Origin of the sequence: Proteus sp. FME41 (genome assembly GCF_014897315.1) — a bacterium.
Taxonomy (GTDB): Bacteria; Pseudomonadota; Gammaproteobacteria; order Enterobacterales; family Enterobacteriaceae; genus Proteus.
Genome location: NZ_JABUYL010000008.1, coordinates 1 through 182,411 on the forward strand (window position 1 = coordinate 1; position 182,411 = coordinate 182,411).

Annotated in this window: 164 protein-coding genes and 1 tRNA gene; 80 read left to right on the plus strand and 85 right to left on the minus strand. The window is 39.1% G+C overall.

Annotated features, from left to right (window positions below):
- Positions 1–123: 123 nt before the first annotated feature.
- The 7 genes from fusA to INT04_RS08955 form a co-directional block, all read right to left on the minus strand.
- Complete coding sequence (fusA, locus tag INT04_RS08925) at positions 124–2,238, minus strand: elongation factor G (protein ID WP_193015788.1); 2,115 nt, start codon at positions 2,236–2,238, stop codon at positions 124–126.
- An 81-nt stretch (positions 2,239–2,319) separates the two neighbouring features.
- Positions 2,320–2,790, minus strand: coding sequence for a 30S ribosomal protein S7 (gene rpsG, locus INT04_RS08930; protein WP_004246897.1), 471 nt, complete (start codon positions 2,788–2,790; stop codon positions 2,320–2,322).
- Positions 2,791–2,888: 98 nt separating this feature from the next.
- Positions 2,889–3,263: a 30S ribosomal protein S12 gene (gene rpsL / locus INT04_RS08935; protein ID WP_004236497.1), complete on the minus strand. Its 375-nt coding sequence runs from the start codon at positions 3,261–3,263 to the stop codon at positions 2,889–2,891.
- A 127-nt stretch (positions 3,264–3,390) separates the two neighbouring features.
- The gene (gene tusB, locus INT04_RS08940) at positions 3,391–3,684 is read right to left on the minus strand and encodes a sulfurtransferase complex subunit TusB (RefSeq protein ID WP_193015789.1); all 294 of its coding nucleotides are present in this window, start codon (positions 3,682–3,684) and stop codon (positions 3,391–3,393) included.
- A gap of 31 nt (positions 3,685–3,715) precedes the next feature.
- A complete protein-coding gene (gene tusC / locus INT04_RS08945; RefSeq protein WP_193015790.1) occupies positions 3,716–4,084 on the minus strand; it encodes a sulfurtransferase complex subunit TusC in 369 nt (122 codons plus the stop codon).
- On the minus strand, positions 4,084–4,479 hold the full coding sequence (gene tusD / locus INT04_RS08950; RefSeq protein WP_193015791.1) for a sulfurtransferase complex subunit TusD: 396 nt from the start codon (positions 4,477–4,479) through the stop codon (positions 4,084–4,086). The genes tusC and tusD overlap by 1 nt, the downstream gene beginning before the upstream one ends.
- Before the next feature lie 9 nt (positions 4,480–4,488).
- Positions 4,489–5,193 (minus strand): transcriptional regulator, encoded by a 705-nt coding sequence (locus tag INT04_RS08955; RefSeq protein ID WP_193015792.1) that lies wholly within the window; start codon positions 5,191–5,193, stop codon positions 4,489–4,491.
- A 345-nt stretch (positions 5,194–5,538) separates the two neighbouring features.
- Here INT04_RS08955 and INT04_RS08960 point away from each other — a divergent pair, with 345 nt between their 5' ends.
- Together INT04_RS08960 and INT04_RS08965 are read left to right on the plus strand one after the other, a co-directional pair.
- Positions 5,539–5,697 carry a hypothetical protein gene (locus tag INT04_RS08960; protein ID WP_193015793.1) on the plus strand — a complete coding sequence of 53 codons (159 nt, stop codon included), beginning with the start codon at positions 5,539–5,541 and terminating at the stop codon, positions 5,695–5,697.
- A gap of 133 nt (positions 5,698–5,830) precedes the next feature.
- Positions 5,831–6,712, plus strand: a complete 882-nt coding sequence (locus INT04_RS08965) for a DMT family transporter (protein WP_193015794.1) — start codon at positions 5,831–5,833, stop codon at positions 6,710–6,712.
- A 94-nt stretch (positions 6,713–6,806) separates the two neighbouring features.
- Here INT04_RS08965 and fkpA read toward each other — a convergent pair whose 3' ends face one another.
- On the minus strand, positions 6,807–7,556 hold the full coding sequence (gene fkpA / locus INT04_RS08970; RefSeq protein WP_193015795.1) for an FKBP-type peptidyl-prolyl cis-trans isomerase: 750 nt from the start codon (positions 7,554–7,556) through the stop codon (positions 6,807–6,809).
- Between the two features lie 334 nt (positions 7,557–7,890).
- Here fkpA and INT04_RS08975 point away from each other — a divergent pair, with 334 nt between their 5' ends.
- The gene (locus INT04_RS08975; protein WP_193015796.1) at positions 7,891–8,109 is read left to right on the plus strand and encodes a SlyX family protein; all 219 of its coding nucleotides are present in this window, start codon (positions 7,891–7,893) and stop codon (positions 8,107–8,109) included.
- Positions 8,110–8,188: 79 nt separating this feature from the next.
- On the opposite strand, the gene slyD is transcribed toward INT04_RS08975, so the two are convergent.
- The 4 genes from slyD to kefG all read right to left on the minus strand — a co-directional run bounded on the left by slyD (position 8,189) and on the right by kefG (position 11,511).
- Positions 8,189–8,800 (minus strand): peptidylprolyl isomerase, encoded by a 612-nt coding sequence (slyD, locus tag INT04_RS08980; protein WP_193015797.1) that lies wholly within the window; start codon positions 8,798–8,800, stop codon positions 8,189–8,191.
- A gap of 89 nt (positions 8,801–8,889) precedes the next feature.
- Positions 8,890–9,093, minus strand: coding sequence for a YheV family putative zinc ribbon protein (locus INT04_RS08985; protein ID WP_193015798.1), 204 nt, complete (start codon positions 9,091–9,093; stop codon positions 8,890–8,892).
- Between the two features lie 4 nt (positions 9,094–9,097).
- Positions 9,098–10,960 (minus strand): glutathione-regulated potassium-efflux system protein KefB, encoded by a 1,863-nt coding sequence (kefB, locus tag INT04_RS08990; protein WP_193015799.1) that lies wholly within the window; start codon positions 10,958–10,960, stop codon positions 9,098–9,100.
- Positions 10,960–11,511, minus strand: a complete 552-nt coding sequence (kefG, locus tag INT04_RS08995) for a glutathione-regulated potassium-efflux system ancillary protein KefG (protein ID WP_193015800.1) — start codon at positions 11,509–11,511, stop codon at positions 10,960–10,962. Before kefG ends, kefB begins: the two co-directional genes overlap by 1 nt.
- Before the next feature lie 121 nt (positions 11,512–11,632).
- Between kefG and INT04_RS09000 the strand changes: the two genes are divergently transcribed.
- The 3 genes from INT04_RS09000 to INT04_RS09010 all read left to right on the plus strand — a co-directional run bounded on the left by INT04_RS09000 (position 11,633) and on the right by INT04_RS09010 (position 17,856).
- Positions 11,633–13,564, plus strand: coding sequence for an ABC transporter ATP-binding protein (locus tag INT04_RS09000; RefSeq protein WP_193015801.1), 1,932 nt, complete (start codon positions 11,633–11,635; stop codon positions 13,562–13,564).
- 331 nt (positions 13,565–13,895) lie between these two features.
- A complete protein-coding gene (locus INT04_RS09005; protein WP_193015802.1) occupies positions 13,896–15,578 on the plus strand; it encodes a methyl-accepting chemotaxis protein in 1,683 nt (560 codons plus the stop codon).
- 535 nt (positions 15,579–16,113) lie between these two features.
- Positions 16,114–17,856, plus strand: a complete 1,743-nt coding sequence (locus INT04_RS09010; RefSeq protein ID WP_193015803.1) for a methyl-accepting chemotaxis protein — start codon at positions 16,114–16,116, stop codon at positions 17,854–17,856.
- 68 nt (positions 17,857–17,924) lie between these two features.
- On the opposite strand, the gene INT04_RS09015 is transcribed toward INT04_RS09010, so the two are convergent.
- The 3 genes from INT04_RS09015 to INT04_RS09025 form a co-directional block, all read right to left on the minus strand.
- Positions 17,925–19,469 (minus strand): methyl-accepting chemotaxis protein, encoded by a 1,545-nt coding sequence (locus INT04_RS09015; RefSeq protein ID WP_193015804.1) that lies wholly within the window; start codon positions 19,467–19,469, stop codon positions 17,925–17,927.
- A gap of 149 nt (positions 19,470–19,618) precedes the next feature.
- Complete coding sequence (locus INT04_RS09020; RefSeq protein ID WP_193015805.1) at positions 19,619–20,479, minus strand: SIS domain-containing protein; 861 nt, start codon at positions 20,477–20,479, stop codon at positions 19,619–19,621.
- 715 nt (positions 20,480–21,194) lie between these two features.
- Positions 21,195–21,800, minus strand: a complete 606-nt coding sequence (locus tag INT04_RS09025) for a LysE family translocator (protein ID WP_193015806.1) — start codon at positions 21,798–21,800, stop codon at positions 21,195–21,197.
- 99 nt (positions 21,801–21,899) lie between these two features.
- Here INT04_RS09025 and INT04_RS09030 point away from each other — a divergent pair, with 99 nt between their 5' ends.
- The 3 genes from INT04_RS09030 to INT04_RS09040 all read left to right on the plus strand — a co-directional run bounded on the left by INT04_RS09030 (position 21,900) and on the right by INT04_RS09040 (position 24,046).
- Positions 21,900–22,880: a hydrolase gene (locus INT04_RS09030; RefSeq protein WP_193015807.1), complete on the plus strand. Its 981-nt coding sequence runs from the start codon at positions 21,900–21,902 to the stop codon at positions 22,878–22,880.
- On the plus strand, positions 22,877–23,098 hold the full coding sequence (locus INT04_RS09035) for a YheU family protein (RefSeq protein ID WP_193015808.1): 222 nt from the start codon (positions 22,877–22,879) through the stop codon (positions 23,096–23,098). Before INT04_RS09030 ends, INT04_RS09035 begins: the two co-directional genes overlap by 4 nt.
- Positions 23,099–23,176: 78 nt before the next feature.
- The gene (locus INT04_RS09040; protein WP_193015809.1) at positions 23,177–24,046 is read left to right on the plus strand and encodes a phosphoribulokinase; all 870 of its coding nucleotides are present in this window, start codon (positions 23,177–23,179) and stop codon (positions 24,044–24,046) included.
- Positions 24,047–24,135: 89 nt separating this feature from the next.
- Here the strand turns inward: INT04_RS09040 and INT04_RS09045 are convergent, their stop codons facing one another.
- Positions 24,136–24,543: an OsmC family protein gene (locus tag INT04_RS09045; protein WP_023583286.1), complete on the minus strand. Its 408-nt coding sequence runs from the start codon at positions 24,541–24,543 to the stop codon at positions 24,136–24,138.
- 313 nt (positions 24,544–24,856) lie between these two features.
- On the opposite strand from INT04_RS09045, the gene crp reads away from it, so the two are divergent.
- Positions 24,857–25,489 (plus strand): cAMP-activated global transcriptional regulator CRP, encoded by a 633-nt coding sequence (gene crp, locus INT04_RS09050; protein ID WP_066749260.1) that lies wholly within the window; start codon positions 24,857–24,859, stop codon positions 25,487–25,489.
- Positions 25,490–25,586: 97 nt separating this feature from the next.
- On the opposite strand, the gene argD is transcribed toward crp, so the two are convergent.
- The 3 genes from argD to ppiA all read right to left on the minus strand — a co-directional run bounded on the left by argD (position 25,587) and on the right by ppiA (position 28,437).
- A complete protein-coding gene (argD, locus tag INT04_RS09055) occupies positions 25,587–26,801 on the minus strand; it encodes a bifunctional acetylornithine/succinyldiaminopimelate transaminase (protein WP_193015810.1) in 1,215 nt (404 codons plus the stop codon).
- Between the two features lie 117 nt (positions 26,802–26,918).
- Entirely contained in the window at positions 26,919–27,494 is a 576-nt protein-coding gene (locus INT04_RS09060) for an aminodeoxychorismate synthase component II (protein WP_036933913.1), read from the minus strand.
- A 373-nt stretch (positions 27,495–27,867) separates the two neighbouring features.
- Positions 27,868–28,437 carry a peptidylprolyl isomerase A gene (gene ppiA / locus INT04_RS09065; protein ID WP_193015811.1) on the minus strand — a complete coding sequence of 190 codons (570 nt, stop codon included), beginning with the start codon at positions 28,435–28,437 and terminating at the stop codon, positions 27,868–27,870.
- A gap of 270 nt (positions 28,438–28,707) precedes the next feature.
- Here ppiA and yihA point away from each other — a divergent pair, with 270 nt between their 5' ends.
- Both yihA and def read left to right on the plus strand, forming a co-directional pair.
- Entirely contained in the window at positions 28,708–29,313 is a 606-nt protein-coding gene (gene yihA, locus INT04_RS09070) for a ribosome biogenesis GTP-binding protein YihA/YsxC (protein WP_193015946.1), read from the plus strand.
- Between the two features lie 628 nt (positions 29,314–29,941).
- Complete coding sequence (gene def / locus INT04_RS09075; RefSeq protein ID WP_193015812.1) at positions 29,942–30,460, plus strand: peptide deformylase; 519 nt, start codon at positions 29,942–29,944, stop codon at positions 30,458–30,460.
- Positions 30,461–30,558: 98 nt separating this feature from the next.
- On the opposite strand, the gene polA is transcribed toward def, so the two are convergent.
- From polA to INT04_RS09095, 4 genes are all read right to left on the minus strand, one after another.
- Positions 30,559–33,357 (minus strand): DNA polymerase I, encoded by a 2,799-nt coding sequence (gene polA / locus INT04_RS09080; protein ID WP_193015813.1) that lies wholly within the window; start codon positions 33,355–33,357, stop codon positions 30,559–30,561.
- Positions 33,358–33,996: 639 nt separating this feature from the next.
- Positions 33,997–34,620, minus strand: coding sequence for a thiol:disulfide interchange protein DsbA (gene dsbA / locus INT04_RS09085; protein ID WP_193015814.1), 624 nt, complete (start codon positions 34,618–34,620; stop codon positions 33,997–33,999).
- A 20-nt stretch (positions 34,621–34,640) separates the two neighbouring features.
- Positions 34,641–35,636: a serine/threonine protein kinase gene (locus INT04_RS09090; RefSeq protein WP_193015815.1), complete on the minus strand. Its 996-nt coding sequence runs from the start codon at positions 35,634–35,636 to the stop codon at positions 34,641–34,643.
- Between the two features lie 14 nt (positions 35,637–35,650).
- Complete coding sequence (locus INT04_RS09095) at positions 35,651–35,920, minus strand: YihD family protein (RefSeq protein WP_193015816.1); 270 nt, start codon at positions 35,918–35,920, stop codon at positions 35,651–35,653.
- A 220-nt stretch (positions 35,921–36,140) separates the two neighbouring features.
- Between INT04_RS09095 and mobA the strand changes: the two genes are divergently transcribed.
- Complete coding sequence (gene mobA / locus INT04_RS09100) at positions 36,141–36,725, plus strand: molybdenum cofactor guanylyltransferase MobA (RefSeq protein ID WP_193015817.1); 585 nt, start codon at positions 36,141–36,143, stop codon at positions 36,723–36,725.
- 11 nt (positions 36,726–36,736) lie between these two features.
- A complete protein-coding gene (gene mobB, locus INT04_RS09105) occupies positions 36,737–37,255 on the plus strand; it encodes a molybdopterin-guanine dinucleotide biosynthesis protein MobB (RefSeq protein WP_193015818.1) in 519 nt (172 codons plus the stop codon).
- Between the two features lie 58 nt (positions 37,256–37,313).
- On the opposite strand, the gene INT04_RS09110 is transcribed toward mobB, so the two are convergent.
- A complete protein-coding gene (locus tag INT04_RS09110) occupies positions 37,314–38,975 on the minus strand; it encodes a glycoside hydrolase family 13 protein (protein ID WP_193015819.1) in 1,662 nt (553 codons plus the stop codon).
- A 217-nt stretch (positions 38,976–39,192) separates the two neighbouring features.
- Here INT04_RS09110 and INT04_RS09115 point away from each other — a divergent pair, with 217 nt between their 5' ends.
- Positions 39,193–40,173, plus strand: coding sequence for a LacI family DNA-binding transcriptional regulator (locus tag INT04_RS09115; protein WP_193015820.1), 981 nt, complete (start codon positions 39,193–39,195; stop codon positions 40,171–40,173).
- 230 nt (positions 40,174–40,403) lie between these two features.
- Here INT04_RS09115 and INT04_RS09120 read toward each other — a convergent pair whose 3' ends face one another.
- From INT04_RS09120 to INT04_RS09135, 4 genes are all read right to left on the minus strand, one after another.
- A complete protein-coding gene (locus INT04_RS09120) occupies positions 40,404–40,901 on the minus strand; it encodes a RidA family protein (protein ID WP_193015821.1) in 498 nt (165 codons plus the stop codon).
- Positions 40,902–40,946: 45 nt separating this feature from the next.
- Complete coding sequence (locus INT04_RS09125; protein ID WP_193015822.1) at positions 40,947–42,368, minus strand: NAD(P)/FAD-dependent oxidoreductase; 1,422 nt, start codon at positions 42,366–42,368, stop codon at positions 40,947–40,949.
- A 618-nt stretch (positions 42,369–42,986) separates the two neighbouring features.
- Entirely contained in the window at positions 42,987–44,342 is a 1,356-nt protein-coding gene (gorA, locus tag INT04_RS09130; protein WP_193015823.1) for a glutathione-disulfide reductase, read from the minus strand.
- A gap of 145 nt (positions 44,343–44,487) precedes the next feature.
- A complete protein-coding gene (locus INT04_RS09135; RefSeq protein ID WP_193015824.1) occupies positions 44,488–45,330 on the minus strand; it encodes a 23S rRNA (adenine(2030)-N(6))-methyltransferase RlmJ in 843 nt (280 codons plus the stop codon).
- 180 nt (positions 45,331–45,510) lie between these two features.
- Here INT04_RS09135 and INT04_RS09140 point away from each other — a divergent pair, with 180 nt between their 5' ends.
- The 4 genes from INT04_RS09140 to INT04_RS09155 all read left to right on the plus strand — a co-directional run bounded on the left by INT04_RS09140 (position 45,511) and on the right by INT04_RS09155 (position 48,616).
- Positions 45,511–45,900 (plus strand): DUF1090 domain-containing protein, encoded by a 390-nt coding sequence (locus tag INT04_RS09140; protein ID WP_193015825.1) that lies wholly within the window; start codon positions 45,511–45,513, stop codon positions 45,898–45,900.
- A 319-nt stretch (positions 45,901–46,219) separates the two neighbouring features.
- A complete protein-coding gene (yhjD, locus tag INT04_RS09145) occupies positions 46,220–47,239 on the plus strand; it encodes an inner membrane protein YhjD (RefSeq protein ID WP_193015826.1) in 1,020 nt (339 codons plus the stop codon).
- 69 nt (positions 47,240–47,308) lie between these two features.
- Positions 47,309–47,518, plus strand: a complete 210-nt coding sequence (locus INT04_RS09150; protein WP_193015827.1) for a 2-hydroxymuconate tautomerase family protein — start codon at positions 47,309–47,311, stop codon at positions 47,516–47,518.
- Between the two features lie 81 nt (positions 47,519–47,599).
- Entirely contained in the window at positions 47,600–48,616 is a 1,017-nt protein-coding gene (locus INT04_RS09155; protein ID WP_193015828.1) for a serine hydrolase domain-containing protein, read from the plus strand.
- A gap of 101 nt (positions 48,617–48,717) precedes the next feature.
- Here INT04_RS09155 and INT04_RS09160 read toward each other — a convergent pair whose 3' ends face one another.
- The 9 genes from INT04_RS09160 to INT04_RS09200 form a co-directional block, all read right to left on the minus strand.
- Positions 48,718–50,220, minus strand: coding sequence for an insulinase family protein (locus INT04_RS09160; protein WP_193015829.1), 1,503 nt, complete (start codon positions 50,218–50,220; stop codon positions 48,718–48,720).
- 174 nt (positions 50,221–50,394) lie between these two features.
- Positions 50,395–51,105 (minus strand): HAMP domain-containing protein, encoded by a 711-nt coding sequence (locus tag INT04_RS09165; protein ID WP_193015947.1) that lies wholly within the window; start codon positions 51,103–51,105, stop codon positions 50,395–50,397.
- Between the two features lie 517 nt (positions 51,106–51,622).
- A complete protein-coding gene (gene dppF, locus INT04_RS09170) occupies positions 51,623–52,624 on the minus strand; it encodes a dipeptide ABC transporter ATP-binding subunit DppF (RefSeq protein ID WP_193015830.1) in 1,002 nt (333 codons plus the stop codon).
- Positions 52,617–53,600, minus strand: coding sequence for a dipeptide ABC transporter ATP-binding protein (gene dppD / locus INT04_RS09175; protein WP_193015831.1), 984 nt, complete (start codon positions 53,598–53,600; stop codon positions 52,617–52,619). The genes dppF and dppD overlap by 8 nt, the downstream gene beginning before the upstream one ends.
- 12 nt (positions 53,601–53,612) lie before the next feature.
- The gene (gene dppC / locus INT04_RS09180; protein WP_193015832.1) at positions 53,613–54,515 is read right to left on the minus strand and encodes a dipeptide ABC transporter permease DppC; all 903 of its coding nucleotides are present in this window, start codon (positions 54,513–54,515) and stop codon (positions 53,613–53,615) included.
- Between the two features lie 10 nt (positions 54,516–54,525).
- Positions 54,526–55,545: a dipeptide ABC transporter permease DppB gene (dppB, locus tag INT04_RS09185; RefSeq protein WP_193015833.1), complete on the minus strand. Its 1,020-nt coding sequence runs from the start codon at positions 55,543–55,545 to the stop codon at positions 54,526–54,528.
- A gap of 165 nt (positions 55,546–55,710) precedes the next feature.
- A complete protein-coding gene (dppA, locus tag INT04_RS09190; RefSeq protein ID WP_193015834.1) occupies positions 55,711–57,318 on the minus strand; it encodes a dipeptide ABC transporter periplasmic-binding protein DppA in 1,608 nt (535 codons plus the stop codon).
- A 522-nt stretch (positions 57,319–57,840) separates the two neighbouring features.
- Entirely contained in the window at positions 57,841–59,523 is a 1,683-nt protein-coding gene (locus tag INT04_RS09195; protein WP_193015835.1) for a ShlB/FhaC/HecB family hemolysin secretion/activation protein, read from the minus strand.
- 189 nt (positions 59,524–59,712) lie between these two features.
- Positions 59,713–59,789 (minus strand) — tRNA-Pro (locus INT04_RS09200).
- A 266-nt stretch (positions 59,790–60,055) separates the two neighbouring features.
- Between INT04_RS09200 and INT04_RS09205 the strand changes: the two genes are divergently transcribed.
- Entirely contained in the window at positions 60,056–60,361 is a 306-nt protein-coding gene (locus INT04_RS09205) for a DUF5339 family protein (RefSeq protein ID WP_193015836.1), read from the plus strand.
- A gap of 66 nt (positions 60,362–60,427) precedes the next feature.
- Here INT04_RS09205 and INT04_RS09210 read toward each other — a convergent pair whose 3' ends face one another.
- The gene (locus INT04_RS09210) at positions 60,428–60,763 is read right to left on the minus strand and encodes a YceK/YidQ family lipoprotein (protein WP_193015837.1); all 336 of its coding nucleotides are present in this window, start codon (positions 60,761–60,763) and stop codon (positions 60,428–60,430) included.
- Between the two features lie 378 nt (positions 60,764–61,141).
- Between INT04_RS09210 and INT04_RS09215 the strand changes: the two genes are divergently transcribed.
- Positions 61,142–62,800 carry a putative transporter gene (locus INT04_RS09215; protein WP_193015838.1) on the plus strand — a complete coding sequence of 553 codons (1,659 nt, stop codon included), beginning with the start codon at positions 61,142–61,144 and terminating at the stop codon, positions 62,798–62,800.
- A gap of 265 nt (positions 62,801–63,065) precedes the next feature.
- On the opposite strand, the gene INT04_RS09220 is transcribed toward INT04_RS09215, so the two are convergent.
- Together INT04_RS09220 and INT04_RS09225 are read right to left on the minus strand one after the other, a co-directional pair.
- Positions 63,066–64,328: a valine--pyruvate transaminase gene (locus INT04_RS09220; RefSeq protein WP_193015839.1), complete on the minus strand. Its 1,263-nt coding sequence runs from the start codon at positions 64,326–64,328 to the stop codon at positions 63,066–63,068.
- A 173-nt stretch (positions 64,329–64,501) separates the two neighbouring features.
- Entirely contained in the window at positions 64,502–65,083 is a 582-nt protein-coding gene (locus INT04_RS09225) for a DNA-3-methyladenine glycosylase I (protein ID WP_193015840.1), read from the minus strand.
- A 236-nt stretch (positions 65,084–65,319) separates the two neighbouring features.
- On the opposite strand from INT04_RS09225, the gene glyQ reads away from it, so the two are divergent.
- Entirely contained in the window at positions 65,320–66,225 is a 906-nt protein-coding gene (glyQ, locus tag INT04_RS09230; RefSeq protein WP_004246832.1) for a glycine--tRNA ligase subunit alpha, read from the plus strand.
- A 9-nt stretch (positions 66,226–66,234) separates the two neighbouring features.
- Positions 66,235–68,307, plus strand: coding sequence for a glycine--tRNA ligase subunit beta (gene glyS, locus INT04_RS09235; protein ID WP_193015841.1), 2,073 nt, complete (start codon positions 66,235–66,237; stop codon positions 68,305–68,307).
- Between the two features lie 115 nt (positions 68,308–68,422).
- Here the strand turns inward: glyS and INT04_RS09240 are convergent, their stop codons facing one another.
- Together INT04_RS09240 and INT04_RS09245 are read right to left on the minus strand one after the other, a co-directional pair.
- Positions 68,423–68,848 carry a hypothetical protein gene (locus INT04_RS09240; protein WP_193015842.1) on the minus strand — a complete coding sequence of 142 codons (426 nt, stop codon included), beginning with the start codon at positions 68,846–68,848 and terminating at the stop codon, positions 68,423–68,425.
- Between the two features lie 485 nt (positions 68,849–69,333).
- Positions 69,334–70,620, minus strand: a complete 1,287-nt coding sequence (locus tag INT04_RS09245) for a DUF3748 domain-containing protein (RefSeq protein ID WP_193015843.1) — start codon at positions 70,618–70,620, stop codon at positions 69,334–69,336.
- Positions 70,621–70,756: 136 nt separating this feature from the next.
- Between INT04_RS09245 and INT04_RS09250 the strand changes: the two genes are divergently transcribed.
- The 6 genes from INT04_RS09250 (at position 70,757) to recG (ending at position 77,605) form a co-directional block, all read left to right on the plus strand.
- Entirely contained in the window at positions 70,757–71,374 is a 618-nt protein-coding gene (locus INT04_RS09250; protein ID WP_193015844.1) for a trimeric intracellular cation channel family protein, read from the plus strand.
- A gap of 304 nt (positions 71,375–71,678) precedes the next feature.
- Positions 71,679–72,302, plus strand: coding sequence for a guanylate kinase (gene gmk, locus INT04_RS09255; RefSeq protein WP_193015845.1), 624 nt, complete (start codon positions 71,679–71,681; stop codon positions 72,300–72,302).
- Between the two features lie 54 nt (positions 72,303–72,356).
- Positions 72,357–72,632 (plus strand): DNA-directed RNA polymerase subunit omega, encoded by a 276-nt coding sequence (gene rpoZ, locus INT04_RS09260; protein WP_006534607.1) that lies wholly within the window; start codon positions 72,357–72,359, stop codon positions 72,630–72,632.
- Between the two features lie 29 nt (positions 72,633–72,661).
- A complete protein-coding gene (gene spoT / locus INT04_RS09265; RefSeq protein WP_193015846.1) occupies positions 72,662–74,788 on the plus strand; it encodes a bifunctional GTP diphosphokinase/guanosine-3',5'-bis pyrophosphate 3'-pyrophosphohydrolase in 2,127 nt (708 codons plus the stop codon).
- A gap of 2 nt (positions 74,789–74,790) precedes the next feature.
- The gene (gene trmH / locus INT04_RS09270; RefSeq protein ID WP_193015847.1) at positions 74,791–75,513 is read left to right on the plus strand and encodes a tRNA (guanosine(18)-2'-O)-methyltransferase TrmH; all 723 of its coding nucleotides are present in this window, start codon (positions 74,791–74,793) and stop codon (positions 75,511–75,513) included.
- Positions 75,514–75,517: 4 nt separating this feature from the next.
- The gene (gene recG / locus INT04_RS09275) at positions 75,518–77,605 is read left to right on the plus strand and encodes an ATP-dependent DNA helicase RecG (protein WP_193015848.1); all 2,088 of its coding nucleotides are present in this window, start codon (positions 75,518–75,520) and stop codon (positions 77,603–77,605) included.
- Positions 77,606–77,755: 150 nt separating this feature from the next.
- Here recG and gltS read toward each other — a convergent pair whose 3' ends face one another.
- Positions 77,756–78,970 (minus strand): sodium/glutamate symporter, encoded by a 1,215-nt coding sequence (gltS, locus tag INT04_RS09280; RefSeq protein ID WP_193015849.1) that lies wholly within the window; start codon positions 78,968–78,970, stop codon positions 77,756–77,758.
- Between the two features lie 241 nt (positions 78,971–79,211).
- On the opposite strand from gltS, the gene INT04_RS09285 reads away from it, so the two are divergent.
- The 4 genes from INT04_RS09285 to INT04_RS09300 all read left to right on the plus strand — a co-directional run bounded on the left by INT04_RS09285 (position 79,212) and on the right by INT04_RS09300 (position 83,394).
- Entirely contained in the window at positions 79,212–80,603 is a 1,392-nt protein-coding gene (locus INT04_RS09285; protein ID WP_193015850.1) for a uracil-xanthine permease family protein, read from the plus strand.
- Positions 80,604–80,762: 159 nt separating this feature from the next.
- On the plus strand, positions 80,763–81,293 hold the full coding sequence (locus INT04_RS09290; RefSeq protein WP_193015851.1) for a hypothetical protein: 531 nt from the start codon (positions 80,763–80,765) through the stop codon (positions 81,291–81,293).
- Between the two features lie 97 nt (positions 81,294–81,390).
- Positions 81,391–83,067, plus strand: coding sequence for an AsmA family protein (locus INT04_RS09295; RefSeq protein WP_193015852.1), 1,677 nt, complete (start codon positions 81,391–81,393; stop codon positions 83,065–83,067).
- An 87-nt stretch (positions 83,068–83,154) separates the two neighbouring features.
- Positions 83,155–83,394, plus strand: a complete 240-nt coding sequence (locus tag INT04_RS09300; RefSeq protein ID WP_193015853.1) for a hypothetical protein — start codon at positions 83,155–83,157, stop codon at positions 83,392–83,394.
- Between the two features lie 92 nt (positions 83,395–83,486).
- On the opposite strand, the gene rluF is transcribed toward INT04_RS09300, so the two are convergent.
- From rluF to typA, 5 genes are all read right to left on the minus strand, one after another.
- Complete coding sequence (gene rluF / locus INT04_RS09305; RefSeq protein ID WP_193015854.1) at positions 83,487–84,368, minus strand: 23S rRNA pseudouridine(2604) synthase RluF; 882 nt, start codon at positions 84,366–84,368, stop codon at positions 83,487–83,489.
- A gap of 276 nt (positions 84,369–84,644) precedes the next feature.
- A complete protein-coding gene (fabY, locus tag INT04_RS09310) occupies positions 84,645–85,559 on the minus strand; it encodes a fatty acid biosynthesis protein FabY (RefSeq protein WP_193015855.1) in 915 nt (304 codons plus the stop codon).
- Positions 85,560–85,595: 36 nt separating this feature from the next.
- Positions 85,596–86,033: a D-aminoacyl-tRNA deacylase gene (gene dtd, locus INT04_RS09315; RefSeq protein WP_193015856.1), complete on the minus strand. Its 438-nt coding sequence runs from the start codon at positions 86,031–86,033 to the stop codon at positions 85,596–85,598.
- 67 nt (positions 86,034–86,100) lie between these two features.
- Complete coding sequence (gene yihX, locus INT04_RS09320; RefSeq protein ID WP_193015857.1) at positions 86,101–86,718, minus strand: glucose-1-phosphatase; 618 nt, start codon at positions 86,716–86,718, stop codon at positions 86,101–86,103.
- 466 nt (positions 86,719–87,184) lie between these two features.
- On the minus strand, positions 87,185–89,020 hold the full coding sequence (gene typA / locus INT04_RS09325) for a translational GTPase TypA (protein WP_193015858.1): 1,836 nt from the start codon (positions 89,018–89,020) through the stop codon (positions 87,185–87,187).
- Between the two features lie 359 nt (positions 89,021–89,379).
- On the opposite strand from typA, the gene glnA reads away from it, so the two are divergent.
- The 3 genes from glnA (at position 89,380) to glnG (ending at position 93,449) form a co-directional block, all read left to right on the plus strand.
- Positions 89,380–90,789: a glutamate--ammonia ligase gene (glnA, locus tag INT04_RS09330; protein ID WP_193015859.1), complete on the plus strand. Its 1,410-nt coding sequence runs from the start codon at positions 89,380–89,382 to the stop codon at positions 90,787–90,789.
- Positions 90,790–90,970: 181 nt separating this feature from the next.
- Positions 90,971–92,017: a nitrogen regulation protein NR(II) gene (glnL, locus tag INT04_RS09335; RefSeq protein ID WP_193015860.1), complete on the plus strand. Its 1,047-nt coding sequence runs from the start codon at positions 90,971–90,973 to the stop codon at positions 92,015–92,017.
- A 10-nt stretch (positions 92,018–92,027) separates the two neighbouring features.
- Entirely contained in the window at positions 92,028–93,449 is a 1,422-nt protein-coding gene (gene glnG, locus INT04_RS09340; protein WP_193015861.1) for a nitrogen regulation protein NR(I), read from the plus strand.
- A gap of 22 nt (positions 93,450–93,471) precedes the next feature.
- Here the strand turns inward: glnG and hemN are convergent, their stop codons facing one another.
- From hemN to INT04_RS09365, 5 genes are all read right to left on the minus strand, one after another.
- Positions 93,472–94,845 (minus strand): oxygen-independent coproporphyrinogen III oxidase, encoded by a 1,374-nt coding sequence (gene hemN, locus INT04_RS09345; RefSeq protein ID WP_193015862.1) that lies wholly within the window; start codon positions 94,843–94,845, stop codon positions 93,472–93,474.
- Between the two features lie 852 nt (positions 94,846–95,697).
- Entirely contained in the window at positions 95,698–96,354 is a 657-nt protein-coding gene (locus INT04_RS09350) for a DUF799 domain-containing protein (RefSeq protein WP_193015863.1), read from the minus strand.
- Positions 96,351–96,704 (minus strand): DUF4810 domain-containing protein, encoded by a 354-nt coding sequence (locus tag INT04_RS09355; protein ID WP_193015864.1) that lies wholly within the window; start codon positions 96,702–96,704, stop codon positions 96,351–96,353. The genes INT04_RS09350 and INT04_RS09355 overlap by 4 nt, the downstream gene beginning before the upstream one ends.
- Before the next feature lie 24 nt (positions 96,705–96,728).
- Positions 96,729–97,403, minus strand: coding sequence for a CsgG/HfaB family protein (locus INT04_RS09360; RefSeq protein ID WP_193015865.1), 675 nt, complete (start codon positions 97,401–97,403; stop codon positions 96,729–96,731).
- A 483-nt stretch (positions 97,404–97,886) separates the two neighbouring features.
- Positions 97,887–100,226, minus strand: coding sequence for a Tex family protein (locus tag INT04_RS09365; RefSeq protein ID WP_193015866.1), 2,340 nt, complete (start codon positions 100,224–100,226; stop codon positions 97,887–97,889).
- 180 nt (positions 100,227–100,406) lie between these two features.
- Between INT04_RS09365 and greB the strand changes: the two genes are divergently transcribed.
- The 11 genes from greB to INT04_RS09420 all read left to right on the plus strand — a co-directional run bounded on the left by greB (position 100,407) and on the right by INT04_RS09420 (position 110,492).
- Positions 100,407–100,886: a transcription elongation factor GreB gene (gene greB / locus INT04_RS09370; protein ID WP_193015867.1), complete on the plus strand. Its 480-nt coding sequence runs from the start codon at positions 100,407–100,409 to the stop codon at positions 100,884–100,886.
- A gap of 148 nt (positions 100,887–101,034) precedes the next feature.
- A complete protein-coding gene (gene ompR / locus INT04_RS09375) occupies positions 101,035–101,757 on the plus strand; it encodes a two-component system response regulator OmpR (protein WP_036933800.1) in 723 nt (240 codons plus the stop codon).
- Positions 101,754–103,094 carry a two-component system sensor histidine kinase EnvZ gene (gene envZ / locus INT04_RS09380; protein ID WP_193015868.1) on the plus strand — a complete coding sequence of 447 codons (1,341 nt, stop codon included), beginning with the start codon at positions 101,754–101,756 and terminating at the stop codon, positions 103,092–103,094. Before ompR ends, envZ begins: the two co-directional genes overlap by 4 nt.
- 208 nt (positions 103,095–103,302) lie before the next feature.
- Entirely contained in the window at positions 103,303–104,343 is a 1,041-nt protein-coding gene (gene pstS, locus INT04_RS09385) for a phosphate ABC transporter substrate-binding protein PstS (protein WP_193015869.1), read from the plus strand.
- Between the two features lie 76 nt (positions 104,344–104,419).
- Entirely contained in the window at positions 104,420–105,379 is a 960-nt protein-coding gene (pstC, locus tag INT04_RS09390) for a phosphate ABC transporter permease PstC (protein WP_193015870.1), read from the plus strand.
- Positions 105,380–105,381: 2 nt separating this feature from the next.
- Positions 105,382–106,284, plus strand: a complete 903-nt coding sequence (pstA, locus tag INT04_RS09395; RefSeq protein WP_193015871.1) for a phosphate ABC transporter permease PstA — start codon at positions 105,382–105,384, stop codon at positions 106,282–106,284.
- 30 nt (positions 106,285–106,314) lie between these two features.
- A complete protein-coding gene (gene pstB / locus INT04_RS09400; protein ID WP_066749454.1) occupies positions 106,315–107,091 on the plus strand; it encodes a phosphate ABC transporter ATP-binding protein PstB in 777 nt (258 codons plus the stop codon).
- Between the two features lie 14 nt (positions 107,092–107,105).
- Positions 107,106–107,840, plus strand: a complete 735-nt coding sequence (gene phoU / locus INT04_RS09405) for a phosphate signaling complex protein PhoU (RefSeq protein ID WP_193015872.1) — start codon at positions 107,106–107,108, stop codon at positions 107,838–107,840.
- A 213-nt stretch (positions 107,841–108,053) separates the two neighbouring features.
- Entirely contained in the window at positions 108,054–108,893 is an 840-nt protein-coding gene (locus INT04_RS09410; protein WP_193015873.1) for an ABC transporter substrate-binding protein, read from the plus strand.
- A 107-nt stretch (positions 108,894–109,000) separates the two neighbouring features.
- The gene (locus tag INT04_RS09415; protein WP_193015874.1) at positions 109,001–109,738 is read left to right on the plus strand and encodes an amino acid ABC transporter permease; all 738 of its coding nucleotides are present in this window, start codon (positions 109,001–109,003) and stop codon (positions 109,736–109,738) included.
- 1 nt (position 109,739) lies between these two features.
- The gene (locus tag INT04_RS09420; protein ID WP_193015875.1) at positions 109,740–110,492 is read left to right on the plus strand and encodes an amino acid ABC transporter permease; all 753 of its coding nucleotides are present in this window, start codon (positions 109,740–109,742) and stop codon (positions 110,490–110,492) included.
- Positions 110,493–110,547: 55 nt separating this feature from the next.
- Here INT04_RS09420 and INT04_RS09425 read toward each other — a convergent pair whose 3' ends face one another.
- Both INT04_RS09425 and INT04_RS09430 read right to left on the minus strand, forming a co-directional pair.
- Positions 110,548–111,060: a GNAT family N-acetyltransferase gene (locus INT04_RS09425; RefSeq protein ID WP_193015876.1), complete on the minus strand. Its 513-nt coding sequence runs from the start codon at positions 111,058–111,060 to the stop codon at positions 110,548–110,550.
- On the minus strand, positions 111,038–111,334 hold the full coding sequence (locus tag INT04_RS09430) for a DUF1778 domain-containing protein (RefSeq protein WP_109408979.1): 297 nt from the start codon (positions 111,332–111,334) through the stop codon (positions 111,038–111,040). The genes INT04_RS09425 and INT04_RS09430 overlap by 23 nt, the downstream gene beginning before the upstream one ends.
- A 309-nt stretch (positions 111,335–111,643) precedes the next feature.
- On the opposite strand from INT04_RS09430, the gene INT04_RS09435 reads away from it, so the two are divergent.
- Both INT04_RS09435 and INT04_RS09440 read left to right on the plus strand, forming a co-directional pair.
- Complete coding sequence (locus INT04_RS09435) at positions 111,644–112,996, plus strand: NCS2 family permease (RefSeq protein ID WP_193015948.1); 1,353 nt, start codon at positions 111,644–111,646, stop codon at positions 112,994–112,996.
- A gap of 80 nt (positions 112,997–113,076) precedes the next feature.
- Entirely contained in the window at positions 113,077–113,388 is a 312-nt protein-coding gene (locus tag INT04_RS09440) for a monooxygenase (RefSeq protein ID WP_193015877.1), read from the plus strand.
- Between the two features lie 49 nt (positions 113,389–113,437).
- On the opposite strand, the gene INT04_RS09445 is transcribed toward INT04_RS09440, so the two are convergent.
- Both INT04_RS09445 and INT04_RS09450 read right to left on the minus strand, forming a co-directional pair.
- Positions 113,438–113,986, minus strand: coding sequence for a GNAT family N-acetyltransferase (locus INT04_RS09445; protein WP_193015878.1), 549 nt, complete (start codon positions 113,984–113,986; stop codon positions 113,438–113,440).
- 12 nt (positions 113,987–113,998) lie between these two features.
- Positions 113,999–115,462, minus strand: a complete 1,464-nt coding sequence (locus INT04_RS09450) for a glycosyltransferase family 39 protein (RefSeq protein WP_193015879.1) — start codon at positions 115,460–115,462, stop codon at positions 113,999–114,001.
- Between the two features lie 188 nt (positions 115,463–115,650).
- On the opposite strand from INT04_RS09450, the gene yihI reads away from it, so the two are divergent.
- The 6 genes from yihI (at position 115,651) to INT04_RS09480 (ending at position 121,730) form a co-directional block, all read left to right on the plus strand.
- Positions 115,651–116,148, plus strand: coding sequence for a Der GTPase-activating protein YihI (yihI, locus tag INT04_RS09455; protein ID WP_193015880.1), 498 nt, complete (start codon positions 115,651–115,653; stop codon positions 116,146–116,148).
- 202 nt (positions 116,149–116,350) lie between these two features.
- The gene (locus INT04_RS09460; protein ID WP_193015881.1) at positions 116,351–117,796 is read left to right on the plus strand and encodes a DUF4026 domain-containing protein; all 1,446 of its coding nucleotides are present in this window, start codon (positions 116,351–116,353) and stop codon (positions 117,794–117,796) included.
- A gap of 411 nt (positions 117,797–118,207) precedes the next feature.
- Positions 118,208–118,444 (plus strand): ferrous iron transporter A, encoded by a 237-nt coding sequence (feoA, locus tag INT04_RS09465; RefSeq protein ID WP_036914344.1) that lies wholly within the window; start codon positions 118,208–118,210, stop codon positions 118,442–118,444.
- Between the two features lie 52 nt (positions 118,445–118,496).
- Positions 118,497–120,824, plus strand: coding sequence for a Fe(2+) transporter permease subunit FeoB (gene feoB, locus INT04_RS09470; RefSeq protein ID WP_193015882.1), 2,328 nt, complete (start codon positions 118,497–118,499; stop codon positions 120,822–120,824).
- A gap of 19 nt (positions 120,825–120,843) precedes the next feature.
- On the plus strand, positions 120,844–121,074 hold the full coding sequence (locus tag INT04_RS09475; RefSeq protein WP_193015883.1) for a FeoC-like transcriptional regulator: 231 nt from the start codon (positions 120,844–120,846) through the stop codon (positions 121,072–121,074).
- A gap of 185 nt (positions 121,075–121,259) precedes the next feature.
- Positions 121,260–121,730 (plus strand): OsmC family protein, encoded by a 471-nt coding sequence (locus INT04_RS09480; protein ID WP_193015884.1) that lies wholly within the window; start codon positions 121,260–121,262, stop codon positions 121,728–121,730.
- A gap of 43 nt (positions 121,731–121,773) precedes the next feature.
- Here INT04_RS09480 and bioH read toward each other — a convergent pair whose 3' ends face one another.
- Complete coding sequence (gene bioH, locus INT04_RS09485) at positions 121,774–122,544, minus strand: pimeloyl-ACP methyl ester esterase BioH (RefSeq protein ID WP_193015885.1); 771 nt, start codon at positions 122,542–122,544, stop codon at positions 121,774–121,776.
- A 36-nt stretch (positions 122,545–122,580) separates the two neighbouring features.
- Here bioH and gntX point away from each other — a divergent pair, with 36 nt between their 5' ends.
- From gntX to glpD, 6 genes are all read left to right on the plus strand, one after another.
- Entirely contained in the window at positions 122,581–123,273 is a 693-nt protein-coding gene (gene gntX / locus INT04_RS09490; protein ID WP_193015886.1) for a DNA utilization protein GntX, read from the plus strand.
- A gap of 60 nt (positions 123,274–123,333) precedes the next feature.
- Positions 123,334–123,912 carry a Fe-S biogenesis protein NfuA gene (gene nfuA / locus INT04_RS09495; RefSeq protein WP_193015887.1) on the plus strand — a complete coding sequence of 193 codons (579 nt, stop codon included), beginning with the start codon at positions 123,334–123,336 and terminating at the stop codon, positions 123,910–123,912.
- A gap of 179 nt (positions 123,913–124,091) precedes the next feature.
- Positions 124,092–124,415, plus strand: coding sequence for a thiosulfate sulfurtransferase GlpE (gene glpE / locus INT04_RS09500; RefSeq protein ID WP_193015888.1), 324 nt, complete (start codon positions 124,092–124,094; stop codon positions 124,413–124,415).
- A 22-nt stretch (positions 124,416–124,437) separates the two neighbouring features.
- Complete coding sequence (glpG, locus tag INT04_RS09505; RefSeq protein WP_193015889.1) at positions 124,438–125,277, plus strand: rhomboid family intramembrane serine protease GlpG; 840 nt, start codon at positions 124,438–124,440, stop codon at positions 125,275–125,277.
- Positions 125,278–125,315: 38 nt separating this feature from the next.
- Positions 125,316–126,074 carry a DeoR/GlpR family transcriptional regulator gene (locus INT04_RS09510; protein WP_193015890.1) on the plus strand — a complete coding sequence of 253 codons (759 nt, stop codon included), beginning with the start codon at positions 125,316–125,318 and terminating at the stop codon, positions 126,072–126,074.
- 310 nt (positions 126,075–126,384) lie between these two features.
- A complete protein-coding gene (glpD, locus tag INT04_RS09515) occupies positions 126,385–127,878 on the plus strand; it encodes a glycerol-3-phosphate dehydrogenase (protein WP_193015891.1) in 1,494 nt (497 codons plus the stop codon).
- 124 nt (positions 127,879–128,002) lie between these two features.
- Here the strand turns inward: glpD and INT04_RS09520 are convergent, their stop codons facing one another.
- Positions 128,003–128,362, minus strand: coding sequence for a DUF488 domain-containing protein (locus tag INT04_RS09520; protein WP_193015892.1), 360 nt, complete (start codon positions 128,360–128,362; stop codon positions 128,003–128,005).
- Between the two features lie 278 nt (positions 128,363–128,640).
- On the opposite strand from INT04_RS09520, the gene metF reads away from it, so the two are divergent.
- A complete protein-coding gene (gene metF, locus INT04_RS09525; protein WP_193015893.1) occupies positions 128,641–129,540 on the plus strand; it encodes a methylenetetrahydrofolate reductase in 900 nt (299 codons plus the stop codon).
- A 47-nt stretch (positions 129,541–129,587) separates the two neighbouring features.
- On the opposite strand, the gene INT04_RS09530 is transcribed toward metF, so the two are convergent.
- The 9 genes from INT04_RS09530 to INT04_RS09570 all read right to left on the minus strand — a co-directional run bounded on the left by INT04_RS09530 (position 129,588) and on the right by INT04_RS09570 (position 139,848).
- Positions 129,588–130,178: a DUF4291 domain-containing protein gene (locus INT04_RS09530; RefSeq protein ID WP_193015894.1), complete on the minus strand. Its 591-nt coding sequence runs from the start codon at positions 130,176–130,178 to the stop codon at positions 129,588–129,590.
- A gap of 257 nt (positions 130,179–130,435) precedes the next feature.
- Positions 130,436–131,440, minus strand: coding sequence for a LacI family DNA-binding transcriptional regulator (locus INT04_RS09535; RefSeq protein WP_193015895.1), 1,005 nt, complete (start codon positions 131,438–131,440; stop codon positions 130,436–130,438).
- 57 nt (positions 131,441–131,497) lie between these two features.
- Complete coding sequence (locus tag INT04_RS09540) at positions 131,498–133,018, minus strand: tripartite tricarboxylate transporter permease (protein ID WP_193015896.1); 1,521 nt, start codon at positions 133,016–133,018, stop codon at positions 131,498–131,500.
- A 20-nt stretch (positions 133,019–133,038) separates the two neighbouring features.
- The gene (locus INT04_RS09545; RefSeq protein WP_193015897.1) at positions 133,039–133,500 is read right to left on the minus strand and encodes a tripartite tricarboxylate transporter TctB family protein; all 462 of its coding nucleotides are present in this window, start codon (positions 133,498–133,500) and stop codon (positions 133,039–133,041) included.
- 54 nt (positions 133,501–133,554) lie between these two features.
- Entirely contained in the window at positions 133,555–134,529 is a 975-nt protein-coding gene (locus INT04_RS09550; protein WP_226894048.1) for a tripartite tricarboxylate transporter substrate binding protein, read from the minus strand.
- Positions 134,530–134,549: 20 nt separating this feature from the next.
- Complete coding sequence (locus INT04_RS09555; RefSeq protein WP_193015899.1) at positions 134,550–135,602, minus strand: sialidase family protein; 1,053 nt, start codon at positions 135,600–135,602, stop codon at positions 134,550–134,552.
- A 22-nt stretch (positions 135,603–135,624) separates the two neighbouring features.
- Positions 135,625–136,554, minus strand: a complete 930-nt coding sequence (locus INT04_RS09560; protein WP_193015900.1) for a dihydrodipicolinate synthase family protein — start codon at positions 136,552–136,554, stop codon at positions 135,625–135,627.
- A 10-nt stretch (positions 136,555–136,564) separates the two neighbouring features.
- Complete coding sequence (locus INT04_RS09565; RefSeq protein WP_193015901.1) at positions 136,565–138,211, minus strand: signal transduction protein; 1,647 nt, start codon at positions 138,209–138,211, stop codon at positions 136,565–136,567.
- A 50-nt stretch (positions 138,212–138,261) separates the two neighbouring features.
- Complete coding sequence (locus tag INT04_RS09570) at positions 138,262–139,848, minus strand: FGGY-family carbohydrate kinase (protein ID WP_193015902.1); 1,587 nt, start codon at positions 139,846–139,848, stop codon at positions 138,262–138,264.
- A gap of 441 nt (positions 139,849–140,289) precedes the next feature.
- Between INT04_RS09570 and INT04_RS09575 the strand changes: the two genes are divergently transcribed.
- Positions 140,290–140,718: a hypothetical protein gene (locus tag INT04_RS09575; protein WP_193015903.1), complete on the plus strand. Its 429-nt coding sequence runs from the start codon at positions 140,290–140,292 to the stop codon at positions 140,716–140,718.
- A 51-nt stretch (positions 140,719–140,769) separates the two neighbouring features.
- Here the strand turns inward: INT04_RS09575 and INT04_RS09580 are convergent, their stop codons facing one another.
- The 6 genes from INT04_RS09580 to INT04_RS09605 all read right to left on the minus strand — a co-directional run bounded on the left by INT04_RS09580 (position 140,770) and on the right by INT04_RS09605 (position 146,585).
- A complete protein-coding gene (locus INT04_RS09580; RefSeq protein ID WP_193015904.1) occupies positions 140,770–141,522 on the minus strand; it encodes an ABC transporter ATP-binding protein in 753 nt (250 codons plus the stop codon).
- Between the two features lie 24 nt (positions 141,523–141,546).
- The gene (locus tag INT04_RS09585) at positions 141,547–142,362 is read right to left on the minus strand and encodes an ABC transporter ATP-binding protein (RefSeq protein WP_193015905.1); all 816 of its coding nucleotides are present in this window, start codon (positions 142,360–142,362) and stop codon (positions 141,547–141,549) included.
- Positions 142,340–143,209: a nickel/cobalt ABC transporter permease gene (gene opp1C, locus INT04_RS09590; protein ID WP_193015906.1), complete on the minus strand. Its 870-nt coding sequence runs from the start codon at positions 143,207–143,209 to the stop codon at positions 142,340–142,342. The genes INT04_RS09585 and opp1C overlap by 23 nt, the downstream gene beginning before the upstream one ends.
- A gap of 2 nt (positions 143,210–143,211) precedes the next feature.
- On the minus strand, positions 143,212–144,138 hold the full coding sequence (gene opp1B, locus INT04_RS09595; protein ID WP_193015907.1) for a nickel/cobalt ABC transporter permease: 927 nt from the start codon (positions 144,136–144,138) through the stop codon (positions 143,212–143,214).
- A gap of 74 nt (positions 144,139–144,212) precedes the next feature.
- Complete coding sequence (gene nikA, locus INT04_RS09600; RefSeq protein WP_193015908.1) at positions 144,213–145,787, minus strand: nickel ABC transporter substrate-binding protein; 1,575 nt, start codon at positions 145,785–145,787, stop codon at positions 144,213–144,215.
- 15 nt (positions 145,788–145,802) lie between these two features.
- Complete coding sequence (locus tag INT04_RS09605; protein ID WP_193015909.1) at positions 145,803–146,585, minus strand: class I SAM-dependent methyltransferase; 783 nt, start codon at positions 146,583–146,585, stop codon at positions 145,803–145,805.
- A 433-nt stretch (positions 146,586–147,018) separates the two neighbouring features.
- On the opposite strand from INT04_RS09605, the gene INT04_RS09610 reads away from it, so the two are divergent.
- The 12 genes from INT04_RS09610 to INT04_RS09665 all read left to right on the plus strand — a co-directional run bounded on the left by INT04_RS09610 (position 147,019) and on the right by INT04_RS09665 (position 164,794).
- Positions 147,019–148,536: a vWA domain-containing protein gene (locus INT04_RS09610; RefSeq protein WP_193015910.1), complete on the plus strand. Its 1,518-nt coding sequence runs from the start codon at positions 147,019–147,021 to the stop codon at positions 148,534–148,536.
- Between the two features lie 571 nt (positions 148,537–149,107).
- The gene (locus INT04_RS09615) at positions 149,108–150,583 is read left to right on the plus strand and encodes an SrfA family protein (RefSeq protein ID WP_193015911.1); all 1,476 of its coding nucleotides are present in this window, start codon (positions 149,108–149,110) and stop codon (positions 150,581–150,583) included.
- Positions 150,584–150,586: 3 nt separating this feature from the next.
- Positions 150,587–153,571 carry a virulence factor SrfB gene (locus INT04_RS09620; protein WP_193015912.1) on the plus strand — a complete coding sequence of 995 codons (2,985 nt, stop codon included), beginning with the start codon at positions 150,587–150,589 and terminating at the stop codon, positions 153,569–153,571.
- Positions 153,572–153,573: 2 nt separating this feature from the next.
- A complete protein-coding gene (locus tag INT04_RS09625) occupies positions 153,574–156,282 on the plus strand; it encodes a putative virulence factor (RefSeq protein ID WP_226894050.1) in 2,709 nt (902 codons plus the stop codon).
- Between the two features lie 3 nt (positions 156,283–156,285).
- Entirely contained in the window at positions 156,286–157,302 is a 1,017-nt protein-coding gene (locus tag INT04_RS09630; protein WP_193015914.1) for a hypothetical protein, read from the plus strand.
- Positions 157,303–157,311: 9 nt separating this feature from the next.
- Positions 157,312–159,315 (plus strand): vWA domain-containing protein, encoded by a 2,004-nt coding sequence (locus tag INT04_RS09635; protein ID WP_193015915.1) that lies wholly within the window; start codon positions 157,312–157,314, stop codon positions 159,313–159,315.
- Positions 159,315–160,007: an ABC transporter ATP-binding protein gene (locus tag INT04_RS09640; RefSeq protein ID WP_193015916.1), complete on the plus strand. Its 693-nt coding sequence runs from the start codon at positions 159,315–159,317 to the stop codon at positions 160,005–160,007. The genes INT04_RS09635 and INT04_RS09640 overlap by 1 nt, the downstream gene beginning before the upstream one ends.
- Complete coding sequence (locus INT04_RS09645; RefSeq protein WP_193015918.1) at positions 159,988–161,223, plus strand: ABC transporter permease; 1,236 nt, start codon at positions 159,988–159,990, stop codon at positions 161,221–161,223. Before INT04_RS09640 ends, INT04_RS09645 begins: the two co-directional genes overlap by 20 nt.
- Entirely contained in the window at positions 161,213–162,769 is a 1,557-nt protein-coding gene (locus INT04_RS09650; RefSeq protein WP_193015919.1) for an SUMF1/EgtB/PvdO family nonheme iron enzyme, read from the plus strand. Before INT04_RS09645 ends, INT04_RS09650 begins: the two co-directional genes overlap by 11 nt.
- Positions 162,770–162,793: 24 nt before the next feature.
- Positions 162,794–163,477 carry a hypothetical protein gene (locus INT04_RS09655; protein ID WP_193015921.1) on the plus strand — a complete coding sequence of 228 codons (684 nt, stop codon included), beginning with the start codon at positions 162,794–162,796 and terminating at the stop codon, positions 163,475–163,477.
- A gap of 17 nt (positions 163,478–163,494) precedes the next feature.
- On the plus strand, positions 163,495–163,983 hold the full coding sequence (locus INT04_RS09660; protein ID WP_226894051.1) for a hypothetical protein: 489 nt from the start codon (positions 163,495–163,497) through the stop codon (positions 163,981–163,983).
- Positions 163,984–164,242: 259 nt separating this feature from the next.
- Positions 164,243–164,794 carry an Ail/Lom family outer membrane beta-barrel protein gene (locus INT04_RS09665; RefSeq protein WP_193015922.1) on the plus strand — a complete coding sequence of 184 codons (552 nt, stop codon included), beginning with the start codon at positions 164,243–164,245 and terminating at the stop codon, positions 164,792–164,794.
- A 222-nt stretch (positions 164,795–165,016) separates the two neighbouring features.
- On the opposite strand, the gene chbG is transcribed toward INT04_RS09665, so the two are convergent.
- The 6 genes from chbG to INT04_RS09695 all read right to left on the minus strand — a co-directional run bounded on the left by chbG (position 165,017) and on the right by INT04_RS09695 (position 170,385).
- Positions 165,017–165,778 carry a chitin disaccharide deacetylase gene (gene chbG, locus INT04_RS09670; RefSeq protein WP_193015924.1) on the minus strand — a complete coding sequence of 254 codons (762 nt, stop codon included), beginning with the start codon at positions 165,776–165,778 and terminating at the stop codon, positions 165,017–165,019.
- Between the two features lie 35 nt (positions 165,779–165,813).
- Positions 165,814–167,169, minus strand: a complete 1,356-nt coding sequence (locus INT04_RS09675) for a 6-phospho-beta-glucosidase (RefSeq protein WP_193015925.1) — start codon at positions 167,167–167,169, stop codon at positions 165,814–165,816.
- A 161-nt stretch (positions 167,170–167,330) separates the two neighbouring features.
- Positions 167,331–168,179 (minus strand): transcriptional regulator ChbR, encoded by an 849-nt coding sequence (chbR, locus tag INT04_RS09680; RefSeq protein ID WP_193015927.1) that lies wholly within the window; start codon positions 168,177–168,179, stop codon positions 167,331–167,333.
- Between the two features lie 10 nt (positions 168,180–168,189).
- The gene (chbA, locus tag INT04_RS09685) at positions 168,190–168,537 is read right to left on the minus strand and encodes a PTS N,N'-diacetylchitobiose transporter subunit IIA (RefSeq protein WP_193015929.1); all 348 of its coding nucleotides are present in this window, start codon (positions 168,535–168,537) and stop codon (positions 168,190–168,192) included.
- Positions 168,538–168,597: 60 nt separating this feature from the next.
- Complete coding sequence (gene chbC, locus INT04_RS09690) at positions 168,598–169,956, minus strand: PTS N,N'-diacetylchitobiose transporter subunit IIC (protein WP_193015931.1); 1,359 nt, start codon at positions 169,954–169,956, stop codon at positions 168,598–168,600.
- Positions 169,957–170,058: 102 nt separating this feature from the next.
- On the minus strand, positions 170,059–170,385 hold the full coding sequence (locus INT04_RS09695; protein WP_193015932.1) for a PTS sugar transporter subunit IIB: 327 nt from the start codon (positions 170,383–170,385) through the stop codon (positions 170,059–170,061).
- A 452-nt stretch (positions 170,386–170,837) separates the two neighbouring features.
- Between INT04_RS09695 and INT04_RS09700 the strand changes: the two genes are divergently transcribed.
- From INT04_RS09700 to INT04_RS09715, 4 genes are read left to right on the plus strand one after another with little or no spacing between them, the layout of a single operon-like run.
- The gene (locus INT04_RS09700) at positions 170,838–171,797 is read left to right on the plus strand and encodes a siderophore ABC transporter substrate-binding protein (RefSeq protein ID WP_193015934.1); all 960 of its coding nucleotides are present in this window, start codon (positions 170,838–170,840) and stop codon (positions 171,795–171,797) included.
- Between the two features lie 9 nt (positions 171,798–171,806).
- On the plus strand, positions 171,807–172,769 hold the full coding sequence (locus INT04_RS09705) for an ABC transporter permease (RefSeq protein WP_193015936.1): 963 nt from the start codon (positions 171,807–171,809) through the stop codon (positions 172,767–172,769).
- The gene (locus INT04_RS09710) at positions 172,756–173,763 is read left to right on the plus strand and encodes an iron chelate uptake ABC transporter family permease subunit (protein ID WP_193015938.1); all 1,008 of its coding nucleotides are present in this window, start codon (positions 172,756–172,758) and stop codon (positions 173,761–173,763) included. Before INT04_RS09705 ends, INT04_RS09710 begins: the two co-directional genes overlap by 14 nt.
- Before the next feature lies 1 nt (position 173,764).
- Complete coding sequence (locus tag INT04_RS09715) at positions 173,765–174,520, plus strand: ABC transporter ATP-binding protein (protein WP_193015940.1); 756 nt, start codon at positions 173,765–173,767, stop codon at positions 174,518–174,520.
- A gap of 64 nt (positions 174,521–174,584) precedes the next feature.
- Here the strand turns inward: INT04_RS09715 and INT04_RS09720 are convergent, their stop codons facing one another.
- Positions 174,585–175,139 carry a TetR/AcrR family transcriptional regulator gene (locus tag INT04_RS09720; RefSeq protein ID WP_193015941.1) on the minus strand — a complete coding sequence of 185 codons (555 nt, stop codon included), beginning with the start codon at positions 175,137–175,139 and terminating at the stop codon, positions 174,585–174,587.
- A gap of 85 nt (positions 175,140–175,224) precedes the next feature.
- Between INT04_RS09720 and INT04_RS09725 the strand changes: the two genes are divergently transcribed.
- Positions 175,225–176,715 carry an MFS transporter gene (locus tag INT04_RS09725; RefSeq protein ID WP_193015942.1) on the plus strand — a complete coding sequence of 497 codons (1,491 nt, stop codon included), beginning with the start codon at positions 175,225–175,227 and terminating at the stop codon, positions 176,713–176,715.
- Positions 176,716–176,775: 60 nt separating this feature from the next.
- Here INT04_RS09725 and INT04_RS09730 read toward each other — a convergent pair whose 3' ends face one another.
- From INT04_RS09730 to INT04_RS09745, 4 genes are all read right to left on the minus strand, one after another.
- Positions 176,776–178,239: a TolC family protein gene (locus tag INT04_RS09730; protein ID WP_193015943.1), complete on the minus strand. Its 1,464-nt coding sequence runs from the start codon at positions 178,237–178,239 to the stop codon at positions 176,776–176,778.
- Between the two features lie 12 nt (positions 178,240–178,251).
- Positions 178,252–179,367 (minus strand): HlyD family type I secretion periplasmic adaptor subunit, encoded by a 1,116-nt coding sequence (locus tag INT04_RS09735; protein ID WP_413465726.1) that lies wholly within the window; start codon positions 179,365–179,367, stop codon positions 178,252–178,254.
- A gap of 274 nt (positions 179,368–179,641) precedes the next feature.
- Positions 179,642–181,783 carry a type I secretion system permease/ATPase gene (locus tag INT04_RS09740; protein WP_193015944.1) on the minus strand — a complete coding sequence of 714 codons (2,142 nt, stop codon included), beginning with the start codon at positions 181,781–181,783 and terminating at the stop codon, positions 179,642–179,644.
- Between the two features lie 80 nt (positions 181,784–181,863).
- Positions 181,864–182,411, minus strand: a 548-nt coding sequence (locus INT04_RS09745; protein ID WP_193015945.1) for a hypothetical protein, incomplete at its 5' end; no start/stop codon positions are given.

The window sequence follows — 182,411 nt, forward strand, 5'->3', positions numbered from 1 at the left end:
CCGATAGTACCAACGTTAACGTGCGGTTTTGAACGTTCAAATTTTTCTTTAGACACGACTATATTCCTTAATATCGCTCCCTCTAGCAGAGGGAGCGTAAACTAAATTGAACTCGAAAGGATCTTATTTCGCTTTACGAGCTTCGATAATAGCCTGAGCGACGTTGCTAGGCGCTTCGTTGTACTTCAAGAACTCCATAGAGTATGAAGCACGACCCTGAGTTTGTGAACGCAGGTCAGTTGCATAACCGAACATCTCAGCCAGTGGTACTTGAGCACGGATGATCTTACCGGTAGGCAGATCGTCCATACCTTCAACCATACCACGACGACGGTTTAAGTCACCGATAACGTCGCCCATGTAATCTTCTGGCGTTTCAATCTCAACTTTCATGACTGGCTCAAGCAGAATTGGCTTAGCTTTCATGAAGCCGTCTTTAAATGCCATTGATGCGGCAATTTTAAACGCGATTTCTGAGGAGTCAACATCATGGTAAGAACCATAATGTAAACGAGCCTGAATATCCACAACAGGATAACCTGCTAATGGACCAGATTTCAGCTGTTCTTGAATACCTTTATCAACAGCTGGGATGAATTCTTTAGGAATTACACCACCAACGATATCGTTGATAAATATATAGTTTTGCTCACCACCTGCTGGTAATGGAGACAGGTCAATAATGACATGACCATACTGACCACGACCACCAGATTGTTTTGCGTGCTTACCTTCGATATCAGTTACTGTATCACGAATAGTTTCACGGTAAGCAACCTGTGGTTTACCTACGTTCGCTTCAACTTTAAATTCACGACGCATACGGTCAACTAACACGTCTAAGTGCAGTTCGCCCATACCAGCAATGATAGTTTGACCAGTTTCTTCGTCGCTTGATACGCGGAAAGATGGATCTTCCTGAGCCAGACGGTTCAGAGCGATACCCATTTTTTCTTGGTCAACTTTAGTCTTAGGTTCGATAGCAACAGAGATTACTGGCTCTGGGAATTCCATACGTTCTAAGATGATTGGTGCGTCAATTGCACACAAAGTATCACCTGTAGTCACGTCTTTCAGACCGATAGCAGCAGCGATGTCGCCCGCACGAACTTCTTTAATTTCTTCACGCTTGTTAGCATGCATCTGAACAATACGGCCAAAACGTTCTTTTCTGTCTTTAACCGGGTTCAGAACTGTGTCACCAGAGTTTACAACACCTGAGTAGACACGGAAGAATGTTAAGTTACCAACAAATGGGTCAGTTGCGATTTTGAATGCCAGTGCAGAGAATGGCTCTTCGTCGCTTGAATGACGTTCTGCTGGGGTATCTTTACCATCTGGTAACATACCTTTAATTGCAGGTACATCTGTTGGTGCTGGCAGGTATTCAATTACCGCATCCAGCATTGCCTGAACACCTTTGTTCTTAAATGCAGAACCACAGGTCACCAGGATAATTTCATTTTCTAGAACGCGTTTACGCAGTGCAAATTTAATTTCTGCTTCTGTCAGTTCTTCGCCGCCCAGATATTTGTCCATCAGCTCTTCTGATGCTTCAGCTGCTGATTCAACCAGGTTGTTGTGCCATTCTTCAGCTAAATCTTGCAGATCTGCTGGAATGTCTTCGTATTCGAAAGTAACACCTTGGTCTTCTTCACTCCAACGGATTGCTTTCATTTTAACTAAATCAACAACACCGGTGAAATGCTCTTCAGCGCCTACTGGAATTTGCAGAGGAACTGGAGTTGCTGCCAGACGTGTTTTGATTTGTTCAACAACACGCAGGTAGTTTGCACCCATACGGTCCATTTTGTTAACGAACGCGATACGTGGTACATGATATTTGTTAGCCTGGCGCCATACTGTCTCTGACTGAGGCTGAACACCACCAACTGCACAGTAAACCATAACCGCGCCATCAAGAACACGCATAGAACGTTCTACTTCGATTGTGAAGTCAACGTGACCTGGGGTGTCGATGATGTTTACACGGTGAGGCTCAAACTGTTTGGCCATGCCAGACCAGAATGCAGTAGTTGCTGCGGATGTGATAGTAATACCACGTTCCTGCTCCTGCTCCATCCAGTCCATTGTTGCTGAACCTTCGTGAGTTTCACCAATTTTATGGTTTACACCGGTATAAAACAGAATACGTTCACTTGTAGTGGTTTTACCGGCATCGATGTGCGCACTGATACCGATATTACGGTAGCGTGCTATGGGGGTTTGACGAGCCATTTTTTCCTCTCTCGTGGGCGTTCAATTCAGGTAAAGGACAGCATAGCTGTCCTGAAAAGAGTTGCGACAATACTTATTGGATTACCAACGGTAGTGTGCGAACGCCTTGTTTGCATCTGCCATACGGTGAACGTCTTCACGTTTCTTAACAGCAGCGCCTTTGTTTTCAGCCGCATCAGATAATTCATTTGCCAGGCGAAGAGCCATGGATTTATCACCGCGTTTACGAGCAGCTTCAACAATCCAACGCATTGCTAATGCATTACGACGAACCGGACGTACTTCAACTGGAACCTGGTAAGTTGAACCACCAACACGGCGGGATTTAACTTCCACAGTAGGACGTACGTTATCTAATGCGATTTCGAACGCTTCCAGTTCAGTTTTGCCTGAACGCTGAGCCAGGGTCTCAAGCGCATTATATACGATAGATTCTGCAGTAGATTTTTTACCGTCTACCATCAGAATGTTTACAAATTTGGCCAGCAGTTCTGATCCGAACTTAGGATCTGGCAGAATTTTACGTTGACCAATTACACGACGACGTGGCATGGAAATACTCCGTTTAAATTCAGGGTTGTCCAAAACTCAATGAGTTTATTTTGACATTAATAGTGAAAAAATGTTTGGCCTTACTTAACGGAGAACCATTAAGCCTTTGGCTTCTTCACACCGTACTTAGAACGAGCTTGTTTACGGTCTTTAACACCGGAACAGTCCAGCGCGCCGCGAACAGTGTGGTAACGCACACCTGGTAAGTCTTTAACACGACCACCACGGATTAAGATTACGGAGTGCTCCTGCAAGTTGTGGCCTTCACCACCGATGTAGGATGATACTTCGAAACCGTTAGTCAAACGCACACGACATACTTTACGCAGTGCTGAGTTTGGTTTTTTTGGAGTGGTAGTATATACACGAGTACATACGCCACGTTTTTGCGGGCAAGCTTCCAGAGCTGGAACGTTGCTTTTAACAACTTTCGAGCTACGAGATTTGCGCACCAGCTGGTTAATAGTTGCCATTTAAAAAAAGCTCCTGGTTTTTGCTTCGTAAACACGGATTTGAACTCTGTCTTGTCAACAAGACAAAACATGAGGACGCAGAATTTTATTGCTGACGGGCTCATGTGTCAAGAATTATACAGCAATTCTACGCTCCCCAGTGAATTTGTTGGGGATGTTTTACCGTTAAATCGACAAAATCATGATAATTGATGAGTTTAATATGATGAGATGCTTGATCTTTTAAGCCTCTTGCCAAAACATCATCAATTAATGCGTAAATAGAAATTTGCTGCTGAAGACAATATTTTAATAAGGGATTCTCTTCAAGAACTGCCAGTACACCATCTTGTATTAACAAAACGTCATCTTGTTTTGTCAGCAAAGATAAAAAAGCCTCTAAATCACTTTGGTAAATAGAGACAGAATAAGTATACAACATTACTGTTCATCCTTCCCGACTAACTCATGAATTAAAAACGCAACACCACATCATATTCACTCAATTTTTGAGCAATATCTTGATGAGACATCACTTGAGCATCCAACACAAAAGAAGTTTGAGAGGATAATCCACGATGAGCCATGTCTGTCTGTGATATATAGACGTTTGTTACATCATACAAGGGCAAGACTTTAAAAGTCGCAGCATGATGGCGAGATAGCACACCTTCAGGCTGTTGATTTTCAATTAATTGAAACACCCCATCAGAGATAAAAAAAACACCAATATCTTCAGTTAATGCTGACGTTGCGAGCAATGCATCCAAACCTTCTCGCCCTGCACTATTGCCATGGGGTGCTTGCGTAAAAAGAAAGGCGACTGAATTCATTTTTTTCATTAAAATTGCACCACACGAGAGCACGTCAACATAGCTTGAGCCAGTGTTCCCAACCCACTTAACTCAAATTCAGTTGCCATATTATGGCTATCCATTCCCTGCTCTTTTGCTTGTTGAGCATCAATTATTCCTCTACGCAACGCAGCCGCTACACACACTTGCAAAGGTATCTGATATTTTTTTGCCAGTGTGAGCCACGCTTTAGGAAGGTCAAACTCATCACTTGCAGGTGAAACCCATTTGTTCGCATTCACCACACCTTCCCGATAGAAGAAAATTTGTGCAATTTGATGCCCCTTTTCAATAAGAGCATTGGCAAACAAATAGGCACTTGAAGCTTGTTCAGTTCCATAATGAGGCCCTGTTACCACCAAGCAATATGTCAAGGAACTCATAATGTTGTTTTATTCTCCATTTTTAAACTGGCGAATATAGAGATACACAGTATGTTTTGAGATATTTAATCTATCAGCAACCTGATTGATAGCATCTTTAATATCAAAAATACCTTTCTCATAGAGATTTAATACAACTTGTTTATTTTTCGCATTATTGGCAACTTCACGATCATTGTTTACTTCTTCAATCGTGAACTCCAATGTTTGCGCCACTAAATCATCAACTGATGAGGCAAAGTTAACATCGGAAGCCACTTCATGCGTTTCTTCAGGTATAAAGGTTTTAATTATTTCTGAGAATGGAACATCAAGGTTCATATTGATGCACAACAAACCAATGACACGACGTTCACGATTACGGATCGCAATCGTGATTGATTTCATCAATGCACCACTTTTCGCTCTAGTAAAGTAAGCCTTTGAAAAACTTGAATCTTCATCTGTAATATCATGTAACATCTGTAATGCTAAATCGGTAATAGGAGAACCAATCTTACGACCAGTATGTTCTCCATTGGCGATTTTAACCGCTGAACATTTCAAATCTTCCAGAGAGTGCAATACGATTTCGCAATGGTTGCCAATGAGCATTGCCAAACCATCAACGGCAGCTTCATAGGACTTCAATATTTCGTGATCAGTTTGAGTAAAAGGTCGGCTATCTAGTTTTTCAAACTCGCTGCTGTCACCATTAAATAACGGGCTAGACATTTGATTATATAATCCTTAAAGGCTTTAATTATGATAATGACTTGAGGTTCTATTTTTTATAACGATTCGTCATTGCGGATCAATTCAATATTAAAAAAATTTAAATATAAACACAAAATTAAGAACGATTCTGACGTTAGATCGTCAGAGGATCTACGTCAAGTGACTTAGAATAAGAGCTTTGTGATAGGTCACAGCTTTTTTCATTTTTCTTTATCTTTTTGTATCAATGTTCTCTTTATTTTTGAAAATTTCCCATTTAATGATGGAAGGGATAAAGATTGACACTATTGAAGCGATTACCTATATTTCAAATAATTATTATTTTAACGAGCAATTAATTCTATGAATATACTGATGATATGCCAATCTCAGCAAACTTCATCAATAATGGGATTAATTTCTGTTGCTTCTATACCTATTGAAATTCTCTCTTCACCACCTCCGCCAGTGAAAGTGATTGTCGTCAATACAACGGTTGTTGTTGCAACTCATGTTGCTTGATTTGTTTACTTGGCTTAATAACGCTTAATCGCATACCTATAATTGCTTTTATTCATTGATATTTTATCAAATAGCCAATGATGACTAAAAATAAACACGCTATTTTTATTACTTATTTTACAGGTACATCGTCATGTATTTACGTCAATATTGGGCAAAATTTGGTCCAACGACACTATTCGTTTTATTGTGGAGTAGCGGTGCTATCTTTTCTCGTTGGGGATTAGATAATGGTAGTTCATTTGCTATCTTAACTTGGCGTTTTATTATTGCGTTAGTCTTTCTTTCTTTTTTATGTTTTCAACGTCATCGTTTTTTACCACCGAAAGGAAGCCGTTTAAAAACTGCATGGGTTGGTTTACTGATTATTGGTGGTTATTCTATTTGTTATCTATTAGCACTCGCTAATAGCATCACACCAGGAATGTTAGCCACAATAATGGGGGTACAACCCATTATCACGTTATGGATCATTGAACGTCATTTTACTGCGACACGATTGTTAGGGCTTTTAATCGCTTTAGCTGGGTTAGTCTTAGTGGTTGCCCAAAGTTTATTTAATACTGCGCTTTCACTAACAGGAATGATCTATGCGTTAGTGGCCTTGTTTTGCATGAGTTTTGGGGCTATTTCACAGAAAAAGTTGCAATTAGCACCCATGGATGCCTTACCACTACAATATGTTGTCAGTCTTATATTGTGCTTATTATTTGTACCATTCCAGCCCTTTGAGGCTTCATTAGATTTTGGCTTTATTATTCCCGTGCTTTGGCTTGCGATTATTATTTCTGTTGTTGCTCAATTGCTATTATACCGCTTACTCACAACCGGTAATCTAGTGAATGTCACTAGCTTATTTTATTTAGTCCCTGGTGTAACAGCACTAATGGACTACATCTTCTTAGGTAATAAGATGTCTTGGCTGAGTTTAGCTGGAATGGGAGCCATCATTGTAGGTTTACTGTTTGTTTTTAAAAAGCCCAAAGCTATTATTGTTGAAGAGACCGTAGACTAACGCTATGCGTTAATAAATGATGAGTTATACATTAGAAATAAAAATGCTGACATTAATGTCAGCATTTTTTTAGTGATATTGGGGGATAAGTGAATTACTTATCGCTTTCAACACTCAGTAATTCAACTTCAAAGACTAATGTTGAGTTAGCTGGAATACCACTTGTAGCACGTTGTCCGTAGCCTAATTCTGGTGGAATAACTAACTTGATTTTACCGCCTTCTTTGATGTATTTCATCCCTTCAGTCCAGCCTGGAATAACGCTTTTCAGGCTAATTGTCAGAGGTTCATTACGATCATAAGAACTGTCAAATTGTTTACCATCAATCAGCATGCCTTTATAGTTTACAGTAACACGATCAGCATCTGTTGGTGTTTTACCTTTACCTGGATTTTCAACTAAATACAGTAAACCTGATTTCGTTTTTACCACACCTTTTTCAGCGGCAAACTCTGTACGGAATTTATCACCCGCAGTTTTGTTCTCAGTCGCTTCTTTTTCCATTTTTGCTGTTGCAGCAGTACGGACTTGATCTTCAAAAGCCGCTAAGGTTAATTCAATTTCAGCGTCTGATAATTTTGATTTACTATTAAATGCATCCTGAACACCGGCTAGCAGTTGTTTAGAATCTAAAGTAATACCAATATTTTTTTGCTCTTGTAATGCAGCTTCCATATAGCGACCCATCGACGCGCCTAACGCATAGGCATTTTGCTCATTTTGAGTTTTAAATGCGCTATTTAATGTTGGCACTTTAGCCGCTTCTTCAGCCAATGCATGAGGTGCACTGAATGCGAAGGCTAAACTGGTTGCCAGCAACGTCGTTTTTAATAAAGATTTCATCCCATTCTCCAGTATATGTTAGTGAGTCGCTGCGTTTTGTAAACGATCATCATAGATCTTCACTAAAACGTTTTGCACCACTTCTTGCTGTCGTTGCGGTATAGATCTCATCTGCGGGTAGCAATTTTATATGAATTTAAAAAATTTGCCGACACCCTTAACAGTTAATGTTAGGATTTTTGTCAGCACAGAGTGTTATCACATTAACAAAATAGTCTTTTATCTCAAACCAGATTTATGTCTTCCTGTGTATATATCAGTAAATAAGATTAAATTTCGCGAGTTTGTGAGTCACATCCATCGTAATAAGACAGTTTAAAGGAGGGAAAATACAATGGATATTAAGGAAATAGAGCAATTGCTCATTCAATTAGAAAGCAAAGTTGCTTTTCAAGATGCGACTATTGATGAGTTAAATCAGGTAGTCACACAGCAACAAATTGAAATTAGCCGCTTTAAAGAAGCATTAAAGATTGTCACTGAGCGTCTAAAAACCTCACAATCTTCAATACTTGCAAGGCCTGAGGATGAAACACCACCTCCTCACTATTAAGTGATGATTTGATATTGATTGAAATCAGAAAAACAAAAAAGGAGCGCTAAAACGCTCCTTTTGATCTTTTAAAGAAAGATTAGTGCTGGCAACCACAACCGCCATGACCTTCGCCGCCACAACATCCGCCTTCTTCACCGTGAGAATGGCCATGACCATGACCACCGCCACAGCATCCACCTTCTTCACCGTGACCGTGACCACCGCAGCATTCATGCTCTTCTTCTTCACCGTGCACGTGACCGTGTGCTAATTCTTCTTCAGTCGCTTCACGAATGGCAACAATCTCAACATGAAACTTCAGATTTTGACCTGCTAACATGTGGTTACCATCAACGATAACTTCATCACCTTCAATACCTGTAATTTCTACAGGTACTGGGCCTTGATCAGTATCAGCAAGGAAACGCATGCCGACTTCTAACTCATCAACGCCAACAAAAACATCTTTTGGGACGCGTTGAACTAAGTTTTCGTCATATTCGCCATAAGCATCATCAGAAGCAACTTCTACGTCGAATTTCTCACCGACTTCGCGACCTGTTAATGCATTTTCTAAACCACTGATTAAAGAACCACGGCCATGCAGATAGTCTAACGGTGCGCTCACCGTGGACTCATCAACTAAAACACCGTCTTCTGATCTTACTTGATAAGCCAGACTAACTACCAAGTCGTTTGCTACTTTCATGACATCTCCTACATACCCGTGGGCAAAATTTTCCCGATTGTAACGAAAAATAAATCTTCTGTATCGGGTTATATCAAAAAAACCTACAATTATTGTGGTGTAAAGATCCCTATGACCTGTTCATTTTCACGGACAAGCGAAGTAACCGCCCCCTCTGTTTGCCGTTGTTGATGGCCACATTGAGCACATTCCACAATATCAACTTTATCTTCACGCCACATTTTGAGTGTGTCTTGAGCTTGACAGTGTGGACACACTGCGCCTGCGATAAAGCGTTTACGGGTTGCAGACATGGGGTCAGTTCTCCTGTTTATCAATAGATCGTTTTTCTTTACTTGTTTGAGGGATGTCATCAGTCAATGATTCATCCCAAATATCAGGCTGATGATGTTCTTGACGAATTTCTTCACTAAAGAGCTCTTCTAATTCTCGCCTTGCCTCTTTGACACGAGACACATTAGAAACTTCTTCAGGTGATTCATCCACCAGCTTTCTGAGTAATTGCATATCTAGACGACGAAAATGCTGTTGTGCTCGATAAGCTTGATGAGGATGCATACCTAATTCAATTAACGTCTTACGTCCTAATTCTAAAGCACTAGAGAACGTTTCTCGGCTAAAATCAGTTACACCTGCTTTTAGTAACTCATGCGCTTCAACGCGTCCTCTCGCTCTTGCGATAATATGCAAGTGAGGGAAATGGCGCTGGCATAAATGCACAATCTCCATTGAAGCTTCAGGTTCATTACTGGTAATTACAATCGTTTTTGCGTGTTCCGCACCCGCCGCACGTAATAAATTGAGATCAGTAGCATCACCATAATAAACTTTATAACCATATTTACGCATAGTGCTTAAGCTTCCCACATCATGCTCTAATACGGTGACGTTAATCTTGTTAGCCATCAACAAACGCCCTACAACCTGCCCCATTCGACCAAAACCAACAAGAATGACCTCAGGGTGGTTATTTTCAACAAAAGGCTGTTCGTCTGTTTTAGCCTCATTATAACGGTGAGATAACACAACGTCTGTCATTTGCATCACAAGTGGTGTTGTCATCATTGAAAGTGTGACGACCACCAGCAATAACGCCATCTGCTGACTATCTAGCACGCCCATTGCCATTGATGTTGAGAAAACAACAAAAGCAAATTCTCCACCTTGACTTAGCACTGCTGAAAATTGTAAACGTGAAGAAAAACGTAATCCTGCTAACCATGCAATACCATAAAGTATCAGTGCCTTAACAATCACTAGAATAAGCACACCCAGTAAAACTTCAGGTAAATAACGCCATAAAATACCGATATCTAAAGACATACCAACAGAGATAAAAAAGAGTCCCAATAACAAGCCTTTAAAAGGCTCAATGGAGATCTCTAATTCATGTCGATATTCTGAATCTGCTAATAACACACCCGCAATAAAGGTTCCCATTGCCATTGAGAAGCCTAATGTTTCCATAAAAATAGCGGCACCTAGCACAACTAATAACGCAGCAGCGGTAAAAACTTCTCTTACCCCTGATTTCACAACTAAACGAAATAGAGGACGTAATAGATAGCGTCCACAAATCAATAACGCAGCAAAAGAGACCACTTTTAAACCAATTCGATACCAATCACTGCTTGCTGTTTCACCCGCCAACAAAGGAATAACGGCAAGAATAGGGATCACCGCCATATCTTGAAACAATAGAACAGCAAATCCTAGCTGCCCACCTTCATTATGATTCATTCCCTTCTCATTCATTAGTTGTAATGCCATTGCAGTTGAAGACATTGCAATACCTAACCCCCCAATCACAGCCGCCTGCCATGAAAAAGACGTTAAAACAAGAATAAGACCTGAAAAAATAGACGCGGTGAACACCACTTGCATTGAACCGACACCAAAGATGGCGCGCCTTAATTCCCATAACTTGGCTGGATTTAACTCTAAGCCAATAAGGAACATCAGAAAAACCACCCCTAATTCAGAAAAATGTAAGATATTGTCAATATCTTTAAATAATCCGAGTCCCCAAGGTCCAATGGCAATACCCGCGATCAAATACCCTAATACCGCCCCAATTTTAAGGCGTTGAGCAATCGGCACCATAATCACGGCAGCACACAGGAAAAAGAGCACAGCTTTAATCATCCAGTTATCTTCCATTAGGTATGCTCTCCTTCAAGTGGCGCACTTAACCAATAGCGATAAGCCTCTCCAATATGTGTCAATGTCATTTTAGATTGTTGTCTTGCTGAATACACAATCATGGGGGATAACCAACGCATGCCACACATTTCTGCCATAAGCTCTAAAGGGCGCAATAATTCAGAGAGTGTGTAGTGATTCTTTCCGTTATGTTGGTAAGCATATTCAGGTTCACCTGTGGTCACAACACAGCGGAATGCTTTCCCTTTTAAATATGACCTTCCGCTTTTGTTGGCAAAAGGGCGAGTTAACACTCTGTCTTGCCATTCTTTTAATAAGGCAGGGCAGCTATATGTTTGTAATGGAAATTGAAAAACAATGACTTGATGTTGACACAACAAGGATTGCTCATGGTGTATATCAATAAAAAAATCAGGATAAGTCGCATATAAATCATGAATAGTTATATTCTCTAAATCCCTTACCGCATTTAATAACGCTTTATTGGCGATGGATTGGCGCGGCTCGGGATGAACATACACCAGTAATACATTTGATGCGTTTGACATCATTCCTCCTTACAAAACGTGTCAGAAACCCTTTTTTCCGTTACCATGCACGCATTGTGACCTACTGTTACGAACAACTTACTCTATATATTAATTTACATACTCTTAATAGACGATATTTATGATTGTTTTTTCTTCTTTGCAAATTCGCCGTGGTATCAGAGTGTTACTGGACAACGCCAGTGCAACCATTAACCCAGGGCAAAAGATTGGTCTAGTCGGTAAAAATGGCTGTGGTAAAACTACCTTACTTTCTTTATTGAAAGGTGAACTTCAAGCTGAAGCCGGCAATGTCACCTATCCTAGTACATGGTCAATGGCGTGGGTTAACCAAGAAACCCCTGCACTTAATGTACCTGCAATTGATTATGTTATTGATGGTGATAGAGAATATCGCCAGTTAGAACAACGATTACAAAAAGCGAACGAGACAAACGATGGTCATGCAATTGCGCTTATTCATGGGCAGTTAGATGCAATTAATGCATGGACAATACAATCTCGGGCAGCAACCTTGCTCAATGGTTTAGGTTTTAGCCAACAACAACTTAATGAACCTGTAAAATCATTTTCAGGTGGCTGGAGAATGCGGTTAAACTTAGCGCAGGCGCTGATTTGTCGCTCTGATTTACTCTTACTCGATGAGCCTACCAACCACTTAGATTTAGATGCAGTCATTTGGCTTGAAAAATGGCTAAAAAGCTATACGGGCACCTTAATTTTGATTTCCCATGACCGTGATTTCCTTGATCCGATCGTGGATAAAATCTTGCATATCGAACAAGAAAAAATCTTTGAATATTCAGGTAACTACTCTTCGTTTGAAATGCAACGAGCAACAAAACTCGCTCAGCAACAAGCGTTGTTTGAAAACCAGCAATCAAAAATTGCACATTTACAAAGTTTTATCGACAGATTTAAAGCGAAAGCGACTAAAGCTAAACAAGCCCAAAGCCGTGTAAAAATGCTTGAACGAATGGAACGTGTTGCACCTGCGCATTCTGATAATCCATTCCAATTTAGTTTTCGCCAACCTGAAAGTTTACCTAACCCACTGCTTTCGATGGAAAAAGTGAGTGCAGGCTATGGTGAAAAAATCATTCTTAATGAGATTAAACTCAACCTAATTCCAGGTTCACGTATTGGGTTATTAGGGCGTAATGGTGCAGGTAAATCGACACTGATTAAATTACTTGCTGGCGAACTTGAGCCCTTACAAGGGAAAATGGCGCTATCAAAAGGTATTAAGCTGGGTTACTTTGCACAGCATCAATTAGAATTTTTACGATCTGATGAATCTGCATTACAGCATTTAACTCGTTTAGCACCCAAAGAGACTGAGCAAAAGTTACGTGATTACCTTGGCGGCTTTGGCTTCCATGGCGATAAAGTTACCGATGCATGTGGTCAGTTTTCGGGGGGTGAAAAAGCACGTTTAGTCTTATCACTCTTAGTCTGGCAGCGCCCTAACTTACTGTTAATGGATGAACCGACCAACCACCTTGACTTAGATATGCGCCAAGCACTCACTCAGGCGTTAATTAGCTTTGAAGGCGCGATCGTTGTCGTATCGCATGATAGACATTTACTCCGTTCAACGACTGATGATCTCTATCTTGTTCATGATGGCCAAGTTGAGCCTTTTGATGGTGACCTTGATGATTACCAACAATGGCTAGTTGATCAAAATCGCCAAGAGACTCAAGCAAATAAAAATCAGCAAGACAAAGACAACAGTGCAACAACAAATTTAAGCGCTCAAGATAAGAAAGAGCAAAAGCGTAAAGAAGCCGAATTTAGACAACAAACGCAACCTTTACGTAAAAAGCTAGCGACGTTAGAAAGTAAAATGGACAAGTTCAGTCAAGAACTTACCTTAATTGAAACGGCGCTGTCTGACAGTGGTATTTATGATATAAGCCGTAAAAGTGAGCTTTCTGATTGCTTAAGTCGACAAAGTATCACGAAATCAGCACTTGAGGATGTTGAAATGGAATGGATGGAATTACAAGAAACATTGGAAGAAATGACAAACGCATTTGATTCTCAGTAATAATACGCAATTCATTAATAAAGGAACTGTTTTAAGTGAAATAGTTCCTTTCTTTTTAATTAATCATTCATTCTTAAAATTTATACAATTCATTTCACTTACGGTATTTATATCATTTTACAGTAGCACTATTTACACAAAATATAATCTCACCCTATCTAACAATAACCCAGCAAAAATAACAGGCTAACATTCATTTTCTGACGATTAATATTAAGTAAGGGAAATAAATTCTTTCGCGCTAAAGTTTTTAACATTCCAGCCGAATTAATCATTCTGCTAAGTGGACCTCCCACTTACAAACGAAAAGGCAAAGCTAATAGGTAGGGTTATGTTAAAACGAATTAAAATCTCTCAAGGTTTAATGTGTGTCCTGACTCTGTTTTGTATTATTCAGGTCATTTCTGGAGTACAAAGCATTCACGATGCCTATCAGACTCAGAATAAACTCAAACAAATTTCATACAGTTTCGACCAACTTCGTACAATGGATAATACGTATGCAGAGTTAAATACACTACGTACTGATATTATCGCACAAGCATTTAGTTATATTTCAGACCCTAAGGCTGAAGACGCAAATATCACAGCATTTATGCAAACTATGCCCGCACGTAAAGCACAAGTTGATGCGCTCATGACTGAGTATATCGATTTATCTGCTCAAACAGGCTTTGATCAGCAACGTATGGCACACATCAAACAGCTCTATCAAAAAAGCCGAGCTGACCTTGATTTATTGGCGCAATATTTAAGTGAACGCAATACCAATGCCGTTCGCTTGATCTTAAAAAGCCCAGCAAATACAAACTTTACTAATTCATTATATGAAGCTACCGATTTTATTACGGATGAAGTCGTTAACCCATCCGTTATTGAAGCAGAAAATAACTACCACAGCATGTTGTGGATCTCGTCTATTTTTATGGGTATTTTCCTTGTTTTCACCACATTAGTTCTCTTTTGGATCCGTAAACATATTATTGTGCGTATCACTCAAATGATTGCTTATCAAAAAGCAATTGCTAGCGGAGATTTAATTGGCCGCATTGATAGTGATGTTTCAGGTAATAATGAGATTGACCAACTCATGTTAGGTTTACAACAGATGAGAGCTCAATTAAAAGAGATGGTGAGCTCAATTCGAAATAGTAGTTCAACTATTTATACCGGTGTACAAGAAATCGCGGCAAGCAATAATGACTTATCAAGTCGAACAGAAGAACAAGCTAGTGCGTTAGAAGAAACCGCGTCAAGCATGGAACAAATGACGGCCACAATTCGTAATAACACAGACAGCGCCCGCGAAGTGACAGAGCTTGTGATGAGTACTGCGGATATTGCCGTTCAAGGTGGCGAGCACAGTAATAAGATGGTAATGACAATGACTGATATTGCCGATCGCTCACAAAAGATTGGTGAAATTACCGCAGTTATTGATGATATTGCTTTCCAAACCAATATATTAGCCCTTAATGCCGCAGTTGAAGCAGCACGAGCGGGCGAACAAGGACGTGGTTTTTCTGTGGTTGCCAGTGAAGTACGCAATTTGGCACAGCGCAGTGCCGAAGCAGCAAAAGAGATCAAAGAGCTTATTGAATCAACCATATTACGTGTTAGACAAGGTAATGATCTGGTTGAACAAGTCAGCTTATCAATGGGTGAGATTGTTACCTCCGTCAATCATGTCTCTGGTTCAATGAAAGAGATTTTATCTGCATCAGAAGAACAAACTCGTGGCATTGCACAAATCAGTCTTGCGGTTAATGAGATGGATAAAGCAACACAACAAAATGCAGCGATGGTTGAACAATCAACAGCAGCTTCTGCCACATTGAGTGAGCAAGCAAGCATGCTAGATACCATAGTGAATACATTTAAAGTTGAACACGAAAAGCCTGTTTCCACTAAATTGCCAATCTTCTCTGCAAAACCCAAAGAAAAAGAAATAATTAAAACTCCAACAATAAAAAACCATAACCATGAAACAGATAATAATTGGGAAAATTTCTAATTAAGCCGCTCATACAATAGAAAATGAGCACTTAGTGTAGAAAACCGTCAATTCAATCGAACAATGCCTCTACCTACCCTACTCCCAGTAATTTTCTGGGAGTATTTTTAACTCACGATACATGGGTATTTAAAACGAACATTTTTCATACGAAAAAAAGGGAATTTTAAGAAACTTTAAGCGTATTTATGAAAATAATACATTTATTTTGCTTATCATAAAATAAAACGACAACTAAAAATAAAACACCGCTTGTAATCGCTTCATTATTCAGTAAAAACATTATTAAATCTTAATATTTATAAATAAACACAAAAAATGAGTAAGATAATATACTCACCACACCTTCTATTAATCATTAAGGAATTTTAGCTATTAGCTGATTATTAAAGCTAAAAAAAGAAATATAAGTCATCTTTACCCATTAATAGAGTAGAAAAGGTAAAGTTTTTAGAAATTAAGCCGAATAAGTTTAATTGATGAATATTTATCGATCCTTGCTCTGTGTCCTACAAATCAATTAATAGGTAAGGCTATGCTGAAACGAATAAAAATATCTAATGGCTTAATGTTTATCTTAATACTGTTTTGCGCTATTCAGCTTTTTTCTGGTGCAATGAGTATCCGTGATGCGAGTTTAACAAATAAACGGATCTCACAATTAGCGAATGGCTTTGAACAGATAAAAACGATGGATTATGGTTATGCTGAATTAAATAAGTTACGTGAAGATATGCTTAATGTCATGTTTGAAGCCCATCTCACACCTGATATTGCAGAAAATAGAATTACAGATTTCCTCTCTACTTACCCCCAGCGAAAACAAGAAATTACCCGCATCATTACAGATTATTTCACTTCCGCTAAAAATTCCGATTTTGATCCTGAAAAAATAGAAAACATGAAAAAGCTCTTTAACCGAGTGCTTTACGATCTTGATCAACTTGTTTCATGTTTAGAAATTCGTGATTACTACGGATTTCAATCTCTTTATGCACATAATACTAATGAACGTTTTACCCAATCTCTCTATGAAGCAACGGATTATCTCAGCGAGAATGTGGTAACCCATGCTATTGAGGCCGCGCAAGGGAATTACGAACGGACGTTAATTTTAGCGTTTGTTTTTATGTTTGTTTTTATTCTATTTACTGTCCTTGTTGTACTTTGGATACGTCGAAATATTGTTTTACGTATCAATCAAATTGTTGATTACATGTCAGAAATTTCACAAGGAAACTTACTCGAAAATAAAGATATCGCAGTAAAGGGTAATAATGAAATCGACCAATTAATTGCAGGTATTCAGTATATGCGCACTGAACTATCATTAATTGTGAATGCGATTCGAGGAACAAGTCATCACATTTATACTGGTGTTCAAGAATTATCAGCAGGTAATACAGATTTGTCTTGCCGTACGGAAGAACAAGCCAGCGCATTAGAAGAAACAGCATCAAGTATGGAACAACTCACGGCAACCGTGAGAAATAATACAGAAAGTGCCCGTGAAGTCTCACACCTCATCAACCAAACCTCAAATATTGCCAGTAAAGGAGGCGATGTTACAAATAGGATGGTGAAAACGATGACGGATATTGCTGATAGCTCGCAAAAAATTGGTGAGATCACTGCGGTTATCAATAGCATTGCTTTTCAAACCAATATTCTCTCATTAAATGCCGCCGTTGAAGCGGCAAGAGCCGGTGAACAAGGACGTGGTTTCTCTGTGGTTGCCACGGAGGTACGTAATTTAGCACAACGCAGTGCCGAAGCAGCCAAGGAAATTAAAGCGTTAATTGATGCTTCAATTAGTCGTGTTCGCCATGGTAATGATCTCGTTGAACAGGTCAGTATTTCTATGGGGGAAATACTGACCTCCGTAAAACACGTTGAAGACTCAATGACTGAGATTTTATCAGCATCTGAGGAACAAACTCGTGGCATTACCCAAGTTTCTCTTGCTGTTACAGAAATGGATAAAGCAACTCAGCAAAATGCGACTATGGTTGAACAATCTTCTGCCGTTGCCAGTTTATTAACTGAAGAAGCCGGTAATCTTGAACAAATTGTTGAGCAATTTAAAACAGAAGAAAGTGAAAATTTTGCTAAAAAAACACCGCATAACAGCATTGAAAAACAACCCATCACTGAAAAATTACAATCCGTAAAAAGCGATAAAGCAAAAAGTACTGCAAAAGAGGATGTGAAAGAAAAGAAGTTAGCCAAAGGAGTGGCAGCCAATGACGATGAAGACGATGATTGGACAAGCTTCTAAATAAACGCAAAGACACCACTTTTTCAGTAGGTGTCTTTTTCTTTTACTACCTCGATAACAATGACAATTTAATGAAATACATTAATAGCACTGACTAAATAATTAGTTTGCACTTTCATTTCACCTGAAATCATTGACGCTTTAGAAACATAATTCGCATTCTCATGCGTAATCGATTCCAATTTTTCAACAGCTCGACCTAACTCTTTTAAACCTGCACTTTGCTCTGATGAAGCCAGGCTGATTTCCCCGATAAGATCAGTCACATTTTTAACATGCACAACGATATCTTCCATGGTGCTGACTGTTTCATTCACTTGTTTTGAACCCACTTTGATATTGCTACTAGAGGCACTAATCAACGTTTTGATCTCTTTTGCGGCTTCAGCACTGCGTTGTGCTAAATTACGTACCTCCGTGGCAACCACAGAGAAACCGCGTCCTTGTTCACCCGCTCTTGCTGCTTCTACCGAAGCATTGAGTGCAAGTATGTTGGTTTGAAAAGCAATACTATCGATAACCCCAATAATATTGCCGATACGATCAGAACTTTGAGCAATGTCATTCATTGTATTTGCGATATTATCCATTGCATTACCGCCTTTTATCGCCGCATCACAAGTAATATTAGAAAGGTTATTAGCTTGCCCTGCGGTTTCACTATTACTACTCACCGCCGTAGTAAGCTCATTCATAGTTGACGCCGTCGCTTCAACATTACTAGCCGTTTGTTCCGTTCTTACATATAAATCACGATTACCTGCGGCTAATTGATCACAAGAGATATCCACCTGATGGATTTGATGGCTTACATCATTCACTAACCAACGGAACATGCGCCCTAACTGATTAACTGAACGTTGCGTCATTCCAATTTCATCAATACGATTAAGATAAGCAACGTTATGCTCATCTCCTGTAGCGACACGATTAGCTTGTTCATTTAATCGAATGATGGGTTTGACAATTTGAAAATAGAGAACGCGCTCATTTATCATCAGTAATAGCAGTAAAATTACAACATGTAGAAAAAGAGCATAACCCGATAAGCCTGCAAACCACCCGCTTAACAACATAAAAGGGAGAGGCAATAAAATAAAAAGGCGAAGGCGTTTTTTTAATGAAATGGTTTGATTCCATGAACGCCAGCGTTGCCACCCTTTATAAACAAAGGCACCTTTTAAAAAGGTATGTGATGGGTACTTACCTTGATTAAATCCGTCGTAAAGTGCCGAGGCTTGTGCTATTTCCTCTTTTTGTGCAGCAGTCCTTACAGACATAAAACTTTGAATTTTACCTTGACGTATAATCGGTGTGATATTGGCCCTTACCCAATAGTGATCACCATTTTTACGTCGGTTTTTAACGATCCCAGTCCAAACCTCTCCTTGTTTTAAGGTTTTCCACATATCCTTAAAAACCGCTGAAGGGATATCTGGGTGTCGGACAATATTATGGGGTTGCCCCACAAGTTCCTTGACTGAAAACCCACTAGCCTCAACGAAATCCTCATTGGCATAAATAATATTGCCATTAAGATCTGTCGTTGACATCAGTGTTGCGTTTTCAGATACCGGGTATTCTCGCTGTGTCACCGGTTGATTGTTACGCATTAGTTACTCTCCTCGACATTGAAATTGAAACATCTCAACAAAAAAAGATTGCCTAAATAACTATCGTTTCGGCCTCTGGGAGAATAACTTTAGTAATAAGTGAAAATACCTACATTTAAATATTAGATTTTTGAATCAGTTCAAGATTTTTAATTATCCAGACTATTAATTAATGCCTGAGAACTTAACACTAATGTCTTGGCACATTCATCACGTTTCTTTAATAACGCCATAAAAATAAGATCTGTTATTGTATTTTGTGCAGTACGAGAAGAGATTGATGCACTTCGCCACTCCCCTTCATCCGCAATTGTTTCTAATATATAATCGGCAATTCTGCCTAATGGCGAGTGCTTCTCTCCCGTTATGGCGATAATTTTTGCCCCTTGTTTTTTAGCAACTGAAGCCGCCACTAACATATCTTTTCTTTTTCCACTATATGAAATCACAATTTGTAAATCTTTTGAACTTAACATTTGCGCAACAGAAATTTGTACATGATGATCGGTTTCAATCAATGTAGTGATCCCTATTTTTTGTAATTTATAACTTAAATCCCTTGCGACTAATCCTGAACCACCAATCCCTATAATTTGAACCCGTAAGGCTTCATCAATAAGCTGAATAACCTTTTCAAAATGAAGATAATTAATTTGGCGAGTTGTATCACTAATTGAATTATTTTTCTCTTGAGCTAATTTTTGTGCAATAACGACTAAGCTATCATCAGATCCAATTTGATTATGTAATATGTTCGGATTTTGTCCTGGACTAGCATTTTTTCGGCCTAACTCTTCACTTATCGCTAATTTCAAAGATGGAAAACCTTTAAATCCTATTTTTTGACTGAATTTCACAATAGCCGATTGACTTACTCCCATTGTTTCAGCAAGTTGCTGTGATGAAAGTGTCACCGTTTTCTCTGGGTTTTCTAAAATATAATCGGCTATTTTACGCTGGTTTGTAGCCATGCCCGGTTTGATCCAAGCAATTTTCGTTAATGTTGGCATAATAACAATATCCACTTCGAGTACTATATAGTGATATATGGAGTAATTTTTAATAAAGAGCTTAATGCCTAAAAAAATTAGATATCTATAATAAAATCAATTAGAAACAAAATATGAGTAACAATAAATTATAAAAATAGTTATATTGTTATTGAAATACTTATTCTTATAATAATTCTATAATTTCTTTCTCTACTCATTAATCCCTGCATTTTATAATAGTTAATTATTTTTTTTCCAATTTTAAATAATAATTTATTCTTTCCAGTCAATAGCACGATATAAAATCAGTCTATATATATTCAATAAAATTACGTTTTTAAACATATCTATTAACTTAATAACAATAAATAAAACACGTAAAAACATTAACACAATAAAAAAACCTTTAATTACAACAAGTAAAAAGGAATAAATAATTCCCATAGAAAAGAATTATTTTTCATTTTTAAAACATAAAGATAGATAAATTAAAAGACTCACAAACTAATGGTTATATCGTGATGATAAAAATACGTCGTCAATAAACATTTTATATGAAGATAAACTGTAACATAAAATTTAATGATAATAGGCGATCGTAGATCTCCCTTTTGGGAGATAAATACTCTTTTTTTGACACTCATCCAGAAAGATCATTTTGACTAAACTCAAAAAAACATCATATTTATCAAACAAATTAGGTTAACCATTGATTTATACCTATTTTATTAGTTTACTCAATCCAGATTAAAGGGACACAAAGCGCCGTTAATATCCCCATCGAAATATTAAATATAAACCAAGAACCCCTGCTTTGTAGAAATAAGCTAATCAAACTTCCACCTAAAATCCAAACAATACCCACAACAAAATTCACAATCATCATCACAATACTAATGGCGATAACTGAATTAAAATAAGCATCCCCCGATAAACTAAAGCTCCCCACTGCACCTAATCCCATCATCCATGCTTTGGGGTTTAGGAATTGCAATAATCCACCTTGAAACCAACTTACTGCTTGGGGAGTTTTTGCTGGAATATCTAAACGCTGATAAGATGATGTGGCTGTTTTCCAAGCTAACCAAAGTAAGTATACGCTCCCCACCATCTTTAATCCGATATGCAGTGCAGGATAAATAATTAATAATGCAGCCACACCAAATGCGGAGCTTAATAAAACACATTGCATACCCAGTATAATGCCAGCCATCAGCTTCAAGGAGCCTTTAAAACCTACATTAGCGCCTGATGAGGTGAGTAATAAATTATTAGGGCCTGGCGTAATTGCAGCAATAAATAGGAAAATAGTTAAAGAAAAAATAAGGCTAATTGTCATGGTGAGGGCTCAAAGATGTGACAGATGTTTTATTTTCACCGAAAATAGCAGTATGTTATTTAGCAAACAAGTGTTAATTCATTTTGATAGACGGGAAATATGTCTCAATACTTTAATCCAATGCGTTGGGCTAAAAATCCACATTTACAAACGCTTTTACCCAGAATAGTGCGTAGAACGCCACTATTAACGCCTTACTGGCAACGACTAAACCTTCCTGACAATGATTTTGTCGATTTAGCATGGAGTGAAGATCCGAAAATGGCGCTCAATAAGCCACGTTTAGTGATTTTTCATGGCTTAGAAGGAAGCTTTAGCAGTCCTTATGTTCACGGCATGTTATCCGCAGCAAAAGAGAGAGGCTGGTTAAGTGTAGTTATGCATTTTAGAGGATGCAGTGGTGAACCCAATAGACAAAAGCGTATCTATCACTCAGGTGAAACAGAAGATGCTCGCTACTTTTTAAACTGGCTAAAAAAGGAATTTGGCGAACAACCCACGGCGGCAGTTGGCTACTCTCTTGGTGGAAATATGCTTGCTTATTATCTTGCTGAAAGTGGCGAAAGCGCAGTAGTCGATGCGGCCGTTATTGTATCTGCACCATTAATGTTAGAACCTTGTTCGACAAAAATTGAACATGGTTTTTCCCGTTTTTATCAATGGTATCTGTTAAAGGAGCTAAAAAATAATGCGACACGAAAACTTATTCGTTACCCGGAATCATTACCAATTAGTTTACTGACGATAAAATCCATTAAAAAATTACGTCAGTTTGACGATTTAATTACCTCTAAAATTCATGGATTTAAAGATGCGCTTGATTATTATCGTCAATGCAGTGCGTTACCTTTATTAAATAAAATAAAGAAAACGACACTGATCATTCATGCTAAAGATGATCCTTTTATGTCTGCAGATGTGATCCCTGATGTTGCGACGTTACCCAATAATATTGAATATCAACTTACAGAGTTTGGTGGCCATGTGGGTTTTGTCAGCGGAAAGCTCTCTAAACCCGTTATGTGGCTTGAAAGTCGGATCCCTGACTGGCTAACCACCTATTTGGAGAAAGCCAAATGATAATACCTTGGAATGAGCTTTCCATAGAAACACTAGACAATCTTATTGAAAATTTCGTTTTACGAGAAGGCACTGATTATGGTATTCAAGAAAAAACACTTGAACAAAAAGTCATCGATGTAAAAAAACAACTCAAATCTGGTGAGGCCGTATTAGTGTGGTCTGAACTTCATGAGAGCGTCAATATTATGCCTACATCGCAATTTCGTTCTGATTAGCCACCCAAGAGCGAAATCTTGCTATCAATAAGGGCCACCTCCAATAAGGGCCAACCTTATTTTGCAAAAGGATAATCTATGTCAATCAAGCACCCTATCATCGCGGTTACAGGCTCAAGTGGTGCAGGAACGACCACAACAAGCCAAGCTTTTCGTAAAATATTCCAACAAGTTAATGCCAATTCAGCGTTAATTGATGGAGATAGCTTTCATCGTTATACCCGCCCTGAAATGGATATGGCGATAAGAAAAGCCAAAGAGCAAGGACGACATATTAGTTATTTTGGCCCTGAAGCAAATGATTTTAGCCTGCTAAGTTCGACATTTAGCCACTATAGTGAGACAGGGCAAGGCCAATCACGTAAATACTTGCACTCTTATGATGAAGCCACACCATACAATCAATTACCTGGTACATTTACGCCATGGGAACCCTTGCCCGCAAATACGGATGTTCTCTTTTACGAAGGATTACATGGGGGCGTTGTCGCGGGTGAACATAATGTCGCACAACATGTTGATTTATTAGTCGGCGTTGTTCCTATTGTCAACCTTGAATGGATACAGAAACTCATCCGAGACACGACAGAGCGAGGCCATTCACAAGAAGCAGTAAGAGATTCTGTTGTGCGTTCAATGGACGACTATATTAACTACATTATTCCGCAATTTTCACGCACTCATATCAACTTTCAACGTGTACCCACCGTTGATACCTCAAATCCATTTTCAGCCAAAGCCATTCCTACACTGGATGAAAGCTTTATTGTTATTCGCTTTCGAGGCTTAACGGATATTGATTTTCCCTATTTACTCGCCATGTTACATGGCTCATTTATGTCAACAATAAATACTATTGTAGTACCTGGTGGGAAATTAGGATTAGCGATGGAGTTAATTATGGCACCGCTTGTCAAAAAACTATTAAATGGCGAAAAGATTAGTTAACCAAGAGAAAATTTATTTCTATAAAAATAATATCCCATTAATTAAGGGATATTATTTTTGAAATTAAATTTTATTTTAAAATATCAAAATTAATCAGCATCTTTTATTTCAAATGAATGCGTAATATTCGCTGCTTTTCCTAGCATTAAAGAGACCGAACAATATTTTTCTGCGGATAATTGGACTGCACGTTCAACAATTTTATCTGTTAATTCTTTCCCTGAAACAATAAAATGTAAATTAATATCAGTAAATAAACGTGGCGCTTCCTCACGACGCTCTGATGTTAATTTCACTTCACAATCAGTGACTTGATGACGACCTTTACGTAAAATACTCACTACATCAATCGCACTACATCCACCTGCAGCAATTAATACCATTTCCATTGGACTTGGTGCTTTATCACCAGAATTTCCATCCATCATAATTTGATGGCCTGATGAAGACTCGCCAACAAAAGATAAATCTTCGACCCACTTAACCCGAGCTTCCATTTATTTTCCCCCTAAAGATGACAGAAACTAAAAGAGTACATTCTCATAATTCAACTGGCAATTAGCAAATAGGTTTATTATGCTGACTGCGTAAAACGAGACTTAATGCACTAATTGTGTTAAAAACAATATCTGCTTGATGATAGTGGTTAAGATCAATGCATTATTTTCTCATTTATTATAATCTATTCCTTATTAACTTACCGTGTTCTCAGGAAGTTAATAGGTAAAGATAGGATTTTTAAGCACGCTGTCTCAAAAGGGAACCTATCCGTTTTGAAAAGCTGCATTTAACGTACAGAGGATAACGCGAATGGTTCTCGGCAAGCCGCAAACAGACCCGACTCTTGAATGGTTTTTGTCTCACTGCCATATTCACAAATATCCATCCAAGAGCACGCTGATCCACCAAGGTGAGAAAGCGGAAACACTTTATTATATTGTTAAAGGTTCCGTGGCAGTTCTTATTAAAGATGAAGAAGGAAAAGAAATGATCCTCTCCTACTTAAATCAAGGAGATTTCATCGGTGAACTTGGATTATTTGAAGAAGATCAAGAACGTAGTGCATGGGTTAGAGCAAAAACAGCCTGTGAAGTAGCAGAAATTTCCTATAAAAAATTCCGCCAATTAATTCAGGTTAACCCTGATATTCTGATGCGCCTTTCAGCTCAAATGGCGAGCAGATTACAAACAACATCAGAAAAAGTAGGTAACCTTGCTTTTCTTGATGTAACAGGTCGTATTGCACAAACCTTACTAAACTTAGCAAAACAACCCGATGCAATGACGCATCCTGATGGCATGCAAATTAAAATTACACGTCAGGAAATTGGTCAAATTGTAGGTTGTTCACGCGAAACTGTAGGCCGTATTCTTAAAATGCTAGAAGATCAAAACCTGATCTCAGCACACGGTAAAACTATCGTCGTTTACGGTACTCGCTAAGTTTACTTACCCGAACAAACTATAGCCCACTAAAAAAGGCTATTGATAATAAGATCTGCATAAACCCCATCTTTATTGATGGGGTTTTTCATATGTACTACCCTTCAATAAATTCTGCAATGGCAGCTTTTAGTGCCACCATTCCTTCTTGTACTTCTTCTTGTGTAATAATTAATGATGGGGTAAAACGCATGACATCTGCCCCTGCGTTTAACATCATTAAGCCATGCTTAGCGGCAAGGCCTAATAATACTTTCGCTTTGCCTTCATATTGTGGTGCTAATTGTGCACCAATCAGTAAACCTTGCCCTCGAATTTGCGAAAAGATGGCGTAGGTTTGATTTATTGCTGTTAGCTCGTCTACAATCCATTGGTAGCGTTTTTCTACACCATCAAGTAGCTCTGGTGTATTAATTAAATCAAATGCGACATTCCCCACTGCGCACGCTAATGGATTCCCCCCATAGGTAGTGCCATGAGTACCGACTCCCATTGCAGAAGCTATCTCTTGTGTCGTTAACATCGCACTTAAGGGAAAACCACTTCCTAGCGCCTTGGCTGTTGTGATAATGTCAGGCATCACATCATAGTTCATATAGGCAAACAGCTTCCCAGTACGTCCCATTCCTGTTTGTACTTCATCAAGCACCAATAGCGCTTGATGCTTATCACACAGTTCACGCAATCCTCTCATAAATTCCGGTGTTGCTGCCGTTACACCACCTTCGCCTTGCACTGGCTCTAACACAACCGCACACGTATGGTCATCTATCACCGCTTTTACGGCATCTAAATCATTAAAAGGAACATGTATGATATCCGCAGGTTTAGGGCCAAAACCATCGGCATATTTAGGTTGCCCCCCAACGGATACTGTAAATAACGTCCTCCCATGAAATGCATGGTGAAAAGCAATAATTTTAGTCTTATAGGGGCTATGGCGGGTTATCGCATAATGACGAGCCAATTTAAACGCGGCTTCATTTGCTTCAGCACCTGAATTAGCAAAAAAGACACGTTCTGCAAATGTATTATCAATGAGTTTTTGGGCTAAACGCAGTGCAGGCTCATTCGTGAAAATATTACTGACATGCCAAAGTTGTTCACTTTGCGCTTTCAATGCTTGGTTTAATGCTGGGTGAGCATGTCCTAATGCCAAGACGGCAATACCACCAGCAAAATCGATATACGATTTTCCTTGCTGATCCCAAACACGGCTACCCAATCCTTTGACAGGGATAAATTCTGCGGGTGAATAAATTGGCAACATTACTTGATCGTAAGTTGCCCGGTTAATGCTTTGCTTTGTCATGACCCCACCTGATCGTTATTCATCTTCATTGTGAAAATATAATCACTAAATATGAATAAAAAATCAAATGTGGTTTTGTATAAAAAGGCGTTATTTTGCCATTTAAATGCTATCCATTTAATATTTAAGGAAATTATTTAATAGCTCATGTCCTTGCTCACTTAAAATACTTTCTGGGTGAAATTGAACCCCTTCAATGGGGAGTGTGCGATGACGAATACCCATTATTTCATCCACATTTCCATCATGCTGGCTCCAGGCCGTCACTTCAAAAGGTACTGGTAATGTTGTGGCATCAATCACCAAAGAGTGATATCGCGTTACACTTAAAGGTCGATTAAGTCCTTTAAAAACACCTTGTTGATTATGATGTATCAATGAATTTTTACCATGCATCACTTCTCGTGCTCTGATAACAGATGCACCAAACGCTTGTCCTATTGCTTGATGTCCAAGACAGACCCCAAGAATAGGAATTTCACCGGCAAACCGCTGTATAGCCTCAAGAGAGATCCCTGCTTCATCAGGGGTACAAGGTCCTGGCGAGATAACGAGATGTGCTGGCATCATCTTTTCTATCTCTTTAAGTCCGATCTCATCGTTCCGCTTAACAACAACCTCAGCACCCAATTCACAGAAATACTGATAGAGGTTGTAGGTAAACGAGTCGTAATTATCAATAAGTAACAGCATATTAGCCTATCCGACTGATTTTCTTATCATTATTTATTTTATTACTATTTTAAAGCGCGTATATACTTGCCAAAATAGCTCGTTGTTTAACCGACCTGGGTACAACAAAGCCGATTATCATAGCACAGGTATAAAATATGAATAGTAAGCAAGAAAACCTGTTGATTTATTGCGCAATAACAAGAATGACGGTAATTGATGATGAATAGAGTGATTAATAGCGTAATGAATAGTTATTGCAGGAGAACACACGAAAAAAGAGACAGTAAAAAATATTTTTTTTGTACTAAAAATCCCGGAATGAAGAGGATCATTCCGGTTTATGTGTATTTTATCTTATTAGAATAAGTAAATATCCTATCCTAATAATGCGTTATTCTTTTACCACTTCAGCAGATAAAATAGTCACTGTTTTTACAGGGACATTTTGATAAGGTCCAATATTCCGAGTTTGAGCTTGTGAAATTTTATCAACAACATCCATCCCTTTCACAACTTTACCAAATACGGCATAGCCAAAATCACGTTGACCATGGTCTAAAAATGCATTGTCAGCCACATTAATAAAAAATTGACTGGTTGCACTGTCTTTATCTGACGTGCGGGCCATAGCAATGGAGCCTTTTACATTGCGTAACCCATTATCTGCTTCATTCTTAATGGGTGCTCCCGTTTGCTTTTGTTGCAAATCAGCCGTGAAGCCACCACCTTGAACCATAAAACCAGGAATAACACGATGAAAAGTGGTTCCGTTATAGTATCCATCTTCGACATACTGAATAAAATTTTTCGTTGTAATTGGCGCTTTTTTATTATCCAGTGATATTTCAATATTGCCTTCAGAGGTGACTAATTTAACGAAGGTTTCTCCCGTTGCCATTGCAAAAGTCGCTGTTGTTAAAGTGCAAGCGGTAACGAAGGTGACAAGAAAACGTTTTAACATGCAGGGATCCTTTACTTTAATAGTCTACAACTTACTTAATATGCAGCGATTCTAATTCGCTGAGGTAAATAGTGCCAATCATTTACCTTTATTTACGCTTAATAAGTCTAATTACGTCATAACAGCGTAAATTTTAATTTTTAAGCTCTGTTATAAGTCGTTAAATTGCGCCAAAATAGAGCGAATAGATATTTTAGATATTCATTCTCATGCAAAATTGAAATGAGTATGCATGAGAAACCGCATTATTTCAGAGAGGTTTATACCATAATGACCCAATTTAATTACCAAAAAGCACATTTCATCATTAGTGCACCTGATATCCGTCATTTACCACCAGATACCGGGATTGAAATTGCCTTTGCGGGTCGCTCTAATGCTGGTAAATCCAGTGCGTTAAATGCGCTAACCCAACAAAATGGATTAGCCAGAACCAGTAAAACTCCAGGCCGAACTCAATTAATCAACCTCTTTCAAATTGAAGAAGGTTTACGCTTAGTCGATTTACCGGGTTACGGTTATGCTCAAGTTCCTGAAGAAATGAAGCGTAAATGGCAACGTTCTTTAGGAGAATACCTGCACAAAAGAGAATGCTTAAAAGGGATTGTCATTTTAATGGATATTCGTCATCCATTAAAAGATCTTGATATGCAGATGATTGATTGGGCGGTTGAATCAGAACTTCCAGCGCTTATTTTACTGACTAAGGCCGATAAATTAGCGTCTGGTGCGCGTAAACAGCAGTTAATGAAAGTAAAAGAGGAACTGGCAAGTAAAATTGGTGATATCCGCGTGGAATATTTTTCATCATTGAAAAAAATCGGTATTGAGCAGCTACGTAACACACTTAATGAATGGTTCTCAGGGACAAAATAACACCCTATACTCTAAATATGTCAGGATACCGCTACGCGACAAGTAAGTGAGTGGCTAAGAACACACAAAAGTCTGTGACTAGTGCGAATAAACGTAGCCAACAACACGATACATTGAAGTATAACGAGACAATACTTAATCATAATTATCTCCCTTTCTTACTACACACATTTTGATCTTTTATTTCTAAGGGGAAAATCGCCTTTCCCCTCTCACTTATAGCACAAACCACTTCACGAATTTTAGGCAAAAAAATGCCCCAGTCGAAATAAAGTCGACTGGGGCAGCTAATATTCAGCTAAATCCGATTACGTGAAGTAAAAGGTCTGAAAGATAGAACATCTTACCTCTGTACCCTACGAGAGATAATGTACTCTATTTTATTGGTTAATAAAAGCCCTTTTGTAATTTTTTTTCACAAGCCGACACGATTCAGCTGTGTGTTTATGTATTCAAACCACAAATAAATGTAGTTTAATTACATAATTATGAGACTTTAATCACTTACATGAATGTGCTTAAAAATAGACCAAATCACACAAAAGGTGCGGTTTATCCTTGATGATTTTGTGATACGCTTACCGCGAGACCGTAGTAAATATGTAATTAGCGATAAAATGAGGTATCCATGGCTGTATTAACGCTACTGCGTTTTCCCGATGAACGTCTGCGCAAAGTCGCAGTACCTGTGGAAAAAGTAGATGACGAAATACGCACATTAATCGACGACATGATTGAAACCATGTACGCAGAACGAGGTATTGGCTTAGCGGCACCTCAGGTTAATGTATCGAAACGCATTGTTGTTATTGATGTTTCTGAAAACCGAGATCAACCACTTGCACTCATCAATCCTGAAATTATCAGCACTGAAGATGAAGTGATGGATATGATGGATGGGTGTCTGTCTATTCCGGAGTCTTTTGCCCCAACAGAGCGTTACCGCTTCTTAAAGGTTAAAGCATTAGACAGAAATGGGAATGAAATTGAACTTGAAGCCTCTGATTTGTTTGCAGGCTGCATTCAACATGAGCTAGACCATCTTGATGGTAAGCTCTTTATTGACCATTTATCTCCGTTAAAACGTCAACGCATTGAGAAAAAACAGAAGAAATTAAGTAAACTAACTGACCCACAAGTTGCTTAATTATTCACTTATCTTTTTTTCACATTTTGATAAGTTTTGACATAAAAAAGCTCGGTAATTAACCGAGCTTTTCTTTATTTAACCATCACATTTAAAAATTAATGTGCTTCATCCCAATTATTACCAACACCTACTTCGACTTTCAGCGGAATAGCTAATTCCATACTGCCTTCCATCAGTTGGTGGATCATAGTATTGGCTTTCTCTAAATAAGACTCTCGTACTTCAAACACCAATTCATCGTGTACTTGCATGATCATATGCACATCGTCAGGGCATTCATTACAAATCCAGCTATCTACTGCAATCATTGCTTTTTTGATGATATCAGCAGCAGTACCTTGCATTGGCGCATTAATTGCCTCACGCTCTGAAGCTTTACGACGAATCGCATTCTTCGAGTTAATTTCTGGCAAATAGAGACGGCGACCGTCTAGCGTTTCAACATAGCCTTGCTCAGAAGCTTGTTGGCGAGTACGTTCCATATAATCTAATACGCCAGGATAACGCTCAAAATAGAGATCCATATAACGCTGAGCTTCTCTTCGCTCAACACCAATTTGTTGAGACAAGCCAAACGCACTCATACCGTAAATTAAACCAAAGTTGATTGCTTTTGCACTACGACGTTGTTCAGAAGTTACTTCATCTAATGGAATACCAAACACTTCAGACGCCGTTGCACGGTGGATATCTTTGCCTTGAGCAAACGCATCTAACAACCCTTTATCTTGCGATAAATGCGCCATGATACGTAATTCAATTTGTGAATAGTCGGCAGCGACAATTTTGAACCCCTCTCGCGCAATAAATGCTTGGCGAATACGACGACCTTCTTCATTTCTGACTGGAATATTTTGAAGGTTAGGATCACGAGAAGATAAACGTCCTGTTGCCGTCACCGCTTGATGATAAGAAGTGTGCACACGCTTTGTTTTACCATTAACCATTAATGGCAATTTATCAGTATAGGTTGATTTTAATTTTGCCAACCCACGGTGTTCTAAAATTAAACGAGGAAGCTCATGACTATGCGCTAATTCTTCTAGCACTTCTTCATTCGTGGATGGTGCCCCTTTCGGCGTTTTCTTGATAACCGGTAATTGTAGCTTATCAAATAAGATTTCTTGCAATTGTTTAGGAGAAGAGAGATTAAACTCTTGATCTGCTAAAGCAAAAGTTTCTTTTTCAATTTCCGCTAAACGTTGTGTAATTTCTTGAGATTGTACAGCCAATACTTGCGCATCAATTAATACACCTTTTCGCTCCATTCTAGAAAGCACTGGCACTAATGGCATCTCAATATCACGGTAAACATGATTCAGCGGCTCAATAGCCTCTATTTGAGGATACAGTGCTTGATGAAGTAATAATGTGATATCCGCATCTTCAGCGGCATATAACGTTGCTTGTTCAACTTCAATTTGATTAAACGTAAGTTGCCCTTTACCTTTGCCTGCAATCTCTTCAAATGTGGTCGTTTTATGGTTTAGGTGCTTTTCCGCTAAGGTATCCATATCATGTCGATTACTTACGCTATTTAATACATAAGATTCCAACATCGTATCAAAATGAATACCGTTTAATTCGATACCTTCATTTTCCATAATGCCACGGTCAAACTTCAAGTTTTGACCAATTTTTAAGATATTTTTATCTTCTAAAATAGGTTTTAATGCCGCAAGGACTTCATCAATAGGAAGTTGGTCTGGCGCATCTAAATACTCATGACGCAAAGGAATATAAGCGGCTTTTCCTGGTTCAACAGCAAATGACATCCCGACTAAACGCGCATCAATATTATTTAAGCTGTCAGTTTCTGTATCAAATGCAAAAGCAGGTGCTTTTTTGAGGATCTCAACCCATCGCGCTAAGCTGTCATGCGTTAATATTGCTTCGTAGTTTTCTTGTGTGATCACAGGGAAATTTGCTGATGCAGGCACCTCTTTCGGTTTGACAGCTTCAGAGGTGTAAGGCACCGCAACTTTATGTGTACTACGTTGTGCTAACCAACCGCCATTTTGCAGATCACTTATCCAGCGTTTAAATTCATAACGCGTAAACATATCAAGCAACTGTTCTAAATTTGGCTCATTAACCACTAAATCATCAAACGTTTTATCGAGTTCAACATCCGTTTTAATCGTTGCTAGCTTATAAGAAAGTTTTGCTACTTTCTCATGTTCTGCCATTTTAGCGCCCAGGGTTTTAGCCCCACGGAAGCTTAGTGCTGCAATATTATCAAGCTGTTGATAAATATCGTCTAAACTACCAAGTCCTTGTAAAAGACCCAATGCTGTTTTTTCACCCACCCCTGGAACACCAGGAATGTTATCTGATGAATCACCCATTAATGCAAGAAAATCAATAATCAGTTCAGGTGGAACGCCATATTTATCTTTAACTTCATCTGGCCCTAAAATAACATTAGTCATGGTATTAATAAGTGTGATCTTTGGCGTCACTAATTGCGCCATATCTTTATCACCTGTACTTATCAGTACATCACGACCATCGGCCGCCGCTTTTAGCGCTAATGTTCCAATGACATCATCCGCTTCTACGCCAGAAATAGATAACAAAGGTAAACCCATTGCTTGTACCATCTCATGCAAAGGGGCTATTTGTTCACGCAAATCATCCGGCATTGGAGGACGATTTGATTTATATTCCTCATACAACTCATCACGGAAGGTTTTACCTTTAGCGTCAAACACAACCGCAACATGGCTTGGCTTATACTGTATTATTAAGCTACGTAGCATGTTCAACACACCATACATCGCACCCGTTGGCTCACCTTTACTATTAGTTAGCGGTGGAAATGCATGATAGGCACGGTAAAGATATGAGGAGCCATCTACAAGGATAAAGGGGTTTTCTGCTATCTGGACCATAATATGTTCATCATTGTTCTGAGGTTCATTAATATGACTAGAATGCCACATTGCAGCTCAATAGACGAATATTACCTGTTCTTAAATGTAGAAACTCAGCTTAAATACGTCATGATTTATGGTTAACCGAATTTATCAGAAAAGAATATGTACTAATGGTAAATCAATATTAATTGACGATCTTTTGATTCTATACTTATGTACGTTAATTTAATCTTAATTAAAAAAGTGAGAGAGTAATCAAATGTATCACTTTGTTTAGAAACTATTTAGGATAGTTTATTTTATCCATCATTAATATTAATGTTCAAATCAGCATCATCATTTTTCTATTAAGCGCTTAAGATTTCAATAAATGCCATAACAACCTGTGGATAACTCTGTGAGTATTTTTGTAATCCTCTCTATATTAATGAGTTAGCTTTCTTTTCATTTTATTAACACAATTAAAAAATCAACCACTTAGCGAATTCATAAAGATATTCTAATTTAATAGAAGTATTTTTATTAATGTGGATAGTTATATTATGACAAATATATGAAGGCGAAAAAATAGCACCCTTATTTATCGAGTGCTATTTTTTATATAAAAAACTATATATTTTTACTTAATCCATATAAGAAAGAATTAAACCTATCCTATTTTTTCAGTAATAATTGGTTCACAATCTCAGAGTATGTTTTGGCATACTCTTCTGGTGATTTTGCGCTAATACCATCATTCTTCATTTTGTACTTACCACCAATTATCATGGCAGGCACACCACTAATTTGAAAATCAGCAACTGCATTTTGTTGTTGGCTTACTAAAGAATTAACAACAAAGCTATTCATGGCCGCATCATAATCTTCACCTTTCACACCTGCATTAATAAAGGTGTTACGAATATCATCAACAGAACGGATAGATTGTGTCTCTTGAATACCTTTAAATAACGCAGGAGAAACTTGATCTTCCACGCCTAACGCAATTGCCACAGCCCAAGAACGTGTTAAATCCTTACCTAAAGGTCCAAGAAAATCAACATGATAACGAACCATATTGGTATTTTCTGGGATATTTTTCTCAACTGTACTATTCACTTTATACACTTCAGAAAACTGATAACAATGTGGGCAATAAAAAGAGAAAAACTCAACAACGTCGGGTGCAGCCGTGATCGTTTTGGAAAGATTAGTATACTGTTTTCCTTCAGAAATATCGGCTGCTGATACACCGAATGCTAACACCATACTTGCTAACGCCAGCCAAATCTTTTTCATTTCTCATCGTCTCCTAAGAATTAATACATTGGACTAAGTTGTAAAGGAGGCTCATTTAATTGCTCCACTTGTCCCTTGAATAAGGCTAATTGTTTAAACCAGAAATCTTGTTCTTGAAACCAGATAAAAGCTCTTGGAAAGGCAGGATCATTCCAACGTTTTAATACCCACGCAAGATAATGCACCATTCTCATCGCTCTTAGTGGTTCAATTAATGATAATTCACGTAAATTAAAATCTTGGTATTTATAATAAGACTCAAGGATCGTATCTAATTGTATAACTTGCTCTTGCCGTGAGCCATTTAATAGCATCCAGAAGTCTTGTATTGCAGCTCCCATTCGGGAATCATCAAAATCAACCATTACAACTTCATCACGCCACAATATATTCCCAGGATGGCAATCCCCATGTAGCCGTAATATTTGCCATGCAGTGTCTTCTATTCTAGGGCTCACTTCATAAATAAGTTTATCTATCATCGCAATAAATTGAGGCTTGAGACTATTTGGAATTAACGAACTATTTTCAAATTCTAATTTTGGTGCTGTCAGATATTCTGCAATAGAAAGCGTTGGCCGATACTGATAATTCTTTTTTCTGCCTATTTGATGAATGCGCCCTAATGTGCGTCCAACTTCTTCTAGTTGAAATAAATTATCTGTTTCATAGGCTCTTCCGCCAATACTGGGAAATAATGCAAAATAAAAACCATTATCAGAAAGATGAATCGTCTCATTATTAATCATTAAAGGAGCAGCGACTGATACTTGAGCGTCCTTTAATTCTAAAACAAACTCATGCTCTTCTTTTATCTGCTCATACGACCAGCGTTGAGGGCGATAAAATTTCACCACATAACGTTTTTTATGTTCATCCATAAATTGGAAAACACGATTTTCATAGCTATTTAATTCCGTCAACCCTGATTCTGGGTAAAAACCGATTTTAACTAGTGCGTCCCAAATGTCATCAGGTGAAAGTCCCTGAAAATTAAATGAGGTAGATATTTCCATTTTCTATCCTGAACTTAATCTTTAATAACACCACGAGCGCGCAAAATAGCGGTTTTAAAATCTTCTTCGTAATCTTTTTTCAGCCCTGGAATAGCATCTGTAGGCGCCGAACCTCGCATTTTCAGATGGTAAATCAAAATATCATCAGTCAGATCAGATAATTGACCTTTAAAACCCGCTTCATCAGCCAGTTTCTGCAATAATTGAACTAAGTTTAAATCAGAATTTTCTTCCCAAACTGGGTGTAATAATTCCATAACTTCATTAAGACGGTGACATTTCATACAAAAAATCCTTATTATTAATGACAACAACAAAGTACCAATTATTATCCGATAGAAAAAGGAAACCTCTGTCAATATGCGTAAAGATTACGCTTTTTTGATAAAAATTGCTGTCGCTTTACATGAAATCCCAACAAGTCGATACTTTTTATTAGTATATCGTCTTTACTTGATAAAAATTGTTCGGAAATTTTAGCCAATTTATTCACAAATATTGAATATGAAAAAAAAGAATATTACAGGTGGCATACTCGCGGGTGGCCAAGCAACACGAATGGGAGGCGCAGATAAAGGGCTTCAAATTCTACATGGAGAGCCTTTGTATCTCCATATTGCCAAAAAACTCGCACCACAAGTTGATAGCATTCTTATCAGTGCTAATCGAAATTTAGAACAATATCGTCAGAGTCAGTACCCTGTTATCACTGATGAAATCGAGGGATTTTCAGGACCTTTGGCGGGTATGCTTGCGCTATTAAAGCAAGCCTCAACGCCTTGGGTTGCTTTTGTGCCTTGTGATGTTCCCTATTTTCCACTCAATTTAGTCGAAACACTTTACGAACAGAAAGAGAACACTTTAGCTGTTTATGTGGATGATGGAGAAAGAGAGCACCCTACACTGGCACTATTAAATCGTCGTATTATTCCTATGCTAGAAACTTATTTAGCACAGGGTGACCGAAAATTAATGTTGTTTATGAAGCAGATAAAAGCACATCCTGTTTTATTTGCTGATCAAGCTAGCGCTTTTATTAACTTAAATACCCCTGATGATATTGAAAAAGCCAATAAATTAGAAAAATAGGAATGCATAATATGGCACGCGTCGATTTACCCCTTTTAGGGATCACCGCATGGAGCGGAACAGGTAAGACAACGTTACTAAAACAACTTATCCCACAATTACGAAAAAGAAAAATTCGGGTTGGAATGATTAAACATACCCATCATGATATGGATGTGGATAAGCCAGGAAAAGACAGTTATGAACTCCGAAAAGCAGGTGCAGAGCAAACATTGGTGGCAAGCCAGCAACGCTGGGCGTTAATGACTGAAACCCCCGAATTACCTGAATTAGATTTGTATTACCTTGCTTCTCGTTTTGATGCAAGTAAGTTGGATTTAATCTTAGTTGAGGGCTTTAAAGGTGAAACTATTCCTAAAATTGCACTCTATCGCCATATCAATGAACGCAACTTTAATGACTTACTGGATGAACACGTTATTGCCGTCGCCAGTGATTGTGATTTAAACATTGATTTTCCATTGCTAGATATCAACAATCCAGAAGCTATCGCAGAATTTATTGCAGATTGGCTGAAAAATATTAATTAATATATTACAAAAGATAACGCGCCTTAAAGGCGCAGTATCTTTTAAACTCTAATTTATACTACTCATTAAAAATAATCGCCTGATAAGGCTGAAGAATAAGATTGCCTTGCGCATCTTCGACTATTGGGCTGTTATACAAATAGAGATGTGCTGCATTAAGTGCCAGTGGCTTTTTATCATCACTAAAATTGCAGTAAATATTAACTGATTTACCTTCATAAGTACGCTTAAAGGCAATCACATTTTTAGGTGAGTCTAATGGTGAAAAATCACCATAAATCAAAATCTCGCTGATTTCTGAATGTCGTCTTAATGCAATTAATTGTTTGTAATAAGCAAAAAGAGAGTGTTTATCTTCAATTTCTTGCTTAGCATTTATTTGTGCATAATTAGGATTAACTTTTAACCACGGTTTACCTGTACTAAAACCGCCCTGTATTTCACTATTCCATTGAAAAGGTGTTCTTGAATTATCACGGCTACGCTCATTAAAATATTCAATAATTTGCTTATCGCTATAGCCTAATTTCTTGCCCCACTCATGCAATTTAAATACATGTAAATCATCATGCTCTTCTAATGTCATAGGACAATTTGTCATGCCAATTTCTTGCCCTTGATAAATAAAAGGAGTACCTCGTTGCGTTAATAAAAACGTCGCTAACATCTTGGCACTAATTGGATTAATTGCGCCTTTAGGTAAAAATTTATTTAATGAACGAGGTTGGTCATGATTTTCTAAATAAGGCGCTCCCCAACCGACTCGTTGAGTATCTAATTGGCTTTTAATAAATACAGGTTTTAGCCTTTCACCTGTTATGGGATTAATCGTAAATGGCTTTTCATTACGGATATCTAAATCAGCAATACTAAAATCAAACACCATGGAGAAATAACCATCTTCCCCAACATAAGCACGTAAATCTTTTTCCGGTACATCGATTTCAGCCACGGTCATGCTATTTGCAGGCTTAAATGTCTTTTCAACTAATTCAGTTAAGAACTTATCAATCCCCGGCTGATTGAGGACCCATGGCACTAAAGAAGCCGAACCATCGTCTTTATCTGGCTCAAATTGATATTCAGATAAAGCTTCTGGTGATTTTTTTAAATTACCAATCGCATCGATACGAAATCCCGCAACACCTTTTTTGATCCAGACATTGATCATATCGATAATGTCTTGACGTAACTTTGGATTTTCCCAATTTAAATCCGGTTGTTCTGGGCCAAATGAATTAAAGTACCAACGGTTGGTATTTTCAACACGACTCCAAACTGAACAATCAAAATAAGTGCGTAAATTATTAGGGGGGGTCGATTTATCCCATTGTTTAAAAATATAATAATCGGCATAAGGACTATTAGGATCGTCAAGTGCAGCTTTAAACCAAGGATGTTCGTCTGAAGAGTGATTTAATACTAAATCTAATAGGATCTTAATATCTCGCTTTTTAGCTTCACTAATAAGCTTATCCAACGCTTTATTATCGCCAAAGATAGGATCGACAACAGAGTAATCTGCTATATCATAACCATTGTCTTTCATCGGCGATTTAAAGATAGGGCATAGCCAAATAACATTAGTGCCTAGTGATTGAATATAATCTAATTTCTCTGTGATCCCCGCTAAATCCCCAATACCATCGCCATTACTGTCGTAATAACTTTTGGGATAAATTTGATAGACCACCGCTTCTTTCCACCAAGTATTAGACATATTCACCTCATCGAGATAATTAACACATTATGGAACTGTTCCATATTTAATATAAGATACTATAGGCACTAAAAGAGTGAATAAGACAATTAACATACTAAAATGTGAATTGGCTCATACTAAAAAAACACAATTACCTCATTAAAGAGAGGATTGTCATAATCAGATTAAGATATATTAGGCAATCATCTAATTGAAAGGAGCAACAGCATATTCAATGGCCGGGATCCGTGATGTCGCAAAAAAAGCAAATGTTGCCGCAAGCACTGTTTCAAGAGCATTAAATAACAGTGGTTATGTTTCTCAATCTGCACGAGAAAAAATAAAAAAGGCAGTAGAGGAATTAGATTATATTCCAGATACTTGGCTAAGAAATTTATATCAACAAAAGAGTGCCGTTGTTGGTGTTATTATTAATAGCCTTGAATACCCTTATTTTGCGACAGTGACGCGTTTTATCGAAAATAAGCTTGCTGAACATGGCTACAGCATGATGTTATGTGCAACCCAAAATAGCAAAATCCGTGAGCGTATATTTTTTGATATGCTTAAACGCGGTCAAATCGACGGTATTATTGCAGAATATCTGTTATTGAATGACAATGAATATCAGCATATTCAAAAACCTGTGGTAACACTAGATCGACATCTTCGTGATATTCCATTAGTTTGTTCTGATCATCATACTGGTGGTCGACTAGCAGCAGAACATCTTATTCAAAAAGGCTGCCAAAAAATTCTCTATATTGAAGATAACTCAAGTTATTTATCTTCAACACCTTCATATCAAAGCTGCTTAGCGTTTAAAGAAACACTTATTCAAGCAGGTATTACGCCAATTCCTTGCAAAGTAAATTGGAAAGAAGAAGAGAAAGATTATTTTCATTCTTTTGCGACAAAAATACTTTCTTTGCATTCAGATATTGATGCTATTTTTGCTGCTGATATTCCAGCAATGGCGTTATTTAATGAAGCAACAAGACGAAATATTGCCATTCCAGAACAATTAAAAATCGTTGCTTATGATGGAAGCCCTTGGCTAAATCAAACACTGCGCCAATTGACTTGTATTGAACAGCCCTTTGAGCAACTGGCTGAAAAAAGCGTAGAAGTGATTAGTGCATTAATTGAGAATAAAGAAATAACCGATAACGTCTCGGTTATTCCAGTGAAATTTATTCAAGGTGAAAGTAGTTAAAACATAATTTATAAATATTTACGTATTTCAATGAATTATAGATCAGGTGGTAATAAAGGTAGATTGTTATAAGGTATTCTAGAAGACCAACTCATATGTTTATAAAAACGTATTTTATCGACATATTGCTATAACATATCAACACCATAAAAAACGCCAAAGAAAGTTCCCCTTCTCTAGCGCTTATTGAATTATGTTTTACTTCAAATTCGAGTAAAATTTAATCGATCTTATTTCGCAGGGCGAACAGCAATAACTTCAATTTCTACACGCCATGCTGGATTAGCCAGTTTATAAACTTGGAATGCTGAACGAGCTGGCAGTTGATCGGTTTTTGAAGCATCATAGAACTTAGAGTAACCGTTCATGAAACCTTTAAAATCCATAGTGCCATTATTTTCTTCACCACCAACTAAGAATACTTGCATCTTAACAACGTCTTTCATATCAAGACCAAGTTTATTCAGGTTAGTTTTGATTTGCTCTAAAACATTAATAGTTTGTTCTTCCGTATTACCGTAAGAAGCTAATTCACCTTCTGGCGCATTTGCTGATTTCTTAGTAGGGACTTTACCACTTAAGAAAACCAGATTGTTACCTGCATTAATTTCAACTGCTTCTGAAATAGGCATACCGTCTAATTTATGATGCACAACATTCTCCGCTGCATTCGCACTTGCTACACCAAAGACAAAAGGTAGGGCAATAAGCAGACTTTTATAGCGCATGAAAACTCCTTAATATGTTTAAATTACAGTAAAACAAGGGGTTATTTATTTTTTAAAGCGATCCATACTAAATGCTGTTGGATCAATAACAGGTTTCTTGCCCGTCACAATATCAGCCGTGATTTCCCCCGCGGCAGGACCTTCAGTCATACCCCAAACTGTTGCGGTATTAATAACCAATCCAGGGTATTCTTTGACTTCAGAAATAATTGGCAGTTCATCAAATGTTGGGCTAACAATCGCCCCCCAACGTTCAACAACCTGTGATTTTTCAAATGCTGGGAATTCCGCTTTCATTCTTTGGAATACAGCATCTAAATGCTCTGTGTTTTGTGTTGCTGTTGCAATACGATATTGTTCGAACGGTGTTTTCTCATCTAATTTCCAAGATGTTGCCATCTTGAATGAGTTAAATAAATCTTCACCGATAGAGAATTCTAATGGCAGTTCACCGCCTCCTAGTAGATGCATGAATTTAGGCCCTAACAAGAAGCTATCTTTCACAACGGAGCTTGTGAAGATACGAGGGGCAACCGCATAAGTTCCATCAGCTTGTTCACGGAAGTGGATACCATTAGGTAAATGCACGTTACCACGCGGTGCACCAGGCACTCCAGATACACGTTGTTGTGATAAGTAAACATTTAGCGTTGGAATATCAATGCCCATGTTACCCATGAACAAACGAGACCAAATACCGCCCGCAAGAACAACGTGAGAGGTTTTAATTGCCCCTTTTTCTGTTACAACATCAGAAATTTTTCCCGCTGCAGTTTCAATGCCTCTTACCGCGCAGTTGGTATAGATTTTCACACCAATCTGTTTTGCATAACGCGCTAATGCAGGTGTTCCTGTTTCAGGATCCACAGAACCTGAATCTTCTTCAAATGCTGCGACAGTCCACGGTGTTTGAGCTCCAACAAGACGGTTTGATAATTCCTCACCTTTAATTATGCGGGTATTTAATGGAGTATCAAATCCTGCAGATTCTTTTGCTGTTTTGATCCACTCTTGTGCTTTATCAAACGCTTTTTCATCAGCAAGTGCCTCGACACGGCCTTGTGTACGGTAACTGGTGTCAGCACCAATTTTCTCGTTCATACCACGCCATAAGATTTTCCCGTAATGGTGTAATGGGAAAATTTCTGGTGATGTTTGATAACTAATAATTTGGCTGTAGGCGCGGCCTGATTGCTCACCTGCAATCTCACCTTTTTCGAGAATAGTGACACTCATGCCACGCTCTGCAAGGTTGATAGCGGTCATAATCCCTTGAATACCACCACCAATAATCACTGCATCAGACTCTTTAGGCAAAGCACCTTCTGTACCTTCGACAAACGATGCTCTTGATTTAGTTTCAACGAATTTACCGTCACGGCGAACCATTGGAACTAATGCAGCACCACCGGCTAAAACACCTGCAGCACCAACACCTAAAAGCAGCTTTCTCCTTGAAATTTTCATCTTCTACCTCAGTAATGGATTTACCATTTATATTTATAATGTTATTAATTTGTATCTTTAAAATTAAATATTATCATAGTTTATTATATTGTTAATAATTATTATTATTTGTTAATTATTTTCCTAACCAATAATATCCATAGATAAAATAGGGTTAAATCAACCACTTTTTCTCATAAAAAAACATCATTTAAAGACCATCCCGCCATAAAAGATTATCGCTATTAAATGATAAATAAGGATATTATTTAAAAAGATAAGATTATTAATAAAAAATATAACTATTTATTTAATTAACATTTTGATACAAATAAATGGATAAAACCGTACATAATTGTTTACAAAACAAGCAAATTTCATCGCACAATAACATAAATAAACTTATCCGTATTGACTAATAAACAACCTATTTTTTACAAAATAGATTATTTCACTTAGCAACTTGTATATGACTCAATAGGTAGATGAATATGCTGTTGTGAAAAGAGGTAGAAAGAGAAGATTTAAATCAGATAGTGGATAGAAAAAATATTTTATAAAATCTATTTTAAAAAAGAAAAAACCAGAGATAAACTCTGGCTTTTTACGAGGTAATGCTGAAATAAGCGAGATTAATGCTTATCTCATTGTCACAAACTCTTCGGCCGCTGTTGGGTGAATAGCCACAGTATCATCAAAGTCTTTTTTCGTTGCGCCCATTTTCAGTGCAACCGCAAAACCTTGCAGCATTTCATCCATACCGAAACCAATACCATGAATACCAACAATTTTTTCATCAGCACCCACACAAACCAGTTTCATACGACAAGGCTGACGATGGCGAGTCACTGCACTATACATTGCAGTAAACGAGGATTTATACACTTTCACCTGATCTGCACCGTATTGCTCGATTGCTTGAGGCTCTGTTAAACCCACAGTACCAATAGCTGGATGGCTAAATACAACAGTTGGGATATTTGAATAGTCTAAGTGTTCGTTAGGTTTGTTGTTAAATAAACGCTCTGACAAACGACGTCCTGCAGCAACAGCAACAGGCGTTAATTCAACCGCCCCTGTATTATCGCCAACAGCATAAATTCCTTTTACATTGGTATTTTGGAATTTATCGACTTTGATATAGCCTTTTTCATTTAACTCAACGCCCGTTACTGCCAGATTCAGGTTATCTGTTGCTGGTTCGCGACCAATTGCCCAGATTAAGGTATCAACTGTCTGCTCTGTGCCGTTTTCTAGTTGTAGCGTTAAACTTCCATCTGCATTTTTAATCACAGCTTTAGGAATAGCATGTGTATGTAACTTAGGCCCTTCGGTTTCCATCACTTCTAACAGTGTTTCAACAATTAATGGGTCGAAATTACGCAGTGGTGCATGTTTACGTACAAATAGATGTGTTTCGCTGCCTAGAGCATTTAACACACCTGCAAGTTCAACAGCAATATAACCGGCACCAACAACGGCAACGCGTTTTGGTAAGGCTTTTAATTCAAAAAAGCCATCAGAATTAATACCATATTCAGCACCCGGAATATTAGGTTGAACAGGACGACCGCCCGTTGCAATCAAAATATTATCCGCAGTGATTTTTTCACCATTTACTTCAATCGTGTTAGCATCGATAAAACGAGCAAAACCTTGAATAACATCAACTTTATTATTACCTAATACTCGATCATACGATTGATGAATACGGTCTATATAGGCAGAACGGCTACTGATGAGGGTATCCCAGTCAAAACGGTTAACCGTGGTATCAAAACCATAATCAGGGCCGTATTGATGAATAGCTTCGGCAATTTGCGCTGCATGCCACATCACTTTTTTAGGTACACACCCAACGTTAACACAAGTGCCACCTAATGCTTTCGCTTCAATTAATGCACATTTTTGGCCATACATTGCGGCTCTATTAATTGATGCGATACCGCCACTACCGCCACCGATGGCGATATAATCGTAATGTTTGCTCGTCATTTCTCTGATCCATTTATCTGTAGAAAAATAGGTAACTCACAGGCTAAGTCTTTCATGTCGTAATGTCTATTATGACAAAATTTAAAACATAGCACGTCAGATTTTAGCTTTTACAGTAATAGGCAAAAACAATAAGAAAAAATATTTATTCTGGCACAACCCATTCAACTGATGTATGCCCTATACCTTCAGGCACTAACGTTTTATGTAACCAAGGCAATATGGATTTCATTTGTGATTCTAATTTCCACGGCGGATTAATCACAATCATACCTGATGCTGTCATACCCAGTTGATCATTGTCGGGTTTTACGGCTAATTCAATTTGTAAAATTCTACGGATCCCCGTTGATTCAAGATCTTTTAACATTCGTTTAATTTGCTGGCGATGAACTACTGGATACCAAATTGCATAAGTCCCCGTAGCAAAACGTTTATAACCTTCTACAACGCCTTTTACGACAGCAGTGTAATCTTGTTTAAGCTCATAAGGAGGATCAATTAAGGCGAATCCACGGCGACTTGCTGGGGGTAATTTTGATTTTAATTGGCCAAAGCCATCTTCACGAGAAACGCGTGCGCGTTCGTCACGAGAAAATTCTGTACGCAGTAAAGGATAATCACTTGGATGCAATTCTGTGAGTACAAGTGAATCATACTCTCTCAATAATTTCCCAGCGAGTAAAGGAGACCCAGGATAGTAACGAAGTTCACCATTTGGGTTTAATTCACTAACGGCTTCAAGATAAGGCAGAATCAGCTCTGGTACCTCTTCTTGCTGCCATAAGCGGGCGATCCCTTCTAGATATTCACCAGTGCGAGTCGCATGAGCATGGGTTAATTGATAACGTCCAGCGCCAGCATGAGTATCAAGATAAAGAAATGGTTTTTCTTTCTCTTTTAAAGACTCAATGATAAGTGTTTGAACAATATGTTTTAAAACATCGGCGTGGTTGCCAGCATGAAAACTATGGCGATAGCTCAGCATTCTTTATCTTCCGTTAGAAATAAGTATAGCTTAGTAATAAATTTACTCTGAAAGCATGATGGTTCTCAGTGTATCAGAAAAAGCTGAACTTCCTTATTGAAAGCGAAAGAAACGTTGTGTCTTCATGCTCAATCATTATGATAACCCAATATTCCACTTAAGTTTAAAAAGGATAGCAAAATGAAAAAAGTACTTTTTACCGCCATGGCATTAAGTCTATTAGCAAGTCATGCTTATGCCAATGCATCAACTAATGGTTGTGAGATAAAAAAACAAAATATCCAAAAACAGATGGAATACGCAAAAATACACGGTAATCAATACCGTATACAAGGCTTAGAGCGCGCATTACAAAATGTTGAGCGTTATTGTACTCCAGAAAAAGTGGTTGAAAGCACGCGCCTTGAATTACGTGAAAAACAACTTGATGTCAAAGAGCGTGAACTTGAATTAAAAGAAGCTCAACTTAAAGGTGATACGGATAAAATCGCCAAACAAGAAAGAAAACTAGCTGAAGAAAAAGCAGAATTAAAAGCGCTTGAAGATGAATTAAATTTACTGACCAAGTAATGATCACAATACACTAATGTCTACTCCTTACCTTTCTGCGAAATACAAAATAAGTGAGTAGCCATTTTTTATTTAAACTATATGTCAGAATGTCTACATCGATTTTTTACCCTTTATTAAGCACAAGGTTATTATTACACCTTTTAATAGTGCATCATCTACACTTAAACCAGAACAAACAATTACGTCATCTAAATCAGAGGCTAATTACAATAAGCATAAGGTATGTAATAGAAATTAAGCTATGCTATTTTTGAGTAGAAACTATAGTAATGTCACTAATTTATTAAAAATGGACTGATCTAATTAAAGAGGATATATGTCAGAAGAGCAGCAACAAAAAACAGCAGATGAAAAAACTCAACTGACTCAGCCACTCAAAAAAGGGCTGGAAAAAGGGCTACATGGTGGAAAAAAAGCCATCGGTATAGGAATAAAAATCAGTAATTTCATTACCAATATTCCTTTCATTGCGCATCTTATTCGTACCGCAGAACGTTTCACTGATAGAATGGGGAATCAGTTCGGTGCCGCCATCACTTACTTTTCCTTTTTATCATTAATCCCTGTATTAATGCTCTCTTTTGCCTGTGCGGGTTTTGTTTTAGCGTCCAACCCAGATTTACTTGCTAAATTAATCACGGGTGTAGCAAATAGTATCGACGATCCAACATTGGCTGCAACCGTTCAACAAAGTATTGATACAGCCGTTCGCCAACGTACAACCGTCGGTTTAACAGGTTTAGCAATTGCTCTTTATTCTGGTGTTAATTGGGTTGGTAACTTACGTCAGGCCATTTTGGCGCAATCACGACTCGTTTGGGAAAGAAATAAAGAAGAACAAGAAAAAATCTATTTTCGCTATTTTCGTGATTTTTTAGCCTTAATTGGCTTACTTTTCGCATTAATTGTCACCATTACTCTGACTTCTGTAGCGGGTTCAGCTCAAAGAATGATTGTCCATACATTGGGATTAGATGGTATTGAATGGTTAACACCCGCATGGACAACAATTGGCTTAACAATTTCAATCACTGCAAACTACTTGCTCTTTTTATGGATACTGTGGATCTTACCTCGTCATCAGCCTAAACGTATTTCTCTGATTAAAGGCACCCTTATTGCCGCCATTGGTTTTGAAATTTTGAAATCGGTAATGACATGGATGCTGCCAAGAATAGCAAGCTCACCTTCAGGTGCCGCATTTGGTTCGGTAATAGGCTTAATGGCTTTCTTCTACTTTTTTGCCCGATTAACGCTCTTTTGTGCCGCATGGATTGCCACTGATGGCCCAAATATGCGTAAAGAACAGTTAGCTGAAACACAATCAACATCTTAATCTTATGGTAAAACTATATGGTTAATTCCCTGTATTAACCGCCTATCAATAACGTAATAAGGAATAATAATGCCATACGTTAATATTAAAATCACACGTGAAGGTGCAACTGCTGAACAGAAAGAACAACTTATTGCGGGTGCAACACAACTTTTAGTTGATGTCTTAGGCAAAAACCCAGCAACCACCGTTGTTGTGATCGATGAAGTAGAAACAGATAACTGGGGAATAGGCGGTAAAACCGTAACAGAATTACGAGCAGCGGTAAAAAATAAATAAAGCATTTCAGCAATATAAATAAAAGGGTGCCAAGTACACCCTTTTTGCTGATTTATTTTCCTGACAGATAAGGAAGTAACTATGGTTCAATCAATGACTGATGCTTTTCATGCCTTACCCTCAGCAAGTGCTATCTATATTACCGGTGCAGGCATTCAATACCCTTTTGGTATGGCGCATGGATTTGCCGATGAAAGTACCCAGAAAAAATTAACTGTAGATACTCCTTTTCGGATCGCAAGCAACACAAAAACCTTTCTCGCAGCCGCTTTTTTACGTTTATGGGAACAAGATGCCTTGTCTCTTGATGATAAGATAATAAAATATCTAAGTTCCCATTATCAACAAACATTATCAGAACTTGGGTATGATCTTAACACTATTACATTGCGCCATTTATTAAGCCACAGCAGTGGTTTATTTGATCACGCTAATGAAGCTTACCTTGAGGCGGTTATAAACAACCCCACCCATCAATGGACACGAGAAGAACAGATAGCACATTATACTCACCAAGGATTTCCCATTATTCCTGCTGGAAAACGCTTTATTTATTCAGATACTGGATACATCTTATTAGGCGATATCCTTTCTCAATTTATGAGAAAAAATATGGCGACCGCAGTGCGTGAATTATTGCATTTTCAAGACTTAGATTTACCGCAAACATGGTGGGAAGGTCTAGAGCCAGAACCACACCCCATATCCAAGAAAATTCGTGCAAGGCAATTTGCTGGTGAACATGAAGGTACTCACATTGATGCCTCAATGGATACTTTTGGTGGTGGAGGACTTGTGATGACAACCCTTGAGTTAGCCAAATTCACCGCAGATCTCTTTGAAGATAGGGTGTATACACATCCATCGACCTTAAAAGAGATGAAATGGGAAGGTTCACATACAGGTGCTGCAAATTATCGCTTAGGATTGATGGCTGAAGAAACCCGCCTAGGTACACTTTATTATCACCTTGGTTATTGGGGATCTGCTGCTTATTATTTACCTGAAAAACAGATTGCTATTGCAGGATTTACAACCCAAAGAAACACCCGTGAAGCGTTAACTGAGATTATTAAAGATGCGTTTAAACGCCTTTAATATTAAAAACGAAAAAGCCAAAAATGTATTAATAACACTTTTGGCTTTTTTAATTGTATAAACCGATAATTTTTTATATTAGCCCAGTGACTTTTTTATGGCTATTTCTTCGCCGGAGTTATCACTGAGGGTGTTTCCACCGTTTTATTTGGCACCGTATTAGCAGGCGTATTCACCACTTCTGGGTGAACTTGTTTTTCAAATTGAATACGTAATTCACCTAAATTCACTGTCGGCGTTTCACCACTTTGTGTTAATACAAAGGTGATGTCTTCAGATAATACTCTTGAAAGCTCCTGATTTAACGTCTCTTTTGTTAGGCCTGCTAAAAATGCTTGGCGTAAACGCTGATATTGTTCAGGAGGAATATCAATAATATTACTTTGTTGTGATAATAAACGCTGATTAATTAAAATAGCTGTGCTGGTTTTTGCATAACGCGCAAATAACTGCGTTAATTGAAGCTGTTTCTCTTGCTGAAGCTCTTGATACAGCTCATCGCTAATACCTTGATTTCGTAAACGACCAAGCTCTTCACCAACCCATGCTGCAAGTGTAGGGATATTCGCCGTTACGGTATCAAGATTCAAAGCACAACTTGCACGCTGATATTGTACTCGGCAATCAATGTTAATTTGAGTGCTGTCATTTTCTTTGCGTTGTTCAAGGCTTCGACCTAAATGAACAAAAATCACTTCACGCGCTAAATCACTCAACCAATATTTATTTAACGTGTCAGAGTCTTTTACGGGAGACCAATCTAAATCCCAAATTAAAGAGATTTGGTCTTTAGCTCGCATAGGTTCTTGCACATAGAGTGTTTCAGGTTTCATATCTGCAAGAATAGGAACTGGAACCGGCGTGACACGCTTTCCTGATAAAGAGGAAAATGCCTGATTAATATTTTCAGTTAATACTCGATTATCAACATTACCTGCAATATAGAGTGTCATCATATCAGGGGTATACCAACGCTGTTGGTAATCTGACAACTCTTTGGTATTAACAGATTGATTAACGGGTTTCCCCGGATTATGACCTTTTAGATTAGAGCCTTCAAGACGTGAGCGCCAGATAGGATCTTCAATATTGACAGGGAATGTTGCAATAGGAAGTGGCGATTGAACCGCATTACGAACGGCATCTTCTGTGTATTGCGCGGGCTTCGCAATAGCGGCAAGTAATGCAAAAGCCTCTTTTAATAGTTCAGGCTGGTTATTCGGTAGACTTAAATTATAAACAGTAAAATCGTATGAAACGATCATCGGGGGTAACGGGTAATCAGGATCTAACGCATTTTTCCATAAATTATCACGCTTTTCTGGTGTTAATCCTGTATTTTCCAATACATTTAGTTTTGATACCAAGGATGAAAAACCCGTTTCACTACTTTTCTCTGATAAAGACCCCGTATTTACTAATAAGCGGATCTGTATTCTATCGTTTGGACGTTGCGGTGTTTGTAAAATTTGCCACTGAAAACCATTAGCTAGTCGCCCTTCTTGCCAAGCAGGATCAGGCTGTAAAGCTTCAGCTTGAACTTGGCAAACAACAGCGCCGAACATAACGCTTCCCAATAAAATTCGTGTCATTACACCCTGCATGTGAACCTCTGTTTTATTAATCCTTGGTATTAAACCACTTATGAGGTTTAACAATAAGCGCCAAAAGACATGTTAGATGTTGGATGTCTATTTTTTGTATTATCATTCTTTGTCACCACAGAAACATGAAATGGAATCACTATAGTGATTAGACTCATTATGGCGTAAGAAGGTTCAGACCTTCGGCAATTTTTGATCAGATTTTTGATGATTATATCCTTTAACCAGCAAACCAATCTCATCATCACGATGTGATTCTGGACAAGATAACACAGAAACTTGGCTATCTTTATTGAGAGTGACCGCGATTTGACGTAAAGGTTTAACGACAATGCGGTTAATACACCAGCTAATGGCAACGGTTAAAATAAGCCCCATCAACAAATACGTTGTTAACATTAAAGCGACAGTATTACTGGCAAAGCGATAAAAACGATTTGTATCCGCCTGCAAGATCAGGTGCCCTGTATAGGATTTATCATCTGTTGATGTAATACCGAGGGGTTGTAAAGGAATAACCGCTTCCACGGGGATACCAAAAAGCCAGCTTGAAAAATGAGAGACTTCTTTTTTAGGTGCAAAATCTAAGTTCATGACTTGAACGTTTTTGGGTTGCATGACAATCGCTTTACCGAGGATACCTGTCGCTTTTAACCCAATAATTTGTTGTTTGGCATCGTTTAAATCTGATCGTAACAATGCATCAGCGAGCGGTTGCTGGATACTGACTCCCGCATTAAAAAGCTGATTTTGATAATCTTCACGGCGTTGATCTATCAAATAAACAAGTTGAATACTGATAAAAATAGCAATAGTCACCAACGTAACGCCTGCAACTGCAGCCATCTGTTTTATTGTTAATGAATGTTTAAGATGAGGTTTCATCATTGCTATTTCCAATATACATACTTGAACAGAGTGATTATACTGTATTTTTGTGATTATGTATCACTATCAATAAAGAAAATAGCGCTATAAAACAGGCCAATCCATTAAAATAAAAGTAGATAAATATATAATTATTATTATTTGAGTATAGTTATAAGATAAAAATAGTAAAATAAAAATAGAAACTGACTTCCTCTTCATTACTTACAATTAATCAAATTTTATTTAATAAAAAATATAATTCACTCAAAAATGCGAGATTATCTAAAATTAAAACCTATTAATCACTTATCAAAGAACTAAAAATCAAAATTAAATTTAGTCTATTTCATAATAGGAAATATTTTTTATTATAAAAAATTATATTTTAAAATAGTTATATAAACATAAAAATTAACACCCTTTGAATCATTATTCGATTATTCAGTTAAGATTAATTAAATATATTAAATGAAAAACAAAAACAATACGAATAAACATATTGTTCTTGTTTTATTAGGTACACCCTTTTTATTTAAGGTATTGCGTTATCCTGCTCAACCGCAAAACAAGCAATAAGCTGACCATGATAGTCTTTTAGTGTGGGTTGCAATTGACTACATGGTCCAAAAGCTCGACGACAACGCGCCGCAAACGCACAACCTGGCGGTGGATTTAATGGACTTGGTAGCTCGCCCGTTAATTTAATACGTTCACGTCTTAATTCAGGGGTTAATCTTGGTGTTGCTGATAGCAAGGCTTGTGTATAAGGATGTTGTGGATTTTCAAAGATTTGAGCCTTTGTCCCTTTTTCTACACAACGACCTAAATACATGACAATCACGTCATCAGCAATATGTTCAACAACTGAAAGATCATGGGAAATAAAGACATAGGAAAGCCCCATCTCTTGTTGAAGATCCATCATTAAATTCAGGACTTGAGCACGCACTGAAACATCAAGTGCAGATACAGGCTCATCCGCCACCACAATATCAGGCTCAAGCATTAAACCACGCGCAATAGCTATACGTTGACGTTGACCGCCAGAAAACATATGTGGATAGCGGCTATAGTGCTCTGTCTTTAACCCTACTTTAGCCATCATTGATAATACTTTTTCTTTGCGTTCAGAAGTAGTAAGCGTTGTATTGATCAATAAGGGTTCTTCTAGAATTTGCCCCACTTTTTTACGTGGATTTAATGATCCATAAGGATTCTGAAATACAATTTGGATCTTTTGACGACGTAATTTCTCTGCCGATTTATCTTTAATTAATAGATTTTGTCCACGATAGGAAAGCTCTCCTGACGTTGGAATTTCAATCATAGTTAATAATCGGCCTAATGTGGATTTACCACATCCTGATTCACCGACAATCGCCAAGGTTTTACCACGTTCTAACTCAAAAGAGACACCATCAAGGGCTTTGACTGTTTTCTCCTTTGAAAATAGCCCCCCTTTGACACTGTAATATTTTGCTAAATTAACCGCTTTTAATAAGGGAGTTGATATATTTGGATTAACTTCAGCCATGAGAGGGTCTCCCTGTATTATCTAACGGTGTATGGCATTTCACGCGATGCGCCCCTAATTCTCTTAAGGTAGGTTCGGTCTTATAACATTCATCATGCGCATAAGGGCAACGTGGATTGAGTAAACACCCGACGGGTCTATCATAACGACCCGGTACAACGCCCGGTAATGACGCTAATCGCGCTTTATTGCTAGCAAACTCAGGTAATGCTCTTAACAACGCTTGGGTATAAGGATGGCGAGGTGATTTAAAAATCTCTGAAGCCTTCCCTGATTCCACAACTTGCCCCGCATACATCACAATAATTGTATCCGCAGCTTCGGCAACTAACGCTAAATCATGGGTGATCAGTACTAACGCCATATTTTCTTGTTTTTGTAAATCAAGCAGTAGCTCTATGATTTGAGCTTGAATAGTGACATCCAGTGCCGTCGTTGGCTCATCAGCAATTAATAATTTAGGGCGACAAGCAATCGCCATTGCGATCATCACTCGCTGGCTCATTCCGCCAGAAAGCTGATGTGGATACACATCTAAACGAGAAGCGGGATCAGGAATACCCACCAGCGTTAACAGGTCAATCGCTCGTTGTTTACGTGTTTTACGGCTCCCACCTTGATGGACTTTTAACGCTTCCATAATTTGATAACCAACCGTAAAACACGGATTTAAGCTTGTCATTGGATCTTGGAAAATCATTGCAACATCTGCACCAACCAAATTTCTGCGCTCTGATTCAGAGATTTTCATTAAATCTCGACCATCAAAATAGAGCTCTTGTGCAGTTACTCGTCCCGGAAAATCAATCAGCCCCATAATGGCCAATGAACTCACTGATTTACCTGAGCCCGACTCTCCAACGATACCCACAACTTGCCCTTCTTCAACTTGATAGCTAATTCGGTCTACCGCTTTAAACGGAGTATCTTCATCACCAAAGTGAACAGATAATTGATTAATATTTAATAATGCCATGTTCTTACTCCGTTACTGCTTTAATTTCGGATCAAGCGCATCACGTAAACCGTCACCCATTAAGTTAAAGGCAAGTACGGTAAACAAAATCGCCAGACCAGGGAACGTAACAACCCACCATGCACTCTGTGTAAACTGCAACACATCAGATAACATTGTTCCCCATTCTGGAGTTGGTGGTTGAGCGCCCATACCTAAAAAGCCTAATGCTGCCATATCTAAGATGGCGTTAGAAAAACCTAAAGAGGCTTGAACAATTAAAGGTGCGAGACAGTTAGGTAAGATATTGATAAACATTTGACGCATTGATCCTGCTCCCGCAACGCGAGAGGCAATCACATAATCGCGGTTTACTTCAATTAAAACGGCTGCTCGTGTTAATCGAACATAGTGAGGTAAAGCAACAAAGGTTAATGCAATAGACGCATTAACAATCGATGGCCCAAAAATAGCCACCAACACCAATGCTAATAATAGGCTTGGTAATGCCAACATGATATCAACTACTCGCATAATGCCGATATCAACAAGGCCACCAAAATATCCGGCGGCTAACCCTAAAATAATGCCTAAGATAAGCGAAAGCACCACAACGATGCAGCCGACTAATAATGAGAGGCGAGCACCAAACATTAAACGAGAAAGAATATCTCGGCCTACATCATCTGTTCCTAAAATAAATTGCCAACTTCCGCCGTCTTCCCAAACAGGGGGGGCTAATAAGAAATCACGAAATTGTTCATTAGGAGCATGAGGGGCAAGAAAGCCAGCAAATAATGCAATCAGCAACATTATTACGATATAGATCAATCCAACAACAGCACCCTTATTTTGCTTAAAGTAGTGCCAAAACTCTTGGAAGGGTGTCATGGGTACCGGTGCATTGATGACCGGTATTACTTTATTTTCAGTCATTATGCATTCCTTATTTTTTATGGCGAATACGAGGATTCACAATGCCATAAAGAACATCAACCAACAGATTGACGAAGATAATCATGGTTGCAATTAAAAGTACGCCACCTTGAACAACGGGGTAGTCACGTCGTTGTAAGGCATCAATTAACCAACGCCCTAAACCCGGCCATGAGAAAATCGTTTCTGTTAAGATTGCTCCAGCTAGCATAGTACCCACTTGTAGCCCAATTACGGTAACAACAGGTAACATAGCATTGCGTAACGCATGAATAAGGATGACACGAGCACGGCTTAGGCCTTTTGCTCTTGCGGTACGAATATAATCTTCACCTAACACTTCAAGCATAGATGAGCGTGTCATACGCACGATAACCGCTAAAGGAATGGTTCCTAATACAATAGCGGGCAAAATAATATGATGGACTGCATCGAAGAAATCACCTTCTTCTCCCCAAATAAAGGTATCGATAAGCATAAAACCAGTTAATGGATAACTGTCATCTAAAAAGACGCTATCAGCAAGACGACCTGATACTGGGGTTAAATCTAATTTCACAGACACCAACATGATAAGCATAATTCCCCACCAGAAGATTGGCATGGAATAGCCCGCTAATGACACACTAATCGCCGTATGATCAAAAATAGAACCGCGCTTTACTGCGGCTAAAACGCCTACAGGGATACCAACAGAAATTGCAAAAATCATTGCGCACACGCCAAGCTCTAACGTTGCTTTAAAGCGAGGTAAAAACTCATCCCATACAGGAATACGGCTTTTTAATGAAATGCCTAAATCACCGTGAAGAATGCCATTTAGGTAATTGATATATTGTTGCCATAAAGGCTTATCCAGCCCTAATTCTGCCATTAAATAGGCATGACGTTCTGGAGAAAGACCACGCTCACCCGCCATAATCATCACCGGATCACCGGGAATGAGATGAACAAAAATAAACGTGAGTAATGTAATTCCGATAAACGTAGGGATCACAAGTCCCAGACGTTGAAGGATAAATTGCAGCATATCCTAATTCTCTTTTCAAACATCAGCTAAAAGATAGCGCTGATAAATCAGGGGAAAGTCCCCTGCGCCCACAAGTGTACTGGATGTATTCTTTATTATGGAATAGCGGTGCCTTTCACAAAAAAGACACCGTATTTAAGGCTATCCAACGATTACGTATTGCTATTATTTCAGAGAGACATTCTCAAAGTGATGTTTACCCAATGGATCAACGACATAGTTCTCCACTTTTTTGCTCACTGGCTCATAAACCGTTGAGTGGGCAATAATCAGTGCAGGGGCTTGATCATGCATAACAACTTGAGCTTGTTTATAAAGCTCAATACGTTTGTTGTGATCAGCCGTGATCCGCGCTGGTTGGATTAGATCTTCAAATGGTTTGTAACACCATTTGGAATAGTTTGAACCTTGCTCTTTTGCGGCACAGCTAAATAATGTGGCAAAGAAGTTATCTGGATCCCCATTATCCCCCGTCCAACCCATCATCACAGCTTGGTGCTCGCCTGATTTAGCTCGTTTGAGATATTCACCCCACTCGTAACTCACAATCTTGGTTTTCACACCAATCTTTTCCCAGTCAGCTTGTACCATTTCAGCCATACGACGCGCATTCGGGTTATAAGGGCGCTGTACTGGCATTGCCCATAAATCGATGGTAAAGCCATCAGCAAGACCCGCTTCTTTTAACAGTGCTTTGGCTTTTTCAGGGTTATATTCATAATCAACGATATCATCGTTATAACCCCACATTGTTGGTGGAATAAGGTTCTTCGCTTTTTGACCCGCGCCTTGATAAACCGCTTCAATAATGGCGTCTTTATTTACAGCCATACTTAATGCTTGGCGAACTTTTTGGTTATCCAGTGGCTTTTTCTCAACGTTAAACGAGATATAGCCCACGTTTAAACCTGGCTGTTCTAATAGGTTAATATCGCTATTTTGTTTCATCTTCGCGATATCAGCAGGGTTAGGATAAGGCATTGCCTGACATTCGCCTTTTTGTAGTTTGGCATAACGTACAGAAGCATCCGGCGTGATAGAGAAAACCAAACGGTCTATATCCGGTTTTTTACCCCAATATTGGTCATTGGCTTTATAAAGTATCCGTGAGTCTTTTTGATATTGCAGTAATTGGAAAGCCCCTGTACCAATAGGATCTAAATCCACTTTTTCAGGTGTTCCCGCTTTCATCATATTATCTGCATATTCCGCAGATAATATAGAGGCAAAGTCCATGGCCATATCAGCAATAAAAGGGGCCTCTGAACGTGTTAAAACAAAACGAACGGTATGATCATCAACTTTCTCAATTTTTTCGATCATGTTGTTCATATCCATTCCGGTGAAGTATTCATAACTTCCACCAGAAACTTTATGGTAAGGATGTTTTGGATCCATTTGACGCATAAAGGTATACATCACGTCATCCGCATTAAATTCACGTGTTGGTTTAAACGTTTTACTACTATGCCAGTTCACACCTTTACGTAAATGAAAGGTATACACTTTTCCATCATCACTGACATCCCAGCTTTCTGCCAGTCCTGGAATAATTTCTGTTGTACCCAGTTTAAATTCAACTAAACGATCATAAAGAGGCACTGAGCTTGCATCATAAGTGGTACCAGAAGTAAATAACTGAGGGTTAAATCCTTCAGGTGAACCTTCAGAGCAATACACCAGCGTTTTTGCCTGTACACCAGTAGAAACGGCTAACGCAAGTAATCCTATAGTCGCCGTTAAAATTCCTGTCTGTTTTATGGAGCTTTTCATCATTACTCTCCGAAATTGTTCTGTTGTGTTTTTGGTTTCCTATTTAAAAACGGAATACCTTTTTATTTTGTCATCATTCAATTAACCAACAGTATTCCCTTACGTCAATAAGGGTTCACTCGGTAAAATGAACAAGTTATAAACACAAATGAAACGAATTCCGAACAAACTCAGAATAAAAAAATAATCTCATGACTAATACCTAGTCAATAAAACCACAGATTAAGAAATCCTTAAGTGAAATGACTGTTTTAAAAAAAGCCATAATTTGTGATTAACCGCTTAAATATTGAACTGATATTTTGAAATGAAACAAAGAACTTGGTGCTTTATTCTGTTATGAGAGAAAAATAATCACGCAATGAGATGATCATGACTTTAGTTTTAATCGGGTAAAGAGAGTAAAAGATACCAAACTAGAGTACCTAGCAAATCACTTAACTAGACAAGACTATAAAATTCAGTCTGTTATTAATAATTTGGATTATTTAGTAGTGAAAAATTCATATTTTTCACTTTTTATCAGAAGTTCCATTTCCCACTAAACGTCAGCTGAGGCGAATAGTTAGGTTTTTTTTGAGAAGTTAATAAAGGTATTCCCACAATAACTTGATAATTCAACTGATTTACTGAGCCCTCTAGACCCACTGCAAATCCCACTAAGTATTTTTCTTTATTATGGAAAATATTTCCACGACGCTTCGATACCGAACCATAATCTAATGCGGAAAATAATAACTGCCCTTGAACAGGCGTTAACCATGACAATTTTTGTCTGAAAAGAAACTGATTCTCTGCTGAATAGCCAGTTCCTGAAGCAAAGCCATATACACTATTTAATCCACCAATCGTGCTTTTATCTAATAATCCATCAATCTCCGATTTTGTCAGTTGTACGCTAAATTTGGGTTGATAAAAAAAGGGGTATGATACTGCTTTAAACGGGATCAAAGCATCGACCTCAACATTAAAAATAGGGACACCATTTACAGAATGTATCGGGGAAAGCTTTGCGCCTTTGAGTGGAATACTTTGTTTATAATTAAGCTTTACATTAATATTCCCACCTCGTAGAAGTCGATAATATTGCTTAACGCCGAGGGTAATATAAGGGCTACGGCGTTCATGAACATCAATGTTTTTACTAAATAGCGTATTGTGATAAGTATAGTATTGAAGCCCCGCCATAAGTGTTACGGTTCGTTGTTGAGATGGTCTAAATTGACGCTGAATATCAAAAGAAAAGTGTTGTTGTTGTATTCTTTGTCTATCCATAGCTGCGTTTGATATTTTATTTTTAGAGTCAATCTGATAACCCAAAAGAGAAAACCGCCAATAACGATATGGAAATTTAAAAAAGAAAATAGACTTTTTTATCCCTTGTGATTTCATGCCACCTAAATTACGCGAGAAAATAAGTGATAAAGAATCATTTAACTGTAATAAATTACCGAAATTAAATTTCACCTCTCCAAAGAGATCGCCGTGCATTTTTTTCTCTTTATTATCAATAGAGAGTGATCCGTTAAATGTGCTTTCCCCAACTTGATTAATCGAAATAAGTGTGTTGTGTGTATCATAAGAACCTACTTTTAGCACAACTTTGACCTTACTATTAGGCTTATCTTTTAAATTTGAAACACCTTGTTCAATATCATTAATATTCAATATATCCCCGCGTTTCACAGGCATGACTTGCGCAATAATACGCGATTTTGAATGCCTATTTTCAGCAATGATATCTTCAACACGACCTACTTTTAATGTGATATCTAATAAGCCACGATCAGCAAATAAGTCAACTTTACCCGCCTCACTGGTGATGTAACCCGCGTCATACAATATTGCATTTAAAATATTAATATCTTGTTCTAATAAAATCTCGGTATGGCAATCGCTCTCTAACCGTTTTTTCCATTTATCAAGGGCGTGTTGCAATGAAGATGATGTAAAGTATTGTTGATTATGTAGATTTACTTGTTTGATGGGAAAACAGGATGATAGCGTTGCGATATGGGCTTTGCTTGTAGTGACTCCCTGTAAAGGCAAACTTTCTTCTTTTAATGTACTTATTTTATCTTTAAGCATGTCTTCAGACGTTAAAATGGGCACATCGCGTATAAAAAAATCATGGGTATTGGCCAAGGCTGTTTTAAAACAAAGAAAGAAAAGAATAAGAAAGAGAACAGATAACCTATTTTGCATTCATTTAGCCCTTTTAATAGGAAAATAGAATACTAGGTATAATTGGAATAGCAGTAAGATGATTTAGAGAAATCACCTTTTGTGCCGAAGATGCAGAATAAGGTAGAAATCTAATACATTTAATAATCGAAGTATTTAGGCCATACCTAAAACGACAAAACCCCGCTTTAAAAGCGGGGTTTCTTAATGTGGTCGGCGAGAGAGGATTCGAACCTCCGACCCACTGGTCCCAAACCAGTTGCGCTACCAGGCTGCGCTACTCGCCGAAATCGAGGTGCATCTTACTGCCAGAACCCCACTCCGTCAATACTTTTTTAGTATCTCCTGATTGTTCGTATGGTTTTCAATCAAAATGATTGATTTTTAACTTTTTTATCATAAGAACGGCTCATTTTTAGTCTCAATTCAATATTTCTTTACAGTACTGATAAAAAACAAGAAAAAATAACAAATTTATTCTCTAATGTTATCGTTTATTTTATGTGCTTTTTATATAATTAACTTATGTCAAATAAGGTAGGTAGTTTAAAGAATGAAACAATGTTGGTGGAGTGCCACATTACTCTTATTAGTAACCACACTTCCAGCCCAAGCAGCTACAACACATGCTTGCCGAGTGTACTTTAAAGAAGCTGACAAGTTTATTCAGTACATCTCTCAAAGAGAGGACCTAAAGCATAATATGCCTGAAATTAAGGGAAATTTTGAACAAAGTAAAAAAAAGATAATGACAGCCCCCCTGACAGAACAAAAAATAATATGTGAAAAAGAAATGCAAGAACTGAATAGCCTTAATAAAATGTTTGGCCCTAAAGAAGAAACGGCATTAAATAAATAATTAATTAAATAAACAGATAATGACTAAATATAATTACTTATTTAATATTTAGTCATTGTTTTGATATTAATTCTTATTTTCATACGTATTATTTACCGTGGTATCTTCCAATTTTTTTATACGTTCTTTAGGTGAGTTATTACTTTTATCATCACTCTGGGTATAATAATCGTAAGGTAACAGTAAAGTATCTAATACGGCACTAAAAGGAAAATCAAGCAGAACCAATGGTTTCATTGCCCAACCGGTTTCGTCATCTTTTAGCATCGCCATATTATTTTTTGTCCCTGAATAAAGTTCTTTATTAGGGCTCGCATGTGTCATGACACTGGAGCAACCTGTCAGCAGCGTCGTCAAAAATGTGATTAATGTTAAATTTTTAGTCGTAGTTCTAAATATCATAGGGCACCTATAAAACGAGATCAGGAGTCAACGCCTTTTATCATATAGTTAAACCTGTTTTCTCTTATAGGACAAGAGAAAGATGATATAAAAAAGCTTAATTTTTTAATAATTAAATAAATAAGCTTGGTACAAAAAAACCTTTTTTATCTAATTAAAAAGAACATAATAATATTATTAATTATTATGTTTCTCTGATATTAAAATTCAACCTTCTTTATTTTAACACTCTATTTATCTTTCTTATTTTTTGATCTCTATATATGTTAAATCTGTGCGATAAGACACAGTGACTTTCTTTGTTCTTTGCCAAAATAGGTTTATCGTTTTAGCTCAAATTTTCTTATTTCTATTTTCTTTGAGTATAGGATCTTTTTTATGAGTGATATTGCATTAACAATGGTGATGTTGTCATTAGCAGGCGCTCTAGGTCTTTGGATTGGTAATATCAAAATCTATCGGGTCAGCTTAGGAATTGGTGGCGTCCTCTTTGGTGGTATTATTATTGGCCATTTTGCTCAGCATTATGACCTGTTACTTAACGCTCAAACTCTTCATTTTATTCAAGAGTTTGGACTTATCCTTTTCGTTTATACCATTGGTATTCAAGTTGGCCCTGGTTTTTTCTCTTCATTACGTGTTTCAGGTTTAAAACTTAATGCGTTTGCCATTTTAATTATTCTGCTTGGTTCCATCATAACAGCCTCTATTTATCGCTTATTTGATGTTCCTCTACCTATTATTTTGGGTATCTTTTCTGGTGCTGTCACCAATACCCCCTCATTGGGTGCAGGGCAACAAATACTCACTGACTTACATGTTGATCCCACGGCTGTCGGACAAATGGGAATGGCCTATGCAATGGCTTATCCTATGGGCATTTGTGGTATTTTGTTGGTCATGTGGCTTGTTCGTGTATTTTTTAAAATTAATATTGATGAAGAAGCTAAAATATTTAACGATCAACAACATAGCACTAAAGAGACATTGCATACCATTAATATCGCCATTAGAAATCCCAATTTAGATGGCTTATTAATGCAAGATGTTCCTCTACTCAATGAAGATGCTATTGTATGTTCCCGCTTAAAACGCGGTGATAATATTATGGTCCCCATGCCATCAACCATTATTCAGCTAGGGGATTTACTGCATGTTGTCGGCTCAAAAGAAGATCTTAATAAAGTACGGATCATATTAGGTGAAGAAGTCGATGCTTCGCTTTCAACATCCACAAACTTATTACAATCCGTACGTATCGTTGTCACTAATGATTCTGTATTAAGCAAGCGCTTAAAAGAACTTGATCTTAAAAGAAAATATGATGTTGTAGTGACCCGATTAAACCGTGCAGGTATTGAGCTTATTCCAAGCAATAACAGTATGTTGCAGTTTGGGGATATTCTTAATGTTGTTGGTCGCCCTGAATCTATCGAAGCAATTACTGTGCTTTTAGGTAATGCTCGTCAAAAATTAGAACAAGTTCAGATGCTCCCTGTCTTTATTGGTATTGGCTTAGGGGTTTTACTCGGTTCTATTCCTATTTTCATTCCTGGTATTCCCGTTGCCCTTAAATTGGGATTAGCGGGAGGTCCTCTGGTTGTTGCCTTAATTTTAGGGCGTATTGGGACATTTGGTAAGCTCTATTGGTTTATGCCCCCAAGTGCGAACTTGGCATTACGCGAGTTAGGTATTGTGATGTTTCTTGCTGTGGTAGGGCTTAATTCTGGTGGCGAATTTATTGAAACACTAATTTATGGGCAAGGATTAAGTTGGATTGGCTACGGCATTCTCATTACGTTATTACCGTTACTGATTGTGGGTATGATAGCCAGAATCTTCTTTAAGCTTAACTACCTAAGCCTTTGCGGAATGTTAGCTGGCTCAATGACCGATCCGCCAGCACTGGCCTTTGCAAACTCAATTCATAGCTCAAGTGGGGCTGCCGCACTTTCTTATGCCACAGTTTACCCTTTAGCGATGTTTCTACGCATAATAACACCACAATTAATGGCACTTATTATCTGGACGTTGTAGCAAAAATAATAAATATATTAACCAGTTGAACTAAATATGTTATCAAAATCCACATTTTGCTTAACAGAGGGATAATTAAGGTCATGAATGGCTCTTATTTAAGCCATAGATTTTATAAATATCTGTTTTAATAGCTCTCGTGCTAAGAAATTTAGATTGAGACGGATTGCTAAATATTTAGTAATCAATTTCTTTCCGTCAAACTTATGCTCAAAAGTCCTCGTTATTGTCTTTGCCCCTTCTTCTCGCTGAAGGGGCATTTTTATTAGATATTCACTGGCTGATAGATATTCTCGATTTCTTCAGCCAGAATTTTTATTCCTTTCTCGATTAACTCAGGTTCAGGCACATAATTCATCCGCATACATTGGTGAGCATGATCCCATGAATCTTCTAATCCTGGGAAAAAATAATGCCCTGGCACCATTAAAACTCCGCGTTTTTTCAAACGACGATAAAGTTCTTCACACGAAACGGGCAGGTCTTTAAACCAAAGCCACAGGAAGATAGCACCTTCAGGTTTATGAATAAGGCAACGTTCTTCAGGCAGATAACGGCGAATGATATCAATCGTTTCAAGTACTCGTTGATGATAGAACGGCCCTATTACCTCTTGGGATAATCGCATTAAATCATCACGCTTTATCATTTCTAATGCCATAGCGGGCCCAATACCACCAGGCGCAAGACTAATAATGCCATTAACGTTTGTAATAGCTGAAATCAGTTCTTCACTGGCGATAATAATTCCACAACGAGCCCCAGGTAAACCCAGTTTAGACAGGCTCATACAAAGGATTGTGTTCTCATTCCAACGAGGAGTTGCTTGAGAAAAAATAATGCCTGGAAATGGAACACCGTAAGCATTATCAATAATGAGAGGAATATTATGTTGTTTAGCCAAAGCCTCTAGCTTTTCAACTTCATCATCTGTGATGACATTGCCCGTTGGATTTGTTGGCCTTGAAACACAAATTGCACCAATATCGTCCCCAATTTTCAGGTGAGCAAAATCTACATGATATTTAAATTGTCCATTAGGCAACATTTCTATGGTTGGCTTATTTGCAACAAACAGATCTTCTTCTAGTCCAGAATCGGTATAACCAATATATTCAGGGGCTATAGGAAAAAGAATTTTACGTTTTTTCCCTTCTTCGGTTGTGCCACCTAATAAATTGAACAAATAGAAAAAAGCACTTTGACTACCATTAGTTAATACAATGTTTTTTGCTGAAATATCCCAGCCTAATTTTTCTTTTAAGCATACTGCCAGCGCTTGCAGCATGGCATCTTTGCCTTGAGGACCATCATAATTACACACTGCATCACTTAATGTACCATTTTCTGTCATTTCTTTTAGTAATTGACGAAAATAGTGATCCATTTCAGGAATATGTGCTGGATTACCGCCGCCTAACATCACAGCACCAGGTGTGCGTATTCCGTCATTTAAATCTTGCATTAAGCGAGCAATGCCCGAATGCCGAGCAAATTTTTGCCCAAATTGTGATAATTGTTGAGTCATCTTTGCAGGTATCTTCTATGTTGTTTTCTCGTTAAGAAATACCATACCGCGTGCATTAGCCTGCATCAACAGTTAAAACAGAAATGATAAAATGGTAATATTAATACAACGTTTAATATTGAAATATAAAATCAATAACATCCTAAATTAAAAATAAATTAACTCCGATTTTATTATTTATTAGTGTTTTCATGCTCCAATTGACGACAAAAACAAGAGAGAATATGGTCATTAACCATACCAACAGCTTGCATAAAAGCATAACAGGTCGTTGTGCCTACAAATTTAAAACCTTTTTTCTTTAATGCCTTGGCCATTTTATCTGAAATTTCTGTTGATGCAGGGACTTGAGAAATCTCACTCCACTGATTAATAATCGGTTTTCCATCAACGAATTGCCAAATAAACTGACTAAAATCCTCGCCCTCTTTTTCCATTGCAAGAAAAACCCGCGCATTATGAATAATGGCATTAATTTTGCCTCGGTGACGAATAATGGCAGGATCTTGCAGTAAAGCTTCAACATCTTTTTCAGTCATTTTGGCAATTTTTTCAGGTGAAAAATGAAAAAAACAGCGACGAAAACCTTCTCTTTTTTTGAGGACGGTGTACCAAGATAGCCCAGCTTGTTGACCTTCAAGACAAATCATTTCAAAAAGCTTGTATTTATCTTGCTCAGGTTTTCCCCATTCATCGTCGTGATATGCCAAATATTCAGGATCATGGGTTACCCAATCGCAACGTTGTTTACTCATTCTTTCATTCCTTGTTATCAATCACTGTCAATAGCATCACTTATATACTGTATAAATATACATGTAAATAGATGAAAAAAATTCAATCTAATTCTTTGAGCATAGTCATAAAGTCAATTAAAGGATTATTTTTTTGATCGAGGAAAAATTGCCCGCATTCCTTGCTGTATATCTTCCGTCTAGAAGGTATACTGAAACCTTTCTTTTTATTCTATGTATCGCCATGCGGATATAACATGCAAAAGTTTGATACCAAAACCTTTCAAGGTCTTATCCTGACACTACAGGATTACTGGGCTCGCCAGGGCTGTACCATTGTCCAACCATTAGATATGGAAGTGGGTGCAGGCACATCACACCCAATGACCTGTTTACGAGCATTAGGGCCAGAGCCTATTGCTGCGGCTTATGTACAACCTTCACGTCGCCCAACTGACGGACGTTACGGTGAAAACCCTAACCGTTTACAGCACTATTACCAATTCCAAGTTATCATTAAACCATCACCTGATAACATTCAAGAACTGTATCTTGGCTCATTAAGAGAGTTAGGTTTAGACCCAACTATCCACGATATTCGTTTTGTAGAAGATAACTGGGAAAACCCAACACTGGGTGCTTGGGGCTTAGGCTGGGAAGTTTGGCTCAACGGCATGGAAGTTACGCAATTTACCTACTTCCAACAAGTGGGTGGATTAGAGTGCAAACCGGTTACAGGTGAAATCACTTACGGCTTAGAACGTCTTGCCATGTATATTCAAGGCGTAGATAGTGTTTATGATTTAGTTTGGTGTGATGGCCCATTAGGGAAAACTACCTACGGCGATATCTATCATCAAAATGAAGTTGAGCAATCAACGTATAACTTTGAATATGCTGATGTAGACTTCTTATTCTCTTGCTTTGAGCAATATGAGAAAGAAGCTCGTGAGTTGTTAGAGTTAGAAAAACCTCTGCCTTTACCTGCTTATGAACGTATTTTAAAAGCAGGACACACCTTTAACTTATTGGATGCCCGTAAAGCAATTTCGGTGACAGAGCGTCAACGTTATATTTTACGTATCCGTACTTTAACCAAAGCGGTTGCTGAAGCATATTATGCTTCTCGTGAGGCCCTTGGTTTCCCTATGTGTAAAAAGTAAGAGGCTATCATGACAACTGAGACTTTCCTCGTGGAAATCGGCACCGAAGAATTACCGCCGAAAGCGCTTCGTTCTTTAGCCGAATCTTTTGCTGGTAATTTCACTGCTGAACTGGATAACGCTAATATCACTCATGGTGATGTATCTTGGTTTGCAGCACCCCGCCGTTTAGCCATTAAAGTGGCGAATATGGCAAAATCTCAAGCAGATAGAACCGTTGAAAAACGTGGCCCTGCTATTGCTCAAGCATTTGACGCTGACGGTAAACCAACTAAAGCAGCCGAAGGCTGGGCAAGAGGGTGTGGCATTACGGTTGACCAAGCAGAGCGCTTATCAACAGATAAAGGCGAATGGTTATTTTATCGTGCAGAAGTAAAAGGTGAAGCAGTTAACCAGTTACTGATTGGCATGGTAAGCACAGCATTATCAAAATTACCAATTCCAAAATTAATGCGCTGGGGCGATAAAGACACTCACTTTGTGCGCCCTGTTCATACCATCACCTTATTATTAGGTGATACCGTTATTGACGGTGAAATTTTAGGTATTCAAAGCGATCGTATTATTCGTGGTCACCGTTTTATGGGTGAAGCTGAATTTACTATTGATAATGCGGATCAATACCCTGAAATTCTCTATGAGCGCGGAAAAGTTATCGCTGATTACGAAACCCGTAAATCGATTATTCTTCATGATGCCCGCCTTGCGGCTGAAAAACTTGGCGGTGTTGCAGATTTAAGCGATAGCTTAGTCGAAGAAGTCGCTTCATTGGTTGAATGGCCCGTTGTGTTAACAGCAAAATTTGAGGAAAAATTCCTTGCAGTTCCTGCTGAAGCACTGGTTTATACCATGAAAGGCGACCAAAAATATTTTCCTGTTTATGATAAACAAGGCGCCTTGTTACCAAACTTTATTTTCGTCACCAATATCGAATCTTCTGATCCTCAACAGATCATTAGCGGTAACGAAAAAGTGGTACGCCCTCGTTTAGCAGATGCCGAGTTCTTCTTCAAAACCGATCGTAAACAACGTTTAGAAGATAACTTACCACGCCTTGAAACCGTATTATTCCAGAAAGATTTAGGCACACTGCGTGATAAAACAGACCGTATTCAAGCATTAGCTGGCTTTATTGCAGGCAAAATGGGTGCAGATGTTAATAAAGCAACCCGTGCTGGTTTACTGTCAAAATGTGACTTAATGACCAATATGGTATTCGAATTCACAGATACCCAAGGTGTTATGGGTATGCATTATGCGCGTCATGATGGTGAAGCCGAAGAAGTCGCAGTTGCATTGAAAGAACAATATCAGCCTCGTTTCGCGGGTGATGAATTACCGTCTAATCCTGTTGCTAGCGCCCTCGCTATTGCAGAGAAGATGGATACCCTTGCGGGTATTTTCGGTATTGGTCAACATCCTAAAGGGGATAAAGACCCATTTGCTCTACGTCGTGCATCATTGGGTGTTTTACGTATTATCGTTGAGCAAGATTTACCGTTAGATATTGAAGAATTAACGCAAGAAGCGGTTCGCCTTTACGATGAAAAACTGACGAATAAAAATGTCGTCAGTGATGTGGTTGAGTTTATGTTAGGTCGTTTCCGTTCTTGGTATCAAGAATTGGGTTACAGCATTGATACTATTCAAGCTGTATTAGCTCGCCGCCCAACACAACCAGCTGACTTCAATGCTCGCGTTAAAGCGGTAACTTATTTCCGTACATTAGAAGAAGCCGCGGCATTAGCAGAAGCGAATAAACGTGTTTCTAATATCTTAGCAAAATCTGCTAATGTAAAACTGAATGACACTGTCTTAGCGTCTGTCTTAAAAGCACCAGAAGAAGTTCAATTAGCGGCTAATCTTTCTGTATTACAAGATAAGTTGGCTCCCTTATTTGCAGAGCGCAAATACCAAGAAGCCTTAGTTGAACTCGCTTCATTACGTGATGTGGTCAATAACTTCTTTGATAAAGTCATGGTAATGGATGAAGACGAAGCGGTTCGTATCAACCGTTTAACTATGTTAAGCCAATTGCGTGAACTGTTCTTAAAAGTCGCGGATATTTCTGTTTTACAATAAGTTGTAAACCTTAGAAAACATCAACCGGCATTGTGAAAGCAATGCCGGTTTTTTTATATATCCTCCCGGCTAAGCAGGGGGATATATATTGTTTTTATCGCTAATTCAATATAAATTAAAAAGGCAATTCTTCTATATTTTTATATGTCAATTCCATTATTTTAATAGATGCTTTATCTATAATATTTGCAATAATATTAGATAATTCTTTGAAATCATTTGCATTGAATACTTCTTGTTCGGTTTCTATTTCAACAGGAAACCCACTTACATCATCAATGTTATAGCCAAATAATATGAATCCGTAATTAAAATTTAATTTTGTTTTACTTATACAAACCAAACTATTATCACTTTGAAAATTTCTATTTTCAAAGTGATTTTCTTTTATCAAAATTTCAATTTGATTATGAGTAAAATCTTCCAGTTTTTTTACTACTCTATATATCTCTTCTTCTATTTTATTCTTTATATCTAGAACTGAAGAAGCTCTATCCAAAGAGGCTTTTATTCTATTAAAAATTTCATTTTCATCGTTCATGTAAAATCCCACAAAATATTGGATAGTGATTAAATTTTTCAAAAAAAACTTTATCTAAACACTCGTTATCATCTTTTGAAATTTTATGAAAATCAAGCTTATCAACATCTAATTTAAAACAATCATCTGCCCCGTATAAAAATGAGGAAGAAAATATTATTTGATCAAAAACATGCCATCGATTAGAGGGTGCAGACTTATAATAATAAGTACCTATATTATATAGTCTTTAGCTAATTTAATTGTTTCATTATTTTCTTTTTTAGTTTTCTTTATTGGTGGTGATATGCCAATATTCCACCAGCATAAGTTTATTTCCATTTAATATTTCTATCTATAAAGTTAAAAGCCAAAATTATAATCTAAAAATAAAAAAATAAAATTAGCTAAATTAATTAAAAATTTATGTATTCAAATCCAATTAATTTTAATTAGATTTAGAAAAAAGGTATCAATATTATCTTGATACCCTTTACATTAAAAAACTACAACCCAGTTTCTACTGTAAATATCTGGCGATAACCATCAATATCACGCATAAATGCAATATATTGGTCATTCGGAGAGAACACGACAGCATCACCACTTGGTGCCTGTGCTGTTTTTTCTGTTAAACGTGTTAGTTCACCCGTTTTCACATTACATAGCATCACGCTGTTATCACAAATAAAGGTGAGATATTGTCCGTTACTATTCCACGTAAAGGCTGACTGAATATCCCAATTCTGAGAGGTGACTTGTTTTATCTCTTTCGTACTTGGCGATACGGTATATAACTGCACAATACCGTTATCATCTTTCATTAAGAAAGCAATCGCATCACCTTGTGGAGAACTTCTTAACCAGTGACGAGGCTGATTTAAAACACCTGCATATTTTCTATTGGCTGTATTTGTTAGGCGAACTTGATGAATACCTTTAGCCACCGCGGGCATTGTTGTATCGGTTCCTGCCAGTGGTTTATCACCTTCAATACTGAAAGCTTGATTATCATCAGGTAAATCCACTAAGAAAATATCAGCAACTTTATCGCCATTTTCACTCACAGTATCGCCGATAAATGCAATAGCCCAACGTTGTTGTGAACCATCAGCCTTTGTATAACCCTGAGTACCCACCCAACACTCTTCATAAGCTTTATTAATTTCGTCACTTCCCTTTTGTGGATGAGCAACAGTTTGGCTTATTACAGTGCAAAAATATTCACCGTCATATTCACGAGGATGTTTTTTATCGACATTTACTGCTTTTAGTGGTGCGGCAACCGCCACATTGCGTTGATCATAATCGCTACCCAACTCATGCATAATATGGTCATTATAAGTAAAACTTAATCGTGAGCCATCAGGGCTAAATACATGAACATGCGTACCGCCACGCAAAGCACCCGCTTGATAAGGCGATGTCAGTGAGCATGCATCAATATTAAAAGCACAATTTTGCTTTGATTCATCCACAATCACACCGCGGCGGTGATGAAAATCATAATGCCATTCATCGTCCGGATTTTCAGGTCCATGGATAAAAGCATAACGTACAGGCTCTGTTGGGCATACCGTGGCAACACCAACATGCGCCCCTTGTGTTGCCGTGTAAATTATCTGTTGCTGTTTTGTTTTCGCATGAATTTTTTCTATGGTTAGACCTGTAAAAGATCCTCCATTGGGACGTACGTCATAGACTAACCACTGGCTATCTGGTGTCCAAACATTTATATTAGTTAACTGATGATGACGGCTATCACACGTAATCTGGTGTTCCTGAAAAGACATATTTATCCTTATCGGGAAATAAATTTCCACATTATAAAAACTAATTGATTTTACCTGGCACTAAAAAATTTCAGTCGAGACTTTTTCGCAAGGTCATTATTCTATCCTCACTAAATAGTCAGAAAATTAGAAAATCATGTTACTTAGTGTTCTCTATATTATTGGTATTACTGCAGAAGCCATGACGGGTGCGCTTGCTGCTGGTCGTCGTAAAATGGATGTTTTTGGCGTCATTATTATCGCCTCTGCAACCGCCATTGGTGGTGGCTCTGTCAGAGACATTTTACTTGGCCACTACCCTTTAGGTTGGGTAAAACACCCTGAATATATCATCACGGTTGCCTGTGCTGCTGTTATCACTATGTGGGTTGCTCCCATGATGAAACATTTACAGCGGCTCTTCCTCATCTTAGATGCTATCGGCCTGATGGTTTTCTCTATTATTGGCGCACAAATCGCACTCGATATGGACTATGGTCCTATTATTGCCGCCATTGCTGCTGTGATTACGGGTGCTTTTGGGGGCGTTTTAAGAGATATGCTCTGTAATACCATCCCTCTTGTTTTCCAAAAAGAAATTTATGCCGGTATCGCCTTTGGTGCTGCATGGCTTTATATGGGATTACTGTTTTATACACCGTTGCCAAGAGACGTCATTATTATTATTACCCTCGTTGCAGGGTTAACCGCCCGTCTTCTCGCAATTCGTTATAAATTAGGCTTACCTGTCTTTAATTACGAAAATCAAGATTAACGAATCGCTGTTTTAACGACAGCGGTTATTTTTGATTCTGTGGGGCATCTCAAAATATAATCTCTTTTCGCTATCGTGATAAAAGGCAATTCCTATCACTGAGCCTTTAATTGTATGTTAAGATTGATATAGTTTAATTTTTCTCTTATTTCTCACTTAAAAAAGAGAATATAATAAGAAAAAAATGGCCCTGTATTAAATATGGGCACTGTATGTCATTCATTGTATGTGTATACTATATGGGGGATTTGCTCCCTAAACATGTATTTATACTTAATTCTCCAGTCAAATTCAGAAAGTCATCATGATCCAAGGAACTCTTTATATTGTTTCCGCTCCAAGCGGTGCGGGTAAATCAAGTCTTATTCAAGCGCTGTTAAAAACACAGCCTTTATATGACACTCAGGTTTCCGTCTCTCATACCACTCGCCCTATGCGACCGGGAGAGAGCCATGGTGAACATTACTTCTTTGTCACTGAAGAAGAATTTAAAAGCATGATAGAAAGCGGGGATTTCCTTGAACATGCTTGTGTTTTTGGTAACTATTACGGAACATCCGGAAAAGTTATCAAAGAAATTTTAGCCAGTGGTGTTGATGTCTTTTTAGATATTGACTGGCAAGGCGCACAGCAAGTGCGTAAAGCGATGCCTGAAGCACGCAGTATTTTTATTCTGCCACCGTCAAAAGAAGAGCTTTACCGCCGACTTCGTGGACGTGGGCAAGATAGCGAAGACGTGATTACAAAACGTATGTCGCAAGCTGTATCGGAAATGGATCATTTTAATGAGTACGATTATTTGCTGATTAATGATGATTTCAATACCGCGCTTGCTGATTTACAATCAATTATTCGTTCAGAAAAATTACGCCTTGATCGTCAAACGCTACGACATGGTGATTTAATCAGCAAATTATTGGCAGACTGAGATAACTTTCAGTATTATGCCCAGTCATTTCGTTAATGGTGGAGTAACACAAATATGGCACGCGTAACCGTTCAAGACGCTGTAGAAAAAATTGGTAACCGTTTTGACCTCGTTCTGGTCGCTGCACGTCGTGCGCGTCAGTTACAAGTTGGTGCTAAAGATCCTTTAGTTCCAGAAGAAAATGATAAAATGACTGTTGTCGCGCTACGCGAAATCGAAGAAGGCCTGATTAACGGTAAAATTCTTGATGCTCGTGAACGTCAAGAGCAGCAAGAGCAAGAAGCAGCAGAATTACAGGCTGTTTCAGCGATTGCGGAAGGTCGTCGTTAATCGTTTAATAAAATAGGGGTAGGTCTGCCTTGTACCTGTTTGAAAGCCTGAATCAAATCGTTCAAAAATACTTGCCATCGGAGCAAGTTGAACAACTTAAAAAAGCCTTTATCGTCGCTCGAAATGCCCACGAGGGACAAACTCGTTCAAGTGGTGAGCCTTATATTACTCACCCTGTTGCGGTTGCATGTATTCTCGCAGATATGCGATTAGACCATCAAACGCTAATGGCGGCATTGTTGCATGATGTTATCGAAGATACACCTGCAACCTTTCAAGATATCGAAAACCTTTTTGGTAGTACGGTTGCCGACCTTGTTGAAGGCGTTTCTAAACTGGATAAATTGAAGTTTAGGGACAAAAAAGAGGCTCAGGCTGAAAACTTTCGTAAGATGATTATGGCGATGGTGAAAGATATCCGCGTCATTTTAATCAAGCTGGCAGACCGAACTCACAATATGCGCACACTGGGGTCATTACGCCCAGATAAACGTCGCCGTATTGCGCGTGAAACACTCGAAATCTATAGCCCTCTCGCCCACCGTTTAGGTATACATCATATCAAAACAGAGCTTGAAGAGCTGGGTTTCGAGGCGCTACATCCTAATCGCTACCGTGTTATAAAAGAAGTCGTTAAAGCAGCTCGAGGTAACCGTAAAGAGATGATTAATAAAATCCTCTCTGAAATTGAAGGTCGCCTGACAGAAGCCCATATCGAATGCAAAGTTAACGGTCGCGAAAAACATCTCTACTCTATTTATCGTAAAATGTTGCTAAAAGAGCAACGTTTTCACTCGATTATGGATATTTATGCCTTTCGCGTTATCGTGAAAGAAGTCGATACCTGTTATCGCGTATTAGGTCAAATGCACAGTCTTTATAAACCGCGTCCCGGTCGTGTTAAAGACTATATTGCTATCCCAAAAGCCAACGGCTATCAATCTCTTCATACCTCACTTATTGGCCCTCATGGAGTGCCGGTTGAAGTGCAAATTCGTACCGAAGATATGGACCAAATGGCAGAAATGGGGGTTGCAGCACATTGGGCTTATAAAGAGCAAGGTGAACAACCGGGCACAACGGCACAAGTTAGAGCACAACGCTGGATGCAAAGTTTACTTGAATTGCAACAAAGCGCAGGTAGCTCATTTGAATTTATCGAAAACGTAAAATCAGATCTCTTTCCTGATGAAATCTACGTTTTCACGCCAGAAGGTCGTATTGTTGAATTACCAACAGGTGCAACCCCTGTCGATTTTGCTTACGCAGTACACACTGATATCGGTCATGCTTGTGTGGGTGCAAGAGTTGATAGACAACCTTATCCCCTTTCACAATCATTACGCACTGGGCAAACCGTTGAAATTATCACGGCACCGGGTGCAAGACCAAATGCCGCGTGGCTAAACTTTGTTGTCAGCTCAAGAGCACGTTCCAAGATTCGACAACTTCTAAAAAACTTAAAACGAGAAGACTCTATTAATTTAGGTCGTCGTTTACTGAATCATGCATTAGGTGAACACAAAATTGCCGATATTTCAGCGGAAAATATTGAGCGCGAATTGAAGCGTATGAAGCTTCATTCCATTGATGACTTAATGGCTGAGATTGGTTTAGGTAACACGATGAGCGTTGTTGTTGCACGTAATCTATTGATTGATAACCAAAATCAAGATGATAATGCACAAACAGAAACAACCAATAATGAAGCGCCTAAATTGCCAATAAAAGGTGCGGATGGTGTTTTAGTCTCATTTGCAAAATGTTGCCGGCCTATTCCAGGTGATCCTATCGTGGCACATATTAGCCCAGGAAAAGGCTTAGTTATTCACCACGAGTCTTGTCGTAATATTAGGGGTTATCAAAAAGAGCCCGAAAAATTTATGCCTGTCGAGTGGGACAAAGAGGTCAACAGTGATTTCATTACTGAAATCAAGGTCGATATGATTAACCACCAAGGTGCATTAGCAAACTTAACCGCAGCAATTAATGATGCAAACTCAAGTATTCAAAGTATGAATACAGAAGAGAAAGATGGTCGTGTTTATTGTGCTTTCATTCGCTTAACCGCGAAAGACAGAATTCAGTTAGCCAATATCATGCGTAAACTTCGCATCATGCCAGACGTCCTGCGCGTTAGCCGCAATAAAAACTAGTCATGAATTTAATTCGATATGCCCGCATCTGCCAAATGATGGCGATGCGGCAACCAGACCTCACTGTTTGCCTCGAAGAAGTGCATAAATCCCATAACGTTGCTGCCGTCATAAGAACAGCTGACGCTGTTGGCATTCCTAAAATTCATGCGATTTGGCCTGAAGAAAAAATGCGAATGCTGGTGTCACCTGCTGCTGGGAGTAATAGCTGGGTAAATGTAGAAACACACCCGACTATCACCGACGCAGTGACAGCCTTTCGCACTCAAGGTATGCAAGTTCTTGCGACCCATCTCTCAGATAAAGCCGTTGATTTCCGCGAAATTGATTATACACGTCCAACTTGTATTATTATGGGGCAAGAAAAAACAGGTATCTCACAAGATGCGATAGCCCTTGCAGATCAAGATATTATTGTCCCTATGATGGGCATGGTTCAATCGCTGAATGTTTCTGTTGCCAGCGCATTAATTTTATATGAAGCACAGCGCCAACGTCAGGCTGCAGGTATGTATAATCGAACAGAAAGCACTTTAACTGCGGAAGAACAACAAATTCTGCTATTTGAAGGTGGATACCCAGTGCTTGCTGAAGTTTCTCGTCGAAAAGGACTGCCTCGCCCTTATATTAATAATCAGGGTGAAATTGAAGCCCCTGACTCATGGTGGGCTGAAATGCAAATGACGCAAAAACAACTTAGGAAATTAAAAAAGACGGAGTATTGATCCCATGAAAGGAAAACTGCTTGATGCAATCCCCTTAACCACTCTTCACGGCGTAGGTGCAAGTCAGGCAGATAAGCTGGCAAAAATAGGGCTTGTGACTATTGAGGATTTATTACTCCACCTTCCTTTACGTTATGAAGATCAAACGCATTTATATGCTATTAGTGATCTCCTTCCCGGAATTCCAGCCACTGTTTCAGGTGAAATTTTAAGAACCGAAGTCAGCTTTGGTCGCCGTAAAATGATGACCTGCCAAATTTCTGATGGCTCAGGTATTTTAACTCTCCGCTTTTTTAATTTTACTGCCGCAATGAAAAACAACCTCGCTCAAGGTAAGCAAGTCACTGCCTATGGTGAGGTAAAACGCGGAAGTCGAGGCCCCGAAATTATCCATCCTGAATATAAAATCAAAGTGGCGGGCTCTGACGTTAAATTGCAAGAAACATTGACACCGATTTATTCAACAACTGAAGGTTTACGCCAAACCTCGTTGCGTAAATTGATCGATCAAGCATTAGAATTACTTGATACCTGCGCGATTAGTGAATTATTACCCGAACAATTTATTCACGGTTTACCCCCACTAGCTACTGCATTACGTACTTTGCATAATCCACCACCTGATATCATTTTTGCTGAACTTGAAAAAGGGCAACATCCAGCACAAAAAAGGCTTATTCTTGAAGAGTTACTGGCACATAATTTAGGGATGCTCAATGCAAGAGCGGGTGCACAATCTTATCGTGCAGAACCACTCTTTATGCCAACAACCTCAACATTACAACAGCAATTTCTGGCTGCACTTCCCTTTACACCAACACATGCTCAGCAACGTGTCGTCAACGAAATCGAAAACGATTTAGAAAAAGAATACCCCATGATGCGCCTTATTCAAGGCGATGTCGGATCAGGTAAAACGTTAGTGGCTGCGTTAAGTGCATTACGCGCGATTGCTAATGGTAAACAAGTGGCCTTAATGGCGCCCACTGAATTATTGGCAGAGCAACATGCATTAACCTTTAGAAAATGGTTTGAACCTTTTGGTATCCAAGTGGGTTGGCTAGCAGGAAAACAAAAAGGAAAAGCACGAGAAACACAACAAAATGCGATTGCAAGTGGTGACGTTTCCATCATTATTGGAACACATGCTATTTTCCAAGAACAAGTTAAATTCCGCGCACTTGCTTTAGTGATCATTGATGAACAACACCGTTTTGGTGTACATCAACGCCTCGCATTGTGGAAAAAAGGTGAAGAACAAGGCTTTCACCCACATCAACTGGTGATGACCGCAACCCCTATCCCACGTACGTTAGCGATGACAGCTTATGCGGATATGGATACCTCTATTATCGATGAATTGCCACCAGGCCGAACACCAGTAACCACTGTTGCCATCCCCGATACTCGTCGTAATGATATTATTGAGCGTATCAGACTTGCCTGTACTGAAGAGCATCGACAAGCTTATTGGGTCTGTACATTAATTGAAGATTCCGAGGTACTCGAAGCACAAGCGGCTCAAGTTATCTATGATGAACTCACCCTTTCACTCCCAGAAATTAAAGTCGGCCTTGTGCATGGTCGAATGAAACCCGCAGAGAAACAAGCCGTTATGGCCGCGTTTAAAGAAAACGAATTACATCTACTGGTTGCGACAACGGTTATTGAGGTTGGCGTTGATGTGCCTAATGCCAGCTTGATGATAATTGATAACCCTGAAAGATTAGGCCTTGCACAGTTACATCAATTACGTGGTCGTGTTGGTCGAGGTGCTATCGCTTCTCATTGTGTCTTACTTTATAAAACACCACTAACCCAGACAGCCCGTTTACGATTACAGGTATTAAGAGACAGTAATGATGGCTTTGTTATTGCCCAAAAGGATCTTGAAATTCGAGGCCCAGGTGAACTTTTAGGGACTAAGCAAACGGGTAATGCACAATTTAAAGTCGCTGATTTATTACGCGACCAAGGACTCATTCCTGAAGTACAACGTATTGGGCGTTACTTACATCAACACTACCCTAAGCACTCGCAAGCCTTAATCGAACGCTGGCTACCTGCCAAGACACAATATAGCCAAGCGTAAGATCACTTTTTGCATAGCCTTAGCATGCCGTTAAACGCGATTTAGTATGATATTGAAATAGAACACACCATAAAAAAACACCCCAATGCTGAAAACCAACGTTGGGGTGCGATTTAATACAGAGATATTTCTCAAGTTATAACAGTAAAACTATCCCGCTATAGGCGTAAAGAATGGCAGCAGCAGATACAGTTTGATCACTATCGCATTCACAATATCAATAAAGAATGCCCCTACCATTGGTACGACTAAGAACGCTAAGTGAGAAGGCCCAAAACGATCTGTGACGGCTTGCATATTAGCAATCGCCGTTGGTGTTGCTCCTAAACCAAAACCGCAGTGACCCGCAGCTAAAATCGCTGCATCGTAGTTCTTACCCATCACACGGAATGTCACAAAAATAGCGTACAACGCCATTACACCCGCTTGGATACCAAGAATAACCAGCATTGGGATCGCCAGCGAAGCAAGCTCCCATAATTTCAGGCTCATTAATGCCATTGCTAAGAATAACGATAAACTGACGTTTCCTAATACTGAAACCGCTCTATCAAAAACACGATAGAAACCAAGCATAGAAAGGCTATTACTTAAAATAACACCAATAAATAAGACACACACAAAGGTTGGTAGTGAAAATGCCGTGCCTTCTAATAATTGAGAAAGAAACGTTCCTGCCATTAAACAGATAGAAATCATTGCAATAGTTTCTAATAAAACCATTGAGGTGATCATTCTGCCTGTCGTTGGTTTTTCAAATGCAGTTGGCATTTCATGGTCATCAGAGCCTAATCCCGGCGTTGGAATATTTTTGATTAGATAACGTGCAACGGGGCCACCAATCAACCCCCCTAAAACTAAACCAAAAGTTGCACAAGCCATTGCCACTTCAGAGGCACTCATGAAACCATAACTTTCAACGAACGTTTTACCCCAAGCAGCCCCCGTACCATGACCACCTGATAATGTAATTGAACCTGCAAGTAATCCCATTAATGGATCAAGGCCTAACATTTTTGCAAGTGCAATACCAACCGTGTTTTGTACTAATAACAACCCAACAACGACAAAGATAAAAATAAAAAGTGCTTTCCCTCCCGCTTTCAAACTCGCAAGGTTTGCGTTTAAACCGATTGTTGCAAAGAAGGCCAGCATTAATGGATCTTTCAGTGAGAGATCAAAACTGACTTCCCAATCCATAAAAGATTTAAATGCCAATAAAAGAACTGCAACAAGTAGCCCACCTGCAACAGGTTCTGGGATCGTATACCGTTCTAAAAAAGGAACAGATTTCACTAACTTACGTCCGATCAATAGAACCAAAGTGGCCGCAACTAGCGTGCCATAAACATCGAGATGATACATTTATGTACCCCGTCTTATTTGTTAATTTTATATAAAAATACTACGACGCTAAGTTCATCCATAAACAACGCCAAAAGCAGGTATCCCCGATTAGAAAAAAAAACGGAGACAAACACAAGTTAAAACATATAAAAATGTGAGCACCTCTTATGCATTTTGATAACATCATTTTTGCGCAAACGATTGCTTTTGTGGCGTAGATCATTAAAATACCGTTTTTGTCGAATAAGAAATTCACACCATGGTTACTTCAAAAAATCAAAATTTGCCTCAAAATAGTGATGCTACGATTAAAACAAATAGCGAACTTCTTTTTGCTTTAGAAGAAAAACCGCCATTAGCACAAACGCTTTTTGCTGCTTGTCAGCATCTCTTAGCCATGTTTGTAGCCGTTATTACGCCTGCAATCTTAATTTGCCAAGCATTAGGATTACCCGCACACGATACTCAACGTATTATCAGCATGTCATTATTTGCTTCAGGAATTGCTTCTCTCATCCAAATTCGTGCTTGGGGACCAATTGGTTCAGGATTATTATCAATTCAAGGCACTAGCTTTAACTTTGTTGCACCGCTAATAATGGGAGGACTGGCACTCAAAAATGGGGGCGCTGATATTCCGACAATGATGGCAGCACTTTTTGGTACATTAATGGTCGCCTCATTAACAGAAATTGCACTGTCACGCGTACTTCACTTAGCTAGACGTATTATTACACCGTTAGTTTCAGGCGTAGTTGTAATGATTATCGGGCTTTCTTTAATCCAAGTAGGATTAACCTCTATTGGTGGTGGCTATGCGGCGATTGAAAATAATACCTTTGGCTCACCACAGAATCTGTTATTAGCAGGCTCTGTTCTTATCGTTATTATTTTACTTAATCGACAAAAGAACCCTTATTTACGTGTTGCCTCGTTGGTCATAGCAATGGCGGTAGGTTATGGCCTTGCTTGGGTTCTCGATATGCTTCCTACTCCCGTAGCGCATCCAGAAACCCCATTAATAACGATCCCAGAACCTTTTTATTATGGATTGTCATTTGATTGGCATTTGCTTGTTCCACTAATGCTGGTATTTATGATCACCTCACTAGAAACTATTGGTGATATCACCGCAACGTCTGATGTTTCAGAGCAACCCGTTAGTGGTCCCCTTTATATGAAGCGAATTAAAGGCGGTGTATTAGCTAATGGGATTAACTCCATGGTATCGGCATTTTTCAATACTTTTCCGAATTCTTGTTTTGGTCAGAATAATGGGGTTATTCAACTAACGGGTGTGGCGAGTCGTTACGTGGGCTATGTTGTTGCAGGCATGCTCGTTGTTCTGGGTTTATTTCCTTTCGTTGCGGAATTTGTGCAAAGAATTCCTGAGCCTGTATTAGGGGGCGCTACTTTAGTCATGTTTGGCACCATAGCCGCATCGGGTGTACGTATTGTTTCTAAAGAAGCATTAAATCGCCGAGCGATTATGATCCTTGCAATTTCACTTGCTGTAGGCTTAGGGGTCTCACAACAACCACAAATTTTACAATTTGCCCCTGACTGGCTAAAAACCTTACTTTCATCGGGTATTGCAGCGGGTGGATTAACGGCAATTATTTTAAATCTGATTTTTCCACCAGAAAAATAATTGGAAAATCATTCTATAAAAAAAGACATGGCGCTATTTCTTTTTATTAAGAATTAGCGCTTTATTTTGATATTTAAATCAAGGATGTTTTTATAAAAGCATTGTCCTTTGAGTTGCGGTAAATCTTTATCTCAATACCGAAAATCAAAGGATAATAAAATGACCACCTCAGTGATCCCAATTAAGAACCCTGCTCTCGAATACTTAAAAAATCACCCATCGACTAAAGATTTTCATATACAAACTATTGGACAATTTTTTACTTATCTCAAAGATTCCCTTCTTTCATTATTTAATAGTGATCATAAGTTTACTTATTTGGGGAATAAGTCTGTTGCTGAATTCAATTTAGAGCATATTAAAAAAGATTTAGGTACGTTTCTAGTTAACCCACATCTTAATAAGCACACAGTAGATGCTCTTCAATATTCATTTTATTATTTACAGAATCAATCTTACATTACACCTAATCTCCACGATGTATATCGATCAGGAAATATTGAACCTAATGAATTGATTTCTCAATTAATTAATTATGCCAATAAGTTAAAACGAGAAAAATTAAATTCTCAAGAAATGATATATTCTCAATCTGTTATAGAAATACTAGAAGAAACAAACAATCACTTAAAGCAATTATCGAATACTCAGAATATGATATCCAAAATATCTGATATCATTAATAAGTAAACATCCCTTTGATTTGCCAGATGAACGCTTGAGCATCGCTCAGTTTTCAGGCATAACTGTATAATGTTTCGAAGGAGTGTAAAACGGGAGAAAAGGTATGCGTTGGCTGATGAAAAGTTTGGTATCTCTGATACTTATCGTTATTTTATTTATTATTATAATTTACGCTTTTATTCAGACGCAGTGGGGTGCACAAAAAACCAGCGAGTGGCTTACACAATATACGGATTATGATATTCGTTTCTCTGGTATTGAACACGACCTTATGCAACCTGAGCAAGTTATTGTTCATGATCTCTCTGTCAACCCAAAACAAGATAAAGCCACTGTATCGGCAAAATCAGCCCAAATCCGATTTAATTGGCAATTTTTTACTGCTCCTTCTCACCTACAAAAAATAACATTAGAAAATGGCAATATTGAGTTCACTGATAAAAATCCATCAATACCGTTAAGTGCAGATATTCTGCAATTCAAAAATATGGCACTCAACAGTAATAAAGCTCATTTGTCTTTTGATGCCAAAAAAGTAACGGGAGGAATTACACCATGGCTCCCGACATCAACCGACTTGATTGGAGCGGGCCATTTCCAATTTTCTATTGCTAGCGGCATGATAAATAATAATGAATTCAGTAACTTTATTATTTCTGGACAATATCAACCAAAACGTATCCAAATAGAAAAATTAGGGACTCGCCTACTTAATGGCTCACTCTCCTTAAGCGGGCAATATCAAGATAATCAATGGACATTTGATGATGTCTATATGAATGGTTTACGCTGGCAATCATCACAAACCTTTAGTGAATTAATGCAATCGCTCTCTCAATATCCACGTATAAAAGTAAGAGCACTCAATATTGTTGATTTTACCGCAGAAGGAAAGCATTGGGCAGTCAGTGGTTTTGATGGACAATTCTCTCAGCTTAACTGGGATAGCGGACTTTCATTCACAATGGGTGAACTCAATACGAATGATGTTGTGATCCAAGATGAGCATTTCACCGACGTTATCGCAAAACTGAATCAACAAAACAATCAACTCAATCTTGATAATCTCAGCTTACGCTATGAAAAAGGTTTAATTAAAATTGTAGGCAATTGGAATAAAAACAATAAAACACTCACTGTCCAAGACGCTACACTATCGGGTCTTTTATATACGTTACCTGAAAATTGGCTCTCTTTTTTAGCCAAACCTATTGATCATAATAGCGATATTAAAAATATTACTATAGAACAGTTATCCATAAATCAATCTATTCTGATTGATATTACTCCCGAATATCCTTTCCAATTCACCGGATTAACAGGAAAACTGCAAAATGTAATTATAGCAAAAGAAGGAGAGTGGGGTTTTTGGCAGGGCTCTGCGGTATTAAGTGCAGATAGTGGTACCTTAAACCGTATTGAGTTACGCCGTCCTGATCTCAATATCAGCACTCAACAAGATAACGCGATTGTTGAGCAATATTCTGCATTTATTGGTGATGGTATAATACGAGGCTCCGCAGGTTTAGTGCAATCTAACCAACAACGTCAATTTTCCCTTATTGCTAATGGCCTGAATATCCCATTATCAACACCTTATACGCTGGGTTTAAAAACAACCTATTCGGATGAAGTTGGCCAATTTACACTAAAACTAAAAGGTGATTTACGTGCAAACCCAATAGCATCAACACTTAATGGCACATTAAATGGAGGTCAAGGTGAGCAGCCAATTCTTAATTCAGTCATACAAAATGGCGAGATAATTAATCACCTATAATATTGATCTTTCGCAGGAGCACGGATTGCTCCCTTAATAAAAAACGTTACAATGCGCTATTGCCTTTTTCTTTATTGTGGAGTTTTCATGTCTGACGAAGATTTTTCCCCTGAAAAAATATCTTTAAATACGTTTCAACAGTCTCCTTTAACTGCACTTGAAGATAACAGCACACTCGCTGTGTGTGATGACAACAAAGCTCCGTTGTTCTATTGCCTTTCTAAAGAAGACTATAATGCCTTAATTGAACGCGTTATGGATGCCGAACTTGCTGCGATTGTACTTGAACGTCGCCAAAACAAGTTAGATGAGCTAAATTTAGACTAAGTTAATTAATGCAATAATGATCTTAAATAGAAACCATAAAAAAACACCCTTTCAGGTGTTTTTTTGTTTTTATCGCATTAATCAAAGGGAAATTAACGTTTTTTCTTTTTGCGCCCAGGTTGTTCAAAACGCTTACGAGAATTATTTTCTGTTTCTTTAGTTTTTGTTTTAGGAATATGAATACCCAGTGCTTTTGCATGACTACTGACTTGTTTTTTAGGTTTGTTTTGCTTAGCTTTTGGTGGTGCTTCAGAGGTCGATTTTTCAATTGCGTCAAACAACGGGATAAGCTCATCATCGGTTAAATCACGCCATTCACCAACAGGTAGCCCTGACAAGCTCACATTCATAATACGAACACGTTCTAACTTAGTCACTTCATAACCAAAATATTCACACATACGGCGAATTTGGCGGTTCAAACCTTGAACCAAGGTAATACGAAACACCATTGGTGCTTCTTTTTTCACCTTACATTTTTTGGTTTTTTGCCCCATGATAGGAACACCCGCCCCCATTCCCTGAATAAACTCATCTGTCATTGGTTTATTCACTGTCACGAGGTACTCTTTTTCGTGGTCATTACCAGCACGTAAGATTTTATTGACTAAATCACCGTGATTGGTCAGAAAAATCAGCCCTTGAGAGTCTTTATCTAAACGCCCAATAGGGAAAACTCGGGTGCTGTGGTTAACATAGTCAACAATATTATCTTTTTCGCCATCATCTGTGGTGCTCACAATCCCCACAGGCTTATTCAGTGCGATTAAAACAAGCTCTGAGTTATCCTCCGCTTCAATCAATCGACCATTGACCTTAACTTCATCACCAGCACATACTTGGTCGCCAATACTTGCACGTTTGCCATTAATAAGGACAAGTCCTTGCTCGATATAACGGTCGGCTTCACGACGTGAGCAGATCCCGCTTTCACTGATATATTTATTAAGACGAGTAGATAAATTGGTGTCCATGCTTCCCTCCGTAAATTGCGAAATATACATCAATTGGATAGCGATAGAAACACTATAAGATGGCATTACTCGTCATACTTCAAATTGCTACGTTATTGGCTTCGCTCACTCACACTAGTTACAGACTTTTGTATGCTCCTAGCGATTCATTGACTTCTCACCTAGCTGCATTTTGAAATAGTTAGAGTATTGATTGATTATCCCGACACGTTAACGTAAAAAAAGAACAAGAACGTCTACAAAACAAATAAAACTCAATCAATTAACTTCAATCATCTAACATTGTTTGTTTTGTGAAGGTAGAACAATATAAGTGCCACTAAAAACAGCACCAACTCCTTCATCACCACAAATATCAACATCTAATTTAATACGCGCTTTGCTACCCTTCGCCAATCGTCCTAAATCACCGCTTAAATTTTCCATATCAGCAATTGCCGCGGGACGCCCTGATACAGGCTTTCGATAACGAATATGAGCATCCACCAGCACAATATCACCTTGTAACTTATGCTCTTGCATTAATAACCAAATCAATCCCCAGCCAGTTAAAGTGGCAAGTGAAAATTGGCTACCTGCAAAAATAGTGTGATGAGGATTTTGATTTCCCGCTTCAGGAATAGTGGTATAAAAACGCGTTCCCGTATATTGGGTAATGCGTAATCCCATTTTTTCACTTAACGGAATATGTTGATGCCATTGATTTTGTAATTCAGCACACCAATCTGGTCGATGAAGAATGTCATCTAATGACTCAATACTTTTTTTCATAAAGTAGTGCTTAATGGGTGTTGTTTGTGGGCCTGTTACTAATCCACAATTTTCATAACCCAGTGTCTCAAAAAAGTTAACTGACTCTTCTCTTGCACTACACACTATTCGCTTTATCCCTTCTTGGCGAGCAAGCGACTCTAGCGCCATCGCAACGAGTGTTCCTAAACCTTTGCCTTGTGCGTCAGTCCGCACTGCCATAAAGCGAATAGCACCTTCATTATCAGCATTTATATATAAACGCCCAATCGCGACAGGTTGTCCATTTTCATCAACAACCATTTGATGATGAGCAAGAGTGTCATAACCGTCTTTTTCAGAGCCTTCAGGTTGATGTAAGGGTTTACGAAGCATTTCCCAGCGAAAAGCATAATAAGCATTAAATTCCGCCTCTGTTTTTGGGGTCCGTAAATGGTACATATCTGAGCTCCTCTTAACATCACTGCGAATGTAACGTTACACCTGCAACCAGAATGTGACAGGCCCGTCATTGGTTAGTGTGATTTGCATATCAGCAGCAAATTGGCCAGTTTGTGTTTCTAAGCCTTGTTGCTGACATTGTTCAATAAAGTAGTGATAAAGGGTTTTCGCTAACTCTGGGGGAGCACCATTAGAAAATCCAGGGCGCATGCCTTTTTGTGTTTCAGCCGCAAGCGTAAATTGAGATACGACTAATAAACTGCCACCTGCCTGCTGCACATTCAGATTCATTTTGTCGTTTTCATCACTGAATATCCGATAACCACAGACTTTCTCACACAGTCTTTTGGCTTTCTGTTCGTTGTCGTCTTTCTCTACGCCTAATAAAACTAATAATCCTTGATTAATAGCACCGACTGTTTCACCCGCAATATCCACTCTTGCCTGTGTCACTCGTTGAATTAATGCAATCATACTCTCTCCGTAATAAACCAATAAAAAAGGATAACAAATTCAATCTATTGTTATCCTTACGATAGCATTATTCTTCTACTGGGAGAGTAAAATCGTAATCTTTGAAATAATTAATAATCGTATTTTTATCAATGACATGAACGCCTTTCATACCCACGGCTATCGCGGCATCAACATTGGTTTTAATATCATCAAAGAAAACTGCATCTTGCGCTTCAATATCTTCAGACTGTAAGACATATTTATAAATTTCAGGGTCAGGTTTTCTCATCCCGATATCTTGAGAAAGGTAGAGGAAATCTGCAGAGGCTGCAATTTCAGGATAGTGCTCAGGCCAGTAATCTTGATGTAAACGATTAGTGTTAGATAATACGACAACCCGATGTCCTTGCTCTCTTAGCTTATTCATTATATCAATGACTTCAGGGCGTAATGCGACGAAAATAGCTTGCCATCCTTCCGCAAACTGTTCAAAGCTTAAATTCATTTCTAATTCTGAACTAATTGCTTCTGCAAATTCGATGTCTGTAATATTGCCGCGTTCGTGTAATTTAAAGATTTCTCCTGTGGTGAAGTTTTTTTCTATGTTCGCCAATGGAACACCACTGAGTTTACTCCATACTGCGAATACCCGGTTAAAATCGATATCAATAATCACATTACCCATATCAAAGATATAAAGCATAAATCCTCTCCATAATAGAAAACTCATTTTACTTTAATCATAAATCGCTTTACTGAACAGGCTTAAACGCTAAAAAAGTACAATAATCACACTTAATTTTTTTGTAAAACATAAAACCAGAATAGGGAGAGACGAAAAATGAGACAAAAGGAGTTTAACTTTTACGATGTGGTTCACTGAAAAACAGGGTTTACGGAGCATCCGACAAAGATAAAAAGAGAGGAAGGGAGAGAAAAACTTATGCGGTGGCAAATACTCCACCGCATTCGTCTTATGGTACCTATAGTACCTATACTCTAAATAATTTGAGTTACAGATAGGCGACAAGTGAAGATAGACGGGGAACATAGATAAGCTATGTAACTCAACTAACTGAGCGTAGTCAACACCCCTGTAACTTGAAGTATGACGAGTATAAACTCAGGGCGCTAACGCGCCCTAAGAATTATGTTATCAGAATAACGAATTAGTCTTTGCTACGGTAAGCGCGACGACGATCATTTTCTGACAGATAACGTTTACGCAGACGAATAGACTGCGGAGTCACTTCAACTAACTCATCGTCATCAATGAATTCTAATGCTTGTTCTAATGATTGTTTCAGGTGTGGCGTCAGCGTTGTCGCTTCATCCGTACCAGAAGCACGCATGTTAGTCAGCTTTTTACCTGTTAAGCAGTTTACTGTTAAGTCATTAGAGCGAGTATGAATACCAATCACTTGGCCTTCATAAACTTCAGCACCATGAGTCACAAATAATTTGCCACGTTCTTGCAAGCTATACAGCGCGTAAGCAACAGCTTTACCTTGACCATTAGAGATCATAACACCGTTATTACGACGACCAATTTCACCTGGGCGCACATCATCATAATGACTGAATGTTGCATACAGTAAACCTGTACCTGATGTCATTGTCATAAACTCAGTACGGAAACCAATCAGACCACGGCTAGGGATATTGTAGTCTAAACGTACACGTCCTTTACCATCTGGTTGCATATCACGCATTTCACCTTTACGTTCACCCATCGCTTGCATCACATCACCTTGGTGCTGTTCTTCAATGTCGATAGTAACTTGTTCGAAAGGTTCTTGTTTACGACCATCAATTTCACGGAAGATAACTTTAGGACGAGATACTCCTAATTCGTAACCTTCACGACGCATATTTTCAATCAGAACAGATAAGTGAAGCTCACCACGACCTGATACACGGAATGCATCTGGATCTTCAGTTTCTTCTACGCGCAATGCGACGTTATGGACTAGCTCTTTCTTCAGACGATCTAAAATCTGACGAGAAGTCACAAATTTACCTTCACGACCACAGAACGGTGAAGTATTAACACAGAAATACATGCTAACTGTAGGTTCATCAACGGCTAATGCTGGCAGTGCTTCAACCGCACCAACTTCACAAATCGTATCAGAGATATTCAGTTCACCTAAACCCGTAATTGCGATGATGTCGCCAGCTTCAGCAACGTCAACTTCAATACGGTCTAACCCAAGGTGACCTAATACTTTACCTAGTTTACCGTTACGAGTATTACCTTCACTATCAATGACGGTGACTTGCTGGTTAGGTTTAACCTTACCACGCTTGATACGACCGATACCGATAACACCCATGTAGTTGTTGTAGTCCAACTGCGAAATTTGCATCTGGAATGTACCATCCAGATCAACTTTCGGTGGCTCTACATATTTGACAATAGCTTCATATAACGGAGTCATATCGTCAGCCATGTCATTGTAATCTGTTCCCGCAATACCGTTTAATGCAGATGCATAGATAATTGGGAAATCAAGTTGTTCATCCGTTGCGCCAAGGTTAACGAACAGGTCAAAAACCTGATCCACAACCCAATCAGGACGAGCGCCTGGGCGGTCAACTTTATTGATAACAACGATAGGTTTTAAGTTGTTAGCAAACGCTTTTTGTGTCACAAAACGAGTTTGTGGCATTGGGCCATCCATCGCGTCAACCAGCAATAGAACGCTGTCTACCATAGACATAACGCGTTCTACCTCACCACCGAAGTCGGCGTGTCCTGGGGTATCTACGATATTGATACGATAGTCATTCCATTTAATCGCTGTATTTTTCGCAAGAATAGTAATTCCGCGCTCTCTTTCGAGATCATTTGAATCCATCACGCGCTCAGCAACGGTTTCACGTTCACCGAACGTACCAGATTGCTGTAGTAATTTATCGACGATAGTTGTTTTACCATGGTCAACGTGGGCGATGATGGCGATATTACGCAAGTTTTCGATCACAAAATTTGCCTCAGGCATTGTAGAAATAAGCGCAGTATTGTACACGCTTTAGACGAGAGACTAAACAAGATCACAATAATGATTGCTTAACAATATGCAATTAATTGAATTGTGATCCTTTTCACGCCTCAGAATTTAGTAGCATCCGTTCGATTGCACCAAAATAGTGCAACTAATCAGGCTTAATTTGCACCAGTTTTGTGCAATAATTAAAAAATCACAGGAGATATTCTACACTAAACTTCATCAATACAGTATATATCCCTTTTTAGATAAGTTGGCATGCTTTTCGCAATAGAATTTAGGTGAGCAAAAAATTCACCGAAAAATGTGTAAGGCCACTGCACTCAATAAAACCATTCGCCAGGAGAGTCCCTATGTCCCTTGAACATGTATTATCCATGATTGAAGAACATAAAGTTAGATATATTGACTTACGTTTCACTGATACCCGCGGTAAAGAACAACATCTTACTATTCCCGCTCATCAGGTTAACGATGATTTCTTTGAAGAAGGAAAAATGTTCGATGGTTCTTCTATTGGCGGCTGGAAAGGCATTAATGAATCAGACATGGTACTGATGCCTGATGCAACAACCGCAATGCTTGACCCTTTTTTCCAAGATCCTACACTGATTATTCGTTGTGATGTTTTAGAACCAGGCACAATGCAAGGTTACGATCGCGACCCTCGCTCTATCTCAAAACGTGCTGAAGATTATTTAAAATCAAGCGGCATCGCAGATACCGTATTATTCGGACCAGAGCCAGAATTCTTCCTGTTTGATGATATTCGTTTTAAAAATGATATCTCAGGTGCCTCCTACGCAATCAATGATATTGAAGCCGCATGGAACACAAATACTCAATATGAAGAGGGCAATAAAGGCCACCGTCCTATGGTTAAAGGCGGTTACTTCCCACTGCCACCTGTCGATTCATCACAAGATATTCGTTCTACTATGTGTAACATCATGGAAGAATTGGGCTTAGTGGTTGAAGCTCATCACCATGAAGTGGCGACGGCAGGTCAAAATGAAATAGCCACTCGCTTTAATACCATGACCAAAAAAGCAGATGAAACCCAAGTTTATAAATACGTGGTACAAAACGTGGCTCACGTATTTGGTAAAACAGCGACCTTTATGCCAAAACCATTAGTTGGCGATAACGGTTCAGGTATGCACTGCCATATGTCACTGTCTAAAAACGGTGTAAACCTGTTTGCAGGTGACAAATACGGTGGACTCTCTGAAATGGCACTGTATTACATTGGCGGTATTATCAAACATGCTCGTGCTTTAAATGCGTTTACTAACCCAACCACTAACTCCTACAAACGTTTAGTTCCGGGTTTTGAAGCGCCTGTTATGCTCGCTTACTCTGCACGTAACCGTTCGGCGTCAATTCGTATTCCTGTCGTGGCTAGCATGAAAGCACGCCGTATCGAAGTGCGTTTCCCTGATCCTTTAGCAAACCCTTATCTTGCGTTTTCCGCTCAATTGATGGCAGGTCTTGATGGCATTATCAATAAAATTCACCCTGGTGATGCTATGGATAAAAACCTGTATGACTTACCACCAGAAGAAGCAAAAGAAATTCCAACTGTCGCAGGTTCATTAGAAGAAGCATTAAATGCATTAAATGCAGATCGTGAATTCTTAACCCGCGGTGGTGTATTTACTGATGATGCTATCGATGCTTATTTAGAATTATTACGTGCTGACGTTCAACGTGTACGTATGGCTCCGCATCCTCTTGAATTTGAAATGTATTACAGCGCTTAAGATTACCTTGTTTGATAAGACTTAAGCTTAGATGTACATCTTTTTTTGCCGTGAAGCTATTTTGCCCATCTTCGGATGGGCACTTTTCTCCCCTTTAAGGCGTCAGTCTATTCACTTACGCATTGGTTCATTCATGCAATAAAGGTAAGATGCACTAAAATGGTGCAATGGGGTATTCAATATGGAAACGGCAGACTTACCTGACAACACATTAATTTTAGACTCATTGATACACTCGGTATTAGTAATCAACAAAGAGTTTATTATTTGCTACGCAAATCATTCTGCGTTACAGGTTTTAGCACAAAGCCGTCGAAAATTGTTTGAAACACCGTTTACTGCCCTTTTCAGTTATTACTCTTTTGATGCTGATTTAATGCGTGAAACATTAGCCAGTGGACAAAGCTTTACCGACAATGAAGTGATATTGGTTGTTAATAACCAATCACACACAATGTCGCTCAGTGCCCAACCTATTTCCGAGCAACATATTTTGCTGGAGCTGGCGCCTATGGATAGTCAACGCCGGTTAAGCCAAGAGCAGATCCAACAAGCACAGCAGATGGCGGCGAGGGAATTGGTTCGGGGGCTGGCACATGAAATTAAAAACCCGTTAGGGGGATTACGTGGTGCTGCGCAATTGCTGGCAAAATCGTTGCCCGATCCGGCTTTAACGGAATATACACAAGTTATTATTGAACAAGCTGACCGCTTACGTGTGCTTGTTGATAGATTACTTGGCCCTCAACACCCCGGCACTAAAACACATCAGAGTATTCACCATGTTGTTGAGCGTGTCGCTCAACTTATTTCTCTCGAATGCCCTGAGAATGTCACGTTGTTGAAAGATTACGATCCGAGTTTGCCTGAGTTATCACATTACCCAGATCAAATAGAGCAAGTCCTTCTTAACATTACCCGTAATGCCTTACAAGCGGTTGAAAAAAAAGGAGGAACTATTATTTTGCGTACCCGAACCGCGTTTCAAGTCACGCTTCATGGTGAACGTCATCGGCTTGTTGCTCGTATTGATGTGATTGATACTGGTGATGGTATTCCTTCTCATTTACAAGATACCCTTTTTTACCCCATGGTGAGTGGTCGAGAAGGTGGAAATGGATTGGGATTATCTATTGCGCGTAATTTAGTGGATCAACACGCAGGTAAAATTGAATTTACCAGTTGGCCAGGAAACACTGAATTTTCTATTTATTTACCAATTAAGTAGGAGATAGCCAATGCAAAAAGGAAATGTATGGGTTGTTGATGATGATAGTGCGATTCGCTGGGTACTTGAACGTGCAATTTCTCGTGAAGGCATGTTATGTAGAACGTTTGAACATGCAAATGATGTTCTTAATGCACTTAATACAGAAATGCCAGACGTCTTGTTATCAGATATTCGTATGCCTGATATCGATGGCTTATCTCTACTTAGGCTTATTAAAGAAAATTACCCCACTCTGCCTGTGATTATTATGACGGCACACTCTGATCTGGATGCAGCCGTTAATGCTTATCAGCAAGGTGCTTTTGATTATTTACCTAAACCTTTTGATATTGATGAAACGCTAGCATTAGTTGACCGAGCTATTACTCACTATCGTGAACAAAAACAGCCTAATAATACAGGTGCTGCCCTGCAATCTGTCTCCGATATGATTGGGGAAGCTCCCGCAATGCAAGAAGTCTACCGTATTATTGGTCGGCTCTCTCGCTCTTCAATCAGTGTGTTGATTAATGGTGAGTCTGGCACCGGAAAAGAGCTGGTCGCTCATGCCTTGCATCGTCATAGTCCAAGAGCATCCTCTCCCTTCATTGCGCTCAATATGGCGGCTATTCCTAAAGATCTTATTGAATCAGAGCTTTTTGGTCATGAAAAAGGGGCTTTTACAGGCGCATCACAAGTCCGCCAAGGACGATTCGAACAAGCGAATGGGGGTTCACTTTTTCTTGATGAAATTGGTGATATGCCTCTGGATATTCAAACCCGTTTATTACGAGTCCTTGCTGAAGGACAATTTTACCGAGTGGGGGGTTATGCTCCCGTTAAAGTCGATGTACGGATTATTGCTGCAACACATCAAGACTTAGAAAAGCGAGTTCAGGCGGGTGATTTTCGTGAAGATCTCTATCATCGACTCAATGTAATACGTATTCAGTTACCACCATTACGCGATAGAACTGAAGATATTCCCAACTTAGCGCGCTATTTCTTACAAAAAACAGCAAAAGAACTTGGCGTTGAAACTAAAGTACTTCATCAACAAAGCTTGCAAGTTATGATGGAATACACTTGGTCAGGTAACGTCAGACAATTAGAGAATGTGTGTCGCTGGTTAACGGTAATGACGGCAAGCCAAGAGATTATGCCTCAAGATTTACCACAAGAAATTCGCCAACCTGATGAAAAAACAAAGGGATTAAGCCGCCCTTATTCTCAACATTGGTCACAACATCTCTCATTATGGGCAGATGAAGCCTTGAGCGAAGGTAAAGAGAACATTTTAACCGATGCATTGCCTCAATTTGAGCGTACTCTTTTACTCAGTGCCTTAGCGTATACACAAGGCCATAAACAAGACGCAGCACGACTATTAGGCTGGGGAAGAAATACATTAACCCGTAAATTAAAAGAATTAGGCATAGAGGAATATTAGTCCTCTATGCCGTTTGTCTACGTTAAATAACGCGAGAAAATTGACGTTGACGCATTTGATTGCGTAAATAGGTATCAAAACACATACAGATATTGCGAATAAGCAGACGTCCTCTTGGTGTGACTTGAATACCGTCTTTTGTAATTTCAACTAAACCATCATTTTTCATTGGGACGAGTAATTCTAAATCTTCTTTAAAATAATCATTAAAAACAATATGGTGTATATTTTCAATGTCTGAAAAATGTAGATTAAAGTTACAAATTAAGGTTTTAATCACATCTCGGCGAATACAATCATCATTCGTCAGAGATAAACCTCGCCATAGTGCATTTCCTTCACGATTGACACGCGCATAATACTCTTTTAATACCTTTTCATTTTGCGCATAGTTATCCCCTAACATACTAATTGCGGAGACGCCCATGCCTAATAAATCACACTCTTCATGCGTGGTATAGCCTTGGAAATTACGATGTAAAATCCCTTTACGTTGGGCGACCGCTAATTCATCATCAGGTTTAGCAAAATGATCCATCCCAATAAACTGATAGCCATTTGTCGTTAGCGTAGAAATCGTTTCTTGTAATATGTCTAATTTTTCTTCCGCTAAAGGGAGATCTTCATCTTTGATTTTGCGTTGAGCTGCAAATAAATTAGGTAAGTGAGCATAATTGAATACACTCAATCTATCAGGTGATAATTCAATCACTCGTTTTAACGTAAAAGCAAAACTCTCTTTGGTTTGTTTTGGTAGGCCATAAATTAAATCAATGCTGGTGGAATGAAATCCCACTTCACGAGCGCGCGCTATCAAAGAAAAAATAAAGGCTTCATCTTGTTCACGATTTACCTTTTGTTGCACTTCTTTATTGAAATCTTGCACGCCCATACTCAGGCGGTTAAAGCCTTCATTACGCAAATGATCGATAACATCTAATTCAATCTCGCGCGGGTCAATCTCAATAGAGAGCTCTGCATTATCAACAAAATGAAAATGGTGACGTAATAACGAGACCAATCGACTAATTTGTTGCTTATCCAGAAAAGTAGGTGTACCTCCACCCCAATGCATTTGAGTCACTTTTCTGTTTTTAAAATAGCGAGCTCTATTAATAATTTCTTTTTCTAAAACATCAAGATACTCATCTGCTTTATGTTTATGGCGTGTAATAATTTTATTACAGCCACAGAAATAGCACAGCTTATGGCAGAAAGGGATATGGATATAAAGCGATAAAGGGCGCTCAGGATAGCGTTGAGTCGCTTTAATAAAATCAGCATCACCATATTGCTGATTAAATTCTAATGCTGTTGGGTATGACGTATAGCGAGGACCTGAATAGTTATACTTATGGATCAGGTCAAGATCCCAAATAATTGTTTGTTCTGACATGCCTCTACCTTCCAAAAGTGAACCGCTGATGTCTCATATCAGCAAACAGACATTCTGAATATCTGAATGAATAGTGTAACCAATAAATCGGGAACTGAATATGATCGAACAGGATATCGTATAAATCCTCTTATTGGCTTATTGATAGGCAATCACGCTAAAATATATGACGTGATATAAATCACATTACACAAAAATAGTCTTATCTATTGAAAATATAAGCAAATAAATTAAGTTTATTCAATAAGTTAGTTGATTTTTTCTATTTATAAATATCTATTGGTAGCTTTTGCATCGAGTTTAAAACGATATATTACTCAAAATACGATTTAAATTAATTAAATATCTCGTTATATTAATTTTATTATTCTTTTATTCTCTCTTAATTCGATGATTGTAATAATAGTAACAATTATATCTTTACCTCAATTATAATATTACATACCCTAGAACCAAACATTGATTAATATCCAACTCAGTCGTGTTTTGATTTGAATTTGAGGGTCATTTAAAGAATGAAGGTCGCTATATTACAAGGAAAGATAGCATCCCCCATACCTTCTCTTATTCTTTCTGATCTTTCTCTTATTTAATCAGTCTCTTTTATATACCCAAATTATGGATTATCAACCATGGAAGGAAACGGACTAGCAACCAAGGATGGTTTATCTCTTCAATAAAAATAGTACTCCATTCATTTTTTGTTATTATTTTTCATAAAAATCTACTCTCTTCTTTTATAGATAATAAGAATAATTATTATTTGGTAATAAAAAACAAATAAGGCTCTGTTTATTTTAATGTCATAAAACAGAGCCTTGTTCTTTATTACGATTACTTTATCGCAATTATTTATTCTGCTTCTTTACCATAATGAGGAGAGCGTGGACCATATAAAATGCCATTCGCTTTACCCGCTGAAAGCAAACGCACACTAGTTATTCCTGCAATTTGGTAACTTTTATCTGAGACGGTATTCACAATTTGATTCACAACAGCAGAAACCAACATACCCACTAAACTTCCTGATGAGCTTTCTGTTTCGCTGCTTGATGCCGTAGCAGAGCTACTCCAAAGCATGCCACCATTACGGAGATCAACAAGTTTGGCGCTCACAGTGACACGCGTATCGCTGGAAATCACTTGATATGATGTACCAAATTCAGTGATATCTAAGTATAAAACCGCATCTGCACCAAAGATTTCACGCAGCTTATTGGGGCTTACTGCATGAATATCCCCCGCCATAGATAAGCCGTTATGCTTAAAAGTTTCTTCAACCACTGCAACAGGGAAAACATAATAGCCCGCTTCAGCCAAAGGATATGTTACTTGGGATAAGAAACTGTGCCCAGCATCCACTTCTGTTGTATGATTTTGAGGGACTAACACTAAAATACTTTTGGGCTTACTTTGCTTAAATGCGGTGTAATCTGTTTTAACAGGTTGAGCACAACCCGTTAATACCAAGGCAAAAGCTAAGCATATTAAAGTGAATAAACGACTCATTTTTGCATTCCTTTGTTTTTCATCAGGCGATCCATAAACTCTGCTGATTCAGGGTAAAGTGCTTTTTCTTCATTAAATTCAACCATCGCTAAATCTAATGCGCCAGTCGCACCATATAACATGCCTAAATGGGCATGTAATCCTGGTGGAATACCTAGTGATTTAGCACGAGAAAGCTCAATGCTTTTCTTTAATGCATCAATTTGTGCTTGGGGATCACTTTCACTTTGTTGATAGTGCTGATGCACCACTTGTTGATAACTGTCCCAGTTATAGAGTGGCTTAGGGCCGCTTGCACAACCCGTCAGTAATAATGCCCCTAAAACAAGGCTTATTAATGATTTTGACATTGTTATATCCTTATAAAATGAACATTACTTCGCAGGTTGCCAAGTGTTACTTTCAATACCGGCCACTAAATTATTGACTGCTTCGCGGATAGCTAAATCAAGTACTTTACCGTTAAGTGTTGAGTCATAGCTTGCTGTACCACCAAAACCAATAATTTCACGGTTAGACAGTTCATATTCGCCAGCCCCTTGAGAGGAAAACACGACTTCTGACGTATTTACATTTACAACGTTTAAATTCACTTTGGCATAGGCAACTTGTGTTTTACCACGGCCTAAAATACCAAATAATTGGCGATCGCCGACTTCTTTACGACCAAATTCAGTGACATCCCCCGTAATAACGTAAGTTGCACCTTTTAATTGCTGGCTTTGACCTTTAATACCCGCTTCTTCTTTTAATTCAGATAAGTTAGCTCTATCCAATACATTAAAGCGCCCTGTTTGTTGTAAATGCGTCATTAAAATAGTTTTGGATTGATTACCTAATCTATCAACACCATCAGAGAATATTCCATTCATATAACTAGAACGGTTATCAAATTTACCAATAGAAATAGCGCTTTTAGCGCCTGTGTAAGTTGTGTTGTAAGTCGCGACTTTAGCAACGTCTAAAGAACGTGAAGATTCAGATGCACATCCTGCCAATAGCGTTGCAGAAATAACGATCAAACCAAGCGATAATTTATTTAAATTCATATTAATAACCCAATAAAGGTGAAATAAACCTATAGATATTTATTCTATTAATTAAAATAGAGTTGATATAACTAGAAATAATACTTTTCAGTTTTAGCTCATAGAAATTACACTTAAAAACCATAATAATAATAAGGTTAAAAAGATCATCAATTCTCATTTATAATATAAAGGTAATCAACGATGGGGAAAATAGCAGAGGCGTGATAAAAACCATAACAAATAGATATAGAGATAAAATAGAGAATACTTTATTTATTATTTTTTTAATATCGCTTAAGTCAGATTAAAACAAAACCAATTAAAAATGAAAAATAAAGGAGAGAAGATATAGACTGCTTTCTTTTTTATCAGCACGTTGTTATTAGAAAATAAACTTGAATAAGGTAAAATAAAAAATGTGATGCCATCAATATCCAATGACACCACATTCAATCACGTTAAAGCCTCTTGCTTATTAACACCGTTGCCATAAATGTGTAATTAGCGTTTTTTTCCAAATGCAGCGGCTAAAGCATCACCCATTGCACTATTTCCCGCATTGTTACCACTATTTGTTGATTGGCGGTTATGACGAACTGGCTTCTGCCCTTTGCTATTTTTTATTGAAGTCTCTTTACTTGGTGATGACGGTTTATTATCACTATCACCTGCCACTTCATCTAAACGCATCGTTAATGCGATACGTTTACGCGCTAAATCAACATCAAGAACCTTAACCTTAACAATATCACCTGTTTTAACCACAGTATGTGGATCTTCAATAAATCGGTCTGCTAAAGACGAGATATGAACGAGGCCATCTTGGTGTACACCAATATCCACAAATGCGCCAAAATTAGTCACATTAGTGACTGTACCCTCAAGGATCATACCGCTGACTAAATCCTTCATGGTTTCAACACCTTCAGCAAAGGTTGCTGTTTTAAACTCAGGGCGTGGATCACGTCCCGGTTTAGCCAGCTCTTTTAAGATGTCATTAATGGTCGGTAAGCCAAATTGCTCTGTAATAAATGCTCGTGCATCAACTTGTGCGATTAAAGCGCTATTCCCCATTAAATTGTCAATTTTTTGCTGTGTGGCTTGCAGGATATTTTCCACCACTGGATACGCTTCAGGGTGAACCGTTGATGCATCCAGCGGATTTTTACCATTGCGAATACGCAAGAACCCCGCACATTGCTCAAAGGCTTTAGGTCCCAAACGCGCCACTTTAAGCAACTGCTTTCTATCAATAAAACGGCCGTTCTCATCACGCCAATTAATAATATTTTGAGCAATAGATTGGCTAAGCCCTGCAACACGAGTGAGTAACGGTGCTGACGCTGTATTTAAATCCACACCAACACCATTCACACAGTCTTCAACAACAGTATCCAGTTTTCTCGCTAATTGTGTTTGGCTTACATCATGCTGGTATTGACCCACACCAATTGATTTAGGGTCAATTTTTACAAGCTCGGCTAACGGATCTTGTAAACGGCGGGCGATAGAGACCGCACCACGAATAGACACATCTAAATCAGGAAATTCATTAGCTGCAAGCTCTGAAGCGGAATATACGGATGCTCCCGCCTCGCTCACAATGACTTTCTGTGCTTTGACATCTGGGTAACGTTTTACTGTTTCAGCAAAAAAGCGTTCGGTTTCACGAGAAGCCGTACCATTACCAATCGCCACCAGCTCAACATTATGCTTAATACATAACGCCGCGACACTGGCAGCCGCTTTATCTGCTTGCCCTGTATGAGGATAAATCGTATCTGTGGCAATTAACTTACCTGTGCTATCGACAACGGCAACTTTTACACCAGTACGTAAGCCGGGATCAAGCCCCATGGTGGCTCGCATACCTGCCGGTGCTGCCATCAATAAATCATTAAGGTTACGAGCAAAAACATTAATCGCTTCTTCTTCCGCTTTTTCTCGTAATTGGCCCATCAATTCTGTTTCAAGATGCATTAAGACTTTAATACGCCACGTCCAGCTTACAACGGCTTTACGCCAACTATCCGCAGGCTGATTATTTAAACGTAATCCTAAATGCTCAGTGATCAGTTGCTCGCCATAACTCTCTTTGGGGGCTTCTTCAAATTGCGGATCAGGGTTGAGTGATAACTGAAGAATACCCTCGTTACGACCTCGGAACATCGCTAAAGCACGATGTGATGGCACATTTGCGATAGGCTCATGACTGTCAAAATAATCACTAAACTTCGCACCTTCGGCCTGTTTACCATCAATGACTTTTGCAACGAGATGGGCGTTTTTCCATAAATATTGACGAACTTTCGCTAATAAGCTCGCATCTTCTGAAAAACGCTCCATTAAAATATAACGTGCGCCATCTAAAGCTGCTTTCGTATCATCTACGCCTTTTTCAGTGTTGATATAAGCGATTGCCGCCTCTTCTGGATTATGTTTTGGCTCATTCCATAATAAATCGGCTAAGGGCTCTAACCCATTTTCAATTGCGATTTGACCACGAGTACGACGTTTAGGTTTGTAAGGAAGATAGAGATCTTCAAGCTCAGTTTTACTTTGTGTTTCACTAATTGAAGAACGTAATTCTGGCGTTAGCTTTCCTTGTTCTTCAATTGATTTTAAAATAGTTTGTCGGCGATCATTGAGTTCTCGTAAGTAACTTAAGCGAGTTTCTAATTGACGTAACTGTGTATCGTCTAACCCGCCAGTGACCTCTTTACGGTAACGGGCAACAAATGGCACCGTATTCCCTTCATCCAGTAACGTTATGGCCGAAAGGACTTGCTGAGGCTTAACCGTGAGCTCTTCTGCAATAATTCGGCTTAATGATTCATTCATAATATATTTACCTACCGAGAGGAATAATTTAAAAGAGGGCCATTATACACACGCCACACTAAAAAAATTTGGCAAATTTCCGATTACACTCGACAATTATGAGGAAAATAACAGATTAATTTATCATTCGCGCTATAGTATCTTTATGAAATTCAATGTTGATGATAATTTTAATTTGTAATGGCAAAAAGTAACTATATTACTCGTGATGGCTGGTATGCCTTAGACAAAGAGCTAAAATATCTTTGGAAAGAAGAGCGTCCTCGCGTCACACAATCAGTTTCAGAAGCAGCGGCTCAAGGCGACCGTTCAGAAAATGCTGAATATATTTATGGCAAAAAGCGATTACGTGAAATTGATCGACGTGTTCGTTTTTTATCAAAACGCCTTGATGAATTAAAAATTGTTGATCCCGATCCTCGCCAAGAAGGTAAAGTCTATTTTGGCGCTTGGGTCACGCTTGAAGATGATGACGAGAATGTCAGAACCTTTAGGCTCGTAGGGCCTGATGAGTTTGATCCTGCAAAACAATGGATTTCTATTGATTCTCCTGTTGCCAGAGCACTTATTGGTAAACAAGTTGATGATGAAATTAGTGTGCAAACACCAGGTGGTGAAGTTAATTACAGCGTATTATCTATTAAATATCATTCGGAATAAGACAAATAAACAGATTTATCCTCTTTTTGATTTCCAAAGAACAAGTTTTATCTATAAATTATTAACATTTATTCTTTGGTTTTGGTTTAATATCCTTATCGATGATAGAATTCGCTAATAAAAGCATTTGCACTTCGGGAGCTTAAAAATGCAAGAAAGTTATAAAGTGCTAATCGTAGATGATGATTTACGTCTACGTTCACTACTCGAGCGCTATTTGACAGAGCAGGGTTTTCAAATCCGTACTGCTGCAAACGCCGATCAAATGGATCGTCTGCTCACTCGCGAATCTATCCACCTAATTGTGCTTGATTTAATGCTTCCTGGTGAAGATGGCTTATCTATTTGCCGCCGCTTAAGAAGCCAAAACAACCCAATCCCTATTATTATGGTAACTGCAAAAGGGGAAGAGGTTGATAGAATTGTTGGGCTTGAAATCGGTGCGGATGATTACATTTCAAAACCGTTTAACCCAAGAGAATTATTGGCACGTATTCGTGCAGTACTACGTCGCCAAGCCAATGAATTACCAGGCGCACCATCACAAGATAATGCCATTATCTCTTTTGGTAAATTCAAACTAAACCTAGGTACACGTGAAATGTTCCACGAAGAAGAGCATATGCCTCTGACCAGTGGTGAATTTGCTGTACTGAAAGTATTAGTTTCTCATCCACGCGAGCCACTTTCTCGTGACAAACTGATGAGCCTTGCTCGCGGTCGTGAATACAGTGCAATGGAGCGTTCAATTGACGTTCAAATTTCACGCTTACGTCGTATGATTGAAGAAGATCCAACGCATCCTCGTTACATTCAAACAGTTTGGGGCCTTGGCTATGTCTTTGTTCCTGATGGAACCAGCGCTCAATGAGAAGGCTGAGGCTTTCACCACACAATAAACTGACACGTTCGTTATTTCTGGTTATCTCGCTACTTTTTTTTAGCTTGATAGCCAGCTATGTCGTTGTTCAGCACCTTATTGTAGGTCCAAGCCTTCAGCAATTTAATAAAGTATTGGCATATGAAATACGGACTCTAATGCCAGAAGAGCTTATCTTAGTAGATGGTACTCCACTTAAAATATCCCCCGCTTTACGCAATAAAATCTATAGTGAACTGGGTATCTCTTTTTTTGACAAAGGATCGGCACTTGAAGAAGGCCTTCATTGGGCAAAAGAAGATTCTGATCTAAGTGAACAGATGTCTGAATATCTGGGCGGTGAGACAGAAATTTGGATTGAAAACACACTGGAATACCCTGTTTTATGGGTGAATACTCATATTTCTCCCGATCTTTGGATACGCGTTCCATTGACTGAATTAGGACAAAACTTCTTACTGCCCGTTTATCGACAGGCCATTATTTTTATCATTATTGTTGTGGCCTTTTTCTGGCTTTATAATCGTTTTCAAAATCGCCCACTTAATGAAGTAGAGTATGCCGCTCGCCGTATAGGCAAAGGGGTTATTCCGCCGCCAATTCCTGAATCTGGATCGTCTGAAATGCGTTCAATTATTCGTGCATTTAATCAGATGTCCTCAGGTATTCGCTCATTAGATAATGATAGAACGCTTGTTATGGCGGGTGTTAGTCATGATTTACGCACGCCACTGACTCGTATTCGCCTTGCCACTGAAATGATGAGTCCTGAAGATAATTATCTTGCCGATTCTATCAATAAAGATATTGAAGATTGCGATGCGATCATTGGTCAATTTTTAGACTATATGCGCACAGGTAAAGAGATGTCTTTAGAACTGTGCGACATGAATAATCTATTACAAGAAGTTCTTTCAGCGGAATCTAATTCCGGTAAAATTAGTGAAGAACATCTTTATCCTGAATCCATTAATATCACCGCCAACCCTATTGCCGTAAAGCGCGCACTTGCTAATATGATTGTCAATGCTTCCCGTTATGGTCATGGCTGGATCAGTGTTTCAAGTGGTAAAAATGATGAATACGCGTGGTTTCAAGTCGAAGATGATGGCCCCGGTATCCCACAGGAAGATCGACAACGTCTGTTTCAACCTTTTGTTCAAGGTGAACAAGCCCGAAGCTCAACAGGTGCAGGTTTAGGATTATCCATTATTCGCCGAATTATGGATGCACATGGCGGGTATGTTGAACTTGATGATAGCGTTAAAAGCGGGTTGCTTATCCGAGCTAACTTTCCCCTAAAAGAACGTGAAGACGAAGACGATTAATCTATCTTCTTTATAAAATCACTTTTTGTTACACCATTCCCTTTCTGTTTTTCTCCTTTTTCTAAATATTTCATCCTTTTTTTACTTTGTCATAAAACTGTCACAATTAAGACATTTAATTGTCATCTAACTGACCTATTGTCTGTGCGTACCGTAACCGAAGTTGATAGATGTCGAAAATTATTCTACCTATCCCACAGGAGGGATTATGAAACTGATGCGTACCACCCTGACTAGTGTCATTGCCGCTGCGTTTTCAATGACCGCTCTTTCTGCACAGGCAACGACCTCGCTGACTGGTGCTGGCGCAACGTTCCCTGCCCCGGTTTATGCTAAATGGGCAGATTCCTATCAGAAAGAAACGGGTAACAAAATTAACTACCAAGGCATTGGATCCTCTGGTGGTGTAAAACAGATTATTGCAAATACCGTTGATTTTGGTGCTTCTGATGCACCTTTAGCGGATGATAAATTACAAGCTGATGGTTTATTCCAATTTCCAACTGTCATTGGTGGCGTTGTAATGGCAGTTAATATCCCTGGTATCAAATCAGGTGAACTGACCTTAGACGGCGACACTATTGGTAATATCTATTTAGGTAAAATCCAAAAATGGAATGACCCTGCTATCACAAAACTTAACCCCGGCGTAAAATTACCAGAACAGAATATCGCGGTTATTCGTCGCGCTGATGGTTCAGGGACGTCATTTGTTTTTACCAGCTACTTATCAAAAGTAAATAGCGCATGGAAAGATGAAGTCGGTGCAGGTTCTACCGTTAAATGGCCGACAGGTTTAGGTGGAAAAGGTAATGATGGTATCGCGGCATTCGTTCAACGTGTACCCGGTTCAATTGGTTATGTTGAATATGCTTATGCGAAACAAAACAACCTTGCTTATACTAAATTAGTGACTGCTGACGGTGAGGCTATTTCACCAACAGCTGACAGCTTTAGTGCTGCCGCAAGAAAAATTGATTGGAGTAAAAGCTTTGCACAAGACCTGACTAATCAGAAAGGTGAAAATGCATGGCCGATTACGTCAACCACCTTTATCTTAGTGCATCAGACACAGAAAAATGTCGAAAAAGGTAAAGAAGTCCTAAATTTCTTCAACTGGGCTTATGACAAGGGTAATCAGGAAGCGAAAAACTTAGATTACGCCGTATTGCCAGCAGAAGTTGTAGAACAAATTCGTGCAGCATGGAAAACAAGTATCAAAGACAGTAATGGTAAACCGATTTACTAATAAGACCGGTAACCATTAAGAGATAAGTTAACGTTCACCCCCTGCTAACAGGGGGTAATAAATTAAAAGAGGCTTTATGGCCGAGCACACAACGGTAATAAAGGCCCCTAGTAAACGAGGGGACGTTATTTTCAGCGCACTAGTCCGTCTAGCTGCGTTGATTACGCTTTTGCTTTTAACAGGTATCATTGTTTCACTGATCTTCGCCTCATGGCCAAGTATTCAACAATTTGGCCTGTCATTCTTATGGACAAAAGAGTGGGATCCACCAGCACAAGAATTTGGTGCATTAGTGCCTATTTATGGCACCATTATAACCTCAATCATTGCATTGGTTATTGCCGTGCCAGTCAGCTTTGGTATCGCCCTTTTCTTAACCGAATTAGCACCTAATTGGTTAAAACGCCCATTAGGTATTGCTATCGAGTTACTCGCCGCCATCCCAAGTATTGTTTATGGTATGTGGGGACTGTTTGTCTTCGCCCCCCTATTTGCTGCTTATTTCCAAGAGCCCGTAGGTAATGTGCTTTCATCTATTCCTATTGTGGGTGAGCTGTTCTCTGGCCCAGCATTTGGTATTGGCATCTTAGCGGCGGGTGTTATCCTCGCTATCATGATCATTCCTTATATCGCCTCTGTTATGCGTGATGTGTTTGAACAAACACCAGTGATGATGAAAGAGTCTGCCTACGGTATTGGCTGTACAACATGGGAAGTGATTTGGAATATCGTTCTACCTTATACTCGTAATGGGGTGATTGGTGGCGTCATGCTGGGGTTAGGTCGTGCTCTAGGTGAAACCATGGCAGTCACCTTTATTATCGGTAATACCTACCAATTGGATTCCGTCTCTCTGTTTATGCCAGGTAACAGCATTACGTCCGCATTAGCTAATGAATTTGCAGAAGCAGAAACAGGATTACATACTGCGGCATTGATGGAATTAGGCCTTATCCTGTTTGTCATCACCTTTATCGTACTTGCGATTTCTAAGTTTATGACATTACGTTTATCTAAAAATGAAGGGACGCGCTAATTATGTCTAAAACATCCTCTTCTTCATTACAGATTCAAACAGAAAGTGAATTGCGTGTCCGCCATAAACGCCAACTTTGGCGTCGTCAGAAAAATCGTATCGCGCTATTCTTGTCTATCTCTACAATGGCATTCGGCCTTTTTTGGTTAACGTGGATCCTATTTTCCACCATCACAAAAGGTGTCGATGGAATGTCTTGGGCCCTTTTCACTGAAATGACACCGCCACCTAATACAGATGGGGGTGGATTAGCTAACGCCATCATGGGTAGCGGATTACTCATTTTATGGGCCACCGTAATTGGAACACCATTAGGTATTCTTGCTGGTATCTATCTTGCCGAATATGGTCGTCGTTCATGGCTTGCAGAAACGACTCGCTTTATTAACGATATCTTGCTGTCAGCACCCTCAATTGTTGTTGGACTCTTTGTCTATACCATTGTAGTCGCACAGATGCAGCACTTTTCAGGATGGGCAGGTATTATCGCGCTGGCTTTACTGCAAATTCCTATCGTTATTCGTACTACTGAAAACATGTTGAAGTTAGTCCCTGATAGCTTACGCGAAGCTGCTTACGCATTAGGAACACCAAAGTGGAAGATGATCTCTAAAATCACCTTAAAAGCCTCGGTATCAGGCATTATTACGGGGGTATTATTAGCGATTGCACGTATTGCGGGTGAAACTGCACCACTGTTATTTACTTCACTATCAAATCAATTCTGGAGCACAGACCTAAACGAACCGATAGCTAACTTACCTGTGACTATCTTTAAGTTCGCCATGAGTCCTTTTGCACAGTGGCAAGAGCTTGCCTGGGCTGGCGTATTACTTATCACCCTCTGTGTTCTATTTATTAATATTATCGCGCGTGTTGTTTTTGCTAACAAAAAACACGGTTAACGCATAAAGCTAAGTGAGAGAGAACGTTTAATGACTATGGCTAATGATAACGCAGGAAACAAAATCCAAGTTCGTGATTTGAATTTCTATTATGGAAAATTTCATGCGCTGAAAAATATCTCATTAGATATTGCCAAAAATAAGGTAACAGCATTTATCGGGCCTTCAGGCTGTGGTAAATCCACCTTACTGCGTACTTTTAACAAAATGTATGAGCTTTATGGCGAACAACATGCTGAGGGCGAAATCCTGTTAGATGGCAATAATATCCTGACAGATAAGCAAGATATTGCGCTATTACGCGCCAAAGTAGGCATGGTATTCCAAAAGCCAACACCATTCCCAATGTCAATTTATGACAATATTGCCTTTGGTGTGCGTTTATTTGAAAAACTGTCTCGCGCCGATATGGATGAACGCGTTCAGTGGGCATTGACCAAAGCCGCATTATGGAACGAAACCAAGGATAAATTACATCAGAGTGGATATAGTTTATCAGGCGGTCAGCAACAGCGTTTATGTATTGCTCGCGGTATCGCTATCCGCCCTGAAGTGTTATTGCTTGATGAGCCTTGTTCAGCACTTGACCCAATCTCTACAGGTCGTATTGAAGAGCTTATCAGTGAGCTCAAATCAGAATATACCGTGGTTATCGTGACGCATAATATGCAACAAGCCGCACGTTGCTCTGATTACACCGCATTTATGTATTTAGGCGAATTAATAGAATTTAGCGATACGGATACGTTATTTACGCGTCCTGCGAAAAAACAAACTGAAGATTACATCACTGGGCGTTATGGCTGATAACGAGGCAACTAATGGATAATTTAAATCATAATAAGCATATTTCTGGTCAATTTAATGCTGAGTTAGAGCATATCCGTACTGAACTCATGGTGATGGGTGGGCTTGTTGAAGAACAACTGAAAAAAGCCATTATGGCAATGCATAACCAAGACCAAGCATTAGCTAATGAAGTAATCCAAGGCGACCATAACGTCAATATGATGGAAGTCGCCATTGATGATGCTTGTATGCGGATCATCGCCAAGCGCCAGCCAACCGCGAGTGACTTACGTTTAATCATGGCGATATCAAAAACAATCGCTGAGCTAGAACGTATTGGTGATGTGGCTGAAAAAATCTGTAAAACGGCACTTGAAAAGTTTTCACACCAACATCAACCGCTATTAGTAAGCTTAGAGTCTTTAGGTCAACATGCAATACAAATGCTTCATGATGTCCTTGATGCGTTTGCCCGCATGGATTTAGCTGAAGCTGTACGTATCTATCGTGAAGACGCTAAAATTGATAATGAATATGAAGGTATTGTCCGCCAATTAATGACTTATATGATGGAAGATCCTCGTACGATTCCAAGCGTATTAACAGCTCTATTTTGTGCACGCTCTATTGAGCGCATTGGTGATCGTTGTCAGAATATTTGTGAGTTTATTTTCTACTACGTTAAAGGTCATGATTTCCGCCATATCGGTGGTGACCAAGTTGAAAAAATGCTGACAAAAAGTGATGACAGCAATACCTCTAAATAAATTTACCTCTCTTTTTTTCTCTTAAAAATAGCGGCGCTCATGCCGCTATTTTTTTATTCTCTCACCGATAAAAACGGCGGTTGATCAACATCACCTCCTATCTTATTCCTTAAAAGCATATCTATATCAATTTTTATTATTTTATGAACTTAGATCAACTTGGTAGCGTGATACGCAACATAACGATGATAATTCTTTTCTTTGGGGTGAATAATGAAATTACGTGTTTTGGCTACCGCATTAATTGCAGGCTCGGTACTTTTCTCAGGTATTGCAAAAGCTGACAAACTCGATGATATAAAAAAAGCAGGTGTAGTTCGCATCGCAATTTTTGATAGCAACCCGCCATTTGGCTTTATTGATCCTCAAACCAAAAAACTGGCGGGTTATGATGCTGATATTGCCAATGAAATTGCTAAAGATTTAGGCGTAAAGCTGGAGCTACGTCCAACAAACCCAGCAAACCGCATTCCACTATTAAGCTCTAAAAAAGTCGATTTAATTGCAGCCAATTTCACCATTACGGATGAACGTGCCAAGCAAGTTGATTTCTCTGTCCCTTATTTTGCAACAGGCCAAAAATTTATTGCACGCAAAGGGGTTTTAACTAACCCTGAACAAATTCACTCACTGCGTATTGGGGCTGATAAAGGTACTGTTCAAGAAATCACATTACGTGAACGCTACCCTGATACCAAAGTGATCTCTTATGACGATACACCACTGGCTTTCGCTGCATTACGCAATGGTAACGTACAAGCCATCACACAAGATGATGCAAAATTAGTGGGCTTATTAGCCAATCTTCCGGATGCCATTAAAGCCGATTTTGAAGTGTCATCCTTTAGCATTACGCGTGAATACCAAGCAGTCGCTGCAGCTAAAGGTGAAGAGCGTTTAATTAATGAAATCAATAACACGCTATTAAGATTGGAAAAAGAAGGTAAAGCAGACGAGATCTACAACCGTTGGTTTGGCCCTGAAACAAAATCAGCTCAACCTCGTGGTGACTTTAAATTTGCGCCATTATCAGCGCAAACACCTCAGTCTTAATCGTTAAAAAGTGATAACACACTCAATTCACGAGTAGCTTCGTTATTCCTTGATAACAACATCAACCCCGCTTTGGCGGGGTTTAGCGTCTACAATAGGCAATCGTTATGTTTGAGCAATTTATTTCACATTATCTTCTTGCGCCACACTATTTAAGCTGGCTTTGGAAGGGTTTTTTAATCACCTTGCTTATCTCTTTTTGGACGATTGTCATCGCGACATTAATGAGTTTTGCTCTTAGTGCCGCAAGAGATAGTGCATTTGCACCATTACGTTGGTTAGCCGCTGCTTATACCTCGCTGTTTCGTAATACACCGCTATTAGTTCAGCTCTTCTTTTGGTATTTCGCCTCAGGCGAAATTTTGCCACAAAGCGCTATGATGTGGTTAAACACGCCTCATGAAATTTCAATCTTAGGGTTAACACTCTCTTGGCCTTCTTTTGAATTTTTCGCGGGTATTATTGGCCTGACGTTTTATTCCACACCATTTATTGCTGAAGAGCTAAGAGCAGGAATTCAAGGGGTACGACAAGGACAAAAACATGCCGCCTTGGCATTAGGATTAACACAATGGCAATCCATGCGTTATGTGATTTTGCCACAAGCTATTCGTATTGCACTTCCCCCCTTATTAGGCCAATACATGAATGTGATAAAAAATTCATCACTCACAATGGCTATCGGTGTAGCCGAGCTTTCTTACGCATCAAGACAAGTCGAAACAGAATCTTTACGCACCTTTGAAGCCTTTGGTGTTGCAACGGTTCTGTATATTGCGGCAATAGCCTTAATGGAAGCGTGGGGACAATGGCATCAGCAACGTAAATTAGCACAAGGATATTAAGATGGACTTTACTGTTATTGCTGATAACTGGCAGTACTTACTCTTTGGTGCTTATCCTGATGGGCCTTTAGAAGGTGCAGCGCTGACCGTCTTTATCAGTATCATTGCGGGTATTGCATCTATTATTTTAGGCACATTAGGGGGTATTGCGCTGGCAATGCTCAGAGGTATCTGGGTTAACCTTTTCGCAGCTTTTTTAGGTTTTTTCCGCGCTATTCCCGTCATTATGTTGATATTTTGGGTCTATTTTTTATTGCCTGTTGTATTGGGGATGGAAATACCTGAAATCACCACCGTAATTTGTGCATTAGCTTTAATCACATCGTCTTATATTGCGCATGGCGTTAAAGCCGGTATTTTGGCGATTGGCAAAGGACAATGGCAGGCGGGATTATCGTTAGGTTTTAATCGCTGGCAAGTGCTATGGCATATCGTATTGCCGCAAGCATTACGCATGATGGTGCCTTCATTTATTAATCAATGGATAGCCTTAATTAAAGATACTTCATTAGCTTATGTGGTGGGTGTCGGTGAACTTTCGTTTTTAGCGACACAAGTCAATAACCGCAGTATGGTTTATCCAATGGAAGTCTTTCTGTTCGTTGCTTTTATCTATTTTATTCTCTGTTTTTCATTGGAAATTATTGCCAATAGAGTGGCTAAATTATTCTCAACACAAAAAGAGAAACGCCCTTTTTGGCAAATGGTGTTGCCATTTAAACAACAATCTTTTTTTAAGAAAGAAGTGGGATAAAAAAAGAGACTAACTTATTGTTTTAATAAAATAAGTTAGTCTCTTTATAATTAATTTATTCATTATCAACGAGACTTATTACCGCTTTAGCATTCGCCATAGTCATAAATAAACGATATTCATTTTGGCTAAATGAAGAAAAACCTAATCCTTGATACATACTTTTTGCAATATCATGTTTTGCATCCACGATAATCATGGGTATTGGAATATTACCTGATGAATTTATTGCCTTTCTTACAGCATCAACTAATAAAATAGATCCTAAACCTTGGCGTTGATACTGCTGACTAATTGCTAACCGCCCGATTAATACGCAATAGAGCTCTTTGGGATATTTTTTCCCGATTTCTTGCGGTAATTCATCTAAATCGATAGTACACAATGCTAATGAATAAAATCCTTTAATTTTTGTAGGCTCGATTTCACTTGTTAATACAAAAGTACGTGCTAAATCGTTTTCATGATGTTGATTGGATATTGCTTTCAAGTAGTTATTAAGTATTTTATCGCCACAATCAAAAGACGTTCTATCATGTATTTTTTTATTCAGAGGACTTATTTTCATCAAGAATTGTTTCCTTATGCTTGCGCGCGGCACGAAGGAAGCGATCATTTATTTCGATTGGTTTTTCCAATGCATTAATAAAATCTAAAGCGTCTTCCTGACAAAGTTTAATACGCATATCTTGCTCGATTAGCCGTTTAGCTTCAGCAATAGCTGCTTGTACAATAAAACTATTTAAACTCGTATAACCTGATAATGATAAAGCCTTTTCTAACAAAATTTTCATTTCGGGACTAATACGCGTTGTGATCCTTTCATTTGATAAAGTAGGCATAATTCCTCCACCTCTTTATTAAAACTTATTTAATAGCTGTTATTTATAAAACTAGTAAAACTTCAAAACAGCTCACTTTTCAAGCAAGATAATATAATCAAATTTTAACAAAGTAAATGAAATGTGACATTTTGACGCCATACAATTATTAGCACGAAACTAAACTTAGTTTATTAAATATCTCCGTCTATTTTTGATGTCTTCACTGTAGCGCTCTACGCAATCGATTACTTTTTTAGGTGCAGTTATGGTTTTATTTGTGTAGGATAAAGCGAAAAACATTTTTTTTGGGATCTTTTGTCTATGAGCATGTCATCACCAAATTCTGTACCACAGGGTTTGCTCCAACGCCTGTTTAAGCTACAAGAACACGGCACAAACGCTCGCACCGAACTGATTGCGGGTATCACGACTTTCTTAACGATGGTTTATATTATCTTCGTTAACCCTCAAATCCTTGCTGCTGCCAATATGGATATCAAAGCCGTCTTTGTGACCACTTGCTTAATTGCGGCTTTCGGCAGTATTTTAATGGGATTAGTGGCGAATTTACCTATTGCGGTTGCCCCTGCTATGGGCCTAAATGCGTTCTTTGCCTTTGTGGTTGTAGGCGCAATGGGCTATTCATGGGAAGTCGCTATGGGTGCGATTTTCTGGGGTGCGGTAGGACTCTTTTTACTGACCCTTTTTCGGATTCGTTATTGGATAATTGCCCATATCCCGTTGAGTTTACGTGTGGGTATTACTAGCGGTATTGGTCTTTTTATCGCCATGATGGGCTTAAAAAACTCCGGTATTATTATTCCTAATAACGATACCATTGTGACTATTGGTAATTTTGCCTCTCATAACGTGTTATTAGGTGCATTAGGCTTTTTTATTATCGCCATTCTTGCTGCTCGTAATATTCATGCGGCTATTCTTATCTCTATTGTTATCACCACTGTTATTGGCTTGTTATTAGGCGATGTCACCTACCAAGGCGTTTTCTCTCTACCTCCTTCTATCACCACTGTTGTTGGTAAAGTCGATATTATGGGAGCCTTAGATATCGGCCTTTCTGGTGTAATTTTTGCCTTTATGTTGGTTAACTTATTTGACTCCTCTGGCACATTAATTGGTGTGACCGATAAAGCAGGTTTAACGGATGACAAAGGCAAGTTTCCACAGATGAAACAAGCCTTATACGTTGATAGCTTAAGCTCAGTTGCCGGCTCGGCAATGGGCACATCTTCTGTAACTGCCTTTATCGAAAGTACTTCCGGTGTTTCTGTCGGTGGGCGTACAGGCTTAACTGCGGTCGTTGTCGGTATTCTTTTCTTACTCGCAATTTTCTTATCACCGCTTGCAGGGATGGTACCAAGCTATGCAACGGCAGGGGCGCTAATCTATGTGGGTGTATTAATGACCTCCAGCTTAACGCGGGTGAAATGGGATGATTTAACAGAGTCTGTTCCCGCCTTTATCACTGCGGTGATGATGCCGTTTAGTTTTTCAATCACCGAAGGTATCGCTCTGGGCTTTATTGCCTATTGTGTCATGAAGATAGGGACTTTCCGCTGGAAAGAAATTAACCTGTGTGTAGTCATTGTTTCATTGATGTTTATTTTAAAAATATTGCTGATTGATACTCATGTGATTGATTTGAATTCTTTATTCTAATATTCAATAAATTAATATCATCATGATACAGATAAAACGGCACCAATAATGTGCCGTTTTTTATAAGAAAAGAGGTGATTATGCACGTTCTTCTACAAGTCGATTTCCCTTATCATGGTCCTTTCGATAATGAAATGACACAAGCTATGGATGCATTATCTTCATCAATCAACCAAGAGCCTGGCTTTATTTGGAAAATTTGGACTGAAAATAAAGAAACACAAAAAGCAGGCGGGATTTATCTTTTTGATTCAAAAGAAAATGCTCAAGCTTATTTAGAGAAACACAGCGCTCGATTAAACTCTTTTGGTATTCCAGAAGTACGTGGTGATATTTTTGCAGTAAACCAAGCTTTAAGCTTAAAAAATCAAGCCTCTTTTTTGGCTAAGTAGCTAAAAGCACAAGTGTTATATACCACTTGTGCCTTTCTATTTTCTGCAATTACTCAGCTATTGTGGGCAACAACAAACCAAAAACAATAGAATCAGAAACTTCATCACCGACTATCCAACGCTGCTTAAGGTACCCTTCTTGCTCAAAACCCAATTTGGCTAATAAAGCAGCAGAGGCTTTATTATCAGGATGAATATCCGCTTCTAAACGACGCACCGCTAAATGCGTCTGGAGATAATCAATAAACGTAATCATCGCTTCTTTCATAACGCCTTTACCTTGATAAGCCGTATCAAGGCAATACCCTATTTCGCCACGTCGAGAATTAGGATAATGGTTAAAGAAAACACACATGCCCATAAGTGTATTTGTTGCTTTATCTATCACCGCTAAGCGCAAATATTCTTTCCTTTCCATGTGGGTAATATCTTGAATGATATCTTCTTGCGCTTCTTGCAATGACTGCCAAGGAAGATGACTCCAATAACGTGTCACCTCTGGCGAACTCATGATATTAAACCAACTATCCGCATCTCCCATTTCAAAAGGACGCAAAATTAACCTTGGTGTTTCAACCTGAATATCGGCATAACGCATTTTTATTTTTCCTTATTGTGCTTTAGGTGCCACAAAAGCAATACAGACTGGCTCTGCAATGGCACCAGGCTCAGAACGAAACATTATCTCTTGAGTATCCGCTATTTTTAAACTAGGCCAGTGTTTTAATCCTTCATCAAAATGCGCCTTTTCACAGTAATAACCTACTTCGCTAACCAATACAGCACCTTTTTCTTCTAATTGTTGAAGTGTAATATGCCGATTATAAATATTAGGAGGCTGAATATTTTCTTCTAATACCCAAGGCTGTGAGGATAATGGCCTATCTTTGCCATAAAATGTCACCCACTCATGCATATACTCACCCCCCACATATGCTAGTGGTGTGTGATAATGCTGATGCCAAGCTTGTTCAATATCTTGTACAAAGGTTTTTATGCCAATAAATTTTTGCCCTGCATTACGCACATTAGCTGCTTGTACCACGGTATAACCAGAGACAACCAACATACCAAAAACACCTAAACCATACAGTACACCTCGTAATGAGCGTTTAGGCATTACACTTATTGAGCCAACAAAAAGTGCTGTTGCAATCGACATAAATGGCTGTAGCCACTCAGTAATACGACCACCTTCATGGAAGCTAAACCAAATAAAAATAATTGTTAATGGAAATAACAGAATAAAATTCAGTAACTGGCTATCTTGAGACGCAGACCAACTTACTCGCCCACCATAAAAACGTACAATTCCCCACATCAAAATAACAGGGTAAAACACCGTTAACGCTGCGCGCGTAGTGCGTAAATTAAAACGGCTTTCTATTTGAGAATCGACCCATTTAAACGCAGCAAAATCGGTTTGCCATAACCAAATAAAATTGGGGATAACAAAAGCAAACCAGACAGCAATCGCAAAATAAAAATAGGGCGAACGATAACTGACACGTACTTTAGGCACGAATAAGCTTAATAAAAACACAGTACCAATAAAGGCTAATGATGAATATTTTCCCATTGTGGCAATGCCCATGGCGATTGCAAAGCCAATCCAATACTTTTGATTATCATTAATGGCACAAAGGAAAAAATAAAATGCCCAAGCCCAGCATCCCACTAAAATATAATTATCGTTATAAGGAATAATATCAAAGTTGATGACACCAGATAAATTGAGCCCTAACATAGCGAACCAAGCAAGGTGCCCATTTTGAGTCAATTTATACGCTAAATTCCAGACACCTAATAATCCTATAGCAATCACAATAAAGTGGATAAAATACCAATAAAAGCTAAAATCGATACCGCCATAAATAGCAGGTGTCATTATAAAGCCAACAAACCAAGGATTTTTAGGGGAACCCCATCCCCCGTTAGTGCCCCAATTGACCGCTTCTACGGCATCATAAGGCACCGTGGGATCAAAGAGATAACTGACCAAAATCCAGAGTGTCGCATAACCAACAACCCACCAATATACTGGCTTACGCAATTGTGCAGATGATAATGTCATAATAAATAGAAAGTTAAGTTGATTAATTTAATTTTGTCGTTAATTGATGTCACAACACAGTAAAGTATAGTGAAATGAACCGCACATTGTACGTGAGCAAATATTAAATTGTCTTAAATTTGCGCTTTTATTGAAATTTTGTTTCTGATAGATTGCGCAACCAAGAAGATCACTATCGAGTTACCATTATGAATATGATTAAAAGAAAGCCCGCAGCAAAAACACGTAAGAAAACACGTGAAGAGCTGAATGCGGAAGGACGTGAACGTAAGCGTCAAAAAAAACACCGTGGCAATCCTGCTGGTAACCGTCAACAGGATGCGGAAAATAATCAACAATCTAAAAATACAGCGCCTAAAGATCCGCGTATTGGCAGTAAAAAACCAATCCCTCTGATCGTGGGTGATGCGCCAAAAGTGGTGAAGAAAAAACCGGCCCCCGTTAAGGTTGAGCCTGTTCGTTTAGCACCAGAGCAAGAGTTAGACTTGTTAGAAAATGATGCGCGTTTAGATGAGTTATTATCTCGTCTTGAAAACGGTGAAAAACTCAACGCAGAAGAACAAGCTTATACCGAAAAAACCCTTGATCGCATTGATGAATTAATGGTTGAGCTAGGCATTGAGTTTGAAGATGATGACGATGAAGAAAAAACAGAAGACATCATGCAACTACTGAAAGGCAAATAATCAGAAAGTCAGTGATTAGCGTTATTGCCTTACTGCTAACAGATATTAATAACCTATTGATATCTGTTAGTCTTTATATTTAAAAATACGCTATCTTGTGATGCCGTGAACAAACCTCTCAAGCTCAGATAACTCCACCTATTCCTCTCTTATCATCCCTGATATCCTACTTTTCTATCTTTTATATACGAGTGATAAAAATATGGATAACAGACAGCAGTACTTAGATATCGCAGCTGGGCAAGGAGAAAAAGTGCCCTCTCGTATAGTGGCATTCCCTGCACAGCCACTAAACTATGCGCTTATTGAGCAACGCCTAGAAGAACAAACTGATTACACTGATGGTGAAATCAATTATCTAAGTGAAAATATTGATGACGGTTTTTTCTATCGTTGCCAACAGGATGATGACGAGTTACATTTTTTTGTCTGTCTTTATCCTCGTGATGAAGATTACGAAATACGTCCAATGTATTCGACTGACGAACTCACACCACAACTACTCGCGCATGCGAATGCCACAACGCAAGATTTATTATTAGAAACACTGTTTACTGAAGCCTTGCATCCTTTGGCCAGCTATCGCCATCAATTGAATTTTTTGAATATTATCGCACCTGAAATGGTCTTAGCATTAGATGAATCCGCTGCAGGTAAAGCATTAACTCCCGAATGGATACGCTTTCAACTGGAAACACCCGACCTCTATCCTGAGGTAGAAAGCCTATATGTTATTCATGCAGTTTATGACACAGAAAATGATCCCCCTACCATGTTCTGGTTTCATACCCATGGATTGGCGCGTTGTGGCTTAACTGAAGTCGATTTAGTTATTCCTAGCATGCTAGAGTCTTACTATGGTATTCCTGATCTCTTCCGTTGTTTTGTTAACAACAGTATCAATCATCGCCAAATCGAATTTGGTGAACCAATGCTCTGTGGACAAACATCATCCGGTTTAGAGTATCTTGTTGCCTTACCTTTTGAAGAAGGTATTCGCCACGTCAATCAATCAACCCTGATTGAAAACCTTAGACCTTTAGATGAGATGCGTTATGACACTGAAGGCGCACCAAACGGCATTTTCTTAGGTGATTTAGCCGATCGTGATGAATATCATCAACACCCTTCATCTATGCTATTTAGAACCAATGAAGAAAATCCTGTTTTAGAAACCTTCTTTAAAGGTTATGAAGAGCAGCAAGCAATGATGTTGCTACGTAGCAATGAAGAAACCTATGAAATGTCCGAAAAAGCCAAACGACGTTGGGAGTACTTTGTTTCGTTGTTTGATAACAATACGCCAGCACCCGTTGAAAAAAAGAGTGGTTTTCTTTCAAAACTATTAGGTAAAGATAAGCCTGAGCAAACTGAAAGCCCTTGGCAATTTATGATTAAGTTCGGTATTCCTTATGGTGAAGAAGAAGAGAAAGAGCTTGAACATATGTGGTTTGTGCCACAGTCTCGTGATGGTGACACTGTTTATGCCAAATTACTCAACGTGCCATTTTATGTTGAAGAGATGCAAGAAGGTGAAACCTATCCCATCAATATAGATTTAATAACTGATTGGGTCGTTTCATTCGAAGATGATAGTTATACCCCTAACAATATTTACCAGCTTTTTAGCCACCAGCAAACGCACTAATTAGCTAACGATCTCACAATCCTAATGCGGGTTTCTTATTTAATCATGATGAGAAACCCGCGTTTAAATTTCAATAAATCTACTTTCATCTTGTAACCCGTTAACATTATTAATTGATTGTTATTTTGTTGCTACATTGACATCTCAACTCGTCACATTTTGTTTTTGTCTAGTAACAGATAGGGAAAACAGTCTCATTTCATCTCAATATCTTTTCTCTGGTTGATTTAAATCAAGTGCAGATAAGTGTAGAGTAGGCTAAATTATACCCAATAAGGATAATTATAATTCTCATTAGCATTAAAAATATTTATTATAATTAACCTGACTTTTATTATGTGAATTTTTTATATGCGTTAATAATTATCAGTATCATTATTTTTTGTATCAATATTCGTGGAAGGACGCTTTATGTCTCTGATCCCAAATCACAGTTATAAAATCTTGAGCTATTCACCTCAGATTAGCCCAGCATACAGACAGAAATTGTTATCTTTAGGTATGTTACCTGGGGCTGTATTTAATGTTATTCGTATCGCACCACTGGGTGATCCTATTCAAATAGAAACGCACCGAGTCTCCCTCATTTTGAGAAAAAAAGATCTCGCACTTATTAACCTTAGCGAAGTGGTTCATAACGAGAAATAATCGTTATCTCTCATTCAACTAGGCAAGACAACTAACTATTGGCATCACTATTATGACTCCTCTCACTATAGGTCTTATCGGTAACCCCAATGCCGGTAAAACAACACTCTTTAATCAGTTAACCGGTTCTCGCCAGCGCGTGGGTAACTGGGCGGGTGTCACTGTCGAACGTAAAGTCGGTCGTTTCACGACTGCAAATCATAAAATTGAACTCGTCGATTTACCGGGTACTTACTCATTAACGACAATTTCAGAACAGACATCCCTTGATGAGCAAATTGCCTGCCATTTCATTTTAAGTAATGAAGCAGACATGCTGATTAACGTTGTTGATGCCTCAAACCTTGAACGTAACCTTTATTTGACGTTGCAACTGCTTGAGCTGGGTATTCCGTGTATTGTGGCATTAAACATGCTTGATATTGCTGAACACCAAGATATGCAAATTGATATCAAAGCACTCTCTGAGCAACTGGGTTGCCCTGTTATTCCAATGGTTTCAACCAAAGCATCAGGTATTGATAAGCTCAAAGAAGCCATTGATACCTTTCCAGCTGAAAAGAAAAAACCACAAGAGTTACTGACGTCTTACCCTGTATGGCTACTCAATGAAGTTGAAGCACTGGCTGAAAGAATTAACCATGATGAATTTAATTTACAGCAACGCCGTTGGATGGCATTACAGTGTTTAGAAGGGGATATTTATACCCATCAACGGGCACAAGTCACCACAGAAGATATCAAAGCTATACGCCAACGTATCCAAGATGAACATAATAATGAACCAGAACTCGTCATTGCGGATGCTCGCTATCAAAATATTGAGCATATCTGTCATACCGTCATTAATATGGAATCCATTAAACCCAATATTTTGACGCAAAATATCGATAAAGTAATATTAAACCGTTGGTTAGGTGTACCTATTTTCCTATTTGTCATGTATCTGATGTTCGTCTTGGCGATTAACATTGGTGGGGCATTACAACCCGCATTTGAAGGCGGCTCTGAAGCCATCTTTATTCATGGTATTCAATGGATTGGTGCAACCTTTAACTTTCCTGAATGGCTAACCATCTTTCTTGCTCAAGGTGTCGGTGGTGGTATTAATACCGTTCTTCCATTAGTGCCACAAATTGGGATGATGTACCTCTTCTTGTCTATCCTTGAAGATTCGGGTTATATGGCGCGTGCTGCGTTTGTTATGGATAGATTGATGCAGGCGCTAGGCTTGCCAGGCAAATCATTCGTACCACTGATTGTCGGCTTTGGCTGTAACGTCCCCTCAATTATGGGTGCACGTACGCTTGATGCACCAAGAGAGCGATTGATCACCGTCTTAATGGCGCCCTTTATGTCTTGTGGCGCTCGTTTAGCCATCTTTGCAGTCTTCGCTGCCGCCTTCTTTGGTAAAAATGGCGCAAGTGTTGTTTTCTCACTGTATCTTTTAGGTATTGTTGTTGCCATTTTAACGGGCTTACTGCTAAAACATACCATTATGCGTGGCGAAGCATCACCTTTCGTAATGGAATTGCCGGTTTATCACGTTCCTCACATGAAAACGTTGTTGATGCAAACTTGGCAACGTTTAAAAGGCTTCGTTATCCGTGCAGGTAAAGTCATTATTATCGCCAGTATGTTTATTGGTGCCTTAAACAGCTTTACGTTCTCGGGTAAGCCTGCCGATAATATCAATGATTCTGCACTGGCATCTGTCAGTAAAGTGATCACTCCATTACTGCAACCCATTGGTGTGCATAGTGATAACTGGCAAGCCACTGTTGGCTTGGTCACAGGGGCAATGGCAAAAGAAGTGGTTGTGGGAACATTAAATACTCTCTATACCGCTGAAAGTATTGTCAATGAGCCGTTTGATGCTGAAGAGTTTGACCTTTGGGGTGAAGTCGGTGACGCATTTGGTGAAACATGGGATAGTTTAAAAGAGACCTTTACTTTAGCAGCACTCTCTAATCCAATTGAAGCCAGTAAAGGTGACGGCGAAATGGATACCGGAACAATGGGCACCATGAGTGCTAAATTTGGCTCAGGTATTGCTGCATACAGCTATTTGATCTTTGTTTTACTGTATGTACCTTGCGTTTCTGTTATGGGTGCTATCGCGCGTGAAACAAGCCGCGGTTGGATGACCTTCTCTATTCTTTGGGGCTTAAACATTGCTTACTCATTGTCCGCATTGTTCTATCAAGTCGCAACCTTTAGTGAGCATCCACAAAGCAGTGGAATAACCATTGCTGTAGTCGTCATTTTTAACTTAATTCTGTTTATCCTGTTGCGTAATGCACGTAATCGCCTAACAATTAACTTAAGCAATAAAGCGTCATTAGCAAAACAATGTTGTTCAAAAGGTAGCTGTCACTAAGTGACAAAGGAAAAGTAAGATGGCCAGTCTGATAGAAGTACGTGATTGTATCGCCCTTAATGGTCGAGCCGATGCCCGTCTTATCGGCCATCAACTTAATATGCCTGAACCGTTGGTACAAGCAATGTTAGAGCGGCTTACATTGATGGGTAAGCTTCAAGAAGTGGATGTGGAAGAGTGCCTTACGGGTAGTTGTAAAAGTTGCCCTGAAGCCACCGCCTGCCAGACAAAGCTTTATCAATTAATCTAACAAATTGATAAATGACATTATAAATCCCCTTACTTTATGTAGGGGATTTTTTTATCTACGGCTCAAGATGAATCATTTTCATCTTTCTATTTAATGATTTACTTTCCTAACTATCACGGCATAATCCATTAAACACGGACGTAAAGACGTCTATCTTAATTTCACTTTATAAGAATATAAAAATTATGCCGATAACTGAATTTTCCTCGACAATCACAACAGGCAAGCAAGGTGGATTACAGATGCAATGTGCATCACGCCAATTTCAATTTTTACTTGATGAGCCATTGTCATTAGGTGGAAGCGACAGTGCAATGAATCCTGTTGAGGCTTTATTAGGAACGCTGGGGGCATGCAAAGGAATAGTGGCGAAAAGTTTTGCACGTATGCACAAAATTAACCTCAACGACATTCGTATTGAAGTAAAAGGTGAATTAGATACCGATGGTTTTACAGGAAAAAATAAAGAAGCCAAAATTGGTTTTAGTAAAATTACGACACACTTTTTTATTCAAGCAGACAATAGCGAAGAAGAGATTGCCGCATTTATCGCTTTTATTGAACGTACTTGCCCTGTTTTTGACACCATTAAAAACCCACCTATTTGTGAAACAGCCTATTACATTGAAAACAGGGTTGAAAATACGGTGTCGTAATTTTTACAGAGCCGCCCTGAATAAGGGCAGTTCTTATAAAAAATTATTTTACTTTACAGGCCTCAATTAGCGTTTGGGCAAATTCATCAGGATGTGAAATAAACGGCGCATGAGCTGCATTACGGAAAATAACAGAGGGTGAATGTGGATAAATGGCATCTAAGAGTCCAGCCACTTTCCGCGGGACTAACCCATCTAAATAGCCGTAAAAACGAATAAAAGGACACTTCAACGTTTTCAATTCTTCTCGTAAATCTGCTGTCCGCAGAATTTCCAACCCACCGTTAAGCACCTCAACAGAAGGGAGTGGTTGATTTAATACTACAGATTTTAACGCTTTCATATCTTCACGTGCACTTTGAGTGCCCAATGTTTGTAACGCTAAAAAACGCTCAACAGTACGATGAAAATTTTCACTTAATTGTTGTTCAAACCCTTTTAAAATTTCTGGTTTGATACCCGGCCAATCCTCATAAGCGCCAAAGCAAGGTGAAGAAGCCACCGTGACCAACGCTTGTACATGGTTAGGATTATCTAAAACAATACGGCTTGCCACCAACCCGCCTAAAGACCATCCTAACCAAATTGCATTATCAGGCGCTTTTGCAAAAACAATCTCAGACATCTCGCTTAGCGTGAGAACAGGAAAACCTTGGCTACGACCATATCCCGGAAGATCAACAAGATGCAGTGTAAAATGCGAGCTTAATCGCGGTATTAATGATTGCCAGACCTCCGCATTCAACCCCCATCCGTGTAATAGCACAAGATGTGTTTTTCCTTCACCGATTGTCTGCCAATGCAATTTATTCATTGTTAAGCTCTCTTTTTTATTACAAGGATGTTCATTATGTGGATAACAATAGCAGGATATTGCTGGTTATGTCGTCAACCCTTACATTATGATACTAAAGGTATTTGTTCGAGCTGTATTCGCCATTTACCCCAACAACTCAATCGCTGTCCATGTTGTTTATATCCATCTTCTTATTCCATGATGTTATGTGGACGTTGTCTGCAATCTCCCCCACCATGGAAATGGATGTTGACAGTCGCGGACTATCAACCACCATTAAATAAATTATTACACCTTTATAAATACCATCCTCGCCCTCAAATAGCCTTATGTCTTGCACGACTTTTTTTGTTGAGGTGGCTTTCTTATCGACGAGAAAATTCAGTGCAGAAACCGGACAGAATTATTAGCGTTCCTTCGCATCGTCATCGCCGTTGGTCTAGAGGCTTTGAGCAAGTAGAAGCTATCGCTAAGCCTTTGGCAAGGTGGCTAAATTGTGCTTATCAACCGGATACCCTGATAAGAACTCGTGCTACACTGATGCAAACGCATCTTAATGCCAAACAAAGGCAACACAATTTAAAGAATGCATTTGTATTAAATAACACAGTGTCGGTATCAGGGAAAAATCTGGCACTAATTGATGATGTTATCACTACAGGTGCGACATTAAATACCCTCGTCCCCTTGTTATTTCGTGCGGGAGCACGCTCTGTTGAGGTCTGGGCGATTTGTCGAACCTTGTAGTTAACCGCCAATTGGGCGTATGATAACCAACCAGAACAGTCAACTATTGAGCAAGACGATATGATTACTATTACTGATGCCGCACAGGCGCATTTTGCCAAACTACTGGCTAACCAAGAACCCAACACCCAAATTCGTGTATTCGTTATCAATCCAGGCACACCTAATGCTGAATGTGGCGTTTCATACTGCCCACCCGATGCCGTAGAGCCAAACGATACTGAAATTCAATTCGAAAAAATTTCTGCCTATGTTGATGATATCAGCGCACCTTTCTTAGAAGATGCCGAAATTGATTTTGTCACTGACCAACTGGGATCACAATTAACGTTGAAAGCACCTAACGCAAAAATGCGTAAAGTTGATGCTGATGCACCGTTAATTGAACGTGTTGAATATGTACTTCAATCACAAATTAACCCTCAATTAGCGGGTCATGGTGGTCGTGTAAGCCTGATGGAAATCACTGAAGAAGGCTATGCTATCTTACAATTCGGTGGTGGATGTAACGGTTGTTCAATGATTGATGTCACCTTAAAAGATGGTATCGAAAAAGAATTATTAAACCTGTTCCCTGACGAATTAAAAGGTGTGAAAGACTTAACTGAACACCAACGTGGTGAACACTCCTATTACTGATCCCTCAGTATCAAATCCCCTGTGATACTCACCTGCACTGATATCACGGGGGATTCGTGTATTAAAATAATCATTTACAAAAAATAACGTCATCTTTACCCACTTGACGCTATGATGAATACATCGTTCTCTCGCTCAGAACAAATTAACAAAACAACAATATAATAAATAAGACAATTATGGATAAGTTTCAATTTATCAGCATTGAACAAGCTCATCAATTTTGGGCATCTCAATCGGCAATTTTGGTCGATGTGAGAGATCCCCAGAGTTATCGCATAGGTCATGCAACAAATGCATTTCATCTCACCAATGAAACGCTAAATCAATTTTTACAAGATGCAGACTTCGATGTTCCTGTTATGGTGATGTGCTATCACGGCCATAGCAGTCAAGGAGCCGCTCAATATCTGGTTAATATGGGCTTTGAAACCGTTTATAGTATTAACGGTGGTTTTGAAGCATGGCAAAGAGAATATCCACAAGTGGTCACTTCTCTGTAATAACGACAGATGGGTTTTGTTAATGATCCACATTATTACACTTTCTAACCCTCAAGCAGCTGATTTATTTGTCAATTATATGGCAACGAAAGGTGTGCGTATTCACACAAAAAACGAAAATCAGCAAATTACACTTTGGTTAGAAGACCAACATCAGTTGGAAATGGTTGAAAAAGAACTCAGCACGTTTCTACGTGAGCCTTTTCACCCTCGTTATCAAGCAGCAAGTTGGCAGACCGGCAACCCACAAAATACGGGTATAAAATATCGCCCTGCCTTTTCGATAAAAAACATGGTGCAACGATCAGGCCCATTAACGGTACTGGTGATTATTTTATGTACCTTCGTTTTTATCTGGCAGCAAGTCGTCGGCGACTATAATGTTATGCTCTATCTTGCATGGCCTTATGAGGAAAGCCTAAATGTTGAGATTTGGCGCTATATCACCCCCGCCTTTGTTCACTTTTCACTGATGCATATCGCCTTTAACCTCGCAATGTGGTGGTATCTCGCCAGTCAAACAGAACAGCGACTAGGCACAGGTAAATTATTTGTGATCATGCTCGTTTCTGCGCTCTTTAGTAATTGGGCACAATCTTTGTTTACTTACTCTAACTTTGGTGGGCTTTCGGGAGTTGTTTACGCATTAGTTGGCTATGTAGGCTTAACAGGCATACGTAATCCAGAAAAAGGCATTGGTGCTCCAACGGGGTTAATCGTCTTTTCGATTTTGTGGATCGTGGCGGGCTATATGGGCGTTTTAGGTGACTCTATAGGAAATTCTGCACATTTAGCAGGCTTCCTTATCGGTTTATTGATGGCTTTGTGGGATAATCGACATCAATTATCTCGCAAATCATAATAAAATTAACATGATATTTTTAACATTAGGGGACACCTGTGAAGCAAACGCAACGACATGATGCCATCATTGAACTGGTACGCCTACAAGGCTATGTCAGCACTGAAGAATTGGTGGAGCATTTTGAAGTCAGCCCACAGACCATCCGACGTGATTTAAATGAATTAGCGGAAAAGAACAAAATCCAACGCCATCACGGTGGCGCGGCATTACCATCAAGTTCCGTGAATGCGGCTTATCATGATCGCAAAATCATGTGGTCAGATGAAAAATCACGTATTGCACAACGTGTGGCGAGTTTAATTCCTGATGGTGCAACACTCTTTATTGATATTGGTACAACACCTGAAGCTGTCGCGCACGCACTGATTAACCATAAAAACCTTCGTATTGTGACCAATAACCTGAATGTTGCAACCCTATTGATGGGTAAAGAAGATTTTCGTTTAATTCTTGCGGGTGGTGAAGTGCGCACACGAGATGGCGGTATTGTGGGGGAAGCTACTCTAGATTTTATCTCTCAATTTCGTCTTGATTACGGTATTTTGGGAATAAGCGGTATTGATATGGATGGTTCACTGCTTGAGTTTGATTACCACGAAGTTCGGACTAAACGCGCAATTATCGAAAACTCACGCTGTGTGATGTTGGTGACTGACCATTCTAAGTTTGGTCGCAACGCGATGGTGAACCTAGGTAATATGAATCTGATCGATTACTTATTTACCGATCAAGCCCCTCCCGCAGGGATCCAAAAAATTGTTGAGCAACACAATGTTCAACTTGAATTATGTTAGTCAGATAAATACCCTAAAAAAGTACCTAAACAGGTACTTTTTTTTCACCTCCACATTGTTACAGCCTAATTAACTCATTCTATTTTCTCATTTTTTTATAATTAAATCGTCTTTTTTGGTTAATTTATTAGCAATGTTGCTTATATTTAATAAGCCCACAAAACATGTGGATATGATAATAAATTGTTATCCATATCACGCGGTTATGTTTTTTATCAGTTATATAGTTGGCATTTTCATCAAACTTCATTACAATTATGAGCGAAAACGAACATTAAAGAATTGTTTCGCGCATTCGTAGGAGGATGTTATGAAAACTCAAGACTTGATTGTCATCGGCGGCGGGATCAACGGCGCTGGAATTGCGGCGGATGCGGCTGGTCGAGGCCTTTCAGTTCTTATGCTGGAAGCTCAAGACTTAGCAAGTGCAACATCTTCCGCGAGCTCTAAACTTATTCATGGTGGTTTACGTTATCTAGAACACTACGAATTTCGCTTAGTCAGTGAAGCACTGGCAGAGCGTGAAGTACTATTACGCTTAGCGCCACATATTGCATTTCCTATGCGCTTTCGTCTGCCACACCAACCGCACTTACGTCCAGCATGGATGATCCGTATTGGTCTGTTCCTTTATGATCATTTAGGAAAACGTGTCAGCTTACCAAGCAGTAAAGGCATTAAATTTGGTGCAAATTCTGTTTTAAAACCTGAGTTAACACGTGGTTTTGAATACTCTGACTGCTGGGTTGATGATGCACGTTTAGTGGTTCTCAACGCACAAGAAATTGTCCGTCGCGGTGGTGAAGTACGTACTCGTACTAAAGTGACTCGCGCTTGGCGTGAAAATGATTTGTGGATGGTAGAAGCACAAGATTTACGCACAGGCGAAACATCTCGCTATCAAGCCAAAGCTTTAGTGAACGCAGCAGGCCCTTGGGTTAAAACCTTATTTGATGAAGGTTTAAAACTGAAATCCCCTTATGGTATCCGTTTAATTAAAGGTAGCCATATTGTTATTCCTCGTGCTCATAACGAACCACAAGCGTATATCTTACAAAACGAAGATAACCGTATTGTTTTCGTTATTCCTTGGATGGATGAGTTCTCTATCATCGGTACAACCGACGTTGAATACAACGGCTCACCCAAAGATGTAGCAATCGACGATAATGAAGTTCAGTATTTACTGAAAGTCTATAACGATCACTTTAAAAAGCAGTTAACTAAAGAAGATGTCGTTTGGGATTATTCAGGCGTGCGTCCATTATGTGACGATGAATCTGATTCACCACAAGCGATTACTCGTGACTACACGTTAGATGTTCATGATGATAATGGTCAAACTCCACTGTTATCTGTATTTGGTGGTAAATTAACCACTTATCGCAAACTCGGTGAACACGCCGTTGATAAACTTGTTAACTACTTCCCTAACATGGGTAAACCATGGACCAAAAATGGTCAATTACCTGGCGGTAATTTAGAAGGTTGTGATCGTGATGGTTACTCACGTTTAATTCGCCAACGTCACCCTTGGTTACCAGAAGCATTAGCACTGCGTTTTGCTCGCACTTATGGTAGCAACACTGAGTTGCTACTTGAAGAGATCACGGATTTAGCGGGTATGGGTGAAAACTTCGGTCATAACCTGTATGAAGCAGAATTACGTTATTTAGTAAAACATGAATGGGTTATTGAAGTTGATGATGCTATTTGGCGTCGTACAAAACTCGGCATGTGGCTAAATGAAGAGCAAAAACAACGCATTAGCCAATGGTTAGTGGCAAATACACACACTGCATAATGGCAGTAAAGATATTCTCTGACTCTGTTCGATGTTTTTATTAGCAATACTTGTGGCGCCTAATACCGCGCCACTTTTTTTTGCTTTTTTTACTTTTTTACTCAAACGCTCAAATTATTCATGATCAACAGTGAGCTAACTGCTTTTCTAGAAAAGCTTTTAACACGGTTGCATTATTTTGTTGCTCATCTTTACCTGAATAAAGTAATACTAACGGTTGCTCTTTTGCTATTACAAGAAGGGGTTGCCAATGTTCAGGAGTGCCTGCCAATTCTTCAATATAACGTTGGGTAAATTCAGCAAAATCACCACCACCAGCATGAAACCATTTTCGTAATTCAGTCGAAGGTGCAACCTCTTTATTCCACTCATCGTAATGAAAGTCTGTTTTTTTCACGCCTCTTGGCCACAATCTATCCACTAATACACGATAACCTTCATGGGCTCCCTCTTTATCGTTATACACGCGCTGACAAGTGATCATTTCTTCTTCCTTCAACAAGTTAGTTCGTTTAATTGTAGAAGAAAAATCATACAGCTTATGTATGGTGAAGCTTATTTTCTTTATTAAAGAAGACTTCAACATGAAGTTTTCTCTCATTTCGATTGAATTATCCTCATCAAAAACAGGGTGAATAGTTGTTGACTAAATAACCTAATTAAGAGAATCTACATCTAGACGTCTAAATGGTTAGATGGGTAAATAGGTAGTGATACTTAAATAAGAATAACAACACAGTGACAGATTGATGAGGTACAGGTATGAGCTTTTATCACGCAAGCCAACATGAAGCATTAAATCAAAATCTTGCCGAGCTTGATGGTCAGATCCAAGTTTCCTTTGAGTTTTTCCCGCCTCGTACCGAAGAGATGGAAAATACTCTTTGGCAATCTCTTGCGCGCTTAAATACCTTAAAACCGAGCTTTGTTTCTGTGACTTATGGTGCAAACTCAGGCGAGCGAGATAGAACTCACTCGATTATTAAAGGAATTAAAGAGCGTACAGGATTAGAAGCCGCACCGCATTTAACTTGCGTTGATGCCAGCCGAGAAGAGCTACAACATATCGCGCAAGATTATTGGCAAAGTGGTATTCGCCATATTGTTGCTTTACGGGGTGATTTGCCCGATAACACACAAAAACCCGAAATATATGCCACTGATTTAGTGCATTTACTCAAAGGCGTCGGTGATTTTGATATTTCCGTTGCGGCTTATCCTGAAGTGCACCCAGAAGCCAAAAGTGCGCAAGCAGATTTAATTAACTTAAAAAGAAAAGTCGATGCAGGAGCAAACCGCGCTATCACTCAATTTTTCTTTGATGTCGAAAGCTATTTACGTTTTCGTGATCGCTGTGTTTCAACAGGTATTGATGTCGAAATTGTGCCGGGAATTTTACCTGTGACCAATTTTAAACAGCTAAAACGCTTTGCAGGTTTAACTAATGTGAAGATCCCTGGCTGGATGAATAAAATGTTTGATGGGTTAGATAACGATCCTGAAACGCGGAGTCTGGTGGGTGCTTCTATTGCCATTGATATGGTGAAGATTTTAAGCCGTGAAGGAGTCAAAGACTTCCATTTTTATACGCTTAATCGCTCAGAATTAACGTATGCCATCTGTCATACACTGGGTGTTCGTCCAGAACTTGTCAGAACATGAGTCGATACAATTACCCCGCTCAATAAGCGGGGTGACATTTTGATGAATTACTCACCAAAGTGATAAGGTTTTTCAACGGGTAATAGGTTGTATGCAGTGTCGAGATCACCATTAGCAATACAAGCATCTATTTTACGTACCTTATCGGTAATATCCGTAATATTCACAATCCACGCTTTGCAATATTTTTCAACGGCTTGATCACGTAAACCAATTTGAATGGTGCGATAGCTGAGTCGATTAAGATAAATATCGCGCTCAGGATCCCATTGAATGCGGATATTACTGGTTTCTGATGCCTCTTTCCAAGCTTCAGCACTGGCATAGCGATCGGGGTCAAAATGGCTAACAACGCCTTGTGTTAGCATCTCTTGAAAGCCTTCATGCGTAATATCAACCGCAAGAATAGAGGCTTGATTCGCGTCTTTACGTCCCCAACCAGAACGGTACATCATCCAAAGAAAGGACGGTTTTACCCACGTCATGCGGGTCATGCTAAATGGGGGCGAAACAAAAGTTCCGTTTGCGACTGCGCTCTGAGCAATAGTATTAGAATAGGCTTGATAAACACGAACAAAATCATTCGTATAATATGCCCTTACTTCGCACTCAGGACATCGGTCAACATCATCGTTCATCTTTCTTTAATATCCTTTTATATTAATAAAATGGAACTATCCGCCTAAATTATGAGCCTCTGATTGCAGATAATCAAGAGCCCCCTATTTTTGTCAAGACTCTCTCAGTAGAATAGCGCGCATTAATAAAAGCAAAAAAAAGAATAACAATAAAATGAACAGACTAATGTTCCTATTGTGTTTTATTTATACAGTGATGAGTCAATTAATCTTGCTAATCTACTCACAAAGTGAGGCGAATAAGCGATTTAATTGACTCACTGAGTAGATATTAAGCGTTCGATAAGTTGTGTTTTTATTAATGCAGGGGATTTCACTACGGTGCCAGCTATCTTTGCAGACATGATTTCAAAGGCTTTTTCAACCAATAAAGCCTCATCTTGCTTCATTGACCACACATTATTAGGTAAGAAACTGAGCATCACATGGTCATCGAATGTGCCAATATAAAGATGTGCAGGAATAACACCTTCACGTTGACGAATAACACTCAATAGACCTTCAAGAATAGGCAATGATGAGGCAATAAAATGAGTCGGTATTTGCTGATGTTGCTCTAAATACTGTTTCATCATTTGTTCACCATCTTTGGTCGTATTATGTTCTGCATAAGAGACCGTGACACGACTATCATCGCCATAATGCCCTTTTATCGCTTGTACATAACCTCGTAAACGCGCTGCAATGGTGGGCAATAACGCATCTCCGGCAAAAAAATGAATCGGAGTATCTTGTTTTATCATTGCTCTTGTCAGTTGAGCCCCACTGTCACAGTTATCCGACGCAACACAAATAGCGCCACTGACAGAGAAATCTCTATCTAAAAACACGAGGGGTTTTTGCCGATGTTTTACGTGATGTAATTGGCTTTTTCGGCTTGATGAAACAATGAAAATACCGTCAACATTGCGCTCATCCATTGATTTAACAAGCTTATTTTCATTTTTAATATCACCATAGGTACAACTAATGGTGAGCTGGCAACCAATTTGGTGACAATGCCTTTCTAACTTTTCAGCTAACGCGGCAAAAAATGGGTTAGAAAGGCGAGGAATAACCAATCCATAACTGTCTGTTTTATTGAGTTTTAAACTTCTAGCCGCATGATTAACGGTATACCCAAAGACTTCAACATAGTCGGCTATTTTCTTTTGTGTTTTTGCACTGATCCGGTATTGATCACCTTTGCCATTTAATACCAATCTCACTGTGGTAATAGACAAATTCAGGTCATTTGCAATCTGTTCAACTGTTTTTGCCATTAATATTCCATCATTGATATTGCCCTCATCACTGATGTAATGAGGGCGGGTTAACCTTTACTGAGCAGGCTTAGCTCGCCATTTTTTCCACATTGATTTTAACGTTGGCCCCACGATAGGCAGAATTAACGTTAGTATTGCAATAGCTAAAAATGTCGCTGTAATCGGGCGTGTATACAGAATCGATAGATCACCTTGAGACATTGTTAATGCACGACGTAAGTTAGATTCTGCCATTGGGCCTAAAATAATACCAATGACAATAGGTGACATTGAAAAATCTAACTTAATCAATACATACGCAATTAATCCCGTCCCCATCATAATAAATACATCACGGATATCGTGGTTAACCGAATATGCCCCGATACTACACAGTACAAAGATAATAGGCACTAATACGCGACGAGGTACATCCATCACGCGGACAAATAGTTTCATACATAAGAAACCTAAAATGCCCATTAAAATATTTGCGACCATTAAACCAATAAAGATACTGTTTACTTCAACGGGATTATCAGTAAAGAGCTGCGGCCCTAATGCTAACCCTTGCACCATAAACGCGCCCATAATAATGGCGGTTGCGCCATCACCTGGAATACCCAGTGTCATTAATGGCACCATACATCCCCCCGTCACTGCGTTAGCGCCAGCTTCTGGTGCAGAAACACCTTCTGGTGAACCGTGACCAAACTCTTCAGGATGCTTAGACCAACGTTTCGCTTCATTATAAGAAATAAATGAAGAGATATCGCCACCTACGCCGGGAATAACACCAACCCCTGTACCAATCGCAGATGAACGTAAGTAGGTCGGTAGAACACGTTTAAAATCAAGCCATGTCGGTAATACACGATGAATACGTGCACTCACTTTTTCTTCTGGACTCTTTTGGCGACGCTCGCGGTAATCTTCTTCAAAGCTAATTAAACCTTGAGAGAAAGCAAATAAACCAACCAGAATCGGAATAAAAGAGATCCCGCCCATTAAGTACACGGTATCAAAGGTAAATCGCATACCCGATGTCATCGGGTCAAGACCAACGGTTGCGATAGCTAAACCAATTGCGCCACCCATTAATCCTTTGATAATCGATTGCGATGATACACTTGTAATAATACTTATGCCAAATACAGCAAGAGCAAAATACTCTGCGGCAGAGAAACCAATTGCCACTTTTGCTAACTGAGGCGCAATCACAATCAGGGCAATCGTACTAAAAATACCACCAAACATCGATCCCATGGTGGATAAACCCAGCGCACGTCCTGCTTCACCTTTTTTCGCCATTGGATAACCATCCAATACCGTAGCCGCAGATGCCGGTGTGCCTGGTGTGCTAATCAGTATCGCAGTAATAGAACCGCCATAAACAGCGCCGCAATACATTCCTAATAGCAATAATATTCCTGTCATTCCTTGAAAGGTGTAGGTCAATGGGAGAAGCAATGCAATTCCCATATTCACTGTTAAGCCAGGTAATGCGCCGATAACAATACCCGCGAACACCCCTAACAGCAGTACTGTGAATGTCTCCAAACTGAAAACAATCATAAATGCATCTAATATTTCCATATCAAAGCTCCTTTACTGCTTTATTCGAGAAAAACAGGGATTGGCAGAGGTGAATTGAACAGGAGTTCAAAGAAAAGATACGACATCACCACAATCGCAATAGGAACCACGATAAGTGAGATCTTTTTGCGTTCATTCATTAACCACATAATGGTTGGGATAAGGAGCAATGATGAAACAATGAATCCTAAGAAATATAAGCCTACTGCGTAGAATATTAATAAAAATCCTAAACCATAAGCCCGTTTAACAGCCGTCGAACTTAAATCAACAGAGCGGTGGACGTGTTTTGCTTTATCTATAATTACACTGATCCACTGAAAAATCCCCAGTAAAATAAACAAGATAGCTAAACCATAGGGCCAAAAACGCTCCCCTGGTACACCATACTCGTCAAATATGCTCATATCACGGGAGAGGTAGATAATAAGTAGCCCAAAAGCTACTGAAATCGCACCGATGATGGTATTACTTTTTGTCATGTCGGGATCTCCCTGACCGACCCTATCCGTCAAACGGATAGGGTGGTATCACTATTATTTCTTCAGTGTCGCCGCGATGAGCTCAGCGTACATTTCATGGTCTTCTTTCATCATTTGGTAAGCATCATCACCAGTGATAAATACAGGCATGATACCTTGTTTTTTCAGTGCATCTTGGTAAGCCGGTTTTTGAACCACTTCAGAGAATGCCCCGACTAACTCATTTTTCACATTATCAGGTACACCCGCCGTTGTTGCTAATACCGCCCAAGCACGCATTTTCACGTTAGTATCTAATTTTAAGGCTTCTTTAAATGTTGGGACTTCTGGAATTAATGGGAAGCGGCGCTCGTCCATCACACCAAGAACACGTAACAAACCACCATCAACGTGTGATTTTACCGCACCTGGTGTGGTTAATACGCCATCGATATGATCACCTAATAAAGCGGCAATTGATGGGCCAGTCCCTTCGTTATAAGGAATGTGATTGAATTTAGTGCTTGTCGTACGTTCAATATTCACACCCGCAAGATGGAAAATAGCCCCCATGCCTGAGTTACCAATTTTCAACTTGCCAGGATTCGCTTTTGCACCATCAACAAAATCTTGTAGTGTTTTATAAGGTGAATTGGCATTGACGACTAACACAACTGGATCAGCAATAGTAGTGGCAATCGGAGTAAAGTCTTTATAAGTAACGGGTGATTTTCCTTGATGAGGGAACATTGCTAATTCAACCGTTGTCATGACTAATTTAGTCCCATCAGGACGTGCATTAGCCACTTCAATCAGACCCGTTAAACCATTACCTGTAGGTTTATTGATAGGAACAAAAATACGACCAGCAGGCATGATATCTTTAGCAAATTCTGCAATAGTACGTGCAGAAGTATCAGTACCACCGCCCGGATTTTTCGGGATAATCACATCAATATTTTTTGTAGGATACGTTAACTGTTGGGCAACAGCATTCCCCATGCCCAATGTCATCGTAATCGCCAACGCTGCGAGTAGACTCTTTTTCATAAAACCCTTTCTCCACATTTTTATTGAGTAGCTACTAACTGCTGATAAACAATGTTTTTTCGATTCCAAGTAAAGGTCACGTGTAGGGTATTGTTTTCAGCAATAATAGCCGGATATGAAAATTCGCCTTCCCCATCGAGTAAATCGAATGGTTCAGACCAAGTACTGCCATTATCGGATGAAAGACTGACGGAGATAGGATAACGACGACTCCAGTTACCTGAATTCGGGTTATACACCAATGCCAGTTGACCATCTGCGAAGGAGACGACATCAATGCCGCTATTATTATTTGGTAATATTGTTGCATAAGCCGGGCACCAACTGCGCCCATAATCCGTTGAATCGCTACGATAAATCGTACCGCGCGTACTCCGCATCATGGCATGCACATGCCCAGACTGGGATTCCCATAGTGTTGGCTGTATCACGCCATCCCATTGAAAAACGCGTTGTAGATCAGTCTCCCATAAGGCATCATCCTTTAAACCTTGCCAGATTTCATGTTCCGCTTGTTCACCTTTATGATGTTCAATCGGAATATCCACTCGCAACCAGTGTTGACCGTTGTCACTCGAAATATCGACAAACGCATCCCAGAATTGGTCATCCTCAACCGACCCAGGTGCCAACCACTCGCCATTCGACATCACTAATACTTTGTTCTTCACAGGACCTCTAGGTGCTACATCACCAGAAACCAATTCACTCGGTAAACTCCAGCTATTTCCGCCATCCTTCGAGATAACGTATTGGGTCGTCCAACAATGTACATCGGGACCCGTTTTATAAAACAGCCAGATATTACCTGTTGATGGGTCAACATGTAAAACTGGATTCCAGTGCGCAACACCCGGATTTTTAACAACAGGCTGAGCGTGTTGCCAATGATCACCCTCTTTTATTGCCAGCCAGATAGCGGTATTGCCACTACCTTCTTTATCGCCAGCAAAAAAAGCGGTTAACAAACGCTCAGAGTTAGGCACACGCACAATCGTTGAAGCATGGCAGTGATTAAAAAGTGTATGTGCATCATCGAGCACAAACTGGGTTTCCTTCATCACGAAAGGCATATTCCTACTCCTGTGTCCTAAATTAATCTAACGAAAGCCATTTTTTCATGTTTTCACCCAATGCCGTCATACTATTGACGGCAGAAGGGAAAAATGAGTTTTCAAACTGGCTGCTGTTACGGGAACGGCAGACCAGTGTGCTGAAGTTACCCATCAGGCGCTGATGATATTTAGCGCATGCGGGATAATCCAGTGTTTCGGTCATCGCTGCTGTTGATAAATAATCGGCTAATACCGCAGCCTGCTCTGGTTTATCCTTCCAATTTTCATAAAGCCAAACATAAAGTTCTGGGTGGAAGTTTGCCATAACACCGCTATACGCTTGACATCCCGCTTGGAATGACGCTAATAACGTTTGACTGTTGGCGTTTGCAAGATGCAAGCGAGTCCCTTTTGATAATGCCAAACGACGTTCTATCATCGGAAGAGAACAGCACGTATCTTTGATAAAGGTAAAGCGATCACTTTGTGCACACCACTCTACAATTTCTTCAGATAACAATCGCTTGTAAGGATAAGGGCATTCATAAATACCCAAATCAATCTCTTTAGGTACTACATTGGTTAAGATTTGCAGTGTTTCTAACGCGTGATCATCTGACTCCCCAACAAGCGCCAAGCGATTACTGATCATAATAACGCCATCAACGCCTGTACTCGCCATTGCCTGCAATTGTTCTTTTTGCTGGCTTAACGCGGTTGCCGTATGACCCGAAGCCACTACAGGAACTCTTCCATCAACTTTTGCGACGATAAAACGGGTCAGTGCTTGAGTTTCCTCATCACTTAAATAAAACATTTCGCTTGATTGACAGACGGCAAATAATCCATGTACACCCGAATCGATATACCAGTCTATAAGGCGCTCTAACGACGCCCAATCAATCTCCCCTTTAGCATCAAAAGGGGTTAGCATAACAGGCCAAACACCGACGTATTTTTGCTGACTCATCATCAATTCCTTACAGTAGGTTAATGGCATCACCAGCCACTTTCACTTGGATACCTTGTGTCAGTGCTTGAGCAACAAAGGCTTTTAGCACAAACGCCAGCTTGTCTTCATCAATATAAGCCACGGTAATGTGGTTACTTTGATGTCCCGCCATAAGGTCATCACGAGTCACGCCATCTAACGTACAGTTTAATAATGGCCATTCGTAGTTAGTTGCTCTACGGCGACGTTCAAATTCGGCTTCAGGTAATTCTACCGCCACACCCGTACCGATATGCATAATCACATCCGTACCTTCATAGTGCGCACGACCCCATAACAAGCGTCCTGCTTTACCTTGACCTGCAATAGTTGAACCGCCTTTAGGGAAGAACATCGCAGGCTGACGATAACCTGTCGCCCCTTTTAAGCCACCTTTGAGGTGTTCAAAAGGAACTGATCCTGAAATCTCCATATCCCAGTAGAATGTTCCTTCATACTCACTACCCCAACGAATATCATGCAGTGTGGTTTCTGCCGGTAATCCCAATGAGGTTAATAAACGCCATAACATCGTTTGAGGAATAGCCGTTCCCATATCCACTTCGTTGATACAAGGAATGGGTGTGTTAGGGCAGATAATTTCGCCGTTTTCATCTGGCAATGGGAAACGCGCGGTTGAACCAATCGCGCCTTCAGCAAAATCAGATGCTGGGCAACAATCTTTCAAGCCCTGCTGATATTGCACACCCACTGCTGTTAGACCAAAACGTTTTACGAAACGCGCCATTGCAATCATCATGGCGCACTGCTCCATCACCTGTTCACGAGTGAGTTCCGTTTTGTCATCTTGACCAAACATAAACGTCATCCCGTTATCTTCGTACCACTGTAAACATGCCTCTCTTAATTCTGCTGGTACTTTCGCCATTTCGACCAGTAACGCAGATTGAGAAAGGGATTCAATGGGCATACCAATATTGATCATGGCCTGTTGTGGGAAGACTCCGTTAATCATTCCCATACAGAATGTATCGAACAATCCTATTATTTCTTTATTTTTAATTATGTATTCGCCGACTTTACGACCCACTTCGCCAGCTTCTGTCGCCATTACCCTGTGTGTTGGCGCAATATCTGTAAGATAGCTAAGCTTATGATTTACATAGCCATACTTTAACCAAGTTGCTAAGCCATCAACAAAGAATTCATCATCAAACTCTTCTGACCATAAACGTGAATAATTTTTACCTAAACTGGTCATCGTACCCGCTAAACACAACATGCCCACCAAACCCGGCCATGTACCATCGAAGTTCGCTAGCAATAAAATAGGGCCACGATGATGTGCTAATGAAGAGGCAATATGGTGTGAATATTGCCATGCGGTTAATAACACAATAACCGGCGCATCAGGATCGATGGCGGCAAACATATCGCAACCTTCACGTTGACTACTGATAAAACCATGACCACGCGCTTCATTAATTTTATGAGCACGCTTCATTTTGTAACCTTGAGCGTCTAATGCTGCGGCCAGTTTATCTTCAAATTTTTTCTGCACAGGCCAGCACGTTACGTTTGCAGGCTCACGTAAGTCTGCGTTTGTTACCATCAGGATCTCTTTATGACCTGCAGTGATGGTGGTTGGTAATTTTGGTAGGTTTAAGTTCAACATAAGATATCCCTGGTAAGGTAAACTCGGTTCATAATCGGAAAAATTTGTGGTTAGAAATCTGACATCATTTCGTTATAACGCTGCTGATCTTGATACATCTGCAAATAAATTTGATACTTAGCTTGATGAAAGGCAAACGTGTCGCTATCTGGTGTGATAATGCCACCTTCTCTCACCATTGCACTGGCCGCTTTTGAGAAATCATCGAAGGCTTTACACGCCACAGCACCTAATAATGCAGCCCCTAAATTCACCGCATCCTCTTCTTGTGCTAAATGAATTTCACGACCTGTCGCATTAGCATATTCGCGTAGCCACAATGGATTTTTCGTTGCTCCACCACACATCACAATACGATTGATTTGATGTCCAGCATCTTCAAGTGTGTCGATAATATGGCGTGTGCCATAAGCAATGGATTGCAGTGTCGCAAGGTAATAACGTGCCAATGCAACACGACCACTTTCCAGCGTTAACCCACTTACCATGCCTTTTGCAGCAGGATTGGCGCGCGGAGAACGATTGCCATGATGGTCAGCTAAAACATGAAACTGTGTGGTTGGATATTGTTCATTCTCTTCCAATTCAGCAACGGCTTCGTTTAATAAGGCATAGTAATTAACGCCTTTTTCATTCGCTTCTTGCTCTAAGTCAGCCCAGGAACCATGACGACGAATAGACCATTCAACTAACGCCCCAGCAGCACTCTGACCGCCTTCGTTTAGCCATAATTCAGGTAACATCGCGCCAAAATAAGGCCCCCAAACACCGGGTACCATAATGGGATATTGGCTCACAATCATATGGCAGTTAGACGTGCCACTGATAATGGCTAAGCTGCCTTCAGGTTGTGATGCCGTTAATGCCAAGCCGCCTGCATGCGCATCAATAATCCCAGAAGCAACAATAACTCCCGTATGCAGACCAAATGCCTTGGCAACAGATTCATCTAAACAACCTGCTTGTTCACCTAATGCCAGAATGGTTTGGGGTACTTTTTCTAATAATTCATCCAATCCGACATCCGCTAACAAACTTTCACTAAATTGCCCTTGATGGGCTAAATAGTTCCATTTACAGGTTAATGTGCAGGTACTTGCGACATCACCTGAGGTAGCTTTCCACACTAAAAAGTCGGCTAAATCAAAGAATCGCCATACCTCTTGATAACGCTCTGGGTAATGGTTTTTTAACCATAAAATTTTGGGTAATTCCATTTCAATACTGACTTCGCCACCGACATATCGCAGTGAAGGATCATTAGTCAGGTTGATGGTCACCGTTTCTTGGACTGCACGATGATCCATCCACATAATGATATCGTGTTCAGTATTACCGCTTGGCGAAACAGAAAGCCCTTGACCTGCTTTACCCACAGCAACCAACGAACAGGTGGCATCAAAACCAATAGACTTTACATGAATAGGGTCAATAGCAGACAACTCCACTGACTCTTTTACGGTATGGCAAACCTGTTGCCAAATATCAGTGGACGATTGCTCAACAAAATCTGTTTTCGGACGAAATTGGGCAATAGGGCGAACAGAAAAGCCTAAACGCTTTCCATGGCTATCAAATACCGCTGCACGGACACTGGCTGAGCCAACATCAACGCCAATAAAATATTGTTGTTCCATGCGAACCCTCATCATTTGCTAACGCTATGCTAATTTTTGCTACTTCGAGTTAGCAAGTTAATTCGAGCATGATGAAAAAACAATCACAATAAGATTGGTTTGTGATGCAGATCTATATTGATAATGTAACCAATTGATTATATTAATTATTTTTTATTCGCATTTATTGGCAGATAAAAACGATTACTGAATCGATTATGTTCGTTATAAATCTAACGAACATATTATTAAATACGTTATTTTACTTAGTTAAGTCATAAACTCTGCTTATTCTTAGCCCATTTTTTTATTAAATAAAAACACCTTATTACTCATTATTCGTGTTATTTAAAACAAGCGTAAAAACTAAAAATAACAGTATTCCTATTGCTATAACTTCTTATTGTTTTATTTTTAATGCGTTAATTTAAATTTATATATTCTTTTTTGGAGCATTTAATTATGTTGAAAAATATTGCCCTTAGCCTTTCTCTACTTCTTATTTCTTCTTCTTCCTTTTCAGCGACATTAGCTGAAAAAGAATTACACCAAAAATTTGAAGATAATATTCAATCTCGTGTTGTCGATTTAAATAAAAGTTGTGATTCTGCAATAAAAGTGGCTTTTGACTGGTCAGCTTTTAGTGCGGATGATTTAAAAACAGCGGGTATTGATGGTTATTGCAGTGAAGGACTGAAAGGTGTGATAAATACGTGTGAAAGCTCTAAAATTGCACAAGAGACAGTAAAAGAAAAAGTGCAGAATATTACCTGTTCTAAAGCAACACCACGTAGTATTGAACTTAAAGAAGGCACGCTGAATTTTGGTATTGATTTCAATGCCTCAAATGATGCGAAAGCCGTTCAAGAACACTTAATGAATAATCTCTAAATAGAGTAAATTCAGTAAACAGCAATGCTTAAAGGTATTGCTGTTTATTAATTAAATAACAGATTGAATCAGTTTTTTAGAATAATCATGTGTAACATGACCTAAATTATTTACCTCACATAATTCAATCTTCTTACCTTGTAAAAAAAACATTACTTTATCGCAGAAATAAGCCACAGTTTGAATATCATGACTAATAAACAAATAAGATAATTGGAATTCATCTTTTAGTTGTTTTAATAAATCTAATATCTGTACTTGGGTAGGAATATCTAACGAGCTAAGCGCTTCATCTAATACAATCAATTTAGGGTAAGAAGCTAATGCACGACATAAACATATGCGTTGTGCTTGTCCACCTGAAAGCTCATAAATATAACGCTGATAACAATTTTTAGGTAATTCTACTTTATCTAAAAAAGCAAAAATAAGGGTTTTAAGTGCTTGATGACTAATATTTGGATTAGTGATTTTAATAGGCTCAGCAATAATTTCGCCTACCGTTAATGTGGGATTAACGGATGTCATATAATCTTGAAAAACAATACTAATAAGACCTTGGCGATGAAGTCGCTTTGTCACTGATTTATTATTCAAATAGATAGCACCACTATCTGGTAATTCTAATCCACAAATTAAACGTGCTAAGGTACTTTTACCACTGCCACTTTCCCCCACTAAACCAAAAGCTTCTTGAGTATTTATATTAAAAGAAAGAGCGTCAATGACCTTCACTTTTTCACCGAATAAAGTGCTATTTCTTTGAGTATAAAACTTACTGATATTCTCAACGTTTAATAACATAGCGTCTCTTTTATTATGATGATATTAATCTGTTTTCTGATTAATCAATTGCTCGAAACGTAATGAAAGCTGTTTCCGTGCATTAATTAAATAACGCGTATATTCCTGCATTGGAGAGGTTAAAACGGTTATTTTATCACCAAACTCAACCCTTTTTCCCCCTTGCATCACGACAATATCATCAGCAATTTCATTCACCAGCCCTAAGTCATGGGAAATAAAAATCAGCGTTGAGTGATGAGTCGTTACGACATACTGGAGCAATTTTAAAATCTCTCGACGAAGAGGCGCATCAAGTGCCGTTGTGGGTTCATCAGCAATAAGTAATTTAGGCGATAATGCGAGCGCAATCGCAATCATCACACGTTGTAACTGTCCACCACTTAATTGATGCGGAAAAGATTGCATAACAGATTGAAATTGATTGGGAAAAACCTGTGATAATGCGCGCTGTGTTTCTTCTATTGCTTGCTTTTTAGTATAAGTGAAATGGTAAATTAACGTTTGGCAAAATTGCTTCCCTATTTTCATCAAGGGATCAAACGCACTCATACCGTTTTGTACAATCACACCTAAAGATGTTCCCAACAAAGCTCGACGTTGAGAAAGTGCTTCGTGACTGATTTTCTTTCCTTCAAATAAAATCTCCCCAGACATTGCCAATTGTTCCGGCAGTAAGCCCATAATGGCTTTGCTTATCAAACTTTTACCACTGCCACTTTCTCCAACAATGGCTAATGTACGCCCTTGTGTTATAGAAAAAGAGATATCCTCAACCAACACCTTTCCACTTTCTTTATGAAAAATAGAAACATGCTCAAGCGTCAGTAAGTTGTTCATGCTTTTCTCCTACTGACTGACGATTATCGGGATCAAACACATCACGCAAAAAATCTCCCCAGAAATTAAATGCCGTCACCACAAGGGTGATAGCAATTCCTGCGGGTAACATCTGCTCAGGGTGTAATACCATGACATTTTTCGCTTCACTGAGCATATTTCCCCATTCTGGGGTTGGTGGTTGTACGCCTAACCCTAAAAAAGAGAGTGCAGAGATCATTAAAATAACACTACCAATATCTGTTGATGCTAAGACGATAGTTTCAGCAAAAGTCACAGGTAATAAATGACGTCGCAAAATATGATGAGAAGGCGCACCAATCACGCGAGCGTAAGCAATATAATTGCGGTGTGAATATTGACGAACAACCCCTCTGATCATTCGGGCATACCATGCCCACTTCACTAAAATAACGGCAATTAAGATATTACCCATGCCTGGCCCCATGATACCCACCAGCGCTAAAATCATAATTTCGGCGGGGAATGACAAAACCACATCACATAATCGCATAATTAATGTGTCTGTTTTGCCATGGAAAAAACCGGCTAACATCCCCATTAGCCATCCTATTATCAATGTGACGCTCATGGCAAATAAGGCATAAAATACCGTGGTTCTTACACCAAATAATAATCTTGAGAAGATACAACGCCCTAAATTATCCGTACCTAGCGGATAATCAAAACTCATGGGCTGAAATTTCAGACGTATTGCCGTTAATGTGGGATCATGCGGTGCTAGCCAAGGGGCAAATATACCCGCAATAACCACAATCGTGATCACCAATAAACACAATTGCGCACTTTTGTCTTTTGCAAGTCGTTGCCAAAATAGTTGCCACATGATTAGCGCCTTAACCGTGGATCAGCCATCATTTGAATAACATCCATCAGAAAATTAAAAAAGAGAAATAACAGCGACATCAATAAAATATAGGCTTGTATCATCGGATAATCACGACCAAATATGGCGCTGATGCATAGCCGTCCAATTCCTGGCCATGCAAAAATATTCTCTATCACCACGGTGCCTGCAATCAGCTTTGGAATACTCATGCCCAACGCCGTTAAGCTGGAATACAGCGAATTACGTAAAATATGACGACGTAAAATAAGGTTATCGGGTAATCCACGGGCTTTGGCATAAAAGACATAAGGCTGATGCCATTGATTTAGCATCGCGCCTCTTAATAGCCGTAAATAAGTGCCGATATACCCCAAAGAGAGAGCCAGCGCAGGCAAAATAACAGATTGAGGCGATAACATACCACTAACAGGCAGCCAATCTAAATAAACAGCGACTCCCCAAATCAATAGCAATCCCAGCCAATAATTAGGAATGGCCGTTAAAATAAAGACAATAAAACGAATGCTTTTATCGGTAAAACTTTGAGGTTTAGCCACACACCACAATGCTAAAGGCAGTGCCAAAATAATCGTAAAGAATAAGGCCGTTGAAGCCAACCAAAGTGTTGGTGGTAATGCTCTTAGCATCTCTTGAATAACTGGCGCTCTGGTCAGGAAAGATGTACCAAAATCAAGCTGAAATCCTGCCATTAACCATAAAAAATAACGGGTGAAGAACGGTTTATCTAACCCTAATTCATGGCGCATTCCTTCAATAGCTTCGGGTGTTGGCACTATTTCATTCACACGTAGTGCGACTTCTGCAGGATCAGACGGCGCGAGCGCTAACAGAGTAAAAGCAATAAATGAAATGATCAGTGCCAGCGGAAATATCGCCAACATTCGCCAGAATATATAACGTAGCATAAAGTTTAATCAGTGTGGCACGTTGTTTATGCAAGGTGCCACACTTCTCTGAGTTAATATGATTAGCGCTTTAATTAAGGCTTAAAGTGCATTTTTTCAAACGGTATTTCATATTGAGACGGATTAAAGCCCACATTATCTAATTCACTGCGGTGAATTGCCTTAGTACGAGAATACGTTAATGGGATATAAACCGCTTGATCGGCTAGTGACGTAAACAAGGATTTATATAATGCCTGACGGCGTGTTTCATCAGGTGTAATTAACAGCTCACCAATCATGGCATCTAGCTGTGCTTTGTTTGCTAACCCTTTTTGTCCTTGATAATCGGCATGAGCCGGTATTCTAAACGACGAAACAAAAGATGCCGGATCGTAAGGTGTTCCCCATGAAAGTGAATATTGTAAATCGAAATCACCATTTTTTTGTCTGTCTAAATAGGCTTGTTTCTCTTCACCTAAGATCGTTAAACCAACCCCAATCTTTTTAAAGTCATCTTGAATAAGCTCAGCTATCTCTTTCTCTACAGCGTTATTTACATTGTAAGAGAGCAATAATTGCAGCTTCTGACCTTGTTTTTCGCGAATTGTCTCACCTTTTGGCAATAACCAGCCTTCTGCTTCTAATAATTCAACCGCGTTAGCTGGCTGATATGTATAGGTTGGCGAACTAAAATCACAATAAGGCACACTGCGCGCCATTAAGGTATCAGCCACTTTTTCACTGCCTGCTAAGATACCTTGTGCAATACCGTCTTTATCAACCGCATATTGCAACGCTTGGCGAACTTTTTGGCTTGAGGTCATGGCACGACTGCTGTTTAACACAATGGCGCGTGAGGCAATAGGTGCGCTCATTTCTGTTTTGAATTTATCTGATGCCATAAGAGCCTCAAATGAATCCATATCTAACATATCGCCATCTGCACCAAAAATAAGCTGAATATCACCCTTTTGCAGAGAAAGTAACATGGTTTGTCTGTCTGGGATCACCCGCCACATTACGCCATTTAATACGGGCTTTTCGCCCCAATAATTCGGGTTAACCTTAAATTCTGCGTATTGATCTTTTTTATGCTCAGTTAATATCCAAGGCCCTGTCCCAATATAGTTCACAACGCCCATTTTTGTTTTACCATCAATAAAAGAATTAGGCGAAATAAAACGGAATGGACGTGTTAAGCCTAATTCCGTTAGTGTTGGGTAATAAGGATTTTTTAGATTTAATTTAACGGTAAATTCATCAACAATTTCAACATTATCAATTTGACGAACTAACTCTAACCATGCATGACGTTCATAGTTATCTAATACTGCTTCAATGTTTAATTTTACTGCTTTCGCATCAAACGGTTCACCATCACTAAACGTCACATCATGGCGTAAGTAAAAGGTATAACTTTTACCCTCTGGGGAGATATCCCAACGCTCCGCTAAATAAGGTGCAACGCCTTTCTCGGTATTTAACACTAACGATTCAAATACCATGTTTTGTGCTGCCATCTCGCCAGAATAGAGATGCGGATTTATATCACGAATATCTTTTGTGCTGGCGTAATCCAACATATTATTGCTTTTATCTGCCAACGCAGGAAATGCACATGCCAATGAGAGTAATAGTGTTGGGAGCACTGCAAATAAGGGTTTCACGTTATTCTCCTTTTATTATTTATGTATTGTTTTTTGTGCATGGATCATAAACATCGGTGTTGACCCGTAATTAATTTTTTCTTCTTCGTTCCACACAAAATCACCAATACAAGTATCTATCATATATCGGTTAAAACCGACCTCTAACAGGGTATTAATATCCCATTGAGGACGTTTTATTTGGCTTAATGGGAGTTGGCGCGCAATGCGTTCCATCTCTTTGGTATCTGTATTCACATAGTGATCTTCAACTTGCTCTTCTACTGAACGCGCTCTATCTGCCACAAAACCTTGCCAATAATGTTCATCAAAAAGGTGTAAATACCAGTTAGCATCAAAATTAATTAAACTGCCACCCGGTTTTAATACACGAAACCACTCGGCATAAGCCTCTTGAGGCGCTTTTAAATTCCAAGTGACATTACGGCTAACAACAAGATCAAACTGCTCACTAGCAAATGGCAGTTGATGCACATCACCACGAATAAATTGAATATTCGCCTTGTGCGTTTGTGCATTCTGTTTAGCTTCAAGCAACATGCCTTCAGTGGCATCGATTGCCGTCACATCATGGCCCGATAACGCTAATAAAATAGCGAAAAAACCTGGCCCTGTACCAATATCAAGGACTTTTAAGGTTTCACCTTCTTTAACATGCCCCAATAATAAATGACGCCATTTCTGTTGTTTCTCACTCAGCAATTCCTGTTGATTAGACTCACTGTAACTTTCTGCTCTGATATTCCAGTAGCGAGTTACATCATTAAGTAATGGGTTATTATTTATTTTATTTGTCATCAGAAACCTGCGGTTATATCAGCGTAAAAAGAGGAATAATTTCCCCTAAAAGCGAATAATTAGACTCATTTTTTGTATGGGTAACATACCCTGTAACCCTAAGATGCTCTATGTGCTATATCAATGTTCATCAGTACTTAATGGCGTAAATTGATTGATTTGCGATCTTCACCTTGAACATAAAATCACCATCCTAAAGGGTGAAAAGAGAAATAAGCAAATAGATTATTTCACCTGTAATAATAGAGAAATAAATTGAGCGAATTTAGCAACAAAAGAGGAAATAAACCGCGATAAAAATTTATTTTGCCTTATCTTAAAAAAGTGAACACATTAATTTCACCTTTTTAATAAAACCGTTATAGTCAATAATATTGATATCTTAATTTTCTCTCTTTAAACGAATATAGCCGTCACGAAGGCTCTCTAAAATATGAATCGAATTTCACGATTAACGGCTGATATTACCCGTGCCGATTTTGCCTTAACTCATCAACAACAATTGCTTCAATTGTTGACGCAACATTTTCCGACGAAGTATCGTGCGCTATTTGCCACGCCAGAGAAAAAATCGGATGAGGTGATTGAGTGGTACTCCGCTGTTTCAGGTAACCCTGTTGCTTTATCCTCGTTACAAGGGCAAGAACAACAAGAGATAAGACGTATTTTAGATGAACGCCTTAACGATATTAAAACCCAAACGGCATTATTAGCATCACAAAATAGGATCACTGACGAAGAGCGCCACCTTTTAGATACGGCCTCTACTTTACCCGATACCGAAAGCGTGTATGTGATTAACGGGCAACCCGTTATTACATGGTGGCCTCGCACAACCCCATTACCACCACCCATTGCACAAGTTACCGCCGGTGCAAGTGCCGCAGCTGCGGGTGCCGCACTCGCTGATGTGCCAGCAAAAACACGCAATCGCTGGTTACGTTGGCTATTACTCTTCTTGTTCTTGCTGTTCTTAATTTTATTGGCATCTTGGCTAAAAGGGTGTTTTGATCCCAAGGCCGTTCCTCCTGTTGTGGAAGAAAAACCTGCCGTCGTAATACCACCAAAACCCGAACCTGCACCTGAGCCGGAGCCTATTCCTGAGCCAGAACCTATTCCAGAGCCGATCCCTGAACCCGTTCCAGTACCTGAACCTATTCCTGAGCCAAAACCTGTGCCCAAACCTGTGCCTGTGAAAAAACTCACACCACTAGAAGCTTGTGTACAAGATGAATTAAAAAAAGCGGGTGTGACAGAAAAGACAGCTAATGCAACCTGTGAAACTCGCTTAGCCAGTAAGATAAAGCAGATGTGCCCAGCAGATCGCCCACCAGAACTGGCACCTCAAGTAATTATTATCTTTGATGCTTCAGGCTCAATGGCGTTGAGTATGAGCTTAACAGAAGATGATTTAGACTTTATTGCAAACACAGGAAAACTCTTCGCGGGCTATGATGCCGAACCAAGACGGATCACCGTGGCAAGAAATGCGGCGACAAAGATTATTAATAGTATTCCTTCAGATATGAAGATTACTACCGTTGTGGCATCAGACTGCGGTGTCGTAAAATCAAGTCCAGCTTATGGCGGTAATGAACGCTCAAAATTGCTTAACTATATTAAACGTATTGAACCTGATAGCGGCACACCATTAGCCGAATCTATTCAACGAGCGGGCTCTTTAATCAAAGGCAATAATCGTGACACCATTATTGTGCTGTTATCTGACGGTTTAGAATCATGTGATGAGGATCCTTGTGCTTCTGCCAGAGCATTAAAACGTGCACATCCTCGTGCTGTCATTAATGTGGTGGATATTTTGGGTACGGGTGCAGGTAATTGTGTGGCGAATGCAACCGGCGGAAAAGTATTTACTGCTCGTAATGCTAACGAAGTGAGTTTAATGACTCGAAAAGCGATTGAAGACTATATTCCGAAAAACTGTAAATAATGTTTGATTACAATCTCTAATATTTATCTCACCCTCTTTGATTAAACATTGAGGGTGAAACTTTTTACTCTGCGTGAGCACACTATTATTATATTAAAATGCGTCAATCCAATCTCTCATCTATTTAAGACGATTCCTTAATTGTGCATTTTTGTGATCTTTCTACAGGTTAGAATAAGCCTATTTGTGAGTATTCTCACAATCACTTTATTTAAAGTGAGCGTTTATTCTTTTATATTTTGTCTTTTTTTCACTCTATTGCCTTATTTTTTCGTGCAAATACCAATATATTGGTTATTTTCGCCATATATTTAAGAAAATATAGCGCAATCTGTAATGTCATTATTTAAATATCAAAATGAGGGTCTCTATATTCCCCCTTTCGCTCAAGAAAAATAAAAAATCCTTTAATAATAATTAGTTAATTAACTCGAAATAATCCGCTAGATAGACACCCAATTTCTGATAATATAAAATGTATATAAATTTTATATCTTATTTTTAGCCTTAAAGCCTATTTACGGATAAGCCAACTTACCCATAGATAATCTTACCTAGCGGAATGATCGTCGTGAATAAAGCATTCTTACGAAGTGGTAAATTAGAAAGTTACCTCCCTATGGGAGAAAATGGACAGGCTGTTTATATCTCTGCCTTACAGCTACGTGAAACTCTGCGTTTAAGAGGAAAGGCGCATATTTCTCAATGCCTTGCTATTCCTCAGCCAAATGAAACTGGCGAACGTATTGATTGGTATTCACCGATTGATGGCTCTGTTATTCCTTGGTCTGCGGCTTCTGAAGAAGAACGTACTGCCGCTTATGCTGTGCTAAAAAAGAATCAAGATGATTTAATTGCCTTTAGTGAACAAGAACAGAAAAGAGACGGTAATAAAGAGAGTCAGCTTTTTGGTGCGCTACTCAGTAAAACCATCCAATTTCCTGACGAAAACCATATTTTTATTGTTGATGGTCAGCCTATTATAACCTTTTGGGGTTTTGTCACGGCCAATCAACAACTGAGAGTTGACCCTGTTGCTTGCTTAAAGCCTGCTGTTGCGCCAATCGCACCCACATCAACAGTGGTTCCACCCACACAAGAAAAAGTTATTATTACTGACACTAAGCGCCCTTGGTGGCGTTTTTTATGGTGGCTGTTACCTTTATTATTACTTTTATTAGCCATTTTCTTTTTAAGAGGCTGTTTTTCAACGCCAACGTTACCTACGGTCGATATTAAAACGCCAGATATTGAAGTACCTAAATTGCCTGACCCTACGCTCGAAAAACCCACAGTCCCTACAGTGGTGACTAATGGTCACACAGTTGGTGTACCGACAGGAACGGTTAACACAGGAACACTAGGTACTGTTGATGCTAATGGGAAAGTAATTGATAGTGGTATTGATGCAGGCACCGTTGTCGATCCTAATACTGGATTACCGGTGGTTGATCCTCAGACAGACAATAACCAAGGGGCATTACCTGAGGGCGCGTTGCCTGATGATGCGCAACAACCCAATCTTCCTCCAGTTGATCCTGCGACACAAAATGAGCAACCGAAAACAGATACTCCTCAAAATGCAGGGAATGATAACAATACCGCTAATCCTCCGGTTGATCCTAATGCACCACCAGATGTCACGCCACCCACCACGGCTGATAACACAACACCACTGACGCTTCCTGCGAATGCGTTAGCCAATGGCTCAACCCAATTCCTTAATGGCCAATGGAAAGCAGGCGCAGGTATTCAAGATCAAAAAACAGGTAAACCACTGAGCCTAAATTACCAATTAGATAATGGTAAAGGTCAAGTTGTGATGACACGCAGTGATGGCGTGACCTGCAAAGCCCCTGTTAACGCAGCCGTTAATCAAGGTGGACTGAATATTAATAACCAAGGTCAGGCTCTGTGTAGTGATGGCTCAAACTATTTGATGCCAAATATTATTTGCCAACCAGGAAGTCAAAATATTGCTGATTGCCAAGGGAAATATGAGAACAGTCAGCCATTCCCATTATCAATGAAGCGGGAGAATAATTAATTCATGTTAGCGCCACTGACCGATTATAAAGATAAAATTACCCTTATCCGTGACAGTAATATTCAGTTTCTGGATTTTGGCTTTACGCTACCACAGCGCAAAGAGTACGGTGAGTTTGTTAAAAAAGGCGAAAACGGCCCGTTAATGCGACTCATCTATAATGAACGAGATGATAACTACCTTTACCCTGCACCCAAAAATCAACCACAAACCCCAAGAGAAGCAGAGTTTAGTTTTTCTCTAGATGAGTCATTAAACTTATTAAATGACACGTGGCTACCGGTGCCATTTTTCCGTTTTAATCCTCCGCGTGCATTTTCTCAAGGCCCAGACAATTGGGTAAGAATGATGTTTCACCAACTGCCAGAACCCGATGAAGACGGACATACTCACCGTGTTGTCGTGGCATTTGATACCCGTATTGAGCCTAATCGTACCAATACTGCGTATCTGGCGCCAAACGAAGAAGATGTTCGTTCAGGTGTCGCTTTTGCGCTGGCGTATTTAGGTTATGAAGTAGAAAACTTCCTTGAAACACCGTGGATTGATGGTTGGTTAAAGGAAGTTTTTAGTGAAAGAGCGCTGGCAGTCACCAAGATATACCATGATGAACTTGAGGAAGCGCTTAAAGAGTTTCAACATCAGGCGCATTATCTCAATTTACTCAATATCTTAGGTGAGAAACTTCGTTTACCTGAAATCAAAATCAACGAAACCAAACCGCAAGAGCCCGCAATTGAAGTTGACCTTATCCTTGACGTGGGTAACTCGCGCACATGCGGTATTTTAATTGAAGATCACATCAATGATAACAAAGGGTTAACGCAACTCTATGAAATGACATTGCGTGATTTAAGTCACCCATTCCAAATCTATAACGAGCCATTTGAAAGCCGTGTTGAATTTGCGCAAGCGGAATTTGGTAAACAAGATTTCTCGGTGAGCAGTGGTCGTAACAATGCTTTTATGTGGCCTACCATTGGTCGTGTCGGGCCAGAAGCGAATCGCATGGCAGCACAACGCTTAGGAACTGAAGGCTCAACCGGTATTTCAAGCCCTAAACGCTATTTATGGGATGATTCACCGTATTCTCCGGGTTGGCGCTTTAGCCGTTCTTTTGGCCAAACCGACAGAGAACCATTGGCAACAGCCGTCCCGATGACCTATCTGCTTAACGATCACGGTGAGCCGTTATTCCGTTTAGAGCCTGACTTTCGCATGCCGGTATTTACGCCAAACTATACCCGTAGTTCATTAATGACCATGATGTTAACCGAAGTGTTAGCACAGGCATTAACGCAAATGAACAGTCCAGCTCAACGCCTTAAAATGAGTCACGCCAGTGCACCTCGTCAATTACGCAATATCATTTTGACCATTCCACCCGCAATGCCAAAACCTGAGCGCGCCATTTTTGAAACCTGCATGGAAAATGCATTAGGGTTGATTTGGAAAGCCATGAATTGGGACCCGACTGACGACAAACTGAATTTTGATGGCAAAGATGTGCAATGCCGTATACCAATGCCCAATATCCACGTTAAATGGGATGAAGCCACTTGTGGTCAGTTGGTTTATCTCTATAACGAAACGCAAATTAAATTTGGTGAACGCACTGAGGCTTTTTTTGCCAGCCAAGTGCGTGAAGATAACCGCGTATTAACGGGCGATAGCACACTCAAAATTGCCTCAATTGATATTGGTGGTGGAACAACTGACCTTGTTATCACACGTTATAAACTGGATACAGGCACAGGCAGTAACGTCAAAATTATTCCAACACAATTATTTCGTGAAGGGTTCAAAATTGCGGGTGATGATATTTTATTAGATATCATCCAAATATGTGTCTTACCTGCATTGCGTACGGCATTAACCGACGCGGGTATCTCGGATGCCGATGCACTGATGTCTTCACTTTTTGGCAGTGAAGGTTTAGATGCGGGTCAGCAAGTGTTGCGTCAACAGCTTACCTTACAAATCTTCAACCCTATTGGGTTGCGTATTTTAAGCCAATACGAAAACTACGATCCATTAGTGCCTCACGAAGGCATTAACAACACGTTTGGCGAATTGCTCGGTGTTCAACCTACAGAGCATGTGCGTCGTTATATTGACGATGCTACCAATAAAGAGCTGGGTGGCGGAGAGAGCTTCTCTATTTTAAATGTGCCTGTACAAATTAACTTTGCACAACTGCACACTGAATTTATTTCAGGTGAACGCATTAACATCACCCGCAGTTTAAAAGCGCTGTGTGAAGTGCTCTATTACTACTCTTGTGATGTTTTATTGCTAACGGGTCGCCCTTCTCGCTTGCCGGGTATTCAAGCACTGTTAAAAGTATTACAGCCCGTACCGCCTTCTCGTATTTTGCCGTTACATGGTTACAAAACAGGGGGCTGGTATCCGTTCAATAAAAAAGGCCGTATTGACGATCCGAAATCAACGGCGGCTGTCGGTGCAATGTTGTGTTTAATGGCTGAAAATGCCCGTTTACTCAACTTCTATTTCTCAACAGGTAACTTTAAAACTTACTCAACAGTACGTTATTTAGGGATGTTGGATAATAACAACACGATTTCTGATAATGACGTTTATTACCGTGATATTCAGGATAAATTTGAGCCTGATCCGGATACCTACTTTGAAGTCAGAGGTGGGATCCGCTTAGGTTTCCGTCAATTAGATAACGCCCGTTGGCCTGCGTCTCCGCTTTATACACTGCGTATTAAAAATCCCAAATTGGCACAGCAATTAAGCCAAGAAGATAGCGTGTTGCATATTAAGTTAGGAGAAGAACGTGGAGCCTCTAGCCATAACGATGACAACAAGTCTGAAAAATTGCGTATTGAAGAAGTCGAGCTTATCAATAGCAAAGGCAACGCCAATAAAAGTGGATTAAGTTTTAAACTCAATACATTAGCAGACAGTGGTATTGGTGAAACATCCTATTGGCTGGATAGCGGGAGTGTATTAGGTAAATGAATATGATGGATGAAAAACAATTAACAGCCAAATGGGATGCCATTTATCAAGGCGCAGGTAAAGCCATTGACTGGATTACCGCGGTAAGAGGCAATGCACCGCGCTTAAACACAGAAGCCGATAGCTTGATCTATCGCCTACGTCGTAGTCGTAATATGGCGAAAAACCTCAGCTTAGCGACACAAAACCCAATGTCAGTTGGCTTTTTTGGTTTATCACAAGCAGGAAAATCGTACCTAATTTCAGCACTTGCTGCGGGCCAAGATGGTCGTTTAAGAACCAGTATGGCGGGTAAAACCCTCGATTTTATCGACCATATCAATCCACCGGGTGGCGGTAAAGAAGCAACCGGTTTAGTGACTCGCTTTAGCCGTAAAAGCACCAAAGGCACACAAGAGTTTCCAGTAGAGCTACACCTTTTTAGCGAAATTGAAATTATCAAAATTCTTGCCAATGCTTATTTGTATGACTTCAATCAGGAAAAAATTGATTTTGAATTAGATGAAGAAAAAATTTCACGTTTAATCAATTCATTAAGTTCACAGCGCAGCGCAACACCTGTTGCAAGTATTACGCATGATGACGTTGTTTCATTATGGGATTACCTGCAACGTCACGCCGAAAAAAGCCAGAAGAAATTAGCAACAACCTATTGGCCTAAAGCGATTGAATTAGCGCCTTATCTCAGCATAGCCCAACGTGCTAAGTTATTTTCAGTGTTATGGGGCGACATTGCAGAACTGACATCTGCTTATCAGCGTTTTAGTACCACACTGGCCTCTTTAGGCAATGCACCATTAGTTTTGGCTCCACTTTCTGCTTTAGTCAAAGAACAAGACGGTGTGTTAGTACAAAACGACAGTATTATGAACGTCGATATGTTAGAGCGTCTGAATACGGCCAATGACCATCAAATAAGTATTTGCCCGGTTCATGGGGATCGTATTGATGCCCCTGTCACACTGTCATTAGCTGAACTGACCGCATTAACTGTTGAGCTTGTCGTGCCATTATTAGATGCCCCCAGCAAAGCCCTATTTGAACATGTTGAACTCCTTGATTTTCCGGGTTATCGCGGGCGCTTAGGGGTTGAAACTATGGCAGATGTGCGTCGTCAAGTGAATGATGACAGCGCAAACCCACTCGCTCAGCTTATTCTGCGAGGTAAAGTTGCCTATCTGTTTGAACGTTATACCGATAACCAAGAGATGAATGTGCTGGTGGTCTGTACCGCATCCAACAAGCAATCAGATGTAAAAGAAGTGGGTGCTGTACTCACAGAATGGATCAATAACACACAAGGTAAAGATGCCCAAACCCGCGCTAAACGACCATCAGGTTTGATTTGGGCGATGACCATGTTTGATATGCGTATCACCAACTCCTTAACCATGAATGAAGCCTTGCTGCGTCAATCATGGGGTAAAGGGGGAATGATCAAAATGGCGATGTTAGAGCGCTTTGGTCAATACGAATGGATGTCATCGGATTGGATCAATGGTGAGGCGTTTAATAATACCTTTTTAGTACGTAAACCGGGCGTACCCACCCCCTTTATTCAAATCAGCAATGGCAAAGAAATCGTTTTAAACGAAGACAATGTTTCACAGTTGCACCTAATGAAAAAAACCTTTGCAGAAGATGAAACGGTCCAACGTTATATTCGTGAGCCCGACCAAGCATGGGATGCCATGTTGTCGCTTAACGACGGCGGAATGCAACGTCTTGCCAATTATCTTGAAACTGTTGCTTTAAAATCACTGAAACTTGAACGTATTAGCGAGCAATTACACGAAATTCAACGTGATTTAATCGGTCACCATCTTGAAAAATGGTATCAATCGGGTGGAGAAGAAGAGTTACAAGTCAAACGCCGTAACGCCGCCACGATTTTACGTTTTATGCAAAGCCGCCCGTATTTACAAGGCGCGTTACTGGATTACCTGCTGCCTTCTCGTAAATCTCTCTACGACCTGTATATGCAAGAAAAAGAGGTTGTCGATACCCTTTCAGATAACAAGAAAGCAACACAAGCCCCTGTTTCCGCCTTTGCCGCTATGGAGCAACCCACTTTCGATCTGTTTAGCGATGCACCAATCTCTCTAGTACCAGAAGAAGATGAAGCCCCTAAAGGTCACGGCAATGAGGTTACTTACCCTAAAAAAGTAATGGCACTATGGATAAACCATCTGCGTAGCCTGCCTGATAACAGCACTTTGTTAACCTACTTAGGCATTGACCAAGAAATTATGGTGATGTTAGTTGATGAGCTGATCACTGCAATTAATCGTCTTGGGGTTGAACAGCGTATGTTGAAAACCCTTGCTGGCACAGAAGCTATTGCCCGTCGTGATGACTTAGCTGAACAGCAATCCTCTCGTGTTTATAATGTGCTGGGTGATTTTATTACGTGGTTTAATTTCAAAGATGTAGGTGTTGAGAAACCAGATAGCAAAATCAATGCTGGTCATAAAATCTTTGAACGACCTGATAACACTAGCGTGCAATGGGGTGATGATGAGCGTTTAGTCCGCTTACCCACCAACCCTGTTAACTATACTTTTTTATTTGTGTTTGATTGGCTTATCGCCTTATCCGCGATTATTACTGAGAATGCGGGGCATTCTGCGGGAAGAGAAATCAGTGCTGAACAAAACGCACTGTTAGGTCAAATTATTCAAACCATGAAATCATCCGTCGTGGAGTCATAATTCGTGTTTAATCCAGAATTAAAACCCGTACAACCTGCTCGTCCTGGCTTTGCGGTATTAAGTATTCGTAATTGGGAAGGTGAAGCTTCCCCTGTTTATTTAAGTATTCAGCGTAACCAAGATCGCTATTTCTTAAATGATAAAGGGGAATGGGTAGGTAATGCCTTTTTCCACCAGCTTTCTCTTGAAGACGCCGATGATGGCTATCAAATCGTTCTTGATAAAACCTTGGTTGATCCGTTAGTCAGCAACTTACAAATGGCGTATCAATTTACGTTAAAAGACGATAATGAAACACAAGATATCGGTAGATTACGTATTCGTGATGGTGTGTTAGCGTCTCAAGCACTAGGCCAAAGTGAAGCATTAAAATCAACAGCAACGCTAGATAATCAACCCGTTCCACCCGCGCCAATTGTTGAGACACCACCAGAGCCAGAGCCTATCAAAGCCGCCGAGCCGGAGCCAGAACCCGAGCTAATTATCCCTGAAATTAACGTGGATGAACCCCCACAACGCCCAACACCACCACCCGCGCCGAAAAAATCAAAAATTGGCTTAATTTTAGCGATTATCCTGATCTTAATTTTAGCGGGTATCTTAACGTGGTTCTTCTTACTTAGAGGTAACCCGGCGGGTGAGCCTGCACCACAACCAACGCCAGAGCCATCGACACTCAGTGCATGCAGTGTTGAAAATATGAAGTCAGGTACGGCACTCGCCTTTGTGCAAAATTGCATACAGAGCCAGCCAGATAGTAAAACCATTATTGAAACTATTGAACATGCTAAGCAAAGCAATCAATGTGATATTGCTCAGCGTTTATATGCTTATAAAGCGCAATCGGGTGATGTTGAAATAGCGCTAAATTATGCTCGTGAATACGATCCAGCTACCGCCTCTGCACAAGGCTGTTTCAGCGCAGATAAAGAAACCGCAATTTACTGGTATGAAGCGGTTCTTAATCACGACTCACAAAACAGTGACGCAAAAATGCGTCTTGATGCCCTGAAAAAATAGGAAAGTCGTATGAAAAAGGCACATTGGCTTACTCTTATTCTCAGTGGTTTAATTCTGACCGCACCCGCGAGTGCCGAAGAGAAAAAACCGCTATTACAAGAGGGTAAAAAGACCCTCTATCAACGCGTATTAACTTATCCCGGCTGCCAAGTGGCTGACAAGATTGGCGCAACAGGTAAAGAGCAACCAGCCTTTAGCCGTTTCTATGTTTATCAGCGTCAAAAACAAGGTGCCAATGAATGGTTACAAGTTGGCCCTGATAGCTTAGGCCATATTAGCGGTTGGATGGATGCAAGCTGCACATCTGAATGGAAAATGCAGTTAACACTCGCGTTTACTAACCCTGCCGGCCGTAACCCCATGCTGTTTTTCAAAGATAAGCAAACGGTTGAAGGCTTACTTGAAAGCCCGACGCCCGAAAAACAGTATCAACCTTTTTTAGCAGATATCAAAAATCAAAAAGTCAATCCGGCTGTTTTAGCTAAAGAGCCTGATACTATGATTGATCAGAAAAGTAATTTTTATCTGTTACCTGTACTAGGTTCAGATGAAGTTTTTACTGATGCGGGCTACAAAGTGCGTGTACTCAATGTGGCGTCTGTCTCTTCACAAACCAAAGACAGCAAAGACGCACAGAATACGAATGCAACCGCAAACAATACAAAACCGGCAACGCCTGACAGCAAAGATGCTGACAATATGATGCAAGGTTTTTCTGCGGCAGTCGTGTTTGTTATCGACTCGACCATATCAATGGATCCTTACATTGATAGAACCAAAGAAGCCATTCAAAAGGTTTATGCACAAGTCGAAAAAGATAAGATGTTGGATAAAGTGAAATTTGGACTTGTCGCGTTTCGCTCTAATATCAAAGCCGTACCTGCATTGGAATATGACAGCAAAATATTTGTTAACCCCAATGATGTAAAAGATGGTCCTGATTTTCTGAATAAAGTAAAAGAGTTACGCCAAGCCAAAGTTTCAAGTAGTCGTTTTGATGAAGATGCCTATGCAGGGGTTATGCAAGCCCTGGATGATGTTGATTGGACTCGCTTTGGTGCACGTTACGTTATTTTAATTACGGATGCGGGCGCATTAACAGCTGATGACCCTCTTTCATCAACCAAACTCGATGCCGAGCAAATTCGCCAAGAAGCGGCTTATCGGGGCGTTGCACTTTATACTTTGCATTTAAAAACCCCTTCAGGGGCGAAAAATCATGCGTCTGCACAAGCACAATATGAGGCATTAACGCTCAACCCGTTCTTACACAAATCACTTTACTACCCTATCAACTCAGGGGATGTAAACAGTTTTGGTAAAATGGTAGACAGTTTAGCCACTGCTATCACCACACAAATTCAGACAGCGTATCGGGGTGAAGCCACCGTAGGCAGTGCCTTAAATGCCGATCCGTCTTATAGCAAAGATAAAGAAACTGATACCTTGCTCAACGATGCTCACGACTTAGGTTATGCCATGCGTTTAGCCTACTTAGGTGAAAAACAAGGCACCAAAGCCCCACCTGTTTTTAAAGCATGGATAAGTGATCGCGATTTATTACAGCAAAATATCCCAACCACCGAAGTGCAGGTTTTACTGACCAAAAGCGAGCTGAGCGATTTAAGTGATGTCATGAAAAAAATCGTTAATGCCGCTAACGAAGGTTTAATTTCACCTGACAACATGTTTTCTGATTTGCGTTCGATTGCGGCCACTATGGGTAACGATCCTAATCAAATCAAACAAGGCTCTGCCACCAAATTAGGTGAAATGGGATTATTGGGGGAATACGTCGAAAATCTCCCTTATCTAAGTGAAGTGCTCGCCTTAGACGAAGAGACATGGAAAAGCTGGGATGGTCTTGCACAAGAGAAATTTATCCGCCGACTTAATACTAAGTTGCAATACTATCAACGTTATAACGAAGACGTTGATCGTTGGATATCCCTTGCGCCACAAAGCGATCCGCGCGATCACGTTTACCCTGTTCCGTTGGAAAACTTGCCTTAATGATCCAGATTGAAGGCATGGCAATTACGCGTGGTGATGCGCAACAGGGTTTTCGTGTTGCGCTACCTTCATTGACTCTTGAAAAAGGGGAAATTGGCGCGCTAACAGGATTAAGTGGCTGTGGAAAAAGCACTCTGTTGGAAATGATCGGGCTTATTTTACGTCCTGATGAATTAACCCATTTTCAACTCGATGATGATTTAACTCTCACACAAGCCGTACTAAGTAATGAGCAAGCACAACTCGCATCATTACGCGCAGAAAAATTAGGCTTTATGCTTCAAAATGGCGGGTTACTGCCTTTTTTAACTGTCATACAAAATATTCAATTACCTCGCAAAATGCTGGGATTAACACCGCACTCTGCGTGGCTTGATCATGCAATTGACTACCTGCAATTACGCCCATTGTTAACTCGCCTTCCTCGCCAACTTTCCATTGGAGAACGTCAACGTGCGGCGTTTATTCGCGCTATTGCACACGAGCCAGCCTTATTGCTTGCTGATGAACCCACGGCTGCCCTTGATCCCCATAATGCGCAAGCGCTATATACACTGATTGTGGAGATGGTGAAACAATTGGAAATCTCCGCACTGGTTGTTAGCCACGATTGGGCTTTAGTCGAGCGTTTTGGGTTTAGCCATTATCACGCACAACTAGAAGGAGGCGGTAGTGTCTTTATCAAACAATAGCGCCAATCCTAATCGCCTTGGCTTACTCAGCTCACTTGCTTGGCGCGACTTAATTTATGATCGCAAAGTCGCATTATGTATTGTGTTCTCTTTAGTCTCGGTTATTGCACCACTGCTACTGTTGTTTGGATTAAAAAATGGCATTGTGACGCAACTCCATAACCAGCTTCTTAATGATCCACGTAACCTCGAAATACGTATGTTAGGCAATGGTAATTATCCACAAAGTTGGTTTAATGAGGTTGCGCAGAAAGATGAGGTCCGTTTTATTATCCCATTAACACGTAGCTTAAATACACAAGCTGATATTGTGATTGATGGACAACATTTTATTGATAATGCGGAAATTATTCCGACAGCAAACAATGATCCTTTATTAGAAGGTGTGGCAATCCCCAAAAATGCAGACACCTTAGTGCTTTCTGCCAATGCGGCACAAAAACTACAGGCTAACGTTGGCGACAATGTTCGCTTATTTATCAGCCGTAAACTTAATGGCGTCAATGAACGCGCAAAACGTACCTTTACTGTTGGTGCCATTATCAGCGATAGCAAATTCTCAAGAGCAGCTGCCTTTGTTTCTCTTGATGTTTTAGTCGCAATGGAAGATTACCGTGATGGTTATCAAGCCCCTCTTTTTGGGGTAACTCAAGGGCTAGAAGCAAAACCAAGAATACAGTTTGCTAAAGCTCGCCTTTATGCCAAAAATTTAGATGCCATCGCACCATTAGATGATTGGTTTCGGCAACAACACATTGATGTGATGACACAGAAAAGCCAAATAGATTCGGTAAAGGCCATTAGTTATGTCCTTAATGTTATTTTTTCTGTGATTGCATGGGTGTCGTTATTAGGCTGTATTGCCTCATTAATTGGCGCATTTCTTGCCAATATTGACCGTAAACGTAAAGACATGGCGGTATTACGCCTATTGGGTTTTCGTCAGTTTGCAGTCTCTTTATATATTGTGTTGCAAGCGCTGTTATTAACCAGCATTGCCTTTATCTTAGCCCTTGGGCTGTATGGGATTGGTAGCACCTTATTTACCACATTATTAGGCACACATTTACCTGAACAAGCCTTTGTTTGCCAGTTAACGTTTGGGGATTTATTGATTGCCATGTGCAGTGCTTTACTGGTTGCCTTAATGGTTGCCAGTATTGGTGCGCTACGCGCCGTCTCGATTGAACCTGCGGAGAGCTTACGTGAAATTTAATTTATCGCTTTTAACTTTATCATTTGCGCTGTTAGCTAGCAGTTTTACGGCATCGGCCAAATGGGATGATAAATTCGTTAACCCAAAAGCCTTACCTGATGATGTGATATTACCCTTCCCTTGTGAAGGCACGATGGTCTTTCGCCAAGTGGCAATTCCACTTAGCCAGCCATTACAAGACTACAGTGTGACCTTAGGGCAAGAAGGTGATGAATGGGGTTATTTAGAGCAATCACGAGCAGAACATATTGCAGGTAGCTTTCCATTAAAAGGTAAAGAAAAAGGCCGTTATTATCTGATGGCGAAATATCCTGTCACAGATCTGCAATATAATGCGATGCAAAGTGTGCTGAATACCAAAGAGTGTCCTGTTGCCTCAAATAAATTACGTTTACCCAAAGTAAATATCAGTTGGTATGAAGCCATGCAGTTCGCTGACCAATACAACCAATGGCTAAGAAGCCATCATCCCGAAGCATTACCGGTGGAAGATGGCGCAAAAGGCTTTGCTCGATTACCAACCGAAACTGAATGGGAATTTGCAGTACGAGGTGGATTGAACGTGTCTGCTTCAGAATTTCGGGATACCCGTTTTCCAATGCCAGAAGGCACAAAAAATTATCTTTGGTCCGCAGGCAGTCAATCTGCCAATGGCTCATTACAGCTAACGGGGTTGTTATCTCCCAATCCACTAGGCTTACATGACATGTTAGGTAATGTCGCTGAAATGATGTTTGAGCCTTTTCGATTAAATAAACTCGACCGCTTACACGGACAAGCGGGTGGCTTTATTGTACGCGGAGGCAGTTATTTAACACCAGAAAGCGAGATGCGCAGTTCATGGCGCCAAGAAGCACCTTATTACACCGACACCGGTGCAAATAAAAATAAATACACAGGCTTTCGTTTAGCCATTGTTGCCCCAGCGTTGACATCACGCGACAAAATCAAAGCAATCGAAAAAGAGTGGCAACAGTTAGGGAATGAGAAACCCGCTAACGATAAATCAAAAACAGCAAGCGATAATTCTATTAATAGCCTGAATACGCTATCAACCCAAGTGCAAGATGAAGCACTCAAAAAACAATTGGCTGAATTAAAAAATACCTTACGGGCGAATGCACAACTACGGGATGAACAGCGTGATCAGGCTATCCGAACGTCTCTGCAACTTGGTGCTTTTTTATGTACCAAATTAAAAGATGATGGCGAATTTTATGACCGATTGATCGCCCTGCATGAAAAAAACTGTCCCGCAGAGACGAAAGATACTACCTGCGAGCGACGTCAAGAGCAGGTCAACGAACATAAAAAAACACTCGATTTCGTGGTGAGCTATTACGCAGACACATTAGTGGATATGGCAACCACCTATGATGCTTCTTTGGTTAAGCCACAAGTTGACGTTGTACGCCAATTAATGGAAGCCAGAGGCAAATCAAATTTAAATACGTACCTTTCAACGTATATGCAGGGACTCCAAGGATATTGGGCTAACGGTAAAGTTTCACGGAATGAATGGCTTGAAGCGTGCAAAAAACAATAACAGAGACTTTGGGATAGGTGTGGTATGAATAAACGACTCATGGCTGTACTTGGCATTAGTGCCATACTGGCCTTAACAGGATGTCAAAGTAATAGCGGTGCTGATCCTCGTTTGAAAAATAACAGTGATATGGAGTTTTTCAGCAAATCCGGCATTGGGGCTTGTGCGGGAGGTGCCGCGATTGGCGCATTAAGTTGCCTGGTGGCGAATGTTGATAACAAAGGTGCCTGTATGATTATCGCCGCCGTTGCGGGTTGCGGTGTTGGTATCGGTGCAAATGCCTATTTAGACAATAAACGCCAAAATTATGCCTCTAAAGAAGAGATGCTTAACTCTATGATAGAGGATGTAAAAAAAGAAAATCAGCATCTACGAAGTGCCTCAAACACTGCAAGAGCTGTTATTGCTGATGATAAGAGAGCACTGGCAAAAATTGAGCAAGATATGAAACAGCAACGCTTGAATAAAGCGGCGGCTGAAAAACAATTGAAAGGCATTGATGCCAATATCGCAGCATTACGCTCTCGTTTAGCGGATATGAAAAAACGTGAAGGTGAATGGCGAGATATTGCAGCTCAAAGCCGTCAAGATGGCCTAAAGACGGCGCAACTTGATAAACAAATTAATGGGATGAAGAAACAAGTCACCTCTTTACAAGAAGAACTTGATAGCCTTTATACCCAACGCACGGCAATAAGACTTAGTTAACGTTAAAAAGGATGATAATGAAATTTTTACCGCTTTCCCTTGTTGGTATGACCTTACTATTAAGTGGTTGTGTCACTAACCCTGCTGATTGCGATCCAACCACCGGTGACGTCAGTATAATTACTAAATTTAACTGTAATTATTCAGGAACTTACGATAATCGCATTGAGCAGAAAAAGGCTGTTTTAGGTAATGAGCAAGCATTAAACACCGAGTTTAAAGCGGTTCTTGCGGCCATTGAGAAAGAAAAACAACAGACTAATGCTGATCTCAAAAGCAAACAAGCAAGTCAACGCGCATTAAGCCAATCAATGAATAATCTGTTAAATCAAATTCGCCAAAAAACCAAAGGGCAAAATGATATTCAAAAGCAGATCAACGAAATTGATAAGCAAATGAAAGCGGCACAAAACAATCCATCAAAATCAGTGATGGAAAAACAGCTTGAGTTAGAGAACTTACAAAATCAAGTCATTAGTCTACAAAGTGACCTAGGTCTTAAATAAATCCTCAAAGGCTCTCTAGATAATAGAGAGCCTTCTCCTTTTATATCTACTTTTTCGTTTTATTATTGGTTTCTATTACTAATTATATTCAATTTATATTAATTGTTTAATAGTATTATTAATAATTAAATAGACACTTTAATAAAATAACCTTATTTAACTATATGTACTCTTTTTTATTCCATTAAAAACAAACTCATTATTATAATCCCCCCGCTTCATAATACGTTCTCCTTTTTTTATTTATGGGATATAACTAATGAAAAAAAAATTACTATCAACTTTATTTATTAGTAGCTTATTGGCTACCTCTTCTGTTTATGCTCAAAATGATTTTAAACTTGATAAAACCACACTTTCAGCGGGTTATGCACAAGTTAAAATGGCGGGACAAAACCCAATGCACGGTGGTATTTTTTCTATTCGCCAAGAAATAAATTCACAATTTGGTATTTTAGCAACAGCCACTTATGCACAAAATGAATATGATTTAAATAAACCGGTTAATACTTTTTTTAAAGATGTGAATGCACGTTATTACTCTGTCATGGCAGGCCCTACATTACGTCTAAATGATATTATCAGTGTTTATGGCACCGCGGGTATGAGCCAAATTCAATTTAAATCTGAAAGTTCAGAATTGAAAAAATTAAAGAAAAATGCATTTAGTTGGGGAGCTGGCTTAATCGTTAATCCCGCAGAAATGGTGTCGATTTCTCTTGGTTATGAAAATAGCCGCTTTAAATTTAAAGATAGCGATAATCGAATTGTTTTAGATGGCTTTGTTGCTAATATCGGTTATCGTTTTTAATTAATATAAAGCACATATTATTTTATGGTATGTGCTTATTTTATTTTCACATTAAAAGAAAGCAATTACTTTTCAGTAATTTAATTATTATTACTTAATGAAAACACGTAAAAACAAAAATGCCTCTGTTTAATTAAAAACAGAGGCAAAAAACGATTTAAATTATAATATCCAAAAGACCCACACCAGGGCATAACACAGACACCGACTGCCTAAAAACCACTACATTAAATCTTGATACGTGCCTAGCTGATAACCTCTGTCCAAAATAGCGTGTTTTAATGCGCTATCTGTTAATACGTCAAGCTCTGTTAAACGCTGAAAACAATAGCCACTTGTGCGTAATGGGTTATCAATAAAAGCAGGATGCGTCATGACTTCAATAGAGTCCTCATGACGCGCTTTCGATTCATCAAGTACCTTTAAAAATAAAGCTTGTGTAATTTCATCACCATAAAATTGACTATCAAAACCATCACTACTTATCACACCTTGAGTATCAATCCCTTCTTTGTGTGCAAGTGGTCTATCAACACGCATCGGTAATGATTTTTCTTTGGCAAACGCCGCCACAATAGGAAAAATTTGCTTAAACATATGCACATGATGGTGGCTATCGATATGATCGGGTTCGCAACCAAAGATCTCAATAAAGCGTTGATATTGTGCATTAAGTTCAATACAAATTTCATCTAACGGTAAATTGTCTTCTTCTGCTATTTGCCATACCCATTTTCCTAGCACTCCCTCTCGTGTTAAAGAAGGCAAAGGAGACAGCGGTTTACCCATCGTCAACGTAAAGTGAAGCCCAATACCTAAACCGGGCAACTCATGACGTAATTGTGCTGCATGTTCAATCCCTTGCGCATTCACCAGTGCCGTAGTTGAACTGACAACACCATGACGAAAACACTCTGCAATACCGTAGTTTTGGCCTTTGCTCAATCCAAAATCATCGGCATTCACAATTAATAAACCCGCCATTCTGTCTCCTTATTTTTATTTCTACCTATCTGCAATTAATGCGTATTTTTTTCTAATTCAGCAATCGCTTTGGCAAAATGCGGTAAATGCACCTTATGCGCTAATAACATTTCACGTGTGAGTACTTCTGCATCTTTATCTGAAAGTACCAGTGGCGTTAAGTTCATCGCTAATAAAGCATCATTTAATTCACCACTAATAGCCGCTTTACTGGCTGCGATTTCAAAAGCCTTGATGGTATGAATTAATCCCATCACTTTTTCATCAAAATGCGTTAAACGTGGATGAGGTTTAGCCCCCTCTCGCCCTAAAATTGCTGTCACTTCAATCGACCAATCTGCAGGGATATTATCAATATGGCCATGATGTGGAATATTCACATAATGCTCAGCTTGTTTGTCATTATAAATCGCGTTAATGACTTCACAGGCAGCATCTGAATAATAAGCACCACCCCGTAATTCTAGCTCTTTTGGTTTGATATTTAAGTCCGGATCTTTATACAACTCAAACAGTTGCTTCTCGACTTTTTGTACGACTTTAGCGCGAGCACCGCCTTTGTAGTATTCCCCCATCTCAATAGCCAACATCTCTTTTTGCTTGAAGTAATAGAGCAAATAAGAACACGGCAGCATATTAAGAGCGCGGATCAATCCTTCACTAAACGGTAAGTCAAAAATATTTTTTACTGAGCCTGCAGTTAATGTCCCTGAAGCCACACCGTCTAATAATTCAGGAAAACGAGATTGACCATTTACAATCACATCTTTAATAAACACCATGTGATTTAAGCCAAATAAATCAATCGACAGCTCATCTTTATCGGTTAAGTTTAGAACATCCGTAATAAACATCTTCATACCAATGGGAATATTACACACCCCAATAAATTTCTTAAAATTGGTATGACGATAGACAGCTTCTGTTACCATGCCAGCAGGATTTGTGAAGTTAATGATCCACGCATTAGGGCAGATTTCTTCAACATCTTTAATAATATCGAAAATAACAGGAATTGTGCGTAGGCCCTTAAATAACCCACCCGCACCATTAGTTTCTTGCCCTAAATAGCCATGACTTAAAGGAATAGATTCATCAAGCTCCCTTGCCTTTAATTGCCCAACACGTAATTGTGTTGTAACAAAATCGGCATCTTTTAATGCGTCACGGCGATTAAGTGTTTTATAAATAGTTAAAGGAATACCCGCTTTTTTTACCATGCGTTGGCAAAGCGCAAAAATAATATCGAGTTTCTCTTTTCCTTCCTCTACATCCACTAACCATAATTCAGTGATCGGCAATTCATGATAGCGCTTAATAAACCCTTCGAGTAATTCAGGCGTATAACTGCTTCCACCACCAATGGTAACGATTTTTAATTTATGACTCATAAAATACTCCCATACAGCACAATAATGCTGTTATTTGTGTATTAATGGCGAAATTAAGGCGTAAAGAGTCCTTAAAGAAAATAAATTTATTTTCTTGTTCTTCTCTATTTAAAATAAAATTAACCTTTATGACCGATTAATTTCTTACGCTTAATAATGAATTAGTTTGTTTCTTTAATACTGCACAAATTTTTACGATAACTATTTGGTGTCAATGACGTTATTTTTTTAAACGTCTTAATAAATAGGCTTGGGCTACTATAGCCAGAATCAAAAGCAATATCGGTTATCGAATAATTTGTTATTTCTAATTGTCTTTTTGCAAAATTAATTCGAATATCATGAATAATTTGCATGGGTGTTTTATCGTAATAACGCCGTGTTGCTCGGGTTAAATACTCTTGTGATTTCCCTGATAACATCACCATATTAACAAGTGCACTTTCACCAAATTTTTGTTTATCATGCATCTCGACTACAGTGTCTCTTAGCCATAAAGGAATATCATCTTCAATCCGATTATCTCGATGGTGTCGTAATCTATTCACCACATTAAAGGTGACAATTTCAATAAATTCATTAAATTCAGTATGGCGAAAATTTAATGAGCTAATAACAGATTCAATATAAGAGAGGAACTCATTTTTTAATTCATAAACCTGTGAAGCAATAAAATAAGAAGGTAATAACGAGAGATAATGTTTATCAAAAAAGGCTTTACTGATACCAACATTTAAAATTCGAGTTGCACCAAAATCATAAAAACTTTGATGATGAGAGCCAATGGGAATAAAAACAAAATCGCCACGCTCTAATAAAATCTTTTTACCATTAATCTCTTGATAATAACGCCCTGTTAAAACAATGGTGAATTCATAATAATCATGTTGATGCAGTCCACTGACACTTTCTGTTTTATTATAAATAAAGACATGAAAATTTTTGCCATTAAATAGCTGATCTTCATAGACCATGCGTATTTCACTTTGTGCTCTCAACGACTCCACCACCGTATTCACCTTATTTTATCTTCTCATGTAGCTCGATTAATTCCGTGACTAACTCTCTGGCTAACATTGATGTCATTAAATGATCTTGTGCGTGAACTAATACCAAGCTGACTTTGGTTTTTCCAATACCTTGATCATCACCTATTAAGCGTGTCTGTATTTTATGGGCTTCATTTAAGGCTTCACGAGATTGTTCCATTAACTTTCTCGCGCCGTCAAAATCCCCTTCTTTGGCTTTTTTTAATGCTCCATAAGCCACACTACGCGCTTGGCCCGAATTAATGATAAGCCCCATAACTATCTCTTCAAATTCATCTTCTGTTGCACTGCTTTCTACTGCATTTTCAATATCTAACATCGTATATCCTCTTTGACTCTGAAAAGTGCAGAGAAACCTCTGCACTTCTTTTTCTATGACTTAAAATTTCAACGCATTTGCAATATCTTCTTCACTCTCTTCTTTCTCAATTTCGCTTTGTGCTTTATTTGAGATGATAACGAAAGGAAGATAAATCAGTGTTGCTACACCCAGGTTAAACAGCGCTAATAACAGTGCAGCGATACTGCCGTTGGTATTAAAGAAGGCCCCTAGTCCCGTTGGCATCGTCCATGGTGCAATATTAGTTACTGGTGGGATTATCCCTAAGTAATAAGCCGTCACGGTAATAGCAGCAAGAATAGGCTGGATCAGAATAAAAGGAATAAACATCACTGGGTTCATAATCACAGGTAGACCAAAAATAATCGGCTCATTAATTTGGAATAAACCTGCTGGCAATGCCAGTTTAGCCACTTGACGATGATCGGCACGGCGTGATGCGATAAAGATAGCAATGATAAGCCCCAGCGTTGCCCCTGTTCCCCCTAAGAAGATAAAGGAGTCTAACATTGGTTTCGCCCAGAGATGGAACGTCTTACCCGCTGCCAGTGCAGCTTCTACAGAACCATATTCAGTATAAATTGACACGTTTTCTAACGCCCACGGCGTCATAATGCCACTATCAAGTGCCGCAAGTGCGAGCGATCCATGAATACCAAAGAACCACAGCAGAGATGTGAAAATGACATACGCCCAACCCACGACAGACCCCATAGACGCTAATGGTGTTGAAATAGAATCTAAAATAATTTGATGGAAGTTGGTTTCATATGTTGCTAATCCCCACGAAACAATTCCCATAATCGATAAGATAATAAAACCTGGGATCAGTGCAGAGAATGACCGTGAAACAGACGCGGGTACACTATCAGGTAAACGAATAACCCAATTACGACGAACAATAAAGGTAAACATTTCAGCGACAACAAGACCAATAATAATACCTGAAATAATATTTGCCCCACCTAACCAGTTAGCGCCAACGGCATAAGCACCGCCTGCGTTATAAGGTGTTACTGTCATAAAGGCTGCAATAGAGAGTAACCCCGTCGCAATCGGGTCAACTTTTCGCTCTTCAGCTAATGCCATCCCAATAAAGAACGGTGCCATTAATGACATAATACCTAATGTACCGTTATAGACGTTCCCCCCGATGGCTTTAAACCCGTTGAGTGTTTCTATTGTTGATGCATCAAGGCGGATACCTAGAGAATAAAAGAAGGAGCCATCACCAAAACTTAAAAAAACGTTATTGATAAGTACAAACATTGCCCCTGCAAGGGTTAACGGCATTAAACGGATAAAACCATTTTTAATGGCATTAACGTGAGGTTGCTTTCCAATTTTAACCGCAAAAGGAAGGAGTACCTTTTCAAGTGAACCAATGAACTTACTCATAGAAAAATACCCTTAAAATGCCGCTAATTGCTCGGCTTGCTGAAAAATTCGCTCTTTGACTGGAATAGAAAAAATTCAAAAAATAAAAAATAAAAAATAAAATTAATTTGTTGTTACAGAGGCTTTTTTAATAGAGGCAACAGCAGCTTTTAACACACCTAAGCCATCTACTTTTCCATATAACAGAGAGTCGATCACTTCGACTGGTTTATTCGGGAGTAATTTTTGGATATCAGGCAACATCCAACTAATTTGTGGACCTAGCAAAATAAGATCCGCATCCTGTCCTTTTTGTGCTGCTAAGGTTTCAGGAAAGGCTTCAATGACCACAGGCACATCATATTTTTCTGCTTGTGCTCGCATTTTAGTCACGAGAAGGGATGTTGACATGCCAGCAGAACAAAATAAGTAAATATATTTCTTTTGCATAAAACCCTCTTGAGTTGGCAACAATTTACCTCAGAGATAATAAGGCTTTCTCTTGTGCATTCATTACTGTGTCAGTACAGAAACCGAAGTAAGATAAAAATAAGGATTGTTTCTGCTTGAATGAAGTATACGCAATGATACTAGTTAACGATATTTCTTATAGGTTAAGAATTGTCTCTCCTTGACCTACTCTTTTGACACTCTTCACAAATTGAGCAAATAACCTTAAGAGTTCTTTCACGACACAAAATTTGTTCTTCCTTTTTCGTTGATGATCTCTCGCAAAATTTCACCATTTTAGTCAAGTTAATTCTTTATTATTATGAGAATGTGAATTAGTATCATTACTCTTTATACTTTTGATGGTATTATCATCTTCTTTGTGGATCGACATTTAAGCCATCGCTGTAAAGATCCGTCTTATTTCGTGTTGCAACAATATGGGAAAGAGAATGTTTAAAAAGTCATTAAGCCCACTGTTTTTACTGCTTTCTTCACTTGTTATCGCCGGTTGTGATAACGCTCAAGACACATCAACAGCGCAATCAGCAGAAAAGCAAACTCTCACGATTGAACATTTCCAAGGGACAACTGAAATCCCTGCACATCCACAAAAAGTGGTTGTGATGAATATGGAAACCCTCGATATTATTGATGCATTAGGTGTTCCTATTGTTGGACTTCCACAAACCAATGTTCATTTACCTAAATTTTTAGAAAAATATACCAACCCGAACGACTACATCAACGAAGGTGCATTATTTGAGCCAAACTATGAAAAGCTCAGCACCACAGCACCTGATTTAATTTTAAGTGGTAGCCGTGCTCGTGATGCGTATGCAAAATTAAGTGAGATTGCCCCTGCGATTTCAATGGATATTGATCCTAAACGTTTTACCGAAAGCCTTGCTGAACGCACAACAACATTAGGTCAAATTTTTGGCAAAGAAGAACAAGCTAAAAAACTACTGGCTGACTTCAATAGTCAAATTGATACCGTAAAAGCTAAAACACCTGATGCAGGTAAAGCGATGGTCGTTTTAGTTAGCGGCGGTAAAATCTCAGCGTATGGCCCTGGTTCTCGTTTTGGCTTTATCTATGACGTATTAGGTTTTGAACCTGCTTATGAATTTGACAGCCCTGGCTCACACGGAAATATTGTCAACTCTGAACTGTTACTAAAACTCAACCCAGACTGGATGTTCGTGATTGATCGTGATGCTGCAATTGGTCGTGAAGATTCACAACCTGCACAGCAAGTTCTGGATAACGCACTGGTTAGAAAAGTAAATGCGTGGAATAACGACCGCGTTATTTATCTCGACTCGAGCTCAATTTATATCTCAGGTGGGATCCAAACATACAGCCGTTTAATGGATACAATTAATCAGGCATTAGATAATAAAAAATAAAGTAACTGAATGAAAACGTTCCATTTATCATTGGGGATAGGCACTCTTGCTATCCTCTCAATGATCAGTCTATTTGTCGGTGCAGGAGATATTACGCCTGCTTCGCTTTTTTCTGATCCTGACATGCGCGATATCTTTTTTATTAGCCGTGTTCCAAGAACTCTCTCATTATTACTCGCAGGCGGTGCCATTAGTGTTGCGGGTCTGATCATGCAACTGCTGACTCAAAACCGCTTTGTTGAACCCTCTCTTGCAGGAACAACACAATCTGCAAGCCTAGGTTTGTTGGTGGTTATGCTGCTCTTTCCTGCTGCGGGCATCTTCACCAAAATGATGGTTGCCACCGTTTTTGCCCTTTTTGGCACCATTTTATTTATGTTGCTCCTGCAAAGGATCACCTTAAAAACCACACTGATAGTACCTTTAGTGGGCATTATGCTCAGTGCCGTTATTGGTGCGCTGACCATCTTCTTAGCGGTTTATTTCGATTTACTGCAATCTTTAGATGCGTGGACAAGTGGTGATTTTTCAAGTGTATTACAAGGTCGTTACGAGCTGTTATGGCTTGTCGGCGTACTTGCATTAATGGCCTGCTGGGTGGCTGATAGCTTTACTGTCGCAGGTATGGGCCGTGAATTTTCGATTAATGTGGGGTTAAATTACCGCAAAGTCATGATCATCGGATTATCCATTATCGCACTGATTAGTGGTGTCGTTGTTTCCGTCGTAGGTGCATTGCCTTTCTTAGGTTTGATTGTCCCTAATCTGGTGAGTTTAGTGATGGGGGATAATATCCGTAAAACTATCCCTTGGGTTTGCTTAAGTGGTGGTGCAATTGTTTTACTGTGTGATGTAATTGGTCGCCTTATTCGTTATCCTTTTGAAATTCCTGCCAGTGTTATTTTAGGCGCTGTAGGAGCCGTGATTTTCCTTTTCTTACTATTAAAGCAGCAACGTTATGCAAAAAGTTAATTCATCCATAATTAGCAAATGTACTGGCGCTGTTGAACATAAGAAAACGCGCCTTTCACCCCTGTCTCGTATTTGGTTATTACTAGGGGCATCGTTATTATCTATTGTGTTATTTATGACGATAAACCTAAACGGTAATATCTCTTATATTCTGACTCACCGCGCTTACATTATTCTCACTATGATTGTGGTAGCATTTGCCGCCGGTGTCTCAACAATATTATTCCAAACTATCGCTAATAACCGTATTTTGACCCCTTCTCTTATGGGATTAGAAGCCCTGTTTGTGTTGCTACAAACCGTGTTTGTCTTCTTTGAAGGCGATATGCCTGCATCGTGGATGTTGAACTTATCAAAGTTCTTTTTAGAATCAACATTATTGGTGCTATTTTCCGTTGTACTCTACCGTTGGCTGTTTAGCTCAGTGCGTTTTAACATCAATTTAGTCCTAATGATTGGAATTATCTTAGGTACGTTATTTCGCAGTTCAGCCACACTATTACAACGTTTGATGGATCCTAATGAGTTCTCCATTTTACAAGGTCGCATGTTTGCCACCTTCACCCGCGCAACGCCTGATCTGATCTTTTGTGCCTTAGCCATTATTGTTGTTGTAGGTGTTTTACTTTGGCGGATGCGTTATAGCTTTGATGTGATGGCATTAGGCCAAGCGAATGCGATTAATCTCGGCATTAATTACCGCAAGCAGACAACATATATCCTATTACTGATTTCAGTCTTAGTGGCTGTTTCAACCGCCTTAGTCGGCCCATTAACCTTCTTGGGTTTAATTGTGGCTAACCTTGCTTATCATATTAGTGGCAGCAGCCAACACCGCTTTTTGATGCCCGTCGCTTTTTTATTGGGTACGATAGCGCTTATTGGTGGGCAATTAGTTTTAGAGTACGGCTTAAAAATGACAGGAACGCTTTCTGTAGTCATTGAATTTGTCGGCGGAATGTTCTTTATCTATTTGGTGTTAAGAAGACTTTAATATGATTGAAATCAGCAAAATATCAAAGCGTTATCAAGACATCACTGTTCTCGATAATATTACAACAACCATTCAACGTGGCGGTATTACTTCAATCATTGGCCCTAATGGTGCGGGTAAATCCACATTGCTTTCCGTCATTGGACGCTTATTAATTCCTGAGAGTGGTATGGTCAGTGTTAATGGCATGAATGTCGCCGCAACAGACAGCGATGTTTTAGCAAAAAATCTCTCAATACTGCGCCAAGAAAATCAATTTGTCAGTCGTTTAACTGTAGAAGAACTCGTCGGTTTCGGGCGCTACCCATACAGCAAAGGCCGTTTAACTCTGGATGATAAAAAAATCATTGATGAGTCGTTAGATTTTTTAAATCTAAACGAATTCCGTCATCGCTATCTGGATGAGCTATCAGGTGGGCAACGCCAACGGACTTATGTTGCGATGGTACTGTGCCAAGACACTGAATATGTCATGCTTGATGAACCCCTTAATAATCTTGATATGAAACATGCGGTGATAATGATGAAACTTCTGCGAAAAGCTGCAGATGAATTAGGAAAAACCATTATTATTGTTATTCATGATATCAATTTTGCCTCTGTTTACTCTGACTATATTTTAGCCATGCGTAATGGACAATTGTATTATCACGGTTCACCCAAAGAGATCATGAAAGCGGATATTATCGAAGATATTTTCGACACCCCTGTTGACGTTAAAGAGATCGACAATAAGCTAATTGCGATGTATTACTAATTTCATTTAGTTTTATTAACTTCAATAAAAAGCAGATTATTTTTCTGAACAATAACCTGCTTTTTTATTGTTTTTTTTCTTTTAAGATCAACTCAGAATCAATATCTTCAAAGATAGATTGCCATTCATTATCATCAATATCCATTAATCCAAAATAACGCAGTAAAAAGGTGCCTTCTGTTGCCAAAAAAGCCAGTCTTGCACGTTTTCCAGCCTCCGTTGTTGTATCTAACCCCGTCAAGCGCTGTTGATACCACTCTTTTGTACTTTGCAGATATTCTGGCGTCTGTAGCAATGCCGCCATTAAACTCGCGCCTTTGGCAAAAGAGACTTTATCGTGATGATGAGTAGCATGGATATGTGCAGTAACGCGATTATCAGGGGAATTATCACTTTCAACTATCTTGTTAAATTGGGTTTCATAACTCTCTTCCCAGAAATCAAACATCGCATCAATCATCGCTTCTTTACTGCTAAAACAGTATTGAACGCCCCCTTTTGAGATCCCCATTTTTTTAGCAACAGTATCTATCGTTAACGCTGCCGCACCTTGTTCCATCACGATATCGAAGATCGCTTCTAACAATTTCTCTCTATCAATTGTTCTTTGACGTCCCATAAAAAACCTCTTTTCAATACGATCGTATGGATTTATATTATAGCCGCTAGTAAAAATAATACCCATAAAAATAACTGAGATTTCTATGATAAAAGATTATAAGCGTTGGATAGTATTACTTTTGGTCTCTAGCATGCTGTTTCTCATTGTTGTTGATGTAACCGTGCTTTATACCGCATTACCACGTTTAACCCATGACTTAAATGCAAGTGCATCAGAAAAACTGTGGATAATGAATGCTTATCCATTAATTGTTGCTGGCTTATTACCCGCAGCTGGAATGCTGACAGACAGAATAGGCCATAAAATACTGTTTATTAGTGGGTTACCACTCTTTGCCCTTGCCTCTTTATGCGCTGCATTTTCTCCAACAGCAACGACTTTAATTGCATCTCGTGGTTTTTTAGCGGTAGGGGCTGCGATGAGTATGCCAGCCACACTGTCAATCGTGCGCCAAGTCTTTAGTGACTCGCAAGAGCGCGCCATTGCGATTGGTATTTGGTCTGCAGTTGCCTCTGGGGGCGCGGCTTTAGGGCCTTTAATTGGTGGCATGTTGCTTGAACATTTTTGGTGGGGTTCTGTCTTCTTAATTAATGTTCCCATTGTGCTTCTTGTATTACCGTTTTCTATTTGGCTTATTCCTAAGTTTTCAGGGCATGGTGATCATAAAATTGATTATTTAAGTTCAGTGCTTATTTTAGTGGGTTTGATCAGCGCTATTTATGCTTTAAAAGAACTAGGCAAACCTTATACACAGTGGAGTGAGGTAGCTCTTGCCTTGGTTATTGCGGCCATTTTTTTAACGATATTTACCCAGCGTCAACGAAAACAAACTCACCCAATGGTTGATTTTGGATTATTTAAAAACCGCTTTTTTAGTATCGGTATTTTAATGGCTATCCTTTCGATGGTGATCATTGTGGGTATTGAGTTACTGCTTAGTCAGCGCTTACAGCTTGTTGCTGGATTTACCCCCTTAAATGCAGCATTAGTCATTTTACCTATCCCTATTGGCTCAGTATTAGCATCCCCTTTAGCGGGCTATTTTTTAACACGGTTAGGTGAAGTTCGATTAATTATTGCCGGATTTACGCTCACTTTAGTGGGAAATCTGTGGTTAATTGCCGTTTATCAAACAACCTCTCCAGTGGCGTTAATCGGTAGCTTATTCTTAATCGGCTTTGGTCTAGGACTTATTTTTACCACGGCATCGACATCCATTATGTTGAGTGTGGCTGATAAGCAAGCGGGAATGGCGGCGTCAATTGAAGATGTCGCTTATGAGCTAGGCAGTGTGATTGGCGTGACCTTTATGGGCAGTTTAATGAGTACGGTATACACCTTAAAACTTGCACTACCAGACTCATTAGCTATCAATGATGCAGTCTATGACAGTTTAGATGAAGCCCTTATTGTGGCAGAAAAATTACCCAATGACGTGGCTTCTCTTGTAGTATCTCAAGCAAATTTAGCTTTTGAAAATGCCTTTTTCGTGGTGTTAGTTGCCACCGCAATTATTACGGCGTTAAGTCTTTTTATATTGCCATTTATATTACGCAATAAGCGTTTATATTAATTTTAAGTGATACCTTTCCAGACTGATGTATTTTATCGTGCTGAAAAGGTATCGCGAGTATCAATTTGAAATATTTAAAACTCGATTAATTTCTCCAGAGACTAATAAACAATCTAAACTTTGTAAGTTTGTCTCAATAACATTATTAATATATTCAATGTTAGATTGATGAATATCTCCCTCAGCGTTCAATACATCAATTAAAGGCCTTGTTCCTAAACTTTTGTATTGTAATAAATAAAGATCTCTCGTTTTTTCTGCTGTTTGTATTTTTTCTTTTTGTGAATTCATCATAGATAAATTACCCGTTACTTGAGATAACGCGACATTTAATTGCTGCTTTGTATTAATCGATATTGTTTCATATTGATACTGACTAGCGAGTAATTCATTAGCTGCTTGGGACATTTTTGAATATTTACTTCCCCCTTCAAACAGAGGGATATCCACGTTAAGTTTAATCTCTCTTCTATCAGGATCATAATCCATATTATCATTTTTATTGATATTTGTTCGATAATTTCCTTCCAAATAAATTGTTGGGAAATTATCTAATCGCGTATATTCCATATTTTTCTTTGCAAGTTCATGATCATATTTAGCAAGTAACATATCGATTGATTCTGCTCCATGATCTGCATATTGATAGCAAACATTAGAAAGATGAGTATCCGTAATTAAAGGAATTTGAGAATAGCTCACCGCATTATTTGTGTAATTCTGCAATAATGCATTCCAGCGCGCTTGCTGTGTTTTATAGCTATAAAGTAATGCTTGTGCTGAAACAAGTTTATTTTTACTTTGTACATAGTCAGCTTGTGTAGAGGCTCCTAATGAAGAACGACTCATCGCTAATTGCTCTATCTCACTAAAACCTTCCACTTGCAATTGAGCAATATTCACTAAATTATTATAAAGAGAAGTATAAAAGTAAGCTTGTGAGACTTGATAAATCAGATCTTGCTGACTTTTTAAAGAAACTATTTTTTCTCGGGCAAAAGAAATTTCTGCAGAATCCACTCTTGTAGACGTTTTCCCAAAATCATACACCATTTGTCTGACGGTAAAACGAACATCTGAACCTTTATTATTATTTCCATACCGATCCTTATTTTCATAGAGCTTATTATCCATTCCTACGCTGACTTGTGGAAAATAATCTGCTCGTGATCCATCAATCATATCTTGAGCTGCTCTCGCTAAGTATTCACTACTTCTTAATGATGGGTGCCAATTTAACGCTAATCCCACCACAGATGACAGTGACTGTTTTTCAATACTTGTTCCCGTTTCTTGCATTGACTGTAATACATTAGGTTGAGCATCAGCAACGCTCATTGATTTTGTAATACCCTGAGATAAAAAGCGTTTAGGGGATTCTACGTCCTTATGGATATCCACAATATCTAGAGTAAAAGAGTTAACTGGTTCAGTTTGTAATGTTGCGTTTGCGTGTTGTATACCACTGCCACCTAATAACAAAATTGACCCTATTAGTAAAACAGTATGTTTGATTTTTTTCATTTTATTAACCTATTACCGTTCTCTTAATGCTTCATTAATTTTATTAAATGGCTTAATTAAATACTGTAATACTGTTTTACTGCCTGTTGTTATTTCGACGGATGCAATCATTCCCGGAGTAATAGAAAATGATTTTCCCGCCTTATTCACTAAATAATCTTTATCAGTTTTGACGTATATCTTGTAATACGTCACATCACTTTTAACTTCATCTTTCACCGTATCCGGTGAAATAACACTGACCGTTCCCTCTAATCCGCCATAAATAGCATAATCATAAGCCGTTATTTTGACTTTGGCTTGTTGCCCTGGATGAATAAAAGCAATATCTTTTGGCGATATTTTAGCTTCAATAATTAATGTATCTTCCAAAGGAACAATATCCATCAAAATACCATTTGGAGGAACCACACCACCAATTGTTGAATTTTGAATATTCTTCACAATACCTTTAACAGGCGATGTAATAGTTGTTTTTTGTACAAAGTCTTGTCGCCCCTTAATTAAAGGCGCCAAGCTATCTATTTCAGCCATTACTTTCGCCAGTTCTTGTCGCGCAGTAACATAAAAATCTGAAGTGTATTCTTGTATTTTACTTTCTAAATCAATCAATTCCTTTTCTAATCTTAATACTTCGACGGTACTACTAGCACCTTGGCGAGCAAGCTCTTTATTAATATTTAATTGTTGACGAATAATGTGCTTACTCTTTTGCAAATTAGCGAGTGTTTGAGTAAGTTTTTGTTTGCGTGATAAATAAAGCTTATTTTCATAATTAATTAATTCAGTTTGTGTTTGTAATTCCTCAGGAAAAACCAAGTTAGCTATTTTATGTTGATCAACTTCTGCTTTTAATCGAATAGACGTTGCTAAAGCCGTATTATATTTCGCCTGTGATTCTTCTAGGCTTGATGCTGTTCTTGTCGAATCTAATGTCGCTAACGTTTGTCCAACTTGAACAATATCTCCCTCTCTCACAAAAATATTAGTCACAATCCCACCATCTAGAGATTGAATAAGTTGCTCTTTAGAGCTTGGAATGATTTTCCCGTTTCCCTTTGTCACCTCGGCAACTTCAGCAAAATAAGCCCAAATCACCATAATAAATAAAAAAGAAAAGATAGCCATGATGATACGATTTGCTTTACTGGCTTTAGTATCATCAATTAAACCAAATTCAGCCGCATCACCAATACTGTCTTCAATAAGATAGAGATCTTTATCTTTTTTATTCGTAATATAACGATAATCAGCAATAATATTTTTTATTCGTTTAAAAAATCCTATTTTTTCTTCTTGGTTCTGTTGTATTCCTTGATTGTGTTGTTGGTTTAAACTTTCTAATTCTTTCACCAACTTATTCATCTCATCAGGAGATACTGCATTCGATGCGTTATTTTTTTTATTTTTCATCTGTTACTCCTGAAAGCATTTTTAATGCAACCGCTTTGGGTTTATCAAGTACAATTTTGCCATCCGAAACAACAATAATACGATCCACAAGTTCTAATAATTTTTTTCTATGCGTGGTAATAATAAATGTTTTTCCAAGAGCCGTTTTTTCAATATTCTTAATAAAATTAGCTTCAGTAATATCATCGAGAGATGCGGTTGGCTCATCCAATAGTAAAGTCGTTGGTTTTTTCAATAATAAACGGCTTAATAACAATGACTGTTTTTGTCCTCCTGAAATACCAACACCACCTTCTTGAATAATATAATTAATCCCTTCTGGTAATTTATTTATAAATTCAGCGGCACCTGTTTCTTCAAGAACTTGATAAATTTCTTCATCGGTGGCTAATGGATTTCCTAATGTCACATTATCTCGTACAGTACCGTAAAATAATTTGGCATTTTGGCTTAAATAGCCCACATCTCTACGTAAATCTGAAGGATCCAATGTATTTAATTCGATATTATCTAGTGTTATTGTTCCTTCTTGATATTCCATCTTACTAAAAAGTGCCGAAAGCAAAGAGGATTTACCCGCACCATTACGGCCTATAATCGCGATTTTCTCACCCGGTTTAATTTCTAATTTATTTATATATATCGCATAATTTGGGCTATTTTGATTAAATTTAAAACCAATGTTTTCTAATTTATAATGACCTTTAATAAAAGGTAAATGAACTTTTTTAATAGACGTAGGATGGTCAACGGGTAATTCCATAATAGACGTTAACCCTTTTATTGATACCTTAGTTTGTTGCCAACGCGTAATGATATTCGCCATTTGAGAAATAGGCCCCATCATTCGAGAACTTAATATAGAAGACGCGACAAGTGCCCCTGTGGAAAGCTCACCACTGATCACTAAAGGGGTTCCCATACAAATCACCCCTACAAACACACTGTTTTGAATAAAATAAGCCATACTGCTTAATTTATGTGTTAGATGTTTTAGCTTTAAGCTGGCTTCAGCACTCGTTTTTGTATAATGGATCCACTGCTGTTGAAAACGATACTCTGCTTGCATGGCTTTTATATCATCAAGCCCTTGAACTGATTCAACAATCATGCCACTACGTAACGTGCTTTCCCTCATTGCTTCGTTGGCAAGCACAAACAATTTTTTCTGTGCTAATAGCCCAGGCGTTATCATTAAGAAAAAACCCGCTAATGGAATGACGCAAATAATTCCGCCAATCATATAAATAATAAAGAGAAAAAAGAGAAAGAAAGGTAAATCTGCAATAGCAGCGACGGTACTAGACGTCATCATTTCTCTAATTTGTTCAAGATCGCGCAACTGAGAAATAAAAGAGCCAGTAGAGGGTGGGCGATGACTGTCTTTTATCCTTAAAGAATGCCCATAAACACGATCTGACATACGCAAATCAGCTTTTTTTCCTAATAAATCAATCACTCCATAACGCAACATTTTAAGAATATAATCAAAAACAAAAGCAATTAATACGCCTACAACCAAAACAAACATCGTTGAATAAGATTGTGATGGAATAATCCTATCATAGGTTTGCATAGAATAAGTGATCCCTGCCAAACCCAAGACATTAATAATAAATGTTGCCATAATGACATATTTATAAGGAGAAACATCCCTTAATAAAATACGCCATAGCCAATGTTTTTCTGTGGGTTTAATATATAAATCCACTCTTGGATCAGGTCTGTCAACCATTGGTCTAAAAATAACAATTCGTTTTATATTTTCTTTTAGCGTATCTATATCAACATCAACAGCTAGGCCATAATCACCGCTGAATAATATTGTCGCGTTATTACCTTTTATATTTTGAACTATCCCCACTCTGCCATCATGACTTTCAACAACAACAGGTAGCGACCAAACATTAAATTTAAATTTTTTGCTGTCTATAAATTTAGCAACTAAACAACACTGTCTAGCTAATAATTTAATTACATCATCATAAGAAATATTATTCTCATACCATTTAGCCGTGATATTGATATTTTCTGGTGAAAAATCTAATCGGTAATGATTGGCTATATTTATAATCGCTTCTTTATAATTTTCTAAATAGCAATGAGCGTTATTATTTTCACTGTTTTCCATAATAATACCTTAATATGGGAAAAACATCCTCATGCCGTATTGGCACGAGGATGTTAATTATTTATTTTATTTTTATAGATTTAGATATTATGAGTTGTCCCCATATCTTCCTCTGTTATTAGTGTTGCAACCTGATGAGATTCAATATTCCCATCATGTATCGTTTCACTAACAAAAAGTGGAGACTGAATTGCCTGTTCTGTTTCTTGAGAAGCGGGAACAATATTATCAATATTAATATTGGCCTGACTTGCATCCGTTAACAATTCACTTAATTCAGGTAACTCAACATTATCTTGTTGTTCATTCGATATTGTTTCTGAGGCTTCACCTAATTGAAGTAATGCCGCGATATCAAGGTTATTTGATTCTCCATCAACATCAGTATCGGTATCAACATCAGTGTCTGTATCGGTATCTACATCAGTGTCTGTGTCGGTATCTACATCAGTATCTGTGTCTACATCAGTATCTGTGTCGGTATCTACATCAGTGTCTGTGTCGGTATCTACATCAGTATCTGTGTCGGTATCTACATCAGTATCTGTGTCGGTATCTGTGTCGGTATCAACGTCAGTATCTGTGTCGGTATCTACATCAGTATCTGTGTCGGTATCTACATCAGTAT

What these genes read in the sequence shown, in the direction of transcription:
- fusA (WP_193015788.1), bottom strand. Translation starts at nt 2,238, where the DNA reads ATGGCTCGTCAAACCCCCATAGCACGCTACCGTAATATCGGTATCAGT.
- rpsG (WP_004246897.1), bottom strand. Translation starts at nt 2,790, where the DNA reads ATGCCACGTCGTCGTGTAATTGGTCAACGTAAAATTCTGCCAGATCCT.
- rpsL (WP_004236497.1), bottom strand. Translation starts at nt 3,263, where the DNA reads ATGGCAACTATTAACCAGCTGGTGCGCAAATCTCGTAGCTCGAAAGTT.
- tusB (WP_193015789.1), bottom strand. Translation starts at nt 3,684, where the DNA reads ATGTTGTATACTTATTCTGTCTCTATTTACCAAAGTGATTTAGAGGCT.
- tusC (WP_193015790.1), bottom strand. Translation starts at nt 4,084, where the DNA reads ATGAAAAAAATGAATTCAGTCGCCTTTCTTTTTACGCAAGCACCCCAT.
- tusD (WP_193015791.1), bottom strand. Translation starts at nt 4,479, where the DNA reads ATGAGTTCCTTGACATATTGCTTGGTGGTAACAGGGCCTCATTATGGA.
- INT04_RS08955 (WP_193015792.1), bottom strand. Translation starts at nt 5,193, where the DNA reads ATGTCTAGCCCGTTATTTAATGGTGACAGCAGCGAGTTTGAAAAACTA.
- INT04_RS08960 (WP_193015793.1), top strand. Translation starts at nt 5,539, where the DNA reads ATGAATATACTGATGATATGCCAATCTCAGCAAACTTCATCAATAATG.
- INT04_RS08965 (WP_193015794.1), top strand. Translation starts at nt 5,831, where the DNA reads ATGTATTTACGTCAATATTGGGCAAAATTTGGTCCAACGACACTATTC.
- fkpA (WP_193015795.1), bottom strand. Translation starts at nt 7,556, where the DNA reads ATGAAATCTTTATTAAAAACGACGTTGCTGGCAACCAGTTTAGCCTTC.
- INT04_RS08975 (WP_193015796.1), top strand. Translation starts at nt 7,891, where the DNA reads ATGGATATTAAGGAAATAGAGCAATTGCTCATTCAATTAGAAAGCAAA.
- slyD (WP_193015797.1), bottom strand. Translation starts at nt 8,800, where the DNA reads ATGAAAGTAGCAAACGACTTGGTAGTTAGTCTGGCTTATCAAGTAAGA.
- INT04_RS08985 (WP_193015798.1), bottom strand. Translation starts at nt 9,093, where the DNA reads ATGTCTGCAACCCGTAAACGCTTTATCGCAGGCGCAGTGTGTCCACAC.
- kefB (WP_193015799.1), bottom strand. Translation starts at nt 10,960, where the DNA reads ATGGAAGATAACTGGATGATTAAAGCTGTGCTCTTTTTCCTGTGTGCT.
- kefG (WP_193015800.1), bottom strand. Translation starts at nt 11,511, where the DNA reads ATGTCAAACGCATCAAATGTATTACTGGTGTATGTTCATCCCGAGCCG.
- INT04_RS09000 (WP_193015801.1), top strand. Translation starts at nt 11,633, where the DNA reads ATGATTGTTTTTTCTTCTTTGCAAATTCGCCGTGGTATCAGAGTGTTA.
- INT04_RS09005 (WP_193015802.1), top strand. Translation starts at nt 13,896, where the DNA reads ATGTTAAAACGAATTAAAATCTCTCAAGGTTTAATGTGTGTCCTGACT.
- INT04_RS09010 (WP_193015803.1), top strand. Translation starts at nt 16,114, where the DNA reads ATGCTGAAACGAATAAAAATATCTAATGGCTTAATGTTTATCTTAATA.
- INT04_RS09015 (WP_193015804.1), bottom strand. Translation starts at nt 19,469, where the DNA reads ATGCGTAACAATCAACCGGTGACACAGCGAGAATACCCGGTATCTGAA.
- INT04_RS09020 (WP_193015805.1), bottom strand. Translation starts at nt 20,479, where the DNA reads ATGCCAACATTAACGAAAATTGCTTGGATCAAACCGGGCATGGCTACA.
- INT04_RS09025 (WP_193015806.1), bottom strand. Translation starts at nt 21,800, where the DNA reads ATGACAATTAGCCTTATTTTTTCTTTAACTATTTTCCTATTTATTGCT.
- INT04_RS09030 (WP_193015807.1), top strand. Translation starts at nt 21,900, where the DNA reads ATGTCTCAATACTTTAATCCAATGCGTTGGGCTAAAAATCCACATTTA.
- INT04_RS09035 (WP_193015808.1), top strand. Translation starts at nt 22,877, where the DNA reads ATGATAATACCTTGGAATGAGCTTTCCATAGAAACACTAGACAATCTT.
- INT04_RS09040 (WP_193015809.1), top strand. Translation starts at nt 23,177, where the DNA reads ATGTCAATCAAGCACCCTATCATCGCGGTTACAGGCTCAAGTGGTGCA.
- INT04_RS09045 (WP_023583286.1), bottom strand. Translation starts at nt 24,543, where the DNA reads ATGGAAGCTCGGGTTAAGTGGGTCGAAGATTTATCTTTTGTTGGCGAG.
- crp (WP_066749260.1), top strand. Translation starts at nt 24,857, where the DNA reads ATGGTTCTCGGCAAGCCGCAAACAGACCCGACTCTTGAATGGTTTTTG.
- argD (WP_193015810.1), bottom strand. Translation starts at nt 26,801, where the DNA reads ATGACAAAGCAAAGCATTAACCGGGCAACTTACGATCAAGTAATGTTG.
- INT04_RS09060 (WP_036933913.1), bottom strand. Translation starts at nt 27,494, where the DNA reads ATGCTGTTACTTATTGATAATTACGACTCGTTTACCTACAACCTCTAT.
- ppiA (WP_193015811.1), bottom strand. Translation starts at nt 28,437, where the DNA reads ATGTTAAAACGTTTTCTTGTCACCTTCGTTACCGCTTGCACTTTAACA.
- yihA (WP_193015946.1), top strand. Translation starts at nt 28,708, where the DNA reads ATGACCCAATTTAATTACCAAAAAGCACATTTCATCATTAGTGCACCT.
- def (WP_193015812.1), top strand. Translation starts at nt 29,942, where the DNA reads ATGGCTGTATTAACGCTACTGCGTTTTCCCGATGAACGTCTGCGCAAA.
- polA (WP_193015813.1), bottom strand. Translation starts at nt 33,357, where the DNA reads ATGGTCCAGATAGCAGAAAACCCCTTTATCCTTGTAGATGGCTCCTCA.
- dsbA (WP_193015814.1), bottom strand. Translation starts at nt 34,620, where the DNA reads ATGAAAAAGATTTGGCTGGCGTTAGCAAGTATGGTGTTAGCATTCGGT.
- INT04_RS09090 (WP_193015815.1), bottom strand. Translation starts at nt 35,636, where the DNA reads ATGGAAATATCTACCTCATTTAATTTTCAGGGACTTTCACCTGATGAC.
- INT04_RS09095 (WP_193015816.1), bottom strand. Translation starts at nt 35,920, where the DNA reads ATGAAATGTCACCGTCTTAATGAAGTTATGGAATTATTACACCCAGTT.
- mobA (WP_193015817.1), top strand. Translation starts at nt 36,141, where the DNA reads ATGAAAAAAAAGAATATTACAGGTGGCATACTCGCGGGTGGCCAAGCA.
- mobB (WP_193015818.1), top strand. Translation starts at nt 36,737, where the DNA reads ATGGCACGCGTCGATTTACCCCTTTTAGGGATCACCGCATGGAGCGGA.
- INT04_RS09110 (WP_193015819.1), bottom strand. Translation starts at nt 38,975, where the DNA reads ATGTCTAATACTTGGTGGAAAGAAGCGGTGGTCTATCAAATTTATCCC.
- INT04_RS09115 (WP_193015820.1), top strand. Translation starts at nt 39,193, where the DNA reads ATGGCCGGGATCCGTGATGTCGCAAAAAAAGCAAATGTTGCCGCAAGC.
- INT04_RS09120 (WP_193015821.1), bottom strand. Translation starts at nt 40,901, where the DNA reads ATGCGCTATAAAAGTCTGCTTATTGCCCTACCTTTTGTCTTTGGTGTA.
- INT04_RS09125 (WP_193015822.1), bottom strand. Translation starts at nt 42,368, where the DNA reads ATGAAAATTTCAAGGAGAAAGCTGCTTTTAGGTGTTGGTGCTGCAGGT.
- gorA (WP_193015823.1), bottom strand. Translation starts at nt 44,342, where the DNA reads ATGACGAGCAAACATTACGATTATATCGCCATCGGTGGCGGTAGTGGC.
- INT04_RS09135 (WP_193015824.1), bottom strand. Translation starts at nt 45,330, where the DNA reads ATGCTGAGCTATCGCCATAGTTTTCATGCTGGCAACCACGCCGATGTT.
- INT04_RS09140 (WP_193015825.1), top strand. Translation starts at nt 45,511, where the DNA reads ATGAAAAAAGTACTTTTTACCGCCATGGCATTAAGTCTATTAGCAAGT.
- yhjD (WP_193015826.1), top strand. Translation starts at nt 46,220, where the DNA reads ATGTCAGAAGAGCAGCAACAAAAAACAGCAGATGAAAAAACTCAACTG.
- INT04_RS09150 (WP_193015827.1), top strand. Translation starts at nt 47,309, where the DNA reads ATGCCATACGTTAATATTAAAATCACACGTGAAGGTGCAACTGCTGAA.
- INT04_RS09155 (WP_193015828.1), top strand. Translation starts at nt 47,600, where the DNA reads ATGGTTCAATCAATGACTGATGCTTTTCATGCCTTACCCTCAGCAAGT.
- INT04_RS09160 (WP_193015829.1), bottom strand. Translation starts at nt 50,220, where the DNA reads ATGCAGGGTGTAATGACACGAATTTTATTGGGAAGCGTTATGTTCGGC.
- INT04_RS09165 (WP_193015947.1), bottom strand. Translation starts at nt 51,105, where the DNA reads ATGAAACCTCATCTTAAACATTCATTAACAATAAAACAGATGGCTGCA.
- dppF (WP_193015830.1), bottom strand. Translation starts at nt 52,624, where the DNA reads ATGGCTGAAGTTAATCCAAATATATCAACTCCCTTATTAAAAGCGGTT.
- dppD (WP_193015831.1), bottom strand. Translation starts at nt 53,600, where the DNA reads ATGGCATTATTAAATATTAATCAATTATCTGTTCACTTTGGTGATGAA.
- dppC (WP_193015832.1), bottom strand. Translation starts at nt 54,515, where the DNA reads ATGACTGAAAATAAAGTAATACCGGTCATCAATGCACCGGTACCCATG.
- dppB (WP_193015833.1), bottom strand. Translation starts at nt 55,545, where the DNA reads ATGCTGCAATTTATCCTTCAACGTCTGGGACTTGTGATCCCTACGTTT.
- dppA (WP_193015834.1), bottom strand. Translation starts at nt 57,318, where the DNA reads ATGAAAAGCTCCATAAAACAGACAGGAATTTTAACGGCGACTATAGGA.
- INT04_RS09195 (WP_193015835.1), bottom strand. Translation starts at nt 59,523, where the DNA reads ATGCAAAATAGGTTATCTGTTCTCTTTCTTATTCTTTTCTTTCTTTGT.
- INT04_RS09205 (WP_193015836.1), top strand. Translation starts at nt 60,056, where the DNA reads ATGAAACAATGTTGGTGGAGTGCCACATTACTCTTATTAGTAACCACA.
- INT04_RS09210 (WP_193015837.1), bottom strand. Translation starts at nt 60,763, where the DNA reads ATGATATTTAGAACTACGACTAAAAATTTAACATTAATCACATTTTTG.
- INT04_RS09215 (WP_193015838.1), top strand. Translation starts at nt 61,142, where the DNA reads ATGAGTGATATTGCATTAACAATGGTGATGTTGTCATTAGCAGGCGCT.
- INT04_RS09220 (WP_193015839.1), bottom strand. Translation starts at nt 64,328, where the DNA reads ATGACTCAACAATTATCACAATTTGGGCAAAAATTTGCTCGGCATTCG.
- INT04_RS09225 (WP_193015840.1), bottom strand. Translation starts at nt 65,083, where the DNA reads ATGAGTAAACAACGTTGCGATTGGGTAACCCATGATCCTGAATATTTG.
- glyQ (WP_004246832.1), top strand. Translation starts at nt 65,320, where the DNA reads ATGCAAAAGTTTGATACCAAAACCTTTCAAGGTCTTATCCTGACACTA.
- glyS (WP_193015841.1), top strand. Translation starts at nt 66,235, where the DNA reads ATGACAACTGAGACTTTCCTCGTGGAAATCGGCACCGAAGAATTACCG.
- INT04_RS09240 (WP_193015842.1), bottom strand. Translation starts at nt 68,848, where the DNA reads ATGAACGATGAAAATGAAATTTTTAATAGAATAAAAGCCTCTTTGGAT.
- INT04_RS09245 (WP_193015843.1), bottom strand. Translation starts at nt 70,620, where the DNA reads ATGTCTTTTCAGGAACACCAGATTACGTGTGATAGCCGTCATCATCAG.
- INT04_RS09250 (WP_193015844.1), top strand. Translation starts at nt 70,757, where the DNA reads ATGTTACTTAGTGTTCTCTATATTATTGGTATTACTGCAGAAGCCATG.
- gmk (WP_193015845.1), top strand. Translation starts at nt 71,679, where the DNA reads ATGATCCAAGGAACTCTTTATATTGTTTCCGCTCCAAGCGGTGCGGGT.
- rpoZ (WP_006534607.1), top strand. Translation starts at nt 72,357, where the DNA reads ATGGCACGCGTAACCGTTCAAGACGCTGTAGAAAAAATTGGTAACCGT.
- trmH (WP_193015847.1), top strand. Translation starts at nt 74,791, where the DNA reads ATGAATTTAATTCGATATGCCCGCATCTGCCAAATGATGGCGATGCGG.
- recG (WP_193015848.1), top strand. Translation starts at nt 75,518, where the DNA reads ATGAAAGGAAAACTGCTTGATGCAATCCCCTTAACCACTCTTCACGGC.
- gltS (WP_193015849.1), bottom strand. Translation starts at nt 78,970, where the DNA reads ATGTATCATCTCGATGTTTATGGCACGCTAGTTGCGGCCACTTTGGTT.
- INT04_RS09285 (WP_193015850.1), top strand. Translation starts at nt 79,212, where the DNA reads ATGGTTACTTCAAAAAATCAAAATTTGCCTCAAAATAGTGATGCTACG.
- INT04_RS09290 (WP_193015851.1), top strand. Translation starts at nt 80,763, where the DNA reads ATGACCACCTCAGTGATCCCAATTAAGAACCCTGCTCTCGAATACTTA.
- INT04_RS09295 (WP_193015852.1), top strand. Translation starts at nt 81,391, where the DNA reads ATGCGTTGGCTGATGAAAAGTTTGGTATCTCTGATACTTATCGTTATT.
- INT04_RS09300 (WP_193015853.1), top strand. Translation starts at nt 83,155, where the DNA reads ATGTCTGACGAAGATTTTTCCCCTGAAAAAATATCTTTAAATACGTTT.
- rluF (WP_193015854.1), bottom strand. Translation starts at nt 84,368, where the DNA reads ATGGACACCAATTTATCTACTCGTCTTAATAAATATATCAGTGAAAGC.
- fabY (WP_193015855.1), bottom strand. Translation starts at nt 85,559, where the DNA reads ATGTACCATTTACGGACCCCAAAAACAGAGGCGGAATTTAATGCTTAT.
- dtd (WP_193015856.1), bottom strand. Translation starts at nt 86,033, where the DNA reads ATGATTGCATTAATTCAACGAGTGACACAGGCAAGAGTGGATATTGCG.
- yihX (WP_193015857.1), bottom strand. Translation starts at nt 86,718, where the DNA reads ATGCTTTATATCTTTGATATGGGTAATGTGATTATTGATATCGATTTT.
- typA (WP_193015858.1), bottom strand. Translation starts at nt 89,020, where the DNA reads ATGCCTGAGGCAAATTTTGTGATCGAAAACTTGCGTAATATCGCCATC.
- glnA (WP_193015859.1), top strand. Translation starts at nt 89,380, where the DNA reads ATGTCCCTTGAACATGTATTATCCATGATTGAAGAACATAAAGTTAGA.
- glnL (WP_193015860.1), top strand. Translation starts at nt 90,971, where the DNA reads ATGGAAACGGCAGACTTACCTGACAACACATTAATTTTAGACTCATTG.
- glnG (WP_193015861.1), top strand. Translation starts at nt 92,028, where the DNA reads ATGCAAAAAGGAAATGTATGGGTTGTTGATGATGATAGTGCGATTCGC.
- hemN (WP_193015862.1), bottom strand. Translation starts at nt 94,845, where the DNA reads ATGTCAGAACAAACAATTATTTGGGATCTTGACCTGATCCATAAGTAT.
- INT04_RS09350 (WP_193015863.1), bottom strand. Translation starts at nt 96,354, where the DNA reads ATGAGTCGTTTATTCACTTTAATATGCTTAGCTTTTGCCTTGGTATTA.
- INT04_RS09355 (WP_193015864.1), bottom strand. Translation starts at nt 96,704, where the DNA reads ATGTCAAAATCATTAATAAGCCTTGTTTTAGGGGCATTATTACTGACG.
- INT04_RS09360 (WP_193015865.1), bottom strand. Translation starts at nt 97,403, where the DNA reads ATGAATTTAAATAAATTATCGCTTGGTTTGATCGTTATTTCTGCAACG.
- INT04_RS09365 (WP_193015866.1), bottom strand. Translation starts at nt 100,226, where the DNA reads ATGAATGAATCATTAAGCCGAATTATTGCAGAAGAGCTCACGGTTAAG.
- greB (WP_193015867.1), top strand. Translation starts at nt 100,407, where the DNA reads ATGGCAAAAAGTAACTATATTACTCGTGATGGCTGGTATGCCTTAGAC.
- ompR (WP_036933800.1), top strand. Translation starts at nt 101,035, where the DNA reads ATGCAAGAAAGTTATAAAGTGCTAATCGTAGATGATGATTTACGTCTA.
- envZ (WP_193015868.1), top strand. Translation starts at nt 101,754, where the DNA reads ATGAGAAGGCTGAGGCTTTCACCACACAATAAACTGACACGTTCGTTA.
- pstS (WP_193015869.1), top strand. Translation starts at nt 103,303, where the DNA reads ATGAAACTGATGCGTACCACCCTGACTAGTGTCATTGCCGCTGCGTTT.
- pstC (WP_193015870.1), top strand. Translation starts at nt 104,420, where the DNA reads ATGGCCGAGCACACAACGGTAATAAAGGCCCCTAGTAAACGAGGGGAC.
- pstA (WP_193015871.1), top strand. Translation starts at nt 105,382, where the DNA reads ATGTCTAAAACATCCTCTTCTTCATTACAGATTCAAACAGAAAGTGAA.
- pstB (WP_066749454.1), top strand. Translation starts at nt 106,315, where the DNA reads ATGACTATGGCTAATGATAACGCAGGAAACAAAATCCAAGTTCGTGAT.
- phoU (WP_193015872.1), top strand. Translation starts at nt 107,106, where the DNA reads ATGGATAATTTAAATCATAATAAGCATATTTCTGGTCAATTTAATGCT.
- INT04_RS09410 (WP_193015873.1), top strand. Translation starts at nt 108,054, where the DNA reads ATGAAATTACGTGTTTTGGCTACCGCATTAATTGCAGGCTCGGTACTT.
- INT04_RS09415 (WP_193015874.1), top strand. Translation starts at nt 109,001, where the DNA reads ATGTTTGAGCAATTTATTTCACATTATCTTCTTGCGCCACACTATTTA.
- INT04_RS09420 (WP_193015875.1), top strand. Translation starts at nt 109,740, where the DNA reads ATGGACTTTACTGTTATTGCTGATAACTGGCAGTACTTACTCTTTGGT.
- INT04_RS09425 (WP_193015876.1), bottom strand. Translation starts at nt 111,060, where the DNA reads ATGAAAATAAGTCCTCTGAATAAAAAAATACATGATAGAACGTCTTTT.
- INT04_RS09430 (WP_109408979.1), bottom strand. Translation starts at nt 111,334, where the DNA reads ATGCCTACTTTATCAAATGAAAGGATCACAACGCGTATTAGTCCCGAA.
- INT04_RS09435 (WP_193015948.1), top strand. Translation starts at nt 111,644, where the DNA reads ATGTCATCACCAAATTCTGTACCACAGGGTTTGCTCCAACGCCTGTTT.
- INT04_RS09440 (WP_193015877.1), top strand. Translation starts at nt 113,077, where the DNA reads ATGCACGTTCTTCTACAAGTCGATTTCCCTTATCATGGTCCTTTCGAT.
- INT04_RS09445 (WP_193015878.1), bottom strand. Translation starts at nt 113,986, where the DNA reads ATGCGTTATGCCGATATTCAGGTTGAAACACCAAGGTTAATTTTGCGT.
- INT04_RS09450 (WP_193015879.1), bottom strand. Translation starts at nt 115,462, where the DNA reads ATGACATTATCATCTGCACAATTGCGTAAGCCAGTATATTGGTGGGTT.
- yihI (WP_193015880.1), top strand. Translation starts at nt 115,651, where the DNA reads ATGAATATGATTAAAAGAAAGCCCGCAGCAAAAACACGTAAGAAAACA.
- INT04_RS09460 (WP_193015881.1), top strand. Translation starts at nt 116,351, where the DNA reads ATGGATAACAGACAGCAGTACTTAGATATCGCAGCTGGGCAAGGAGAA.
- feoA (WP_036914344.1), top strand. Translation starts at nt 118,208, where the DNA reads ATGTCTCTGATCCCAAATCACAGTTATAAAATCTTGAGCTATTCACCT.
- feoB (WP_193015882.1), top strand. Translation starts at nt 118,497, where the DNA reads ATGACTCCTCTCACTATAGGTCTTATCGGTAACCCCAATGCCGGTAAA.
- INT04_RS09475 (WP_193015883.1), top strand. Translation starts at nt 120,844, where the DNA reads ATGGCCAGTCTGATAGAAGTACGTGATTGTATCGCCCTTAATGGTCGA.
- INT04_RS09480 (WP_193015884.1), top strand. Translation starts at nt 121,260, where the DNA reads ATGCCGATAACTGAATTTTCCTCGACAATCACAACAGGCAAGCAAGGT.
- bioH (WP_193015885.1), bottom strand. Translation starts at nt 122,544, where the DNA reads ATGAATAAATTGCATTGGCAGACAATCGGTGAAGGAAAAACACATCTT.
- gntX (WP_193015886.1), top strand. Translation starts at nt 122,581, where the DNA reads ATGTGGATAACAATAGCAGGATATTGCTGGTTATGTCGTCAACCCTTA.
- nfuA (WP_193015887.1), top strand. Translation starts at nt 123,334, where the DNA reads ATGATTACTATTACTGATGCCGCACAGGCGCATTTTGCCAAACTACTG.
- glpE (WP_193015888.1), top strand. Translation starts at nt 124,092, where the DNA reads ATGGATAAGTTTCAATTTATCAGCATTGAACAAGCTCATCAATTTTGG.
- glpG (WP_193015889.1), top strand. Translation starts at nt 124,438, where the DNA reads ATGATCCACATTATTACACTTTCTAACCCTCAAGCAGCTGATTTATTT.
- glpD (WP_193015891.1), top strand. Translation starts at nt 126,385, where the DNA reads ATGAAAACTCAAGACTTGATTGTCATCGGCGGCGGGATCAACGGCGCT.
- INT04_RS09520 (WP_193015892.1), bottom strand. Translation starts at nt 128,362, where the DNA reads ATGATCACTTGTCAGCGCGTGTATAACGATAAAGAGGGAGCCCATGAA.
- metF (WP_193015893.1), top strand. Translation starts at nt 128,641, where the DNA reads ATGAGCTTTTATCACGCAAGCCAACATGAAGCATTAAATCAAAATCTT.
- INT04_RS09530 (WP_193015894.1), bottom strand. Translation starts at nt 130,178, where the DNA reads ATGAACGATGATGTTGACCGATGTCCTGAGTGCGAAGTAAGGGCATAT.
- INT04_RS09535 (WP_193015895.1), bottom strand. Translation starts at nt 131,440, where the DNA reads ATGGCAAAAACAGTTGAACAGATTGCAAATGACCTGAATTTGTCTATT.
- INT04_RS09540 (WP_193015896.1), bottom strand. Translation starts at nt 133,018, where the DNA reads ATGGAAATATTAGATGCATTTATGATTGTTTTCAGTTTGGAGACATTC.
- INT04_RS09545 (WP_193015897.1), bottom strand. Translation starts at nt 133,500, where the DNA reads ATGACAAAAAGTAATACCATCATCGGTGCGATTTCAGTAGCTTTTGGG.
- INT04_RS09550 (WP_226894048.1), bottom strand. Translation starts at nt 134,529, where the DNA reads ATGAAAAAGAGTCTACTCGCAGCGTTGGCGATTACGATGACATTGGGC.
- INT04_RS09555 (WP_193015899.1), bottom strand. Translation starts at nt 135,602, where the DNA reads ATGCCTTTCGTGATGAAGGAAACCCAGTTTGTGCTCGATGATGCACAT.
- INT04_RS09560 (WP_193015900.1), bottom strand. Translation starts at nt 136,554, where the DNA reads ATGAGTCAGCAAAAATACGTCGGTGTTTGGCCTGTTATGCTAACCCCT.
- INT04_RS09565 (WP_193015901.1), bottom strand. Translation starts at nt 138,211, where the DNA reads ATGTTGAACTTAAACCTACCAAAATTACCAACCACCATCACTGCAGGT.
- INT04_RS09570 (WP_193015902.1), bottom strand. Translation starts at nt 139,848, where the DNA reads ATGGAACAACAATATTTTATTGGCGTTGATGTTGGCTCAGCCAGTGTC.
- INT04_RS09575 (WP_193015903.1), top strand. Translation starts at nt 140,290, where the DNA reads ATGTTGAAAAATATTGCCCTTAGCCTTTCTCTACTTCTTATTTCTTCT.
- INT04_RS09580 (WP_193015904.1), bottom strand. Translation starts at nt 141,522, where the DNA reads ATGTTATTAAACGTTGAGAATATCAGTAAGTTTTATACTCAAAGAAAT.
- INT04_RS09585 (WP_193015905.1), bottom strand. Translation starts at nt 142,362, where the DNA reads ATGAACAACTTACTGACGCTTGAGCATGTTTCTATTTTTCATAAAGAA.
- opp1C (WP_193015906.1), bottom strand. Translation starts at nt 143,209, where the DNA reads ATGTGGCAACTATTTTGGCAACGACTTGCAAAAGACAAAAGTGCGCAA.
- opp1B (WP_193015907.1), bottom strand. Translation starts at nt 144,138, where the DNA reads ATGCTACGTTATATATTCTGGCGAATGTTGGCGATATTTCCGCTGGCA.
- INT04_RS09605 (WP_193015909.1), bottom strand. Translation starts at nt 146,585, where the DNA reads ATGACAAATAAAATAAATAATAACCCATTACTTAATGATGTAACTCGC.
- INT04_RS09610 (WP_193015910.1), top strand. Translation starts at nt 147,019, where the DNA reads ATGAATCGAATTTCACGATTAACGGCTGATATTACCCGTGCCGATTTT.
- INT04_RS09620 (WP_193015912.1), top strand. Translation starts at nt 150,587, where the DNA reads ATGTTAGCGCCACTGACCGATTATAAAGATAAAATTACCCTTATCCGT.
- INT04_RS09625 (WP_226894050.1), top strand. Translation starts at nt 153,574, where the DNA reads ATGATGGATGAAAAACAATTAACAGCCAAATGGGATGCCATTTATCAA.
- INT04_RS09635 (WP_193015915.1), top strand. Translation starts at nt 157,312, where the DNA reads ATGAAAAAGGCACATTGGCTTACTCTTATTCTCAGTGGTTTAATTCTG.
- INT04_RS09640 (WP_193015916.1), top strand. Translation starts at nt 159,315, where the DNA reads ATGATCCAGATTGAAGGCATGGCAATTACGCGTGGTGATGCGCAACAG.
- INT04_RS09655 (WP_193015921.1), top strand. Translation starts at nt 162,794, where the DNA reads ATGAATAAACGACTCATGGCTGTACTTGGCATTAGTGCCATACTGGCC.
- INT04_RS09660 (WP_226894051.1), top strand. Translation starts at nt 163,495, where the DNA reads ATGAAATTTTTACCGCTTTCCCTTGTTGGTATGACCTTACTATTAAGT.
- INT04_RS09665 (WP_193015922.1), top strand. Translation starts at nt 164,243, where the DNA reads ATGAAAAAAAAATTACTATCAACTTTATTTATTAGTAGCTTATTGGCT.
- chbG (WP_193015924.1), bottom strand. Translation starts at nt 165,778, where the DNA reads ATGGCGGGTTTATTAATTGTGAATGCCGATGATTTTGGATTGAGCAAA.
- INT04_RS09675 (WP_193015925.1), bottom strand. Translation starts at nt 167,169, where the DNA reads ATGAGTCATAAATTAAAAATCGTTACCATTGGTGGTGGAAGCAGTTAT.
- chbA (WP_193015929.1), bottom strand. Translation starts at nt 168,537, where the DNA reads ATGTTAGATATTGAAAATGCAGTAGAAAGCAGTGCAACAGAAGATGAA.
- chbC (WP_193015931.1), bottom strand. Translation starts at nt 169,956, where the DNA reads ATGAGTAAGTTCATTGGTTCACTTGAAAAGGTACTCCTTCCTTTTGCG.
- INT04_RS09695 (WP_193015932.1), bottom strand. Translation starts at nt 170,385, where the DNA reads ATGCAAAAGAAATATATTTACTTATTTTGTTCTGCTGGCATGTCAACA.
- INT04_RS09700 (WP_193015934.1), top strand. Translation starts at nt 170,838, where the DNA reads ATGTTTAAAAAGTCATTAAGCCCACTGTTTTTACTGCTTTCTTCACTT.
- INT04_RS09705 (WP_193015936.1), top strand. Translation starts at nt 171,807, where the DNA reads ATGAAAACGTTCCATTTATCATTGGGGATAGGCACTCTTGCTATCCTC.
- INT04_RS09710 (WP_193015938.1), top strand. Translation starts at nt 172,756, where the DNA reads ATGCAAAAAGTTAATTCATCCATAATTAGCAAATGTACTGGCGCTGTT.
- INT04_RS09715 (WP_193015940.1), top strand. Translation starts at nt 173,765, where the DNA reads ATGATTGAAATCAGCAAAATATCAAAGCGTTATCAAGACATCACTGTT.
- INT04_RS09720 (WP_193015941.1), bottom strand. Translation starts at nt 175,139, where the DNA reads ATGGGACGTCAAAGAACAATTGATAGAGAGAAATTGTTAGAAGCGATC.
- INT04_RS09725 (WP_193015942.1), top strand. Translation starts at nt 175,225, where the DNA reads ATGATAAAAGATTATAAGCGTTGGATAGTATTACTTTTGGTCTCTAGC.
- INT04_RS09730 (WP_193015943.1), bottom strand. Translation starts at nt 178,239, where the DNA reads ATGAAAAAAATCAAACATACTGTTTTACTAATAGGGTCAATTTTGTTA.
- INT04_RS09735 (WP_413465726.1), bottom strand. Translation starts at nt 179,367, where the DNA reads ATGGCTATCTTTTCTTTTTTATTTATTATGGTGATTTGGGCTTATTTT.
- INT04_RS09740 (WP_193015944.1), bottom strand. Translation starts at nt 181,783, where the DNA reads ATGGAAAACAGTGAAAATAATAACGCTCATTGCTATTTAGAAAATTAT.